Raw genomic sequence first — 224517 nt, 5'->3', positions numbered from 1 at the left:
GATAGAGCGAGAAGCTGTAGGCGCCCAGCCGGCGCATCACGCCATTGCCCCAGACCCGATCGTTGATCGGGTGCGGGATCGTCGCGCCCAGGATGATCAGGAGGCTGGCCGCCAGTTTCAGTGGATCGCCATAATAGACCAGATGCTTGGGATCGTGCCGGGTGGACGGGAATATCCAGTCCATCATGGACGCGGGCGGATAGGCCAGCAGCGCCAGGAACAGCAGGCTGAACAGCGCGAGCGGGATGAACAGCCGCTCCAGCTGTGCCGGCGTCAGCCTGCGCACCAGCACGGCGCACAATATGCCGGCCATGAAGATGTGCATCTTGGCGAAGGCGGAAAAGCCCGGCAGCCAGGGGCTTGCCGCATAACAAAGGGCGATGGCGCCGCCGATCGCCAGATAGAGCCAGCCCCTGATCGCCTTGCGCGCATAGGTCGCGCCCCAGATGAGAGGGAACAGGAAGTAGAACTGGAATTCCGGACCGATCGACCAGAAGACCGAAACGGAACTGGTGAAACTGGCCTGCCGCACCAGTTCGACCAGGCCGATGGGATAGATGAAATCGGGATAGAAGCGGTAGATGGCGAAGGAAAGCAGCGAGATGCAGGCATAAAGCGGTACGATCCGCGCGATCCGGGCGGCGGCATAGGATGCCAGCGCCGCACGGTCGGGGGAGCGGGGCAAATAGAGATGGCCCATCAGGAAGCCGCTGAGCGTGAAGAAGAGCAAGACCCCATAGTCGCCGACATGATGGTTGACGATGACCGGCAGGGCGAAGGTCGGGAAATGTGACAGCACGACCAACATGGCGGCCAGGCCGCGTATGCCATCCAGGGCAGGAATGTGCCGGCCGGCTGTCATGGCCGGGCCGCCGCCTTCTCTGCTTGTCGGCCTCGGGCATGGCAGAAGCCGTAGAGCGCCCACATTGCCGCCGCCGTCTTGATCGACAGCAGCGAGTTGCTGATCGGCAGGCACAGCGTCAGGAACAGCATGATGCCATGTTTGGCCATGCGGTTCCCTGGATCGCGGCCGAAATTGCTGAGCGCCAAAGTCAGCCAGAGACCGAGCGCGATCAACAAGGATTGCGCCTGGACGAAATCGGCCCACCCTGCGTCGTCGAAGCGGATGCGCTCGACCCGGACGCCCAGCAACTGGACGATGTCCATCGATCGCAACGCATCCAGGCCCACGCTGAGGCGGCCGGTGAAATTGTCGCCCGGCCCGTCGAGGACGCCCAATGCCTCGCCGACCACCAGCGCAAGCAGCAGCAGCGGCAGATAGAAGACGCTCCAGCGGTCGGGGATAAAGGCGCAGATCGGCAGATAGAGGCCGAAGAGCAGGATGACGCTCATCGCCAACCGTCCATCGCAGATGACCAGCAGCAGGCCGGTCGACAGGATCATGAACAGGCGCGCGCGCTGTGACAGGTCGCGCCACAGGGCGGCGGTGAAAATCACGCCGACGATCGCCCAGTTGCCAAGCGATACCGGCTCCAGAAACAGCGAGGAGCCGCGATGCAGGCCAAGCCCGTCGAGCAGCATGCGGCCGCCCGGTCGTGCGGAACTGAGGAACAGGTCGCCGCCCGCCCAGAAGGCATCGGCCTGATAGCCGCGGGTCTTCACATAATAATCGAGCACGCGGAAGGTCGCGCCGAAACCGGTCGGACTGGCCAGTTCCCACAGGCCGACCAGCAGGATGAGCCCCTGCATGGCCAGGAAACAGCGGCGCAGCAACAGGCTGTCCATGCGGCTGCCCAACAGTATGAAGGCCGGGATCAGCAATATATCGCCCAATATCTTGGGCTCCATATAGGCGCGCACCGCGCTCGTCAGGAACACCGTCAGCACCAATGTCCAGGTCATTGCCAGCCAGCGGAATGTCAGCGGTAACGGTTGCAGCGCGCCGATAAACAGCGCGCCCAGCACGATGAGGCCCTGCACGCCGGAGACGGCGCCGGGGCTGAGCGGTGCGACATGGGCGTTGACCCAGGCCAGGGCAGGGTTGAACAGGATCGTCGCGATCAGCAGGACTGCGGCGGCAATGTTCAGCAGTTGCTGATAGGATAGGGCCTGGCGCTCGGCGGCAGCGATCCGTGCCAGGGCCGGCGGCGAAAGCGCGAGATCAGCCACGGGCCGCATCGATCAGCTGCTCGGCGATATCGCTCCAGTCCTTGGCCGGCATCGGATGGCGCCCGGCATTCAAGGCGCGCTCGAACGCGGGCGCCAGATCCTCGACATGACCGGGCCGATAGCCGAAGCGTAGCGGATGGTCGCCGACGGCAAAGTCGGGGCACACCGAAGGCAGGCCGATAGCCTGATATTGCAACAGCTTCAGGCTGGAATCGGCGAGATAGGCGGCGGCGGCGGCGCGCTGATAGGCGGCAATGCCGACATCGGCATGCTGCAGATAGGGCAGGGTCTGCGCAAAGGGCATTTCGTCATGCTGGACGACATTGGCCGGAAAGATGCTCTTGGGGGATCCGATGGTATGGAAGGTGAAATCGGGACGCGCCAGCGCCAGCGCACGGAGCGCGGCGGCGTCGAACAGCATTGATCCCACCGTCACCGCATTGCGGGCCGCTGTATAGGGATTGTCGGTCGCGCCATGCAGGATCGCCTTGTCGACGCCGTGCGGAATGAACATCTTCGGGCAGCGATAGGCGTCGAAATGCGGCAGCATGGAGCGGGCGACGACGACGATCAGGTCGATGTCCTGCTCCGACTGCCAAAGCATGTCCTCGATGCAATCGGGAACGCCGGCGGTCGCCAGCAGGTCGGTGGCGCGATAGACCAGCCGGGCCGACGGGGCGACGGCACGGATGCGCTTGATCAGCGCTGGCGCAATGCCGGATTCGATGATGATGATCTCTGCATCGCGGGCGGCATCGTCCAGCGCGGCGCAGGCATTGTTCGCCCAGCGGCTGTAGAGCCAGGATTCGACCCCGGTCGGAACCGGCAGCTTCACCGGGTGCCAGGCGCTGCGCCACAGATAGGCGCGCAGGCCATCGATCACTTCCCAATTGTTGGCGCGGTGGAACAGGGCGGACCGGCTGTCGCCGCGCAGCCGCGAAAGCCAGCTATAGCCGATCGACAGAAAGGCCACGTCATGACCTTGCTGCGCCATCTGCCTGGCGACAAAATGCACGCTGGCGCGCCGCGCGGTGCGATAGTCATGGCGCGACACGATCAGGATGCGTGTATTTTCGGTGGTGTGGGGCGCGGGCGCCACGTTCGATGCCGCCCCCTTCATGACCGTGCCCCCGTCGTGGCGAGAATCTCGTCATAATAATCTTCCAGTGCGGCGACCCGATGCCGCAGGTCGAACTGCGTCGCGACATGGTTGCGGCCGGCCTTGCCGAAATCCTCGCACAGGTCTGGCGCCAGCAGCAGGGTGCGCAGATGGTCCGCGAAATCCTCGACGCTGCGCGATCGGGCCAGCAGGCCACTCAGGCCGGGCTTGATCGCCTCGCGCATCGGTCCGTCGTCGAAGGCGACGATCGCCATGCCCATGCCCTGCGCCTCCATCAGCACGATCGGCAGACCTTCGGAATCGCCGTTCGCGGCGCGGATGCTTGGCATGGCGAATATCCGATGGCTTGCCATGGCGGCGAACACCTCGGCGCGTGATCGCGCCCCCAGGAAGGTCGGCTTGATGTCCAACTGCCGCGCCCGTTCGACCAGTGTCGGCATCAGCGGACCGTCCCCGATGATGGTCAGCGGCTCGCTTCTGGCGCGGGCGGGCAATTGTGCCCAGGCATCGAGCAGATAGTTGACGCCCTTCTTCTCCACCAACCGGCCAACGAACAACGTTCCGCGCCGTTGCTCGGTCGATGGCGGATGGGGGAGGCTCGCTGTGTCGATGCCCAGTGGAATGACGCGCAGCTTTTCCTCGGGATATCCCGCTTCCAGCAGGCACTGCTTGATCCATTGCGACACGCAGATGACACCATGCACATAGCGCCGCAAAAAGGGTTTGAGCGCCAGATACCACAGGCCCTCGGTCCGGCGTGCATGTTCGCGCGCCGTGACCGTGGCGTCATAACCATGGGCCGTCACGACCAGCGGGATGCCGCGCCGCGCAGCCAGAGGCAGGATGGACGCACCGTCCTGCAGGAAATGCGCATGGATCAGCCTGGTCCGGGGTTCGGAGAGAAGGTCGCCGATATGGCGATAATTACCGGTGACGCGGCTGTATAATTTCTCATACCGCCCGGCTTGGGAACGATGCATCAGATGCGGCACATGGCCATCGACCATCATGTCATTCAGCAGTCGTTCGGTAATGATAACCGGTTTGTATCTGTTGAGATGATGAATATGATCAGAAATGAAGGTTTCTGACAGAGGTAAAAATCCTCGTCTGTAAATTGCAACGGTGGGGTGATTTGTAAATTTCACTAGGTGAAATTCCTCAATTCGTTGCGGATACATCGATTGATATATCGAAGGTCATTCAGGCTTTCGAGTAAGGCATAACACCTATGCAAATGCCCTCCATCTCATTTGACACACCGTCCGTCAGCGTGGTGATCGCAGCCTTCAATGCCGAGGAAAGCCTGGTGCGGGCGGTGGAATCGGCTCTGGCCCAGACCGTCCCGGTCGAAGTGATCATCGTGGACGACGCGTCCGGCGACCAGACGCTGAAACTGGCCTTCGCGCTGATGCGGGCGCATCCCCAGGTGCGGATATTGACCAGTGGCGCGAATGAAGGGCCGTCGGCCGCCCGCAACAAGGGGATCGTCGCGGCCCGTGGTGAGTGGATCGCGATTCTCGACGCCGATGATGCCTTCGCGCCGGAACGGCTGCGCCAACTGATGATGCTTGGCGAGCGACATGATGCCGACATGGTGGCCGACAATCTGTGCCTCTACGACTGGAATGCCGACAGGGTGGTGGGGACGGCCCTGCCGCAGCCGGGGGAGGTCGTGCGCCACATCCATCCGGTCGATTTCGTCCGCAACGCCATTACCGGCCAGTCGCGTTTCGACTTCGGTCAGTTGAAGCCGATGTTCCGGCGCCGTTTCATGATGACGCGCTGCCTGCGTTACCCGCCCGACCTGCGTCATGGCGAGGATTTCGCCCTGATGTTCGATTGCCTGCTGGCGGATGCACGCTTCATCCTGACGAGCGAAGCCTATTATCTTTTTACCCAGCGCCATGGCTCGATCTCGGCCCAGGCGTCGGGCCAGTCGCGGACCCATCTCAACCTTCACGCCATGCGGGACCATAGTCTGGCGCTGCTGGATCGGCCGCGGGTGCGCGGCGACCGGAGGCTGACGGCGCTGCTCAACCGGCGGGCCAGGGCGATCGGACAGCAGCTCAGCTGGAGCCGGGCCTATCCCCATCTGCGCGCGCGCCAGCCGCTCGCGCTGATGGGCGCAATGATGCGCGAATGGAGCAATTGGCCGATGCTGGCGCGCCATCTCTTCCGCCGTTGGCAGAATCGGGGGATGATGATCCGGGGCGTTCAGGCCGATCGCAGCAATTTGTCGAATTCGACGCTGAGCTGATCTACGCGCTGGGCAAAGATGCGATCGCCGCTCAGGAAGCCGGTGGCGCTTTTCAGTCCATATAACATCGCGCCAAGCCGTTCCGTTTGCCGTCGGTCCCGCTGTGCGATGGCGCGCGCGACGATCGCCGGTTGAGGGAGGCGGCGCGGCAAGGCCAGCAGATGATGTTTCATCCGCGGTCGGACCGACATCCACCAGGGGCGCTGTTCGTTGCGCGTCATCCGGCGTTGGTGGGCAAGTGCGCGTTCCGGGTTCGGCCGGGTCAGGCGATAATGTTCACCGATGATCCGCCGCACTTGGTCGCGATAGGCGCCATCCAGGCTGGCTATGGGCAGCGCGATCGGTTCATAGGGCAGGTCGAGCGACATCGTCCAGTCGAGCCATTTGAAGCTGTTGATCCGGCCCGAACTGGACACGGGGATCCAGGGCACGCGCATCGTGTCGGCAATGATCGCCGCGTGCATGGAATCGGCGATCACCAGCCGCGCATGGCGGATGCGGTCGATCACCTGATGCGCGCATTGCCGCGGATCGACCAGGCCGATCCCGGCCTGCGCACAGATGGCGGGCCAGTCGCATTCGTTCATTGCCTCATAATGGGGAATCAGGATCGTCGCCCCGCGCTCGCTTGCCGCTATCGGTCTCAGTCGTTCCAACGTGGAGAGCAGCAGCGCCCCATCGGCGATCGCCCGTTCGGGCTGGCCCAGCACATGAGCGGTCAGCGGCCCGCGCAGGGCGACGACATCCCAGCGATCGCTGGCGAAATCGCTCGGTCTGGGGCGATAGCCCAGGCCGCTTGAAAAGACGCGGATCTTCGACGCTGGCGGCATGGCATTGCCGATGATCGTACCGATCCCGCAGAACAGCGTGTCGGCCTCGTCGGACCAGCGACCGGGCGCCAGTTCCTCCCACAGCCAGCTGTTGAGGTCGTCGCCGAAATTGCCTTCGGCCGCGCGATAATAGAAAAGTCTCATGTCGCGCTTTCTCCCAGCGACGGACCGCGCCAGCCCAATTTGTCGATGATGACGTCCCGCCACAGCGGCAGCAGTTGCCAGCGCACCAATCGCGCCGCCCGCAAGATCGTGCGGCGGGCATCGCCATCGGCAAAACCGCGATAAAGACGAGGATGCAGGAGGATCGCGGCGATTTCCCGCTGCAACGTGGCGATGCGGTCGCCGATCAGGGCGGAACTGTTATGGCCGATGCCCGGCGTCGTCGCCATCAGCCGGTTGGCCAGGATGGTGGAAATCAATCGCCGCAGGTTGCGGCTGTTCAGCCGGTCATGGGCATCGCGATAAAGGTTGATGCCTTCGCCGCGCACGGCGTTGGCCTTCGTTGAAAAGCAAACGCCGCCAGCGCGGTGGGCCAGCCTGACCCACATCAGCCAATCCTCTCCGGCATAGCGCAACCGCTCGTCGAAGCGCAGGTCATGCAGCGCCCGGTTTCGCAGGATTACGGCCGATGTCTGGCAGAGATATTCGGCCACCATCGGCGCCCCCGCCTGGCCGGGCAGGAAGCGATACAGGGGCCGAGCCGGCACGATGGGCGCAAAGACCGGCTCGCTGTCGCCCGACAAAAACAGATCGCGGGACGCGAACAACGTCGAAGGCGGCATGGCGCTGTCGCAGAAATAGAAATCATGTCCCATCTCTAGTGCATCGATCCCCTCCTGCAGATGGCATGGCGCCCAACTGTCGTCGGAATCGAGAAAGGCGACATAGTCGGCCTGGGGATCGACATGGTCGAGGCCGCGATTGCGGGCGGCGCCCGGCCCCGCATTGGTCTGGCGGACGATCCGGGCGTTCAGCCATTGGGGCAGCGACAGATTGGCCAGTTCCGCGCCCGGCGAAATCGGCGAACTATCATCGACGATGATCAGGTCGACGGCGGCGGGCCAGGGGAAAATCTGGTCGGCGATCGATCGGACCGCCCCCGCCAATATCCCGGTTTCGCGCTGGAAATAGGGGATGATGACGGCGATCCGGCGCATCGCCCTGTTTTCCCGCATGGGTGGGCCGGACAGGTCAGGCCGCATCGGCACCGCGGGCGCTCTGGGATTGCGGTGGGGTGGGCGAGGGCGAACCCGTGGGATAGCCTGGACGGGCATCGCGCAAAGCATGAGCCAGGAAACTGACATTGCCGCGCAGATAGCGATCCGCCAGCCGCGTCGGTTCGTTGAGCAGGCGATAGACCCATTCGAGCCGCATCCCGCGCAGCCATGGCGGCGCGCGGCGGACATGGCCGGCCGTGAAATCCAGCAAGGCGCCGGCGCACAGGACGGGGCGTCCGAAGCGGGGCGTCCATCTGGCTGCCCATAGTTCCTGGCGCGGATTGCCCATGGCGGCGATCACCATGTCCGCGCGACTCTTCTGTATCCGGCGGCTGATGTCCGCCTCTTCCTGTTCGTCGAAATAGCCATGCTGGATGCCGACGACACGGACATGGGGGTAGCGTTGTTCCAGTATCTGCGCCGCCCGTTCGGCGATGCCCGGTGCTGCGCCGACCAGGAACAGCCTCAATTCCCCATCATAGTTCGCGATCAGACGCGGGATGAAGTCGGTCCCGTTGAGATTGTCCGGGAAGGCCGCGCCATAGCGCAGCCGGCTGGCGATATCGACGCCGATGCCATCGTTGAGCAGCAGGGCGCCTTCAAGCGCGGTCGTCAGCCCCTCGACCCGTCGCGCCTGGTTGACCAGATGGGCGTTGCAGAAGGCGATCACCCGCGGCATCTGGTCCCTGATGGCTTGGGTGACCTGGTCGATCGCCTCGTCATTGGACAGGACGGCGACCTTGAGCGTCCCGATCTGGCGGAAATGGCGGCCCAGCACATGGTCGTAGATGGCCAGCATATTGGCGCTGACCTGTGGCCAGCCATAGGCCAGCAGTCCGGCCATGGTGGTCGGCGCGGTCCGGCGCTGACGGGCGGCACGCACATCCTGCAGCAGGCGCGCGGCGGATAGCGGATCGGTAAAATCGATCAGGCTGCCGACGTCCAGCTTTGTGCAGGATCGGCGATGGGCGGGAATGTCGCTGACCACAGGATAGAGCCCGGCCGACACCGCCTCGATCAGCGAGATGCCGAACCCCTCATAGGCGCTGGGCGAGGCAAATATGCTGCTGCGCGCGATCAGCGCCCGCAATGCCGCATCGCTCGGGCTGTCGTGAAATTCGACGACCGCGTCCAGTCTCAACGCCTCGACCTGGTCCCTGAGATCGGCCAAGGACACGCCCATCGGCTTGCCCGCGATGATCAACCTTGCATTGCCGTCCAGCCGATGCAGATGGGCGAACCAGCCGATCAACTGGTCGATCCGCTTGTTGGGAGCGATCCGGCCGAAATAGATGATCGTGCGATCATGGGGATCCTGGTGCGCCAGCCCCGCGAACTTGGCGATGTCCACGCCATTTTCCACCATGGTCAGCGATTGCCCGCAAATGCTGGCGAAGGTGGCATGATCCGCCTCGCTGCAGGCAATCACGGCGCGAAACCGGCTCAGCGAGACGCGGGTGACGCTGTGAAAATAGAGTTGCTTCAGGCGCCGGGCATAGCCGGTGTGGAAAAAGCCGCCATGGGTGCTCAGTACCAGCGGCTTGCGATGGAGCCATTTGGTGATCGACAGATAGTCGGCAAAGAAATCCACGGCATGGACATGGACAAGGTCGCAATCTTCCAGATGGCGAAGCACTGAAGGGGCCAGCGGATAGCGCCGGCCACCGCGAAACGGCACCCGGATGACCTCGACATCATCGATCGTCTCCGACGGCGGTAGGGCCGCACCATCGCCATCGAAAATCCGGTCGAGCGTGATCATCCGAACCTGATGCCCGGCGCGGGCCTGTTGGCGGCACAGATTGCGGGTGAAGCTTTCCAGCCCGCCGATGCCAGGATGATATTGTCGCGAGATATGCGCTATCTTCATGATCTGTCCTGGTTTTGATGCTCCCGTCCACTGTCGTCAGATCAGCATGATCGTCCCGATCAGTGCGGTGTTCAGCATGGTCAACTTGTTGATTGCGGTCTTGAGTTCGCTCGTCGATGTCTCGTCGCGCCGGACCGCGACGATGGCGCAATCCGCGCTGCCGGCGGCATGGGCCAGGTCGGCGACATGGCTGGCATCGACCAGGCACAGGTCGAAATGACCGCTAATCGCCGCCAGCCGTTCGGCCAATGGCGGCAGCGGATTGCCGTCGGCCGTGCAACCTTCCTGCAAGGGCGCCGCCAGGGCGAAGAGCGAACGGATATTGGTCGGCTGCACGAAGGCGAATGGCTCTTCCATATCCTCCGGCGTGGCCCGGCGCGGGCTCATGTTGAGCAGCCGGTGCTGGATGAAGTTGGAATGCTCCATATCGACGATCAGCGTCCGCAGGCCGCTGAGCGCAGCCGATACCGCGATATTGGCGGTCAGGATCGCGGCCTGCTCGACGGCATCGATCGCAATGACGGCGATCGATCCCGGCGGGCCGCCATCGGGCCGACGCAGGGCCGACAGCGTCGACTGGATGTCGCGGGCCTGCTCGGCCAGCCGCTCGGCCGGGGCGTTGATCACCGCGATCAGCGGATCGACGTTCACATTGGCCGCCGCCAGGATGTCGCTGTCCTCGACGCCATAGGCCGGCGGCGGAATGGTATAGACCTGTTCGACAGGCTCGGTGGAGCGCAGCCTCATGACCAATGGCCTCCTTCGATACGCAGTTGTTTGCCCTTGAGGCGCAGATCCGCCTGGCCGAGCAGGGGAACGCCGGTAAGGTGGGTAATGGCATCGCGGCTGCGGACCCGCGGGCGCAGCCACTCGGCCAGGATCACGGATCCGATGGCCAGCATCGTCGCCACCATCGTCATCATCAGGAACCGCACGCCGATGTTCGGGGCGTTGGGGAACATGGGCGGTTCCGCGACATTGAGCCGCACGATATTGAGCGAGGGCGCCGTGCTTTTCGCATGGAGCTGCGACAGTTGCTCGGTCTGCGCCTCATATTCCTTGCGTGCCGACACGACATTGCTTTCCAGCACATTGAGCTTGCCGCGATCGGCGGCGAGCGAAAGCATGCGTGCGCGATGCCGGTCGAGCAGCGCCTGCATCGTGCCCTGATTGGCCGACGCGGCGGAACTGGCGGCGGCCAGCGTGCCGGACGTCTTTCCGGATTCCTGCGCCAGGCTATCCTGCATCTGCTGCAATTGCTGGCGTGCTGCCCGCATGGTTGCGTGATTGGGGCCAAGTTCCGCCGCCATCTGGCTGATCTCCGCCGATTTGGCGGCGATCTGCGATCGCAGTCCCTGGATCACGCCACTCGACTGGACGTCCGGCATGCTGGCGCCGCCGGCCGCGCGGGCTTGGGCTTCGGCGGCAGTGGCTTCGGCCGACGACAATTTGGAGGACAGTTCGCTCAGCCTTGTGCTTTCCGCGTCGATCGCGCCGGTCGCTACGATGCCATGGGCACGCTGGAAATCGGCCAGCTTGGTCTGGGCATCTTCCATGCGCTTTTCCGACTGGGCGATCTGCTTCTGGAACCAGCCCGCGAAACGCTGGGAAAACTCGTTGCTGATGCTCAGGCGGGTATCGTTGAAGGTCTGGGCGAAGCTGTTTGCCATCAGTGCCGATCGTTCGGGATCCAGGCTGCGATAGCTGACCTCGATCGTATTGCCGGCCGCGCTCGGCAGCACTTCCAGCCCGCCCTGGACACCACGCGTGATCCAGCCTTCGAAGCTCTGGCTTCCGCTGGCCTGTTCCTGCCACCGCTGACGCAGGGCAGGGTCTTTCAGCAGGCCGAGCCGATCGACGACCTTGCGCGCGATCACCTCGCTGCGCAGGATTTCGGCCTCCGTCGCCAGCATGCTTGCGCTATTGGCCTCGTTGGTCTTGCCGCCGGTCGGGTCGGGCGCGCGGGAATCGAACAGCAGCAGCGCCGACGCCCGATACTCGCGCGGCGTGATCGCGATCCACAGGAAGGTCAGCGCCATGATGCTGCAGAAGATGATCGTCGCCATCTTCCAGCGTTGCAGAATGGCTCTTGTGACATCGAACATGTACATCCTATCGATCCCTTACAGCGCGACGCTCTGGCGGTGGGCGTCGACCAGGCTCACGACCTGGTTGTTGAGATGGTCGCCATGTTGGCTGGCGAAGAGCATGGCGAGCAGGAACTGGGGGGCCAGGCTGTCCCGGAACATCATTTCGCGGCCGCCGGGGCGGGCGTGCATGGTGCGGGTCAGCAGTGCCATCGCCAGGCTGGCCTGGTCGCACTGTGGCTCCACGTCGCCCGGCGCGATGCCGGGCGGAATGGTGGCGGCGCGCGCAACCCGTTCGATCATCGGCCAATGGTCGCTGCCCAGCCCGATGGCTTCGTGGAACAGCGCGGCATCGGACGGATTGGTGATCTTCCAGTCATCGACCGACCGGACCATGCCAGCCAGGACCGACGACAGCTCGACCACCGTCTTGCGCTGGCGCAGCGCCTCGAAACAGGCGAGCGCGCAGAACAACCGGACATGATAGGGCGAACCGCAGGCGATATGCGCGATCGTCTCGCGTGCCGCATCGGTGAAGTTCAGCCCGGCATGGGCGGCGCCCCGATCGATCAGTTCGTATACCGCGTCGCTGTCGATGCGGACGATCGGCACGGCGGAGATATGCCGCCGCAGCGATTCATGGCCGGCAATCAACTGGTTCAGGCCCGATGCGATGCCGACCGCGACGATGTGGACCGGCACCGCCGCGTCCGACAGCAGCTTCATCAGCCGCGCCAACTCCGCCAGCACGTCCGTATCCGCGACCCGATCGAACTCGTCGAGGATGAAGATGAACTTGCGCTGGCCATGGTCGGCCAGGATCTCCACTACGTCACGCGGCGTCAGGCATGCGGGGATGGCTGAGGGGGGCGGTCCGGCGCGGGGGGCATTGGTGCGCGCGGCATCCAGGAACGGTGCGATCAGACTGGTGAAATCCTGGCCCGGTTCGCATGCCATGTAAAAGACCAGATAGCCGCGATTGTCCGCCATATTGGCGAACACCCGTGCGAGCGAGGTCTTGCCGGTGCCGCGCCCGCCGAAGATCATCGCATGGTTGCCGCGATCCAGCACGCCTTCCACCAGAAGATCCATTTCCTGTTGCCGGCCATGCAGATGGCGGGCTGCAGTGACCGGCTGGGTCGAGTTGAAGCCCTTGCGCACGGCCGATCGCATGGCGTCGATCGCCATCACCTCGGCCGGCGCAGGCGGGGCGGCGGTCGGCGCTGCCGATGCCCGATCCAGCATGGGTGCCGGATGGCGCTTGCCTTTGGCCTGACGGGCGTTCCGCTCACCGGCGGAGAGACCCAGCCATCGGGCGATTCTGGTGAAAATATTCACTGCATGTCTCCCGAATAGGCCGTCCGATCCTCAGAAGGTCCGTTCGTTGACGGTGTAGACGTCGCCCGGCTTGACCAGCATATCGAGGTCCGCCTTCTTGATTTTCTCCGGTCCGCGATGGAGCGTGATCTTCTTTTCCGATCCGCCCAGCGTCGGTCCGCCGGCCTGGGCCAGCATCTGGCGCAGCGTCATGCCGGTCTCGAAGGCGACCCGGCCCGGCTTGTTCACCTGACCGTAGATGAAGACATCTTCGGCCTTGGGCACGAACACCGAATCTCCGGCACGCAGGAACTGGCCGGTCCCCGTCTGCGGATCCAGGTCGCTCAACGCGATCCGCTGATCCGCCTCGCCGGCGCGTTGCAATATGGCATAGTCGGCCGCGTCCGCTCGCGCGCCGCCGGTCCGTGCCAGCATCATCGCGATAGTCTGCGGGCGATCGAGCGGATAGAGGCCGGGACTCTGGAGATTGCCGAACATGGTTACCGATCGGCTGACGAAGCTCACCACCTCGACATTGACGATCGGGTCGACGAAATAGCCGCCGGTCTGCAACTGCCGGCGAATATTCTCCGCCAGTGCATTGGTGCTCCTGCCCTCGGCGACGACATCGCCGATGCTGGGCAGGGTAATGCGGCCATCCTCCTTGATCCGGGTCTTCACCTCGATCGGATAGGCGCCGAAGATCGACACCCGGATTTCGTCGTTCGCGCCCAATATATAGGCGGCCACGGCGGCCTTGGTGTCCGCGCCCGCCGTGGCCGGACTGCCAAGGCACAGGGCCGCCAGCAGGGCAAGCGGGGCGTTGAAGGTGCGTCGCATGAAGGACATGGCCGTGCTCCTCACAATTGAAGGCCAATAAACAGCATCGAAGAGGTGGATTTGTAGCGGTAGCGATCGACGTCGCTTTCGCGCCATTCATGGCGAAACTCGAAACCGGCGTTCAGGCGGCTGCGCAGCGCGAAGCGATAGCCGGCGAATAGCGCAGTGGTCTTGTCGGTGCCGCGCGGCGTGTCGGTGTCGATCAGCAATTCGCCCTTGAACTGCCGTCGGCCATAGGTGGCACCTGCCTGGATCGAGGACCGGCTGCCCAGCTTGTAATTGCCGCGCAGCGAAAAGTCGGTCTGCACGACATAGGTCGCGCCGGTATTGCTCTGGTTGCTGGTGCTGCGGGTGACATCCAGCACGAGGCTGCCGCGTGGCGAAGGCTGGTAGACCGCACCGACATGATAGCCCAGGCCCGAATAATCCTCGACATCATCGTCGCGCGCCTTGGTCTTGATATAGCTCAGCCCGGCATTCCAGCTCAGCCGGGGCGCCACTGCGCGCTTGAACTCTATGCCGACGCGATAATTGTCGGCGCCGCTGCTCATCCGCCGGCCTTCGGTATCGAGCCCATCATAATGGGGGCGACGGAAGGCGTCATAGTTGAACATCAGCCGGATATCGCCGAAACTGGCCTTGGTATAGGCAAAGCCGATGCCGGCGGTTCGCGTGCGGATGTCGAATGCGCGGCGCGAACTGGCGCTGTTGTCGGTGGTCAGATAGCCCAGGTTGATGACCGGGTAATAGCCATAGGGCTTGTCGCATTCGGCGGTGACCGAATAATCCTGGGTGCGCTCGCTATTGCCGACAATCTCGCCCTGGTCGGCGAGATTGGCCTGGGCGAAGTTGAGGCGCGCGCGCGGACGCAGATAGCATAGTCCCGAAATCTTCACATCGCCCCGCGCCTGCAGCGCGATGCGCTCGCGATCGAGATTGTCGTAGCGCTGGTGGAAATCATAACCGAGCGATCCGACCGCCGTGATCTGGTGGACGCCCAAGATCTTGCGGAACGTCACGTCGACGCCGGGAGTGATGCGCAGATCATCCTTGTCGCCGGCGATGATATCGTCATTCTGGCGCAGGACATTGTCGTCATAGATCATGCGGACGGTCGGCGCCACGGTCAGGCCGTCGGGCGGCACGTCCACCTGGCCATAGGCCGGGCATGTCAGGATCGTGGCACAGGCGGCCGACAGGCCGGCGGAGCGGGCGCGGATCATTTACGGGCTCCTCGGCTGCTATATTTGGCAAGGATGCTTGCCTGTGGCCGGGCCGCGCCTTTCACCGGCTGGACGCTCAACGGATAATTGGGACCCCACCAGCCGCCGCCGGCCCAATAGGTCCAGCCCATCCAGACATCGGCATTCCGGTGCATATGGTCGAGCAGCGCGTCGAGGCTGGCGAGGCACCGGGCGTCGGGCGGTGCACCGAACTCGCCCAGAAAGCCCTTATGCTTGTTGGTCCGCAGCCAGTTGGTCGCGGCCATCATGCGCTGGCGGATGACCGGCGCGTCCTCGCACTGCATTTTCATGCCCGAACTGTCGGGGTCCAGATATTGGTGCATCTCGAACGCATAATTGCTCCCCGGATCGCGGAAATCGCTGAAGGCGGCGGCGTTGGATCGTGTGCCGCCTGCGGCCCAGCTATGGGCGCCGGTCCAGTTCGATCCGGGCACCAACAGCAGGTTGCGCGCGCCCGCCTTGCGGATCGCGGCGACACCGGCGTCGACGATGCGCCGCCATTGGGCCGGCGCCATGCCATTGGGCTCGTTCATCAGGCCAAAGGCGATCCGCGGATCCTCGCGATAGCGCTCGGCCAGCCGCCGCCACAGGTCCGCGAACTGGGCGTCGCCATCGGCCATCTGGTCGAGCCGCTTGCCGTTGCGCTTGCCGTAATTATGGATGTCGAGGATGATGATCTCGAAGCCTTTCAGGCCGGCGATCACCTTGTCCAGCCGCCCGATCTCGCTGGCGGACAGCGGCTGCGCAGCACTGGGCTGCAACCGCTCCCACAGCAGCGGCACACGCACGATCTTCATGCCCATGGCAATGAAGGGGGCCGCGATCCGTGCATCCGGATAGATATAGTCCTTGGCGTAGGTGCCCGGCTTGCGACCGGAATTGAACTCGCCACCGGCAAGGTTGACGCCGGCCAGCGGTGCGCGGGTCTGGCCGGCCGCAGAGTCCGGCAATCCCAGGACCGCCAGTGCGATCGCGGCATGTCTGATGGACCTGGCCGTTTGTCCCGTAGCGTGGCTATGCATCATGGTCAGCGCTCCGCAGCCATGCTAGCCCCATGCCGGGCGCAGGAAGTTGGCGAGATATGGGTTCGATCCAGGACAGGCAGACGAGCAAGGGCCAGGGGCTGGCTATCGTGGCCGTTCCCGGGCAGGCCCCGTCGGCGGCGCGGGCGCTCGGTGCGAAGCGGGCGATCCTTACCCATTTCGGCAGCGTTGGCCTGTTGCTGAGGCGCGGCGTGGTGATCGATGTCGAACGGCGTGACGGAAGCGCCATGCAGGCTGTCCGGTATCGCACGGGTACGGGCGCCGAATTGCATGTGGTACTCCCGGCCGACATAGCTGTAGCGGCCGGAGAGGTTCTGATCGTCCGGTCGCTGACCTTGCCCGACGGTGCCGTGCAGCCGCTGATGGCCCGGGTCGCCGATCGGCCGGACTGGGTTGTGATCGGTGATATCGATGGGATCATCGATGGCTATGCCGCTGGCGCGCGTCGGTTCGTGCGCTGGAGTGCGGGCGCGGGATCTGCCCTGGCGCTGCTCGCCCTGTGCGGCGTCGCGGCGCCGCTCGCTGCCACCGCTGCGGCAGCGTCCCTCGCCGGTGCCTGGGGCATGCGCCAACGCCATCGCCGCGATCGCGCCCGGCTCGGACGCTGGCTCAACCGCTGACGGCCAGCAGGGCGACGCCATCATCCTCATGCCAGCAGACCCTGCTGGCGATACCAGGCGACGGTGCGGCGAAATCCTTCTTCCAGCCCCACCGCCGGCTCATAGCCCAGCACCTTTTCCGCCCGCGCGATCGTGAAGGCGCGATTATGCTTGAAGAAGGTCAGCCGGCGCCGATGCAATGGCGGCTGCAGCGACAGCGGCGCACAGATCGCCTCGCAGATCCGGGCTGCCAGCAATGCCAGGCCATAGGGGATGGTGGTCCTGGGCGCCGGTACGCCCAGCACGGTGGCGGCGGTGGCGACATAGTCGCGCAGCGACAGGAAGGATCGGTCGCCCAGGATGAAGGTGCCCGACGGCGCGTCGGGATGCGTCATCGTCAGGATATAGCCCGCGATCAGATCGTCGATATAGACCGGATGGAAATTGGGCTCGTGGGTGCCGATGAACAGGAAGCGCCGCCGCTGGAGCATCCGGAACATCTTGAGCATGCGTATGTCGCCCGGTCCATAGGTGGAGCAGGGACGCACGATCACCACACTCATGTCCGGACGGGTCATTTCGTCCCGACACAAATCCTCGGCCTGAAGCTTGCTTTCCTGATAGGGGTCGCGCGGATCGAACGGTGCATTTTCGTCGGCCGGCGGCGTGGCGACATTGCCATGCACGCCGATCGACGAGCAATAGATGAAGCGCTCGACGCCAGCCCGCCTGCCTGCAGCCAGCAGCGCGCGGGTGCTGTCGCGATTGACCTGCATGAACTCGCTGCGCGTGCCTTCGGATCGGAACATGGCGGCGATGTGGAAGCAATAGCGCGCGTCCTTCAGCAGCGCGTCGAACTTGTCCGTGTCGGTCAGCGCGCCCTCGATCCACTCGATCCCGCTTTCCCGTTCCGCCTCGGTCAGCGGCCGGCGGGTCATCGATCGCACGCGATAGCCCATGGCGACCAGACGCCGGGCCAGCGTGCCGCCGACGAAGCCGGTGGCGCCGGTTACCGCGATGATTGGTTGATAGCCGGTTTCGTTCATGCACAACTCTCCCGAATGGACGGATGCTGCGACAGGCGCGCGCGAAAGGTCCGGCCGCTCATGACGCCCGCCGCGATCCATGTTGTGGATAGGGGCAGGGCCGGGCGGCCTTGGCGGCTTGCCAGGTAAAGACATGGAAGCCGGGCACCGACCGAACCGGGGTCAGTCGCCGTTCGATCAGATCGGCGACGGCGGGCGTAACCGCGATCGGATTGCGCCACTGGCGATCGGACACGATCACGGCGCCGCTGCGGTTGCAGTCGATCACCGCGTTCATGGCCGATACGGCCTCGATGATCGGGCGGCCGGTCCGATAGTCGGGTGTAAAATCGGTGAAGGGCGGCAATTCGCCCAGCCGGCTGGAACTGATGAAGACCTGATAGTCGCCCAGATGCGCGATGGTGCGCAGGTCGTCGCCGGTCACCAGCATGCCCTGTCGTGCGGCGATCGCGCGGAAAGGCCCCTCGGCGCGAGACCAGTCGCCGTCGGGCACGGGTGCAGCCAGCGCGACCGGGCCGGTTGCCAGGGCCTTCAGGCCCGCCAGGGTCAGCCTGGCACCCTCGCGATAGACAGGGCTGCTGGCGAGCAGGGTCAGCAGGACGATCGCACCGATGCCGGTCTGCAGCGTGGCGCGCCGCTTGTCCGGGCCTGTCGCGGGCAACAGCGACGCGATGGCCAGGCCATAGGCCATGCAGAAAAACGGAAGCACATAATAGCAATAGCGCCAGGCCTTCATGCCGGCGAAGGAATGCAGCGTCAGGCAGATGATGATCATGCTGGCGCAGAGCAGGCCGAGGCGCGCATGGCTGCGGATGGCGAGCAGCAGGGCGACCGGCGTCAGCAGGCTGAACAGCGGCATCTGCACCCAAAACTCGCGCACATAATATAGCCGGTCATTCTGCGCGGCGGTGGCCCATCTTTCGGCATGGGCGAAGCGGCCGACCATCGCGGCGAGCGGCTCGAAACCCAGAATGACGGCGATAACGACACAGGCCGACAGGATGAGAGCGCTGCGGGGGTGACGCTTCAACGTTTGCAACAGCAGGGCTCGCTGGTCGATCAGCAGCCAGCCGCCCAGCCCGGCGAGCGCGATGATCGTCACCGGCTGCAACTGGTAAGCCAGGATCAGCGCCATCGCGGCCAGTCCTGCCCAGAGTGGCTGGAGCCGGCGATTCGTGCGGGTCGCCAGATACAGGGTCCAGGCCGCGGTCAGGATCAGCAGCGTGTGCAGGGCATAGAAACGGGCGAAATGGGCGATGTCGAACGTGTAGCCGGCCAGGCCAAGCAGCGCGGCGGCGCTCAGGCCAGCCCATGGCCCGGCACTCTGCCTGGGCCACTGGAACAGGATCGCGACGCTGATCGCGCTGAACAGCACCGATGGCAGGCGGGCGACCAGCAGGTCGGCGCGTCCGACCAGGTCGAAGGTCCAGCCCACGATCATGGTGAACAGCGGCGCGCGGACATATTGCCCGTCGAGCAGCGCGAAATCGCGGTGCAACTGCCAGCTGCGTCCGGCCAGCAGATGATAGAATTCGTCGAGATGGGCGGGGCGCGTCTGGATGCTGATGCCATAGAGGAGGCAGGCCACCATCCCCACCGCAAGGCAGGGCAGGATGGTGCGCAGCCATGCGTCTGCACGGCGCGCATCGCGGTCCTGCGGGCCGGCAAACGCCGGCATTCTCTCTGAAGAACTGAGCATGTCGTTCCCCGATTTCGACAATAGCCGCGCTTGTGCCGGCTCGCTCAAAATTCTTACGCAATTGCGAGATGAGTCAACATAGGGGGGAACACCTATCGAGTAGGTGTCACTACATAATAGAAAATGTTTCTAATATGTGTGATCTTGATTCGTGTGATCATGACTTTGTCCAAGTCTTGATTTGACTCAATATTATATATGTTGATGTCTAAATTAAATATTTCGTATCTTGTGGGGGGTGGTCAGATGGTTGATGTCTCCATAGTCGTTCCTCTCTATAATGAAGAGGACAATGTCGTCCTTCTCCATCAGGCGATCAGCGACGCGTTGGTCGATTTTGCGCCCAGCTATGAGGTCGTCCTGGTGGACGATGGTAGCCGGGATGCGACATTCGCCCGCGCGGCTGATCTGGTGGCGCTGGATCCGCATGTTCGCATCGTGAAATTCCGCGGCAATTATGGCCAGACGGCGGCGATGGCGGCCGGTATCCAGGATGCGCGGGGTGACATCATCGTCACCATGGATGGCGACCTGCAAAATGATCCGCTCGACATCCCGCAGATGGTCGCGATCATCTACCAGGGCTATGACATCGTCGTCGGCTGGCGCAAGAAGCGTCAGGATGGCGGGGTACGGGTCTTCGTTTCGCAGGTGGCCAACCGCATCATGGCGCGGCTGATGGGGGTGGCGGTCCGCGATAGCGGCTGCTCGCTCAAGGCGTTTCGCGCCATCCTGGTCAAGCAACTGCCCATGTATGGCGAAATGCACCGCTTCATTCCCGCGCTGTCGCGCCTGGCTGGCGCGAAGCTCGCGCAGATCGAGGTGCGGCATCATCCACGGCGCTTCGGCGTGTCCAAATATGGCTTCTCGCGCATCTACAAGGTGATGCTCGACATCGTCTCGATCCGCATCCTGCTCAGCTATGTGCGCCGGCCGATGGCCTGGTCGCGCTTCCTGCTGGTCGGCACGTTCATGCTCGGTGTCACCGCGCTGCTGATTTCGGTCACGGGCGATGGGCTTGCCCTGCCGACGCTGGCGATCGCCGTGCTGTGGCTGTCGCTTTCGCTGTTCCTGCTGGGCTGGACCGTTGTCGGCCAGATGCTGGCTTCGCTTTCGAACAAAGTGTCCGGCTATGCCGAACTGGGGGCGCGTCTCTCGGTCGGCCTTTCGAAACAAGGGGATTGAAAATGGCGCTTTCTGCTAAACTCGACCTTGTCGAGACTACCGATCTTTCCGTCGTGATCCCGGTTCTGGCGCGTTTCGACGATATCCAGAAAGTCTATGCCGAATATCGCGACACCATCACCGCGACCGGCCGCAGTTATGAGTTCATCTATGTGATCGACGGGAACATGGATTTTCCGATCGATGCGCTGGAACAATTGCAGCGCGGTGGCGAACCGATCCAGGTCATGCGCTTCAGCCGGGAATTTGGCGAGGCGGCCTGTCTGCGCGAAGGCGTGCGGCGGTCGACCGGCCGGCATCTGCTGTTCCTGCCGGCTTATTTCCAGGTCGGGCCGGGCGCGATCTCGGAACTGCTGGACCATCTCAATGATGCTGATGTGGTGACCGTCCGTCGCCAACGCAGCGACGATGCGATCTTCAATCGCCTGCGTGGCTGGGGTTTCGAGAAGGTCGCGCGGTTCGCGGGCGCAAAATATAATGATCCGGGCTGTTCCGTTCGCGCTGCGCACAGCAGCGTGTTCGACGAGATTCCGGTGCAGGATGAAAAGCAGCGCTTCCTGCCGCTGCTGGCAGAGGCGCATGGCTTCAAGGTGATGCAACTCACCCTGGCCCAGGCGCAGAGCGATGCCGCTCGGCCGCAGCACCGCCTCGGCGTTTATATGGACGTGATGCTGGACCTGCTCGCCGTCGGCTTCCTCGTCCGCTTCATGCAGCGTCCCTTCCGCTTCTTCGGCACGGTCGGTGCCGGATCGGTCGTGTGCAGCCTTTTGCTGATGGCATTTCTGCTGTTCCAGCGCGAGGTCAGCAACGTGCCACTGTCGGATCGGCCGATGCTGGTCCTGGTCGTGCTGCTGCTGGTCCTGGGGATTCAGATCGCCGCGATCGGCCTGATCGCGGAGATCATCATCTTCACCCGCGGTGACGGCAAGCAGCATTATCGCGTAGAGAAGATTGTCGAGCAGGTGGCTGGCGATGCCTGAGACGGTGATCCTGGGTGCCGGTATTCAGGGGGCGACGCTGGCCCTCGCCGCGATCGCGCGGGGCCAGCGTCCGATCCTGATTGATCGGGACGATGCGCCAGCCGGTGCCTCGGTCAACAGCTATGGCATCATCCATGGTGGCCTGCGCTATCTGCAGTCGTTCAGCATCGGCCGCTGGCGTCAGAGCCGCCGGGCGCAGGCCTGGTATATCGATCGTTATCCACGGCATGTGCGGCCTTTGCGCTGCGTCATGCCGCTCTATCGCGGCGCGATCCGTTCCCCCGCGCTTTTCGCGGCCGCGCGCGTCGCCGACCGGACCCTTCGTGTCGCTTGCGGGCAGGAATGTCCCTTGCCCGACGACGGGAAATATAGCCGCCAGCAGGTGCTGGACGGCTATGCCGTGCCCGCAATGGATCTGGTCGGCGGCGCTTTCTGGCATGATGCCGAACTGACCGATGCGCCCGCGCTGCTCGCGCATATGCTGGCGCAGGTCGAACAGCGGGGGGGCGTGCTCCTGCGCGCGACCGAAGCCATCGCCCTGGCCGAACAGGCCGGGCAGTTGCAGGGCGTACATGTCCGGGATCGCACGAGCGGTCAGGAACAGCGCCTGGCCACCGGACAATTGTTCGATTGCCGGGGGGCGTGGTCCGGTTTTGATCCGGGCGAGGGCGCTGGACGAGCAGCCAGGCCCAGCGCCGCGATCCTGGCCTATAATCTGCTGCTCGACATCCCCGCGCCACACGGTGTGGACGCCTATGCGCTGTCGCCGCGCCATGGTCGGGGCCGCAGCTATTTCTTCCGCAAGGTCAAGGGCGGCACGCTGGTCGGCACCTTCTATCGGCCAGCGCCCGGCGCAACTCAGGCCGCACCGGAGCCGCGCGATATCGATGCGGCGCTGCGCCAGATCAGGCTCTGCCTGCCGCATCTCGACCTCGACGCGGGATCGATCCGGGCGGTCCATGCGGGCCTTCTGCCCGACCGCGACGGCAGCGGGCGGCAGTTCGACATGCGCGATCGCCATCTGCAGCCCGGCCCCCGTGGCTATCATCTCCTGGTCGGCGGCAAGCTGACGACCGCGCCGCTGCTGAGCGAGGCGGTGGCGGACCGCATCTGGCCGGCCCAGCCGGCCGGGTCGGCGACAAAGGCGCGCGCCCATTATGCGTAGGATATTGATCGACGCTCATGTCCATCTTCACCCCGGTGCCGATCCGGTCGCGACGCTCACCGCCGCGCATGATCGGATGGTGGGGATGGCCGGGGGCGAGGCGCTGACCCTGTTCATGCTGGCCGAGCAGCAGGGGCATGACATGTTCGACGCACTGCGCTCCTTTGCGGAGGCGACCGACGAGGCCGAAAGCCTGTGGCTGCGTCACGACGGCGCCGACCTGCTGGTTCTTGCCGGCCGGCAGGTCATCAGTGCGGAACGGCTGGAAGTGCTGGCGCTGGCGACCGACGCCCATTTCGATGACGGGCTGCCCGCGCGTGATCTGGTCTCCGCGATGCTGGCACAGGATGCGCTGGTCATCCTGCCATGGGGGATCGGCAAATGGCTGGGCCGCCGTGGCAATCTGGTCGATCGCCTGATGCGCGACGATGGCGAGGGGCGCCTGCTGCTGGGCGACATCGGCAGCCGGCCTGTCTTCTGGCCGGTATCGCGTTTTGGCGCCCGCCTTGTGCTGCGCGGGTCGGACCCCCTGCCGCTGGTCGGCGACGATTGCCGGATCGGCACCTATGGCACGATCCTGCAGGGCGAAGTGTCGCGCGATCGGCCGGCGCGCGACATTCGCGCCCTCGTCCGCCTGGCGGCAGAGGGCGGGGCCACCGCTTTCGGCAGGCTGGCATCACCGCTGGCCTTTTTGAGCGGTCAGCTGCGGCTGAGGCTGGCATCATGAAGATATTGATGCTCGCCCCGCAGCCCTTTTTCGAGGAACGCGGCACGCCCATCGCGGTCCGCCTCGCGGCCGAGGCGCTAGCCGGGCAGGGCCATGAGGTCGATCTGCTGACTTTCCATGTCGGTCAGGATGTGGCCATGCCCGGCGTCAGCCATCATCGCATAGCCGCGCCGCCCGGCATCCGGCGCGTGCCGATCGGCTTTTCGCCGGCCAAGCTGGTCTGCGATCTATGGATGTTCTTTGCCGCCGCCCGCTTATTGCTGCGCCAACGCTATGATGTCGTTCATGCAGTGGAGGAGGCCGTTTTCCTGGCCTGGCCGCTGGCGACGATGCGGCGTGCGCACCTGGTCTATGACGCGGATTCGATCCTCAGCGAGCAGGTCGCCGACAAATGGCCCAAGGCACGATTGCCCGCCCGTTTGCTGGCGTTCCTGGAGCGTGCAGCCTTCCGGCGCAGCGACCTCACTTTGGCCGTCTGCCCGGCCATACAGACGGCGGCGCGCGGGGTGGCCGCGGCGGATCGCGTCCATCTGCTGCCCGACGTCGCGTTCGAGGATCCGGGCAGCGCGGGGGCGACGGAAGATATCGGGGCGCTTGCGAATGGGCGGCCGCTGGCGCTCTATGTCGGCAATCTGGAGGCCTATCAGGGCGTAGCGCTGCTGATCGAGGCGCTGGCGCTGGTCGATCCGAACAGGCGGCCGATGCTGGTGATAATTGGCGGCAATCCGCAGGCGATCGCCGATCATGCTGCGCTGGCAGACAGGCTCGGCATCGCAGCGGATGTCCGGTTGCTGGGGGCTCGTCCGCTCGGGCATCTGGCGCATTATCTCGCCCAGGCCGACATCCTTTGCTCCCCCCGCATTCAGGGGCGCAACACGCCGATGAAGATATTCTCCTACATGGCGTCGACCCGCCCGATCCTGGCTACCCGGATCGAAAGCCACAGCCAGGTGCTGGACGATGGCAGCGCCTGGCTGGCGCCGCCAACGGCGCTGGGGCTGGCCGAGGGGATGGAGCGACTGGCACATGATGCGGCCTTGCGGGGCGATCTCGGGCGGGTGGCGGCCCATCGGGCTCGTACCGAATTCAGTCATGGCGCCTTTGTCGAGCGGTTGCGCCTGGCCTATGCGACGCTCCAGCCGCGCATTCCGCCGGCGCCCCGGCCGCTCGTCAAGCAACCGGTCGAGGGGCGGTGAACGCCCTTGTCCGCGACAGGACTGTCTTCGATGCCGGTGGACTGTCCTGATGTGTCGCCGTCATCCGGTCATGGTGGGAAGCCATCTGTCATGCCATTCCTGTTTCTGACCGCCCAGTTCGATCGCCTCTATGCCGGGCTGACGCGGATGCGCGTGCGGGCGATTGGCGGGCAGTTGGGTCAGCATCTGCGGGTGCGGGGCGGCATGCCCTATCTGCGCAACGAAGGACGGTTGGTGATCGGCGACCGCGTCCGGTTGCGCAACGAACCCAGCCGGATTCGTCTCGGCACTGCCGCCGACGGCGCGATCATCCTGGGCAACCAGGTCTCCCTCAATACCGGCGTTCACATGTTCAGCGCTGCGCGGATCGAAATCGGGGACGGCACGCGGATCGGTGACAATGCTGCCCTGTTCGATACCAGCTTTCACGCCGTGCATCAGGACCAGGCTGTCCGTCCCCGTCCGATCTCGATCGGCCGCAATGTCTGGATCGGGCGCAATGCGATCATCCTGCCGGGCGTGACGATCGGCGATCATGCCGTGGTGGCGGCCGGCGCAGTGGTGTTCGACGATGTGCCCGCGCGCCAGTTGTGGCGCGGCAACCCGGCCGCCTTCGTCAAGCATGTCCGCGCCGATGACGGTTTTCAACGCAGCTAGGGGACGGGCATGGCGAACGCAGGTCTTGGGCGCGCAGTCCGATCGGGCATGGCCTGGTCGATCATGGAAAGCTGGGGCGTGCAGTTGCTGCAATTCCTGACTTTCCTGGTGATCGCTCGCTATGTCGATGCGACCATGCTGGGGATCGTCGCGCTCGCCCTGCTGGTCGGGCAATGGTTCCAGATGATCGTGCTGTCCGGGATCAGCGCCTCTCTGGTCAGTCGCGGCAGGGCGGATCCCGAACTCGACAACACCGCTTTCTGGATTGCCGCTGCCGCCGGTGCGCTGCTGTCGATCGCGACCTTCGCCCTGGCGGACTGGGCCGAAGCGGCGGCGGGGCATGCCGGCCTCGCCTGGGTGCTGCGCTGGCTCAGCATCGCCAATTTCCTCAGCGCGCTCAATCTGGTGCCTCAGGCCTGGCTGACGCGGGCGCTGCAGATGCGGCCACTGGCCACCCGCTCGACCATCTCCACCTTCGTCGGCGGCTGTATCGGCATCGGCCTTGCTGTTGCCGGCTATGGGGTGCAGGCGCTGGTCGCGCAGAATCTGGCGGTCGCGGTCGTCGGCACGTTGATCCTCTGGGCTGCCTGCCCGTTGCGGCCCCGCCTGCGCTTCTCGCGCGAACATGCGTGCGAGATCCTGTTCTACGGCCGTCATGTCGGCGTCACCGGCGCGGCCAATTTCTTCAACGCCAATTCGGACCTGATGGTAGTTGGTCTTGCACTGGGGGGCGCGGCCACCGGCATCTATACCGTCGGCAAGCGCGCACTGCTGGCGGCCAATCTCATGCTGGCCCGTGCGCTGTCGCGGGTTGCGCTCCCCGTCTTTTCCCGGCTGAAGGACGATCCTGCCCGTCTGGCGGCAGCGTTCCTGCGCATCGTGTCGGCGACCGCGTCGATCACCACCCCCGCCTTTGTCGGCCTGGCGATCATATCGGACGAGTTCATCTTCCTGCTGTTCGGCCCGCGCTGGGCGGCGGCGGCGGACGTGATGCGCTATCTCAGCCTGTTCGGCGCCTTGCAGGCGATCGGCATCTATAATCAGGCCCTGATGCTCGCCATGGGCAAGCCGCAATGGCAGACCTGGCTGGCGACCATCTATGCCCTGGTCAATATCGTGACCTTCTTCTTCGCCGTGCATTATGGCCTTTGGGCGGTTGCCGCCGCCTTCACGGCACGGGCCTATCTTCTCTATCCCTTGTCGGTCTGGCCGGTGATGCTGTTGCTGCCGATCGGCTGGCGCGACTATTGGCGGGCGCTGCAGCCCAGCATCCTTGCTTCGCTGTTCATGGCGCTCGCCCTGTGGCTGTTCCGGGGGCAGTGGCAGGGGAGCCCACCCCTTGCCATGCTGCTTTGCACTATCACCTTGGGGGCGATCTTCTACGCAATTGCCCTTGGCTTGCTGGGCCGGACATTGGTGATCGACATGGTCCAATTCGCGCGAGCGCGGGCCGACAGGAGCGTTCAGTCAGGTTAAGGTATTGGTGTAAAATCATTTATGAGTTGAAATGGCTTCGGGCCGTTGAAGCAAAAATCTGATTTTTCGAATATTGTGTAAAACTACCTACTATACTTCCCGTAGTTCGGTTGATAAATATTCTGCAATGCAGCAGAGTTTCCTGCAAAATTTGATCCAGATCAAGATAAGGTCAGGGTCGGTCGGGCGGTCATGAAAAGGGCGTCCAATCCCACAATATAAACCCTTAAAGGGTGATGGTCGCAACATTTGAAATAATTCTGGGCATCAGGCGCGGGGTTTGACTTATGTTTGCAGCTATCGGCAAGTTTCATGTTGCCCGCTTCCTGGCGGCTGACCCGCTGCGATACCCATTCTGGATGTCGCGATTGCGCTGTCTTCGGCGGCATGTGTCGTGGAGCGGGCTGGGGCGCTATGTCATGGCACTGGTGGTCCTCGCTCTGGCGATGGGGGCGGTCCTGGTGGACGGCCCGCAACTGCTGGCGGCGGAATATTATGTGATCTTCACGCTGGTGGCGTTGTCGGCGACCATGTTGTTCGGCGCGGGGCCGGGTGTTCTGACTGCCCTGGGTGCACTGGCGGCCGCCTATGGCCTGGTCGACATCGATTTCGGCGATGACAGTCTGTCCAATTCCTCGGCCTTCCTGCTCAGCCTGATTGCCGCCAATGTCGTCGCATTGCGCTCGACCTTCTGGCGCGCCCGGGCGGAGTTCCAGGCCGCCCATGTCAGCCGGTTGATGAAGCAGCTCAAGCTGCTGACCGACGGCGCGGCGCATTATGCGCTCTACATGACCGACATGTCCGGCTTTATCCTGCATTGGAACCGGGCGGCGGAGCGGTTCACCGGCTGGTCGGCACCGGACATCATGCACCGTCATGTCGGGCTGCTCTATCCCGACAGGACGGACATAAAGGAACGTCTGGCAGAGGCTTTCGTCCAGGCCAGGCAGCATGGCAGCTGGGAGTTCGACTATCGCTTCCACCGCAGCGACGGCACCAGCTATCTGCAGAATTGCGTGGTGACCGCCCTCTATGACAATGACGGGATGCTGCAGGGTTTTGCCAATCTGATCCGCGACGTTACCCTCGAACGCGCGCATGAATTTGCGCTGCAGGAACGCGAGAATGAATTGCGCCTCATCCTGGAGACCGCGCCCGACGGCGTGTTCGTGTTCGATGCGCAGGGCCATGTCGAATATATCAACGAAGCGGCCTCGCGCATGTTCGGCTACAGCCTGGCTGAGCTTCAGGGGCAGGATTTCGAAAGTCTGTTGCTGGTCTGCCCGTCGGGCGAGGAGCGGGTGGACGACCGGCCGTTCCGAATTGTGGAAATTACGCAAAAGGTCGAGCGCAAGCTGATCGGTCGACACTGCAACGGCTCCAATTTCGCAACCGAGATGACCTTCGTGCGGGTCGAGGCGAATGGCGGAACCCGCTTCACCGCCTTTGTCCGCGACCTGTCCGAGCAGGAAGCGACCAAGGCCCAGCTCGAAATCCTGCAGGCCGAAATGCTGGACGGAACGCGCTATAGTGCGATGGGCGCGATGGCCTCGATGCTGTCGCATGAACTGACGCAACCGTTGACCGCGCTGGCCGCCTATATGGAAGGCGGGGGCATCCTGCTGCGCCACCTGACCGTCAGCAACCGCAGGAAGCTGGAAGAGATATTCCATCTGGCAGCGCAAGAGTCGGTGCGCGCCGGAGCGATCATGCGTCATCTGCGCGATTTCGCCAGCAACGGCGAAGCGCAGCTGGAGGTGCAGGATATGGGCGAGATGGTCCGCAGCAGCATCGCGCTGGTGCGATCGACCGCCGCCAATGCACAGGTGCGGCTGGTGTTGCGGATCGATCCGGATGCCGGCCCGGTCTTCGCCGATCCCGTGCAGATTCAACAGGTCATCGGCAATCTGTGCCGTAATGCGATCGATGCGATGCGCGGCATGGATGAACGCGTCCTCAGCATCGATGCGCTGCGCATCGACGAACTTACCACGCTGGTCAGAATCACCGACACCGGAACCGGCATCGCCGCCGAAATCCGGGAGCGGCTGTTCGATGCCTTCGTCAGTACCAAGGAAGAAGGAACAGGGGTCGGATTGTCCATCTGTAGAACGATTGTGGAGGCCCATGGGGGGCGGATCTGGGTCGAACCCACACCAGCGGGCAGCTGCTTTTGTTTCACATTGAAGCGCAAGAAAGGGATTCTCTGTGGACGGAATGAAGACGATCCATATCGTGGACGACGAATATTCGGTCAGGGCAGCGACCGCCTTCTTGTTGGAGCTTGAAGGTTATTCGGTCCGCACCTGGCAGCGCGGCGCGCATTTCCTCGCCGCCGCCCCGACCGAACCGGCAGGATGCGTCATCCTGGATCTGCGGATGCCCGACATGGACGGGCTGGAAGTGCAGCGCCGGCTGAACGAGGCTGACCTCAATTTCCCGGTCATCATGCTGACCGGCCATGGCGATATCGCCGTGACCGTTGCCGCCATGAAGATGGGCGCCGTCGATTTCCTGGTCAAGCCGTTCGAGCGGCAAAGCCTGCTGCAGGCGGTGGAGAATGCCTGGTCGGTGCTGCACGACAATGGCGCGCGGCGGCAGCGGACGATGCAAGCGCAGGCGCTGGTCGAAAAATTGACGCCGCGCGAGCGGGACGTGCTGGCCGGCCTGACGATGGGCCTGCCCAACAAGCATATCGCGCTGCAACTGGGGATCAGTCCGCGGACGATCGAGATCCACCGGGCCAATCTGATGGCGAAGTTGAAGACACGCAACCTGTCCGATGCGCTGCGGGTCGCGTTCGCGGCGGGCATCGGGCGGCGGCTCGACGGATGAGAATGTCAATATCGCTGCCGGCGGGCCAGCCACTGGCGTGCCATCAGCGGCAGGGCCGCGATCAGCGCCAGTATCGCGATCGGCAGCCAGAATATCGCGAACAACCGGTCGATCGGTTCGACCTTCAAACTGGCCTGAGAGGCGCTCTGCAATCGCCACAGTCGACCAAGTCCGCACACCCATATGCAAAGGATGATCGCAAGACCTATGGTCAGGGCAACGCGCATTCCGATCCTCGCTCCGTTTGCTATGTTATGGCAAGAATGGGTCGCCTTTCCCATACGTAGCAATACAGAAACAGCGTGTGATTAATCTTGATTTGTTGTTGTGTGGAATTGTGCTGAGTCTATTTTGTAAATGATGGCATGAAATAAAGCGGTTCAATATGATAGGTAGTGGCACGGATTGATTGTCCATGCTGCCTATGTGCTTTTGTAGCAGTGCGGGGGTGGGCCTGGTCCTGAACCTCCCCAGGCAGATGGCGGTCGATGCCCGATCATGGGCCGTCATGGCGACAAGAGAGGGGTAGCCCTATGCCAAACCCAGATTTCGCATTGCAGGTCCGAACCGGCAACCGCGCGCGCTCGCCAATGGTGAAGCGTAATGTGCGCCTGTGGCTCTGCCTCCTGCTGGTGATGCTGGACGGCGTGGCCCTGTTCGTCGGTTTCGGCGCGGGCGTCCGGATTTCGCCGCTGCCCGGATTGAGCGGCGACATCGCCGCATCGCTGGCTGCCGGCGCGACGGTCTTCGCGATCATCGCTTTCCACAGTCAGGCTTATGCCGCCTCCTGCCTGACCAGCGCGGCCATCAGTTGTCGCACCGTGACGCTGGCGTTGGGCGGCACGATGCTGCTCTTCTTCCTGGTGGTGTTCGCGCTCAAGGCGATCGATGTCGTGCCGCGCTCGGCCGTGCTTGCGGGACTCGCGAGCAGCCTGGGGCTGTTGCTGGTGCAGCGATCGCTGGTGGCCCATGCCGTGCGCCGCCGCTTTGGCAGCCAGCTCCTGGCCGAGATATTGATCGTGGATGGCTGTGCGCTGCCCAATGACTGTGGCAACGCGGCCGTGATCGATGCCTGCCATATTGGACTGCGGCCGGAGGAAGATGATCCCTTCAAGCTGCATCAACTTGGCATGTTGCTGCGCGATTATGACCGGGCGATCGTCCTCTGCCCGGCGGCGCGGCGCGCCAGTTGGGCACAGATACTCAAGGGCAGCAATGTCCAGGGCGAAGTCGTCGTGCCGGAAGTGGGCGAAACCATGCCGCTGGCGGTCGGTGGCTGGCTGGGTTCACCGACCCTGGTGGTTGCGCGTGGTCCGCTCAACCTGGCGGACCGGGCGAGCAAGCGGCTGCTTGACATCGCTCTCACCGTGCCGTTGCTCATCGCCCTGTTGCCGCTGCTGCTGCTGGTCGCGATCGCGATCAAGTTCGACAGCGCAGGGCCGATCTTCTTCCGTCAACAGCGGATCGGCCGCGGCAACCGGCTGTTCCGTATCTACAAGTTCCGCAGCATGCATGCGGATCGCGGCGACGCCGTAGGTAGCCGCTCGACCGGGCGGAGCGACGACCGGGTGACGCGGATCGGACGCCTGATCCGCCGCACCAGCATCGATGAGCTGCCGCAACTGTTCAATGTGCTGCTGGGCGAGATGAGCCTGGTCGGCCCGCGCCCCCATGCGCTGGGATCGACGGCGGAGGACGCCTATTTCTGGCAGGTCGATCGTCAATATTGGCATCGCCACGCGCTCAAGCCCGGCATTACCGGCCTAGCGCAGATCCGGGGCTTTCGCGGCGCGACCGAAACCCGCGCCGACATTTTGCGGCGGATCGAATCCGATCTGGAATATCTGCACGGCTGGAGCCTGGCGCGCGACGTGGGCATCCTCCTGCGGACCTTCAACGTGCTGGTCCATCAGAAGGCTTTCTGATGTCCTGCCCGGAAATGCGGGCCGACTAGGCGATCATTCGCGCGCTGGTCCGGTGCTGCCGCGCGCGACCAGCGAGAAGGTGAAGCGCGGCGGTTCGCCCGGGCCGTTGATCAGCGCGTCGATCGCGGCGCGGCCCATATGGTCCAGCGGCTGGCGCACGGTGGTCAGCGGCGGCCAACTGGTGCGGCTCGCGGGCGTGTCGTCAAACCCGGCGACGGACAGATCCTCGGGCACGCGCAGGCCCAGATCATGCGCCAGCGTCAGCACACCCAGCGCCATCGGGTCGTTGGTCGCAAAGATCGCGGTCGGCCGGTCATCCCGCTGCAACAGCGCCTGCGCGCAGGCGATGCCGGACGCGAAATCGAAACTGCCCTGCATGAACAGGCTGTCGTCGATCGGCAGTCCGGCCGCCGCCATCCCCTCGCGAAAGCCCTCGACGCGCTGCAAGGCCGCCTTGTGGGTCGGGGGCGGGGTGATGACCGCGATCCGCCGATGGCCGAGCGTCGTCAGATGATCGGCCACCATCCGCCCGGCGGCATGTTCGGGCGTCGGCATGTTGATGCCACCCTTCGATGCCTCCGCCGTGCCGGCGATCCGGGCGCAGGGCAGGTTCAGCGCCACCAGCCGGTCGAGCAGCAGCGCGTCGTCGGACAGCGGCGGCACCAGGAACACGCCGTCCGGGCGCAGTGCCGCGACCAGCCGGTCCAGCACTTCGATCCGCTCCTCGCCAGCATCGGAAATCGGCTCCACCACCAGATGATAGCCCAGGTCGCGGCAGCGCGCCGCCGCGCCCGACTGGATGCCGCCGGTATAGGCGGGGGCGGGGTTGCTGTAGAGATAGGCGATCATGAAGGACCGGCCACCGGCCAGCCGCCGCGCCGACTGGTTGGGACGATAACCCAGCTGCTCGATCGCCGCATTCACCCGTTCGCGCAGTTCGTCGCTGACGTTGGGCGCCTTGTTGACAACGCGGGACACCGTCTTGATCGAGACTTTGGCGAGGGCGGCGACGTCATGGATGCTGGGCATGATTTTCCTATAGGGCCGGTCCGAAGGCGGCTGGCCTCGCCATGGGGCGGTATGGCATTATGCCTCATAGTGGGAAGGGTGGAAGATGAGCAACGTCATTAATTTTCGTCTGGCGCGCAAGGCCAGGGATCGGGCGGACAAGGCGCAGGCGGCAGACAGCAACCGCGCCAAGTTCGGCCGGACAAAGGCGCAGAAACTTGCCGATGAGAAAGAAGCACGTCGCAAGGCGTCTTTGCTGGATGGGTCGCGCCTTGAAAATAAGGATAAGTCTGACGGCGATGCTTGATGTCGTGAAGTCATGATATAAATCTGTTGTTCATGTTCGGAATGAATATCCATTCATATTGAGAGGGTATTTTTCAATTCATCGATATTGAAAAACAGATCGTCCCGCATTTGACGATATGTTTGAGGCGAATGGCGATGGTCGGCGGTTGATCTATCGCTATGACCAAGAATATTCGATCCATCCGTCCCGCCTCGGCCGCGATCGCCGCTGTCCTGGCATTGTCCGCAACGCCCCTGCTGGCGCAGGAGATGATGACGCCCCCGCCGGCCGCGCCTACGGCGCCGTCAACGGCGCCTGTCGATATCGCGCCTGCGGTGCCGGCGGCAGAGCCCGCACCCGCAGCGCCTGCCACACCGTCTGCGACTCCGGCGGCGCCGGTCTTCGAGCCCAGCCAGCCGGTCGTGCAACAGGCCCCGCCGACTCCGGAGCCGCAGCCTGAAGCGCCTGCCGCACAGGAAAGCCGCGCTGCCCCTGCGACCCCGGCACCGCGCCGCGCGGAAGCCCGCCAGTCTGAACGTGCTTCTGAACCCGCTCCGGCGCCTGCTCCGACCCCGGCTGCGGCTGAACGTACCGAAGCGCCGGCGCCCGTAGCCCCGGCCGCAACGCCAGCTCCGGAACCGGCCGCCGTGACCCCGGTTGCCGAACCGGCCCCGGCTGCCGCGCCGGCCGAACAGTCCTCGGCCCTGATCGATCCGGCGCTGCTGCTGGCGCTGGGTGGCGGTTCGCTGCTGCTGGTCGGCCTTGGCGCCACCGCTGTCGTCCGCCGTCGGCGTCAGCGTGTCGAGGCCGAGCGTGAAATGATCGCGCCGATCGAAACCGGCCCGGCCCCGGCGCCGATGCCCCTCGCACCCGCTGCTCCGATTGCTGCGCGCACCCCGCTGGCTGCTGCCCCGGCGCCCACCGGCGATGTCGACGCGATGGTCGCCGCTGCCCCCAGCCGCGACAATCCCTTCCTGACCCAGCGCAACCGCCGCCGCCGTGCGCATTTCCTGCTCGCCCAGCGGCAGGCGCTCCGCACGGCCGATCCGGTCGCCCGCGCCGCGCCGGTCGCAACCCCGGCCAGCGCCGCGGCGACCGATCGCAGCCAGACCGTCTATCGCTTCGGCAGCGACCGCGCCCGTCCGGGCCTGTTCAAGCCGCGCACCAACTGATCGGCGCTCCGCGTTGAAGGAGAAGGGGACGGTGGCCCGCCATCGTCCCCTTTGTCTTGCCTGTCCTACAGTCCGCTTCGCCTGATAGAAGCAGCGGGCAGGGGAGAAGATCGCGCTTTCCGATAGGATCAGCGTCCAGCAAGATTATGTCAAAATCTGCGGGAAATATGGGAAGTTAAGGCCCGCGGCCTCCAACAGGCGCCGTCGCGCTGTTGCGCTGGCCCGTCCCGCCTGTTACCGGCGCGCGGTTTATATCCCACGCCAATATTGGCCTGCATGAAGAGTCGCCCACCATGTCCGACCAGATCAATCGTATCGTCCTCGCCTTTTCGGGCGGCCTCGACACCAGCGTGATCCTGAAATGGTTGCAGCAGACCTATCAGTGCGAAGTCGTCACCTTCACCGCCGATCTCGGCCAGGGCGAGGAACTGGAACCCGCCCGTGCCAAGGCCCGCCTGATGGGCGTCAAGGAAGAGCATATCTTCATCGACGACCTGCGCGAGGAATTCGTGAAGGACTATGTCTTTCCGATGATGCGCTCCAATGCGCTCTATGAAGGCCTCTACCTGCTCGGCACCTCGATCGCCCGTCCGCTGATCGCAAAGCGCCAGATCGAGATCGCCAAGATGCTGGGCGCCGACGCCGTCAGCCATGGCGCCACCGGCAAGGGCAATGACCAGGTCCGCTTTGAGCTGGGCTATTACGCGCTGCAGCCCGACATCAAGGTGATCGCGCCCTGGCGCGAATGGGATCTGACCAGCCGCACCCGGCTGATCGAGTTCGCCGAACAGCACCAGATCCCAATCCCGCGCGACAAGCGTGGCGAAAGCCCGTTCTCGACCGACGCGAACATGCTGCACACCAGCTCCGAGGGCAAGGTGCTGGAGGATCCGTGGGAGGAGACCCCGGACTTCGTCTATTCGCGCACCGTCAACCCGGAAGACGCGCCTGACGCGCCCGAATATATCACGATCGATTTTGAGCGTGGCGACGGCGTCGCCATCAACGGCGTCGGCATGTCGCCGGCGACGCTGCTCGAAACCCTCAACGAATATGGCCGCAAGCATGGCATTGGCCGTCTCGACCTGGTCGAGAACCGCTTCGTCGGCATGAAGTCGCGCGGCATGTACGAAACGCCGGGCGGCACCATCTATCACCTCGCCCATCGCGGCATCGAGCAGATCACGCTCGACCGTGGCGCTGCCCATCTGAAGGATGAGCTGGCCCCCAAATATGCCGAGCTGATCTATAACGGCTTCTGGTTCTCGCCCGAGCGCGAGATGCTCCAGGCTGCGATCGATCACAGCCAGGAAAAGGTGACTGGCACGGTCCGCCTCAAGCTCTACAAGGGCGGCGTCTATGTCGTCGGCCGCAAGTCGCCCTACACGCTCTACAGCGAGAAGGTCGTGACCTTCGAAGACGATGCCGGCGCCTATGACCAGCGCGACGCGGCGGGCTTCATCAAGCTCAACGCGCTCCGCCTGCGCCTGCTGGGCCGCCGTGACGGCCTCTGATTAGCGCGGCATTGATGTTTCGGGGGAGGCCCCGGTCCGCACATGAGCGGGCCGGGGCCTTTCTCTTTTCCGCCAGATACAAATTGCGACAACTTATCGGGTGACATGACAAAGTTGCGGGACAAGTCTTGCCGATAAGCGACGTCAAGGATGGTTGACACGACATCCACGACTGAACTTGGAAGGAAAGACCCAATGCTCCGCAATTTCTTCGCCACCGTCGCGGTCGGTTCGCTGTTCGTCGGCGGGCTGGCGGCCACCCATGTCGCCTTCGCGCAGGATGGTGGTCCGGGGCCGCGCGGCATGCGCGGTGGTCCCATGATGATGGCCGACGCCAACAAGGACGGCACCATCACCAAGGCGGAACTGACCGCCTCGCTCGAAGCCCGCTTTGCCCAGCTCGACGCCAACAAGGATGGCAAGCTGACCAAGGAGGATCGCGACATCCGCCGCCAGCAGCGTCTGGACGAACGCTTCGCCGCGCTCGACACCGACAAGAATGGCCAGATCAGCAAGGCCGAGTATCAGGCCGGCCACCAGCCTCGCGCCGATCGCGGCCCTGAAGCCGGCAAGCCCGGCGGCCCCGACGGCAAGCGCTGGGGTGGGCGTGGCCATGGCGGTCCCGGCCGCGGCATGATGCACCGTGGCCCCGGCTTCGGTGACGCCGACAAGGACGGCACGATGACCAAGGCGGAATTCATGGTCGGCCCGCTCGCCATGTTCGACAAGGCCGACGCCAACAAGGATGGCAAGGTCACGGCCGAGGAAATGAAGGCCGCCCGCCAGGCTATGCGTGGTCCCGGTCGCGGCCATGATCGTGGTCCGGGCCGTGGCCCCGGCCCCGACCAGGCACCGCCGCCGCCCGCCAACTGATCGTCTCGGCCGGCCCCGCCCATGCCCCCTTGTGGGTGGAGGTCGGCCAGAACGGGAAGGGCGAAGACGGTTCCCCCTGCCGCCTTCGCCCTTCCAACCCATTCCCTCCCATGACACAAGCGGACCATGAGCGAACGACCCCATCTCCTGCTCGTCGATGACGAGCGATCGATCCGCGAGCCGCTGGCCCAATATCTCTCCCGCAACGGCTTCCGCGTGACGGCGGTCGAGAATGCGGCGGAGGCGCGGCTGCGTCTGGCCGCCAATGCCATCGACCTCGTCATCCTCGACATCATGATGCCTGGCGAGGATGGCCTGTCGCTCTGTCGCCACATCCGCGAGACCAGCGAGATTCCGGTGATCCTGCTCACCGCCCGCTCCGAAGAGACCGACCGCATCGTCGGGCTGGAAATGGGGGCGGACGATTATGTGCTCAAACCCTTTTCGCCGCGCGAACTGGTCGCCCGTATCAAGGTGATCTTCCGCCGCGTCGCCACCGGCGGCCAGCGCGTCACCGCGCCCGACGGCGCCACCTATGCCTTTGCCGGCTGGTTGCTGAAGACGCAGGAACGCACCCTGGTCGATGCCGAGGGCGTCTCTCTGCCCCTCTCGACCGCCGAATATAATCTGATGATGGCCTTCGCCACCCGGCCCAATCAGGTGCTCAGCCGCGACCAGTTGCTCGACATCACCCAGGGGCGCGAGGCCAATGCCTTCGACCGGGCGATCGACAACCAGATCAGCCGGCTGCGCAAGAAGATCGAGCCCGATGCCAAGAACCCGACGCTGATCAAGACCGTCTGGGGCGGCGGCTACACCCTGTCTGCGGAGGTCCGCAAACTGTGAAGCAACTGCGCCTTTGGCCGCAAAGCCTGGTTGGACAGATCATCGTCCTGGTCGCGATCGCGCTGTTCGTGGCGCAGGCGATCAATTTCGGCCTGCTGCTGCGCGAACGCAACCGGGTCGAGCTGACCAGCCAGACCGCGCCGGTCGTCTATCGCGTCATCAACGCGCTCGATGTCCGGCCCGATCGCTGGCCGGGGCGGGACAATCGGGAACAGGGCGAGGATCGTGACCGGGATCGTCGCAATGTCGATTTTGCAACGACGCGCCCGACCCTGACCGGCAAGCCGCGCCCCGATGTCGAGGCGCGCGCCGCCGCCATGTTCGAGGATATCGGCCTCACCGTCCATGCGATCGCCGCGGCCGAGGATAGCCGCATCATGCCGCTGCGCCGCTGGGAACAGATACGCAGCCGCGCCACCGGGGAAGCGCCGCGCGACCATCGTGTCGGTCGCCTGACCCTTGCTGTCGAATATGAGCCGGGCAAATGGCTGTCGACGGAGGCGCGCATCGGCAGCCGCCCGCCACGCTTTGGCGGCTGGCTGGTCGCCCAGACGCTGATCCTCTATGTCATCGTGCTGATCCCGCTGCTGTGGATGGGGCGTCGCTTCGCCCGCCCGCTCAAGCAACTGACCGGCTCCGCCCGCCAGTTCGCCAGGACCGGCTTGGCCGATCCGGTCGAGGAAAGCGGACCGGGCGACGTGCGCCAGCTCACCACCGCCTTCAACGCCATGCGCGCGCGGATCATCGCCATGCTGGATGAAAAGGACCGGATGCTCGGCGCCATCGGCCATGACCTGCGCACCCCGCTCGCCTCGCTGCGCGTCCGCACCGAATCGGTCGAGGATGAGGGCGAACGTGCCCGCATGTCGCAGACGATCGAGGAAATGAACCGGATGCTCGACGACATCCTCTCGCTCGCCCGCGCCGGCCGCAGCAGCGAGACCGCGCAGAAGGTCGACCTCACCTCGCTCGCCGACGCCGTCGTGGAGGATTTCATCGAACTGGGTTCACCGGTCGACATGATCGACAGCGATCGCGCCGTCGCCTTCGTGCGCGCCCAGCAGATCCGCCGTGCGCTGCGCAACCTGATCGAAAACGCGATCGTCTATGGCGACCGCGCCCATGTCAGCGTCCAGCATCAGGATGGCGCGATCCGCATCATCGTGGCCGACGAAGGGCCGGGTATTGCCGAGGACAAGATGGGCGAGATGATGGAGCCCTTCACCCGGCTCGAAGGCTCGCGCAACCGGGAGACCGGCGGCGCCGGCCTGGGCTTGGCCCTGGTCCGCGCGATCATGGCCGAACATGGCGGATCGCTCCAGCTCGCCAACCGCCCCGGCGGCGGCCTCGAAGCCAGCCTCGTCCTCCCGGCCTAAGGGCCATTCCTCCCCAAGATCGCTTGGGGAGGGGGACCGCTCGCGTAGCGAGTGGTGGAGGGGCACAGGCCCGATAGCGCAGAGTCGGAAAGCGGCGGCCCTAGCTTGCCAGCGGCCGAATCATCGCCGGCGTCTCCACCGTTGCCGGCGCCACCGGCGGCAGGTCGGGCAGTGCTCTGTCCACCGTCACCGGCTCGCCGCTTTCGACCAGCGCGATCGCCTCGGCCTCATTCGCCACCGCCGGCGGCGATCCGCGCAGCGGCATACCCGCCGTCTCGCGCACCGTCAGCATGGTCAGCAGGCCGATCAGCGCCGCACCCATCAGATAATAGGCCGGCACCAGCGGGTCACCGGTCTTCTGCACCAGCCAGGCGGTGATCAGCGGGGTCGTGCCGCCGAACAGCGACACCGAGATGTTGAACGCGATCGACAGCGCGCTGTAGCGCACCGGTGTATAGAAGAGCGCGGGCAGGGTGGAGGGCATGGAACTGGTGAAGCAGACCAGCGCGATCCCCAGCAGCATCAGCCCCAGGAAGATCAGCGCGTCATTGCCCGTGCCGATCAGCCACATGCACGGCACCGACAACAGCATCAGCGCGACGCAGGCACCGATGATCATCGGCCGCCGGCCCAGCCGGTCGCTGAACAGCCCGCCCACGACATTGAGCGGCATCATCACCAGCATCACGATGATGATCAGCAACAGCCCCTTGGTCTCGGCATAACCCATGGTCACGCTGAGATAATTGGGCATGTAGGTCAGCAGCATATAGTCGGTGACGTTGAACACCAGCACCAGCCCGACGCACTTCAGCAGTTGCCGCCAATGGACGCGAAACAGGGTGCCCAGCCCCGGCCGCTCGCTTTCGCGCGCGTCGATCTGTTCGCTATAGGCCTGGAATGCCGGCGTCTCCTCCAGCTTCAGCCGCATATAGAGGCCGAGCAGCCCCAGCGGCCCGGCCACCAGGAAGGGAATGCGCCAGCCCCAGTCGAGCATCTGTGCGTCGGTGAGCGACATCTGCAGGGCGGTGACGGTGCCGGCGCCCGCGATATAGCCGCCCAGCGTCCCGAACTCCAGTCAGCTACCCATCAGGCCGCGCTTCCGGTCGGTCGAATATTCCGCGATGAAGGTCGCCGCGCCGCCATATTCGCCGCCGGTCGAAAAGCCCTGCACCAGCCGCGCAGCCAGCAGCATCAGCGGCGCGCCGATGCCGATCTGCGCATAGGAGGGGATGAGGCCGATGGAAAAGGTGCCGACCGCCATCAGGATCATGGTCATCGCCAATATCTTGTGCCGGCCATAACGGTCGCCCAGTGGCCCGAACACCAGTCCGCCCAGCGGCCGGACGAGGAAGGCGACGGTGAAGGTGGCGAAGGTCGCGATCAGTTGCAGCGCCGGATCGCTCGACGGGAAGAAGACATGGCCCAGCGTGACGGCAATATAGCCGTAAACGCCGAAATCGAACCATTCCATGGCATTGCCCAATGCGGCGGCGCCAACGGCGCGGTTCAGCAGCGACCGGTCGACGACGGTGACGTCCTCGACCTGCATGTCGCGTCGGCGCTTGAACCAGCCGAAATGGATGTGGCGCGCGGCATGCGCGGCGGATGTGGACACATTATTCTCCCGGCCCGTCCAGGCGGGCACGCGGGGCGCGCCTCATTGCCATCGGACAGGCGATGTCGGCCGATAATCAGGGCCTTGGAACGTTGCGACGCCGCATTGGGCATCAAGCGAGGAGCCGCCCATATAGGCAGTTGCCCGCGAAAAGGTGCAACAAAGGGGCGGGCCGTGCCTTCATGGGGGTGAGCCGACCCTGGCTGTCCTATTTGCGCCTTCTGGTTTATGCTGCGTCGCGATGGATTTTGGGCCGGACATGACGAAGCAGGGGTTGGAAACAAGATTTCCAACCCCTGTATCAAAATTGCCGAATGTGCGGGAAATATGGGAAGTTAAGGCGGCGATTTCCTATTTTGCCGCCCCGACGGTCCGCCTCAATGCTTGCCCGGCTTGGACGATGTCCCGGCCGCCGTCGGATTGATCAGTGCCGCGCCGCTGGGCAGGCCGGTGCCGCCCATGTCCAGCTTCTGCGCCTGTTCCCGCGCGACCCGCTGCGGATCGTCCCGCTCCTTGATCGCCGCCTGGGTTTCGGGATCCTGCGCATCATCCTCGTCGGCCGAGGAATTGCCGCCTCGGGTCCAGCCCAGGACGACCGACATGCGTCGGTTGCGCGGATCATAGGCGTCGCTCTTCACGAACGGCTCGCGATCGGCGACCCCCTCGATCCGGGCGAAGCGGGCATTGGGAATGCCGGTTTCAGCCAGCGCCTTGCGGGTCGATTCCGCACGGGCGGACGACAGCATCCAGTTGTTCATGGTCCGGCCCGATGCATAGGGCAGGCCATCGGTATGGCCGCGCACGATCAGCGGGTTGGGCATGGTCTGCAGGGCGTCGGCGACCTCGGCGATCAGCGCGCGCGCCTCGGGCACCAACTGGTCGGTGCCCGACCGGAACATCGCGAAGTCCGCCTCGTCGATCAGGTCGATGCGCAGCCCTTCGCGGGTTTCGGTGAAGCGGACATTCTTGCGCAGCTTGGCCAGCCCCTTCTTGGACATACGGTCCTCAAGCTGCTTCTTGATATTTTCGAACTTCTGCCGGTCGGCCGCGCGCAATGCCTTGCCGCCCTGGTCCTTGGTGCCGGTGGCGTCACGCGGGATGGTGATGGCCAGATTGCCCTGACCACCCGTCGTCGGATAATTTTCCTTCGCCATCAGGCTGTCGCCGCCGAACATGCCGGTGGACCCCGCCGAATTCATCTTCAGCTCGACCAGCGTCGGGGTGAAATAGTCGGCCAGCGCCTTGCGCTGCTTTTCGGTGGTCGCACCGAGCAGCCACATCAGCAGGAAGAAGGCCATCATCGCCGTCACGAAGTCGGCATAGGCCACCTTCCAGGCGCCACCATGATGGCCGCCATGCCCTTCGACGATGATCTTCTTGACGATGATCGGCCGGGGTTCGGGCTCGTTCGCGCCGCGCTTCTTCTCCGCCATGGCTTATTTGTTCCGCATGCCGTCGAACACTTCGGCAAAGCCGGGCTGGTTCGCATGGATCAGGCTGGAACGGGCGGCCTCGATCACCAGCGGCTGCGGATGGCCGTGCAGCGAGGCGATGATGATCTGCTTGACGACATGATAGATGGCGCCGTCCTGCTCGATCACCGCGCGGCAGCGATTGGCGAAGGGATTGACCATGCCATAGGCCAGCAGCACGCCCAGGAAGGTGCCGACCAGCGCCGAGCCGATCATGCCGCCCAGCACCGAGGGCGGCTGGTCGATCGATCCCATGGTCTTCACCACGCCCAGCACGGCGGCGACGATGCCGAGGGCGGGGAGGGCGTCGGCCAGGCCCTGCAGATTGTCGGCAGGCTTCAGCGATTCATGATGATGGGTCTTCAGGCTGTTATCCATCACCTCCTCGACGGCATGCGGATCGAGCGTGCCCGAAGACACCACGACCAGGCGCAGCGTGTCGCTGATCAGGTGGATCAGCGTCTTGTCCTTCATCAGCTTGGGATATTCGCCGAAGATGGGCGATGTGCCCGGATCTTCGATATGCGGCTCCAGCGCCACCGGGCCTTCGACGCGCAGCGTCTTCATCAGCTTGCTGACCAGGAAGATGCAGTCCAGAAAGTCCTGCTTCTTGTACTGCGGCCCCTTGAACACCTTGGCCAGGCCGCCGCCCAGCGCCTTAAGGTCGGAACCCGAATTGCCGATGATCAGGGCGCCGACGGCGGCGCCGCCGATGATGATCATTTCGTGCGGCAGCGCGTGCAGCACCGGTCCGATGTCGCCGCCGGTGAAGATGAACCCACCGAAGACCATGCCCAAAAGCACGACAAGGCCGATGATTGCAAACATGGTGTTCCCCGAAAATGCGCCTGGAGGCGGTGGCTCCGTCGGCGCCTCGTGGCGCCAGTCCCTTTCTGGTTAATACGGACTGGTTACCGTCTGCTTTAGGACGGCGACGCTTTTTCGCCGCCTTTAGCTGATCAGGTCGAACAGCGTCTGCTGGTTGATCCGCGCAAAGGCGGACTGGGCCGCCTCCAGCTGCAGCAACTGCGCCTTCACGTTCGAAATGACCGTCGTCAGATCGGCCGATTCCAGTGTGTCGCGCCGTTCCGACAGGTTGATATCGACATCGGTCAGGCGGGTGCCGATCACCTCCAGCCGGTCGGCGCGCACGCCCTGCTTGGCGCGCTCCACCACGACCCGGTTCTGGCCGATCTGGATCGCATCCAGCGAACTGGCGAGGTCGGTGTCATTGCCGCCTTCGACCGCGTCGATCGCCTTGCCCAATATGTCGTCCAGCGACATCGGCGTGCCATTGACGTCGATATTTTCGGAAATTTCCTGCTTGGTGCCGACCACCGCCAGGTTGAGGCCGCGGCTCACCGGCACCAGCACGCTCTGGCCGTCGTCGAATACCGACACGCCCTGATAATCCTTCTGGTTCAGCAATTCGCCGACCGTGGTGCGGATCGTCTTGAGTTCCTCGGCGATGGCGGCGGCGCTGGTGTCGTTCAGCGCGCCGTTGCGCGCCGACGTGATCAGCTCCTGCGCCCGCGTCATCAGATTGTTGATTTCTTCCAGATTGGCTTCGGCATTGCCAGCGCGCGTCGTGCCATAGCTGACATTGGTCTGCCAGGCCGATTGCTGCGCCTGGGCGCGGCCGATGTCGGACACCTGGACCCAGGCCAGCGCGTCGTCCGACGGCTTGTTCAGGGTTATGCCGGTCGAAATCGCGGTCTGCCCGTCGACAATGCTCTGCGACAATTGCTGTTGCCGGCGGATCTCGGCGAGCATGATCTTGTTGGTGATGCCTACCATGTCTCAGCGTCCTTCCGTCACATGATCTGCAGGATTGAATCGACCGTGTCCTTGGCCACCTGCAGGATCTTGGCGCAGCCCGAATAGGCTTGCTGGATCCGCAGCAGGTCTGCCGCCTCCATGTCGAGATCGACCCCGCTCACCGCTTCGCGCGCGGCGACCGCCTGGTCGCTGCGGCCCTGGGCCGTGGTCTTTTCCGCCGTGCTGGCGGTCAGAAGATTGGCGTGGCTGGTGATCAGGGTCGTCCAGCCCTGTTCGACGCTGCCGCTGCCGCGCAACGTCGATGATACTGTCAGCAGATTGCCGTTCAGCGTGCCGTCGGCCGACTTGGTCGCCAGGTCCGTCGGCTCCACGTCCAGCGCGACCAGCGTCGCGGCGCTGCCACCATAGGAGAGCAGCGGCACGCCGCTGGCGCCGGCATCGGTATAGCCCTGCGCATGCCAGGCATTGACGTCGGTGGCGAACTGCTCGGCCAGCGTGTCGAGGCTGGCACGGCGTTCGGCGGTGGTGTCGGCCGATGCGAACAGGCCGCCCAGCGTGCCGTTGGACGGCGCGGCGAGGGCCGTGCCATCGGACAGCGCCAGCGACAACCGGCCATCGGTGGCGGACGCGGTCACCGCGACCGACGCGGCGGTATCACCCGACACCAGGGTGGTGCCGTTATAGCTGATCTCGGCGCTGTCATGTGCGCCGAAGCTGATCGTGACATTCAGGTTCGCCGACAGTGTCTGCAGCGCGGAATCGCGGCTGTCGAGCAACTGGGCATAAGCCGACGTGCCCGGCTGCGCGCGCAGCAGGCTGTTGTTGATCGCGGCCAGCGACGACAATTGCTGGTTGATTGTCTGGGCCGACGCCTGCGCCTCGGTATTGATGCCGGTCGATACGGTTTCCAGGTCGGCGGCGGTCTGGCGGAAGGATTCCGCGACGCGGCCGATGCTGTCCAGCGTGGTGACGCGCAGCGACGTGTCGCTGGGGCTGGCCGCCAGCTTGTCCAGATTCTGGTACATGGTCGTCATCAGCTGGCCGACGCCGGTGGGGGTGTCGTTGAGTGCGGTTTCGATGTCGCTCTGCCAGCGCACCCGCGCATTGGCGCTGCCCAGCGCCATGGCGGTGATGCGCACCGACGCATCCAGATAGGGGTCGGTGCCGCGATTGATGCTGGCGACCTGGGTGCCGCCGAAATTCGCCTTGGCGACATAGGTCGCCATGGTCGCGGTCGACGATCCCGATTCCACCGTCGTCACCGACCGACGGGCATAGCCGTCGGTGCTGGCATTGGCGATATTTTCGGAAATGGCCGCCATCGCCGTGCGATAGGCCTTGGTGCCCGACGCACCGATGATGAAAAGATCGCTCATGCGCCCTCAGCCGTGGTTGCCGTGCCGGTCGTGGTCGCGGTCGCGCTGCCGGTCTGGGCCGGGCTGTCGTCCTTCACGCGGGCACCGAACTGGTGCATCAGCAGTTCGGCGATGCCCATCGCGCCCTTGGTCGACATGGCGTCGGCGGTGCGCGCATCGGCCATGTCCTGAAATTGCTGGGTCGCGCCTGAATCCGTGATGCCCTCGGCCAGGCTGGCCGATCGCATCGCGCCGATCATCTGGCGCAGGAATACCGCTTCGAACTGCTGCGCCGCCTTCTGCAGCGCCGCCTTGGTCTCGAAGGGGTTGGGCGTGCCGCTCGCCGCGGTTGCGTTCGATACCTGCATCACAACACCACCAGTTCCGCTTTCATCGCGCCCGCCTGTTTCAGCGCCTCAAGAATCGCGACCATGTCCGCCGGGGAGGCCCCGATGGCGTTGACCGCCTTGACTATATCGGCCAGCGACGCCCCACCTTTAAAATTAACCATCGGTTTTTTCTGCTCGTCGATACTGATGCTCGACGATTGCTCGACCGCGGTCTGGCCCTGGCTGAAGGGCGCGGGCTGGACGACGCGGGGGCTTTCATTGACGCTGACGGTCAATTTGCCATGGGCGACGGCCGCCGGATGGATCTTCACCGCGCCGTTGATGACGACGGTGCCGGTGCGGGCGTTGACGATAACGCGGGCAGGGGCGTCGGCGGGCGTGACCTCGATATTCTCGATCATGCCCATCATCAGGATGCGTTCTTCGGCGCCGGGCGTCGCGTCGATCGCGACCGACACGGCATCGACAGCGCGGGCGCGTCGATCGCCAAAGGTCTTGTTGATGCCGTCGGCCACGCGCAGGGCGGTGGTCAGGTCGGCTTCGGACAGGTTGAAGGTCAGGCTGGGCGCGGTGTCGAAGCCGGTGGCAACCGCACGCTCGACCGTGGCCCCCTCGGGGATACGACCGGCGGACGGGATGTTCACCGATACCTGACTGCCATCGGCGCCGGACACGCCCAGGCCACCGACGGCCAGATTGCCCTGCGCCATCGCATAGATTTCATTATCGGCACCGCGCATGGCCGTCATGATCAGCGTGCCGCCGCGCAGCGACTTGGCCTTGCCCAGCGCAGAGACGGTGACGTCCAGCCGCTGGCCGGGTTTGGAGAAGGCGGGCAGGTCGGCGGTCACCAGCACGGCAGCCGCATTTTTGAGGGCGGGGTTGACCCCGGCGGGCAGGGTCAGGCCAAAGCGCGAGACCACGCCCTTCATGCCCTGCACCGTATATTCGATGCTGTCGTCACCCGTGCCGGCAAGGCCCACGACGATGCCATAGCCGGTCAACTGGTTGGGACGGACGCCCTGGAAGGTGCCCAGATCCTTGATGCGTTCGGCATGGGCCGGCGCGGCGATCAGCGCCAGCAGCGGCAGGAGAAAGCGGAACAGGCGTGTCATGGCGGTCCGGGTCTCCATCAGAAGGGGCTGATCATGGTAAAGAAGCGCTGCAGCCAGCCCTGACGGCTGGCGCGGGCGATCTCGCCCTTGCCGGTGTAGATGATCTTGGCGTCGGCGACGCGGGTCGACAGGATGCGGTTGTCCGGGCCGATATCGGCCTGGCGCACCAGGCCGCTGATCTGGATGAACTCGTCGCCGCGATTGAGCGTCAGCGCCTTTTCGCCCTTCACCAGCATGGTGCCGTTGGCATAGGCGGCGGCGACGGTCACGGTGATCTCGCCGTTCAGCGCGTTCGACTGGGTCGCCGCGCCCTTGCCGGTAAATGTGTTGTTGCCGCCCATCGAGACATCGCTGGCGGAGAAGAGCTTGGACAACGGACCGGTTGCCGGCGGGGTCAGGCCCAGCGAGCCGCTGCGGTTGGTATCCGCGCTGTTGCTCTTGGTCGCCTGGGTCCGTTCGACCAGCACGATGGTGATGATGTCGCCGACATTGCCTGCCCGCGCGCCACTGGTCAGGGGCGTATAGCCGGTCGATACCTGGAAGATCGAGCCATTGGCCTGCGGCGTCTGTGGCTGGGCGATGACGGTCGGCGCATAATATTCGCGCTCGACCTCGCGCTTCTTCTTGGCCGCAAGAGCAGGCGACGCGGCCATGGATACCATGGCGAGGACGACGAGCGAAGTGGAGAGGGCGCGCATCAGTCCGCTCACATATTCTGGTTGGCGTATTGGAGCATTTCGTCCGTCGCCTTGATCATCTTGGAATTGACCTCATAGGCGCGCTGGGTCTCGATCATGTCGACCAGTTCCTCGACGATGTTGACGTTCGAGGTTTCCAGATTGCCCGAGCGGATGAGGCCGCGGCCTTCCAGGCCCGCGGTGCCGACCTGCGGCGTGCCGCTGGCGGCGGTCTCGACCAGCAGGTTGCCGCCGATCGACTGTAGCCCCGCCGAATTCATGAAGCTGGCCAGTTCGATCTGGCCCAACTGGGTCGGTTCGCTTTCTCCCTGCAGCGTCGCCGACACGGTGCCGTCATTGCCGACGGTGACCGACGTCGCGCCCTGCGGCACGGTGATCTGCGGGATCAGCGGCAGGCCGTCGCTGGTGACGACGGTGCCCTCGGCGGTGACGCTGAAATTGCCGGCGCGGGTATAGGCGGTGGAACCATCGGCCTGCTGCACCTGGAAATAGCCCGATCCCTCGATCGCCATGTCCAGCGCATTGCCGGTTTCTTGCAACGTGCCCTGCGTGTTGATCTTGCTCGTGCCCTGCAACGAGACACCCGAACCCAGATTGAGGCCGGTGGCGAACTTGTTCTGGCTGTCGCTGTTGGCGCCGGCGGCGACGATCTGCTGATAGGCCAGCGTCTCGAAGTCGGCCCGGTCCTTCTTGAAGCCGGTGGTGTTGACGTTCGCCAGGTTGTTGGCGATCACGCGCATCTTCGTGTTCTGCGCGTCAAGGCCGGTGCGGGCGACATGAAGGGCGGCGTTGGTCATCGTTCAATCTCCGTGCGGCTCCCCGAAGGGATGCTCATGCGTCGTTCACAGCAAGATGCGTGCCAGAATTAACCATCCAGTTTCATGAGCGATGCGCCGCCGTCATCCATCTGCTTGGCGGTGTCGATCATCTTGATCTGGGTTTCCCAGGCGCGGCTGGCTTCGATCATCTGGACCAGCGCGGCGGTGGCGTTGACGTTCGATCCTTCCAGCGATCCCGATGTGACGGTCGCGATCGGATCTTCGGGCAGGGCGCCGCCATTCACTTCGCGGAACAGCCCGTCGGTGCCCTTGGCGATGCTGGAACCGGCGGCATTGACCAGCTTCAACTTGTCGATCTGCTGCGGATTGGCCGGATCGCCGCCCTGGGGCACGCCCCAGATGCTGCCATCCTGGGCGATCGACACGCTGTCCATCTGAGGCAGGGTGATCGGGCCGCCCTGGCCCAGCACGGCCAGGCCGTCGCCGGTGGTCAGCAGGCCGCTGTCATTGACCTTCAGGTCGCCGCGGCGCGTATAGGCTTCCTGCCCGTCCGGGGCCTGAACGGCGAGCAGTGCGTCGCCGTTCATTGCCACGTCCAGCGGATTGCCGGTTTCGGTGACCGCCCCCTGCGCCATGTCGGCGGCGATCACCTGTTCGGAGGCCTGAGCCCGGGTATCGAAGGTATCGCCCTTGATCCAGCGTGTCTCGGCATTGGCGATTTCGGCACGAAAGCCGACCGTGTTGGCGTTCGCGAGATTGTTCGCGATCGACGCCTGGCGGGCCATCGCACCGCGCATCGCGGTCAGTGCCGTGTTGACGAGCCGGTCCATGGGCTACCCCTTCTACCCCGTGCCTTAGCTACGGATGTTGACGATGGTGGTGGTCAGCGTATTGGCCGCCTCGATCGCCTTTGAGTTCGCCTGGAAGTTGCGCTGGGCTGCGATCAGCTGGACCAGTTCGTCGGTGATGTCCACGTTGGAACGTTCCAGCGAACCCGAGTTCACGGCGCCGAACATGCCCTGGTTGGGCGTGCCGATGATCGCGCTGCCGCTTTCCACGGTCGAGGTCCAGTGCGCGTCGCCCTGCTGGCGCAGGCCCTCCAGGCTGTTGAACGACGCCATGGCGACCTGCCCCAGATAGACGGTCGAACCGTCGGCATAGATGGCCGACACCAGGCCGTCCTTGCCCACGCCGACGCTGGTCAGCTGCGCGCCATCGGCTTCGCCCTTGTAGGTGGTCGGGATCTGCAGGTCGGTGAGGTCGTTGGGCGTCGTCGAGTTGGTCGGCGGCGTCGTGATCTCGCCGGTGTCGGGATCGACCGCGAACACCTGGATGCGCGAGCCGGTGGTGTCGACGGCATAGCGGTCATTGTCGACCGAGAAGGCGCCGTTGCGGGTATAGCTGATGGTGCCGTCTTCGCCCTTCACGGTGAAGAAGCCCTCGCCCGAGATCGCCATATCCAGCGTCTTGTCGGTGGTTTCGATCGTGCCCTGGGTGAACTGCTGGGTAATGCCCTGCACGCGCACGCCCTGGCCGGCGACCTGATGGGTGGTCTGCATCGGCGCAGCGGCGAAGATGTCACCGAACTGGGCCTTGCTCTTCTTGAAGGCGGTCGAGTTCACGTTGGCGACGTTGTTCGAGACGGCGGACAGGTCGGCCTGTGCGCCCTTGAGGCCGGAAAGCGAAACATAGAAGGACATGGCGTAGCTCCTTGGGTGAAAAGGATGGGTGAAATTACATCAGGCTGATCGCGTCGGTCGGAGCGAAGCTGCCGAGCGCGGTGATCAGTTTGGAGGAGGAACCGTCGGCGGGTGACTGGACGGCGGCGATGGTGGCCCAGGTCGCGACCTGGCTGGTGGTGCCGCCATTGACCTTGACCTGCAGGGCGGAGGAGGAAACGGTTTCGCCCGCATCATCCTTGCCGTCCCAGTAGAAGGCGACCTCGCCGGCGCTCTGTGCGCCCAGGTCGATCGACTTGACGACATTGCCGTCGCCATCGACCAGGTCGACGCTCACGGCATCGCTGGCGCCGCTCAGCGTGATCTGGCCGGCATAATAGCCGCTGGAATCGGGCACCGCGACATTGCTCTGGACCAGCATCGACTTGCCGATCCAACTGGCCGCATCGCCAAGCCGGGTGCCGCTCAGTTCCGAAGCCAGCGACTTCAGCGACTGGTTCATCTCGGCAATGCCGGTCGACTGGGTGATGGTCGCCATCTGCGACACCATCTCGGTATTGTCGACCGGTTCGAACGGATCCTGATACTGCATCTGCGCGGTCAGCAGCGTCAGGAAGCTCGACTGATCCATGGTCGCGCTGCCCGTGCCGACATTGGCATTCGGGTTGTAGACCGAAAGGCCTGCGCTATCGGTGACGGTAGACGTCGTCGTCATTTGCCGATCCTTATGGTTTCGAGCATCAGGGATTTGGCGGTGTTGAGCACCTGCACATTATTCTGGTACATGCGGGCGGTCTCGATCATGTCGACCATCTCCGCATTGCTATCGACCGCGGCTTCCCAGACATCGCCATTGGCATCGGCCAGCGGATGGTTGGGGTCGTGACGCTTGGTCGGCTCGGCGTCCGTGGTGACGACATTGGCGACCTTCACCGTCGACACGCCGGGGCTGTCGGTGACCGACTGGAAAACCGGCTTGATCGCGCGATAGGCTTCGGCCGCGCTGCCGGTGACATTGCCGGCATTGGCCATGTTCGATGCGGTGGCGTTCAGACGCACCAGTTGCGCGCTCATGGCGCGGCCGGCGATGTCGAACACGTTCATGGGGCCTGAACCACTCATGCTCATTCTCCCTTCAGCGCACGGTTGATGGTGTTGATGCGGCCCTCCAGGAAGGAGAGGGTGGTGCGGTATTTCACCGCATTTTCCGCAAACAGGGTCTGTTCGGTGCTCAGTTCGACGGTGTTGCCGTCAAGGCTGGGCTGCAACGGCACGCGATAGCCCATGGCATCGTCCACCGCCTGGCCGACATCGGCCGGGCCGCGGCTGCTCTGGGCGGTCGCTTCCTTGAGCGCCGCATCGAAATCGATGTCGCGCGCCTTGTAATTGGGCGTCGATGCGTTCGCGATGTTGGACGCGAGCAGGGACAGGCGCTGCGAGCGAAGCGCCAGCGCCTTTCCATGGATCCCGAACAAACCGTCTTCCAGCGACATTTCCCGTCAGTCCCTTTTTGCCCGTGCGGGTCTAAAGCTTTCGATCGTCCCGCCGTTCTCCTGCCTGATGGCGTTCGATGCGGGCGATCCAGCCGAATATTCGCAAGAGCCGTGCCAATTTGCGTGGGTGACGCAGGGCGGCGTGGCGAAATGCCGGAATTCGTGGCTTTCGCGGCATCGGGCGGCAAGGGCGGCAAAAATTTGCCGGGCGGCGGCAATCCGTTGCCGGTGCGTGGTGATGGCGGGATGGAAATGGGATGATCGGGATTTTGGCGCATCTGTTCGATCCGCTCACGCTGGCCGCGATGCTGGGTGGCGTTGCGGTGGTGGCGCTGGCGCAGAATGGCGTGCGCGCGGCCGGACGGGCCTGTATCGCCCTGCGCCCGCTGCTGCGGGCTGACCCGCTGCATGATCGCGATACCGCCCGCGCGGCCCTGCTCCAGATCGATCAGGTGGCTCAGTTGCGCGGGCTGATGTGCATCGATCGGGTAAAGACCGATAACGGCTTCATGGTCGATGCGACGCGGCGCCTTGCCAATCGCGATCGCGTCGAGCTGTTCGAAAACTGGGCAATGCAGGCGCTATCGGACCGGGCGCAACGCCATGCCGGCGTGCGCAATGTCTGGCTGTCGGTGGCCGATGCGGCGCCGGCGCTGGGGATGGCCGGCACGATCATCGGGCTGGTCGGCATGTTCGCGGCGATGGATGATCCGTCCGCGCTCGGCCCCTCGATGGCGCTCGCGCTGCTCACAACCCTTTATGGCGTCGTCATCGCCAATCTGCTTGCCGCGCCGATCGCCGCGCGCCTGGCGACTCTGTCCGAGCAGGAACTGGCCTGGCAGCAGGAGGCGGTGGCGCGCATGCTGGCGATCGCGCGGCGCGAAAACGCGCCACTGCGCCGCGCATCGATCCGCGAAGTCGCATGACCGCGCCTGCAATCCCATCGGCCGCAGCGGCGGCCCGGCGCAATCGCTGGGCCGTCAGCTTTGCCGATCTGCTGATGCTGCTGCTCGGCTTCTTTGTGCTGCTCCAGGCAACCGGCAGCCAGCGCCGTGATGCGATGCTGGCCGAGGTCAGTCGCCAATTTGGCGGCCGTCCCGCCCGCACCGCGGTCGAACTGCGCGCGGCAGAGCTGTTTGCGCCGGGCGAGGCGATGTTGACGTCGCAAGGGCAGGCGCGTCTGCGCGCGGCGGTGCGGCCCTATATGCAGGATGACCGCATGGTCGAACTGCGTAGCCAGGGGCAGGATCGTGCGCGACAACGTTTCGACGACTGGGATCTGGCGGCGGCACGGCTTGGCGCCGTGGCACGCGCGCTCAAGGCGCAGGGCGTAGGTGGCGATCGCCTGCTCATCCGTGGCCTGGATCAGGCGGATAGCGCCGACGGGCAGGGGCAGGTGATCCGCATCGCGCCGGGCGAGGTTGTGAAACCCTGATCCTCAAGTGGCACGTTTGTTGCTTTTAACCATGGTGAAAGTCCGCATTTTCGGAGAAGCGCCGTGACCAGACCCGTCCAGTTCCTCGCCATCGCTCTGGCCTGCGCAGTTGCGCAGCCCGCACTGGCGCAGCAGAAGTTCGAGAATCTGGATCGCATCGACAGTCTGGTCGCAATGACCGTTGGCGCGAACATGGGCGAGCCTGGCGGCCCGCTGGCGCCGGTCGATCGTCGCCTCCGCCTTGCCGCCTGCCCGACTACCCCTAATGTGGAAGGGCCTATCTTCGGCGCTGCCATGGTCAAGTGCGACGCACTGGGCTGGCGCATCCGCGTGCCGCTGGTCGCTGGCGCCGCCGCAGCTGCCTCCGGCCCGGTCGGTCGCTATGCCCCCGCCGCCCGACCGGTCGCCAAGGAATCGGTCGTCAAACGCGGTGACCCGGTTCAACTCATGGTCGGCAATGCCAGTTTCAGCGTTTCGCGCATGATGATCGCCGATGAAGACGGCGCAATTGGCGAGACGATTCGCGTGCGCGAAGACAAGAAGTCATCGCCTGTACTTGCCCAGATCGTGGACATGGGCGTAGTGCGCATTCCGGGATTTAATAATTTTTGAACTTGTCCGTTATAGCGTTCAAGGGACGAGTGAAGGAATGAACCAATGATCAACTCAGTCGGCCAGAGCATCAGTTCGGCAATCGAGGCAAACCGCTTGCGCGAAGGGGGCAAGGCCCGCGCCGCATCGGCAACCGGATCGACCGGCGCTACCGCGTCGGCATCGACGTCGGCCAGTCCGGCAGCGCGCATGGCGGCCGAAGGCGCGCCTGTCGACATGGACCGCATCGCCGCCATCAAGGCTGCGATCGCTTCGGGCAATTATCCCGTCAATCCGTCGGTCATCGCCGACCGGATGATGGCACTCGATCTTCCCGCCTAAACAGGACATTCCTTCATGCCCCTCGGCCTTGCTGCACTGGATGGTCTCTTTGCCGCCTTTGACGACCTGCGCGCTGCGCTGGACGGCAATGATGCGGCCGCGATCGAGGCCGCCAGCATCAAGGTCAGCACGGCGGCGGCCGCCGCCCGTGCGATCGGCGCCTGGCGTTCCGAACCCGATGTGGTCGCACGGCTCAATCGCCTTCTGCCACTGATCGATGCGGCGCGCGTCCGCACCAATGTGCTGGCCGATTACACCAGCCAGCGACTCGCGATCCTGACCTCCAACGGCGCCCGCAACGCGCCGCTCACCTACGGTCGGCGCTGACAAAAATAAATTTTGCTTTCGGGCTAAAGCGGCGCCAATCGGCGCCGTTTTTCGTTTTACGCAGAATCTTGTTTAACCGCGTTAACCAAATCTTGGCACAAGCATTGCTCTAATAGCCCACGGTACCAAATGGGGATTGTGGGTCAGTGTCGGCACTTGCAGACATTTCAGCAACGGGAGCTTCGGCCGGCAATCGCGTCACCAACGCGATTGCGATGGCGAGCCGTCGTACCGGCGTGGACTTCTCCTACCTGCTTGGTCAGGCCAAGATCGAATCCAGCCTGAACCCCAGCGCGCGTGCCGCCACCTCTTCCGCCACCGGCCTCTATCAGTTCGTCGACCAGAGCTGGCTCGCCGTCGTCGACAAGCATGGCGCCGAATATGGGCTGGGCTGGGCGGCTGACGCGATCAGCAAGGGCAGCAATGGCCGCTATTATGTGTCGGACCCGGACCTGCGCCAACAGATACTGGACCTGCGCAAGCATCCCGAGACCGCCTCGGTCATGGCGGCGGAGCATGCTGCCGACAACAAGGCCTATCTGGAAAGCCGCCTGGGTCGCGAGGCCGAGCCGGTCGATCTCTACCTCGCCCATTTCCTGGGCGTGGGTGGCGCCTCCAAATTCCTGTCGATGAACGATCGCGCACCCGGCGCAACGGCCGCCTCGATCTTCCCGGCGGCGGCCCGCGCCAATCGCTCGATCTTCTACGATCGTGCGGGCAATGCCCGCAGCTTCGCCGACATTCGCGATCGCTTCGCCAGCAAGCTGCAAAAGGGTGTCGATTCGATCGGCACCGGCAATGTCCAATATGCCGATGCTTCACTGCCCAGCGGCGCCAAGACCGTCGCCCCCGCCGATTATGTGCGGATCGAAACCCAGCGCCTTGCGACCCAGGCCGACGTCATCGTCCGGCCGGAACCGCAGACCGCGCGTCTCGCCTATCTCATGCTCGCCACCCTCGGAAGGTAACGGCCCCTCATGACTCCCACCCAAGTCAAAGCGAAGATCTGGATGAGCGCCGCCAAGGGGGCGGTGTTGCCGTTCGCCACGCTGATGGTCGTGCTGTTCATGATGGTGCCGGTGCCGGCGGTGATGCTGGACATCGGCTTCATCACCAACATCATGATCAGTCTTGCCGTTCTGATGGTGGCGCTGAACGCCGCCAAGCCGCTCGACTTCTCCAGCTTCCCGACGGTGCTGCTGTTCGCGACTCTGCTGCGGCTGGCACTCAACGTCGCCTCGACCCGCGTCGTGCTGGTGTCGGGCCATGAGGGGTCGGACGCGGCCGGCCAGGTGATCGAGGCATTCGGCCACTTCCTGATCGGCGGCGACTATGTCGTCGGTATCTTCGTCTTCGCGATCCTGATGATCATCAACCTGGTCGTCATCACCAAGGGCGCGGGCCGCGTGTCCGAAGTGTCGGCCCGCTTCACCCTGGACGCCCTGCCGGGCAAGCAGATGGCGATCGACGCCGACCTCAACGCCGGCCTGATGACGCCCGAGGAAGCCAAGCTGCGTCGCGCCGAAGTCGCGACCGAGGCGGATTTCTACGGTTCGATGGACGGTGCGTCCAAGTTCGTGAAGGGCGACGCGATCGCCGGCATCCTGATCCTGGCGATCAACATCATCGGCGGCATCATTCTGGGCGTGGTCAGCCATGGCCTGGCGATGGGCGATGCCGCCCAGACCTATATCCTGCTTGCCATCGGTGACGCGCTGGTCGCGCAGATTCCGGCGCTGCTGCTGTCGATCGCCGCCGCCTCGATCGTCACCCGCGTCAAGTCCGAGCAGGATCTCTCGTCCCAGGTCGCCGGCCAGTTCGGCACCGGCAAGGCCTGGGTGCCGGTCGCGGCGATCCTCGGCTTCCTCGGCATCCTGCCGGGCATGCCGCATTTCATCATCCTGACCGCTGCGAGCATCGCTGGCGGTATCGCCTGGCAGTTGCGCAAGGCCGGACAGCGCAAGGCGGCGGAACCCGAACCGGTCGCCCCGCCACCCAACCCCGCCATCATCGAATGGAACGACGTATCCGATGGCGCGATCCTGGGGCTGGAGATCGGCTATGGCCTGATTGGCCTGGTCGACGAGCGCAAGGGCGCGCCGCTGATGGCCCGCATCACCGGCATTCGTCGCCAGCTGTCGAAGGAACTGGGCTTCGTCGTGCCGATGGTGCGCGTGAAGGACAATCTGGCGCTCGAACCCAATCAGTATCGCATCACCATCGCCGGCGTGGTCGTGGGTGAGGATGATATCTGGCCCGACGATCTGCTGGCGCTCGACAGCGGCATGCTGGAAGGCACGGTCGCTGGCCGCGCGGCCAAGGATCCGACCTTCGGCCTCGACGCCGTGTGGATTTCGCCGGCCAAGCGCAGCGAGGCAGTGGTGGCCGGCTATACCGTGGTCGATCCGCCGACGGTCGTCGCCACCCATCTCAACCAGCTGATCGCGATGAACGCGGCCGAGATGTTCGGTCTGGACGAAGCCCGCAAGCTGCTCGACAATCTCAAGGACGTCGCGCCGCAGCTGGTCGATGGCCTGACGCCGGGCACGCTCAGCCTGACACAGATTTCCGCGCTCTGCCGCGCGCTGCTGTCGGAAGGGATCGCGCTCAAGGATTTCCGTCGCATCTGCGAGGCGATGGTCGACGCCGCTCGCCCCGACATGAATCACGAACAGCTTGTGGAAGCGGTGCGCCAGCGCATCGGCGCGCTCATCATCCAGGGCCTCGTCCCGGTGAAGATGCCGCTGCCGGTCATCACCCTCGACGGCGATCTGGAAGCGATGCTGGCGCAGGCGATGCGTGTCGCGGGCGATGCCAAGCATCCGATCGAGCCGAGCCTGGGCAACCGTATCGTCGAATCCGTCGTGCATGCCGCCCGCCCGATGCTGGGCCAGGCGCGCAATTTCGCCATCGTCACCTCGCCGGTGGCGCGCCGTGCGCTCGCCCGGCTGTTCAAACCCCATCTGCCCGAGACCCCGGTGCTGTCCTTCCTGGAAATCCCGGATGGCAAGGGTGTCGAGGTTGTCGCCGTCGTCGGTGGCGAGCAGCGTCCCACGCCCCGGCACGATCCGCTGCCGCGTGAACGCGTCGCCTGAGGAGACTGACCAATGTATATGAATAAGGTCGCTGCAGGCTCGGATGTCCTCACCTATGGACGGGCAGGGCTTGCCAATTCCCCTGAACAGCTGGCGCGCCGCTACATGCCGTTGGTGCGCAAGATCGCTTGGCACGTCCATGGCCGCGTCTCCAGCGCGATCGAGGTGGAGGATCTGCTGCAGATCGGCATGGTCGCGCTGGTGGAGTCCGCCAACAGTTTCGAGGATCGCGGCCTGGGCTTCGCCTCCTATGCGCAGCTGCGCGTGCGCGGTGCGATGATCGATCATCTGCGGCGCCATTCCACCCTGTGCCGCTCCGCCATGGCGACCCGCAAGAAGCTGGCTGCCACCCGTGCGAAGCTGGAACAGAAGCTTGGCAGAGCGCCGCTGGAAGCGGAAATGGCCGCTGAACTGGGCATGGACGCCGCCGATTATCGCGAGGCGGCCGATGGCGCCGAGATGGTCCAGCACACCAGCATGGATGAAGTCTATTCCGACCAGTCCATGTGGTTTGCCGATGTCGAGGATCGTGCCGACGACATCATGGAACGGGAATCGCTCAAGGGCGCGCTCGCCAAATGCATCGGCGAACTGCCCGAGCGCGAGGCGCTGGTGCTGCAACTCTATTTCGTCGAGGAACTCAATCTGGAGGAAATCGGCCAGACGCTGGACATTGGCGCCGCGCGCGTTTGCCAGATCAAGAAGTCAGCACTCGACAAGCTGCGCGGCAAGCTCAGCGACTGGAATTGACCCACCCGCGCGCCCGTCAACCGTCGTTGGCGGGACGCGATACCGATGCCTTGCGACCCGGAACCGGCCAGCGGAAACGCAGCGGCCGGTAATTCTGCGTCCGCCACCAGGGTTCGGGTACCTGGAACAGGCCGCTATTTTCCGCCCGCTGGCCCAAATCCTTGCGCGCGGTCAGTGCGGCCAGAATGGGCGCGGCGAACAGGCCGGCCAGCACCGGGCTCATCCAGCCGATCGCATTGGCGCGCACCGCCAGCACGGTGAGGCCGACGCCGAGCAGGATATGCCATTTGAACAGCCAGATCGCACCCAGTATCGCCATGCCGTCGCGGTCGCGGGTCTGGCCGTTCCAGCTCGCCTTGCGGCCCATCAATATGCTGAACAGGTTGATCGTCTGGGTCAGCATCGCGACCGGCGCCATCAGGATCGACAGAATGATGTCGGCGATCACGCCGCGCGTCATGCGCACCGCACCGCCAAAGCCGATACGGCGCGACGGGTCGGCCATGGCCCAGCCGATCGCCAATATCTTTGGGCCGAACAGCAGCACCGCCGTCACGGTCAGCAATGTGCTTGAGGGCAGTGCAGCGGCCGGCGGCCAGACGCCCGTGGCGACACCGCCCAGCGCTACCAGCATCATCGCCAGCCATAGCGGGGAGGTGCAATAGGCCGAAGCACCGACGAACAACTGGAACCGGCTGACCGGGTGCAGCCCCTTGATCTTCGCCAGCAGCGGGACATGCTGGATATTGCCCTGGCACCAGCGACGGTCGCGGGTGAACAGGTCGGGCATGGCCGGCGGGAATTCCTCGAAACTGTCGTCGGCCGTGACCATGTGGACGTCCCAGCCGCGCCGGCGCAACAAGGCTGCCTCCAGCATGTCATGGCTCAATATATGGCCGCCAAAGGGCGCGCGGCCCGGCAGTTCGGGCAGGCCGCAGCTTTCGGCGAAGGCGCGCACCCGCACGATCGCATTATGGCCCCAGAACATGCCTTCGGACCCCGCCCACCAGATCATGCCGGCGGCCGAGATCGGGCCGAACAGGCGGCTGGCAAATTGCTGCCAGCGGGCAAACAGCGTGGCGGCGCCCATCACCGTCGGCACGGTCTGGATCAGACCCAGATGCGGGTGGCGTTCCATGTCGACCGATAGCCGCGCCATGGTCTGGCCGCTCATCACGCTGTCGGCATCCAGCACGATCATATGGTCATATGCGCCGCCGAAACGGGTCACCCACTCCTCGATATTGCCGGGCTTCCGGCCGATATTGCGGGCGCGGCGGCGATAATGGACGGGGCGCGAGAAGGCCTTGCGCATTTCCAGATAGGCCTTGCGCTCGGTCTCGCCATTTTCCGGGTTGGAATCCGACAGGATGAAGAATTCGAACCGTTCGCCACCCATCACCTGTGAGAGCGATCGTTCCATGATCGACAGGCGGCCGAGCACGCCCAGGAAATCCTCGTTACAGACCGGCAGCAGGATGGCGGTGCGCGCCTTCAGCGGCGTGCGGTCGCGCGGGATATAGGGGCGAACGCCCTTGCCCTTGCCGACCGTCAGCAGCAGGAAGCCGATCGCGGCGGTGGCAAAGCCGAAGGCGATCCAGGCAAAAAGCGGGATGAACAGGGCGAGATAGACGCCTTCCCAGAAGGAAATGCCATCAAGGCCGATCGAGCGGCGCATTTCGTGCGCGGCGAGCGCTGCAGGCAGCAGCGCCAGCAGCACGACCAGCACCCGGCGGGCCCACAGGTCGATATTCATGGGTCGATGGATGCGGCCCGGCGCGGTCGCGAAATCCTGCACCGGCATGGCGAGCGGTGCCTCTGCCGGCACGCTTTCGAACGCCCGGACAAGGGCTTGCGACCCCGTGGCCCCATCGGCCACGTTCGTGCCTCCTGTCGATGTCATGTCAGACCCGTTCCTGGTTAACCTGAGCGCTAGAACCTTTCGCCGGGTGCGTGGTTCCGTTCATGCGCCAATGGGATAATGCACATATTCGCTGAACGCGCGATTGCCAGAGCGAAGTTGGACCCGGATATCCGCCGCTTTGTCGCCGGATTTGCGGATATCGATCGCCGCGCGATATAATCCCGCCTGGCCCAGCACCGGATATCCGCCCTTCTTGATAATCGTGCCATTGCCGATGTCGGTCCACAGGTCGGGCTTCGCATCGGCGGGCAGGCCGGCAAAGTCGATCACCAGCCGCTCGACCCCGGCTTCGTCGCCACGACCGCGCCAGACAGCCTGCACGATCGCCAGATTGCCGCCGACCGGCGCACGGTCCCCCGTCCAGTCCAGGCGATAGGCGGCATCGATCCGGCTGCCCGGACGTGCAGCCTTTGCCGGCGTCCAATAGGCGCAGACATTGTCGGTATATTCGCTGTCGGTCGGGAAGGTGTAGAGCCGCACCTGCCCCGCACCCAGCGGCGCGGCCGGCGTCGCCCATAGCGAAGGGCGACGGTCATAATAGACGCCGTCATCCTGATAATGGTCGAAATTACGGTCGCGCTGCAGCAGGCCAAAGCCCTTGGGGCTTGTCTCGGCAAAACCGTCGACGCGCGGGACGGACGGGTTCACCAGCGGCCTGGCTTGCGCGCTGCCGTCGGCGCTGGCGATCGACAGAAGGTCGGAATCATGGATTTCCGGGCGCCAGTCGGTGCCTTTGGTCCGATGCGCTTCATCATACCAGAACATGCTGGTCATCGCCATCAGCCCCAGTTCGGGGATCGGCCGGCGCGGGAAGAGGGCGGCGGTCACATCCTGTGTCACCCCCTTGGGGCCGAGCCGGTTGACGAAGCGGAAGGCGCCGGTGATCGACGCTCCGTCCAGCACGGCATAGACGGTGACGCTGCTGTCGCCGGTCCGCTCCAGCCAGAAATGGGTGAAGCGGGGAAATTCCTCCTTGCCCGGAATGCTGGTGTTGATCGCGATCGCGCGGGCCGACAAGCCAAACTGCTTGGTCGGGCCGGGCGCGCGGAAATAGCTGGCACCCAGGAAGGACAGCCAGTCGCCGTCGCGCTTGGCATTCATGATGCGGAAGCCGGCAAAGCCTGCGTCCGGGCCAAGGTCCGCGACGGCATTGCCGTCCGGCGTCTCGAACATGGCGGGATCATAACGCAGCGGCGTTGCAACGCCTTTGTCGACCAGCGCGATCTGTACCGGTTGCTGGGCTGTGCCACTCAGCGGGAACAGGCGAACGCCGGTATCGCCGGGCAGGTCACCCCAGATCGTCTTCTCGTCGCGGAACCGGGCCTGGTGCATCTGGTCATAACCAACCTTGGCGGCGACCGGATTGGGCGGCGTCTCGTCAAAGGGCGCGCGCGCCTGCTTCTGCGCCAGGGCGATGATGCCATCCCATGAGAAACGGTCGCTTCTGGCTTGGGAAAGGGCAGGGCGGGGGAGCAGCAGGGCTGCGCCCGAAGCAGCGATCAAGGCGCGCCGGTCGATCATGGTCATGCGTCCATCATGGGTGCTGATCGCGGCATTGCAAGATGCGCCTGGAATCAAACGCGATGAAGCCCCCGCCCGGGGGGACGGAGGCTTCGAATTTGGCCGTTTGATCGAAGGTGTTACCCCCGGCACGGTGGGGACTGTTGATGTGCCGGGGGTGACATGACGGGTTGCCGGTGACCAATACCTCAACCCGTCATTTTCGGTGTCCGATCCGGATTACTGGATCAGCTTCATGACGTTCTGCTGGCTCTGGTTGGCCTGGGCCAGCATCGCGGTCGATGCCTGGCTCAGGATCTGGGCCTTGGCGAGCGCGGTGGTTTCGGTCGAGAAATCGGCGTCTTCGATGCGGCTCTTGGCGTCGGTCAGGTTGGTGACGTTGGCGGTCAGTGTGTTGACGGTCGATTCCAGGCGGTTCTGCACCGCACCGAGATTGGCGCGCGAGGTGTCGACGGCCTTCAGGGCGGAGTCGTAGAGGTCGAGCGCTGCGCCGACATCGAAGCCGGTGGCCGTGACGTCGAGGTCGGTCGTGACCGCACCGCTGGTCACCACAGCGGCGACGTCGGTGTCACCCTGGACATCGCCCAGGTCGATTTCGATGGCGTCGCTCGAGTTCGCACCAGCCTGGATGTTGATCTTGCCGTCAGCGGCGGGGCCGGCCGAACCGTCGAACAGCTTGATGCCGTTGAAGCTGGTGTCCGACAGAACCTTGCCGATCTGGGTGGCGAGCTGGTCGATTTCCGACTTGATGTTGCCCTTGGCGGTATCGTCGTTGGTGTCGTTGCCGGCCTGGACGGTCAGTTCACGCATACGCTGCAGCATGTTGGTGACTTCACCCAGCGCGCCTTCGGCGGTCTGCGCCAGGCTGATGCCGTCATTGGCGTTGCGGATGCCCTGGGTCATGCCCTTGATCTGTGCGGTCATCGACGAAGCGATGGCGAGGCCGGCGGCGTCGTCCTTGGCCGAGTTGATGCGCTTGCCGGTCGACAGGCGCTCCATGGCGGTGGACAGGGCCTTGCTGGCGGAGGTCGAAGCATTGGTGGCCCGCAGCGCCGACGAGTTGGTTGCGATAACAGTCATGATATTCCCTTTCCGTTCATCATCCGGTCGCTGTCATCTGACGCTTGCGGCCTCGAAAGGGGATAACGGCGGGCTGCGAAAAGCTTTTAGGGGGTGATGCGATTTTTCTGGAAAAAGGCGGAAAAACAGCTCTCTACGTGGACGCGTATATATAGAGTGCGATTTTTCCGATGCCGGGGCGGAAAAAAATTGCCGGTCACCGGCAAGTTAATGGCGGCGTTAACCATCTAATAACCACGCCAGCGTACATTCCTCATATCGAAGGGGGTAGGGGCGTGCGGGGGCACAAGCCTGCCAAGACACTGGGGACAGTTCATGTCATCGCTTGACGTGAGCCGTGGGGTTTGCGCGCTCGTTCCGGGCCTGCAGCACTGGCTCGAAAATGCCTTGTACACGGTGCGGATCGTGGATGCGCAGAGCCCGCGTGAGCGGGATGGCCGCCGCGTCCTTCTCGCCACCGAGATCGGCCATGCCACCCATCGTGATATCCTGATCAACCTCGTTGATGGCAAGCCGTCGCTGGTGCCTGCCGCCAATGGCCTGCCCGCCCGCGTCGCCTTTGGCCTGGAGGACATGGGTTTCGCCTTCGCGCTGATCGCCGAACTGGCCCGTCCGGCCTCGATCCCAGCTGTTGGCGATGCCGCCAGCGCCCGCCTGATGACGCTCGCCGGCCGCGTGGCCCGCAGCGATGCCACCGTGCTGATCCAGGGTGACACCGGCACCGGCAAGGAAGGCATGGCCCGTTTCCTGCACGCCCAGTCGGGCCGCAACGGGCATGACTTCATCGCCGTCAACTGCGCCGCACTGCCTGAAACCATGATGGAAGCGATGCTCTTCGGCCACAAGAAGGGCAGCTTCACCGGCGCCTCCAATGCCTCGGACGGCCTGTTCCTCGCCGCTGACGGCGGCACCCTGTTCCTCGACGAAATTGCCGAGCTGCCCCTGGCGCTGCAGGCCAAGCTGCTGCGAGCCCTCCAGGAAGGCGAAGTCCTGCCGGTCGGCGCCACCCATCCGGTGCCGGTCAATGTCCGCATCGTCGCCGCCTGCAACCGTAACCTGGCCGATGAAGTCGCCGCCGGCCGCTTCCGCGAAGACCTCTACTGGCGCCTCAATGTCATGGCGCTGGAACTGCGCCCGCTGGCCGAACGTCCCGGTGACATCGCTGCGATCGCCGCCGCCATGCTGCTGCGCCATCAGGATGTCGGCAAGGAAGGCTTCGTCTGGCCGACCGCCGCTGCACTTGACAAGCTGGCCGCGCATCGCTGGCAGGGCAACGCCCGCGAACTGGGCAATGTTCTTCAGCGTGCGCTGGTCCTGCGGGACGGCGAACGGATCGAGGCTGACGACCTGCATGTCGGCGCCGCGCCGCAGCCCTTGCGCATCGTCGCCGCCGCACCGGTTGCTCCGATTTCCGTCGTGCCCGCCGAACCGATCCGCCTGCGCGACGTCGCCCATCATTCCAAACTGGAAGCGATCCGCACCGCCCTGCGCGAGACCGACGGTCATCGCGCTGCCGCCGCCCGCAAGCTGGGCATTTCCGAACGCACGCTGCGCTATCGGCTCGCCGAGATGCGCGAGCTGGCTGCGGCATAAGGAGGCTAGGGCATGACCGGCATCTCTCCCACCGACAGCGTGATGGCGATCCGTAGCGCCATCCTGCAAAAGAACGCCGCGCTGCGCGACGTCGCCTCGACCGGCAATGTCGGTTCGGTTGGCGGCGCCGGTGCCACCCAGGGCACCGCGCCCGGCGGCTTCACCGATGCGCTCAACAACGCGCTCCAGCAGGTCAACGGCCTGCAGACCCAGGCCGGCGATGCCGCTTCCGCGTTCGAACGGGGCGAAACCACCGATATCGCCGCGGTCATGCTGGCCAAGCAGCAGGCATCGGTCAGCTTCGAGGCGACCCTCCAGGTCCGCAACAAACTCCTGTCCGCCTACAAGGACATTATGAGCATGCCGGTCTAAACCATGAGCGAGAACGCACTCACCATCAATGGCGGCGCTGCCGCTGCCCCGGCCCTCCCGGCCGTAACCGGCGCCAGCTTCGGCAATGCCAAGGGCGTCGACGCGCTCAAGGCTCGCTTCGCTGGTTTCATCAAGCAGCCGGCGGTCGCCAAGAGCCTGCCGCTGCTCGGTCTGCTCGGCGTCGTCGCGGTTGCCGGTGCGGCCTGGCTTGCGCTGCGCGAACCGCCACAGCGCGACCTGTTCCGTGGCCTGCCCGATGCCGACAAGTCGGCCGTCGCCCAGGTGCTGGACCAGAATGGCATCAAGTACGACTTCGACAATGGCGGTGGCATGACCGTAGGCGAGGGCGATTATTTCAAGGCGAAGATGATGCTCGCCGCCCAGGGCCTGCCCAAGAGCGCGCCCGACGGCAACAGCATGATCGACAGCCTGCCGATGGGTGCCAGCCGCGCGGTCGAGAATGAGAAGCTGCGCGGCGCCCGCGAAACCGATCTGGCCCGCACGATCGAGGCGATCGACAATGTCGAGACTGCCAAGGTCCATCTGGCGGTCGAGGCCCCCAGCGTGTTCCTGCGCGAACGCACCAAGCCTTCGGCCTCGGTGATGCTGCGTCTGGCCCAGGGCCGCACCCTGACCGACGCGCAGGTCAGCGCGATCGTCCATCTCGTCGCCTCGTCGATCCCGGAACTGAACCCGGAGGACATTTCGGTCGTCGACCAGAATGGTCGCCTGCTCAGCAACAATGACGGCAATGCCGCCGACGATCGCCAGCTCGCCATCCAGACCCGGATCGAGGATCGCTATCGCCAGTCGGTCGTCGCGCTGCTGACCCCGATCCTGGGCGACGGCAAATTCTCGACCGAGGTGCATGCCGAACTGAACTTCGCCGAGCGCCAGGCGACCCGCGAAAGCTTTCCCCAGGACGAGGCGCGTCTGCGCGTCGAGCAGGGCAGCTGGTCGTCGGACGAACGCGGCCAGAAGGCCGGCGAGGCATCGGGCATCCCCGGTGCGCTCAGCAACCAGGCGCCGGTCAACCCCACCGTGACCCAGACCAATCCCAATGGCCAGGCGGTGACGCAGGGACAGACCGCGGAACAGCAGCCGGCGACCCCCGGACTGCCGCCGATGAAGACCGAGGAAACCTTCAACCGCAGCTTCGAGCTGGGGCGTGAAGTATCCGTCACCAAGGATGCGGTCGGCACGGTAAAGCGTTTGTCGGTCGCCGTCGCGCTGGATACCGGCGCCGATGGCAAGCCGCGCTCCGCCCAGGAAATCGCCGCGCTCGAAGCGTTGGTAAAGGGCGCAATCGGTTTCGATCAGGCTCGTGGCGACGTGGTCGCCCTGTCGGCCCGCAGCTTCGCCAAGCCTGAAGAGGTCAAGGCGCCCTGGTATGAAGCCGACTGGATGTCGCCGCTGATCCGCAATGTATCGGCCCTGCTGGTCGCCCTGCTGGTGATCTTCGGCATCGGCCGCCCGCTGCTCAAGCGCCGTGCTGCCGCCCAGGAAACGCAGTCCGCCGAGACCGCCGAAGCCGGCCAGCGTCTGGGGCGCGAGATTTCAGGCGAGCTGACCAAGCAGGCCGTCGAAAATCCCGATCCCAGCCGCCCGGTCACGCTCGACATGATCTCGTCCACCTATGACTATGCCCAGCGCGCCGACCTGATCCGCAATTTCGTCAAGCAGGATCCCGATCGCGCCGCCCTGGTGGTCCGCGACCTTCTGAAGGAAGGGAAGAAGGAAAATGCCTGAGATCGTCCCCGGCCGTCCCGAGGCGCTCAAGGGCAGCGCCGCCGCCGCCGTCCTGCTGATGCTGTTCGACGAGGATGAAGCGGCGCAGATCCTGTCGCGCCTGGAGCCCGAAGAAGTCCGTCAGCTCGGCTACGCCATGTATGATGTGCAGGATGTCGATCCCGAGGAAGTGAACGAGGCGCTCGACCATTTCGTCACCAAGGCCAAGAAGCGCACCACCATCGGCTATGGCGCCACCCGCCATATCCGCGGCGCGATGACCAAGGCGCTGGGCGAGGAGCGGGCTGAAACCATCCTCGCGCGCATCACTCCGCCGACCCGCTCCACCCAGCTGGAAATGCTGAAGTGGATGGACGCGAAGGAAGTCGCCGTCCTGATCGAGATGGAGCATCCGCAGATCATGGCGATCGTGCTGGCGCATCTGGAAGCGCCTGTCGCCGCCGACGTGCTGCAACTGCTGCCGACCGAATATCAGGAAGAGATCGTCTACCGCATCGCCACGCTCGGCCCGGTGTCGAACGAGGCGCTGGACGATCTGGAACAACTGCTGCTGCGCGGTCCGGTCAACAAGCAGGGCGCGGCGTCGCAACGCGGCGGCACGGTCGAGGCGGCCGCGATCATGAACAATGTCCGCAAGGACAATGAGCAGCGGATCATGAAGGCCGTCGCCAAGCGCGACAAGATGATCGCCCAGACCATCGAAGAGGAAATGTTCGTCTTCGATAACCTGATCGACATGGATGACAAGAATCTGGGCACGCTGATGCGCACCGTCGACAGCCAGGTGCTGGTCGTCGCGCTCAAGGGTGCGAACGACATGCTCAAGGCGAAGATCTTCAGCTGCATGTCGGCCCGCGCCGCGCAGGCGATCGCCGACGAGATCGAGGAACGAGGCCCGATCCGCCTGGCCGAGGTCATCGACGCGCAGAAGCTGATCATCGCCACCGCCCGTCGCATGGCGGATGCCGGCACCATCATGCTGGGTGGCAAGGGGAACGACTTTGTCTAAGATCTGGGCGGCCGAAGCCAGCCGCGAGGTATCGAGCGTGCCGATGGTCGGTGTCGGTCAGGTCGCCAGCAATGGTTTCCGCAGTCTTTATTCGGCACTGCCGAGCGACCTTGTCGCGGTTCCTGCGCGCGCGCCAATCCATGCCGAGCCGGAGAGCGATCCGATCGACGAAGCCCATATGGCGGGCTTTTCGCAGGGTTTCGAGGAAGGGTATCGCGCCGCTGCCGAAGAACAGGCCAATGAGATCGAGGCCCGCAACCGCCTGACCGCCGCGCTCGAAATGCTGACGCCCGCGCCCAGCGGCAGCCTGTCGACCATGTTGTCGGCCACGGTCGTCCGCCTGGTCGAACAGATTGTCGGCGAAGTGCAGATCGACGTTGATCGGCTGACCCAGCGTTGCGAAGCGGTCGCCGCCTTCATCGACGACAGCAGCGACAAGAGCGCGCTCCATCTGCATCCTGACGATGTCGCCCTGCTCGAAGGCGAGCAGATCGGCGTGCCGCTGGTATCGGACAAGAACATGCAGCGCGGTTGCGTGCGCCTTGAAACCGCCGATGGCTGGGTCGAGGATGGCCCGGACGTTCGTCTGGCGCGCCTGCGCGCCCTGATGGACGACATGGAGGGCCGTTCATGATTGGAAATTGGGCATGATCCGCGCCGAGCTGACGCAGGCCGAAACCCTGTTCGAGCATCTTCAGGTCCAGAACCGCCAGCCGCGCCATGTCGGCCGTCTGGTCAGCCATGATGCGGGCATGCTGGAAGTCACCGGTTTCCGCCGTCCGATCGGCTCGGGTGCCCGCGTCCTCGCCAGCGACGGATCGGTCTGTCGCGCCGAAGTCGTCGGCTTTCGCGGCGAACGCACCCTGCTGGTGCCGCTCGACGCTGACGCGCCGCTGGAAAATGGCATTCGCGTCGAACCTGACAGCCAGGCCAATATGGTGCAGGTGGGGGAGGGGCTGATCGGCCGCGTCATCGACGCCATGGGCCAGCCGCTCGACCGCAAGGGGCCGATCATTGCGGGTGGCGTATGGCCGCTCAACGGCGTGAAGGGCAATGTGCTCGATCGCGGCCGGGTTACCGAGCCGTTCGACTTGGGCGTGCGCGCCGTCAACGCACTGCTGACTGCCGGGCGCGGCCAACGCATCGCCATCATCGCCGGCTCGGGCGTCGGCAAGTCGGTGCTGATGGGCCAGATGATCGCTGGCGCCGAAGCCGACATCGTCGTTACCGGCCTGATCGGCGAGCGTGGCCGCGAGGTCAGCGACTTCCTCGAAACCAAGCTCAAGCATGCGATGCACAAGAGCATCGTGGTTGCCGTGCCGGCCGACCATCCGCCGGTGCTGCGCCTGCGTGCCGCCGCCCGCGCAACCGCCATCGCCGAATATTTCCGTGCCCGCGGCAAGAAGGTGCTGCTGCTGATCGACAGCCTGACCCGCTGCGCCCATGCGCAGCGCGAGATCGGCCTGGCATTGGGTGAACCGCCGGCGATGAAAGGCTATCCGCCCTCGGCTCTGGCGCTGATTCCGCGTCTGGTCGAACGCGCCGGCGTCGATGCCCGCACCGGTGGTTCGATCACCGCGCTCTACACCGTATTGGCCGACGGCGACGACACCGACGATCCAATCGTCGACGCCGCGCGCGCCATTGTCGACGGGCATTTCGTGCTGTCGCGCAGCCTGTCGGAACAGGCGATCTTCCCGGCGATCGACATCGGCAAGTCCTTGTCGCGCGTGATGGCCGACGTCGTGCCCGACGAGCATCGCCAGGCCGCCGCTGCCTATCGCCGCCTCTGGGCCGCCTATGAGGAAAATCGCGACCTCATCCTGATGGGCGCCTATCGTCCCGGCAATGATCCGGTGATCGATGAGGCGGTGCAGCGTCGCCAGGAAATCCTGAACTTCATCCGCCAGGACCAGAAGAGCCGGATCGACCTTGATACCAGCGCCAACGCGCTGATCGCGGAGTTTGGCGCATGAAGGGGCTGGTGTCCCGCCGTCATCGCGTGCTGCGCGTGCGCCATGTCCAGCATGCCATGGCCATGGCCGAAACTGCGCGTGCGCGCGACGAGGCGGAGGGGATCGCCACCAATTTGGAACGACTGCGCCGGGTGCGGGGCGAGTTGTTCGGCGTTCAGGGCGGCGCTACCGGTGCGTCCTTCGCCTCCATGCAGGAACTGGCCAGCCGTCTGGAGCAGGCCGGTCGCCAGCTCGACGGCGCGCTCTACGACGCCCGCCGCAAGGTGGAGACGAAGGAAGGGCTCAGCATCGCGGCCAACCGCGAGAAGGAAATTGCCGCGCGCCTGAAGGATCGGGCTCGCGTCGCGCTGGAAGAATGGCGCGAGAACAAGCTTGCCGCGTTGCCGCGCTATCGCCGCATGCAGCGCACGGGGGACAATTGACATGACCATGCTCGCCAGCCTCAAATCGCTGCTCTTTTCCTCGACGCCGCTGGCCGGCGCGACGGCGGCCGGTGCTTCGGCCGTGGCCGAGGGTGCGGCCGACTTCGCCGCTCTGCTGAGCGATGTCGATGGCGCGTCGCAGTCGGCTGCGCCTGCCACGAGTATGGGCGCGCCAGCTCTTCCGGTGGAAGCGGCGATCGAGGGCGATGCGCCGGTCGTGACGCCCGAAGCAATCGAAGCGCCGGCTCTGCCGGACACCGCCGAATTTCTGACCCAGCGCGCCATGCCGGTCCAGCCGGCCGCAGAACCGGCGCTGCCGATCGTTGAGGCCGCATTGCCGGTTGCCGAACCGGTCCTGCCCGTCGCTGCGTCGGTTGAGCATCAGACGGCCGTGGCGGCCGTATCGGCCGAGCCCGCCCCGATCGTCCTGCTCGAAGGCGAGGCTGTCGCCGAAGCCCTAACCGAAGCCCTCCCGCTGCCCTTGCCGACCCCGGCGCCAGCGGTCGCGCCTGCGCCTGCCGATATCCGGACGCCGGCGCCGGTTCCGACCGCCGATGTGGCCCTGCCGCTGCCGGTTGACGCCGAAGGTCCGATCGCGCTCGCCCTTGCCGACGCTCCGATCAAGACCACGCCGACGCACGCGCCGCAGCCTCTGCCGGCTGTGATGGTCGCGCCCGAGGCTGACGACATCGCCGATAGTGACAGCGAAGCTAACACGGTGACGGTGGATGCGCCCGTCGACAGCGACGCACCAGTTGTCGCCGATCCGATTGCCCATTCCTTGCCTGCTGCACTTCCCCCCTTGCCGCAGGCGCCGATCGATGCCCCCGCATCTTCGGCTCCATCCGCGCCGACCCGGGAGATGCCTTTGAGCGTGTCTCCTTCGCTGTCAGCTTCATTGTCCCAAACCCAGGCCCCTTCGAAACCGGCCGTGGGACAGGAAGCGGTGACGGCCCCGGTGGTCGGCGCGGATGGGCAGGATGATCAGACCACTGCGGCGCCCGTGGCGGCGCCTGCAATGACGCCTGAACTGGTCGCTGCGATGATCCCGGCCCAGCCTGCGCCGGCCGCCAACGCGGCCCCGAATGCCGTGCAGGCCCCGGTCGAGGGCGTGCCGCAGCCCGCGATCGCACCGCGCCCGGTCGAGCAGGTCGTGCCCGCCGTCGCGGCAGCGCCGGAGGTCAACCCTGACATGCCGGCCGAAATGGTCGTGGCGGCCGCCAAGCCGACCGAGAAGACCGTGCCTGCGGCTACGACCAGCAGCCCGGACGAGGCCGATGTCGAGATCGCATCCGGCCCCGATGTCCCGGCCGCGCCCGTGGTCGCCAAGCCGGCCAAGGCGGAAGCCCTGTCGCTGCTGCAACTGGTGCGCGACCATATGAACCGCCGGGCGACGCCGGTGCGCGACAGCGCCGATGCCGCAATGCCGGTCAGCGATAGCACGCTGGACAAGGCGACCACGGCCGTCGATCCTTTGGTCGCCACCACTCCGGCCGCGCCGCATCGTGGCGCGGACATGTCCGTGCCTCAGGCCGCCACGCCCCAGGCACCTTCGGTCACCCCGGCGGCGATGCCGACGGTCGACCTGTCGGCCAGCCTTGGCCAGCAGGTGGTTGATATGGGCGTGTCGGGACAGTGGATCGACGGGCTTGCCCGCGACATTGCCGGCCTGTCGGCCAATGGCGCGCAGGGCCGGTTCCAGATCAACGCAGACCAGCTTGGCCCGATCCAGGTCGATATCCGCCAGGATGGCGATGGCGCGGCGGTCAGCCTGACTGTCGCCAGCGAGGCGGCGGAAATGGCGCTGCGTCAGGACAGCGACCGGCTGAAGCTGGACGCCGGCCTTGCCGCCGTGCGTATCAGCGAGGTCAAGATCGAGCGCGCGCCGCATGTCGCGGAAGCGGCCAAGGCTGATGCGAACAATTCGTCCAATGGACAGCAGGGCAGTGCATCCCAGCAGCAGGGTAGCTGGCAGGGCGCGGGCCAGATGGCGGGCCAGTCGATGGGCCAATCCTCGTCGCAGGGCCGCTGGCAGGGGCGCGAAAATAATGGCCTTGGCCATAAAGCCGGGGGCGATCCGGCCGTTCTTAACCATGGTGACACCGGCGATAGCGCCGGTGACGTCCGCCGCGCGCGCTACGCCTGACGGCCGGGACGGGACATTCCAGGGGACGTGAACGATGAGCGATGAACCCAAGGCGAAGAAGAAGGGCGGCAGCATGAAGCTCATCCTGCTGGCCGCTGTCGCCATGGTGGTGGGGGGCGCTGGCGCCGCAGGCGGCCTTTACGCGGCCGGCTTTTTCAGCCCCAAGGCCGAAGGCCCCAAGGAAGATCCCAACAAGCCGGTGCTGGTCCTTGCGGGCGAGGATGCGCAGGCTGTCGCTACCGCCCATGGCTGGGCCGGTGAGGGCGGTGGTGGCGGCGGTGAAGGTGGTGGCCATGCGAGCGGCGGCGGCGAAGGCCATGCGCCTTTGGCTGGCCATGCACCGGGCAAGGGCATCGACCTGCCGGCGCCGAGCAATCCGACCGCCTACCAGGCCACCTATTTCCAGCTCCAGGCGCCCTTCACGTCGAACATGACGGACACCGACGCCTTCGCCCAGATCACCGTCGCGGTGTCGACCTATTATGATTATCGCGTGATCGCCGCGATCAAGATGCACGAGATGGCGATTCGCAGCCAGGTGCTGATGATGCTCGCCGAACAGCCCGAAGAGCAGCTCGTCACGCCCGACGGCAAGCGCGTGCTGCAAGGAAAAATTCGTAGCATCATCAACGATGTATTGAAGCAGAAGACCGGCTATGGCGGCATTGATAACGTTTACTTTACCAATTTCGTTATTCAATAGCGCTGCCTGACCGCTGGGAAGTCCCCTGGCCGATGGCAGGGGACAGACATGAATCACGTTCAATCCTTCGCCTTCGGGCGGGGGGACGCGCAAGCGCCGGTAATGCTGTCGGGCCTCGACCGGCTGGGCGAAAAGCTCGGCCGGCGTATCCGTGCGCTGATCGAACCCATTTCCGGCATCCGTCCGCATGTCACGAGCGAGGATGCGCGGGTGGTGGAGTTCGGCGCCTGGTCGGCTGGTGCCCCCAATTTCTGCAGCCTGTCCATCTATCGCATCCTGCCGCTCAAGGGGCAGATGCTGCTGTGCATGGACGCCACCATGATCTCGACCCTGGTCGACTGCTTCTATGGCGGCCTTGGCAACCGGGCGCTGCCTGCGCGCGGCGAATTTACCCCAACCGAAGACCGGCTGATCGCCCGCCTGTCGGAAACCATCATGGCCCGCATGGTCGAATGCTGGTCCGAAGTCCTGCCGCTGGAGCCCGGCCTGCTGCTGCGCGAAACCGGCATCGGCTTTGCCGCCGCCGCCCAGCCTGCCGACCAGATGGTGGTGCAGCGCTTCCGCGTCGGCCTGGATCGCGATCGCGAATGGTCGGTCGACATGGTTTTTCCGCTGGCGGCACTGCGCGGTATCGAGGCGCTGATGGGCAGCAAGGTCGCGTCCGACGACGAACATGTCGATCCCGTATGGCAGGCCCGCGTGGCGCGCCGCATGCGCGACATCCGCCTGCCGGCCCGCACCGTGCTGGCCCGCCCCAATCTCTCGCTGGCGGAGCTGATGCAGCTCAAGGCCGGCGACATCATACCCGTGACGATCGGCCGCAGTCTGCCGCTGATCGTCGGCGACAGGATCGTCGCGCATGGCACGATCGGCGAACAGGATGGCCGTGCCGCCTTCCAGATTGAAAAGATTGCACAGGGACCGGAACAATGAGTGACATGAGCGACGCCCCGATGATGGATCCCCGTGGCGAAGACAGCGCCAGCCGCATGGCGGCCAACCGCCAGTTCAAGCTGCTGGCCGATATTCCGGTCCGCATGTCGGTGGAGGTCGGATCGACCTCGCTGCGCCTGGCCGAAGTCATGGACCTGGCCGAAGGCAGCATCGTGGAACTGGATCGCCAGGCCGACGAACTGCTCGACATCATGGTCAATGGCGCGCTGATCGCCAAGGGCGAGGTCGTGACGGTGAACGGCCGCTATGGCATCCGCATCGTCGATATCGCCGCCACCGAAACCCGCATGGCCGGGGTCGAACGGCGCGGCTGACCGCAGGCAGATGCTTTTGCACTTGCCTTGCGCGGCATTCTTGCGGAACGGATGGCGCATTAACCTTTAACGCGGGGCGCGTGCATGTTCTGGTATTTTGTTAAATTGCTGATCCTGCTGCCGCTTGTCGGCGGCATGGCATTTGGCGCGCTGTGGCTATGGCGCAAATATCAGCCCGGCATGATGGTCGGCCAGAATGACCGGTCTTTGAAGCTGCTGGAAGCACTGCCGATGGGCACGTTCGGCAAGCTGGCCGTGGTCGAGTTCGAGGGCAAGAAGATCCTGCTGTCGGTCACCCGTGGCCGGATCGAGAAGATTGCGGAAGGCGACCCCTATCGTGCGCGCTAGTCACTGGCTGGTCGGCGGCATCCTGCTGACCGCCGGGCTGATGCTGGTCGATCCTGCGCTGGCACAGGCGGTGCCGGCCGCGCCCGCTCCGATTGACAATGGCGGGGCGCTGACCCGCGCGATGGGACAGATTTCGGGCGACGGCCGCTCGCTGTCGCTGTCGCTGCAGATCCTCGTCCTCATGAGCCTGCTGTCGGTGCTGCCGTCGCTGATCCTCATGATGACCAGCTTCACTCGGATCATCATCGTCCTGTCGCTGTTGCGCCAGGCGCTGGGCCTGCAACAAACGCCACCCAACCAGGTGCTGGTCGGGCTTGCCCTGTTCCTGTCGCTGTTCGTGATGCGGCCGGTGATCGACCAGATCAACGGCCAGGCCTATGATCCCTATGGCAAGGGCCAGATATCGATCGAGGAAGCGGTCGGCCGTTCGGGCAAGGTGCTGCACGGCTTCATGGCCAAGCAGACGCGCGAGAGCGACCTCAAGCTGTTCGCCAACATGGCGGAGGCCCCGGCCTTCCGCACGCCCGACGACATTCCCTTCACGATCCTGCTGCCGGCCTTCGTCACCAGCGAGTTGAAGACCGCGTTCCAGATCGGCTTCATGATCTTCCTGCCTTTCCTCATCATCGACCTGGTCGTCGCATCGACCCTGATGGCGCTGGGCATGATGATGCTGTCGCCCACGATCATTTCCATGCCCTTCAAGCTGTTGCTGTTCGTGCTGGTCGATGGCTGGGCGCTGACGATGGGGTCGCTCGCCGGCTCCTTCGCGACATAGGAGGGCGGCAATGGAGAATGCGGATTTCTTCATGGGCCTGGCACAGCATGCGCTGTGGATCACGGCGCTGGCGACGGCGCCGATCCTGATTCCGGCGCTGGTTGCGGGCGTGCTGATCGGCATGGTCCAGGCCGCGACGTCGATCAACGAACAGACGCTCAGCTTCATTCCCAAGATCCTGGTCGTGGGTGCGATGCTGACCCTGTTCGGCGGGTCGATCATGGTGCTGATCGCCGACTTCACGCGCGAGATATTCGAGCGGATACCGGACCTGCTGCAATGATCGCACCCGGCTTCGCAGGCGTCGAGACGCAATTGTGGATCTGGCTGATCGCCATGATCCGCCCCGGTGCGGCCTTTCTGGCCGCGCCCGTCTTCGGTGCGCCCGCGATGCCGCTTCAGTTGCGCCTGATCCTGTCGCTCGCGCTCGGCATGGCCGCCCTCAACAGCGTCACCATCCAGTTGCCGCATGATGGCGTGGCCAGTTTCGAAGGTGTGATGCTGGTCGCCGGCGAAGTGCTGACCGGCCTTGCCATGGGCTTTGCCGTGCAGATCGGCTATTCCGCAGCCTTCGTCGCGGGCGAGGCGATCGCCAACACCATGGGGCTTGGCTTTGCCGCGATGGTCGATCCGGGGTCGGGGCAGGGGACGCAGGCGGTCGGTCAGTTCCTGTCGATCCTCTCGACCTTCCTGCTGCTGGCGATGGACGGCCATCTGCTGCTCATCAGCTTCGTGGTGCAGAGCTACAAGGCGCTGCCGCCGGGCGCGGCGATGCTCAGCAATGATGCGGTCTGGCACATGATCCAGTTTGGCGGCTCGTTGCTGGGCGCCGGGGTGACGATCGCGCTGCCGGTCGGCTTCGCGCTGGTGCTGGTGCAGATCGTCATGGGCATGCTGGCGCGCACCGCGCCCGCGCTCAACCTGTTCGCCGTCGGCATGCCGATGGCGGTGATGGCGGGGCTGGTGCTGCTGGCGATGGCGGTGCCGGTAATGGGCGAGGGGATCACCATCGCGCTCAAGTCCGGCCTGGAACAGGCCCGCGCCATCTCGGAAGGACGCTGAGCCATGGCGGGCGGATCCGAGGGCGGCGAAAAGACCGAAAAGCCGACACAGAAGAAATTGCAGGATGCCGCCAAGGAAGGCGACATCCTCCAGTCCCGCGAATTGGGGACGGCGCTGGTGGTGATGGCCGGCATCGGCTGGCTGGCGGTCGCGGGACCGGGACTGATCGATGCGCTGTCGGGCATGCTGACCCGCGCGCTGCGCTTCGGGCGCGAGGATATCGTGAACTTCTCGCCAGTGACGCGCGGCACCGGTCTGCTGGCGGATATCGCGCTGCCGGTGGGGGGCGTATTGCTCGCGACCTTCTTTGCCGCGATCGCGGCGCCTGCGCTGCTCGGATCGCTGGGCTTTCGTCCCGGTGCCTTTGCGCCCAAGGCGTCGAAGATGAACCCGGCTTCGGGTTTCAAGCGCATGTTCGGTGCGCAGGGATTGATCGAACTGGTCAAATCGATCGCCAAGGTGGGATTGCTGGGCGCGGTCGGTTTCTGGATGATCTGGGACCGGCTGACCGCGATCATCGGCCTGGGCAAGGCTGGCGTCGGCAATGCGATCAGCGACCTTGGCAACATGTTCATCCTGGTCTGCCTGGTGATGGCGGGCGGGCTGTTCGTGATCGCGGGCATCGACGTGCCGATGCAGATTTTCCAGCGCGGCAAGCGGCTGGGCATGAGCAAGCAGGACATCAAGGACGAGCATAAGGAAAGCGAAGGTTCGCCCGAACTCAAGGGGCAGATTCGCCGGCGCCAGTTCGAGGTGCTGAACGGGTCGACCCGCCAGGCGGTGGCGGAGGCCAGCGTCATCATCACCAACCCGACCCATTTCGCGGTGGCGCTGCGCTACCGGCCCGGCGTGGATGCGGCGCCGGTGGTGGTCGCGCGCGGCTGTGACGCGATCGCCGCCTCGATCCGCGAACTGGCCGAGGATCATGGCGTGTCGGTGCTGCAATATCCCGAGCTGGCGCGCGCCATCTACTTTACCTCGCGCGCTGGCGAGATCGTCAATGAGGGCCTCTACATGGCGGTGGCGACGGTGCTGGCCTTCGTCTTCCGGGTCGAGAACAAGATGGCGACGGAAATGGACCGTCCATTCATCACCGTGCCCGAAGATCTGCGTTTCGATCCGGATGGAAAGAAATTGTAGAGAATTTGCTGATACTTGGCAGTTGATCGAAGAATTAGGGCGATGGTGAATTAAAGTTTAGCCACGCTTGTCCGTATTCTGTTTACGGGGACGCATTAGGATGGTGCGTCATGAACGAGTATCTTTCGCGTAGCGAGATTTCGCCAGTGGATCGGAGCGTGGTTCGCGCGCCGGTGCCGGCTGCGGCCGTTCAGCCGGTTTCAGCGACGGAATCGGCAACCGAGCAGCGGGACATGTCCGCCAGCGATGCGGGTCGGCGGGATAGTTTTGCGGTCGATATCGCTGCGGTCGACGAGGATGCCGCCGGCGCCGCCGAATATGCGCGCATCCATGCCCAGATCGCCGATATCCTGGCCGATATGCGTACCGGGCAGGGGGCGTTGTCGGTGGATGGTGCATCGGCCGCCGTCCAGGCGATGATGCCGCAGCCCTTCATCTACATTCCGCTGCCACCGGCTACGCGCGAGGCGGTGGAGCAGGCCGCCGATCTGGCCAAGCGGATCGCGCAGCAGGCCAGCTATGCCTATGCCGCCCAGGCGCATGTCGCGCGCGGGACCGTCGACCAGATCCTGTCCGCATCGGCGATCTGATCGCGGCGTTGCCCGCTTTTTTGCGGGCTTTGCCATAGGCTTGAAAATCATTCCTAAACATCTTCGCGCTACGGCCGTTCTCTCATTTGAAAGGACGGGCCATGGCAACGACGACGACATCGGTAGGGAGCAGCATCCTGTCGGCGCTGGGTGCCAATTCGGGCATCGACACGGGCGCGCTCGTTACCAGCCTGGTCAGCGCGACCCGCGACCCGCGCCAGTCCGCGATCACCACGCAGCAGACGACCAACAATGCCCGTATCTCGGCGCTGGCGTCGGCCATCAGTTCGCTCGACACCTTCGCTGATGCGCTCTCCAGCGTCCTGTCGGGTGCCGAATATACCGGCACGCCCAATTCGACCAACACCGGTATCGCGTCGGTCAGCCTGCTGAGCGGCGGCACGCCGGCTGGTCTGCCGGCGCAACTGGTGGTGAAGTCGCTGGCGACCGCCCGTATCTTCGCCTCGACCTCGACAAGCGGCGCGACCAGCAGCACGGCCGTCGGCACCGGGTCGCTCACCATCACGACGGCGGGCGGCAAGACCGCGACGATCACGGTCGATTCGAGCAATAACAGTTTTTCCGGCCTGGCTTCGGCGATCAACGCGGCCGACATCGGCGTGACCGCGAGCGTCGTCACCGATGCGCAGGGAACGCGGCTGGTGTTCAAGGGTGCGACTGGCGCCGCCAATGATTTCACCATCACCAGCACGGCCAACAGCTCGACCAGCGTTCTCGCCGGCCTCAACAGCAGCGCGATGACCTCGACCTCGGACCCGGCCAATGCGAAGGTCACGCTCGACGGCACCGACTATGAATATGCCAGCAACACTATCGATGATGCGATCCCCTATCTGCGGATCGAACTGACGGCGGCGGATGTGAACAGCACGGTCAACCTGACCATGACCCAGCCGACCGCGACGATGAAGGATCTGCTGCAGGAATTTGTCGACGCCTATAACACGCTGATGAAGGCGCTGAACACGGCGACCTCCACTGGCACGGATTCGTCGACGGCTGGCGTCCTGAACGGGGTGTCGGCGGTGCGCGACATGAAGTCGCAGCTGTCGAAGATCACCTCGACCCAGCTTGCTTCGACCGGCAGCTACAAGACGCTGGCCGATATCGGCATCGGGACCAATCGCGACGGCACGCTGACGCTGAACACCGACACGCTGGACAAGGCGCTGGCCGCCGACCCGGCGGGCATCACCAAGATGCTCAACCCTGCGAAGTCGACCGCCGACAATCTGGGCCTGTCGGGTCTGATGGACAGCGTGCGCGACAATATCGAGCTGGACAACGGCCCGATCAAGGCGGCGCAGGATCGTTATGAAAAGTTGGCCGACAGCCTGACCGAACAGCTCGAAAAGCTGGACGAGGACATGGCTGATTATGAGACGCGCCTGACTTCCATCTATTCGGCGATGCAGACCAAGTTGTCTGCGCTCAACGCAACCCAAAGCTATCTCCAGCAGCAGATCGATGCCTGGAATAGCAGTGATGACTAAACGGGGACTTTGACACATGTTCTATAATCATGGCTTTGCAGGTTCGGCAGCGGCGCGGCGCTATGCAGCGGTGCATTCGGGCAGCCGGATCGAGGGCGCCACGCCCCATGCGCTGGTCAAGATCCTGTTCGACGAACTGCTGATCGCCCTTGATGCCACGGCACTGGCCGAACGCAATGGCGACCGACTGAAGGTGTCCGACAAGCAGGCGCGCGCCATGTCGATCCTGTTCGCGCTCGAAGCGAGCCTCGACTTCGACAAGGGCGGCGACGTCGCCACTGGCCTGGCGCGCATCTATCGCGAAGCCCGTCGCCTGCTGCTGGTCAGCGCCAAGGAGCATGATGCCGCGCCGGTCGAGCAGGCCCGCGCCATGGTCGGCGAGATTGCCGATGCCTGGAACCAGATCGGCCAGCCCTGATCGCTCACGGCGCGATCAGTCCATAGGCTGCTGACTGGCCCGGTTGCGGGGTTGCACCCCCTTCCGGTGGCCTGTATAGGCGGCACTCGCACAAGGGCGGCCCGGCGGGGGCCGCCTTTTTGCGTTATATCCGATGCGCACGGACGCGCAGCATCAACCCAGAAAGGGAAGGCACATGTCGATTACGCCGCTCATGCCCGTTTACCCCCGGTGCGATGTGCGTCCGGTCCGAGGCGAGGGCTGCTACCTGATCGGGGAGCGCGGGGAGCGCTATCTCGACTTCGCCAGCGGCATTGCCGTCAATCTGCTGGGCCATGGCCACCCCAAGCTGGTGAAGACCATCGCCGATCAGGCCGCGACGCTGATGCATATCTCCAACCTCTACGGTTCGCCGCTGGGGGAGGAATTTGCCCAGAAGCTGGTCGATAACAGCTTTGCTGACACCGTCTTCTTCACCAATTCGGGGGCCGAAGCGGTCGAGTGCGCGATCAAGACCGCGCGCCGCTATCATTATGCCAATGGACAAGCGCACCGGCATAAGATCATCAGCTTCGACAACGCCTTCCATGGCCGCACGCTGGGCACCATTTCGGCGACCAGCCAGCCCAAGATGCGCGACGGGTTCGAGCCGCTGCTGCCCGGTTTCCAGGTCGTGCCCTTCAACGATCTCGACGCGGCCATCGCAGCGATCGACGACAACACCGCCGGCTTCCTGCTGGAACCGGTGCAAGGCGAAGGCGGCGTGACCCCGGCAACCCAGGCATTCCTGGCCGGCCTGCGCAAGGCGTGCGACGAGCATGGCCTGCTGCTGATCCTGGACGAAGTGCAGTGCGGCTATGCCCGTACCGGCACCTTCTTCGCCCATGAGCAATATGGCGTGACGCCGGACATCATGGCGGTGGCCAAGGGCATCGGCGCGGGCTTCCCGCTCGGCGCCTGTCTCGCCACCGAGGAAGCGGCCAAGGGCATGGTGTTCGGCACCCATGGCTCCACCTATGGCGGCAACCCGCTTGCCATGGCGGTGGGCATCGCGGTGCTGGAAGAGGTGCTGGCCGACGGCTTCCTGGAGCAGGTGACGGCCATGGGGGCGCGTCTGCGTTCTGCCCTGGAGCAGATGATCCCGAACCATGACGACATGTTCGAGGATGTGCGCGGCATGGGACTGATGCTGGGCGTCAAGATGAAGGACGCCTATGATGCGCGCGCCTTCGTCGGCCATCTGCGCGACCATCATGGGTTCCTGTCGGTCTCGGCGGGGCAGAATGTGCTGCGCATCCTGCCGCCGCTCGTCATCGACGAAAGCCATATCGCCGAATGCATCGAGAAGATTTCCGCCGGTGCGCGGAGCTTCGCGGACGCCAAGGCGGCCTGACCATATATTGCCCCGTTCGTGCTGAGTAGGGGCTGAGCGAAGTCGAAGCCCCGTATCGAAGCATCCTTCGATACGCCATTTCGACTTCGCTCAATGGCTACTCAGGACGAACGGTGGTTGGAAGCGGGGAAAACTTCCAATGACCAAGCATTTCCTGAATCTCACCGATGCGGGCGGCGACGCGATCGCCGCGATGATCGCCGACGCCATCGACCGCAAGGCGGCGCGGGCGGGCAAGCCCAAGGGCTGGGTCGACGCCGATGCGCCGCTGGCCGGCCACACGCTGGCGATGATCTTTGAAAAGAACAGCACGCGCACCCGCGTCAGCTTCGACATGGCGATCCGTCAGCTCGGCGGCACGTCGCTGATCCTGGACGGCGCGACCAGCCAGTTGGGACGCGGCGAGACCGTGGCCGACACGGCGCGCGTGCTCAGCCGCATGGCCGACGCGATCATGATCCGCACCGACGATCATGCCAAGATCGAGGAAATGGCCGAATATGCCAGCGTCCCGGTCATCAATGGTCTGACCGACCTGTCGCATCCCTGTCAGATCGTCGCCGACCTGCTGACCGTGGTCGAACATGGCCTGGCGCTGCCGGGTAGCCAATGGGCCTGGCTGGGCGACGGCAATAATGTCCTCCACTCGATCGTCGAGGCCGCGGGCCTGATGAAGTTCGACGTGCGCATGGGCATCCCTGAGGGCTATGACCCCGATCCGTCCTTTGCCGCGGCGGCACAGGCAGCGGGTTCGACCATCACCCTGACCCGCGATGCGGCGCAGGCAGTGGCGGGCGCCGATGTCGTCGTCACCGACACCTGGATCTCCATGGGCCAGGCCCATGCCGAGGCGAAGCTGGCGGCGATGATGCCCTACCAGGTGACGCCGGAACTGATGGCTGGCGCCAAGGCGGATGCCAAATTTCTCCACTGCCTGCCCGCCCATCGCGGCGAGGAAGTGGTCGAGGCGGTGATCGACGGTCCGCAGTCGCTGATCTGGGACGAGGCGGAGAACCGCATCCATGCCCAGAAGTCGGTTCTGCTCTGGGCGCTTGGAAAGCTGTAAGCTCACCCTATATTCGGGCGAAATTTTCCGTTCGCCCTGAAAGATGATGGGGCCTGCCCTGCGCTGGAAAGCGCAGGGCAGGCCCTCGCGGCTTTCAGGACGTATGGATCGGAAGGAAATATCGTGACCAGTTCCAATGTCGATCAGGCCCTTGGCTTTACCATCCCCTCGCGCCATGTGCGCGGTCGTTTCGTGCGATTGGGGCCGGTACTGGACCAGGTGCTGTCCGCCCATGCCTATCCGCCCGCGATCGAGCGGGTGCTGGCGTCCTCGCTGGTGCTGGGCGCGCTGCTCGGCAGCCTTCTGAAGGATGCCGGGGGGCAGCTGACCTTGCAGGCGCAGACCGAAAATGGCGTCGTCAGCTTGCTGGTCGCCGATTACAAGGGCGGCGAGCTGCGTGGTTATGCCAAGTTCGATGCCGAGCGGCTGGCGGAGATCGGCAGCGATCCGACCCTGTTTGGCCTGTTCGGCAAGGGGTATTTGGCGATCACCTTCGACCAGGCGGTGACGGGCGAGCGCTATCAGGGCATCGTGCCGCTGGACGGATCGTCGCTCGCTGAGGCGGCGGAGCATTATTTCTTCCAGTCCGAACAGATCCCCAGCATCGTCCAGATCGCGACCCGGCATGATCCGGGCGAGGGCTGCGTCGCGGCGGGCCTGCTGCTCCAGCATCTGCCCGAGGGCGAAGTGGGCCGCGAGCGCCTGCATGTGCGCCACGATCATCCCGAATGGGAACATGTTCAGGCGCTGGCCGGTACGCTGCGCGACGAGGAACTGACCGATCTCGACCTGCCGCTGACCGACATCGCCTGGCGTCTGTTCCATGAGGAGGAAGAGGTGCGCGTCACCGAGACGACGGCGCTGGCCAAGGGCTGTCGCTGTGATCTTGCCCATATTCGCGATGTGATCGGTCGTTTTCCGGCGGACGAGCGGGTAGCGATGGCGGACGAGAAGGGCATTATCGGCGTCGATTGCGCCTTCTGCTCGCGGCTGTTCCCGCTCGCGCTGGACAGTTTCGTCACCCATTGAGGGCAGGTTGAGAGTGGAGCGCGGGGCAATTGCGGCAGGACCGTTCGCCCCGCGCTATCAAATTGCCGCAATTGCGCGGCACAACAGGATGAAGCATGGCGCCGTTCCCCGGCGCCGATGACAAGGTCTGGACGCAAGATGACAAGGCTGGGGCTGCAGGCGCTGGGCGTCGCGGCGGCAATGATGATGGCAAGCTGGGCCGGCGCGGCGAACGCGCCGCAACTGGCTGCGCTCGCCAAGCTGGAAAAGGGCGAATGGGAATTGCGCCTGCGCGACGATCCATCCGCGCCGCCCCGCCGCCTGTGCGTGACGATGGCGCACCAACTGCTGGAGCCGGCCAATGCTGGCCCCGGTTGCAAGCCGTTCGTGGTCAGCGATGCGCCCGGCGCCGCCACCGTGACCTTCGATTGCGGCGCGGCCGGCAATGCGCGCACCGACCTGCGCGTCGAAACGCCGCGCCTTATCCAGATACGATCGCAGGGGATCAGCGATGGCGCGCCCTTTTCCAACATGGTGGAAGGGCGGCATGTCGGGGCATGCCGCTGACCGGCGGCCCTCTTGCACTGCAACATAACGAGGTTTAGCGCAGCATCATGGTTGCACAGAATGGGAAATTCGCCGTCGTCCTGCTTTCGGGCGGACTGGATTCAATGGTTGCGGGCGGGCTCGCGCGTGAAGCGGGTTATCGCGTCCTCGCGCTGACGATCGACTATAACCAGCGCCATCGCGTCGAACTGCGCGCGGCGGCCAAGGTCGCGACGGCACTCAATGCCATGTCGCATATCGTGCTGCCGCTCGACCTCACCGCCTTTGGCGGGTCGGCGCTGACTGCCGACATCGAAGTGCCCAAGGGCGGCGTTGGCGACGAAATTCCCGTCACCTATGTGCCGGCGCGCAACACCATCTTCCTGTCGTTGACGCTGGGCCTGGCTGAAGTGGCGGCGGCCAACGACATCTATATCGGCGTCAATGCGCTGGATTATTCGGGCTATCCCGATTGCCGCCCCGAATTTATCGAGGCGTTCCAGAAGATGGCGACTCTGGCGACCAAGGCAGGGGTCGAAGGGCATCCGATCCGAATCAACACGCCGCTGCAATTCATGACCAAGGCCGACATCGTGCGGGAGGCACACCGCCTGGGTCTGGACGCCGGCCTCAGCTGGTCCTGCTACGACCCGACGCCCGACAACAAGCATTGCGGCCAGTGCGACAGCTGTCGCCTGCGCTCCAAGGGGTTCGAAGAAGCGGGCCTGCCCGATCCCACCGTCTATGCGACGCGTCCCGGAAAGGCCTGACACATGACCTATGCGGTCAAGGAAATGTTCCTGACCCTGCAAGGTGAAGGCGTGCAGGCGGGGCGCCGCGCGGTGTTCCTGCGTTTTGCCGGCTGCAACCTGTGGAGCGGGCGCGAACAGGACCGGCGCGACGCGGTCTGTCGCTTCTGCGACACCGATTTCGTCGGCACCGACGGTGATGGCGGCGGCAAGTTCGCGACCGCCGACGCACTGGCCGATGCGGCATTCGCCTTCTGGGGCGAGGGGGAAGGCCCCTATATCGTTCTGACCGGTGGCGAGCCGATGTTGCAGGTGGACGATGCGCTGATCGCTGCGCTCCATGCCCGTGGCTTCACCATCGCGATCGAGAGCAACGGCACCTTGCCGGCGCATCCGGGCATCGACTGGGTCTGCATCAGCCCCAAGGCGGGCAGCGATGTCGTGCAGCTGAAGGGCAATGAGCTGAAGCTGGTCTGGCCGCAGCCCGATGGCGGGCACAGCCTGGCCGATGTCGAGGCGATGGAAGGCTGGGGCTTCGACCATCTGCTGGTCCAGCCGCTCGACGATGCCCATGCCGTGGCCAATGCCCGCGCGGCCATCGATCTGGTGATGGCCCGGCCGCGCTGGCGGCTGACGGTGCAGGCCCATAAATATCTGGGCCTGCGTTAAGTCTTCGTCAGATCAGGGCTGAACGCCGACCTTCTGATTCCATTGCTGGTGGCATTCGGGCAGCAGCACGCCCTTCTTCCAGCATTTGGCGTCGAGCGAGGGCAAGGCGAGCTGATAGTTCCAGCCCGGATCGCCATAATATTGCTCGCCGGCATGGACGAGCGACTTCTTGATCGAGGCCAGGCCCTGGCGCGCCACGACATTGAGCTGGCCGCGGTCGGCAAAGATCGCCTGGCGACCGACCGCCGCCGCCGCCTGGCAGAAGCCGCGCTGCGCCTGAACCGTCGAATAGCCCGAATAGATACGGGTATTATACATGTCGGACGCCGACTGGCCGGGCTTGCCCTTGCCCTTGGTGCGCTGGAAATAGCCGAGCAGCGTCGCCTGCGCCGCGTCGAGTTCCGCGTCATGATGGGCGATCATGGCGTTATAGTTGCTGACCGACAGTAGGGTCGGTTCGAACTGGCATTGCAGCGCGGCGACGTTGATCGCGGCGCGCAGGTTCCAGGTAAGGCCAGCCTTGATCTCGTCCGCAGTGGCGCCGGGCAGGCCCAGCGCGGTGGCGGCGGCTTCGTCGGTCAGGGCGGGGGCCGACATGTCGGGCGGCGACCAGAAAAATTGCGCGGCGGCCGGCTGCGCGGCGGCAAGCGACGCGGCGGCGATCGTCAGGGCGGCAAAGGCCTGGCGCGAGCGAAAACGGAACGTCATTGAATAAACCCTCTCAGCCGGGGTCTTGATGGCGCGAACGCCCAATTCCCCCATAACGGCATCAACTATAGCGCGGCTGTTCTGGAAGTGAACGGGAAAAGCCCTATTGGTCCGACACGACTTCCTCATCGTTCGCGGATGCGGCGGCATTGTCCGCCTTGGCCGGCGCAGCGGTGGTCGGCGCGGTGCGGTTTTCCGGCAGCGCAAGGCTTGTGCCCTCGCTCTGCACGCCATCCAGGTCGGTCATGGCGTCGGTGGCGGTGCCGTCGACCACTTCCATGTCCTTCATCTGCACTGTGTTGCCGGTCTTTTCGCTGCCACCACCGCAGCCGGCCAGGGGCATGCATCCGATCAACAGGGCAGCAGTCATCATCCTTGCGTCAAGGCGCATCCGGGTCTCCATAACATGGCTCAACATGCCCGGCGGCCCCCCACCTGGCGAAGTGGCGGACCCTAGCGGGCGGTCCCGCATTGCTCAAGCCCCGTACCATCGCCCGATCCGCAGCGTCGCAGCCGTCCGAGAAAGGCCGGGAAATGGGCTTTTAGTGCGGCATCAAGGGCCTCCATCGACGCATTGCCGTCCAGCGCGGCGATGCTGGTGACGGGGAACTCGCTGATCCCGCACGGTACGATGCCGCCAAAATGGGACAGGTCGGGATCGACGTTGATCGAAAAGCCATGCAGCGTCACCCAGCGACGGACGCGGATGCCCAGCGCGCCGATCTTCGCCTCGCGTCCCTGCCGGTCGTCGGTCCAGATGCCGATGCGCCCTTCGGCTCGGCGGGCGGCAATGCCCAGGTCCGCGAGCGCGTCGATCATCCAGCCTTCGAGATGATGGACGAAATTGCGCACATCCTTGCCGCGTTCGCGCAGGTCGATGTTGAGATAGCCGATGCGCTGGCCCGGCCCATGATAGGTGTAGCGGCCGCCGCGCCCGGCATCATGGACCGGAAAGCGCGGATCGATCAGTTCGGCCGGATCGGCGCTGGTGCCCGCGGTATAGAGCGGCGGATGCTCCAGCAGCCAGACGCGCTCGCGCGCTTCGCCGTCATAGATGGCCGCGGCGCGCGCCTCCATGTCGGCCAGGGCGGTCGGATAGTCGACGGGGGCGGCATCGTTGCGCCACTCGATGTCGGGAAAGGGCAGGGGATCGGTCATGGCGCTTCCTTGACTTGAGCGGGGCGAGCGATCAAGTCTCGGGCCGCATTTCGCAAGACAGGGGTAGGCAATAGATATGGCGGCAGTCTCGATCGGCAAGGCGTGGGAGGAGGCGGTGGCCTTCGTCGCGCGCGAAGCGTCGCTGCTCTTTCCCGTCGCCCTGCTGTTCCTGGCCCTGCCGGGGCTGATCCTGCAGGAAATGACACCGCCGCAGCTCGCTGAATGGATGGCCGATCCCAAGCGGACGGGCTTACCCGATATTCCGCCGGGATTCACGCTGGCGATGCTGCTGGGTGTCATCATCATCTGGTTCGGATCGTTGACGCTGTTCGCGCTGGCGCTGCGGCCGGGCATCAGCGTGGGCGAAGCCTTGCGTCTTGGCTTCGCGCGGCTTCCGGTACTGCTTGGCACGGCGCTGGTGGCCATGTTCCTGATCGGCGGGCTGATGCTGGCCGCCATCCTGGTCGCGGTGCTGCTCAGCCTGATCTCGCAGCCGCTTGGCGCCAGCATCGGCGCGGTGCTGGGCGCATTTGTGGGTGGGGCGACAATCTTTGCCAGCGTGCGATTGATGTTGCTCAATCCGGCGGTGATCGATGGCAACCAGGGGGTGATCCCTTCGCTGCGTTATGCCTGGGCGCTGACGCGCGGCTGCTTTTGGCGACTGCTGGGCTTCATCATCCTGCTGACTCTCGTCTCCGGCATCGCCAGCCTGGCAGCCCAGACGATCTTCGGTGCGCTCGCCGGCCTCGCCGCCGGGCCGGAGGCCGCCCGGCTGGTGGGCAGCGTCGTCTCGGCGGCGGTGTCGACCGTGATTCAGGTCTATATGCTGGTGATGCTGGCCCGCATCTATCGTCAGGCGTCGGCGGGCTGACCGAACATCGGGATCTGCGGCGCCGCTTCGGGCGGCAGCAGGCCCAGCAGGCGCGGATCGGCGAAGGTCTCGATCTCCCGGCCGTAGGGGGTGAAACCCGACTTGATGTAGAAACCGAGCGCCGCCGGGCTGTCTAGCGTGCAGGTGTGAACCCAGAAGCGCTCCACACCCTTGCGCCAGGCGAGCGACTTGGCTTGCGCCATCAGCCATTTGCCCAGCCCCTTGCCGTTGAGCGAGGGCACCAGCCCGAAAAAGGCCAGCTCGCATTGTGACGGGCTGCGGAAATCCAGCTCCAGCAGGCCGACCTCGACCCCGCGCGGGTCGGTGACGGCATAGACCTCGACCGCCGGTTCATGCAGGATCGCCGCCAGTTTCTCGTCCGGCATCACGAGCCGCGAGAACCAGAGCCAGGGCTCGCCGACCCGGCGGAACAGCGCGCGATAGGCGGCCAGGTCCGGTGTCTTCCACGGCACCAGGCGCAGCGGCGCCGGCGGGATCGGCGCGGGTTTCGGCCGCTCGCGCATCTCCAAATGGGTGACGATGGTCGCGATCTCGCGCGGATCGACCGGGGTCAGCGCCATCGGATCAGTTCCAACTCGCCATCGGCGGCAGGCTCATCAGGATCGCGTCGATATTGCCCCCCGTCTTGAGCCCGAACAAAGTGCCGCGGTCATGGACCAGGTTGAATTCGGCATAGCGGCCGCGCCATTCCAGCATGGCGCGATAGTCTTCTTCGCTCCACGCCTCGTTCATCCGTCGCCGCACGATCGGCGGGAAGGCGGCGAGGAAGGCATCACCGACATCGCGGGTGAAGGCGAAATTCGCGTCGAATGCGGCATCGTCAGTGCATTCGAGATGATCGTAGAAAATGCCGCCGACGCCGCGATGCACGCCGCGATGGGGGATGAAGAAATACTCGTCGGCCCATTGCTTGAAGCGCGGGTAGTAGTTCGGGTCATGGCCGTCGCAGGCGGCCTGCAACACCGCATGGAAATCGGCCGTATCCTCGTCGCGCGGCAGGGGTGGATTGAGGTCCGCGCCACCGCCGAACCAGTTCTTGGTCGTGTTGAGGAAGCGGGTGTTCATGTGGACGGCCGGCACATGCGGGTTCGCCATATGCGCGACCAGGCTGATGCCGGTGGCAAAAAAGGCCGGATTGTCGGCCGCGCCATGGATGGTCTGGGCAAAACCGGGAGCAAGATCGCCGGTGACGGTCGAGATGTTGACGCCGACCTTTTCGAAGACCTTGCCCTTCATCACCCCGCGCACGCCGCCACCGCCTTCGCCCGGCGCTACGCCGTCGGCCTCGCGGTCCCAGGGGGTGTAGGTAAAGCTGGCCTCGCTGCCGGCCTCGCGTTCGATCGCTTCGAACTCCGCGCAGATCCGGTCGCGCAGTGATTCGAACCAGGTCCGCGCGGTCTGCTGCTGTGGGTTCAGGGGAAAGCGGATATCAGGGGTCATGCGGGGAAACTCCCGGTCTGGCGAAGGGCCTCGGCAACGGCGATGCCGGTGGAAACGGCGATGTTGAGCGAGCGGAAGCCCGGCGCCATCGGAATGCGCACGCGGATATCGGCCAGGTCGCGAACATGATCGGGCACGCCCGCGCTTTCTGATCCCATCAGCAAGACATCGTCACTGCGAAATGTCACATCGGGCAGTCGCTGCGAGGCATGGCTGCTCATCAACAGCAGGCGGCGCCCGGCGGCCCGCCTTTCCGCGTCAAACGCCTCGAAATTGGCGTGGCGCACGACCTCGGCCGCTTCGCCATAATCCATCGCCGCGCGTTTGAGGCGCGCGTCGGAAAAGGCGAATCCGGTCGGCATGATGATGTCGACGGGCACGGCAAAACAGGCGGCAAGGCGCAGGATGGCGCCGACATTGCCGGCAATTTCTGGCTGGTAGAGAGCGATACGCATGGTCGCCGCATAATGCAGTGCGGCGATTTGTCATAGTCCGCACGACTTTGCGGTTGGCAAAGCGCTTGCAGTCCGGTTATCAGACCTTTGACCCACGCCGGGGGGAGGCGGGGTATACCCTAACTCCCTTGATAATCATGATCACTCAAGGCATTCCGGCGTGGATAGGGAAGTCTTGCAAGGGTAGAGGTGCATGGCGAACTCAGAACAAGTTGACGGGCAGGGGCTATCCGGCGAAGACGGAGTACGTCGCCGTGATTTTATCAATGTCGCTGCGGTGAGCTTCGCAGGGGTAGGCGCCGTGGGCGTTGTCCTGCCGCTCATCGATCAGATGAACCCCAGCGCCGACGTATTGGCGCTTGCATCGACCGAGGTCGATCTTTCCGCGATCCAGCCGGGACAGGCGATCAAGACGACCTTCCGGTCGCAGCCACTGTTCGTGCGCCAGCTTACCGAAAAGGAAATTGCCGAGGCCGACAAGGTCGACCCGTCCACGTTGCGCGACCCGCAGACGCTGGCCGAGCGGACCGTCGACGGCAAGAAGCAGTGGCTGATCACCATGGGTGTCTGCACCCATCTGGGCTGCGTGCCGCTGGGCGCGGGCGAGGGCGAGAATCGCGGTGAATTCGGTGGCTATTTCTGCCCCTGCCACGGCTCGTCCTATGACACGGCCGCCCGCATCCGTAAGGGGCCTGCCCCCAAGAATCTGGAAGTGCCGAAGTATAGCTTCACTTCCGACACTGCCATTCTTGTGGGTTGAGGGGGACCGTCATGAGCTTTCCATGGGCTGAACATTATACCCCCAAGCATCCACTGATGCAGTGGGTCGACGAGAAGCTGCCGCTGCCGCGCCTCGTCTACAATGCCGTCGGTGCCGGCTATCCGGTGCCGCGCAATCTCAATTATTTCTGGAATTTCGGCGTGCTGGCCGGCCTGGCGCTGTTGATCCAGATCGTTACCGGTGTCGTCATGGCGATGCATTATGGCGCCAACACGCTGGTCGCCTTCGGCACCGTCGAACAGACGATGCGCGACGTGAATGCGGGCTGGCTGATGCGCTATGCGCATGCCAATGGCGCCAGCTTCTTCTTCATCGTCGTTTATCTGCACATTTTCCGCGGTCTCTATTTCGGGTCCTACAAGGCGCCGCGCGAAATGGTCTGGCTGCTCGGCCTCGTCATCTTCCTGCTGATGATGGCGACCGCCTTCATGGGCTATGTCCTGCCCTGGGGCCAGATGAGCTATTGGGGTGCAAAGGTCATTACCGGCCTGTTCGGTGCGATCCCGGTGGTGGGCGAACCGATCCAGACCTGGCTGCTGGGCGGTTTTGCCCCCGGCAATGCCTCGCTGAACCGCTTCTTCTCGCTCCACTTCCTGCTGCCCTTCGTGATCGCAGCGGTGGTGATCCTGCATATCTGGGCGCTGCATATTCCCGGTTCCTCCAACCCGACCGGTGTCGAGGTTAAAGGGCCGCAGGATACCGTGCCCTTCCATCCCTATTACACCGCGAAGGATGGTTTCGGGGCGGGCATCTTCCTGATCCTGTTCGCGATCCTGCTGTTCTTCGCGCCCAATTATCTGGGCCACCCGGACAATTATATCGAGGCGAACCCGCTCTCGACCCCGGCGCATATCGTGCCCGAATGGTATTTCTGGCCCTTCTACGCGATCCTGCGTGCCTTCACGGTGGACTTCTTCTTCGTGCCGGCCAAGCTGCTGGGCGTGCTGGCGATGTTCGCATCGATCCTGCTGCTCTTCTTCCTGCCCTGGCTCGACACATCGCCGGTGCGCTCGGGCAGCTATCGCCCGACCTTCAAGACGTTCTTCTGGATACTGGTGCTCGACGTGCTGATCCTGGGCTACTGCGGCGGTGCGCCGGCGGAAGAACCCTATGTGATGATCAGCCAGGTCGCCGCGGCCTATTATTTCGCGCATTTCCTGATCATCCTGCCGATGATCGCGCGCTTCGAAAAGCCGCTGCCGCTGCCCAATTCGATCACCGAAGCGGTGCTGGCCAAATATGCCAAGGCTGACGGCGAACCCGCCGCAGTCCCGGCCGAATAAGGGGGAAGACAAGCATGGTACGCATCGGCGCATTCCTTGTCGGCCTCTTCTTCGCCGGCTGGCTGCTCATCTCCTTCCTCGTGGGTGCCTATTCCTACGTGGTGGAACCTCCGGCGAAGACGGTGGAACATGAGTTCCACCTGGCCCCCAAGCATGTCTCCTTCTCGTTCGACGGGCCGCTGGGCCGCTATGACAACCAGCAGCTCCAGCGCGGCTTTCAGGTGTTCAAGGAGGTCTGTTCGGCCTGCCACAGCCTGAAGTTCGTCGCCTTCCGCGACCTGGCCGGCATTGGTTATAATGAAGCGGAGATCAAGGCGATCGCCAAGAACTGGACGATCAAGACCCCCAGCGTCGATCCGGCGACGGGCGAGGCCTCGACCCGCGACGGCATTCCGGCCGATTATTTCCCGTCCCCCTTCGCGAACAATGTCGCGGCGGCGGCGGCGAACAATAATGCGATCCCGCCGGATCTGTCGCTGATGACCAAGGCGCGCCACCATGGTTCGGCCTATGTCTATTCGCTGCTGACGGGCTTCCAGGAACAGCCGGCCGAACTGCTCAAGCATTTCCCGGATGCCAAGACGCCCGAGGGGCTGCACTTCAACCCCTATTTCGCCAACCTGAACCTTGCTATGGCGCCGCCGCTGTCGGCCGATGGCCAGGTGACCTATGGCGACGGCACCAAGCCGACGATCGACCAGATGTCGCAGGACGTGGCCGCCTTCCTCACCTGGACGGCCGAACCGAAGCTGGAAAATCGCCGGCGCGCGGGCGTGGCGACGATCCTCTTCCTGCTGATCGCCACGGGCCTTGCCTATATGGCCTATCAGAATATCTGGGCGGACAAGAAGAAGGCGGCCTGACCGCCCTTCTGCCCGGTGGCATGAAAGAACGGGGCGCGCTTCCTTGTCGGGGGCGCGCCCTTTCCTTATGGGGCTTCAACCATGAGCATCGACAGTCTGACCGCGCTGGTCCGCACCATCCCCGACTTCCCCAAGCCGGGTATCCAGTTTCGCGACATCACGACCCTGCTGGCCGATGGGCCGGGTCTGGCCGAACTGATCGACCAGATGGCGAAGGTGGCGGGGCCGCTCGACCCCGACCTGATCGTCGGCGTGGAGGCGCGCGGCTTCATCCTGGGTGCGGCGCTCGCGCTGAAGCTGGGCAAGGGCTTCGTGCCGGTCCGCAAGAAGGGCAAGCTGCCGGGCAAGACCGTCGGCATCGATTATGTGCTGGAATATGGCACCGACCGGCTGGAACTGCATGAAGGGCAGGTGCCGCAGGGCGCGCGCGTGCTGCTGGTCGACGACCTGATCGCCACCGGCGGCACGGCGCAGGCGGCGGCCCGGTTGCTGCGGGAGCAGGGCGCGCAGGTGCTGATGGCGCTGTTCGCGATCGACCTGCCGGCTCTGGGCGGGCTTGCCGCGCTGGAGCAGGACGGTGTGCCCTCGCGCGCGATCCTGTTGTTCGAGGGCGACTGATCCCGTCCAGGCGCCCGTTGTCGCCGGCGCCCTTTCGCGTCATGATGCGCCGATCCGATGACGAGGAGGATATGGCCGCTACTTCCCGCTTCCTCCGCCGGTTCGGCGCCTGCGTGGCGCCGCTGCTGCTATCGGCTTGTGCGACGCCGGCGCCCTATCGCGAATTGTCCTGCAGCGCTGCCGTGGCGCCTGCGCTCGTCGCTCCGGATGCGGATCGGATCACCACCACCCTGTCGGTGCTGACCTATAATATCGAGGGGTTGGGCTGGCCGGCGCGCAGCGGGCGTGGGCCGTCGCTCAAGCAGATCGGTGCGCGTCTCGCCGCATTACGGGCGGCGGGGAAGGCGCCCGACGTGGTGCTGTTCCAGGAGATGTTCAGCGGATCGGCGAAGCAGGCGGTGGCCGATACCGGCTATCCGGCGATCGCCGCCGGGCCGCATCGCACGACCCGCGCGCGTGGATCGACCAAGGACAAGCTGCCGGGCAAGTCGCATATCAATCGGGGCGAGATCGGCATCCATTTTTCCGGCAGCGGCCTGGCCGTCGCCTCCCGCTATCCGATTCTCCTGACGCGCAAGCGCGCCTATGGCCGCAAATCCTGCGCTGGCCTAGATTGCCTGTCGAACAAGGGGATCATGCTGGCCCGCATCGCCATGCCCGGCGTGCCGACGCCGATCGACATCTATGACACGCACATGAACTCGCGCGGGGCTTCCCGCGCGCCCGGACCACGCAATCTCGCCGCGCATGAACGGCAGGCGCTCGAAGCCTCGGCCTTCATCAATGCCAGCCATGATGATGCCTATCCGCTGATCTTCGGCGGTGATTTCAACATGCGCCATTCCGAACCGCGCTGGGAGAATTTCGCCCGCTACCAGTCGCTCGACCTGGTCCATCGCGTCTGCGCCGATTCCGCTTCGGGCTGCGATGTGCGAATGTCCTGGGACGGCGACGAACCCTGGATGGACACGCAGGACCTGCAATTTTTCTGGCCGGGTGATCGGGTCTCGGTTCGCCCGATCCGGGTGGAGGCGATGTTCGATGGTGGACCGAGCGGGCCGGAGCTGTCCGACCATGACGGCTTCCTCGTCACCTATGAACTGTCCTGGCCGCGCGGCGCGGCGCTCCAGCCGGGCGGCTGTTAAAGCGCCTCGCCCAGGGCATCGACGGCCACCGCCAGCTTCTCGTCGATCAGCGAGAGCAACTGCGTCCAGCCGAGCATGTCGTCCAGCTCGCCCGGCCCGTCGGAAATGCCGCGCAATCCCATCAGCGGCACGCCGAAGCGCTGGCAGGCGCGCGCGATCGCAAAAGTCTCCATGTCGACCATGTCGGCGTCGATCGCGGCATATTCCTCGCCGCCCACCACGTTGGCGCCGGTCGACAGGCGCAGCGCACGGATTTCGAGCGGCGTTTCCAGCGGGATGTCGACCGGATGATCGATCAGTGGCGTCACCCCCTTGGTAAAGCCCAGGCGAGAGGCATCCATGTCGCGCCATGATACGCTGGCGACCTGATAGACCTCGCCCAGCATGCCTACGCGCGATCCGGCAGATCCCAGCGAGACGGCCAGATCGGGCAGGGTGCCCGCCTGCGCCATCCGGTCGAGCGTCACGGCCATGGCCAGCGCCGCCTCGACCGGGCCGACGCCGGTCATCAGCGGCGTGATCCGGGCTTGCAGATGCGGGCCATATTCGGCGTCGATCGCCATCACGAACAGCACCCGCCGTCCACCCATCACCACACATGTCGCTGTCATCTGCCGGTCTCCCTCTGCTGCCGCGCCTCATAGCCGGAAAAGGGCAAAAAATAAGGCCTCGGAAATCCGGAGACTTCCAAGGCCTTATCATGGTGGGCGTGGCAAGGATTGAACTTGCGACCCCTGCGATGTCAACACAGTGCTCTACCACTGAGCTACACGCCCGCCGTGGAGGGGGCCAATAACGGGGGTCGGTGACTCGCGCAAGCGGTAAATGACACTTTTTTGTAGAAACTTTCCCAACCCGCTGGACAGGGGGTGGCGAGGCCATATGCTGCGGCGCAAATAAGGGGGGACGCAAAAACATCATGTTGCCTACGCCATCGACGCCGACAGAGCCGGTTCGGCCGCTTCCCTTCTATCGCCATCTTTATTTCCAGGTGCTGGTGGCGATCGCGCTGGGCGTGCTGCTCGGCCATTATTTCCCGGCGACGGGCGAGGCGATGAAGCCGCTGGGCGACGCTTTCATCGCGCTGGTGCGGATGATCATCGCGCCGGTCATTTTCCTGACGATCGTCACCGGCATCGCCGGCATGAAGGAACTGGGGGCGATCGGCCGGGTCGCGGCCAAGGCGTTCGCCTATTTCCTGACCTTCTCCACCCTGGCGCTGATCGTCGGCCTCATCATCGCCAATGTCGTGCAGCCCGGCGCCGGGCTCAACATCGATCCGGCGACCCTCGATGCCAGCAAGATCGCCGATTATGCGCAGCAGGCGCATGACCGCACGCTGGTCGCCTTCCTGCTGAACGTCATTCCCGCGACGCTGGTGTCGGCGGTGGCGGACGGTCACAATATTCTGCAGGTGCTGTTCGTCGCGATCCTGTTCGGCATTGCGCTCAGCATGATCGGGGAAAAGGCCGAGCCGCTGATGACGGTGCTGGAATCGGCCAGTCTCGCCATCTTCAAGCTGGTATCCTTCCTGATGAAGGCGGCGCCCCTGGGCGCGTTCGGTGCGATGGCCTTCACCGTTGCCAAATATGGCGTGGGGACGCTCGCCAACCTCGCCGGGCTGGTCGCGACCTTCTACCTTACCTCGCTGCTGTTCGTGCTCGTCGTGCTGGGCACGGTCGCCTGGTTTGCCGGCTTCAACATCCTGCATCTGATCCGTTATCTGCGCGCCGAGCTGCTGCTGGTGCTGGGCACATCCTCGTCGGAAGCCGCGCTGCCCAGCCTGATCGAGAAAATGGAGCAGGCGGGATGCCGCAAGTCAGTCGTCGGGCTGGTCGTGCCAACGGGTTACAGCTTCAACCTCGACGGTACCAATATCTACATGACGTTGGCGGCGCTGTTCATCGCGCAGGCGACCAATGTGCATCTGAGCCTGGAGGATCAGATATTGCTGCTGCTGGTGGCGATGCTGTCGTCCAAGGGCGCGGCGGGCGTGACCGGCGCGGGCTTCATCACCCTGGCCGCCACCCTGTCGATCGTGCCGTCCGTGCCGGTCGCGGGCATGACCCTGATCCTGGGCGTCGATCGCTTCATGAGCGAATGCCGCAGCCTCACCAACTTCGTCGGCAATGCGGTGGCGACGGTGGTGGTGTCGGTCTGGGAAAAGGGTCTGGATCGCGAACGTTTCGCGGCAGCCATGGCGGGCAAGCCGCTGCCGCCGCTGGGACAGGCGCTCGGCGAGGCCGAAGCGGTCAGCTAAGGCCGGACAGCGTCTCGCTGCCGAACATCCGTTCGACTTCCAGCACCAGGTCGCGCAGGTGGAAGGGCTTGGACAGCACCTTCGCCTGCGGCACCGCCTTGCCGGCCTTCAGCGTCACGGCGGCAAAACCGGTGATGAACATGATCCGGGTCTGGGGGGCGACATTGGCGGTGTGCTGGGCCAGTTCGATGCCGTCCATTTCGGGCATGACGATATCGGTCAGCAGCAGGTCGAACCGATCCGATTCGATATGCGGCACGGCCTGGGTGCCGGTGGCCACGGCGACAACCTCATAACCTGATTTCTCCAGCGCCCGCGCCAGATAGGCGCGCATGCTGTCATCATCTTCCGCCAGCAGGATTCGAACCATTGACCCCAAAATTCCCGTAAGCCGTCGTCTGCGGCACCCTTGCCTTGCCCACTGACTGGCAAGACGTTCGGATATATGCGACAAGGATTAAAGATTATCCAGCCGACCAAATTTTTACGCGGCGGGTGAAAGGAACGGCGTTGGATCATTTTGGCACGTGTCCGCCAACCGAATCGACGGCGGCCTATGATCTTCATGGTCCTGCTCTTCCCGATGGCCCCCTGATAGTGTCGGTTCCCCATGCCGGGCGCGACTATTCCCCCGAATTGCTGGCCTTGGCGCGGGTGCGACCGGAAGTGCTGCGCCGGCTGGAGGATCGCTGGGCCGACATGCTGGCGGGGCCGCTGATCGCTGCGGGCTACAGCGTGCTGATCGCCCGCGCGCCGCGCGCGATGATCGACCTCAACCGACATGAGCGGGAACTGGATCCGGCGATGGTGACCGGCCTGCCGCGCGATCAGCCCTTGCAGAGCAGCGCCAAGCTGCGGGGCGGGCTGGGCCTCGTTCCTCGCCGGTTGCCCGGCGCACAGGAATTGTGGCAGCGGCCGATCCCCTGGGACGAGGCGCGGCGGCGCATCGAGACGGTGCATCGCCCCTATCATGCCCGGCTGGCACGGATGATGACGGCGGCGCGTGAACGCCATGGCCATGCCATCCTGATCGACCTGCATTCCATGCCGCCGCTGCCGCCGCCCGCTGCCGGCCAGGCTGCGCCGGGGCTGGTGCTGGGCGATCGCTTCGGTCGCAGCGCGGCGACGCGATTGATGATGCTGGCGGCGGATGTCGCGGCGGGGCATGGCGTGCTGACGTCGCAGAATCATCCCTATGCCGGTGACCATCTGATCGAACGGCATGGCCGGCCGGAGCGGGGACTTCACGCGTTGCAACTGGAGGTCGACCGCGCCCTCTATCTCGACGTCACGCTCGACCGGCCGGGGCCGGGGCTGGCGCGGATGCAGGGCGTGGTGACGGCGATGGCCGAGGCGCTGGCGAACGAACTGCCACGCAGCTACGCGATGGCGGCGGAATAGGGCTAGTCGCCTATAACGAGTTGTGCCCCGGCAACGCTCAGATGATGGGAATCGAAATAGAGCGGCCGGCCGTCATGGATGATGGCGCAGCGGCGGGCATCGCATAGTCGCGCCATCGGATCGATCAGCGTCACGCCCTGTGCCTGCCAGCGGGCGAAGAGCGCGCGCAGGTTGTGGGTGCGGGCCTCGATCGTGGTGCGGTCTACACCCTGCGCCTGCCCAAGATCGCCGACGCGGGCGAGATGGGCCAGATGGCGGGGCACGTCGAAAGGCTGGGGCGGCGCCGGGCCGATCAGGATGACCTGCCGTCCTTCGGCGCGCAGGGCACGGATGGTGGCATCCAGCTTCGCGACGAAGGCGGGATCGTCAAATTCGCCATTGGCCCAGAAGGCGGCGAGATAGACGCGGCGGATGCCCGGATCGGCGCGGATGGCGGCAAAGGCGGCCCGGTTGGCACGGGCGCAGCGGGCATCCTTGGGCGCGTCATAGCCCAGCACCGGCGGGCAACTGGATGTGGTGCGCTCGATCAGGGCGCGGCCTTCTGCCTTGGCCTTGAGCGACAGGGCGTAGGCCATTTCCACGCCATGGCTGTCGCCCCAGAGCAGGGCGTCGGGCCGGACCTTGGCGCCGAGAACACAGGGTTGGGCACCGCGCGCGAATGTGTCGTGGCAGGCCTTGCGTTTGGGGCTGATGTTGGTGCGGCCGGCGGCGAGTTGCAGCACCTGCGGCGCAAAGCGTTGCGGCCAGCCGCCCATCGCCAGCAGCGCCAGCGACAGGATGCAGAGCAGCGCCATGGCACCGCCGGTGAACTGGAAGATGCGCCGGGCGGGCACGCCGCGGGCATCGCGGAAGGGGCGCTCGACGAAGCGCCAGGAGAGGGTAGCGGCAATGAAGGAGGCGGCCACGACCGCGATTGCCGTCGACCCTGACAGGACCGCATCGGTCGCATATTCGGTGAAGACGATCAGCGGCCAGTGCCACAGATAGAGCGAGTAGGAGATGAGGCCCACGCCGACGAAAAGGGGCAGGCTGAGCACGCGCCCGACGCTGGTGCCCGGCGCACTGTGGAGCAGCAGCGCCGCGCCCAGCACCGGGGGCAGGGCGGTGATGCCGGGGAAGACGGTCTCGCGGGTGTAGAAGATGACAGCGAAGGCGACAGATAGAAGGCCGCTCCACGCAAGCGCCTCCCGCAACCAGCGCACTCGCGCAACGGGTATGGCACCGAGCGCCAGCAGCGCGCCGGCGAATAATTCCCAGGCGCGGGTCGGCAGCAGGTAGAAGGTGAAGCCGCTCGTGTCGCGCTGGAGCGCGATCGCCAGTGCCAGCGAGAGTGCGGCGATCGCGCCGACGATCAGGCTGCGCCAGCGGGCGGCAAAGCGCGCGACCAGCATCAGCAGGATCGGGAAGCCGATGTAGAATTGCTCCTCTACTGCCAGCGACCAGGTGTGGAGCAGCGGTTTCACGTCGGCGCCGCCGGCGAAATAGCCGGTATCGGTGAAGAACCAGAGGTTGGAGGCGAACAGCGTGGCGGCGAGCGCGGATTTCGGCACGCCCTCTATGTCGCCGGGTAGGTAGAGCCAGCAGGCCGCCGCCAGCACAGCGAGGATCATGAGGCTGAGCGCCGGCATGATCCGGCGGAAGCGGCGTTCGTAGAAATGGACGAGCGAGAAGCGCTGCTCATCCACTTCGCGCGCGATGATGCCGGTGATGAGGAAGCCGGAGATCACGAAGAAGATGTCGACGCCGACATAACCGCCGGAAAAGCCGGGAATATGGGCGTGGAAGAACAGCACCGGCAGGATGGCGATGGCGCGCAGCCCGTCAATGTCGCGGCGATAGCGACCCGCCCCGATCATGCTGCTTTCCTGTGGTGCCGACCCATGCATGGCGCTGTCCTAGCGCGAAAGCCCTGCGATTTGCTTTACCATTTTGCCGTCGTTGACAGAGCTATCGGGCATGATATGATCCAATGTATATCATAAAAGGTGAGGCCATGCCCGATTACGCCACCGCGGACTTCTACAAGGATGTTGATCTGGTTGACGATCCCCATGCCTATTTCGACTTTCTGCGCGCCCAGGGGCCGGTAACGCGTCTTCCCCATCGCAATGTGGTTGCGGTGACGGGCTATGAGGAAACGGTGCAGGTGATGCTCGATACCGAGCATTTTTCCAGCATCAACGCCGTGACCGGGCCGATGACGGACCTGCCCTTCACACCGCAGGGGGATGATATCGCGGCGGCTCTGGAAGCGGCCCGGCCGAAGATTGCCTTTGCCGACCAGATCGTGACGGAAAGCGGCACCCGCCATGCCAAGCTGCGGTCGGTGATCGGCAGCCTGTTCACCCCCAGCCGGTTGAAGGCGTTGGAGCCGTCGCTTTACAGCACGGCGGACGGCCTGATCGACGAGTTTGCCGCCGACGGGAAGGTCGATCTGGTGCGCCAATATGGCGGCCCCTATGCGACGCTGGTGATCGCCGACCTGCTGGGCATCCCGCAAAAGGGGCGCGCGGCCTTCCGCGTCCTGCTGGAAGGGGCGGTGCCCGCGCCGATCGACGGATCGCCCGAGGATCTGAAGCACAATCCGCTGGTCGGCCTTGGCAAGCATATGTTCCGCTACATCGCTTGGCGCCGCTTCCTGAACCATCCGGCGGTGCTGCCGGTGCGCCGGCTGCTGGGCGCGGATACCGACGGAAAGGACATATTGACGACGCTGGCGCTGGCGAAATTTCCCGATGGGAGCAGCCCGACCCTGGTCGATCTGACGGCGATGGCGGCCTTTCTGTTTGGGGCGGGGCAGGACACGACCAACCGGCTGCTGGCCAACGCCTTTCGCATCATCGCCATCCGGCCGGATATCCAGGCGCAGTTGCGTGCCGACCCCAAGCGCATCCCCAATTTCCTGGAGGAAGTGCTGCGCTATGACGGGTCGGTGAAGAGCGGGGGGCGTATCTGCACACGGACGACGGAGCTGGGCGGGGTCGAGATCAAGGCGGGAACGACGATCCTGATGTCGCACATGGCCGCCAATCGCGATCCGCGCCGGTTCGACAATCCGGCGCAGTTCGACATGGATCGGCCGCGCGCCAAGGAGCATCTGGCGTTTGGCCGGGGCGCCCATACCTGCATCGGCGCGCCGCTCGCCCGGCGCGAGGTGGCGGTCAGCATCGAACGGCTATTGGCGCGGATGGGCAATATCCGCCTGTCCCCGGCCCATCATGGGGCGGGTGAGGCGCTGCGCTTCGACTATGAGCCCACCTATATATTGCGGGCGCTGCGGCACCTGCATCTGGAGTTCGACCCGATCGCGGATCCCGGCTGAAGAGGGGGCGGAAGCCGGATGAACCGGCCCCTCCTTGCGATTCGGAGGGGCCGGTTCCTTTTTCGTCAGGCCGCGGCGCGGCGTTCCTTCAGTTCCTCGTTCAGCATTTCTGCCAGCAGGAAAGCCAGTTCCAGGCTCTGCGCCGCGTTGAGGCGCGGATCGCAATGGGTGTGATAGCGATCGGCCAGACCCTCGTCGGTGATCGCGATCGCACCGCCGGTGCATTCGGTGACATTCTGGCCGGTCATTTCGGCATGGATGCCGCCGCCGAACGTCCCTTCGGCGCGATGCACGGCAAAGAAGCCGCGTACTTCGGCCAGGATGCGGTCGAACGGCCGCGTCTTGTAGCCATTGGCCGCCTTGATGACATTGCCGTGCATCGGGTCGCAGGACCAGACCACCGAATGCCCCTCGCGCTTCACCGCCCGCACCAGCTTGGGCAGGCCGGCTTCGATCTTGTCATGGCCATAGCGGGTGATGAGCGTGATGCGCCCGGCTTCCCGCTTCGGGTTCAACAGGTCGAGCAGGCGCAGCAATTCGTCGGGCTCCAGCGTCGGGCCGCACTTCATGCCGATCGGGTTGCCGATGCCACGCAGATATTCGACATGCGACGACCCCTCGAAGCGGGTGCGGTCGCCGATCCACAACATGTGTGCCGAGGTGTCATACCAGTCGCCGGTCAGGCTGTCCTGGCGGGTCAGCGCCTGTTCGAACGGCAGCAGCAGCGCCTCATGGCTGGTGTAGAAGCTGGTGCCGCCAAGCTGGGGCACGCTGTCCGCGTCCAGACCACAAGCGCGCATGAAGTCGAGCGCCTGACCGATCTGGTCGGCCATCGCCTCGAACTTCGTGGCCCAGGGGCTGCGGCCCATGAAATCGAGCATCCAGCCATGCACCCGGTCGAGGCTGGCATAGCCGCCGGTCGAGAAGGCACGAACCAGATTCAGCGTCGCTGCCGACTGGTTATAGGCGCGGATCATCCGCTGCGGATCGGGCTCGCGCGCTTCGGGGGTGAAGGCGATGTCGTTGACATTGTCGCCGCGATAGCTGGGCAGTTCGACGCCGCCGATCGTCTCGGTATCGGCCGAACGCGGCTTTGCGAACTGGCCCGCCATGCGGCCGACCTTCACCACCGGCAGCTTCGAGGCGAAGGTCAGGACGACCGCCATCTGCAGCAGCACGCGAAACGTGTCGCGGATATTGTTCGGATGGAACTCGGCAAAGCTCTCGGCGCAGTCGCCGCCCTGCAACAGGAAGGCTTCGCCGTTCGCGACGCGGCCGAGATCGGCCTTCAGATTCCGTGCCTCGCCCGCAAAGACGAGGGGCGGAAACTGGCCAAGCTGGGCCTCTACCGAGGCAAGCGCCTCCTGGTCCCGATAAAAGGGCATCTGGATGCCCTTATGCTCCCGCCAGCTTTCCGGCGTCCACTTCGCCGCCACGTCGAGTCTCCTTCACATCAAAAAAATAGGCGCCGCATCTACGCGCAACCGCCCCGCAGGGCAAGTTTATAGCGGTTGCGGCGCCTCTTTGCGCAAGGATACTATCGATCAGACTGATCGAGCGGCTTTATTTCTGGCAGGGATAGCGATCATTGAGGGCGATGCTGACCAGCGCCGACGCCGCCGCGCCGCGCTGGTCGGGGTAGCGCTCCAGATAGGCGACGACCGTGCTTTTCACATCCTCGGCCGCCATCCGCTTGGGCCAGCAGACGGTGCGGGCACGGCCCAGGAACATTTCCTTGCGGATGCCGTCGGTCGCCCCGGCGATGTATGCGGTGCAGGCCAGCTTATATTCCGGCGCCTTGTTGCGGCATTTGGCGAGCAGGCTGGTGCCGGTCTCGAACATGTAGATGCCGCCTTCGTCCGATGCGGGCGGCGGCGGCGGAACCTTGCTCGATGACGCGGCGGCGATCGCCAGCAGAAGCGCAAACATGGGGGCGGGGCACTCATATCGGATCGTTGAGGATGCGACGCAAAGTGCCGTCTTTGCGATAGCCTGTCCAACCGGACTGGCCGACATGCGAAACGGACTGGCTCAGTATAGGCCGCAGCTTGACGATGGCTGGCGGGCGGGCACTATGGCGCCATGCGCATCGCGATCTTCGGCACCAAGGGCTATGACCGGCATTTCCTGTCGGCCGCCAATCAGGGACATGAACTGCATTTCCTGGAACCCAGGCTGGACGCGGATACCGCGAGCCTGGGCGAAGGGTTCGAGGCGGTCTGCGTCTTCGTCAACGACCGGCTGGACGCGGCCGTGCTGGCCAAGCTGGCGGCGGGCGGCACGCGACTGATCGCGCTGCGCTGTGCCGGCTATAATAATGTCGATCTGGTCGCGGCGGCGGAACTGGGGCTGACGGTGGTGCGGGTGCCGGCCTATTCGCCCCATGCGGTTGCGGAATTCACCGTCGCGTTGCTGATGGCGCTCGACCGGCGCATCCATCGCGCCTGGGCGCGGGTGCGGGAAAATAATTTCGCGCTCGACGGGCTGATCGGCCGCAACCTCCACGGCCGGGTGGCGGGCGTGATCGGCACCGGGCGGATCGGCGCGCTGGTCGCCCGCACGCTGAAGCTGGGCTTTGGCTGCGAGGTGCTGGCGAGCGATGTGGCCCAGGATCCCGAACTGCTGGCGATGGGCGTGCGCTACGTGTCGCCACGCGACCTGCTGGAACAGGTCGATATCGTCTCGCTCCATTGCCCGCTGACCCCCGATACGCGCCATATCATCAATGCCGACGCGATCGGCCGGGCGCGCGATGGGTTGGTGATCGTCAATACCAGCCGTGGTGCGCTGATCGACACGCAGGCGCTGGTGGCGGGGCTCAAGTCACGCAAGATCGGCGGTGTCGCGCTCGACGTCTATGAGCAGGAGGCGGACCTGTTCTTCGAGGACCTGTCCAACGAGATCATCGAGGATGACCTGTTCCAGCGGCTGCTGACCTTCCCCAATGTGCTGGTCACCGGCCATCAGGCATTCCTGACCGAAGAGGCGCTGGCCAGCATCGCCGAGACGACGATGGCCAATATCAGCGATTTTGCCGCCGGTCGTCCGCTCGCCAACCGGGTCGATCGGCAAGCGGCTATTGCCCCACGAGGATGAAGGGCGCCCAGACATAGGGCTGCACCGCGTCCGGCTTGCCGGACCGGATCAGCTTCAGCATCGCCCGTTGCAGCGCCACCCCGCGATAGACGCCGCGCCGGTTGGCCTTGACCGTCTCGACCGTGATGAAAGTGCCGGCATCGTCCCGCACCGGCCAGTGCGAGACGAGTAACGCACCCGCGCCGGCATAGCGGAACGCCTGGGCGAGGCCGGAATAGGTCGGCGCCTGGGTGCTGCTGCCGGCGGCGGTGTTGCAGGCGGACAGGATCACCCAGTCGGCGCCGATCCGCATCTGCGCTACTTCCGATGCCGTCAGGATCCCGTCATTGCCGGAATTCGTGTCGGGGGGCGAAAGCAGCAGGGCCGGTTCGTCCAGTCCCTCCATCTGGCCGCCGACCAGCCCGTGGGTGGCGAACAGCATCACCGAATAGGGGCGCAGATCGCTGGTGCGCAGGATCGCCTCGCTGGCGTTCGCGCCGATCAGCAGCCGGGCGTGATCGGGGCCGAAATAGCGCGCGACCGATCGCAATTCCGCGGCCGATCCAGGCAGGGGCGGGAGTTGCGCCAGCGTGGCCGCGCCGCCGCCGCGTTGCTTGAGGGCGATCGCCTGCGTTTCCTGCGAAAAGGGCAGGGGCGCGCCGATACCCAGCATCCGGTCATCCTGCGCCGCCAGCTTTTGCGGCACGACCGGGCGGAAGCCGCTGTCGATCCGCAGCGCATGGCGCCGGATTAGCCAGGGTGTGTTCCGGTCGATATGCTGCACCGGCTTTTGCGGCAGCATGGCAAAGGGCAGGGCGGCGAAAGCGCCGGTCGGCACGACCCGCAGGCGCGGCGCCTTACCCAGCGCGGCCTGGACATCGGGCGTGAAGATCTGGGTGTAGAGGATATGGGCGCCCTCCTGGTCGAAGCCGGTGGCGCTCAGCGATGCGCGCAATCGCGCGATCCGGCCGACCAGATCGGCGCGCGTCTCCTGCGCCCGGATGATGGCGGTCCGTTCGCGGCTGACGGCCAGGATATAGACGCCGTCAAAGGCAGGCGTCACCGCCAGCAGCGCCTCGTCTGCCGCCAGATTGGCTTGCAGCGATGTCAGGTCGGGCAGGGCGCCGCCGCGCGCCTCCAGCCATCGGGGGAAGTCATGGGCGATCGCGGTGCGGTCGGCATCGACCTGCTTGGCGAGCGTAGCACGGCTGGCGCGTGCGGCGGCGACGCCTTCGTCGCGGGCGAGCGCCTGCAGCAACAGGCTGTCGGCGGACTGTAGCGCGCGGGTCCGGTCCTGCAGCGCGCGGACCCGGTTGCCCAGTGCGGGGTCGTCCACCATCCGCTGCGCGACCAGATGATTGGCCTGGACGATGCCTGATCCGGCAAGCAGGGCCATCGCGTCCATCCCCAGCCCGGCGTCGCGCGCCTGTGTCGCGATCGCCAGCACGCTGTCCAGCGCGGCGCGCTGATCCTCGGTCAGGGCGCCGTCCTCCTGCAGGCTGAGGCTGGTGCGCAGCAGTGCGATCAGCCGGCAGGCCGCATCGACGCTGTCGCCGCCATTAGCCCAGGCGGACAGCATGCCGGCATTGGCGATGGCGAAGCCGGGCAGATTGTCGAGCTGGCGGGTCTCTCGGTCGAAATCGGCGGCGGCGGCGCGCGCCTCGTCCATCCGGCCGGCCTGGATCAGCGCCGGGATCAGAAAGGGATAGACGCGCTGCCCCATGTCGCGATCCTCGGCGCTGCCGGTGCGGCCGCGCGCCAGTGCGGTCTGCAGCCGGCCGATCGCTTCATCCCTGCGTCCCTGGGCAAAGGCGGCGACGCCGGCAAAGGCCAACGCGCGTGCGGACTGCGGACTGGTGTCACCTTCGATGTCACGAAAACCGCGCTCAGCCTCCAGGAACAGCGGCTCCGCCTCGTCATAGCGTTCCAGCGGCAGCAGCAGATTGCCGAGATTCTGCAGCGCGAAGTCAAAGGCCAGGCTCTTCGTGCCGCTGGTCTCGCGCTTGATCGCGATCGATCGTTCCAGATAGGCGAGGCTTTCGCTGCGCCGCCCGGTGCGCGAGAGCAGCAGGCCGAGCGCTTCGAGCGCGCGGGCATAATTGGGGTGCTTGCGATCGACATGGTCGGTTGCGGTATCCACCGCCAGACGGGCATAGATTTCCGCCTCGGCATCGCGATCCGCGCGCGAGAGCATCTGCGCATACATATAATAGGCGCCGACCGCGTCCGCGCTGTTCTGGCCGCTGGCGGCGACCCGTGCCTCCATGCTGCGGCGCTGCGCTTCGACCGCCTCGCTGTTGCGGCCGAGGCGGGACAGCGCCTGGGCATGGGCAAAGGCGATGTTGGACTTCAGCATCATCGCCGATTCATCCAGCGCCTTGGGATCGGTGCGGGCGAAATAGCCGTCGATATAGCGGCTCGCTTCGGCCAGCGTCTCGACCCCGGCGCCGATCTGGTTCAGCGTGACCTGGACATAGCCTTTGATCGACAGGCCCTGCATCCAGTAGATCGGATAGGCGTCGCGGAAAGGCGACAGCAGGGCAAGGCCGCGGTCCGCATGAGCGAGCGCGTCGGGGTTGCGACCGTCGATCTGGTCCATCGACGACAGGTTGATGAGCGCGACGCCCGCCAACGGATGGGCCTGACCCTGCACCTTGCTGTGGGATGCCGCCGTTTCGAGCGCTGTCCAGGCGTCGCGCGTCTTCTGCGACATGGACAGGGCATAATCGTCGCTCTCGAACAGCGCGTCGGCCTTGTCCTCCAGCGCGTAGAGCCGGGCATAGCGCGGATCATCGGTGCGGAAGGCGGGCGGCGGGGCGGCGGCAGCGGGCAGCAGCGCGGGGCCGGCCAAGGCCAGCAGAAACGCGCCCGCGCGCGCGGAAAACAGCATGATGCGCCCCACTTTTCTCGACCCGATACCGTCTTGGGTCGAACCCGGGACGGCGTCAAGCCATCAGGCCAGCGTCAGGCGCCAGTCCCAGCGCAGTGGATCGCCGTCCATCACCTCGACCCCGCGCGCGATCAGCGCGTCGCGAATCTCGTCCGACAGGGCGAAATCCTTCTCGGCGCGAGCGGCGGTGCGGCGTTCCAGTTCGGCCTCGATCTCCTCGGGCGTGATCTGCGCATCCTTGGGCTGCACCCGCAACTCGGCGCGGGTGAGGTCCAGTAGGCGCAGGCCCAGCGCCTGGTCGAAGGCGGCGATCAGGCACAGCTTCTCGTCCACCGGCACCTTCTTCATGGCGATCGCTTCCTCCAGCAGCGGCAGCGCGCGCGGCGTCATCAGGTCGTCGGCGATCGCGGCGTCGAACTGTTCCAGCAGCGGCACCAGCTTGGGGTGGAGATTGGCGCGCAGATAATCGAGCGTCACCGACTGCCAGGTGATCCCCTCGGCCCGGCTTTTCAGCCCCTCGACGCCCATGACCAGCCGCTTGAGGCGGGTCAGCGCGGCGGCCAGATTGTCGGCGCTGAACTCCAGCTCGCTGCGATAATGGGCGCCCAGGCACAGCAGGCGATAGGCGATCGGATGCACGCCGGCATCGACCAGGCTGAACAGGGTGGTGAAGCCGCCCTTCGATTTCGACATCTTCCCCTGCCGGTCGACCAGGAAATTATTGTGCATCCACCAGCGCGCGCCGGTGAAGTCGGGCTGCGCATCCGTGCAGCCGCAATAGGCCTGATTCTGGGCAATCTCGTTGGGATGATGGATCTCGCGATGGTCGATGCCGCCGGTATGGATGTCGAACGGCTGGCCCAGGCGCGCCTGGCTCATGACCGAGCATTCCAGATGCCAGCCCGGCGCGCCCTTGCCCCAGGGGCTGTCCCATTCCATCTGGCGCTGCTCGCCTGGTGGCGACTTGCGCCAGATGGCGAAGTCGCTCGGGTTGCGCTTGCCCGCCACCGGGTCGATGCGGGCATGGGCGGCATCGTCGCGACCGCCGGCCAGCGCGCCATAATTGGGCACGGTCGAGCTGTCGAAATAGAGGCCGCTCTCCAGTTCGTAGCAATGGGCGTCCGCGATCTTCTGCGCAAATTCGATCATTTGCGGCACATAGTCGGTCGCGACCGTCCATTCGCTGGGCGCCATGATGTTGAGGTCGGCGATGTTGGCCTTGAACGCCTGCGTATAATGGGCCGCAATGTCCCAGATGCTCTTGGCGCTGGCGCGGGCGGCGGCCTCCATCTTGTCGTCGCCGGCGTCCGCATCCGAGGTCAGATGGCCGACATCGGTGATGTTGATGATCTGGGTGACGTCCAGCCCTTTCCACAGCAGCGTCCGGCGCAGCGTGTCGACGAACACATAGGCGCGCAGATTGCCGATATGGGCATAATTATAGACGGTCGGGCCGCAGCTATAGACGCGCGCATGGTTGGGCTCGATCGGCGCGAACGGCTCGATCGACCGGGTCAGGCTGTTGAATAGGCGCAGGGGCGCGTCGCTATGCTGGTCTTGGCTCATGGCGCCAGCCATGTCGCGAGACGGCGCGATCGTCAACGGGGCGTGCCCCTCAAAAAAATGCTTGAACTTGACCTTGGGTCAAGCGGTAGCAGGGGGCATGACCGATATATTGGATATTGCCGCCGTCGCCCGCGCCACCGGCCTCACCAGCCGGGCGCTGCGCTTCTATGAGGCGCGCGGGCTTGTCGCGCCGCTGCGCACCGCGTCGGGGCGGCGCCTGTTCGGCCCGGCCGAACTGGCGCATCTGCACCAATTGCTGGCGCTCAAGCGCGCGGGGCTGAGCCTCGCCCAGATCAAGACGCTGTTCGACGGCCGGTCGATCGACCTTGGCGCGCTGCTGCGCGCGCAGATCGCGGCGATCGACGCGCAGGCGCAGGAACGGGCGCAGGCGCGCAGCCATCTGGAAACCGCCTTGTCCCGCATCGACCGTGGCGAGCCGCTTGATGCCGCGACCCTTTGCTCGCTGATCCGCAGTGGAGAAAGCATGGCCATGCAAGAAGAATGGAAGGCGGTCAGTGGCCGCTATATCAGCGCCCGGGCCGAGGCCGACTTTGCCGAGACGATGCCCAGGACGGCGGCCGATTTCGACCAGGCGGCCTATAGCGCGCAATGGGCCGACCTCACCGCCCGGATCGAGGCGGCGCTGCCGCTCGACCCGGCGAGCGCGGCGGCGGGGGCCTTTTATGACGAATGGCAGGCGCTGCTCGCGCCTTTCACCGCCATCGCCACGCCGGCGATGATGGAAGGAGTGACGCGCATGTACGACCATATCGAAGAATGGAAGGAGGAGCGGACGCCGCCCTTCGCATCGGCCGTGTGGGACTTCATCCGCAGCGTCGGGGCGGCGCGGCAAATGTAATAAATTGTTGCTTGGGCGGTGGCGCCTTGCGCGATCGTCCCGGCGACCCGATATTGGCTGTGCGGACCGGGCCCCTCTGGCGACATGGATCTCTTCCCCCTTGATCCAAGTCGCGATGTCGGACCGCATCGGGTGCGCCCGGTGCAGGTTTTGTGGCAATTCCCCCCTCTTTTTGCCGCAGGAGACCGCACCGGGCTCACTCGAACCACATTTATGATGGAGTGAGTGAAGCCGTGAACAATCCCGTACGCATGCCGGGCTATGGTGCCAGCCAGACGGCGCAGACCGATGCTGGCCTGCGCGCGCACATGCTCGGCGTTTTCCGCAACATGGGCATCGGCCTGGTCATCACCGGCCTGGTCGCCGCCCTGGTCGGCAACACCCCGGTGCTGGCCGCTGCCATCTTCGGCACGCCGCTGAAGTGGGTCGCGATCTTCGCGCCGCTGGCCTTTGTCTTCTTCTTCAGCTTCCGCATCGACAAGATGACGACGGCTGGCGCGCGCACTGCCTTCTACGCCTTTGCGGCGGTCATGGGCGTGTCGCTGGGCAGCGTCTTCCTGGTCTTCACCGGCGGCAGCATCGCCCAGGCCTTCTTCTCGGCGGCGGTGATGTTCCTCGCCATGGCGCTCTGGGGCTATACCACCCAGCGTGACCTGACCAAGATGGGCAGCTTCCTGATGATGGGCCTGATCGGTATCGTCGTCGCCAGCCTGATCAACATCTTCCTCGGCTCGTCGGCCATGGCGATGGTGATCTCGATCATCGGCGTGGTGGTCTTCACCGGCCTCACCGCCTGGGACGTGCAGCGCATCAAGTCGGAATATTTCTATTATGCCGGCCATGAGGTGGCGCAGAAGATGCAGGTGATGGGCGCGCTGTCGCTCTACCTCAACTTCGTCAACCTGTTCCAGATGCTGCTGAGCCTGACCGGCGAGCGCGAATAAGCATGCGGGATCAGGCCACCGTGTCGGCCATGCTCTGCCCGGTTTGCCATGTGGGGCTCCACATGAGCGACCGGCAGGGGGTGGAGATCGACTATTGCCCGCAATGTCGCGGCGTCTGGCTGGACCGGGGCGAACTCGACAAGATCATCGAGCGTTCCGCCCAGCCGACCCCGGCCCCCGCCACGCCCCAGATGAGCTACCGCCCGGACCGCGAATATCGCGACGACGGGCGGGGCTATCCGAAGAAGCGCAGGAAGAGCTTTCTGGAAGAGCTGTTCGATTGAGAAAAAGGCTGGTCCAGATGGGGCCGGCCTTTTTCAATTGTGGCTTGTATGGATAGTGATCGAATCTGCGAGTTCGAGCGCGACAAATTGGCGGAAATCATCCGCGACAAAGCAATCCGGCGATCCACCAATAAGCGCGATCTTGCCCCGGTTTTCTCCTTCGGAGCAGCAAATCGACCATGCGTAACACCAGATCAAAAAATCCGAGAATATCAGATATTTGTCTGATTCTTCCTCTATCAGAGGATTGATATCGCCCGGCGATGTCGGGCATTCGTCCGGGATATTCTTGATGTTCTTGATCGACCACCATGTGACCCCGATATCATCCATGAAGTCTTCATTCGGCGCGACATCGCCAAGATAGTCACGGAAATCCTCGGGTATGCGGATGCCATACCGCTCTTCAAGCGCCTCTATTTGGCTCCAGGCGTCCGATGGCGGCGGCTCATAAAACTCGCCGCCGGCCCACGCGGTGCGAAGCCATTGCTTTGGCGTGGCGCCATCTTGCAGATAAGAAGCGGCACGTGCTTGCGCTGCCGCTTCTTCTGCCTCTGCGTTGCGCGGCAGCCGTAATTTGGATTTGAGCCAGCGCCACATGGCATCAACCTTTAGTGCGCCGCGCCCCAGCTTGGGCCGGTGCCGATTTCCACGCCCAGCGGCACGGACAGGCTGATCATCGGTGCGGCGGCGCTTTCCATGACCTGGCGGATCACCTTGCTGGCGGCCTCGACATCGGCTTCGGGCAGTTCGAACACCAGTTCGTCATGCACCTGCAGCAGCATGCGCACGCGGGGCAGGCCGGCAGCTTCGAGCGCCGGGCCCATGCGCGCCATTGCCCGCTTGATGATGTCGGCGCTGGTGCCCTGGATCGGCGCGTTGATCGCGGCGCGTTCGGCGCCCTGCCGTTCGTGCTGGACCGGTGCCTTGATGCGCGGGAACCAGGTCTTGCGGCCGAACAGGGTTTCGGTGAAGCCGTTGGCGCGCGCCTTTTCCAGCGTCTCGTTGATATAGACGCTGATGCCGGGGAAGCGCTCATAATAGCGGCTGATCATGTCCTGCGCCTCGTCGGCGCTGATTTCCAGCCGACCGGCCAGGCCCCAGCGCGAAATGCCGTAGAGGATCGCGAAATTGATCGTCTTGGCGCGGCCGCGCGTGTCGCGATTGACCTCACCGAACAATTCCATGGCCGTGCGGTTATGAATATCCTCGCCCTGTTCGAACGCATCCTTGAGCGCAGGGACATCGGCCATGTGCGCGGCCAGGCGCAGTTCGATCTGGCTATAGTCCGCCGCCAGGATGACATTGCCCGGCTCGGCGACGAAAGCGTGGCGGATCTGCCGGCCGATCTCAGTGCGGATCGGGATATTCTGCAGATTGGGATCGGTCGAGGACAGGCGGCCGGTCTGGGCGCCGGTCAGCGAGTAACTGGTATGGACCCGGCCGGTGTCGCGGTTGATCTGCTGCTGCAGCGCGTCGGTATAGGTCGACTTGAGCTTGGAAAGCTGGCGCCACTCCAGCACCAGCCCGCAAATGGCCGATCCTTCGGCCTTGAGCTTTTCCAGCACGGTGACGTCGGTGGAGTAGGTGCCGCTCTTGCCCTTCTTGCCGCCCTTGAGGCCCATTTCGTCGAACAGCACGACGCCCAGCTGCTGGGGCGATCCGATGGTGAAGGGGTGGCCGGCGAGTTCGTGGATTTCGGCTTCCAGACCGGCGATCGACTGGGAGAAGCTGCCCGAGAGGCGTGACAGGGCTTCGCGGTCGACCTTGATGCCCTGCCGTTCCATGCCGGCCACCACCGGGATCAGCGGCCGATCGACCAACTGGTAGACCCGCGTCGCGCCTTCAGCCGGCAGGCGGCCCGACAGCTTGTGCCACAGGCGCCAGGTAACCTCGGCATCCTCGGCGGCGTAGGCGGTGGCCTTGTCGAGCGGCACATGGGCGAAGCTGATCGCCTTCTTGCCGGTGCCGGTCACGTCCTTGAAGCTGATGCAGGTGTGGTTGAGGTGGACGCTCGCCGCCTCGTCCATGCCATGGCCGCCCAGCGACTTGCCGGCGTCGAGGTCGAAGCTCATCACCATCGAATCGTCGATCGGCGTCACCTCCAGCCCGACGCGGGCGAGGACGTTGAGGTCATATTTGATATTATGACCGACCTTGAGCACCGCATCGTCGGCGAGCAGGGGCTTGAGCAACCGGATGGCGTCGTCGAGCGCGATCTGCTGCGGCACTTCGCCGAACATGTCGTCGGCGGAGCGATGGGCGAGCGGGATGTAGCAGGCGCGGCCCGGCCCAGTGGACAGGCTGATGCCGACCAGGCCGGATTCCATCGAATCAAGCGCGTCGGTCTCGGTATCGACCGCGACCACGCCGAGCGCGCGGGCTTCGTCGATCCAGACTTGCAGCGCCTCGACCGTAGTGACGGTTTCATACAGGGCGCAGTCGATCGGAGGATGCTCGACCTCGACCACCGGGGGCGCTGGTGGCGCGTCGGCGCTGGCCGCTGCGACGGCACTGGCGACAGCGACGGCAGCGGCCGGCGCGCCGAGACGGTTGAGCAGGGTCTTGAAGCCATGATGCGACAGGAATGCCTGCAACGGTTCCTTGGGAATGCCCTTCAAGGTCAGATCGTCCAGCGGCTCGGGCAGGTCCATGCTGTCATGCAGCGCGACCAGCCGGCGCGACAGGCGCGCCATGTCGGCATGGGCGATGAGGTTTTCCTGCATCTTCGACTTCTTCATCGAAGGGGCTGCGTCCAGCGCCGCTTCCAGCGTGCCATATTCGGTGATCAGCTTGGCCGCGGTCTTGGGGCCGATGCCCGGCACGCCCGGCACATTGTCGACGCTGTCGCCCATCAGCGCCAGCACGTCGCCCAGCTGCTCGGGCAGCACGCCGAACTTGCCCATGACATAGTCGGCGCCGCGCCGCTCATTCTTCATCGTGTCGTACATGTCGACGCCGGGCTGGATCAGCTGCATCAGATCCTTGTCGGAACTGACGATGGTGACATGCCAGCCGGCGCGCACGGCGGCCTGGGTATAGCTGGCGATGATGTCGTCTGCCTCGAACCCGGCTTCCTCGATGCAGGGGAGGGAGAAGGCGCGGGTGGCGTCGCGGATCATCGGGAACTGGGGGACCAGATCCTCGGGCGCGGGCGGCCGGTTCGCCTTATACTGATCATACATGTCGTTGCGGAAGGTGTGGCTGCCCTTGTCCAGCACGACGGCCAGATGGGTCGGCCCTTCGGCCTTGCCCAACTCCTCGGCCAGCTTCCACAGCATGGTGGTATAGCCATAGACCGCGCCGACCGGCTGGCCATGCTGGTTGGTGAGCGGCGGAAGCTGGTGATAGGCGCGGAAGATATAGCCGCTGCCGTCGACCAGATAGAGATGATTCTGCTGAGACATGGGGCAGGGGATAGCGGGGATTGGCCCGCCGCTCCAGTGCCCGCCGCCGCTTATACCCTGCCGCTCTCGCCGCTGGTCGGGGCGGTCGCGTCGTCGGCGTGCCGACCGCTCAGCAGATGGCCGACCAGCAGCACCGGCATCAGCACGGCCATGCCGATGAAGATCGCCATCAGCCGCTCTACGCCCGGTTCCAGCACCAGCTGGTCGTAACGGTCGGGCACCAGCATCACCAGCACCGCCAGGGTGAACTGGGTGCCGACATAACGATGGGTCGGATCACCATTTTCCAGATGCCGGCCCAGCATCACGCCGATCGCGGTGGCGCCAAGCAGCAGCGCCATATTGTCGGCACCCGCGACCAGGAAGAAGGCGGCGAACAAGGCGCCGCCGATGCAGCCGATCATCCGTTGCAGGATGCGCTGGCTGACCGGGGCGAGGCCGCTCGACCCGATGCCGGTGACCGGCAGCAGCATCACCGCCATGATCATGATCGCGCCCTGCGCCAGCGCGGGCACCGGGATCCAGGCATTGAGCGCCACCAGCAGCGCCAGCGCCACGCCGGCTTGCAGCGCGTGGCGCAGCGAATCCCCGTGCCAGCCCGCACCGGTCGCGGCGGGCGTGCGCTTGGCCGGCCAGCGGCGGCGCAGGGTCAGGGTGGAGGCCAGGCTGACGATCAGGCTGGCGGCGATGCCGGCCAGCGTTTCGAGCACGCGGGTCTGGACGAATTCGGGCAGGGCGATCGCGGGATGCTCGATCTTGTCGAGCACGACCATCGCATAGGTCAGGCCGAAGAAGAGCCAGGCATAGGAGCGGCGCGAGGTGATCGCGGCATAGAGGCTGATCGTCCCCATCAGCGCCAGCGCCGCGGCGGCGGCGGGCCAGTAGTCGACAATGAAGGGCGCGCTGCCCAGCGCGATCAGGCCGCCGGCGACCGTGCCGACAATCCGCAGCACGCCGCGCGCCAGCGTCTCGGCGGCATGGCCGCGCATCACCATATAGCCGGCAAAGGCGGCCCAGGAGACATGGGTGGCGCCGAGCAGATGGGCGAGCAGGATCGCGCCCAGCACCGACAGCGCACATTCCAGTTCATCGATGGTGCGCGGCGTCACGCGGTCGAGCAGCGAGGAAAAGGGGCGCGGCATAGAAACTTAGTGCCGCAGTGGGACGGCAAAGGCCAGCGGGGGATATTTGCTGCTTCCTATCCGTTTTGTTGCGCTGGAAACAGATTGGGAAGGGGACGGCATGTGATGCGGGCATGGGGCGCGGTGATGCTGCTGGCGATGGCGACGCAAGGCGGCGTGGCGCGGGCGCAGGACGAACGGGAATTCTGCGCCGACCGACCGGGGCTGGATACACCGCCCTGCACCATGGCGCCGGGCAAGGTTCAGGCCGAACTGGGGCTGGGCGACTGGACGCGCGAGCAGGATGCGGAGAGCCGTATCGATACTGTGAACTTCGGCGACGCGCTGCTGCGCATCGGTCTGACCGACAGCATGGAAGCGCAACTGGGCTGGAGCGCCTTTGGTCATGTGCGCACGCGCGATCGGGTGACCGGCGCGGTCGAGAAGGACAGCGGCATTGGCGACATGCGCGTCGCGCTGCGGCAGAATCTGCGCAATCCGGACGGTTCGGGCTTCTCGATCGCGGTCATGCCCTATGCCAGCCTGCCGACCGGCGGCGATGCGATCGGCGGGGGCGACTGGGGCGCCGGGCTGCTGGTGCCGATCAGCTATGATCTGGGGCAGGGTTTCAGCCTGCTGGCGACCCCGGAAGTGGATGCGGCGGTCGATGAGGACGGCGATGGCCGGCATCTGGCCTATGGCAGCGTCGCCGGCTTGGGCTTCGACATCAGCGATAGCCTGTCCGGATCGATCGAGGCATCATTGATGCGCGATGATGATCCCGACGGTCATGCCACGCAGGCGCTGGCTGGCCTGTCGCTGGGCTGGCAGGCGGGCGACGACATGCAGTTCGATGCCGGCGCCAATCTGGGCCTCAATCATGACAGCCCCGACGCCGAACTCTATGTCGGCGTGGTCAGGCGGTTCTGACTCTCAGCGCTTCTCGTGATTGGCGACCACGGCCTTGGCGACCGCCTGCATCAACTGCCAGCGCTCCGGGATCGATACCGTCGTGCTGCCGATCATCACCGCGACCGCATAGCTGGTGCCGTCCGGCGCGGTCATGATGCCGACATCGTTGAAGCCGGTCGATCGTGGCGGCAGATCCTGTCCGGTGCCTGTCTTGTGCAGATAGGACCAACTGTGCGGCACGCCGCCCTTGATCCGCTGCGGTCCGGTCTTGGCTTCTTCCATGATCCCCATCAGCAGGCGAGCCGAGGCCGAGGACAGCATGTCGCCCTCCTTCAGCTTGGCCAGCGCCTCGACGATCGAAGCCGGGGCGGCGCCATCGGGCGGGCTGGCGAGATAATTGTCGAGCGCCTTCTGTCGCACCGACATCGGCAATTGTGCACGGGCGGCATAGAAATTGCGGCCGATCGAATAATCCTGCCGCCAGTCGAGGCCGGCCGTGGTGGATTGCAGCAGCCGTTCGCCGGGGCCGAAGCGGATATTGGCAATATGGCGCCGCGCCAGATAGCCGCGCACTGCGTCCGGCCCGCCGACCGCGCGCAGCAGCGTGTCGTTGGCGGTATTGTCGCTCTGCGTCATCGCGCGGCGCATCAGGTCGGAATAGGTGGTGGTCCAGCCAGTCGCGCCGACCATCGCGGCGCTCGGCTGGTGGAACAGGGTCAGATCCTTCCGCGTGATGGTGGTCGAATCCGCCAGCCGGATCTTGCCGCGATCGACCGCGTCAAGGAAGGTCATCGACACCCACAGCTTCGACACGCTCTGCTGCGGGAACAGCGCATTGCCATTATAGGCGACGGTCCAGTCCGAATTGACCCGGCGCACCGCGATGCCGACCTTGCCCCGGAAGCTCTGGCCCAGATTCTGGATCACGCTGACAAGCGCGGGCGAGGGCTGCTCGCGCTGGTCGATATCCTTGTAGGGGGCGGGGGGATTGGCGACCTGCTTGATCGGCCAGGTGTTGGTCGTGGGCTGCACTGTCTGGCGCGGCGGATTATTCGGTCGCGCGCTGCTGGCCTGGGCACCCGGCTGGGGTGGCGCGCCGACACAGGCGGACAAGGCAACCACCGCAAGCACAAGGCGCGACGAGAGGCGCCTGCTATCATTCGAACTCATCACTAACCCCGCACTTCAAGCCGTTACAAGGCGCGGCGACCCGCATTGTAGGCAAGGACGATGCGACGAATGATTCCACAATTGCGATGTAAGGAGTCTGAACGGCGGAACGGCGCTCAGTTGCGGTTCAGCGGCGGGACGGCAATAGGGAGCGGATGACGGATGGACTGATGGATCGACGCGGCCTGCTCTGCGGCGCGGGCGCACTGGCGGCAGGCTGGGCTATGCCGGCACTGGCGGTGGATTTTGCTTCGCGCCGGATCACGGTGACGGTGCGCGGCAGCGGCCGGGATGTGCTGCTGATCCCCGGCCTTGCCAGTGGTCCGGGCATCTGGAACGGCGTGACGGGTCAGATGCCGGGCTATCGCTGGCATCTGGTGCAGGTGCGCGGTTTTGCGGGGCTTGCCGCCGACGCCAATGGCAGTGGGCCGGTGGTGCAGCCGGTGGCGGACGAGATTGCCCGTTATATTGCCGCAGCCGGCTTGCGGCGGCCGGCGGTGGTCGGGCACAGCATGGGCGGCACATTGGCGATGATGCAGGGGCTCAAGGGCCTCGCCAGCCGGGTGATGGTGGTCGACATGCTGCCCGCCGGCGCCGCGATGGTCGGCGGCACCGCCAATGGCATGGGCTATCTGGCCGACCAGCTGAGCCAATATTTCACCGGTACGGCGGCCGGGCGCCGTTACCTGGCCCAGATCGTCGCGCAGGCGCCGGGGGCGGAGGGCAGCAATCCGGAGGTAATCGCTACCGCGCTGCGTGATTTGGCCAATACCGACCTCGGGCCGCAACTCGGCCGGATCGGGGTGCCGATGTCGGTCGTCTATGCCGTCGGCGCGGACCAGGCCCAATCGGTCGAGATCACCCGGCGCTTCCGGGCCGCCTATGCGGCCAAGAAGGACGCGAAACTGCTGCCGATCGGGCCGAGTGGTCATGTCGTGATGGCGGATCAGCCGACCCGGTTCAACGCGGCGCTTGGCAATTTCCTCAAGGGCGTTTGACTTCGATCAAAGCGCCGGTCTGCATCGGCGCTAATTTGGTCGGCGAGACGACGCCCCTGGCGTTTGCTCCTCCTCCCTTCAAAGGCGCGGCTGCCCGGCCGCGCCTCTTTTTTTGGTCAGGGCGCCAGCACCGTGTCGACGGCTTGCGCCAGCGTCTCGGGATAGTCGAGCGTGTAGTGCAGGCCCCGGCTTTCCTTGCGATGGAGCGCCGAGCGGACCACCAGCCGCGCGACTTCGAGCAGGTTGCGCAGTTCGATCAGGTCCGGCGTCACGCGGAAATTGCCGTAATATTCATCGACTTCCTTCGATAGCAGGTCGATGCGATGCTGGGCGCGCTCCAGTCGCTTGGTGGTGCGGACGATGCCGACATAGTCCCACATGAAGCGGCGGATTTCCTTCCAGTTATGCTGGACGATGACCTCTTCGTCGCCATTGGTGACGCGGCTTTCGTCCCATGGCCGGATCGGCGGCGGCGCGGGCAGTTCGTCCCAATGGGCGCGGATATGCTTGGCCGCCGCCTCGCCGAAGACGAAACATTCGAGCAGCGAGTTGGAGGCGAGGCGATTGGCGCCGTGCAGGCCGCTTTCGGTCACTTCGCCGGCGGCATAGAGGCCGGGCAGGTCGGTGCGGCCGTCCAGGTCGATGATGACGCCGCCGCATGTATAATGCTGCGCCGGGACGACCGGGATCGGCTCCTTGGTGATGTCGATGTCGAGATCGAGCAGCCGGGCATAGATGGTCGGGAAATGCTGTTTCACGAATTCAGGCGGTTTGTGGCTGATGTCGAGATGGACATAGTCGAGGCCGAGCCGCTTGATCTCATGATCGATGGCGCGGGCGACCACGTCGCGCGGCGCCAGTTCGGCGCGGGCGTCGAATCGGGGCATGAAGCGCTCGCCACCGCCGGGCACGCCGGGGGGGAGCTTGAGATGGCCGCCTTCGCCGCGCACCGCCTCGGTAATCAGGAAATTCTTGACCTCCAGATTATAGAGGCAGGTCGGGTGGAACTGGTTCATCTCCATGTTCGACACGCGGCAGCCCGCGCGCCAGGCCATGGCGATGCCGTCGCCGGTCGCGCCACGCGGCGCGGTGGAGAAGAGATAGGTGCGGCCCGCGCCGCCGGTGCAGAGGATGGTCGCGCGGCCGAGGATCGTGTCGACATGGCCGGTCTGCTTGTTGAAGGCATAGACGCCCCAGACATGGCCATCGCCCGAATAACGCTCGCCATGGCGCGAGGTGATGAGGTCGACCGCAACCATATCCTCCATCAGGGTGATGTTGGGATTGGCGCGCGCGGCCTTGAGCAGCGCGACCTGCACGGCGTGGCCGGTGGCGTCGTCGACATGGACGATGCGGCGATGGCTGTGCCCGCCCTCGCGCGTCAGGTGCCAGCGTTCGCCGAACTCGTCGCCATCCCCCTCTTCATTGGGATTGAAGGGCACGCCCAGTTCCGCCAGCCGCTCGATCGCCGCGGGGGCTTCGGACACGACGAATTCGACCGTGTCCTGATCGTTGAGGCCGGCGCCCGCGACCATCGTGTCATGGACATGTGCCGCGAAACTGTCACCCGCGTCGAGTACCGCGGCGATGCCGCCCTGCGCCCAGTTGGTCGATCCGCCATCCAGCGCCCCCTTGGCCAGCACCACCACCTTGCGGTCCTGCGCGAGGTTGATGGCGGCTGTCAGCCCGGCCGCGCCGGAACCGATGATGACGACGTCATGGGTGATGGTGGGCATGGAAATAGCTTACTCCCCTCCCGCTTGCGGGAGGGGCCGGGGGTGGGCCTTCGCAAGGGTGGTCTTGATGTGCGTTACGACGCCTTCGAGATTTCCCATCACATCGGCATTGGAAAATCGCAAGATTTGATAGCCATGTGCGCCGCAATATTCTGTACGCTGGGCGTCATGGGCAGGGCGGAAATCGTGGCTTTCCCCATCCAGCTCGATGATGAGCTTGAATTCTCTGCACAGGAAATCGGCGAAATAGGGGCCGACCGGCATCTGGCGGCTGAACTTGTAGCCGAGTTTCTTGCCGCGAAGCTGCTGCCATAAGAGGCGCTCGGGTGCTGGCGCGGTATTGCGTAGCGCCTTTGCGCGAACGGTGTTGCGCGGTTTGAACGGTTGCGCTGGCCCACCCCCCGATCTGGGTAAACAGCGCCCCGCGCTGTTTAGGGCAATCCGGGGGATTGCCCGACCCCGATCGCCCCTCCCGCCAGCGGGAGGGGGAACAGGAATGGTCCCATCCGTCACTCGGCAGCCGCCGTCAGGTTGAGGAAGACATCCTCCAGATCGGGGTCGCGGGTTACCACGTCGACGATGGCGAGGCCGCCGGCCTGCACTGCGCTCAGCACCTGGCCGGCATTGGCGCGGTTCTTCATATAGGTGATGGTAAGGGTGCGCTCGTCGGTCAGTTCGACCTTCTCGAAGCTGGGGTCGCTCGGCGGGGTGGCGATGTCGCGGTCGACCGTCACCTGCACCACCTTTTCCTGCGCCATAGCGATCAGCTCGCGGGTCGGCTTGTCGGTGATGACCCGGCCATGGTTGATGATGCCGATGCGGTCGCACAGCTCCTCGGCCTCTTCGAGATAATGGGTGGTGAGGACGATCGTCACCCCCATGGCATTGAGTTCCTTCACATAGGCCCAGAGCTGCTGGCGCAGTTGCACGTCGACGCCGGCGGTGGGTTCGTCCAGCACCAGGATCGGCGGCGAATGGACCATCGCCTTGGCCACCAGCAGCCGGCGCTTCATGCCGCCCGACAGGGTGCGGGCATAGGCATTGGCCTTGTCCTCCAGATGGACCGCGCGCAGCAGCTCCATCGAGCGGCGCCTGTCCTTGGGCACGCCATAATAGCCGGCCTGGTTCTCCAGCGTCTCGAACGGCGTGAAGAAGGGATCGAAGACGATCTCCTGCGGCACGATGCCGATGCTGTTCTTGGCATTGCGGGGATTGGCGTCGATGTCGAAGCCCCAGATGCTGGCCGAACCGCTGGTCTTGTTGACGAGGCCGGCGAGGATGTTGATCGTGGTCGACTTGCCGGCGCCATTGGGGCCGAGCAGGCCATAGATTTGGCCGCGCGGGATGGTGAGGTTGATCCCGTCGAGCGCGCGCTTGCCGCCCTTATAGACCTTGGTCAGGTCGCGGATCTCGATGGCGGCTTGCGCAGGCTGGTCGGTCATGGCTGATCTCTATGGGGATCGAAGCGGGGGAAGGGAAGGGGCTGAAACGACGCGACAGTTGAAAGTTCACACCGTTCTGCGTCGCGATTTCCGGGCGATTTCGGCGGAAACGCGCCTGTGACGCAGCGGTGACGCGACACGGAAGCGACACGGAAGCGACAATGGGGGCACGCCGAAGCGACAGCCAGGCGACAGCGAAACGACAGTGAGGCGACATTTATCGGCCGATCGGCCCCCTGCGCGGACGGATCGGCGCGAGCGGATCGGTTAGGCGGGCGGCGTGGAGCGCCAGTGCGCTGGCCCAGCTGCGATCGAAGCCGGTGCCGGCCAGCCGATCGCGCAGCCGGTGGGCGCTGGAGCGGGACATGCCCACCATCTGCGCGGCATGGCTGATATTGCCGGTTTCGAGCAGCGCGGCGAGAAAGCGGCGCTGACGATCGGGTGTCCATTGGCGGCGACGTGGCCGGGTTGCGGGGACGGGCGGATTGGGGAGGGGCTGGTCCATCCGACAGGATAGATCAGGAAAAGCGCGTGTAGGAAAGACGGGAGGATGAGGGGCTGGAGGCGATTGTTTTCGCTATATAATGGTAAATAATTTGAGCTACGAAGCGGACATTTCGGAATTTATTGCTGATAACAAATTCGCAATTGCCGTTCTTCTGACACGCAAAATCCAAGCAGAATTAGTCTCAAATATGTGGCTGTTAGCATTTAATCTTCTAGCCTGTACGTCGATATTTTCATCAAAAATTGATAAAACCTCTAGCAGTGTCCGACGTCGCTCCTCAACTTTCAGGCGAGCAATGGTTCGAGCGATTTCACCATCATTATCCCCTCGAACCGCCAAGTATGTTTTCAACGATTCTGCGGCCTTCAAGCTCGCATCATCGATATGTGAAGGTGATTTCAGTGCTGGTAATTCAGCATCGGTTGCCGATGGGAAACGACAAACTTGGGCGTCGTTTTCGGCCGAACGGATCAATCCACAATAATAGCATAGTTCAACATTTTGGCTGCGCCGCCACATGTGCTTCATACCGACCCCCAGTCAAACTAAGAAGCATATTGGTACCATCCAGTTAATGTCCGGTGTTTGGCATTCCTATGTCCAAACCCACTATTCCGCTTCCCACCCATCTGCGCCTTCGCTGGGCTGACGGCATCGCCACCGGGCCGTGGTTGCCCTTATCCCTGTCCGCCGAGCAGCTGATATTTGAGGCCCATGGCCTGGGCGAGGTTGCGCAGCCGGCGTTCGACCGCTTCGCCGTAGAGATCGGCATCCTCGTCGCGCAGGTGGAGGTCGATGCGGTCGCCATGCCGTTCCAGATGGGAAATGGCGAGCGGGCCTTCGACGCCGCCCGACAGGCGCTGGGCCAGGCGGACGGCGAGGCCCCAGAGGGCGGCGCGGTGCAGCGCGTCGGGGCTGGCCATGCGGTCGAGGTTGGGCAGGGTGCCGACATCGCCGCCGAAATGGGTGTGCAGCGCCTGGCCCAGCATTGCGCGCTCGGCAGCGGTGATGCCGACCCAATTGCTGTGCAGGGCGATTTCGACGCCGCGTTCGGCGCGGAAATCGGGATTGGCGCGCCAGCTGACATCGGCCAGCAGGCAGGCGGCACGGCGGATGCGGCGGGCATCCTTGTCATCGTCGGGGAAGAGCGGCGCGATCCAGCGGTCGATACGGTCGCCATGGCCGCGGAAGCGGGCCTGTGCCTCGCCCTCCGCCTCGGCCGCGACCAGCAGCGGATCATGGGCGCGGATATCGTCGGGCAGATTTTCGTAGAGCAGCCCTTCGCGCAGGCCATAGGCCGACACGATCATCCGGCTGGACTTGAGCTGGCGCACGACCACCGACAGCAGCGCGGCGGCATCCGGCAAGGTCGGCACGCGCGATCCGGTCATCGCCGGGATCTGCTTCAGCCGGCCCTTGTCGACATGGGAGATGATGCGGGTAAGCTGTTCGGCACGGGCGGCGCTCATCTCATATTGATGCACCACCGGCAGCGGGAAATGGGTGAGCTGCATGTCGAAGCGGGCGAGCGAGCGCCAGGAGCCGCCGACGAGATAGAAGGGCAGGTCCGGTTCCGCCTGCCATCCGGCCTTTTCCAGCATCTTGGCGACGCAGCGATCAAGCGCGCGCGGCCCCTTGGCCCGGATTTGCGGCAGACGCAGCACGCCCAGCGGTAGCGAGATGGTCTGTTCGACCGCGCCCTTGCGCACGCGGGCCAGTTCCAGGCTGCCGCCGCCCAGGTCGCCGACAATGCCGTCGGCATCGGGAATGCCCGACAAGACGCCCATGGCGGCGCCGATCGCCTCCTGCGCGCCCGACAGCAGTTCGACGGTCAGGCCCATCGCCTTGGCACGGGTGATGAACTCGGCGCCATTGGTGGCGTCGCGCACGGCGGCCGTCGCCACGCAGCGTATGTCGGTGACGCGCATGTCGCGGCACAGATGGGCGAAGCGGCCGATGGCGCGCAGGCCGCGCTCCATCGCCTCCGGTTCGATCGCACCGGTCTTGGCGAGCGACGCGCCCAGGCCCGCCATCACCTTTTCATTGAACAGGATGAAGGGGATGCGGCGCGGCCCGTCATAGACGACCAGGCGGACGCTGTTGGAGCCGATGTCGATGATCGCCGAGCGCGCGGTAGCGGGTTCGGGCGAGGTTGCCATGGTCTCGGCCATGGCGCGCACGCGGCTGAGCATCGAGTTCATGGCGCGATCAGGCCCGGCCACGCAGGCGCAGGGTCGGCACGGCGCCATGCTCCTGCGCTGCGCCGCGCCCGGACAGCGACGGGTTGGTCATGAAATAACGGTGCAGGTTGAACGGCCGGTCGCCCGGCTCCAGCCGGGTATAATGGCCGTCGCGGTCCAGCACCCAGCTCTGTTCGGTGTCGATCAGATTGGCGACCATCACCTGGTCGAGAATCTGGTCATGGACGGTGGGATTTTCGACCGGCGCAAGGAATTCGACGCGGCGGTCGAAGTTGCGCGGCATCCAGTCGGCCGAGCTGATATAGACCTTCGCGCCATTATTGGGCAGCGCCTTGCCATTGCCGAAGACGGTGATGCGGCTATGTTCCAGAAAGCGGCCGACAACCGACTTGACCCGGATATTTTCCGACATGCCCGGAACGCCCGGACGCAGGCAGCAGATGCCGCGCACGATCAGGTCGATCTGCACCCCGGCATTGCTGGCGGCATAGAGTTTCTCGATGATCGCCGGGTCGACCAGGCTGTTCATCTTGGCCCAGATGGTGCCGGGGCGGCCGGCACGGACATGGTCGATCTCCGCGTCGATGCAGGCGCACAGCGTGTCGCGCAGGTCGCGCGGCGACATCACCAGCTTTTCCAGCCGCTGCGGTTCGACATAGCCGGTGATATAGTTGAACAGCGCCGAGGCATCGCGGCTATAGGCCGGATCGGCGGTGAAGAAGCTGAGGTCGGTATAGATGCGGGCGGTGATCGGGTGGTAATTGCCGGTGCCGAAATGGCAGTAGCTGCGGAACTGGTCGCCTTCGCGCCGGATCACCATCGACACCTTGGCATGGGTCTTCCAGTCGATGAAGCCATAGACGACCTGTACGCCCGCGCGCTCCAGCGCGTCGGCCCACATCAGATTCTGTTCCTCGTCGAAGCGGGCCTTCAACTCGACCACGGCGGTCACCGACTTGCCGGCCTCGGCCGCGTCGATCAGGGCGCGGATGATCGCCGACTGCTTGCCCGCGCGGTAGAGGGTCTGCTTGATCGCGACCACGTCCGGGTCGGACGCGGCCTGCTTCAGGAAGGAGATGACGACGTCGAACGCCTCATAGGGATGGTGGACGACGATGTCCTTCGCCCGGATCGCGGCGAAGCAGTCGCCGCCATATTCGCGGATGCGCTCGGGGAAGCGGGGGGCATAAGGTTCGAACTTGAGGTCCGGGCGGTCGGCGTCGACGATGCCGCTAAGGTCGCCGATGCCGATGAAGCCCTCCACCTCGACCACGATCGCTTCATGACCCTGGAGCATGTCCTGGAGCATTTCCTCGACCGGTTCGGGGATGCGCTCCTCTATCTCCATGCGGATCACGCGGCCGCGGCGGCGGCGCTTGATGGCGCTGCGGAAATAGCGGACCAGATCCTCCGCCTCTTCTTCGATCTCGATGTCGCTGTCGCGGATGATGCGGAACACGCCGCTGTTGCGGACGCGGTAGCCGGGGAAGAGATCGGCCGAGAAGCGGCGAATCACCGCCTCCAGCGCCATGTAGCGCATCGGTTCGCCCGGAATGCGAACGAAGCGGGCGAGTGCGGAGGGGATCATCACCAGTTCGCGGATCGGCTGCTTGTCCGACAGTCGCTCCAGGTCGAAGACGATCGAGAGGCCCTGGTTGGGGATGAAGGGAAAGGGGTGCGCCGGATCGAGCGCCTGGGGCGTCAGGATCGGGAAGACCTGGGTCAGGAAATGCTCGCGCAGCCACTGGGCGCAGCCGGCATCCATCTCGGCAGAGGGGCCGATCACCTCTATCCCGACCTGCACCAGTTCGCCATGCAGCGCCCCCCAGACCTTCTGCTGGGCACGCATCAGGCTGGCGGTGGTTTCCGTGATCGCGCCGAGCTGCTGTGCCGGGGTAAGGCCGTCGGCCGATCGCAGGTCGACATCCTGCAATTGCTGGCCCTTGAGGCCGGCGACGCGGACGGAGAAGAATTCGTCGAGATTGGCGCCCGAAATCGACAGGAAACGCAGCCGCTCCAGCAAGGGATGTGCCCGGTTCATCGCCTCCTCCAGCACCCGCTGGTTGAAGGCCAGCCAGGACAGCTCGCGATTGAAATAGCGTTCGCCGACGGGCGACAGGCTGGCGATGGGATCGGCTTCGGCCACGGATTACTCGCGCTGGTCGTTGGTGGGATCGGGCGGGACTATAGGCAAGATTCCTGCAGATTGCAGGGCCTCTTTCGCCAGTGCGACCGAAATCTTACGCCCGGATGACAGCGATGCCTCATCCAGCAGCGCGGTGACCGCCGCAATCGCGCCATAGCTGCGCTCGATCCGCCGAAGCAGCCAGGGGGCAAGGTCCGGCGCGAAGCTGGCGCCCGATGCCCCCAGCCGCCGTTCGATCAGCGCCAGTGCCAGCGCTTCGTCCGGCTCCTCGATCGCGACATGGGGCGATCCCGCCAGCCGCGATCGCAGGTCGGGCAGGGCCACGGTCCAGCGCAGCGGCGCGGTGCGACCGATCATCAGCAGCGGCCGATGCTCGGTCTGCGCCTCGTTCCAGGCGTGGAACAGCATATGTTCGTCCTGCCCCTCGGCATCGTCGATCACGCTGCCGCCGCTCATCGCGACGAACTGGCGGCCCAGCGCCGATCGGCCCGACAGGGGTGGGCCGGTCAATATCGTTACCGACACGGGCCAGTCGCGCCAGCGTTCCAGATGGGCGACGGCCAGTTGATTGGCATCGCTCACCAGAAACTCCTCGCCCTGGCCCTGCCATTCGAAGGGCAGGCTGATCTGGCTCATGGCTGTCCTGCGGGCGCCTGTCGGCGCGAAATGCGCATGGTGTTGCCGGAGGCTGCAACGGTGTAGCCGCGCGCCTGCAATCCGGTGCGCAGCGCGTCGGCGGGGCCTTCGAAACTGACCTGCATCACTGACGTGCCGCCCAGCGCCAGGCTGCTGGTCGCGGCCGATCGCACGCCCGGAATGGCGCGCACGGCCGATTCGCCCGCGCTCACCGATCCGACGTCCGGCGTGTCGAACTGGATCGCGAAGCTGGCGATGCTGGCGCCAGCCGTCGGCAGGGGGATGTCGACCGCCTCGATCGGCGCCTCGATCGCATTCTCGATCACCAATGCATTGGGATCGACCGGTTCCTCGATCACGAGCGACGGATCGGGCCGCAGGCGGCCGTCATTGAGCGCGCGGATATAAAGCTCGTCGACCCGGCGCGCACCCTCGTCCAGCATCTGCGGGATGCCGCTGTCGTTCGAGGCGCGCAGCGCGAAGTTGCCGATCAGGCTGTTGTCGGGACCGTAGCGGGCGGTAAAATTGGCCGTCACCGGGCCACCGGGCCATTGCCGGTCGAGCCGGACGATCGGGATCACCACATCGGCCGCGCCATATTGGTCGAGCAGCACGCGCCACCACAGGCGGCCGCGCCGCCCGGTCTGGCCGGCATTGAGCAGGACGGGATCAGCGACCGAGCCGGCGACGCGGACATAGTCGATCGCGCTGTCGCCGGTGCGATAGCGTGCCCAGGCCTTCTGCCATTCATTGACCCGCTCATAGGATACGGCGGAGCCGCCATCCCACATGACCGGAATCACCAGCAGCGGCGGCGAGCGCATGACATTGCCGGAAACGCCCAGCAACTGGCCGGTCCGCGCGCGGTCGAACAAGATACCGAGCGTCGCGACATAGCGATTGGGGCCGGCCTGCTCATATTCGACCTCAATGCCCGAGATCATGGCTTCGAGCTGCGAATCGGACAGGCCCGGCACGCCGGTGCCGCCATGGGTGCGGGTCCACAGCATCTTCCACGCCTGGCGCTGGGCCAGTCGCCAGCCGGCATAGCGGGCCGCATCGGCGCTGCCGGCCTGGACGTCCACCTTCACGCCGCGCACCTCATAATCGCCGCCGCTGGCGATCGGCGGGACGCCGCGTTCGCCCTCCATCTGGGCGAACAGCGCAGCGCCGACCAGCCCGATTCCCACCGCGCCGGCGATCTGCGCCGGGCGGGAAAGGGCGTGGAGGGCAAGCGCTGGCGGGAACGACAGGCGACGAAGAGTCTTGGCAAGGATCACGGGCGTCCTTTTGGCGAGTTTAGCCCCGCATGCCAAGCGCCAACCCATGCAGCCTTCCGTTTTCGACGCTATTGCTCTAGGGCGCTGGCCCATGAGCGACAACGAATCCTACAGCTACGCCAAGGCTGGCGTCGACATCGCCGCGGGCAACGCCCTTGTCCGTGCCATCGCCCCGCTGGCCAAGGCCACCCGACGTCCCGGCGCGGACGCCGAACTGGGCGGTTTCGGTGGCTTTTTCGACCTGAAGGCGGCGGGCTATGACGACCCGTTGCTGGTCGCGGCCAATGATGGCGTCGGCACCAAGCTGAAGCTGGCGATCGACCATGACCGCCATGACGGCGTGGGCATCGACCTGGTCGCGATGTGCGCCAACGACCTGATCGTGCAGGGCGCCGAGCCGCTCTTCTTCCTCGACTATTATGCCACCGGCAAGCTGGAGTCGGGCGTCGCCGAGCGCGTCATCGCCGGCATCGCCGAGGGTTGCCGCCAGGCCGGTTGCGCCCTGATCGGTGGCGAAACCGCCGAAATGCCGGGCATGTACAGCGACGGCGACTATGACCTGGCGGGCTTCTGCGTCGGCGCGGTGGAGCGCTCCAAGGCGCTGACCGGCAACAAGGTGAAGGCCGGCGACGTGCTGATCGGTCTCGGCTCCTCGGGCGTCCACTCCAACGGCTTCTCGCTGGTCCGCCGCCTCGCCGCCGACAAGGGCTGGAAGCTCGACCGCCCCGCGATCTTCGATAATGAAGTGCTGCTGATCGACGCGCTGATGGCGCCGACCAAAATCTATGTGAAGAGCCTGTTGCCGCTGGTTCGCGCCGGCATGATCAACGCGCTGGCGCACATCACCGGAGGCGGCCTGCTGGAGAATATCCCGCGCGTCCTGCCCGATGGCGCCCATGCCACGGTCGATGCCGACGCCTGGGAACAGCCGCGCCTGATGGCCTTCCTTCAGGCACAGGGTAATATCGAGCCGGAAGAAATGGCGCGCACCTTCAACTGCGGCATCGGCATGATCCTGTCCGTGGACGAGGCGCATGTCGCGGGCGTCACCCAGGCGCTGGAGGATGCGGGCGAAACCGTGTTCCGCGTCGGCACCGTCAGCGAAGGCGACAAGGGCTGCACCGTCAAGGGCAGCGCCGAAACCTGGAGCGCGAAGGCCGACTGGTCGGCCACGCATCTGGGCTGATAAAAAGGACCGTTCGTGCTGAGTAGGGACTGAGCCCTTCGACTGCCTGCTTGCAGCAGGCGCTCAGGGTAAACTTCACACATGGTGAAGTCGAAGGCCCGTATCGAAGCATCCCGCCCCAGCGCGAACATCCTTCGATACGCCGCTTCGACAAGCTCAGCGGCTACTCAGGACGAACGGAGTTTTGAAATGACCAAAGCAAAGATCGGCGTCCTGATTTCCGGCCGTGGCTCGAACATGGCGGCGCTGCTCTATGCGGCGAAGGCGCAGGACTGTCCGTTCGAGATCGTGCTGGTCGCCGCCAATGATCCCGAAGCCCCCGGCCTGGCGCTTGCCGCGGCCGAGGGCATCGCTACCTTTGGCCAGAGCCACAAGGGGCTAAAGCGCGCCGAGTTCGACGCGGTGATCGACACGCAACTGCGTGCCGCGGGCGTCCAATATGTCGCGCTGGCCGGCTATATGCGGCTTCTGTCGCCCGAATTCGTGTCCGGCTGGGAAGACCGGATGCTCAACATCCACCCCAGCCTGCTGCCCAAATATAAGGGCCTCGATACCCACCAGCGCGCGATCGATGCGGGCGACAGCCATGCCGGCTGTTCGGTCCATATCGTCACCGCCGAACTGGACGATGGCCCGGTGCTGGGCCAGACGCCGGTGGCGATCCTGCCCGGCGATACCGCCGACAGCCTGGCGGGGCGTATCCTGATCGCCGAACATCAGCTCTATTCGCGCACGCTGGCCGATTTCGTCATCCGCGAGCGCCAGCCCGACTGGCTGCTCAACAAGGTGCGCGAGGCCGCGCTGGCCCTGCCGCAGGCGGATGAGATCGTGTCGCACGGCATGCCCTGCTTCGGCATCGTCAAGGGCAAGAAATTCGCCTATTTCACCCGCGATCATCATGGCGACGGCATCATTGCCGTGCTGGTGAAGACCACCGCGCCGGAAGAACAGGCGACTCTGATCGAGGCCGACCCGGACCGCTATTATCGCCCCGCCTATTTCGGCAATGACTGGGTCGGCATTCGCCTGGACCTGGGCGATACCGACTGGGAGCATATCGGCGAGCGGCTCCACGCGAGCTGGCGCCAGATCGCGCCGCGCAAGCTGCTGGGCCTGATGGATATCGCCGACCAGTTCTGATTGGACGCGCTGCAACGGGCAGGGCGTCCAATCAGCCGGGATGCGTCAGCGCCAGCCAAGGGCGGGGGCGATGTGCTGGAGAATAGCCTCGATCACATGGACATTATAGGCAACACCCAGCTGGTTCGGCACGGTCAGTAGCAGCGTATCGGCTTCGGCGATCGCCTCGTCGGCCCGGAGCTGTTCGATCAGCTGTTCCGGTTCGGCCGAATAGGAGCGGCCGAAGACGGCACGCATATTGTCGATGACGCCGACATGGTCGCTGCTGTCGCCCCGGCCGAAATAGTCGTGATCCTCCTGATTCATCAGCGCGAAGATCGAGCGGGAGACGGAGACGCGCGGCGCGCGTGTGTGGCCGGCCGCTTTCCAGGCTTCCTTATAGGCGCGGATCTGTTGGGCTTGCTGGACGTGGAAGGGCTCCCCGCTCTCATCGGCCTTCAGGGTCGAACTTTGCAGGTTCATGCCCATCTGGGCGGCCCAGACCGCGGTGGCGTTGGAGGCCGATCCCCACCAGATGCGGTCGCGCAGCCCGTCCGAATGCGGCTCCAGTCGCAACAGGCCGGGCGGGTTGGGAAACATCGGGTTGGGGTTGGGCTGGGCAAAGCCCTCGCCGTTCAGCAGTCGCAGGAAGACTTCGGCGTGGCGACGCCCCATGTCGGCATCGCTCTGTCCTTCGGCCGGAGCATAGCCGAAATGGCGCCAGCCATCGATCACCTGTTCGGGTGAGCCCCGGCTGATGCCCAGTTGCAGCCGCCCGCCGCTGATCAGGTCGGCCGCGCCCGCATCCTCGATCATGTAGAGCGGGTTTTCATAGCGCATGTCGATGACGCCGGTGCCGATCTCGATCCGGCTGGTCTTCGCGCCGATGGCGCTGAGCAGCGGGAAGGGCGAGGCGAGCTGACGCGCGAAATGATGGACCCGGAAATAGGCGCCGTCCGCGCCCAGTTCCTCGGCCGCGACCGCCAGGTCGATCGACTGGAGCAGCACGTCGCTGGCCGAACGGGTGGCTGAATAGGGGGCCTGCGACCAATGGCCGAAGGAAAGGAAACCGATCTTCTTCATCATAGCCCTTCCAGCTTGAACTCTGGGCTATGAGCTGGGCCTTGGCGATCCTGCCTGCAACCGCCTGATTGGAATTGGATAGTTTCCAATCTGACACCTGATTGGTGGTCCGAGGGCCACTTCGGGATGCCGGGCCACCCGCAGGCGGCCCGGCGCTCGATCAATTGCGCACGTCGGATTCGGTGACGGGCGAAATCTTGATTTCGACGCGGCGGTTGGATGCCTTGCCTTCCTCGGTCGCGTTCGACGCAATCGGCTGGCTCTCGCCGAAGCCGCGCGTGGCGATACGCGCCGACTGGACACCGTGGCTGCTCAGATAATTGGCGACCGACTGGGCGCGCCGTTCCGAGAGCGTCTGGTTATAGGCATCCGACCCGTCGCTGTCGGTATGACCATAAACGTCGATATAGGTCTTGGGATATTGCGACAGGATCGATGCGACCTCGTCCAGCGTGGGCCGGAACTGCGGCTGGACGCTGGCGTCGTTGAAGGCGAAGGTGATGCCCGAGGGCATGCGCAGCAGCAGGTCGTCGCCCTGGCGGATCACGTCGACGCCGCTGCCGGCGGTCTGCTGGCGCAGCTTGCGTTCCTGCTCGTCCATATAGGAGCCGATGCCGGCGCCCGCGATCGCGCCGATGCCGGCGCCCAGGATCTTTTCGGTGCGGTCATGCCGGCCGCCGACCAGATCACCCAGCAGATAGCCGCCCAGCGCGCCGCCGATGCCGCCGATCGCCGCCTTCGACATGCGCTTCTGCCCGGTTTCGGGGTCGGTCGTGCAGGCCGTGGTAGCCAGCATCGCGGCAAGGCCGGCGGCACCCAGGATCCGGTGCGAAATCCTCATCATCTTATTCCCTTGTCTATGGCATCCTTGGTGGATGGATGCCTCCCTAATAACCCAATCCGGATATTGTTCCACAAGTGAACTGAACGGATGATGATGCGATGGTTGTGAAATCGAAAGAATAAAGGTTATAGGGGAGGGGACCACCATGGCCACGATCCCCCCTCCCGCTTCGACGCCCTTTCCCTGGGTAGACATCATCATCATCCTTGCGCTGGTGGCGCTGAACGGCGTCTTCGCGATGTCGGAGCTGGCCATCGTCTCGGCGCGCAGGCCACGCTTGCAGGCGATGGAGAAAGCCGGCAAGCGCGGTGCGCGATCGGCGTTGGAACTGGCGGCTGACCCGGGTAAGTTCCTGTCGACGGTGCAGATCGGCATCACCCTGATCGGCATCATATCCGGCGCCTATTCGGGTGCCAGCCTGGGCGGGCCGACCGGCGAGCGGTTGCAGGCGCTGGGCCTGGCGCCGAACATGGCGGAAAATCTGGGCTTTGCCCTGGTCATCGGCCTGACGACCTATGCCTCCCTGATCGTCGGTGAGCTGGTGCCCAAGCAGTTCGCACTGCGCCAGCCCGAGCCGATCGCGGCGCTGGTGGCGACTCCGATGCTGTGGCTGGCAAAGTTGACTGCACCGGTGGTGTGGGTGCTCGACAAGTCGAGCAGCCTGATCTTCAAGCTGCTGGGGCTGGACCGCGAATCCGAACATCATGTGACCGTCGAGGAACTGCACCTGATCGTTGCCGAGGCGAGCCGGTCGGGCATCATCGAGGAGAGCGAGCGGGCGATCATCTCCGGCGTCGTGCGGCTGGCCGACCGACCGGTGCGCGAGGTGATGACGCAGCGCATGGATGTCGACTGGATCGACATCAACGCCGACGAGGCGACGATTCGCCTGCGCCTGCTGGAAACGCCGCATACCCGCCTGCCGGTGGGGCGCGGATCGGTGGAGGACATCATCGGCATCGTCCAGGCGCGCGACATCATGACCGCGCTGTTCCGGGGCGAGGCGCTGAATGTCGAGGCGCTGCTGCGCAAGGCGGAGGTCGTGCCCGATCAGGTCGATGCGATGGATGCGCTGGAAGTGCTGCGCAAGTCCGACGTGCCGATGGTGATGGTCCATGACGAATATGGGCATTTCGAGGGGATCGTGACGCCGGCCGACCTGCTGTCCGCCATTGCCGGCCATTTCGCGTCGGACCGCGACGTCTATGACGAACCCGATGTGGTCGAGCGCGAGGATGGCAGCCTGCTGGTGTCGGGCCAGATGGCGATCGACCAACTGGCCGAGAAAATCGGCATCGACCTGTCCGAGGACCGCGATTATGCGACGGTCGCGGGCCATGTCCTGTGGCTGCTGCGGCGTCTGCCCGAAGTCGGCGACCACGCCGAGGACCAGGGCTGGCGTTTCGAGATTGTCGACATGGACGGGCGCAAGATCGACAAGCTGCTGGTCGCGCAGCTCTGACCATGGCGGCGACGGCGCTCGATGCGGTCGATCGCCTCGCGCTGTGCCTGCTGGAAGACAAGGATGGCCTGGCCGTGCTGGGCCTGTGCGGAGCGCAGGGCAGCGGCAAGAGCACATTGGCGCAGGGGTTGCAGGCGCGCATGCGCGCGCGGGGCGTGGCGAGCGCGATCCTGTCGATCGACGATCTGTATCTGACCAAGGCTGAGCGGGAAGGGCTGGCGCAGGACGTGCATCCGCTGCTGCGGACGCGCGGTGTGCCGGGGACGCATGATGTCGCGCTGGGACTGCGGGTGCTGGACGCGCTGGCGGCGGGGCGGGCGGCGTGCTTGCCGCGCTTTGACAAGGCGGTGGATGATCGCTTGCCCGAAGCGGCGTGGCCGGAGGCGGGGGCGGGGCTGCGGCTGCTGATCCTGGAGGGCTGGTGCGTGGGCGCGCGGGCGCAGGAGACTGGCGAACTGGTCGCTCCGGTCAACGCGCTGGAGCGGGACGAGGATGGCGACGGGCGCTGGCGGCGTTTCGTCAATGCGGCGCTGGCGGACGAGTATCAGGCGCTGTTCGGGCGGATCGATGCGCTGGCGCTGCTGGCGGCGCCGGGGTTCGACGTGGTGCAGGGCTGGCGGACGCAGCAGGAGGCGGCATTGCGCGCGGCCGGCGGCGGCAGTGCGGTCATGAGCGATGGGGAGGTCGCCCGCTTCATCCAGCATTATGAGCGGCTGACCCGGCATATATTGGCGGAAATGCCGGGGCGGGCCGATCTGGTCGTGGCGCTGGATGCGGCACGCGGGGTGACGGCGGTGCGCAGCCGATAGCCGAAGCTCCCGGCCGCGCCCTTCCTGAATTTACTGTGCCGCGTTCTCGGCCGGGGCCTCGGTCGCGTTGGCTTCATTGTCGCCGCCTTCGGCCGGTGCCGCATTGTCGGCAGCGGCGGGCGCGGCATCGGCGGCGGGCAGGGGGAGGTTGGACCCCTGGGTGTTCAGCCAGGCGATCAGGTTGGCGCGATCGGCCGGATTGCCAAGGCCCGCAAAGGTCATCTTGGTGCCGGGGGCAAATTCACGCGGGCTCTTCAGCCAATGGTCGAGATTCTCGAAGCTCCATTCGCCGCCCTTGCTCTTGAGCGCTTCGGAGAAGGCGAAGCCGCCCTTGCCCTGGCCGATGCCTTCGCCGACGGTGGCATAGAGATTGGGGCCGATGCCGTTGGCGCCGCCCTGGTTGACGGTGTGGCAGGCGGCGCATTTCGCGAACACCTTTTCGCCGGCCGCGACATCCGCGCTGGCGAGCAATGTGTTGAGGCCGGGGCCGCTGTCGCCGCCACCTTCGCCTTCAACCTCAACGCCTTCGATGGCGTAGCCCATTTTTTCGGGCCGTTCATCGTGGAAATATTTGGAACTGACGATCGCGCCACCCAGCGCGATGATGCCTGCAAACAACGCCCACCCTGCAACGGTGTTGAAACGATCGCCCATCCGCAGAATTCCCTCGCATCTTTGTTATGGAGGCTGTCTTGCGCTCCCCCACTTAGGGCCTTGCCATAATGGGGCTTCCGCGATGGCGCAACCCGCCGTGGCGCTTTTCGAGCCGTGCCGCCCCGCCGATGCTTGCGCGCGGTGCCCCAACTGCCTAAGCGCGCAGGCACGCATGGAAAATTATCCCGCCCCCGCTCGCGCGCTGGTCGCCGACATGTCGCAAAAGGCCGCTGCCGATCCGGCGCGCGCCGTCGCCTATCAGGGCGCGCCCGGTGCCAATTCGCACCTGGCCGCGCTCGGCTACGCCCCCGATTGCGTGCCGCTGCCCAGCTTTGCGTTCGAGGATGCGATCGATGCCGTGCGCAACGGGCTTGCCGCCCGGGCGATCATTCCGATCGAGAACAGCCTGCACGGCCGCGTCGCCGACATGCATTTCCTGCTGCCCGAATCCGGGCTGCACATCGTCGACGAATATTTCCTGCGCATCCGCCACTGCCTGATGGCGCCCGACACGGTGCCGGTGACAAGCGCGATCAGCCATCCGCAGGCGCTGGGCCAGTGCCGCCATTATCTGCGCGAGCGCGGCATCCAGCCGGTCGCCTATGCCGACACCGCCGGCGCCGCCGCGCTGGTGGCGGAGACGCGCGCGCCGGGCGAGGGCGCGATCGCCCCCTATCTGGCCGCCGAAATCTATGGCCTGCGCCTGATCGCCGAGAATATCGAGGATAGCGACGACAATATGACCCGCTTCCTGGTGCTGGCGCGCGAGCCCAAGGCGCCGGCGGCGGGCGTCGGCCCGGTCATGACCACCTTCCTGTTCGAGGTGAAGAATATCCCGGCCGCGCTCTACAAGGCGATGGGCGGCTTTGCCACCAATGGCGTCAACATGACCAAGCTGGAAAGCTACCAGCGCGGCGCCAGCTTTGCCGCGACCGAATTCTATTGCGATATCGAAGGGATGCCGGGCGACCCGGCGGTCGACCGCGCGCTCGCCGAGCTGGAATTCCACACCAAATGGGTGCGCGTGCTGGGCAGCTACCGCCAGGCCCGCCCCCGCACCTGAGTGGTGCGACCCGCAGGGGGCGGTTTCAGGGTCACTCCTGGGTCGCTCCAGGGTCACAGCGCGAAGTTCACAGTGTCGTGACGCGATAATATCGGCGTTTTGGCGCGTTTTCGCGCCTGAAACGCGCCGCCGACGCGCCTGTTGGATCACGTCCGGGTCATGGCGACGCGCCATCAGGGTCACGGTGATGCGCCTGTTGGGTTGCGGGGGTGGCGGCGCATGGGGTTGCACGGCGGGGCGGGATCGCGGCTGCTCCATTGCGGAGGATAGATCAGAAATTGGCGGAGTAGGAAAGCGGTGCGGGTTTGGCCTTCATGAGACTGGTAGCTTTTGGCCGCTGACTTGGAATAGCTGCCATTCCCGGCATATCTGATCTGGACGGGAGCTTCGATCGAGACAACCGAAGTGGGCGATCGGCAAATGCTCCCGGCCAACAGCACAATGCTACCACTTCATGCACAGATTCTGTCCGCCAAATTAGTCTTGGTCACTCTATTGGGTGGAAGAAAATTGCATGCAAGGGCGTTTCAAGAGTAAGTCCCGTTAGGCAGATATTTCCCCATGCTCACCTATCTACTCAGATTTGCCATTTTCACCTCGCGCCGCCAGTGATGGCGATCGTTCTGATGATGACATAGTAATTGTTCGACCATTTTCGACGTCCCGGATCGAAATTCTCTCAGACGGGGCCTGAAATCTCGGATTCTCTGCAAAATCTATAAGGTCGCGAAGGATGTTTTCGTATCTATCTGCAATACGGCGGCGCATTTTAATTTTCTCATCTTTGTCATCACTCTCATCGTTCAAAAACATGACATCAGAAAAATCTTTCCAGCGACGGTAAAGCGCATGTGCCATGGACCTAAGGTGACGACGATCCTTTTCAGGCATCCCCTGGTCTGCTGCAATGTCTACGATCATTCTTATGAGCGATGGAGAAATAAGCTTTTCCGGATTGTGCATCGAGACAGCCTGCTGGCGTGCCAGCACTAAAAGTTCTTCAAGGACTTGAGAGGTTTCGCTTTCTGCTTTTTTTGGGGCGTCACTTCCCTTGCTGAAGTTAGCAACAATGGGTTCGATCTTCGCTAGGGCCGAGACTCAATCAAAGCCAGAACGCCAATGCAGTGACGAGCGCTACGCCTGACAGGAAGTTGGCGGCCAGCTTGTCGTAACGGGTTGCTACGCGGCGGAAGTCCTTGATCCGGCAGAAGGCGTTCTCGATGAGATGTCGCCCCCGGTAGCGCTGCTGATCGTAGCGGATGGCGCGCTTGCGATTGCGCCTGCCTGGGATGACAGGGCTGGTGCCGTTCTCGCGCAGGGTCTTGCGCAAGCTGTTGGCATCGTAGCCTTTGTCGCCGAGCAGGTAGCGCATGTGGCCCGCGCGTTCGAGCAGGGCCGGGGCGGCCTTCACGTCGCTGACATTGCCGGCGGTCAGCATCAGTGCGTAGGGTCGGCCAAGCACGTCGGTCAGGGCATGGACCTTGGTTGTCCAGCCGCCGCGAGAACGGCCGATCGCCTGCGTCTGGCGCCCCCTTTTCCGCCAAACGCCGAGCGCTGGGCCTTGATGTATGTGCTGTCGATCGCGGTGCTCTTCGTGACCGCGCCTGCTTCGGACAGGGCATCGAGCAATTTTGCCCAGAAGCCTCGCCGCGACCAGCGGTTGAAGCGGTTATAGATCGTCGTGGAAGGCCCGTAGTCCGCTGGGCAGTCGCACCACCGGCAACCGGACTTCAGAACATGCAGGATACCTGAGATCACACGCCGATCGTCCACCCGGCGGGCACCGGGCTGGTTCTTCGGCAGGTGAGGCTCGATCGCAAGCCAGGCTTCATCCGACAACCAAAACAACGAGCGCGACATCGACAGGAGCCTCCATCCATCGTGGATGGCAACCTTGAATCAACCCATGCACGCATTTTCAAGAGGCTGATTGGGTTTGGACCCTAAAAGGTCATCCCATAACGCCCCGTGCATTTTTTCAAGTCGTGCTTCGGGAAGTGCGTCATCTCCACCGCAAATGTTAATGCTTTTAAGTAACTTTAAAATATCTTCCTTGTTGAAAAGTGTAACCTGAAATTGGGATAGGGGGGTGCCAACATCGGATGGTTTTAAGCCAAATAAAATCGGAGCTAATCGGGTGTCATCAACAATTTTCGCAAGCGCCCCTGCCTCAAAATTTATCCAGGGCGCCGTGACATTGTTTGGGGTTAGCACCACAATGCCTACGTGTGTACCTTCAAGCTCGTTTGCGATGCTACTCGCCCACCGAGTTCCCTTATCTATGGACTCGGAGGACATGTATGGTTGAATGCTTTGAACAACCATTGGAAGCCATTCATAAAGCTCAGAAGCTATCTTTCGACTATCTTCGCCCGACCAACTGATAAATACCTTCATGTTGCCCCCTAGTCTGATGGAAGCATCACTGCCTCTTGAAAATGAATTCTGCAAGTCGCCAACCTCGCTGCTCGGTTTTTTAGGCCTAGGCAGCACCGAATTGCAGGCAGCGGCTGATAGTGGAGTTCCGAATCATTGAGGGGGCACAGCCGGATAGAGTGTATTTGGGGACGGATTCACGGTTCGGGAATTGCCAAGTGTGATGCTACGCTGCCTCGCACCCCTCCGCTTCCGCTCCCCCGCAATCACCGCTATAGCCCCGCCATGGTCGCTGCCATCCTCTTGTCCGCGCTGGCGATGACGCTGATCGTCGGGGTGCGCTATCTGATCGCCAGTGGCGGTTTTGCGCTGGCGACGCGGGTGCGGCAGCCGGGCCTCTATCGCGGGCAGGGGCGACAGATCGGGCGGGAGATTGGCTGGTCGCTGGCGTCCGCCGCCATCTATGGCATTCCCGCCGGTGTCGTCGCCTGGGGCTGGCAGGCGCGGGGGTGGACGCGCATCTATGAGGATGTCGGCGGCTATCCGCTCTGGTATCTGCCGGTGTCGGTGCTGCTCTATCTCGCCGCGCATGACACATGGTTCTACTGGACGCACCGGTGGATGCACGCACCCCGGCTGTTCCGCATCGCCCATGCCGTCCATCATGCCAGCCGGCCGCCGACCGCCTGGGCGGCGATGAGCTTTCACCCGTGGGAGGCGCTGACCGGGGCGGTGGTGATCCCGGCGCTGGTCTTCCTGATCCCGATCCATGTCGGCGCGCTGGGCGTGGTGTTGTCGATCATGACGATCATGGGCGTGTCCAACCATATGGGGTGGGAGATGTTTCCGCGCTGGATGGTGCGCGGGCCGATCGGCCGCTGGCTGATTACCGCCAGCCATCATCAGCGGCATCATGAGCAATATCGGTGCAATTATGGCCTCTATTTTCGCGTTTGGGACCGGCTGTGCGGCACCGACCGGGGGCTGGGTGAATTCAGGCGTGAATTTCGGCGCGATTTCAGGAAGGAACAGGCGTGATCGGTCGGTTGGTGTTTGCGGGGGTGGCGATAGCGGGACTGGCGGGGGCGGCGCCGGTGGACCTGGCCCAGCCGATCAGCATGACGGCCGAGGGGCTGCGATCGGCCAAGGGGCGCATCCTGATCTGCGTGGCGCGATCGGCCGAACATTTCCCCGATTGCAGCAAGGACCCGGACAAGCGCCACCTGATCGTGGCGACGACGGGCAATGCCATCCCGCTCGGCAATCTGGCGCCGGGCGACTATGCGATCGCGATCATCCATGACGAAAATGGCAATGGCAAGCTGGACACATTTGCCGGCATTCCGCGCGAAGGGGTGGGCTTTTCGCGCAATCCGGTGCTGCGCTTCGGCGCGCCCAGCTTCCAGTCGGCCGAGTTCGTGGTGAGCGGCGCGCCGGTGCGGCAGGCGATCAGGCTCAAATATTTCCTGTAGGGCGGCGCGTGCGTCACGACTTGTCCGCAAGGGGTGACGCCCCACATAAGGCGCTGTATGACGGCGGCGACTAACCGCATTGCAGGAGAATGAAAGCGTGGCGACCCTGGGACTGAGCGAGGCCGACAAGGCGGCCGTGGAGGCGTTTCGCCAGGATGTGGTGGAGCCTTCGCGCACGAGCCTGGTGATCGTCGACTTCTGGGCCGAATGGTGCGGCCCGTGCAAGCAGCTGGCGCCGGTGATCGAGAAGGTGTGCGCCGACTATGCCAGCAAGGGCGTCAAGCTGGTGAAGGTGAATGTCGATGAAAATGGCTTCATCGCCAGCCAGTTCCGCGTCCAGTCGATCCCGACCGTCTATGCCGTGTTCCAGGGCCAGCCGGTCGCGGACCTGAGCCAGGCGCGGACCGAGGGGCAGTTCAAGCAATATCTGGATCAGTTGCTGAGCCAGTTGCCGATCGAATCGGACGAGAAGGCGCAGGCGGAAGAGATTGCGCCGCTGATCGCGATGGGCGAGGAGATGCTGGCCGGCGGCGAGGCGGAGCGCGCCTTGTCGGTGTTCCAGCAGATTGCCGACATCGCGCCGGACAATGCCGAAGTGCTGAGCGGCCTGCTGCGCGCGCTGGTGGCGCTGGGGCAGCTGGATGAGGCCGATGCGCTGCTCGCCGAACTGCCCGCCGAGATGCAGAAGGATCAGGCGATCGAGCGCGCGAAGGCGGCGCTGGCGCTGGCCCGCAATGCCAGGCCCGTGGCCGACCTGTCGGGGGTCGAGGCGCGGCTGGCGGCCGATGGTGACGATCATGAAGCGCGCTTCGAGCTGGCGACCGGGCTGATGGGCAATGGCGACCGGGATGGCGCGGCCGAGCAGCTGCTGGAGATCGTGCGCCGCGACCGGGCCTGGAATGACGGCGCCGCGCGCACGCAGTTGCTGACCCTGTTCGAGGCGGTCGGGCTGGAAGATCCGTGGGTGGCGGCGCAGCGGCGCAAGCTGTCGCAGATCCTCTTCTCCTGAGGATCGGTGAGCCGGTGAATCGCGCGCGCATCTCGATCTTTCCGCTGTCCGGCGCGCTGCTGCTGCCGGGCATGGAGCTGCCGCTGCATATCTTCGAGCCGCGTTACCGCGCGCTGGTGCAGGATGCGTCCGCGCGCGACCGGCGCATCGGCATGATCCAGCCGCGCAGCGAGGGGCCAAAGCCGCCGCTGTTCGATGTCGGCTGCCTGGGCCGGATCAGCCATATCGAGGCGCTGGACGATGGCCGGTTCAACATCATCCTGACTGGCCTTGCCCGGTTCCGGCTGGTGCGCGAGCTGGAGGTGTCGACGCTGTTCCGCCAGATCGAGGCGGAGGTCGAGCAGGCGCCGCCCGAGGATGAGGCGCTGCACATGGTCGAGCGCGCGGCGCTGGAGCAGGAATCGCGGCGCTTCGCCGATGCGCTGGGCTATGCGGTCGACTGGACGGCGGTGTCGCGGCTGGACGATGTGGCGCTGGTCAACGGCATCGCCCAGATCGCGCCGTTCGACCCGGCGGCCAAGCAGACGCTGCTGGAGGCCGATACGCTGAGCGAGCGGGCGGACCGGATCATCCAGCTGATGCAGATCGTCGGCCGCGCCGAGCGCGACGGCGGCGCGACGATGCAGTGAGCGAGACTATGAGCGAAGAAACGGCCCCGATCGACCTGTGGCTGCTGGCCAAGCTGGTCTGCCCGGCGACGCGCACGCCGCTGCGCTGGGACGCGGCGCGCCAGGCACTGGTATCGGACGCGGCGGGCCTCGCCTATCCGGTGCGCGACGGGGTGCCGGTGCTGGTGGTGCGGGAAGCGATCGCGCTTTCCTGACGGAGGGACGCGCCTGCCTCATTATCAGGATAAACACTGAAGGATGCTCCGCGCGGTGGCGTTGCGGCGGCTGCGGCTGTCGGACAGGTGCCCTGTTGCCGCATCCTCGGCTGATATATCAACCCTGCCATGCGCGTAGCCGGGTTCCAACGGGCAGGCGCGGGCGCGATCGATCGCGCTGGCGCAGGGTGGCCACTAGGGATAATCCCTGAGCCATGCCGGTGTTTCGCCCGATGGTTCCCGGAACCGAAAACGGGACATGCTGCCCCCGATAAACTGAGGGGGTCATATGGCCAATCTGGCAGATTTTCTGGACAAGTTGCCCATCCTGCTGGTCGGGCTGCTGATGCTGGCGACCATGACGCTGGCGGCGGGGGCCGGCTATTTTCTGCGTCGTCGCGTGCGCCGGATGCTGACGAACAATGGCGCCAAGGAAGAGGGCGGGGCGGAAGGCTATATTGTCTCCGCCGTGATCGGCCTGGTCGCGCTGCTGCTGGGTTTCACCTTCGCGCTGGCGGTCGGCCGGTTCGAAACGCGCCGCGCGCTGGTGTTGCAGGAGGCCAATGCCATCGGCACCAGCTATCTGCGCGTCCAGGGCCTGCCCGAACCGCATCGCACGCGGCTGTCGCAGATATTGGCCAGCTACACCAATAATCGCGTCCAACTGGGCACGGCCAGCCCGGACAAGATGGCGCCGCTGATCGTCGCCAGCGACCGGCTGCTGGTCGAGCTATGGGCGGGCACGTTGGCCGCGACCGACACGATCGGCAATTCGGCGCTCGCGTCCTCGCTTCATTCGACCGTCAACGAGGTGATCGACATGGACAGCGCGCGCAAGGCGGCGCGCAAGGTTCGGGTGCCGGGCGAAGTGTTCCTGGCCCTGTGGGTCTATATCGCGGTGACGGCAGGGATGCTGGGCTATTCCCGGTCGGAAACGCAGGGGCGGCTGTTGGCGGGCATATTGTTCCTGCTCTTCACCATGTCCTACATGCTGATCATCGACATCGACCGACCGGCGGGCGGCAATATCGTCGAAGGGCAGGGGCCGATGATCGAACTGCGCGAGACGCTGAAGCAGCAGCCGCCCGGCACCTTCGATATCTGGCGCAAACCGGTCGCTGTGCCCGCGCCCTAAGCGCGACCAAATGCCATCGCCAATGCACGGAGCATCGGCGGTGGCGTCTCGCGCAGGTGAATGGCGCGGGGGCCATGGAGCAGGCCGATGGTCCGCTGCTCGCCAAAGTCGCGCAGCGTCGCCCGCGCCATGCCGGGCCAGCCATGCCCAAGCGGCATCACCGTGACGCCCAGGCCCGCCGCCACCATCTGCATCACCCGCTCGTCATTGGTCGACCGATAGGCAAAATGCGGACGGATGCCGCGATCGACGAAATAGCGGCTGGTCGCCGACAGCGCCTCGCAATGGCGGCGCACGATCATCGTCTCGCCCGCCAGTTCCTCCGCCGCGATCGTCTCGCGTTCGGCTAGGCGATGGCCGGCGGGCAGGGCCAGGCCATAGCCTTCCTCCGCCAGTATCTGTGCCGCATAGCGGTCCGCCGCGCCCGGCCGCACCAGGGTCAGCGCCACGTCGATCCGCTCGGCATCCAGCCGCCCGAGCAATTCGCGCTCCGACCCCGGAATAAACTCCACCCGCCCGCGCGCCTCGGCCGGGCAGGCGGCGACCGCCGCCGCCACCGGCGCGCCGGCGATGCTGGTCAGCAGGCCGATGCGCAGCGTCTGTATATCTGCCGTCTGCGCGCCCGCCTGTTCGGCCAGGTTGAACTCGCGCTCGATCCGCCGCGCATGGCTCAGCAGGCGACTGCCGACCTCGGTCAGTTCGACCCGCTGGTTGCTGCGCAGGAACAGGGATGCGCCGACCGCCTGTTCCAGCTTGGCGATGCCGACCGACAGGGTCGGTTGCGACACCAGGCAATGTGCCGCCGCACGGGAAAAATTGCCCTGGTCCACGACCGCCAGGAAATAGCGCAGCAGATAACGTTCGATCATAGATGGAAACTATACACTCCTGCCCGTGGTTTCAATTTTTCCCTTGCCGCGTTCAGGGCTAGGGTGCGGCGCAGGAGAGATGCCAATGAGTGATTTCGATTTCGCCCTGGGCGAGCATGCGGACATGATCCGCGAAAGCACCGCCCGTTTCGCCGCCGATCATATCGCCCCGTTGGCGGCCGAGATCGACGCGAAGGACTGGTTCCCCCGCGACCTGTGGCCCGCCATGGGCGCGCTTGGCCTGCACGGCATCACCGTGGATGAGGCCGACGGCGGCCTGGGCCTGGGCTATCTGGAGCATGTGGTGGCGCAGGAGGAAGTGGCGCGGGCCTCCGCCTCCATAGGTCTCAGCTATGGGGCGCACAGCAATCTGTGCGTCAACCAGATCCGCCGCTGGGGCAATGACGCGCAGAAGGCGCGTTATCTGCCCAAGCTGATTTCCGGCGAGCATGTCGGCAGCCTGGCCATGTCGGAGGCTGGCGCCGGGTCCGATGTCGTGTCGATGAAGCTGAAGGCCGAGAAGAAGGGCGACCGCTACGTCCTCAACGGCACGAAATTCTGGATCACCAACGCGACCGAGGCCGACACGCTCGTCGTCTATGCCAAGACCGGCGAGGGATCGAAGGGCATCACCACCTTTCTGATCGAGAAGGGCTTTGCCGGCTTCTCGATCGGCCAGAAGATCGACAAGGTCGGCATGCGCGGCAGCCCGACCGCCGAACTGGTGTTCGACGATTGCGAAGTGCCGGAAGAAAATATCATGGGGCCGCTGAATGGCGGCGCCGGCGTGCTGATGTCGGGCCTCGACTATGAACGCACCGTACTTGCCGGCATCCAGCTCGGCATCATGCAGGCCTGCCTCGACACGGTGCTGCCCTATGTTCGCGAACGCAGGCAGTTCGGCAAGCCGATCGGCGCGTTCCAGCTGATGCAGGCGAAGGTCGCCGACATGTATGTCGCGCTCAACAGCGCGCGGGCCTATGTCTATGCCGTTGCGCGCGCCTGCGACGCGGGCAAGACCACCCGCTTCGATGCGGCCGGCGCGATCCTGCTGGCCAGCGAGAATGCGGTCAAGGTCGCGCTGGAGGCGGTGCAGGCGCTTGGCGGCGCGGGCTATACGAAGGACTGGCCGGTCGAGCGCTATATGCGCGACGCCAAGCTGCTCGATATCGGCGCCGGCACCAATGAAATCCGTCGTATGCTGATCGGCCGCGAGCTAATCGGGGCGTGAGGAGTCTGTCTGCAAATGCGCGAAAGAGCGCATTTGGCCGCACCGGCCCGCACCCCCACCCGGCCGCCCAATCAGGATATTGTCGTGGGCGGCCGGGTGGGGTTCAGACGAGTCCCGTGCCTCGTCTGAAGGGCTGGCGCCGTTCTTTCCTGAATCAGCTCCGCCCTACGAACAGGAAGCCGACCGCCGCCATGATGCAGGCAAAGGCCGCCGCGTGGCGCCAGTGGAGCGGTTCGCCCAGCACCGTCACCATGAAGATGCCGAAGATCACGAGGGCGATGGCTTCCTGCGCGATCTTGAGTTGTCCGGCGGACCAGCCATGGGCAAAGCCGATGCGGTTGGCGGGCACCGCCAGGCAATATTCGACGAAGGCGATCGCCCAGCTGATCAGGATGACCAGCATCAGCGGTTTGTTCATGCCGCCTTTGAGGTGCCAGTACCAGGCGGTGGTCATGAACAGGTTGGAGAGGATGAGGAGGATGATGGTGGGCATATCTGCTCTGTGGCACGCGGACGCCGGGAAGGCGAGGGCATGAGCGCACCGGTTCTGGACAGCAAGCTGTCGCCCGATAGCGAAGCCTTCCGCGCCAATGCTGCGCATAATCGCGCGCTGGCGGAGGAATTGCGCGGCAAGGTCGCCGACGCGGCGTTGGGCGGATCGCCGGCCGCGCGCGACAAGCATGTCGGGCGCGGCAAGCTGCTGCCGCGCGATCGCGTGGAGCGTCTGCTCGATCCCGGCTCGCCATTCCTGGAGATCGGCCAACTCGCCGCCACTGGCCAATATGGCGACGAGGTGCCCGGCGCCGGCATGATCGCCGGCATCGGCCGGGTGTCGGGGCGACAGGTGATGATCGCCTGCAACGATGCCACGGTGAAGGGCGGCACCTATTATCCCGTCACGGTGAAGAAGCATCTGCGCGCGCAGGAAGTCGCGCTCGAAAACCGGCTGCCCTGCGTCTATCTGGTCGACAGTGGCGGCGCCAACCTGCCCAACCAGGCGGAGGTCTTCCCCGACCGCGACCATTTCGGCCGCATCTTCTATAATCAGGCGAACCTGTCGGCGCGCGGCATTCCGCAGATCGCGTGCGTCATGGGTAGTTGCACGGCGGGTGGCGCCTATGTCCCGGCCATGTCGGACGAGACGGTGATCGTCCGCAACCAGGGCACCATCTTCCTCGCCGGCCCGCCACTGGTGCAGGCGGCGACGGGCGAGGTCATCAGCGCGGAGGATCTGGGCGGCGGCGACCTGCATGGCCGCAAGTCGGGCGTGGTCGATCATGTCGCGGACAATGATGAGCATGCGCTGTCCATCGTGCGCGATATCGTCTCGACCCTGCAGCCCGATCGCCAGAGCGACCTCAACCTGCGCGACCCGCGCTCGCCCAAGTTCGATCCGGCCGACCTCTACGGCATCATCCCCCAGGATGTGCGCGCGCCCTATGATGTGCGCGAAGTGATCGCGCGGATCGTCGACGGCAGCGAATTTCACGAGTTCAAGCCGCTCTACGGCACCACATTGGTCTGCGGCTTCGCCCATATCTGGGGCATGCCGGTGGCGATCCTGGCGAACAACGGCGTGCTGTTCAGCGAAAGCGCGCAAAAGGGCGCCCATTTCATCGAACTGGCCTGCCAGCGGCGCATTCCGCTGCTGTTCCTCCAGAATATTTCCGGCTTCATGGTCGGCGGCAAATATGAGGCGGAGGGGATCGCCAAGCATGGCGCCAAGCTGGTGACGGCGGTGGCGACGGCACAGGTGCCCAAGGTCACGGTGCTGATCGGCGGCAGCTTCGGCGCGGGCAATTACGGCATGTGCGGGCGCGCCTATCAGCCGCGCTTCCTCTTCACCTGGCCCAACAGCCGGATCAGCGTGATGGGCGGCGAACAGGCGGCAAGCGTGCTGGCGACCGTTCACCGCGACGCATCGAAATGGACGCCGGAAGAGGCCGAAGCCTTCAAGGCGCCGGTGCGCCAGAAATATGAGGATGAAGGCAATCCCTATTTCGCGACCTCGCGCCTGTGGGACGACGGCGTGATCGATCCGGCCCAGACACGGGATGTGCTCGGGCTGGCCTTCGCTGCTGCGCTCAATGCGCCGGTGGACGATCGCGCCCAGTTCGGCGTGTTCCGGATGTGATCGGCGTGGAGGCGATGCTGCCCCTCTCATTCCTCCCCGAGCTTGTCTCGGGGAGGGCGCGCGTCTTTAGGCCCTATCGTCATGCTGAACTTGTTTCAGCATCCATCGGGGGCAAGGCTGGAAGCCCGATGGAGGGTGCAAGGTTGGCCCAATGCGGATTGTCGCTCTCGATCAGATTGATCTTCCATTGGCGGTGCCAGCGCTTGAGTTGCTTCTCGCGCAGGATGGCGGCCTCCATGCTGCCGAACATCTCGAACCGGACGAGGTGATGGACGGCGTGGCGCCTGGTGAAACCGGCAATGCTATCGGTGCGATGCTGGTAAAGTCTGCCTACAAGGTCGGACGTTACGCCGATGTAGAGCGTGCCATAGGGCTTGCTGCTCAAAATATAGACGCAAGGCTGTTTGTCCATCGCAATGCCCAGCCTGCGGCGAAATGGATGCTGAAACAAGTTCAGCATGACGAATTGGGAGACTGTGGTGCTTGAATCCCTCCTCATCGCCAATCGTGGCGAAATTGCCTGTCGGGTGATCCGCACCGCGCGGCGGCTGGGTATCCGCACGATCGCGGTCTATTCCGATGCCGATGCCGACGCGCTGCATGTGCGCGAAGCGGACGAGGCGGTGCATATCGGCCCGTCGCCGGTGCGCGAATCCTATCTGGTCGGCGACCGGATCATCGCGACAGCGAAGGCGACAGGCGCGCAGGCGATTCACCCCGGCTACGGCTTCCTGTCGGAAAATGCCGAGTTCGCGCAGGCGGTGATCGATGCGGGCCTGATCTGGGTCGGCCCCAACCCGTCCTCCATCACCGCCATGGGCCTGAAGGACGCGGCCAAGACATTGATGCAGGATGCGGGCGTGCCGACCACGCCCGGCTATCTGGGCGAAGACCAGTCACCCGAACGGCTGGCGGCGGAGGCGGATGCGATCGGCTATCCGGTCCTCATCAAGGCGGTGGCCGGCGGTGGCGGGAAGGGGATGCGCAAGGTCGATGCTGCGGCCGACTTTGCCGACGCCTTGCTGTCCTGCCGGCGCGAGGCCGCGTCCAGCTTCGGCAACGACCAGGTGCTGCTGGAAAAATGGATCACCAACCCGCGCCATATCGAGGTGCAGGTGTTCGGCGACAAGCATGGCAATGTCGTCCATCTGTTCGAGCGCGACTGTTCGCTCCAGCGTCGCCATCAGAAGGTGATCGAGGAAGCGCCGGCACCGGGCATGGATGAAGCGACCCGCGCGGCCGTGTGCCAGGCGGCGGTCAATGCGGCCAAGGCGGTCGACTATGTCGGCGCCGGCACGATCGAGTTCATCGCCGACGGCTCCGACGGGCTGCGCGCCGATCGCATCTGGTTCATGGAAATGAACACCCGGCTTCAGGTCGAACATCCCGTGACCGAGGAGATTACCGGCCAGGATCTGGTCGAATGGCAGTTGCGGGTCGCGTCGGGCGAGCCGCTGCCGCGGACGCAGGAGCAACTGTCGATCAATGGCTGGGCGATGGAAGCGCGCCTCTATGCCGAGGATCCGGCCAAGGGCTTCCTGCCCTCGATCGGCACGCTCGACAGGTTTGAGCTGGGCGGCGGTGCGCGCATCGACACCGGCGTCGAGGAAGGGGCGGCGATTTCGCCCTATTATGACCCGATGATCGCCAAGGTCATCGCCCATGGCGACACGCGCGACGCGGCCCGGCTGCGGCTGGCGGCGGCGCTCGACGAGACGGTGATCTGGCCGCTGCGCACCAATGCGGGCTTTCTGGTCAAGGCGCTGGAGAATGCGGACTTCGCGGCGGCCCGGCTGGACACCGGCCTGATCGCGCGGGAGGGCGACGCGCTGTTGCCGCCGGCCGATCCGTCCGACGCGGCACTGGCCGATGCGGCCGCGGCGCTGACGCCGGGCGGGGCGCTGGCGGGTTTCCGACTCAATGCGCCGGTCCGCGCGGAGGCGAGTTTCCTGCTGAACGGCCATCCCCATGCGGTGCGCTATGATCCGCGCCTGGGTGAAGCCCGGCCGCTGGAGGATGTGCTGATTGCCGAGGGCGGGCAGGTCTGGGAAATGACGCCCTGGCGTGTCGCCGGTGGCGCGGGCGGTGCGGCGTCGGACGGCGCGATCCTGTCGCCCATGCCCGGCCGCATCATTGCGGTGGCGGTGACGGCCGGGCAGGCGGTGACCAAGGGGCAGAAGCTGCTGACGCTCGAAGCGATGAAGATGGAGCATAGCCTGGTCGCGCCGTTCGACGGCGTGGTCGCCGAACTGAACGCGGCCGAGGGCGGGCAGGTGAGCGAGGGCGTGCTGCTGGCGCTAATCGATCAGGCCGAGGGCTGAGCCAGCTCCGGCGTCATGGAATGATAATTGCACTATTGTGCATATTTATATAGAGGGCGATATATGGCGGGCAGGCATTATGACGAATGGCAGGTGGGGGACCGGATCGCGCATGAACTGCGCCGCACGGTGACCGAGACCGACAATCTGCTGTTCACGTGCATGACCCATAATCCCCAGCCGCTGCATCTGGATGCCGAGGCGGCCAAGGCGTCGGAATTCGGCCAGATCCTGGTCAACGGCACTTTCAGCTTCGCGCTGATGATCGGCCTGTCGGTAGGGGATACCACCATGGGCACGCTGGTCGCGAACCTGGGCTATGACAAGCTGGTCATGCCCAAGCCGGTGTTCATCGGCGATACGCTGCGCTGCGAAACCGAGGTTACAGACCTCAAGGAAAGCCGCTCGCGTCCCGAGGCCGGCATCGTCACCTTCACCCATCGCCTGCTCAACCAGCGGGACGAGATTGTCTGCCAGTGCCTGCGTATGGCGTTGCTCAAGAAGAGGTCTGCATGAAACTCCGCTCGCTGCTCTTTGTCCCGGGCGATCGCCCCGAACGGTTCGACAAGGCGGCGGCGAGCGGCGCGGACGCGATCATCCTCGACCTGGAGGATTCGGTCGCGCCCGAGCGCAAGGGCATGGCTCGTGACGCGATCGCTGCATGGCTGGCGGGCGGGCGGGATTGCACCGCCTTCGTTCGCGTCAATCCGCTGGAGGGGGGGCAGACGGCGGCTGATCTGGCTATCATCCTGCCGGCCGCGCCCGATGGCATCATGCTGCCCAAGGCGGAAGGGGCGGCCAGCATCCTGGCGCTGGAGGAACTGGCCGGGGCAGGGCGCCTGCCGTCGATCCTGCCCATCGCCACGGAGACGCCCGCCGCCCTGTTCGAGCTTGGCAGCTATCGCAGCGTGCGGGATCGGCTCGCCGGCCTCACCTGGGGCGCGGAGGATCTGCCCGCATCGATCGGCGCCACCAGCGCGCGGGAGGCCGATGGCCGCTATACCGCGCCGATCGAGATGGCGCGCAGCCTGACATTGTTCGCGGCCCACGCCGCCGGCGTCGCGGCGATCGACACGGTCTTCCCCCGGATCGACGCGATGGACGATCTGACCGCCTATGTCGGCCGGGCGCGGCGTGACGGCTTTACCGGCATGATGGCGATCCACCCGGTCCAGGTCGCGGCGATCAACGCCGGCTTCACCCCGACTCCGGCGGAGGTCGATCATGCCCGCGCCGTGATCGATGCCTTTGCCGCCAATCCGGGTGCCGGCGTGCTGAAACTGGACGGCAAGATGATCGATCGCCCGCATCTGGTGCAGGCGCAACGCGTGCTGGCCGCAATATAAAAAAAGCCCGGCATCGCGGCCGGGCCTTCCTGTACCGCCGCCTTTGTTCGGGCTTTTTCTCGAAATGCGCGAAAGAGCGCATTTCGATAAGCGGTGCCGGCCCACACCCCCACCCGATCGCCCACAGAGTGTATCCTGAATGGGAGGTCGGGTGGGGGTGTGGGCCGGTGCGGATGCGCCAAAGGCGCATGTCAAAACAGACTCTCAGCGGTAGCGGCTCTTTTCATAATTGGTCGACGATCCGGCGCCATAGGTACCGCGCGTGTCGTCGCGATCGCCGAACAGCGCCTGCTGTTCACGCTCGGTGCGCCAGGCATGCTGCGCTTCGTCGGCGCTCTTTTCCAGCGTCACCTTGGTTGCATCGACCGACTTGATCCAGGAGGACGGGATGGAGTGGTGGACACCGCCCGCATCGCTATCGCTCTTGGTTAGGATGATGCGGTCGCCGCGCAGCTTGTCGACGGTGCCGACATGTTCGCCATCGCTGCCGACCACTTCCATATGCTCGCGCACCTGCGTCACCGCCTGGCGCTGCTCGCCGCGACGGGTGCGCCATGTGCCGAACTCGCTGTTGAAGCGGTCGCGATGTTCGCGCTGATATTCGGCATAGTCGCGGTCCAGCTCGTCGATCCGCTGCTGGCGCCAGCTATGGTAATTGCTGTCATGATGCGCGCCATAGGTATGGCCCTGCCCGAAGGCGCGGTTGCGATAGCCATGATCCTCGTTGCCATAGCCGCTGCGTTCGCCACTATAGGGCGTATAGCCGCGGCCCGGCAGATAGTCGCTGCTGCTGGCGGCCGACGCATAGCCCAGCCGGCTCGACTGGTCGCGCGGGTCGCCATAGGGGCGGTTATAATATTCGTCATATTCGCGCCGGCGTTCCGCTTCGTCATCGCCGAACCAGCTGCGAATTTCGTCGCCGGCCCGGTCGAAGAAGCCGCGTTCGTCGGGGTCATAGTCGCTGGGATAGGGGCGTGCGCCCGGCCCGCCGAACTGGCCGCGCATGCCATAGCGATAGGCGCGATCGTCGCGCGTCGCGCGATAGCGATCGGTGCCACGATCCCAGTCGGTTGCGTAGCGATCATCGCCACCATAGCGTCGTCCGCCTTGGTAACCCATTGTCCTTCTCCTTATCTTTGCCGCAAGATATTGCACTTCGGCGGTGGTGCTTGCTTGCACCGACACGGCATCAATGGGTGACGCAGGGCATCGTTCCGGGCGTTACGGGCGGGTAATGTCGCGCCTTTCAACCGCCCTGCCGATGGCGGAAACGGCGGATTTCCGGGGCACTTGATCGAGATCAGGAAAGGCGGCGATTTTTTGCATAAAAGACCGTTGCAAGGCGAAAATCCCTCGCTTATAGGCAGCCCACCTTTGGGGCCTTAGCTCAGCTGGGAGAGCGCGTCGTTCGCAATGACGAGGTCAGGGGTTCGATCCCCCTAGGCTCCACCAAAGATTTTGCCGACGGCTTTGCCGGACATGGTATTGACCATCGGACACGCGGTTCACGCCGCATCAGGATGGGGCCTTAGCTCAGCTGGGAGAGCGCCTGCATGGCATGCAGGAGGTCAGCGGTTCGATCCCGCTAGGCTCCACCATTTTCTGGATAGATATGGATTAGGCCGAAAGGCGAACGGGTTCGTGCGTCTTATCCGTTCGCGCCCTGCTGCGCGTCGCGATAGGCGCGGGCGGACAGGCCCATGTTCCGCTGGAAGAAGCGGCTGAAATAGGCCGGGTCGGCAAAGCCGATCGAAAAGCCGATCTCGGCGATCGACAGGTTGGAATAGAGCAAGGCCCGCTGCGCTTCGAGCAGGGCGCGCTGGTCCAGCATCTGCGCCGGCGATCGTCCCGCCATCCGGGCGCAGGCGACGCGCAGCGCGGTCTGGCTGACGCCCAGCGCGGCGGCATGCACCGATACCGGCTCGCGCAGGCGGAAACGCTGCTCGATCCGTTCGCGCAACCGCGCCACGATAGCCGCATGCGGTCCGGCGCGGGGGGCAGCATGGACGGCGGCGCTGCGGTGGCGCAGCGCCGTTACCAGCAGCGACAGCATCGCCGCATTGACCGCCGCCCGGTGGCCCGGCGCCGACCAGCTGAGTTCGCGCATCAGATCGGCCACCAGCCGTTCGACCGGCGGTAGTTGGGTGGCGCTCATCTCGATCGCGTCGGGCCGCTCGAACAGGCCGGTCAGTTCCGCGCCATGACGGCCGAGATCCTGTAGATAGGCGTCGGCCATGGTGATGACGAAGCCGGCGGTTTCCTCCAGCCATTTGAAGCCATGGACGGTGGTAGCCGGCACCAGCAGGAAGCTGGGCGCGACGAAGCGCATCTCCGCGCCATCCGCCTCCATCGCCCCGCCGCCCGAGGTGATGAGGAATATATGGCTCAGCTCGCTATGGGCATGCGGCTTGATAGTCCATTCGCTGGGGCGTGATCGATCGTCCAGCGTTTCGACATGGACGAAGCCTTCCGCCACCAGCCTGTGCGGCTCGCCGTACAGATAGAAGGTCGGGAAGGACTGTTTCGACATCAGGGGCGATCTCAACAAGGCTGCTGAATTATCCAATTAATAGGCTGGCGCGCCCATGTCCATCGCGCGCAGCGCGGATAGGTTGGGCGCATCGGACAAACAGGGGCGCCGTCAGCGCGCCCGGATCTTGAGAGGATGCGAATGCGCACCAGCATAGCGATTATCGGCGCCGGCCCGGCCGGCATGTTCCTGGCCCATCTGCTCGCGGCGGAGGGGATTGCCGCCGTCGTGCTGGAACGGCGTGACCGGGCCTATGTCGAAGGGCGGGTGCGCGCCGGCGTGCTGGAACAGGTGACGACCGACCTGATGCATCGCCTGGGCCTTGGCGCCCGGCTCGATCGCGAGGGGCTGGTCCATGGCGGCACCCAGATTTCGCTCGACGGTACGCTGTTCCGTATCGACATGGCGGCGCTGACCGGCGGCAGCGCCGTCACCGTCTATGGCCAGCAGGAGGTGATGCACGACCTGTTCGAGGCGGCGCCGGAACGCGGTGTCGAGATCGTCTGGAATGCGGATGACGTGACGCTGGAGGGGCTGGACGGCGATCATCCCGTGGTCCGCTGGCGCCAGGATGGCGTCGCGCAGGAATTGCAGTGCGACTATGTCGTCGGCTGCGACGGCTATCATGGCGTCAGCCGCAGCAGCATCCCCGCCCATGTGCTGCGGACGTTCGAGCGGGTCTATCCGTTCGGCTGGCTCGGCATCCTGGCCGATGTGCCTCCGGCCGACCATGAACTCATCTACGCCAATCATGAACGCGGCTTCGCGCTCGCCTCGATGCGCTCTCCCACGCGCAGCCGCTATTATATCCAGTGCGGCCTCGACGAGCAGGTGGAGGACTGGTCCGACGATCGTTTCTGGGACGAGCTTTGCCTGCGCCTCGGCCCCGATGCGGGATCGCGCGTGACCCGCGGGCCGAGCTTCGAAAAGTCGATTGCGCCGCTGCGCTCCTTCGTGTCGGAACCGATGCGCTGGGGCCGGCTGTTCCTGGCTGGCGACGCTGCCCATATCGTGCCGCCGACCGGCGCCAAGGGCCTCAACCTCGCCGCGTCGGACGTCATCATGCTGAGCGAGGCGCTGGTCGACCATTATCGCGGCGGATCGGATGCCGGGCTCGACGGCTATTCCGCCCGCGCCCTGGCCCGCGTGTGGAAGGCGGAGCGCTTCTCCTGGTGGTTCACCTCGATCACCCACCGCTTCCCCGACATGGACGGTTTCGCCCGCCGCATCCAGGCGGCCGAGATCGACTATATTCGCGGGTCGCAGGCGGCGCAGCGCACGCTGGCGGAAAATTATGTCGGCCTTCCGCTGATGGCCGCCTGACGCCTCTGGCCGGGGCGGGGCTTTACCGCCCCGCCGGATGCTGCCTAGACCGGGGCATGAGCGAAGAGAATGACGCGGGACGCCCCGCAGCGACGATCGTGATCGTGCGCGACCGGCCGGGGGCGGCGCCCGACCTGCTGATGATGGAACGGGCCGCGACCATGGCCTTTGCCGCCGGTGCGCTGGTCTTTCCGGGCGGCGGCGTCGACGATAGCGACCGGGCGCTGGCCGCCAGTATGTCCAGCGACCTTGCCAGTGACGAGGTCGCGGCACGGATCGCCGCCATTCGCGAGACGATCGAGGAGAGCGGTCTGGGCGTCGGTCTGGCCGGTTCTGTCGATGCCGCCACCGTGTCGGCGATTCGCGCTGGCCTGCTCGGCGGGGCATCGCTGGGCGATCTTCTCGCGCCGCGCGGCATCGCCCTGGCGCTGGATGCGCTGGTGCCGTTCGCCCGCTGGCACCCGTCTGCGCGGGAAAAGGCGATCCGCGTCTATGACACCCGCTTCTATCTCGCCCGCGCGCCACTGGGGCAGGAGGCGAGCGTCGATGCGACCGAGAATGTCCGCCTGTTCTGGAGCAGCGCGGCTGCAACTATCGCCCGCGCCGATGGCGGCGACGGGCATGTCATCTTCCCAACCCGCCGCAATCTGGAACGGCTGGCGCAATATGACAGTTTCGACGCGCTTGCCGCCCATGCGCGCGGCATCCCTGTGGAAAAGGTGCGCCCCTGGTTCGAAGAGCGCGACGGCGAGCCGCATCTCTGCATCCCGACGCATCTGGGCTATCCGGTCACGTCGGAACCAATGCGGCAGGTCCGGCGTGGTTAGGGCATGCGCCGCCTCCATCTGACCCTTCGTGCCCTTGTCATCATCGCTGTCATCCTTGGCCTGCTCTGGCTCGGCTATGCGCTGCTGCGCCAGCGGCCGCAGGATCTGCCCTGGACCAGGCTGGACCTGTCGCAGCCGGTCGGCCTGTTCACCGGCCGCAAGCTCGCCGCCCTGACCGGCGACCGGGCGCAATGTCTGGCGCTGCTCGACCGGGCAGGCATCGCCTATACGGCGATGAAGCCGGGCGGGGGCGAGGGGCAGTGTGGCTATGCCGACGCGATCCGGCTGAAGGCGGAAAAGGGCATGATCGCCTTGTCACCGGCCGGGGTGGCGCCATCCTGCCCGGTGGTCGCCGCCCTGCGCGTCTGGGAATGGCAGGTGGTGCAGCCCGCCGCCCAGCGGCTGTTCGGCCAGCCGGTGCGCAGCATCACCCATTTCGGTTCCTATAGCTGCCGGCGGATGTATGGCCGCAGCCAGGGGGATTTCAGCGAACATGCCACGGCCGATGCGATCGATGTCGCGAGCTTCGTGCTGGCCGATGGCCACCGGATCAGCGTGGTCGGCGACTGGAAGGGGGAAGGCAAGGACGCCGCCTTCCTGCGCGAAGTGCGCGATGGCGCCTGCGACCTGTTCTCGACCGTGCTCTCGCCCGACTATAATGCCGCCCATCGCGACCATTTCCACCTCGACCAGGCGGAACGCGGCGCGACGGGCTGGCGGGCCTGTCGTTAAAGGCGTTTACTGCCCGTAGCCGGCCTGCTTGGCCAGGCTGACCGCTTCGCGCGCGGCGGCGAGCAGGGCGCCGCTCTTGGCCTCGCATTCGCGCTGTTCATATTCGGCGGTCGAATCGGCGACGATGCCGGCGCCGGCCTGAACGTGCATCACGCCATCCTTCAGCACGGCGGTGCGCAGCACGATGCAACTGTCCATATTGCCGTCCGGGCCGAAATAGCCGACGCCGCCCGCATAGGCACCGCGCGTTTCCGGCTCCAGTTCGGCGATGATCTCGCACGCGCGGACCTTGGGCGCGCCCGATACGGTGCCGGCGGGGAAGCCGGCGAATAGCGCGTCGATCGCATCCTTTTCGGGCGCCAGCCGGCCGACCACGTTCGATACGATGTGCATCACATGGCTGTAGAATTCGACCGTATAGCTTTCCGTCACGGTGACGCTGCCGGCACTGGCGACGCGGCCGACATCGTTACGGCCCAGATCCAGCAGCATCAGATGCTCGGCCCGTTCCTTGGGATCGTCGAGCAGGCTGGCGCGGTTGGCGGCATCCTCCACCGCATTCTTGCCGCGCGGGCGGGTGCCGGCGATCGGCCGGATGGTCACTTCGCCATCGCGGGCGCGGACCAGGATTTCCGGGCTGGACCCGATCAGCGCAAAGCCGGGCAGGTCGAGATAATAGAGGAAGGGCGACGGGTTGATCCGGCGCAGCGCGCGATAGAGCGCGATCGGGGGCAGGGTGAAGGGGCTGGTGAAGCGCTGCGCCAGCACCACCTGGAAGATGTCGCCCGCGACGATATAGTCCTTGGCGCGATCGACCATCTGGGCATAGCGGCCCGGCTCCAGCACCGGCGTCACGTCGATCTCGGCAATCTCGGCCGGGGCGGGCACGGCCGGCAGCGGCGCGGCCAGGCGCGCGGCGGTCGCGTCGATCCGCTCCAGCGCCTGGGCGATCGCCTTTTCCGCGTCGGCGGCCTGATCCTTCCACACCGGCGCGACCAGGAACAGGGCGTCGGCCAGACGATCGAACACCAGAATGACGGTCGGCCGCACGAACAGCATGTCGGGCAGGGCGATGTCGTTGGCGGCGGGGCGCGGCAGCTTTTCGACCAGCCCGACCGTCTCATAGCCAAAATAGCCGACCAGACAGGCCAGCGCGGCCGGCAGGGCGGGGTCCAGATCGGCGCGGCATTCGGTCACCAGCGCGCGCAGCGCCTGCAACGCATCCTGTTCGGCGGGGATGAAGGCGCCGCGGTCGGTCGCCCATTGGCGGTTGATCTCGCCCCGGGCGCCCTCGGCGCGATAGACGAGGTCGGGGGCCAGGCCGATCAGGCTGTAGCGCCCACGCACGGCGCCGCCCTCGACCGATTCCAGCAGGAAGTCGCCCCGGTCCGGCTCGAACAGCTTGAGCGCAGCGGAGATCGGCGTGTCGGTGTCGGCAATCTGCCGCCGCCATACCAGACCCGAACGGCCCTGTGCCAGCGCGGCGCGAGCGACGGCGGTGCCGTCCACCATTCCCCCCTGCGCCACCATCTTACTGCTCGCCGCTATTGGTGGCGGCCAGCGCCTTCTGGGCAGCGGCCACGGCGTTCGCCTTGCGGGTCACGCCCATGTCCTTTTCGATCGCGCGTTCGAACTGGGCGCCATATTCCTCGCCCACGACTTCGCCCAGTTGGGTGCGGACCTGGTTCAGCAATTCGGGCTGGCCAGCGGCATCGCCACGCTTGATGGCGTTGAGCTGCACCACGAAGGTACCGCGATCCTGGCCGATCGGCAGGGTCTTCACGCTGTTGGCGGCCATCGAGAAGAGGATGGCGATTTCCGACGGCGGACGCTGCTGCCCGCGCATCAGGTCGGCACGACGGCCGCCCACGACCTGCGGTGCCGGCAGCTTGACGCCGGCCTGGGCCAGCGCATCGGCCAGCTTCGTGCCCTTGGCGACCTTGGCGCGGATTTCCTCGGCAACCTTCTGCGCCTTCGCATAGCCCTGGCTCAGCTTATATTGGGCCACCACCAGCGGCTTGATCTTGGCGAGCGGCGGCGGTGCGGGGGCGACGATGTCGCCCGGCGCGGCCAGCGCATAGCGCTTGTCCGGGGTGATCGGCACCAACTGGGCATCATCGTCGGCGCTCATCGCGAAGACGGGGGCCAGCAGCGGACGCAGGTCGTTGTTGGGCTGATAGGTCTCGTCCTCGACCTGCTTGCCGCTCGCCACCAGCAGTGGCGAGGTTTCCAGCGTCAGGCCATTATCCTTCGCGACTTCCTCGAAGGTGCCGCCATTGGCGATCTGGTCCTCGATCTTGCCGGTGAAGTCGGTCAGCAGCTGCTTTTCCTTCTGGGTGCGCAGCGTGGTGATGATTTCATCGCGCACCGAAGCCAGCGCGCGGGCCGGGACATTGTTGAGCGCGGTGACGCGCAGCACGATCCAGCCGAGCGAACCCCGGACCGGGCCGACCAGTTCGCCCTGTTTGGCGGCAAAGGCGGCGTCGGCGACCGGCTTGGACGCGGTGGCGGCCAGCGCCTCGCGGCTCTGGTCGGTCAGGGTCGAGACGGCGAGGCCAGCACCCTGCGCGGCGGCGGCCAGCGTCTTGCCGGCCTTCACCTGGTCGGCGATCGCCTTGGCGGCCGCCTGGGTCGGCAGCACAAGCTGTTCGACGCTGCGATTTTCCTTGGCGGCATAGGCCGCCTTGTTCTGGTTGTATGCGGCGGTGATTTCCGCCTCGGTCGGCTGGGCCGCCTGGGCGAAACGCTCGCCGTCGATCACGGCATAGCGGATGCGACGCTGTTCCGGGATGGTGTAGCGCGCGGCATTCTTCTTGTAGAAATCGGCGACCTGCGCCTCGGTCGGTTCCTTGGCGTCCAGGAAGGCGGCGGCCGGGATCGCGGCGATCGTGCCCTGGCGTTCCTCCAGCAGCAGCGATGCATAGGGCAGGGCCACGCTGTCGGGCAGCTTCACGCCCAGGCCGACGGGCGCGAGCATCTGGCGTTGCAGGATTTCGCGGCTGATATCGTCACGCAGCGACTGTTCGCTGATCCGCTCGCGCTGCAGCAGGGCGCGGAAATTATCCTGGCTGAAATTGCCGGCCGCGTCCTGGAAGGCGGGGATCTGCGCAATCTGCGCATCGACCAGGCGCTTGCTGATATGGACGCCCTGGTCGCTGGCGAACTGCTTGAGCGTCAGCGCCGCGACCAGCTGGTCGAACACCTGCTTGCCGCCCCCCTGGGCGAAGAAATCGCCGATCTGCATGCCGGGATTTTCGCGGCGCGCATTTTCGAACACGCGCTGGATGCGGTCCTGCAATTCGCTCTGGGACAGCTTCGAACCGCCCGCCTTGGCGACGGTGTCACCGCCGCCCAGCGCATTGCCGAACTGTCCGCTCGAAATGTCGCCCAGGATGAACGCCGCCGCGATCAACCCCAGAAAGAGGATCGCGAAAAAGGCGCCGAATTTGGAACGGATGAAACTGCGGAAGACAGAAAGCATGAGAATGTCCGGTTTATGCGGCAATGTGGCGGCCCGCTTTAGGGGCGGATCGACCCGGCGGCAAGTGCAGCCGTGGCGGACGGTCTGGACAAATGCTGCATCGCCGTCCATCGGCATCTGCATCCGGCTGGGATCCATGGAGACGCGGCGCCAGCCCGCGGGAGGCCGATCGGATACGTGCAGCAATAATCACAAGGGGACTTGGACCGATGAGCAGGCGCAAGCTGGTGGTCGGCAACTGGAAGATGAACGGGATGCGTGCGCATCTCGACGAGGTGGAGGCGATCGGCAAGGTTGCCGCGCAGCATCCGGCGGTGGAGGTCGGGCTCTGCCTGCCTGCAACGCTCATCATGGCCGGGTCGCAATTGAAGGGCGCGGCGTTCATCGGCGCGCAGAATTGCCATATGGAACTGAGCGGCGCCTATACCGGCTCGCTGTCGGCCGAGATGCTGATCGAGGCGGGGGCGACCTGGGTCATTACCGGCCATAGCGAACGGCGCGAGACGCGCGGCGAGACCAACGCCGATGTCGCCGCCAAGTCCGCCGCGGCGCATGCCGCCGGCATGAAGGTGATCCTGTGCGTCGGCGAAACGCTGGCCGTGCGCGACGCCGGTGACGCCGACGCAGTGGTCACGGCGCAGTTGCTCGCCTCGCTGCCCGAAGGTGCGAGCGCCGACTGGCTGGCCGTTGCCTATGAACCCATTTGGGCGATCGGCACCGGCCGCATCCCGACGCTGGAGGCAATCCAGTCGATGCACGCCACCCTGCGGGCAGCGCTCGCCAGCCGGATCGGCGAGGCGCAGGCGGGGGCCATGCGCATCCTCTATGGCGGATCGATGAACGGCGACAATGCGGCCGAGATCATCGCGCTGCCGGACGTCGACGGTGGCCTGGTCGGCGGCGCCAGCCTGTCGGCCGCCAAGTTCGAACCGGTGATCGCCGCCGCGGACTGAGGCGGGGCGCCCTCTCTTCGTGCGGAAGAGGGGGCGTGCCGGCTTGATGCGAGTCGGGGGCAAGCTCCTTCTGGCGGTGCAATGGTTGAGCGAAACCAATCATTCCTCCCCGTGCCGGGTAAGATGCGCTTCTGGTCGCAATCGACCATGGAAGGTCAGTCGCAACCGCCCCTGCACGCGCCCTCATCCGCGCCTTCGTTCATATCGACCGGCTCGCCGGTTGCCCCGGCGGCCCATCGTCGCTATGTGCGCGCCAACGCATTCCTTCATTGGACAGAAAAGAACCCGCATGTTCACCTTCCTTCTCGTCGTGCAGGCGATCATCGCCGCCCTGCTGGTCACCGTGATTCTGATGCAGAAGTCGGAAGGTGGCGGCCTGGGTGTCGGTGGCAGCCCGGCCGGGCTGATGTCGGCGCGCGGTGCGGCGGATTTCCTGACGCGTGCGACCACCGTGCTGGCGACCCTGTTCGTCCTGCTGTCGATCACCCTGGCGGTCATCGCCTCGGTCCGTCATGCGGGCGGCGACATCGATACCTCGCTGGTCAAGTCGGCCCCCGCCACGCAGGCGCCGGCACCCACGACCGGTAATGCCGATCCGCTGGCCGGCGCAGCCGCCACGGCCGGCAATGGTTCGGCAGCGAACGGCGCAGTTCCGCTCGCTAACTGACCTTTTCGTCGTTCATCGCCATATTTTTTGCGAGCGTGCGGATTCGCGCGCTTGCTCAACTCGTTTGTATAAGGCTAAGCCTCTTCTCCCATGACGCGGTATATTTTCATCACCGGCGGCGTGGTCTCCTCGCTTGGTAAGGGCCTCATGGCCGCATCCTTGGCAGCGCTGTTGCAGGCGCGGGGCTATCGCGTGCGAATCCGGAAATTCGACCCCTATCTCAACGTCGATCCCGGCACGATGTCGCCCTATCAGCATGGCGAAGTCTATGTGACCGACGACGGGGCGGAAACCGACCTGGACCTCGGCCATTATGAACGTTTCACCGGCGTGTCGGCGCGCCAGTCGGACAATGTCACCCAGGGCCGGGTCTATCAGACCATCATCCAGCGCGAACGGCGCGGCGACTATCTGGGCGCGACCGTCCAGGTCATCCCGCACGTCACCGACGAGATCAAGGCGTTCGCCACGGCGGAGACGGACGATCTCGACTTCGTGCTGTGCGAAATCGGCGGCACCGTCGGCGACATCGAATCGCTGCCCTTCATGGAAGCGATTCGCCAGCTCCATAATGATCTGGATCGCGGCCAGTCGATCTTCGTCCATGTGACGCTGGTGCCCTATCTTGCGGCGGCGGGCGAACTGAAGACCAAGCCGACCCAGCACAGCGTGCGCGAGCTGACATCGCTCGGCATCCAGCCCGACATCCTGCTGTGCCGCGCCGAGCATCCGCTGCCCGAGAGCGAGCGCAGGAAGATCGCCCTCTTCTGCAATGTCCGTCCCGAAGCGGTCATTCCGGCGCTCGACGCCAAGAGCATCTATGCCGTGCCCGAGCAATATCATGCCGAGGGTCTCGACAATGAAGTGCTGCGCGCCTTCGGCATCACCGATGCGCCCGCGCCGTCGATGGACCGCTGGACCGACATCATGGATCGCCAGCTCAACCCCGAGGGCGAAGTGACGATCGGCGTGGTCGGCAAATATGTCGGCCTGCTCGACGCCTACAAGTCGCTGCACGAGGCGCTGCACCATGGCGGCCTTGCCAACCGGGTGAAGGTCAACATCAAGTGGATCGACGCCGAACTGTTCGAGAAGGGCGACGACCTGGCCGCCAGCCTCGAACCGATGCACGGCATCCTCGTCCCCGGCGGCTTCGGCGTGCGCGGGTCGGAAGGCAAGATCGCATCGGTCAAGTTCGCGCGCGAACGCGACGTACCCTTCTTTGGTATCTGTCTTGGCATGCAGATGGCCTGCATCGAAGGCGCGCGGAACACGGCGGGCATCGAGAATGCCTCGACCACCGAATTTGGCGAAACCAGCGAGCCGGTCGTCGGCCTCATCACCGAGTGGATGAGCGCGGAAGGCCTGCAGAAGCGCACCGCCGAAACCGATCTGGGCGGCACCATGCGCCTGGGCGCCTATCCGGCGAAGCTCGCGGGCAACAGCGTCGTCGCCGGCGTCTACGGCGCGACCGAGATCAGCGAACGGCACCGCCACCGCTATGAGGTCAATGCCGGCTATCGCGAACCGCTGGAAAAGGGCGGCCTGATCTTCTCGGGCATGTCGCCGGACGGCACGCTGCCCGAAATCGTCGAGCGACCCGACCATCCCTGGTTCGTGGGCGTGCAGTTCCATCCGGAACTCAAGTCCAAGCCGTTCGATCCGCATCCGCTCTTCGCCAGCTTCATCGAAGCGGCGGTCAAGCAGAGCCGGTTGGTATAAAAGAACGGGGCCTAAAGGCCCCGTTTTTCGTTTCAGCCCTTCGGCGCGTCGAACAGGTTTCGATACTGGCGCGGCTGGCAGCGCAGATATTGCGGCGCCGCCTTCACCGATGCGCCCAGATGGGCGGCGGCATGCCAGGGCCAGCGCGGATCGTAGAGGATGGTGCGGGCGATCGCGATCAGGTCGGCGTCGCCGGTGCCGATGATCGCCTCCGCCTGCTCGAAATCGGTGATGAGGCCGACGGCGATCACCGGCATGTCGACCGCCTGCTTGACCGCGCGGGCCAGCGGCACCTGATAGCTTGGCCCGACCGGAATATCCTGGCGCGGGTCGAGGCCGCCGCTCGACACATGGATCGCGCTGCAACCGCGCGCTTCCAGTGCCGTGGCAAATGCGATCGTCTGTTCGATGTCCCAGCCACCCTCGACCCAGTCGGTGCCGGACACGCGCATCGTCACCGGCTTGTGTGCGGGCAGGGCCGCGCGCACCGCATCGAAAATCTCCAGCGGCAGGCGCATCCGGTTCTCCAGGCTGCCGCCATAATCATCGTCGCGCTGGTTGGAGAGCGGCGAGAGGAACTGGTGCAGCAGATAGCCATGGGCGCCGTGCAACTGGACCGCGTCGATGCCGATCGCATCGGCCCGCTTCGCCGCCGCGACGAAGGCGTCGCGCAGCCGGTCGATTCCGGCCTGGTCCAGCTCCATCGGCGCGTTGGTGCCCGGTGTGAAGGGCAGGGCGGAGGGGGCGACCGTCTGCCAGCCATTCGCCGCATCGGGCGCGATCTGCGCGCCGCCCTGCCATGGCACCTGCGTCGAAGCCTTGCGCCCGGCATGGCCGAGCTGGATCGCGATGGGCATGTCGCTATGGCGGCGCACGCCGTCCAGCACCCGCTGCATCGCCGCCTGCGTCGCGTCGTCCCACAGGCCGACATCGGCATGGCTGATCCGCCCCTCTGGCAGCACGGCGGTCGCCTCGATCGTCAGCAGCGCTGCGCCGGACAGGGCAAGCTGGCCCAGATGAATGAGGTGCCAGTCGTTCATCTGCCCATCGACGGCGGAATATTGGCACATCGGTGCGATCACGATGCGGTTGTCGAGGGCAAGGTCGCCGACATCGAAAGGCTGGAACAGCTTGGGAGCGCTCATGCGGGTCTCCAGAAAAGGGAGAGGGGGGAGAAGGCCCGCAAGATAGGAAGTGGGGCAGGCGGCCGAAAGAGGCTGGCCCTCGCAGGCGCAAAATGGCGAGGCCATCAAATCGTCATCAATCGGTCACGGTAATGCAGCGAATTGGAAATGCCGCTGTCGCGCAGTTTTCCTAATCGCAGCCCCGACCAAAGGGGACTCGATCATGACCAGGATTTTCTCGACATCCATCAGCCTGTTCGCGCTGGCGATCGCGGGCACCGCCCATGCGCAGCAGCCGCTGCCCGAGGAGGAAGGCGGCATTGTGGTCACCGGCCAGCGCGCGCAGTTGCAACGATCGATCGACCAGAAGCGCGCAGCGCTGGGCATCGTCGATGTGACGGCGTCCGACGATATGGGCCAGTTGCCCGACAAGAATGTGGCCGAGGCGGTCGAACGGCTGCCGGGCGTCGGCGTGCAATATGACCAGGGCGAGGGTCGCTATGTCGCGGTGCGCGGCGTGCCCTCCAGCCTCAACGGCTATACCATCAACGGCTTCGAGATCGGCAATCCCGACGGGCTCGACCGGCGCCTGCCGCTCGACATCCTGTCGGGCCAGCTCCTCAAGCAGGTGGAGGTCGCCAAGGTGAAGACCGCCGATCTGACCGGTCAGGGCATCGGCGCCACCATCAACCTCGTCACCCAGACCGCCTTCGATTTCGACGATCGCTTCATCTTCCAGGCAAACGGGCAGATCGGCTATCAGGAACTGCGCAAGGGCGACCAGCCGATCAAGGGCGATGTCACCATCGGCACCCGCTTCGGCGCGGACGAACAGTTCGGCATCCTGCTGGGCGCCAGCTATTCCGACCGCACCTATACCAGCTATGGCATCTATCCCGATGACTGGACGCCCGACGCAGATGCCGCGCGCGGTGCCGTGCCGGTCAACATCAAATATAATGACTATCGTCTCAAGCGCGAGCGGATCGGCGCGGCCGGGTCGTTCGACTGGCGCGGCGAGAGCGTCCAGCTCTATGTCCGCGGCATTTATTCCAAATTCTCCGAGGATGAATATCGCCAGCGCTTCCGGCTCGATTTTTCCGATATCGACTGGGACGCCAACGGCCTGACCGGCATCGCGTCCACCAGCGAACAGCGTTCCGATCTGCGCCTGGAATATAAGGAAAAGTCGGTCCTGTCCTTCATGGCCGGGGGCACGGCGGAACTGGCCGACAACTGGTCGCTCGACTTTGGCGCCGCGCGGACGCGAAACGAAGTGATCGAACCCAATACCCTCTGGCAGTTCCGCGGCAATCCCGGCGCGGTCGCGGTCGATTTTTCGGACAAGCTGTTCAGCGCCGTGCCGGTCGACGGCTATCTCGATCCGTCGGACCTGGGCTTCCGCCAATATTCGGCGCAGGATGAATATGGCCTGGAAAAGACCTGGCAGGGCCGGCTCGACCTGACCGGCAAGCTGCCGACGATCGGCCAGAACAGCTTCGTCAAGTTCGGCGCCAATGGCCGCTGGACCGACAAGCGCTTCGATTCCTCCAACGCGGTCTATGGGCGCGGAAGCAGCGCCAACCGCTTCACCCTGGATGGCCTGTCGGGCGACACTGTCATCGTGAAGCTGGGCAATGGCCGCAACTATTTCCTCGGCCCGGTGATCGATGCCGACCTCATCAATGCCTATACCCAGGGCAAGCTGGGCGGCGCGCAGTTCGTGCTCAACGAAGCGACCAGCCTGGCCAATGAAACGCTGAGCGATTTCGACCTCAGCGAGAATGTCTATGCCGGCTATGCCATGGCGAACCTCGACTTTGGCGCGCTGTCGGTCACGGGCGGCCTGCGGGTCGAGCGGACCGAACTGGATATTGACGGATATCTGCTGGAGGGCGACGTCGTCAGCCCGACATCGGGCCGCACCCGCTATACCAACTGGCTGCCCAGCCTGGTGGTACGCGTCACCCCCTCGCACGACACTATGTTCCGCCTGGCCTATTCGCGCAGCATCGGCCGACCCAGCTATGCCGACCTGTCGCCGGGCGGCACCGTCACGGTGGAGGGCGCGGAGGAGATCAGCGTGTCGAGCGGCAATCCGGCGCTCAAGCCCTATGTCGCGGACAATCTCGACATGTCGGCCGAATGGTATTTCGCGCCCGGCGGCCTTATCAGCGTCGGCGCCTTCGCCAAGTTCATCCGCAACCCGATCTTCACGCAAAGCTATACCATCAATGACGGCAGCTTCGGCGGGGTCGCCTATGACCGGATCAATTTCAACCAGACGCTCAACGCGGACAAGGGCGACATCATCGGCCTGGAAGCTGCCTGGCAGCAACAGTTCACCTTCCTGCCGGGCCTGCTCTCGGGCCTTGGCATGAACCTCAACCTGACGCTGATCGATTCCAGCCTGCGCATGCCAGACCGCGGCACCGTAGCCTTCCCCGAACAGTCCAAGCTGCTCTGGGGCGCGCAGCTCTTCTACCAGAAGGGTATCGTCGAGGCGTCGGTCGCCTATCATCATACCGGCCGCGCCCTGCTGTCGGCGGGTGATATCCGCCTCAATGACCAGTATAATGACGATCTGCGTCGCCTGGACGCGAAGATCGGGGTGGATGTGACGAAGAATGTGCGCCTCTTTGCCGAAGGGCAGAATCTGACCGACGAGCCGACCCGCCAATATCAGGGCGGCGTGCGCGACTGGGTGATCCAGAATGAACGCTATGGCCGCACCTTCTATGTCGGAGCGTCGATCAAATGGTAAGGGCGCTGCTTGTCGGAACTGGGCTGCTGGCGCTGGCGGGCGGGGCGATCGCCCAGGCGCCGGCGGATGCCCCGTCGCCGCCCGCTTCGGCGGTCAGCCTGCGGATCAAGGCGCAGGAGGCGCATCAGGGCGCGGCGTCGGACGGCACTTATGTCTATGCGATCGACAATGACCGGATCGGCAAATATCGCATCGCCGACGGCCAGCGCGTCGCGCAGTGGCAGGGGGAGCGCCGCCTCTATCCGCACATGAACAGCTGCACCGTGGTCGGCGCCGAACTGGTCTGTGCCGCGTCCAACTATCCCGCCGTGCCGCAGACCAGCGCGGTCGAGATTTTCGACACGAAGACGCTGAAACATGTCCGCAGCGTCAGCCTGGGCTTTGGCCCCGGATCGCTGACCGTCATGGATCGGCATGACGGCAAATGGTGGGCGGTGTTCGCCAATTATGAGGGCAAGGGCGGGGAACCGGGGCGTGACTATCGCTATACCGCGCTGGTGCGGATGGACGACGCTTTCCGGGCGGAGGCGAGCTGGGCCTTCCCGGCGGACGTGCTCGCCCGCTTTGCGCCGAAAAGCTGCTCGGGCCTTAGCTGGGGGACGGACGGCCTGATCTATGCCACGGGCCATGACCGGCCCGAAGTCTATGCGCTGACACTGCCCGAGGCGGGATCGGTGCTGGAGCATGTCGGCACGCTCGGCATCGCCACGCCGGGCCAGGCGATCGACTGGGATCCCCGCGCGCTGCGCCGCCTCTGGTCGATCGGTCGTGGCGCCGGCGAGATGGTGGCGAGCGAGATGCCGCCGGTCCGATAGGCGGCCTCAGCGGACCTTCAGCCCCAGTTCGGCGAGCAGTTCGCCGGCCTGGTCGCGCGAGATGGTGGCGCCGCGAAAGCGGCTGGCATCGCCCAGATGCACGCCGCCTATATCCGCGCCGCGCAGGTCGGCACCCTCGAACCGGGCGCCGTCCAGCATCGCCTCGCGCAGGCTGCAGCCCTCGAAACTGGCCATGCGGAAATCGCATTTGCGCAGGTCCGCCTGCGAAAAATCGATGCGGCTCAGCCGCTGCTTGCGGAAGGACAGGCCGGGCAGGCGTGCGTCGATCAGCAGGCATTCCGTCATGTCGATCTCCAGCGCGCGCAGGTCCGACAGGTCGGCGCCGGTCAGCTTGCACTGGGCCAGTCGAGCGCCCTCCAGCCGCGCCCGCCGCAGCACCACATTGTTGAAGTCGCATCCGGTCAGCACCGCGTCACTGAGGTCGCAGCCGGTGAAATTCGCGCCGCCACCCCGACAGCCCTGCCAGCGCGTGCGTTCCAGCATGGCACCGGCCAGATCCGCGTTGCGCAGGTTGCAGCGTTCGAACTGCCAGCCGGTGAGGTCGAGTTGCGCCAGCGCTGCTTCCTCCAGGTCGCAGTCGATCAGGGCATGGGGCGTGCCCGCCAGCGCAATGATGTCGGCGCGCGCCAGTTGCTGCCCGTTGAGTGCGGGCAGGGCGGATATGTCGGTCATGTCGCCGTCTATGCCTTGGGCGTCAGCTTGAGCAAGCGGCCCTGAGACTTGCCGCCATCCTCCAGCAGCCACAGCGCGCCGTCCGGCCCCTGTTCGACCTCGCGGATGCGCGCGCCCATATCCCACTGGTCGGCCTTGGACGCAGTGTCGCCGTCCAGCTTCACCCGCACCAGCGACTGGCTCGACAGGCCGCCGATGAACAGCGATCCCTTCCACTGCGGGAACAGGTCGCCCGAATAATAGATCAGGCCGCCCGGCGAGATCACCGGATTCCACCAGAGCTTCGGTGCCTCATAGCCGTCGCCGGGCTTGTGGTCGGGAATGTCGCGGCCGTCATAATGGCTGCCGTTCGACGCCTTGGGCCAGCCATAATTGAGGCCGGGCTTGATCAGGTTGACCTCGTCGCCGCCCTGCGGCCCCATTTCCTGTTCCCACAGGCGTCCATCCTTGTCGAAGGCGATGCCCAGCAGGTTGCGATGGCCATAGGACCAGACTGCCGGATTGAAGCCCTTGGCGCTGAGCGGATTGCCCGCCGCCGGCGTGCCGTCGAGATTGAGGCGCAGCACCTTGCCCAGCGTCGACTTGGGATCCTGTGCCGGATCGAGCTTCTGCCGCTCGCCATTGGTGAAGAAGAGATATTTGCCGTCCGGCGAGAAGGCGATGCGGCCCGAATAATGGCCATTGCCCTCGACATAATCACTGGCGCGGAAAATGACCTTCACGTCCGCCAGTCTGGTGGTGCCGTCGCTGGCCTGGTCGAAGATGCCGGTGGCCAGCGCCACGCCCTTGCCACCGGCACGATCGCCCTGACCGGCTTCGGAGAAGCTGAAATAGACTTTCTTGTCCTGCGCGAATGTCGGGGAGGGGACGATGTCCATCAGCGCGCCCTGGCCCGCGCTGTCGACCTTCGGGATGCCGGCGACCGGAATCTTGGTGCCGTTCTTCGGATCGAACAGGATCATCTCGCCGGCCTTTTCGGTGATCAGCATCCGCCCGTCGGGCAGGAAGGTCATCGCCCAGGGGGATGTGAAGTCCGCGATCACGGATGTCTTGAACGGTTTTTCCCCGGCGGTCGCGCCGGCATTCTGGCCGGTCGCATTGTCAGCCGAACAGGCGAGCAGGGCGAGGGGGAGAGTGACGGCCATCACGCGCAGCATGGGAAACTCCTGTTATAATGTTCGCAGGGGAAAGCCGATTTTTCGGCGGGGGTTCCATGCCCGCATCCTCCACCGGATGCGGGCATGGATGCAAGCCTCATCGGCGACAGGCCGATTTCTTAAGCTTCTGCCGCTAGAGGACAGGGCGGCAAGAGGGGGACTATGGTGCTGCACGGCGTATCGGATTTCGATGCCGCGTGCGCGCAGGCGGGCGCCTTGCGCGTCGAGCCGCTGTGCCTTGCCGATGCCCTAGGTTCGACCGCGCTCGCCCGCGCCTGGGACAGGCTGGAGGCACGCGCCGACTGGCCGACCCAGACCCGCCTGTTCGCCGCTACGCTGAACGATCTGATCGCCGCCGGGGCAAGCCGCATCATGACGGTCTGGGCGGGCGGCGATCTGGTCGCTTTGCTGCCGCTGTGCCGCTATAAAGGTTATCTGGCCCGCTGGCGGATGATCGGCGCGCGCGAGACCTATGAGCCGGGCGACATGCTGTGCAATGGGACGGCGGCGGCCGATGCGCTGGCCAAGGCGATCGCGCGCCTGCCCCATCCGCTGCTGCTTGACCGCATCTCGGCCGGGTCGCCGCTGATCCCCGCATTGGTCCGCGCGGTGCGGCGGCGTGGCCGGCTGGTCGTGCGGCCGGCCATGGCCTGTCCCCATATCGCGCTCGATGAGGGCTGGCGCGACCCGGAAAGCTGCTTCAACGCCGGCCGCCGTTCCGATTTCCGGCGCGCCCGGCGCAAGGCCGAAGGCTGCGGCCACCTTCAGTGCGAGACGCTGGCGCCGGACGCGGGCAATTTCGATGCGCTGTTCGACGAGGCGGTGGCGGTCGAGGCACTGGGCTGGAAAAGCGAGGCGGGCACCGCCATCGCCACCGACCCGCGCCAGGCGGCGATTTTCCGTGCCTTCTTCCGCGCGGTCGCGCAGCGCGGCGACCTGCGCATCTCCTTCCTACGGATCGATGGCCGCGCCATCGCGATGCAGATGGCGGTGCTGTGGAACGGCCGCTACTGGCTGTTCAAGATCGGTCATGACGCGGCCTTCAATGCCTGCTCGCCCGGTGGGCTGCTGATGCTTCATGCCATCGGCTGGGCGGCGCAGGCGCGGCTGCACAGTTTCGAATTTCTCGGCGTCGCCGAACCCTGGATATGCAAGCTCTGGACCCAGGCGCAGCATGATTGCGTCCAGTTGCGCACCTATCCCTACACTCTGCGTGGCGCGGTGGCGTTTGCGGCGGACGGCGCAGCCTGGTCGCGTCAACGGCTGCGGCAACGATTGTGGCGGCGGTGAGGGGCGGGGCGGCCTGGCGCTTGTTGCGGGACACGCGCTATGCCCTTCCGGCTGCGCTGGGGCGGGTCATCCCGGCGCCCGATGCCCCCCAGGCTGTGGCGATCGCGCGGCAACAGGCCCGCGCCGGAAGCGCGACCACGATCGGCTATTTCGAAGGGGCGGGGGGCGATCCCTCGTCGATCATGGCCGCCTATGCGCGGGTGGCGCAGCGCGCGCGCGGCCTGGACCTCAGCCTGTCGGTGAAGGCCCCGCCGCTGCGCTTCGATCCGGTCAGCCTGCGCGAACTGGCGCAGATCGCGCGCCAGTCCGGCCTGTCGCTGATGTTCGATGCCCATGGCCCGCAGGATGCGGACGATACGCTGGCGGCGGTCGAGCGACTGCTGCCCGACTTTCCCGATACCGGCATGGTGCTGCCGGCCCGCTGGCAACGCAGCCTGGCCGACGCCGCCCGGCTGCACGACAGTAGCGCGCCCGTCCGTGTCGTGCGCGGTGAATGGCCCGATCCGGCGGGCGATACCGTTGATCCCGATGCCGCCTATCTGGCGCTGGTGACGGCGCTGGCCGGTCGCGCGGCACCGGTTGCGATCGCCACCCATCGCCCGGCGCTGGCCGACCGGGCGCTCACCCTGCTGCGTGAAGCCGGCACGCCGTGCAGTCTGGTACAGTTGCGGGGGCTGCCGGGCCGCCGCTGCCGTAAGGTGGCACGGGGGCAGGGGGTGCCGGTGCGCCTTTACGTGCCCTTTGGTCCGGGCTGGATCCCCTATGCGCTGGACCGGGCGCTGGCGCGGCCCTATCTGCTGGCCTGGCTGTGGCGCGACTGGACCGGCCGCGCCGATCCCTGAAAACACGCGTTTTACGAAACATGTTGCAGCCCATTTGCAACATGCCTATATGGAACTCGCTTCCTTACATCGTTACACATGTCAGGGTCGCAGACGGAATGTCTGCGGCGGCGACAAGCACCTATATTATTTTCTGGAGTATCCATGGCGGACATCGCCGTACTGACCGCATTGATCGAGCCCGAGGTAAAGGCCCTGGGGTTCGACCTCGTGCGTATCAAGCTGTTCGGGTCGGGCGACGAATATACGCTGCAGATCATGGCCGAAGACCCGAAGACCAAGCAGTTGGTCATCGAGGATTGTGCCGCCATCTCGCGCCGCCTGTCCGACGTGATGGATGAAGTCGATCCGATCGAGGAAGCCTATCGCCTGGAAGTCAGCTCGCCCGGCATCGACCGGCCGCTGACCCGCCTGCGCGATTTTCTCGAATGGGCGGGCCATGAGGCCAAGATTTCCGCGACCGAAGTGGTTGAGGGGCGCAAGAGCTTCCGTGGCATGCTCAAGGGCGTCGAGGGCGAGGATATCCTGTTCACGGATGCCAAGGTCGGCGATGTCGCCATCCCGTTCGCGCTGGTCAGTGATGCCAAGCTGGTGCTGACCGATGCACTGATTTCTGCTACCATGCCGCTCTCCTCCGATGGGGCGGACGAGTTCGAAACCGAGGAATAAGGGTTTTATCGTCATGGCCAACGCCATTTCCGCCAATAAGGCCGAGCTGATCGCGATCGCCAACAGCGTCGCCAGCGAGAAGATGATCGACAAGGCGATCGTCATCGAGGCGATGGAAGATGCGATCCAGCGCGCCGCCCGTGCCCGTTATGGTGCCGAGAACGACATCCGTGCCAAGCTGGACCCGGACAGCGGCGACCTGCGCCTGTGGCGCGTCGTCGAAGTCGTCGAGGTGGTTGAGGATTATTTCAAGCAGGTCGACCTCAAGCAGGCCGGCAAGCTGAAGAAGGACGCTGTGGTCGGCGACTTCATCGTCGATCCGCTGCCCGCGATCGACCTGGGTCGCATTGATGCCCAGTCGGCCAAGCAGGTGATCTTCCAGAAGGTTCGCGACGCCGAGCGCGAGCGTCAGTTCGACGAGTTCAAGGACCGCGTGGGTGAAATCATCACCGGCGTCGTCAAGTCGGTCGAGTTCGGCCATGTCGTCGTCAATCTGGGCCGCGCCGAAGGCGTGATCCGCCGCGACCAGCAGATCCCGCGCGAAGTCGTTCGCGTCGGCGATCGCATCCGTTCGGTCGTGCTGAACGTGCGTCGCGAAAACCGTGGTCCGCAGATCTTCCTCAGCCGCGCGCACCCCGAATTCATGAAGAAGCTGTTCGCGCAGGAAGTGCCCGAAATCTACGACGGCGTCATCACCATCATGGCCGCCGCCCGCGATCCGGGTTCGCGCGCCAAGATCGGCGTCATCAGCCGCGACAGCAGCATCGATCCTGTCGGCGCCTGCGTCGGCATGATGGGTAGCCGCGTCCAGGCCGTCGTGCAGGAAATGCAGGGCGAAAAGATCGACATCATCCCCTGGTCGGAAGATACCGCCACCTTCGTCGTCAACGCGCTGCAGCCCGCCCAGGTCGCCCGCGTCGTCATCGACGAGGAAGAAGAGCGCATCGAAGTCGTTGTGCCCGACGATCAGCTCTCGCTCGCCATCGGCCGCCGCGGCCAGAATGTCCGCCTCGCCAGCCAGCTGACCGGCAAGGCGATCGACATCATGACCGAAGCCGACGCCAGCGAGAAGCGTCAGAAGGAATTCGTTTCCCGTTCGGAACTGTTCCAGAACGAACTGGACGTGGACGAGACGCTGTCGCAGCTGCTGGTCGCCGAAGGCTTTGGCGAGCTGGAAGAAGTCGCCTATGTCAGCGTCGAGGAACTGGCCGGGATCGAAGGGTTCGACGAGGATCTGGCTGCCGAGTTGCAGAGCCGTGCGCAGGAAGCGCTCGACCGCCGCGAGCAGGCTGCCCGCGAAGAGCGTCAGGCGTTGGGCGTCGATGACGCGCTGGCCGACATGCCGCATCTCACCGAAGCGATGCTCGTCACGCTCGGCAAGGCCGGCGTCAAGACGCTCGACGACCTCGCCGATCTCGCCACCGACGAACTGGTGCAGAAGAAGCGCGTCGACCAGCGTCGTCGCAAGTCGGACAGCGGCAATGAGGACAAGGGCGGCATTCTGGCCGCCTATGGCCTGAGCGACGAGCAGGGCAATGAGATCATCATGGCCGCCCGCGCGCACTGGTTCGAAGGCGAGGAAGCGTAAGCCCCATGCCTTTCGTCGACATCCGCCTGGCCGGTAGCGCGACTCGCGAGCAGAAAGCCGCGATCGTTGCTGACGTCACCCAGTCGCTCGTGGAGCGGCTGGGGAAGCCGGCGGCTGCCGTCCAGATCGTGATCTCGGAAGTCTCGACCGAAAATTATGCGGCCGGCGGTCAGTTGATCGCCGACCGCGCCCTTTCTCCAAACAGGGAGGACGCCAATGCTGCGGACACTCCCCAATGAGAGAATAAGCCTACTCGACAGCGTTGGTCTTGCCCTTTTGTCCGTTTTGGCGGAGGGGCGCGCATGACCGAACGCAAATGCATATTGAGCGGCGACCGTGCCGATCCCGAAACGCTGATCCGCCTGGCCATCGGGCCTGAAGGGCAGGTGCTTCCCGACATCCGTGCCAAGGCGCCGGGTCGGGGCGCCTGGATCGGCGTGTCGCGGGCCGAGCTGGAAACGGCGCTGGTCAAGGGCAAGCTAAAGGGCGCACTCGCCCGCGCCTTCAAGGAAGGCGCTCTTGAAATTCCCGTCGATCTTCCCGATCTTGTGGAGGCAGGGCTGCGGCAGGATCTGCTCAGCCGCCTGGGGCTGGAGGCACGCGCCTCCATGCTGCTGACCGGATCGGAAAAGATCGACGTCGCATGCCGCAAGGGCATGGTGAAAATGCTGCTCCATGCCGCCGATGCGGGTACGGACGGCAATCGAAAACTGGACCAGGCCTTGCGCGTGGGACAGGAAGCGGAAGGCACGGATCTTGCGGGCATCGTCTTGCCTGTGGACCGGCACGCCCTATCTATGGCAATGGGGCGCGACAATGTCGTCCATATCGCGGTGACCGACTCGCGGGCGACAGTGCGCCTGCGTGCGGCTTTGGGCCGCTTGGAAAGCTATCTGGGATGCGCTACCGGGGCGCCGGTGCATGGGGAGCAGGACTCCGCCGATGCGCAGGCGCATGAGGCTGCATGGAATGATGCGTCGGCGGCTGCGCCGGCTGAAGATGATGTGAAGGGTTAAACATAGTCGATGAGTGACAGCAACGAAGACAAGCCGGTTCTGGGCCGCAAGCCGCTGGGGATCAAGCGCACGGTCGAGTCCGGTCAGGTGCAGCAGCAGTTCAGCCATGGCCGCAAGAACACGGTCGTGGTTGAGGTGAAGCGGCGCCGCGTCCCCATGGGCAAGCCGGGCGAAAGCACCGGCGCTGCGCCCGCTGCTGCGCCTCAGGCCGACCCGACGCCGGCCGCGCCCGCAGCGCCGGCCGCACCCCGTCCCGCCGCGCCTGCGCCGCAGCAGCGCGCGCCGCAGCCTGCTCCGGTGCGCCAGACACCGCCGCAGAGCCTGATGTCGCGTCAGGAACTGCAGGCCAAGCTGCTGCGCGAGGCCGAGGAAGCCCGCATGACCGCGCTGGAAGATGCGCGCCGTCGTGAGGATGCTGCGCGCCTTGCCGCCAGCGAGGAAGAAAAGCGCCGCGCCGAGGAAAATCGTCAGGCGGCCGAAAATGCCGAAGTCGAAGCGGCCAAGGCCGTGGAAGCGGCCGAGCAGGCCAAGACCGCGGAAGCCGCCAAGCCGGCTGCGCCGGTCGAAGCGGCGGCGGCTCCTGCTGCTGCCGAACCCGTCGCTGCTGCGGCCCCGGCTGCGCCCGCCGCACCGGCCACGACCAGTTCGACCATGCCGCCGCCGCGTCGCTTTACGCCCGTGGCCCCGGTCAAGCGTCCCGAACCGGCCAAGCCGGATCGCACCAAGCGCAACGACGACAATCGTCGCCAGTCGGGCAAGCTCACCGTCACCAAGGCGCTGGCCGATGACGACAGCGCGCGTGCGCGCAGCCTCGCCGCGCTGAAGCGTGCCCGTGAAAAGGAACGCCGTGCCCATTATTCGGGCGGCAGCCAGCCGCGCGAAAAGCAGAGCCGCGACGTCGTGGTGCCCGAAAGCATCACCGTGCAGGAACTGGCCAACCGTATGGCCGAAAAGGGCGCGGACCTGGTCAAGGCGCTGTTCAAGATGGGCACGGCCGTCACGCTCAACCAGCCGATCGATCAGGATACGGCGGAGCTGCTGGTCGAGGAATTCGGCCACCGCATCCAGCGCGTGTCGGATGCCGACGTCGAAATCGGCATGGAAGGTGAGGTCGACGCGCCTGAAGCGCTGAAGCCGCGTGCCCCGGTCGTGACGATCATGGGCCATGTCGACCATGGCAAGACCTCGCTGCTCGACGCGCTGCGCGGGACCGATGTGGTCGCGGGCGAAAGCGGCGGCATCACCCAGCATATCGGCGCCTATCAGGTGACGACGAAGAAGGGTGACGTCATCACCTTCCTCGACACGCCGGGCCATGAGGCCTTCTCGGAAATGCGTGCCCGTGGCGCCAATGTCACCGACATCGTCATCCTGGTGGTGGCGGCCGATGACGGCCTGATGCCGCAGACGATCGAAGCCATCAACCACACCAAGGCCGCCGGCGTGCCGATGATCGTTGCGATCAACAAGTGCGACAAGCCCGAAGCCAATCCGCAGAAGGTGCGCGAGCGCCTGCTGAGCGAGGAAATCGTGGTCGAGGACATGGGCGGCGACGTCCAGGACGTCGAGGTTTCGGCGCTCAAGAAGACCGGCCTTGACGAACTGATCGAGAAGATCCTGCTCCAGGCAGAAGTCATGGAGCTGACCGCCAACCCCGATCGCGATGCCGAAGGCAATGTGATCGAGGCACAGCTCGACAAGGGCCGCGGCGCCGTCGCGACCGTCCTCGTCCGCAAGGGCACGCTGAAGATCGGCGACACCTTCGTCATCGGTTCGGAAAGCGGCAAGGTTCGCGCGATGATCAACGACAAGGGCCAGCAGGTTAAGGTCGCCGGTCCCTCGACCCCGGTCGAGATCCTGGGTCTTTCGGGCGTGCCGATGGCCGGTGACCAGCTCACCGTCGTCGAGAATGAAGCCCGCGCCCGCGAAGTCGCTGCCTATCGCCAGGAACAGGCGACCAAGAAGCGCACCACGGCTGCCCCCACCAGCTTCGAGCATATGTTCTCGGCGCTGAACACCAAGGTCATCGAATATCCGGTGGTGGTGAAGGGCGACGTGCAGGGTTCGGTCGAAGCGATCGTGTCGTCACTCAACAAGATCTCGACCGACGAGATCAAGGTCCGCATCCTGCATTCGGGCGTCGGTGCGATCACCGAGAGCGACGTTACCCTGGCTGCTGCCAGCCGCGCGCCGCTGATCGGCTTCAACGTGCGTCCCAATGCCAAGGCCCGTCAGCTCGCCGAGCGCGAGAAGATCAGCCTGCGCTATTATGACGTGATCTACGACCTGCTTGAGGAAGTTCGTGGCGAAATGGCTGGCCAGCTCGCCCCCGAACGGATCGAGACGATCGTCGGCCGCGCCGAGGTGCTGCAGGTCTTCCCGGCCGGCAAGAAGGACAAGGCGGCTGGTCTGCTCGTCCTCGACGGCATCATCCGCAAGGGGCTCAACGCGCGCCTCACCCGCGACGATGTCATCGTGTCGCGCACCCATATCGCGTCGCTGCGTCGCTTCAAGGACGATGTGTCCGAAGTGCGCGCCGGCATGGAATGCGGTGCGGTCCTGCAGGACACCAACGACATCAAGCCGGGCGATACGCTCGAACTGTTCGAAGTCGAAGAGCGCGCACGCACGCTGTAATCACGGCGAAGCATCTTCCTTTCGGGGAAGATTGGGGGTGGGTGCGATTGCGTGAGCAATCGCTTCCACCCTTTCGCTATTCGGCCGCGCCCGCTACGCTCACCATGCAACCCGCACCCGCCCAGCCAGGGCAGGGGAGTTTTGATTTATGTCCAACCAGTCCGAAGGCCCTTCCGTCCGCCTGCTCCGCGTGGGCGAACAGGTGCGTCATATCCTGTCCGAAATCCTGACGCGCGGTGACGTGCATGATGATGTGCTGGCCAAGCATGTCGTCAGCGTCACCGAAGTGCGCATGTCGCCCGACCTGCGTCACGCGACCATCTTCATCAAGGCGCTGCTGGGCAGGGACGAGGAAGCGGTGCTCAAGGCGCTGCGTACCAACACCGCCTATCTCCAGCGCGAAGTCGCCCATCGCATGGCGCTCAAATATGCGGCGAAGCTCAAATTCCTGTCGGACGAAAGCTTCGACGAGGGTAGCCATATCGACAAGCTGCTCCGCGACCCCAAGGTCGCCCGCGATCTGGAACAGGATGAAGGCGAAGATTGACTCATGACGCGGTAAGACGCATCTTACCGCTATGAACGCCAAGACCACCCTGTCGGCCAAGGGCCAGGTTGTCATCCCCAAGGATGTCCGCGATCAACTCGGACTCGCGCCAGGCCAGGTGCTCGATGTCGTGCCGATGGGCGGTGGTATATTGTTGAAGCCGCAGCAACAGAAGTCGGGTCGCAGCTTTGACGAGATTGTGGCCGGCATTCGGGCGCGGATCGCCTATGATGGTCGGCCCGTGACGATCGAGGAAATGAACGAGACGATTGCGGAGGGCTGGCGCAAGGCGGCCGAGGACAGCGATCGTTGAAGGCGATCGATACCAATATCCTCGCTCGGGCGCTGGTCCGGGATGATCTGCGGCAGGCCGAGATCGCCGACGCGCTGATCGCCGATGGCGTCTTCATTCCGCTCACCGTCATGCTGGAAACGGCCTGGCTTCTTGGCAGCCGCTATAAGGTCGGGCGCCTTGCCTTAGCCGATATTCTGTCCGAAATCATGGATTTGCCGGGAGTGACCGTTGAGCAGGGCGATGGGCTCGGCTGGGCGATCATGCAGTTTCGCGGCGGCGCCGACATTGCCGATGCCATTCATGTTCTCGGTGCCAACGGTGCCGATGCTTTCGTGACGTTTGACGGAGAGGTTTTCCGCAAGCTGGTCGATCCGCCCGTAGCCATCGAGGTTCCCGAATGAAGCGCTTCCTGTCCGTCCTGATGCTCGCCAGTGCCGTGATTGCCCCCGCCATCGCCCGTGAACCCGCCACCCATCCTGCCGTCACCACCGATCCGGCGCCCGACGCCGCCAACCCCGCGCGGATGGACGCGTTCGTCATTCCCTCGGGCGAAGGGGCGATGAATGCGGTCATGTATGTCGCGGCCGGCAGCGGGGTGCATCCGACCCTGCTGCTGCTCCACGGCTTTCCGGGCAATGAGCAGAATCTGGATCTGGCCCAGGCGGCGCGCCGCGCGGGCTGGAATGTCCTGACCCTCCATTATCGTGGGTCGTGGGGCAGCCCCGGCATCTTTTCCTTCACCAACGCGGCGGAGGATGCGTTCAACGCTTTGCTCTTCCTGGAGGAGGCATCGACCGTCGCCAAATATCGTATCGACACCAGCGCGATCGTGGTCGCCGGCCACAGCATGGGCGGCTTCATGGCGGCCGAGGCGGCGGCCGCCGAACCGCGCGTCGCCGGCCTGTTCCTGATCGATCCCTGGGATCCCGCTCAGACCGTGGCCTCGCTCGCCACGCCGCAGGGCGAGGCAGGATGGAAGGCCGAGGTGGCGGGCGACCTGCCGCCGCTGTCGGGCGCCAGCTATGAAAGCCTGACCGCCGAGATCAGGGGCGATGCGCAGAAGTTCGACCTCGGCCGCAAGCTGGTCGGCTATGGCCGTCGGCCGCTGACCATCATCGGCGCCGAACGCGGCATCGGCGCGATGGCGCGCAAGGTCGGGGCGGACGCCCAGTCGGCCAATCCCAACACCCGCCTGATGGTCTGGCCGACCGATCACAGCTTTTCCGACAAGCGGATCGCGCTCGCCGATGCGCTGGTGCGTTTCCTGGCTGGCGTTGCGCCCACGCTGCGCTAAAGCGCGGCCATGGCCAAGCTCTATTTCTATTATAGCTCGATGAATGCGGGCAAATCGACGACCCTGCTGCAATCGAGCTTCAACTATCAGGAGCGCGGCATGGCGACGATGCTGTGGACGGCGGCGGTCGACGACCGCTTCGGCCATGGCCGGATCGCCTCGCGCATCGGGCTGGAGGCGCAGGCGCATCTGTTCGAGCCGGGTGTCGACATGCTTGCCGCTATCGCCGCCCAGCATGAGGCGACGCCGCTCTCCTGCGTGCTGGTGGACGAGGCACAGTTCCTGACCCGCGATCAGGTCTGGCAACTCGCCGCGGTCAGCGACAGCCTCGGCATTCCCGTCCTCTGCTACGGCCTGCGCACCGATTTTCAGGGGGAATTGTTCGAGGGCAGCGCCCATCTGCTCGGCCTTGCCGACGCGCTGACCGAGATCAAGACGGTGTGCGACTGCGGCCGCAAGGCGACGATGAACCTGCGCGTCGATGCGTCGGGCCGGGCGATCCGTCAGGGCGCGCAGACCGAGATTGGCGGCAATGACCGTTATGTGGCGCTATGCCGTCGCCATTTTGTCGAGCAGATGCGCGGATGAGCCGGATGGACGATCTGCTGGCGCCGATCGAAGCGCCCGGCCTCCATCTGGAGCAACTGGCGCCCCATCATCGCGAAATGCTGCGTGCGATCTGCCCGGTCGACGACCCGGTGTGGGAAATTTATCCCGTGCGCTTCGCCGGGCCGGATTTCGACACCGCCTTCGACGCGACGTTGGCGAGCGGGGACCGCAATGCCTTCCTGATCCTGGCGGAGGACCAGCCCATCGGCATGTCGGGCTATCTCAATATTCATCCGGCCGACAATGCTCTGGAAATCGGCCTCACCTATATGGTGCCGGCCGCACGCGGCACCGGTCTTAACGGCCGGATCAAGCCGTTGCTGATCGGGCGGGCGCTGGCCTGTGGCTTCCATCGCATCGAATTTCGGGTCGATGCGCGCAACATCCGCTCGCAAAAGGCGGTGGAGAAGCTGGGCGCCGTGCGCGAGGGCGTGCTGCGCAAGCAGCGCGTCACCTGGACCGGCCATGTCCGCGACACGGTGATCTATTCGATCCTCGCCGACGAATGGGCTGTGCGCGCCGCCTGAGCTTCAGTCCAGCGAGCCAATCCAGTCGGGCAATTCGCCCAGCCGCTCCAGCTGGGTGTAGCGCGCCGCGGCGGTCGGCGGCTGCGCCCGTTCATGCGACCAGGCGCCCTCCTGCGGGATGAACGCGGCCCAGGCCCCGGCCTCCAGCGCCGGCAATATGTCCGACCGCATCGAATCGCCGGCCATCACCGCCTGTTCGGGTTCGATGCCATGGCGGGCGAACAGGGTGCGGAAGGTATCGACCTTCTTGTCGCTGACGATCTCGATCCCGGAAAACAGGTCGCCCAGGCCCGATGCCGCCAGCTTGCTTTCCTGATGCAGCAGGTCGCCTTTGGTCACCAGCACCAGCGGGCCGATATCCGCCAGTCGCTCCAGCGTGTCGGCCACCCCGTCGAACAGCTCGACCGGATGGGCCAGCAGGGCGCGGCCCGCGGCCAATATCTCCTGGATCATCGCGGTCGACAGCTGGTCGCCGGCCAGTTCCACCGCCGCCTCGATCATCGACAGGGTGAAGCCCTTGGCGCCATAGCCATAGAGCGGCAGGTTGCGGATTTCGCAGGCGATCAGCCGCTCGCGCGTGACATCGACATCGGCAAAAGGCTGCAACATGTCGGTCAGCGCGTCCTGGGTCGCGTTGAAATGGCGCATATTGTGCCACAGCGTGTCGTCGGCATCGAGGCAGATGAGCTTGATCGTCATGGCGCTGGAATAGCGGAGCGTGATGGGCAGCGAAATGCCCTTATTGGATGGATGTTCGGAAAGGACGATGGAAGGTGACATGTCCGGGCAGGGGGGGTAAGGGCCGCCGCCATGCACGGCTGGATCATCCTCGACAAACCCCATGGCCTTGGTTCGACCCAGGCGGTCAGCGCGGTCAAGCGCGCGCTGCGGACCCAGCGCGAGGTGCTGGGCGGCACGGAGAAGTCGAAGGTCGGCCATGGCGGCACGCTCGATCCGCTGGCGACCGGGGTGCTGCCGATCGCGATCGGCGAGGCGACCAAGCTTGCCGGCCGAATGCTCGACAGCGACAAGATCTACGACTTCACCATCGCCTTTGGCGCACAGACCGACACGCTCGACCTGGAGGGCAAGGTCATCGCGCAAAGCGATGTGCGCCCGACGCTGGCGCAACTGGAGGCGGTGCTGCCGCGCTTCACTGGCGGAATCGAACAGGCGCCGCCGGCCTATAGCGCGATCCTGATCGACGGCCAGCGCGCCTATGACCTCGCCCGCAAGGGGGAGGAGGTGGAGATGAAGACGCGATCGGTGACGATCCATGCGCTGACCCCCGTTCGGTTCGAGCTTGTCGAGAACGATGCGCAAGGGTTCTCGACAGGCTCGAACCGAACGGATGAGGGGGCGCTTGCCTCCGTCACACTCACCGCCCATGTCTCCAAGGGCACCTATATCCGCTCCCTCGCCCGCGACATCGCGCTGGCGCTCGGCACGGTCGGCCATGTCACCATGTTGCGGCGGATCAAGGCCGGGCCGTTCACCCTGGAAACCGCGATTTCGCTGGACAAACTGGACGAAGCTGCTAGGGGCGGCGACATCGGCGAGCTTATGCTCCCGTTGACGGCAGGGCTGGACGATATCCCGGCTCTTGCAGTCTCTCCCGACGAAGCATTGGCACTCCGACAGGGGAAGATGCTTTCGGGACGTGATGCTGCCACCGGCCTTCATCTGGCGACCGACGGGTTCATGCCCGTGGCGTTGGTTGAAATAGAGGACGGAAATGTCCGGGTGGTGCGCGGATTTAACCTGATGTCGAAGGAAGAAGACTAGATGACGATCACTGCCGAGCGCAAGGAAGCGCTTATCAAGGAACATGCCCGCGTTGAGGGTGATACCGGTTCGCCGGAAGTTCAGGTCGCGATCCTGACCGAGCGCATCACGAACCTGACCGAGCATTTCAAGGGTCATCACAAGGATAACCACAGCCGTCGCGGCCTGCTGATGCTGGTCAACAAGCGCCGTTCGCTGCTGGACTATCTGAAGAAGAAGGATGCGGCACGCTACGGCGACCTCATCGCCAAGCTGGGCCTGCGCAAGTAAGCCTGCTACAAAGGGACGGCCCCATTCGGGGCCGTTTCCGATTCTAACGGACATTCCTTTTTTCAGGATGTCATCCGGGACGGGCGCAATCCGGCGACCCGTTTCGTCCAAGGGGCCACACGATGCCCCACAACCGCCGCGGACCGGCTTTGTCCGCATATGAGGCCCCGCCCGGCAATAGGGCCAGGTGGGCAAAGGAACATATATGTTCGATGTAAAGAAAGTTTCGATCGAGCTGGCCGGCAAGACGCTGACCCTCGAAACCGGCCGGATCGCGCGTCAGGCCGACGCCGCCGTGCTGGCAACCCATGGCGAAACCGTGGTGCTGTGCGCCGTGACCGCCGCCAAGTCGGTGAAGGAAGGCCAGGACTTCTTCCCGCTGACCGTCCACTATCAGGAAAAATATTCGGCCGCCGGCCGCATTCCGGGTGGTTTCTTCAAGCGTGAGCGTGGCGCCACCGAGAAGGAAACCCTGGTTTCGCGCCTGATCGACCGTCCGATCCGTCCGCTCTTCCCCGAAGGCTTCTACAACGAAATCAACGTCATCGCCCAGGTGCTGTCGTTCGATGGCGAGAGCGAGCCCGACATCGTCGCGATGATCGCCGCCTCGGCTGCCCTGACCCTGTCGGGCGTGCCCTTCATGGGCCCGATCGGCGCGGCCCGCGTCGGTTACAAGGATGGCGAATATCAGCTGAACCCGAGCCTTGACGAAGTGAAGACCGGCGAACTCGACCTGGTCGTCGCCGCCACCGGCAACGCCGTGATGATGGTCGAATCCGAAGCCAAGGAACTGTCGGAAGACGTCATGCTGGGCGCCGTCCTGTTCGCCCATGAAGCGAGCAAGAAGGTTGCCGACGCGATCATCCAGCTGGCCGAGAAGGCCGCCAAGGATCCGTGGGAAATCGCCAAGGGCGACGATCTGGGCGCGCTCAAGACCAAGCTCAAGGATCTGATCGGTGGCGACATCGCCGCTGCCTACAAGCTGACCGACAAGTCGGCCCGCTCGAACGCCCTGAACGAAGCCCGCGCCAAGGCGAAGGCCAGCTTCGCGGCCGACGGCCTCGACGCCCAGACGGTGATGGCCGGCATCAAGCTGACCAAGAAGCTGGAAGCCGAAATCGTCCGCACCGCCATCCTGAAGGACGGCGCGCGCATCGACGGTCGCACCACCACCCAGATCCGTCCGATCGAGGCGATGGTCGGCTTCCTGCCGCGCACCCATGGTTCGGCCCTGTTCACCCGTGGCGAGACGCAGGCGATCTGCACCACCACGCTGGGCACCAAGGACGCCGAGCAGATGATCGACGGCCTGACCGGCCTGCACTATGAAAACTTCATGCTGCACTACAACTTCCCGCCCTATTCGGTCGGTGAAGTGGGTCGCTTCGGTGCGCCGGGTCGTCGTGAAGTCGGCCATGGCAAGCTCGCCTGGCGCGCGCTGCACCCGGTGCTGCCGACCAAGGACGAATTCCCCTACACCATCCGCGTTCTCTCGGACATCACCGAGTCGAACGGTTCCTCGTCGATGGCCACCGTCTGCGGCGGTTCGCTCTCGATGATGGATGCGGGCGTTCCGTTGAAGCGTCCGGTGTCGGGCATCGCCATGGGCCTGATCCTGGAAGGCAGCGATTTCGCCGTCATCTCGGACATCCTGGGTGACGAAGATCATCTCGGCGACATGGACTTCAAGGTGGCCGGTACGGAAAACGGCATCACCACCATGCAGATGGACATCAAGGTTGCCGGCATCACGCAGGAAATCTTCGAGACCGCCCTGCGTCAGGCCAAGGAAGGTCGCGCCCACATCCTGGGTGAGATGAACAAGGCCCTGTCCTCGACCCGCACCGAGCTGTCGGCCCATGCCCCGCGCATCGAGACGATCCAGATCGACAAGTCGAAGATCCGTGACGTCATCGGCACCGGCGGCAAGGTCATTCGCGAGATCGTCGCGGAAACCGGCGCCAAGGTCGACATCGACGACGAAGGCATCATCAAGATCAGCTCGTCCGACATCGACCAGATCGAGGCCGCCAAGAAGTGGATTCTCGGCATCGTCGAGGAAGCCGAAGTCGGCAAGGTCTACACCGGCAAGGTCGTCAACATCGTCGACTTCGGTGCGTTCGTGAACTTCATGGGTGGCAAGGACGGTCTCGTTCACGTCTCCGAAATGAAGAATGAGCGCGTCGAGAAGCCGACCGACGTCGTGTCGGAAGGCCAGGAAGTGAAGGTCAAGGTTCTCGAGATCGACCCGCGCGGCAAGGTTCGCCTGTCGATGCGCGTCGTCGACCAGGAAACCGGCGAAGAACTGGAAGACACCCGTCCGGCTCGCGAACCGCGCGAACCCCGTGGTGATCGCGGCGACCGTGGCGACCGTGGCCGTGGCCCGCGTCGTGACGGCGGCGATCGTGGTGGTCGCGGTGGCGATCGCGGCGGCGACCGTGGCCCGCGCCGAGACCGTGGCCCGCGCAGCGAAGGCAAGGGTGATGATGACGGCTCCAACGCCGGTCTGCCCGACTTCCTGACCCAGGACTGATCGGCAGCATCATCGCTGACTAGAAAATGGGGCGTCCGGTTCGACCGGGCGCCCTTTTTCGTGCCAAATCCCGTCAGGGCTGATTTCGATCAAGGCATGGCTGTTGGCATCTGATACGGTCGCGTCACGGTTCCGGGGGAATGTCCATGCAACGGAGGAATGAGCGGTTTGTCGAGCGCCTGCCGCTCGTGCTTCCAAGGCCGGCCTATGGCTATGGCCTGAGCCTGCTGCTCTGCCTGCTCGCCTGGCTCGCGCGCATCGCTGCCGAAACGCTGCTGCCGGTCGGCTATCCTTTCGTCACCTTCTTCCCGGCGGTGATCCTCTCCTCCTTCCTGTTCGGGGTGCGGCCGGGCATCTTCGCCGCCATCGTTGGTGGCCTGCTGTCCTGGTATTGCTTCATCCCGCCGGTCTACACGCTGGTTTTCAACCCCGGCGTCGCCATGGCGCTGATCTTCTACGCCATGGTCGTGGCCGTCGATATATTGCTGATCCACTTCATGCAGCGCGCCAATTTCAACCTGGCGATCGAGCGGGAGCGCAGCCGTGCCCTGGCCGAGAATCGGGAATTATTGTTCAACGAACTCCAGCATCGTGTGTCGAACAATCTGCAGGTGGTGGCCGCGATGTTGTCGCTGCAACGGCGCCAGGTCGACAATGACGTCGCCCGCCGTGCGCTGGACGATGCCGCCGCGCGCCTGTCGCTGATCGGCAAGATCAGCCGTGCCCTTTATGATCCGTCGGGGCAGGGGCAGGATCTGCGCACCTTCATGGTCATGCTCTGCGCCGATATCGTCGATGCGTTCGGCCGCACCGACATCGACTGCACCATTTGTGCGCCCGATGGCCTGTCGCTGGAGCCCGATGTCATCGTGCCGCTGGCGCTGATCGTGGCGGAATCGGTCAGCAACGCGATCGAACATGGCCTGCCCGATCGCGCGGGGCGGGTGGCGGTGACGCTGGAACAGCAGGGGGATGGCGCGCTCCACCTGCGCATCGTCGACGACGGGCGCGGACTTCCGGACGGGACCATGCCTGATGGACCCACCAGCATCGGCCTGCGCATCGCCGTCGCGCTGGCGCAGCAACTGGGCGGCAGTTTCCGGCTGGAACCCGCGCCGGATGGCGGCGCGATGGCCTGTCTCGACCTGCCGCAACACACGCGCTGACACGGCTCGACGTTCTGCAACATTCTGGCGCTTGGCGACGGCGATCCGCTCGGCTATGACCCGGCGCATGCTGACGAAAACCCTGACGCGCATCGGCGCGGCCACCACTCTGGTCCTGATCGCCTCGCCTGTGCTGACCGGCTGCTCCACATCGAAGAACAAGGCCGACACCCTCTATGTCGCCCGCGACGTGTCGACCCTCTACAACAGCGGCAAGGCGCGCCTTGATCGCGGCCAGTACAAGCTCGCTGCCGCGTTGTTCGATGAGGTCGAGCGCCAGCATCCCTATTCGCCCTGGGCGCGCCGTGCGCAGCTCATGTCGGCGTTCAGCTATTATATGAACCGCGATTATCCGGAATCGATCGCGGCCTCGCAGCGCTTTCTGTCGATCCACACCGGCAACAAGGACGCGCCCTACGCTTATTATCTGATCGCGCTCTGCTATTATGAGCAGATTGCCGACGTCACCCGCGACCAGAAGATCACGCAGCAGGCAATGGATTCGCTGGGCGAACTGATCCGCCGCTATCCTGACACCCGCTATGCCGCCGACGCCCGCCTGAAGGTCGACCTGGTGAATGATCACCTCGCCGGCAAGGAAATGGAGCTGGGCCGCTTCTACCAGCGCCGGGGCCAGTGGCTGGCCGCCACGCTGCGTTTCCGTACCGTGGTCGACAAATATCAGACCACCACCCACACGCCCGAAGCGCTGGAGCGTCTGGTCGAATCCTATCTCTCGCTCGGCATTCCGGTCGAAGCGCAGAAGGCCGCCGCCGTGCTGGGCCGCAACTATCCCGGCACCAAATGGTATGAGCGCAGCTACAAGCTGATGCAGCAGCATCCGGTCAAGAGCTGAAGGCCCGCGCTTTATTTGTTCCCCTTTTGTGCGATGGCAGGTAGACAGGCGCCATGCTGACCTCGCTTGCCATCCGCAATGTCGTGCTGATCGAGGCGCTGGACCTGGAGTTCGGCGCCGGCCTGTCCGTCCTCACCGGTGAAACCGGCGCGGGCAAGTCGATCCTGCTCGATTCGCTTGGGCTGGCGCTCGGCGCCCGCGCCGATAGCGGCCTTGTCCGGGCAGGGGAGGCGCAGGCCAGCGTCACCGCCAGCTTCGATCCGCCGCCCGCCGGCCATCGCGCCGCGCAGCTGCTGGCCGACAATGGCATCGAGATCGATCCGGGTGAACCGCTGCTGATCCGCCGCACGGTCAAGGCGGACGGCGGCAGCCGCGCCTTCATCAACGACCAGGCTTGTTCCGCGGCGCTGCTGCGCGACCTGGGCGGCGCGCTGGTCGAGATCCACGGCCAGCATGATGATCGCGGCCTGCTCAACGCCCGTGGCCACCGCGCCTTGCTCGACACCTATGGCCGCTGCGAGGCGGAGGCTGTCGCAACCGCTTACACCGCCTGGCGCGCCGCCGCTGCCGATCTGGCGCAGGCGCGCGAGACCGTCGCCAATGCCGCACGCGATCGCGACTATCTCGACCATGCCGTCGCCGAACTGTCGAAATTCGCGCCCGAAGCCGGCGAGGAAGCGACTTTGGCGGAGGAACGCGCGACCATGCAGAAGGGCGCGCGCCTGTCCGATGACCTGTCCGCCGTCACCGATTGCCTGACCGGCTCCGACGGCGGCCTGGCCCAGTTGCGCCAGGCGGCCCGTCGGCTCGACCGGATCGCGGGCGAATATGAACCGCTCTCCGCCGTGCTGGAGGCACTGGACCGCGCCGTGATCGAAGCGGGCGAGGCGGAGGACAAGCTCGCCGAGGCGGCCGAGGCGCTGAGCTTCGACCCCGCCCGGCTGGATGCGATCGAGACCCGGCTGTTCGACCTGCGCGGCCTGGCCCGCAAGCATCAGGTCGCGCCCGACGATCTCGCCGCGCTGCGCGACGAGATGGCCGCGCGCCTCGCCGCGATCGAGGGGGGCGAGGAGCATATCGCCGCGTTGGAAGCCGATGTCGCGAAAAAGGCCGACGCCTATCGCGCCGCCGCCCAGGCGCTGTCGGCCGAGCGCCAGCTTGCCGCCGGCCGGCTCGACGCCGCGGTCGCGGGCGAACTGGCGCCGTTGAAGCTGGACGCCGCCCGCTTCCGTACCGTCGTCGCGCGGCAGGACGAGGCGCAATGGAGCGGCGCCGGCATGGACCGGGTCGAGTTCGAGATTTCGACCAATCCCGGCGCGCCCTTCGCGCCGCTCGCCAAGATCGCCTCGGGCGGCGAACTCTCCCGTTTCATCCTCGCGCTCAAGGTCGCGCTGGCGGAGCAGGGCGGGGCCGACACCTTGATCTTCGACGAGATCGACCGGGGCGTCGGCGGGGCGGTGGCCGATGCGATCGGTGAGCGCTTGTCGCGCCTGGCGCAGAGCAACCAGATCCTCGTCGTCACCCACAGCCCCCAGGTCGCGGCGCGCGGTGCCGGCCATATGCTGATCGCCAAGTCGAGCGACGGCACGGTGACGCGCACCGGCGTCCACGCGCTCAGCGATGGCGAACGCCGCGAGGAAATCGCCCGCATGCTCTCCGGCGCGGAAATTACCGCCGAAGCGCGGGCACAGGCGGAACGGCTGCTGGAACGGGCGTAAGACATTTCGTCATTGCGAGGATAGGATAGCCGCATGACCCATAATCGCAGAGACATGCTCGGCCTCACCGCCGCGACCCTGGCCGCAACTGCCATTCCCGCCGCCGCGCAGGAGGCAAAGCCGCGCTACGGCCTGATCGGCCAGATGCTCAGCACCCCCGGCAAGCGCGATGAACTGGTCGGCTATCTCAAGGAGGCGATCGGCGCGATGCCCGGCTGTCTTTCCTATGTGGTCGCGCTCGACACCGCCAATCCCGACGCGCTCTGGATCACCGAAGTGTGGGACAGCCGCGAAAGCCACGCCGCTTCGCTCAAACTCCCTGCCGTCCGCGCCGCCATCGCCAAGGCCCGCCCGATCATCGCCGGCTTCCCCCAGCATTTCGAAACCGTGCCGGTAGCGGGGGTATAAGATGGAAATGATGTGGTTGTCCGTGGTGGCGCTCTTGTTCGCTGCGTTGGTCTTGCTGGCCCGGTCCTATGTCGATTTCCGAAGGAAGGAATATCTCTGGGCCGGGATCTGCCTTGCCGGAGCCCTGGCCATTTTATGCGCGCCGATCCAAAGTCACGCCGTAAAAATCGACCTTCCTCAAACGAGCGAGCGATAGCGGCCTTTCTGGCCGGCAAGTGGTTCGCTAAGGCATCCCCATGACCGACCCCGCCAGCCTCCCCGAAGCCGAAGCCGCCAACCGCCTGATGCGCCTTGCCAGGGAGGTGGCGAAGCATAACCGCCTCTATCATGACCAGGACGCGCCCGAGATCAGCGACGCGGACTATGACGCGCTGATCCGCGAGAACAACGCGCTCGAAGCGGCCTTCCCGCACCTGATCCGCGCCGACTCGCCCAATGCACAGGTCGGCGCCGCCGCCACCTCGGCGCTGAAGAAGGTGCCCCACGCCGTTCGCATGATGAGCCTCGACAATGGCTTTGCCGACGAGGATATCGCCGAGTTCGCCGCCCGCGTCCGCCGCTTCCTGGCGCTGGCCGAAGACGCGCCGGTGGCGATGACCGCCGAACCGAAGATCGATGGCCTGTCCTGTTCGCTGCGCTATGAGCAGGGCGAACTGGTGCTGGCCGCGACCCGCGGCGACGGCACCACCGGCGAGGATGTGACCGCCAATGTCCGCACCATCGCCGACATCCCTGAGCGGCTGACAGGCGAAGCCATACCCGACCTGTTCGAGGTGCGGGGCGAGGTCTATATGGCCAAGGCGGATTTCGTCGCCCTCAACCAGCGCCTGCTGGACGAGGCGGAGGATGCCGACAAGGCGCGCCAGTTCGCCAATCCGCGCAACGCCGCCGCCGGATCGCTGCGCCAGAAGGACGCCAGCGTCACCGCCAGCCGCCCGTTGCGCTTCCTCGCCCATGGCTGGGGCGCCCACAGCGCGCTGCCCGCCGACACCCAGTTGGGCGTGATGCGGGCGATCGCGAGCTGGGGCCTGCCCGTGTCCGACATGCTGGTCTGCGTCGACAGTATCGACGCGATCCTGGCCCATTATCGCGCGATCGAGCGCGCCCGTGCCGACCTGCCCTTCGACATTGACGGCGTCGTCTACAAGGTCGACCGGCTCGACTGGCAGCAGCGGCTTGGCTTCGTGGCCAAGGCGCCGCGCTGGGCGATCGCGCATAAATTCCCGGCCGAACGCGCCCAGACCACGCTGGAGGCGATCGACATCCAGGTCGGCCGCACCGGCAAGCTGACCCCGGTCGGGCGCCTGACCCCGGTGACGGTCGGCGGCGTCGTCGTCTCCAACGTCACGCTCCACAATGCCGACGAGATCGAACGGCTGGGCGTGCGGCCGGGCGACCGCATCGTCGTCCAGCGCGCCGGCGACGTCATCCCGCAGGTGGTCGACAATCTCACCCGCGATGAAGTCCGCGAACCCTTTCCTTTTCCCACCCACTGTCCGGTCTGTGGATCGGAAGCGGTGCGTGAGGAGGAGGAAGTCGATTATCGCTGCACCGGCGGCCTGATCTGCGCCGCCCAGCGGTTCGAGCGGCTGCGTCATTTCGTCAGCCGCGCCGCGCTCGATATCGAGGGGCTGGGCGAAAAGACGATCGAGGAATTTCTCGACCTGGGCTGGATCAAGGAGCCGGCCGACATTTTCCGCCTGCGCACCCATGCCGGCGAACTGCTGGGGCGTGAGGGCTGGAAGGAAAAGTCGGTCGACAACCTCCTCGCCGCGATCGAGGCGAAGCGCGCGCCCGACGCCGCCAAGCTGCTCTTCGGCCTCGGCATCCGCCATGTCGGCGCCGTCACCGCGCGCGATCTGCTCAAGCGCTACACCACGCTCCCCGCGCTCCGCACCCTGGCCGACGAGATCATTGCCCTGCGCGATCAGGCCTATGAGACCCAGGCCAAGAAGGACAAGGCGATCGCCGAGCATATCGGGGTCGAGAATGTCGGCGCCGCCGTCGGCCATGCGCTCGCCGATTTCTTCCACGAGCCCCATAATGTCGAGGCATGGGATGATCTGCTGCGCGAAGTGACGCCGCCGCCTTATGTGGTCGAAACCACCGCCAGCGCCGTCACCGGCAAGATCGTCGTCTTCACCGGCAAACTGGAAACCATGAGCCGCGACGAGGCCAAGGCACAGGCCGAACGGCTGGGCGCCAAGGCGGCGGGATCGGTCAGCGCCAAGACCGACCTGGTCGTTGCCGGCCCCGGCGCCGGATCGAAGCTCAAGCAGGCGAGCGCGCTCGGCATCGCGGTGATTAGCGAAGAAGCATGGGCTGACATCGTCAAGGCGGCAGGCTAAGGGGCGATCATCATGTCAAACAGCAACAACAGCGGCACCGTCCTGGTCGACGGCGCCTATTATGAATGGGAACTCCGGCGCGAACCGCAATGGAGTGATGCCGATGGCTGGCGCGGCATGACCGTCGCCCTGCTGCAACAGGGGACGCAGCGCGGCGCCGTGCTCGAATTTCCGCCGCCCAAGCGCCTGCTGAAAGGACTGGCACGCGGCCGGCTCCAGATCAACGACGCCATCGTCGCGCGCGGCGTGCGCGCGGCGCTGGCGGCCGGCTGGGAACCGGAATCGCGTGGCAAGCCGATGCAGTTCGTGGTCGACGCCGACGGCAATTGACGGCACGGGGCTCAGCGCAGGAACGGCACCTTTTCCAGCGCGCGGTGCCCCAGCGACTTCATCCGGTTGCGGCCGGGGAAGGGGGCCGGCGCGCCGGGTTTCAAGCCCAGACCGCGCAGCTTGTGGTTGAACTTGTGCGCGTCGGCGGTCTCGATGCTATATTCGCTGCACCAGGTGAGCGACAGCGAGATGGACACCGCGTCATGCACCTTCACCCAGTGCGGCGCGAACAGCGGCACATAGATGGCCTCGCCCGGCGCGATCCGGATCGGGTTGCCCCGCGCGGCCCATGCATCCTGCCAGGGCAGATAGCGCTGCCCGCCGCTATAATAGCGCTCGAAGAAGTGCTGGCCGATGATCTCCGGGTCGGCCGGCGGGAACAGCGTCATCGTCTTGGTGCCGTGCGCCTGGAACAGGATATTATATTCCGGGTCGAAATGGAGTTGCGTGACCGCCTGCGGGCTGGAGATGAAGATATAGGCGCGCAGCTTGTGCATCGGGCCGGTCACCGCCGCGATCAGCGGCTCGATCTCGCCCAGCACGTCGCGCATCAGCGCGGCATAGGCCGGGTCCTGCTCGATTTCGCGCAGCAGCACCCAGGACCGCGCGGTCTCGATCTGCTCGATCGTCTGCACCGTGGTCAGTCCATTATGCGGCAGCTTCGTCGTCGGCGTGCCCAGAGGAACATCGACCGCGCCATTATGCTCCAGCGTGTGCGCCTTCATCCGGCTGGCGAGTGAAACCATGGCATCGAGCGTCAGCAGCGGGTGATCGCCAAGCTGATGCAGAAGATGGCCGGCAGTTTCCGGATAGATATTCTGGAACAATTGCTTCGACGGCGATGGCAGGACATCCATTCTTCTTACCCCCATGAAGGAAGATGGCGCGCAACCTCTTGCCAATCCTTCCTGAAGATGCGGTAAAGAGCGGCTATTGCCAAGGGGCGATGGGGCAGGAAGACGGGGTGAGAATTTACCCATTTTTATCGCGTAGCGCCTATAGGGAAGGCATGATGGGGCAGGGCAAGACGCGATTGCAGGAACTGGACGCGTTGCGCGGCATCGCGGCCTTTTCCGTGCTGCTCTTCCATTATTTCAACATCTATCCGAAACTCTTCCCCGATGGGCATCGCCTGCCGCCTTTGTTCGAGCATGGCGGCTATGGCGTGCTGCTCTTCTTCGCCATTTCCGGCTTCGTCATCGCCTTCTCGCTGGAAGGAACGCGCAGCGCCGCCGATTTCGCGGTCAAGCGCTTCGCCCGGCTCTACCCGGTCTATTGGGCGGCGATGGCGCTCTCGATCGGCATCGTCCTGCTGCTCGGCGCCGGCCAGTTGCTGCCGCCCGCCTGGGTGATCCCGGTCAACATGACGATGCTGCAGGGCTATTTCTACCTGCCCGCGGTCGACGGCGTCTACTGGACGCTGGGCGTCGAACTCGCCTTCTATTGCTGCATGCTGGCGATCTGGATGGGGCGCGGCTTTGCCCGGCTGGAATGGCTGCTGCTCGGCTGGCTGGCGATCAAGGCCGCGATCGCCGGATGGCATGCGATGCCCAGCCGCCTCGTCATGCTGCTGGTGCTCGACTATATCCCCTTCTTCATCATCGGCATGCTCTTCTACCGCATCTGGTCGGGCCATCGCCGCTGGGGCCAGCAGGCGCCCTTCTTCGTGGCAGCGCTGGCGACGATCGCCTGGGCCGATCCGCGTGAATATCTGGTCGCCGCGCTGCTGGTGATGGCGATCTTCGCTGCGATGCTGCGCGGCTGGCTGCCCTTCCTGCGCGCGCCCCTGTTGCTCTGGCTGGGCGCGATCAGCTATGCCCTCTACCTCATCCACCATAATGCCGGGCTGGCGATCATGCACCTGGTCGACCGCGCCGGCCTGTCCACCTGGATCGGTTTCCTGCTGGCGACCGCCGCCTCGCTGCTGCTGGCAAGCGCGCTGACCTATGGCGTCGAGCGTCCCGCCGCCCGCCGGATCAACCGCTGGTGGCGCGATCGGACCGTGCCACAGGGCGAGCGCGCGACCCAGACCGGCTAGGCGGCCTCGGCCTCCCGCGCATCATGCGCCCGGCGCGCGTCCATGATCGCGCCGACATGGCCCTCGGCCCAGCGGGTGATCTGGTCCAATATGCCGATCAGCCCCTGCGCCATGTCCGTCAGCCGATATTCCACCGTCACCGGCACCGTGGCATAGGCCGCGCGGCTCACCAGCCCGTCCCGCTCCAGGCTTTTCAATGTCTGCGACAGCATCTTCTGCGAAATCGCGCCGATCCGCCGGCGCAGATCGTTGAACCGCACCGGTCCGTCCTTCAACGTCAGCATCACCAGCACCGCCCATTTGTCGCCGATCCGGTCCAGCACATGGCGGGTCGGGCAATCGGGATCATAGGCGTCGCCAGTGCGGGACAGGGGCGTGGGCGCAGTCATGGGGCAGTATCCTCGGCGTAACCAGGTGATGGCAAAGTGCCTTCTTGCGACCATGATATCCCAATCGCTATCTGGTTTCCATTGGTAACTACCCATGGAGAATGAAACATGAAGATCGCGATCATCGGCGGCAGCGGCCGTGCCGGGCGGGAAATCAGCGCGGAACTGGCCCGCCGCGGGCATCAGGTGACGGCGATCTCGCGCCATCCCGAAAATGCGGTGCAGGACGCCGGCGTCACCGCCATCGCCGGCGACGTCAAGGATGCGGCTGCGCTCAGTGCGCTGCTTGCCGGCCATGATGCGGTGGTGAGCGCCGTCATGTTCGCCGACACCGACCCGGCATCGCTGGTCGGCGCTGTCCGCGCGTCGGGCGTGGCCCGCTATCTGGTGGTCGGCGGCGCCGGCAGCCTGGAGGTCGCACCGGGCGTGAAGCTGATCGACACGCCGGAATTTCCCGAAGCCTATAAGGCGGAAGCCGGCCGGGGCGGCGATTTCCTCACCTATTTGCGCGGCGTTAAGGATCTCGACTGGACCTTCCTCTCGCCCTCCGCCCTGTTCTTCGTCGGCGATCGCAAGGGGACATTCCGCCTCGGCACCGACCAGTTGCTGGTCGATGGCGAGGGCAATAGCAGCATCTCCTATGCCGACTATGCCATCGCGCTCGCCGACGAGATCGAGACGCCCAAGCACATCCGCCAGCGCTTCACCGTGGGCTATTAGAGCATCGTGCGCAAAAGTGGGAACCGGTTTTGCGCTTAAAACGATGCGGCAACAAAAACTTAGAGCGCGCGATTTGCGTCGGGTATAACGCAGCGCGCTCTAAGCAAATTCCTCCCCAAGCTTGGCTTGGGGAGGGGGACCGCCGCAGGCGGTGGAGGGGCCAGTGCGTGACCTCGCATCATGTCCCTCCGCCCGTGCTTCCCGTTTCTCGACAGGCTCGAAACGAACGGAAGGTATGGAATGGGTGTCAGGCCACCCCCTCCAGTCTGTCCTGCGTCTTGGTGGCGAAGTCGCTCGCGTCATGCCGCTCGTGCAGCTGATCCTCCAGCGGCCCGTTGGTCTTGTTGACGATCCGCCCGCGCTTCACCGCCGGGCGCGCATCGATCTGCTTCGCCCAGCGCAGCACATGGGTGTAGCTGCTCGCGTCCAGAAACTCCGCCGCGCCATAGACCCGGTTCAGCAGCACGCCCGCATACCAGGGCCATATCGCGATATCGGCGATCGAATATTCGTCGCCCGCCAGATATTCGTTGTCCGCCAGATGCCGGTCCAGCACGTCCAGCTGCCGCTTCACTTCCATCGTGTAGCGGTTGATCGGATATTCGTATTTCTCCGGCGCATAGGCGAAGAAATGGCCAAAGCCGCCGCCCAGGATCGGCGCGCTGCCCATCTGCCAGAACAGCCAGCTCAAGGTCGCGGTGCGCTTGGCCGGATCGGTCGGCAGGAACTTGCCGAACTTCTCGGCCAGATAGAGCAGGATCGCGCCGGATTCGAACACGCGCTGCGGCGGCGACACGCTATGGTCCATCAGCGCGGGGATCTTGCTGTTGGGATTGACGCCGACAAAGCCGCTGCCGAACTGGTCGCCATCGCCGATGCGGATCAGCCAGGCATCATATTCGGCCTGCGTGACGCCCGCCTCCAGCAATTCCTCCAGCAGGATCGTCACCTTCTGCCCATTGGGCGTGCCCAGCGAATAGAGCTGGAGCGGATGCGGGCCGACCGGCAATGGCTTGTCATGGGTGGCGCCGGCGATCGGCCGGTTGATATTGGCAAAGGCGCCGCCCTTATCCTTGTCCCAAATCCAGACGGCGGGCGGGGTATAGCTGTCGGTCATGCGGGCATCGCTCCGATAAGGGCCTGTTCCAATAAAGGCCTGGGATGCCCGGCAGGTAGGAACGGCGCCCGCGCGCTGCAACCGAGCGCCGCTCAACCCCTGTTGATTATTTCTGCTATTCCGGTGCGTGCGTCCGCACCACTAGCACGCTGACCGGCGACTGGTGGATAATCGCCGACGCATTGGACCCCAGCAGCCTGGACGTGAGCGAGGGCTGATGCGATCCGATCACCACCAGATTGGCCTTCAGCCGCGCCGCCTCGGTCAATACCTCGTCCCGCACCCGCCCGCGCCGGGTCAGGAAATGGGTGCGATCAGGCGCCAGCCCGGCCTCGCTCGCCCAGGTCTTCATCGCCGCCAGCGCATCGCGCTCCTCATTCTCGTCGAAACTGCCATCCAGCAACTCGGAATAGCGGGTCGGCAGATAATAGCGGACATACAGCAGATGGACGACGCCCTGGCTCCCGGCCACATCGGCCGCGCCGGCAATGGCGGCACGGGCCAGGTCGGGGGCATTGACATCGACGGCGGCGACGATCGTGGCATAGGACATGGCGCTCTCCTCTTATCGCTTATGCGCCGTCCAACCACCGACGCGCGCGCGGGATGCCCCAGCCATCAAAGATTCCCGACGCGACATGAATAAGGACATGCCGCAATCGCCGGGCAATGGGGGAGGGGGCAGGCGCGGCCATTCCCACCCGCCGTTGGATGATGGAGTGGGGTGGGAAGATGGCTACCTGTTTCACAGCGTCATCCCCGCGCAGGCGGGGATCCATCTCACCAGCTTCGGACCAGATGCGAGGTCAGGAGATGGATTCCCGCCTGCGCGGGGATGACGAAAAGGGTGGGGAGCGGACAGGTCCTTATCCCGTCATGCCAGCGAAGGCTGGCATCTCTCTGTTCTTCTCAGAACCCAAAAGGAAGTGAGATCCCAGCCTTCGCTGGGATGACGAAGTGGGGTGGTTAGCGGAAGGGCGGCTTTCAGATCGTTCAACATGGTAAGCGGACGTTGATGGAAACAGCGGCAGCTGAGAGCGGCGGTCACCGTCGCGCTTCAATAATCTCCACTAGGCCAAGCTGCGGGGAGGATGCTTCCTGCGATGAGAGGTTTAACCAACCAATACACTCATGTGACACAGTGCCTAGCAGCACTGTCCCATTATCGCGGTAGATCGCGAGGTCTTCTGGCAATTTCGGCGATTTCCAATCATACAGGCTGCGGGCTTTCGCGGCCAGGATGTCGATGAAAGAAGGAGTAAGCGGAAACTTCCACAACGGGACCGAATGGCCAATCCTGCCGTTCTCCGGCTCTCCCAATGGCCATCGATCGACCGACCCAAACTCTAAGGACGGTTCCGCAGTCGCAAGAAAATCCGTCCTAGCCGATATGCCCTTCGCGCTACTGGGGAATAGGTCCACCAGCGTTCCATAAGCTTCATGCGCTGCGCAGAAGGCTAAAAGCGCGTCAAGTGATTGGCGACGCGGCTCGCTCACAATTCGATATCGGCAGATTTCATTATTCATGCTGGCATTCTGCCCATCGACCAGATCGTCCGCAATTAGGAAACCGGCCGCAGCTTTTCATTGGCAAAAAATGGTCGATCACGGCACGGCTGGGCTAAATACAGCTTGATGCCAATATGTGTCCGGTGCGCAAAACCATTCAGCGTTTGCGGCGGTTTGGAAGGACGCCAGCTGCCGCATGTCGATCCCATATCGCTGATGCAATGCGAGTAGTTCCCAGAGGTCATCATCGGTTGGAGTGCGGGCAAGCCGGATGAGAAGAGCGGTGCCTCGGCCCTCGTAATCAGATACGACCTCCATCCGATCAAGCCACCCGAAGAAGGTCGCTTCGTCATTCTCGTGATAATAGATGACACTATCTGCAATGATCGTGGCTCTTTCGCTCATCGCGTCATGTCCCACGATCTTCCATCTCGATCAATGACAGCTTTGAGGAATTCGCAGCCCTTGCCGTAATGGCAATAAATGGTCGTCAGCGGCTGTTCCGATTTAGCAACCGATCAAGCAGGCTGCGCTTGCGGATGGTTTCGCCAGACCACCAGATAGGAGTTTTATGATCCCGATCGAGGAAACCTTGGACCTTAATAAAGATCGGGCCACCTCGCTGCCGTTTCCAATCGGCTTCCCATGTGACGGCCATATAACGGCCTTCGGCTTCCGGCCTGACGTCGATCCTTCCAACCGGAATGCGATCCGCTAAATCAACCCAAGCGAAATCAGCGACTTCGTAGAGAACATCACTTACCATGAGTTCAAGTTCTTCACGTTCGGAATCGGTGGGGGCATCCATGATGCCAGCTTACTCCAGTCCCACTATGTCGGCTATCGGAGAGAGGCCGCTGTCCGATTTATGGCTATTTCTGGTCGCAAGCCGCCCACCCACATCCGTCATGCCGGGCTTGACCCGGCATCCCGCTTTTCTATGCAACAGATAAAGAAGCGGGACCCCGGCTCAAGTCCGGGGTGACGATGGCCGCATCTGGTCGTTAGCTGTCAAAGCCGGATATCGTCATTGCGAGCGGAGCGAAGCAATCCACTGGCGCGAGATGGATTGCTTCGCTCCGCTCGCAATGACGGAGATGCTCGCTTCACCGATACTGTCCTACATGCCCGATTTCTGATCTACCCTGCGGATGGATCAGCGCCTTTTTCCGCATCGCCGTCTTTGCCCCGCCCGTCGCCCGATTGACGCGCGGCAGGGGCATATGTGTCGCGTCGCGGTCGCCTCGCCGGCGCATGACGGGCGCGCGCCATGGACCCACGCCCCCACACCCCCGACGCGCGACAGGCGCGTAGGCGACGCGTTCCCGGCGCGTTGGCGGTGCAAAGACCCCGGAAACCCCGTTTACACTGTGAACTTCGACAGGCGCGTGGCCCTGTGCTGTCACCCGTCCGGCCGCCTGTCGCGTCGCAATCGTCGTGCGGTCCGTCGCGCCCGGCATGACGGGGCGGGGCGAGTGCGCTATGGCCTGCGCGCCGGTCCGATCGCTCCCCGATCCATCGGGACGGCGAAAATTTTTATCCTGTCCCACCCTTGACCGGCGAAACGACTTTTCCATATGCATGCCGCTAGCACTCTCCATCCGCGAGTGCTAACAATGAGAGAGTTCATCGGGAGAAGGACAAGGCGGGGCACAATATCGCACGGGGGCATTCCTCTTGCGGGCCGCGCCGGACCCATCCCAGCACAAAGGGAAAGGCAATCATCATGGCATTCCGTCCGTTGCATGACCGCGTTCTCGTTCGCCGCATTGAAGCGGAAGCGAAGACGGCCGGTGGCATCATCATCCCCGACACCGCCAAGGAAAAGCCGCAGGAAGGCGAAATCGTCTCCGTCGGCACCGGCACCAAGGCCGAAGATGGCAAGGTGACCCCGCTGGACGTGAAGGCCGGCGATCGCGTGCTGTTCGGCAAGTGGTCGGGCACCGAAGTCAAGGTCGACGGTGAAGACCTGCTGATCATGAAGGAAAGCGATATCCTGGGCGTCGTCGCCTAAGTCTCGCGCTTTTCCGTTTCCCCATTCTCCTATCAAGAAGGTAAAAGATCATGGCAGCGAAGGACGTAAAGTTTTCGCGTGACGCTCGTGAGCGCATCCTGCGCGGCGTCGACATCCTGGCCGACGCGGTCAAGGTGACCCTTGGCCCGAAGGGCCGCAACGTCGTCATCGACAAGAGCTTCGGCGCCCCCCGCATCACCAAGGACGGCGTCAGCGTCGCCAAGGAAATCGAACTGAAGGACAAGTTCGAGAATATGGGCGCCCAGATGGTCCGCGAAGTTGCTTCGAAGACCAACGACATCGCCGGTGACGGCACCACCACCGCGACCGTTCTGGCCCAGGCCATCGTGCGCGAAGGCATGAAGTCGGTTGCCGCCGGCATGAACCCGATGGACCTGAAGCGCGGCATCGATCTCGCCGTCGCCAAGGTTGTCGAGGACATCCAGTCGCGTTCGAAGCCGGTTTCGGGTTCGAGCGAAGTCGCCCAGGTCGGCATCATCTCGGCCAATGGTGACGTGGAAGTCGGTCAGAAGATCGCCGAAGCCATGGAAAAGGTCGGCAAGGAAGGCGTCATCACCGTGGAAGAGGCCAAGGGTCTCGACTTCGAACTGGACGTCGTCGAAGGCATGCAGTTCGACCGCGGCTACCTGTCGCCCTACTTCATCACCAACCCGGAAAAGATGGCCGTCGAGCTGGCTGATCCCTACATCCTGATCCACGAGAAGAAGCTCTCGAATCTGCAGTCGATCCTGCCGATCCTGGAAGCCGTGGTTCAGTCGGGCCGTCCGCTCCTCATCATCGCCGAAGACATCGAAGGCGAAGCGCTGGCGACCCTGGTCGTCAACAAGCTGCGTGGCGGCCTGAAGGTTGCTGCGGTCAAGGCACCGGGCTTCGGCGACCGCCGCAAGGCCATGCTGGAAGACATCGCCGTCCTGACCAAGGGCGAAGTGATCTCGGAAGACCTGGGCATCAAGCTCGAAAACGTCACCCTGGGCATGCTCGGCACCGCCAAGCGCGTCACCATCGACAAGGACAATACCACCATCGTCGATGGTGCTGGCGACGCCGACTCGATCAAGGGCCGCACCGAGCAGATCCGTGCGCAGATCGAAGTCACCACGTCGGACTATGACCGTGAAAAGCTGCAGGAACGCCTGGCCAAGCTTGCTGGCGGCGTTGCCGTCATCAAGGTCGGCGGTGCGACCGAAGTCGAAGTGAAGGAGCGCAAGGATCGCGTCGACGACGCCCTGCACGCGACCCGCGCTGCCGTCGAAGAAGGCATCGTCCCCGGTGGTGGTACGGCGCTGCTCTACGCGACCAAGGTTCTCGACGGCATTGCCGGTGCCAATGACGACCAGACCCGCGGCATCGACATCGTCCGCAAGTCGCTGACCGCTCTGGTTCGCCAGATCGCCAGCAACGCCGGCCAGGACGGCGCTGTCGTCTCGGGCAAGCTGCTCGACCAGGACGACACCTCGTTCGGCTTCAACGCGGCGACCGACACCTATGAAAACCTGGTCGCCGCTGGCGTCATCGACCCGACCAAGGTCGTGCGCACCGCGCTCCAGAACGCTGCCTCGGTTGCTGGTCTGCTGATCACCACCGAAGCCGCCATCTCGGAACTGCCGGAAGACAAGTCGGCTGTTCCCGCGATGCCGGGCGGCATGGGCGGCATGGGCGGCATGGACTTCTAATCCAGCCTTCCATATCGGAATGAAGAGGCCGGTGGAGCGATCCACCGGCCTTTTTCGTGCCCGCCGATCATGCTGTCCTACAGTGCGTTTCCAGCCCGATATGATCGGGCCTTTGCCGAGGGGGCGGGGCGCGGTGCTGCACATCGGGGAACGGGATTGATCTGCTTTGGTGGGCATGGGATTTACCAAATCTCAAGGCTGACCCGCCACTATGCTGGCACGTGTCACGCCTCGTCCGCCATTTGTGCGCAGTCCTGCGCGCGCGCTTTGCGCCCCGTACCCAGCAGAATGCTGAGGTGCAGGACAGCCTTGTAAAGGCGCTCTATGCCTCCCCGGCTTCGCTACTTTCCGGCGCAATTTCAGGTGGTTCTCTCAGTCTTGTGATCGCCTGGCAGGCCCATGTCCTGACCATGCACATCATCGCCGCGCTGGTCCTTATCGTGGGAATCAGTCGCTCCATTTCGGCCGTCTATTTCCAGCGCGCGCTGGCGCATCAGGATGGGCCGGCGCGTCCGATCTGGGGAATCGCCTATGAAATGGGTGCCTGGATCTATGCCGCGCTGCTGGGCCTTCAATCGCTCGCGACCTTGACGATCAGCCAGGATGCGACCCTGCATGTGCTGGCCGTCGGCATGGTGGCCTCCTATGCGGGCGGCATTTCCGGGCGCAATGCCGGCCGGGTCCATGTCGCCGTCGGCCAGACCTGCTTCACCATGCTGCCGACCTCGATCGGCCTGCTGATCGCGGGCGGCGCCGGCTATGTCGTCCTTGGCATCCTCTGCTTCCTGATGATCTTCGCCATGGCGGAAATCACAAAGACCACCCACCGCATCGTGCTCGAGGCGTTGCAGGGCAAGCAGGAGAAGAGCAACCTCGCGATCAAGTTCGAGCGGCTTGCCCGCTATGACAGTCTGACCGGCGTGGAAAACCGCATGGCGATGCAGATGCGGCTGCGCGACCTGTTCGACAATCGCATTTCCGATGCGGATCAGACCGCAGTCCTGTGGATGGACCTCGACCGGTTCAAGGAAATCAACGACACGCTGGGCCATATCGTCGGCGACCAGCTCCTGTGCCAGGTAGCCGAGCGGCTGACCCGTGCGCTCGACCGGCGCGGCCATGTCGCACGCTTCGGCGGCGACGAATTCGTCCTGATCTGTCCGGGTATCAGCCGCATCCAGGCCGAAGTGATTGCGGCCGACATCACCCGCATTCTGGCCGGCGATTTCGAGGTCGGCGGCCATCACCTGACCATCTCGGCCTCGATGGGCATTGCCGTCGCGCCCGACGATGGCGGCGATGGCGATGAACTGCTCCAGCATGCCGATCTCGCGCTCTACAAGGCCAAGCATGCCGGGCGGAACCGCCATGCCCAGTTCGACTGGAGCATGAAGGAGCGGCAGAACCGCACCTATGAGCTGGAGACCGGACTGCGCAGCGCACTCGCCAATGGCGAGTTGCAGCTTCATTATCAGCCGATATTCGATACCGAGACCGGCCGGATCACCATCTGCGAGGCGCTGATGCGCTGGCAGCATCCGGAACTGGGCTGGATTTCCCCCGCCGAATTCATCCCGATCGCCGAAAGCTCGGCCCTGATCGAGCCGATGACCAACTGGGCATTGGTCCAGGCGTGCCGGGACGCGATGGGCTGGGACGAGGATATCCGGGTCGCGGTCAATATCTCGCCGGCGCTCATCAAGACCGACGGCCTGCCGCGCGCGGTCATCTCCGCGCTGCTCCAGTCGGGCCTCAAGGCCCGCCGGCTGGAACTGGAAGTCACCGAATCCATCTTCCTGGAGGATGACCGTCGCACCCACCTGATCCTCAGCGAATTGCGCCGCATCGGCCTGCGCCTGGCGCTCGACGATTTCGGCACCGGCTATTCCTCGCTGGGGGCTTTGCGCACCCATGAGTTCGACACGATCAAGGTCGATCAGAGTTTCATGCGCGGCGTCGGCGAAAATCCCCGGGACCGTGCCATCGCCCAGTCCGTCGCCTATCTGGCCCGCGCACTGGAGGTGGAGACGGTGGCCGAGGGGATCGAGACCGAGGAGCAGTTGCGCTATGCCCGCGAAACCGGTTTCACCAACGTCCAGGGCTTCGTTCTCAGCCGGCCGGTCCCGATCGGCGAATTGCTGGCCCTGCTGAAGCGCAACAGCGCCGACGTTCATGACATGGCGGCGCTGATCCGCCAGCGCCGCCTGGCCTGACCCCTATTTGGTGAGGCGCGTCTGGGCCGACGCCAGCCGGCGCATCATGCGGATATCCTTTAGGTCGGTCTTGAGCGCCGAAGCGGCCCAATTCTCGACAATATCCTTCAGTTCGTCATGATGCAGCGGATCGACCCGGCGCCCGGCCTCATAGACGCCGACATGGCCGGCATGGTGCGGGCGATTGCGGGCGACGAAATCGCGCACCGCCGCTTCGCCCTCGCCATCCTCGACCAGCGTATGGACGATGCCCATGTCGAACATCTCTTCCGCGGTGAAGACCTTGCCCGACAGGATCATGCGCTCGGCCGCCAGCCGGCCCAGCTTGCGCGACAGGATCGAATAGGCGCCCATGCCGGGGAACAGGCCGAACAGCATTTCGGGCAGGCCGAAGCGGGCGCTGCGTTCGGCGATCACCACGTCGAAACAGAGCAAGGCCTCGAACCCGCCGCCCAGCGCATCGCCCTGTGCCAGCGCGATCGACACCACCGGCATGTCGCCATTGCGCCAGGTGCGATGCACGACATCGATGCAGGCATGGCCATATTGAACCAGGCCAGGCAGGTCGCCACGCTCGATGCAGCCGGCGAACAGTTCCAGGTCGCCGCCCAGATTGAACACGCCGGGGAAGCGGGAGCCGGCCACCATATATTTGACGGGCAACTGGCCGGCGTCGAACAGCCGCTTGGTTTCCGCATACCAATAACGCACGTCGCGCAACATGGTCATGCTGAAATTGGGGCGGTTGGCAGGCGTCATGAAGGCCCACAGGATTTCGGATTCGGCCTCCCACTGCACGTCGATCTGGCCCAGGTCGAACAGTTTGGAAGGGGAGGTGCCAGACGTTACGGCATCCTCATTAAAGGTCTCGATCCCGAACGCGGCTTCCACTTCGGTCGCGCGGTCGTCAGCTGCACTAAAGCGTCCTGAATCAATCATATGCGCCCCATTTTTTTATTGAATCTGAACCTTCGACGGTCGGGCGCATGATGCAGTGCGGGACAAATAGTTGACAGATCATTAACCATTTTTATCCGAAACTGTTGCGCAGAAGGCGCGCTAAAAACACCGAAATGGCGAGTGTTGTTGCGATATCGCAACAGAAAATTTCGATGACCCTTTTCACTCTGTCTGCTCAGCCCTTTGTTAACCATTGTTAATTAGAGCGGTGCCATGGACATGCACCGCCTTCCGGCTCGCAAGAATGTGACACTCACGCTACAGGATGCGCAGGGCCAGCCCTGGACCTTGCGCCTGTCCACCGATTGCCTGCGCTTCATCGGCCGCTATCGCCGGGTCGCGGGCTTCGACATCGACGCGATGACCCTGTTCGACGGCGTCCGTCGGGCCGGCTGACCGGGCTTCGGGCCGCGCTCCCCTTGTGCGCGCGCGCGTTCGCTCCTAGAGCGCGGCGATGACCAAGCCCCGCTTTTCCTTCTCGATCGCCGCCACCGACGGCAAGGCCCGCACCGGCACGATCCAGATGCGCCGTGGCGAGATTCGCACCCCCGCCTTCATGCCGGTTGGCACCGCCGCCACCGTCAAGGCGATGCGTCCGGCCGAAGTGCGCGCCACTGGCGCCGACATCATCCTGGGCAACACCTATCATCTGATGCTGCGCCCCGGTGCCGAGCGCATGGCGCGACTGGGCGGCCTGCACGGCTTCATGGGCTGGGACCGGCCGATCCTGACCGACAGCGGTGGCTATCAGGTGATGAGCCTGAGCGCTCTCACCAAGATGAGCGAGGAGGGGGTTGCCTTCTCCAGCCATCTCGACGGCTCCAAGCATATGCTCAGCCCCGAGCGTTCGATGGAGATCCAGCGGCTGCTCGACAGCGACATCGTCATGGCCTTCGATGAATGCACCAAGAATGGCTGCACCCATGACGAGGCCGCCAGGTCGATGGAGCGATCGATGCGCTGGGCCAAGCGCTCGCGCGACGGCTTCGACGCTGGTGGCGAGCATGCCGAGCGCGCCGCCTTGTTCGGCATCCAGCAGGGTTCGCTCGACGAAGGGCTGCGCAAGATTTCGGCGGAGAAACTGATCGAGATCGGTTTCGACGGATACGCCGTGGGCGGCCTGGCGGTAGGCGAGGGGCAGGAGGCGATGTTCGCCACGCTCGACTTTGCGCCCGACATGCTGCCGCAGGACAAGCCGCGCTACCTGATGGGCGTGGGCAAGCCCGACGATATCGTCGGCGCCGTGGAGCGCGGTATCGACATGTTCGATTGCGTGCTGCCGACCCGGTCGGGCCGCAATGGCCAGGCCTTCACCTGGGCGGGGCCGCTCAATATCCGCAATGCCAAGTTCAACGAAGATCTGGGGCCGCTCGATCCGCGCTGCGGCTGCCCGGTCTGCGCGACCTGGAGCCGTGCCTATCTCCATCACCTAGTGAAGTCGGGTGAGATGCTGGGCGCGATGCTGATGACCCAGCATAATATTCATTTCTACCAGGAACTGATGCAGGGGCTGCGCGACAATATCGCGGCCGGCACGCTGTCGCGCTTCACTGCGGATTTCCGCCGCGATTACCAGCGGGTCTGACGCCTTTTAGGGAATGACGCTGATCGCGATGCCGTAGCGGCCTGCTTCGGCATCATGGTCCAGTGGCGATCGCAACTGGCGCGACAGGCCGGTCAGCACCCGGCCATAGCGTTCCGCCAGCAGCACCGTCATCGCCGGTCCTGCGCGCAATGCGGGGGAGGTCATCTGCAAAAGGGCGCGGTCCTCCCGCTCAGTCTCCAGATGTACCGAAATCCGCATCGTCGCGCGCGGATCGGACAGCATCGCCAGTTCGACCAGTTCGGTCACCAGGAAGGCGACCGGGACGGCGACGTCCTGGCTGATATGCAGGTCGTCGTCGCTGTCGATCTGAATGCCGAAGCGACGCGCTTCATGCGGCGCGGTGCCGCGCAGACTGGCGGACAATTCACTGATCAGCGGGCGTACACCGACGCCGCGATTATCCTCCAGTTCGGCGAAATGGTTGCGATGCACCACCGACAGGGCATCGACCCGCCGCTGGATCGATCCATAGGCTGATACCGCTTCGGGCTCATGCGCCGACCGGGCATGCAGGCTGATCAGGCTGGCGATGATCTGCAGGTTGTTCTTGACCCGATGATGGACCTCGCGGGTCAGCTTGCGCTGGGTGTCGAGCGCGGCGGCCATTTCCGCCTCATGGGTGGCGACATCCTCGCTGATCTCGCGGAAGGTCTCGCCCAGGTCGCTGATCTCGTGCGCGGGCGTGCGGATGCGCCGCAGCGGTTCCAGCACCTCGCCCGGCTGATAGGCGGCCACCTGGCGCCGCAGCAGCACCAGCGGGCGGATCAGCAGCCGGTTGACCACGAACCAGCCGATCGCGGCGGCGGCAAACCACATCACCAGCGGCAGGAACAGTGACAGCAGCCGCGCGATCGTCGCCGGCGGCTCGCGCACCGTCATGGTCAGCAAGATGTCGGGCGGGTCGAGCCGGGCGGACAGGCTGCTGCTATCGCCATCGATCCGGCTGCCGGGCCGGCTGACGATCATCTGCCGCTCGCCCTGGCGCAGGCTGAGTTGACGATTCTGCAGCGCGGTCGCCGGGTCGGCAACGCTTTCGAGATGCGGGCGCGCATAATAAGCGAGCGCCGCGACGCGATTGTCCCTGCTATGGGTGCGCGACAGCAGGAAATCGCCCGATGGCAGCAGTTCGACGCGCGGACCGACAAAGCGGCGCGCAGCCGGGATGCCGACCGGTTCCGGCGTAGCCGATCCGCACAGTTTCTTGCCGGACCGGTCGTAGATATAGAAACGAATGCCGTCCCGGTCCTGCGCGGTGAGGAAGAAGGACAACCGATTGCAGATTTCGCCGTCCGCCTTCCCGTCGGCCAGCGCATTGACGGTCAGGCCCAGCGCGGTGCGGTCGGCATTGAGGTCGGCGGTCAGCTTGCGCGCGCTCTGCGTGACCGCGACGCGCAGCAATGCTTCCTTCTCAAGGTCGGCAGTGCGAATCGCCTGCAGCGAAGCCACGAGCGCGATCAGCCCCAGCGGCAGCAGCGCAAGCGTCAGGATGAGGAACATCTTGACGCCGGTGGACCGGAGATAGACGCCGAACATGGTCATGGGGGATCTGGAGCGTCCTTGTGGGGGTGGCATAACGGCGCCACCCTGACCAGCGATGATCAGTCCAGTTTGCTGAGCAGGTCCAGCATTTCTGCGGGAATATCTTCGTCGACCGTGCGCTGGTAGACGGACTTGAGCACCTGGGAAACCTGTGCTTCGTCCTTCTTTGCAGGGGTGCCGCGCTTGCGCGCTGTGGGCGCAGTCTTCATATCGCGGTCGTGGATGGTCGTGCCGACGTCAATGTCCCCTCCCATCCTGTCCCGTTCCGTTGTTGAAGAAACCAAAATCAGCCCCTCTGAAGCTAAATCCGTGACGCCAGCTCATCCGCTATTTCGCCGCAACGCAAAGCGGCGTCAATTCACCAAGCTGGGCAAATTTCACCAAAAAGCTGTTACCGTCGAAAAAACCGGACGAGAGTGAAACAAATCTTGGTGTTGATGGTTCCGGCATTCGAAGCATTTTTTGCACCGTCGGTCATTCGGCGGCGGGGGGAGAGGGGGCTTGCCAGCGCGGCATCGTCATCCCATCCTCCAGCAGAGCCGATGTTTTGGACAACAGGCCCGACAGGGCAGGGAGAAGACTTACCGATGTCGCTTGGACAGCAACTGCACCCCCATCTTCCTTTCTTGCGGCGTTATGCGCGCGCGCTGACCGGCAGCCAGACCCATGGCGATGCCTATGTGCGCGCCACGCTGGAAGCGATCGTCGCCGCGCCGGAGGAATTCCCCAGCGGTGTCGATCCGCGCCTCGGCCTCTACAAGACCTTTCATGCGATCTGGTCGTCCTCTCACCTCGACGACGAACCCGGTTTTTCGGGCTCGCTCGGGCAGGAGGCGATCGCCCATGCCCGCCTTGCGCGCCTGACCCCGTTGCCGCGCCAGGCGCTGCTGCTGACCGCGCTCGAAGGCTTCACGTCTGAAGATGCCGGCTATCTGATCGGCCTCGACGCGGCGGATGTCGAAGCGCTGGTCGAGGAAGCGCTGGCGGAAATCGAGGCGCAGACCCGCGCCAAGGTGCTGATCATCGAGGATGAGCCGATCATCGCGATGGATATCGAGACGATCGTGCGCGACCTTGGCCATGATGTCACGGCCATTGCCGTCACCCGTGAGGATGCGGTGCGCGAGGCGCTGGCGGAACGTCCCGGCCTGGTGCTGGCCGACATCCAGCTGGCCGACGATTCAAGCGGCATCGACGCGGTGAAGGACATCCTGGCCGAATTTTCGGTGCCGGTGATCTTCATCACCGCCTTCCCCGAGCGGCTGCTGACCGGCGAACGGCCCGAGCCGACCTTCCTCATTACCAAGCCGTTCCAGCGTTCGACCGTCAAGGCCGCGATTTCGCAGGCCCTTTTCTTTGACGAGGCGACCGCCCCGGCCTGACCCTCGCCTTCCCGCCGGCTGATCCTTTGTGACGGTCGGCGGAACCCTCCCCGACATGGCGCGTTGAATATGCGTAACGATCGGAGAGGGCCAATGGCCGACGAGGAACAGCATATTTCAACGCAGGATGCGCGGAGTGGCACGACGCCGCACGTCGTCCGTTATGTGCTGGGCATCTCGCTCGCGCTGGCGGTGATTGCGATGCTGCTCGTAATCTGGCGGTGAGACAGTAGAAAAATGGGCATTTCTAGGGGTATCTCAGGAATTGGCCTTTGGCGGTAATCGATCTAGGGTGCGGATGCATATATGGCTTTGACGACTTCGGTTCATGCCGCGAGGGCGACAGTCGAGACGGGGGTTGCTGCCGTGGATGAAGGGCTGAATCAGGCGCCGCGCGAGGCATTGTCGGACAGCGAGTTCAAGCGTGAACTGGCTGCTGTCATTCCTCATCTGCGCGCCTTCGGACGATCCCTGTCGGGTAACCGCGATACCGCCGATGATCTCGTGCAGGAAACGCTGCTGAAGGCGTGGGCCGCCCGTGCCCGTTTCCAGGCCGGCACCAACATGCGCGCCTGGACCTTCATCATCCTGCGCAACCATTATCTTTCGCAGATGCGTCGCTCGCGCTTCCGTGGCGACTGGGACGATCTGACCGCTGATCGACTGCTCGCGGCGCCGGCGGGGCAGGACAAGCATGTCGAACTCTCCGACATGCAGCGTGCCCTGCTGCAATTGCCCCAGCCCCAGCGCGAGGCATTGATCCTCGTTGGCGCGGGCGGCTTTGCCTATGAGGAAGCGGCGGAGATTTGCGGCGTCGCGGTTGGAACGATCAAGAGCCGCGTTGCGCGTGGTCGATCTGCACTGGAACAGATTCTCGAAGATGGTTCGCTCCCGTCACGCCGGACGCAGGCAACGACCGATACGGCCGTGCTTGACGAGATCATGGACGATGTCGATCGCCTGAGCCGCGGTCGCATCTCGGATAACCTGGTCGACCATGGCGCCGACGATGACGGCGATGATGATATCGCGGGCAAAGCCGCCGACTATTGAGGCGGCATGCTATGCCGCAGACCGGATATGGAACGATCCGCCCGGCCTGTCGGTTGAAATGGCATGGGAAGGACGCAGGCCATGGGCAACGACCCGCAACATCGACAGGATCGGACGGCTCGGCGCGGTGATCGGCCGCAGGGCAGCGGCGGTATTGTCTTCGCGCTGGTCGCGCTGGCCCTGATCCTGGCTATCGGTTTCTTCTACCTTACCAATGAAAGTCGTCAGGACCGGCGCGCCGATGCCATTACCCAGGCAGCGGACTCGGTCGACAATGGCGCCCGGATCGTCGGCGAAGCCGCGCGCGATGCGGCTGACAAGTTGCGCAACAACAATTGAGCATCGCCACGATCTGGCGCCTTTAGTGCTGCCCAGTGTCGCTCTCATTTACACTGACCTTCGCCATCTTCAGATTTTCTTTGCCATTTTCAGGCAGGGTCTGATCCCTGTCGGATTTCCTTACAGCGTGTTGTAAGGCTGTGCCGACTCCAGTTGGCGGCCCTTCCTGAGCGGAGGGGCTGTGCTGCGGGAAGAAGCGCGATACGATGATCAGGCTGTTCAAACATTATGTCCCCCATGCCGTGCTGCTGCTCGGCCTGCTCGATTTCCTGCTGCTGATCGGCGCGGCGGAAGCGGGCTGGATTCTGCGCGCGCATCAGATCGGGATGGATATCGAACCGATCGCGACCCGCATCGGCCCGTTGCTGAGTTTCGCCTTCGCCATCCAGACCGGCATGATCGCGGTCGGCGTCTACAGCCCGGAAGCGCTGCAATCGATCCGCTTTGCGTTCGCCCGCCTGCTCGTCGCCATCTCGCTTGGCGTCATCTTCCTCTCGGTCATGTATTTCCTGCTGCCCGGCATCACCTTGTGGCGCTCCAACTCGCTCTACGCGATGGGGCTGGCGATGGCGCTGCTGCTGCTGGCGCGGATGCTGCTGGGATCGCTGCTAGGCGGTGAGGCGTTCAAGCGCCGTCTTGTCGTGCTGGGCGCGGGTCGGCGGGCCAACCGTATCCGCGATCTGGAACAGAAGCGCGGCGCCGGGTTCCTGGTGGTCGGCTATATCGCCATGAATGATGGCGACCAGGTGGTGGAGGAGGCGATCAACCGCAGCGCCATCTACAATATGTCCGACTATGTCGTGCGTTTGAACGCCAGCGAAGTCGTGCTGGCGCTGGAGGAGCGGCGCAACGCCATCCCGATGTCGGACCTGCTGCGGATCAAGACCACCGGCGTCCATGTCAACGATCTCTCGACCTTTCTGGAGCGGGAGACCGGGCGCGTCGATCTCGACAGCGTCAATCCCAGCTGGCTGATCTTTTCCGATGGTTTTTCCGCCGGTCGCCGCTTGTCCAGCATCGCCAAGCGCATCTTCGACATGATCGCCAGTTCTATCCTGCTGGCGCTGACCGGCCCGATCATCCTGCTCGCCGCCCTGCTGGTGAAGCTCGACAGCCGTGGCCCGGCTTTCTACCGGCAACAGCGCGTCGGCCTGTTCGGCCAGGAATTCTGGATCGTGAAGCTGCGCACCATGCGCCAGGATGCAGAGGTCAAGGGCCAGGCGGTCTGGGCGGAGAAGGATGATCCGCGCATCACGCGGCTGGGCTATTGGCTGCGCAAGCTGAGGATCGACGAACTGCCGCAGAGCTGGACCGTGCTCAAGGGCGAGATGAGCTTTGTCGGCCCGCGCCCCGAACGACGCCAGTTCGTCGAGGATCTGGAGCAGCAACTGCGTTATTATGCCGAACGGCACATGGTAAAGCCGGGCATCACCGGCTGGGCGCAGATCAACTATCCCTATGGCGCGTCGATCGAGGACGCCCGCCACAAGCTCGAATATGATCTCTATTATGCCAAGAATTACACGCCCTTTCTGGACTTGCTGATCCTGATCCAGACGGTGCGGGTAATCCTATGGCCCGACGGCGCGCGCTGAGCGGCCGGCGATGAGCGCGCTGCTCCAATTCATCGGCGACTGGGGCCATGCGCTGGCCGCGGTCCTGTTCGCCGCGCTCGGCATCTTCATCCTGCGGCGCCGCGACGATGCGGCCGAACCACGCATGCTGGCCAGCGCACTGCTGCTGACCTCCTGCTGGGCGCTCTATGTCTCGTTCGGCGGCGTGGACAAGCCCCTGTCCGGCATCGGCGAGAGCGTCCGCAACGCGGCGTGGCTGATGCTGCTGTTCGTCATGCTGCGGCGCGGCCCTGCTTCGCGCGGTGGGTCGCTGGTCGCGATCGGCCTCGTCTATCTTGCGGTCTCGGGTCTCATCTTCCTGCAAACCTCGACCGACCTCGCCTGGCGGCAATTGCCGGTGCGCAGCGACCTGCACCAGATGCTGGTCGCGGTGTCGCTGGTGCTGCGGATGATGACGGCGATCGGCTGCCTGCTGCTGGTCCATCATCTCTACACCGCCTGGCCCTCGCGCGATCGCGGCCGGGTGTCGCTGCTGCTCGGCGCGCTGGCGGCGATGTGGACCTATGACCTCAACCTCTATGTCATCGGCTATTTCGCGATGGACCGGGTCAACGAACTTTATGCGCTGCGTGGTCCGCTGATGGCGCTGCTCGCCCCGGTCATCGCCATCGGCATGCGCAAGGAAATGGCCGGGCGGCTGCAATTGTCGCGGACCATCGCTTTCCAGTCGCTCTCGCTGGTCGCGGTCGGCCTCTATGTCGTGGTGCTGACCGCCGCCGCGGTGCTGATCGAGATGATCGCCGGCCCCTATGCGCGGGTGGTGGAGATCGGCGCGGTCTTCTTCGTCGCGGTCACCGCGCTCGTTCTTCTGCCCTCGCCACAGATGCGCGCGCTGTGGAAGGTGCAGGTCGCCAAGCATTTCTTCCAGCATCGCTACGACTATCGCACCGAATGGATGCGCTTTGGCGAAACCATCGGCCGACCGGGCGAAAATGCCCCGCCGCTGGGCGAGCGGGTGGCCAAGGCGGTCGCCGATATCACCGATTCCCCCGCCGCCTTGCTGCTGTTGCGCACCGATGATGGTCGGCTGGCGTTCGAGGCGCAATGGAACTGGCCGCAGGAACCGATTGCCGGCCTGTCCCTGCCGCTCGACCAGTTGGCAAGCTGGGAAAAGAGCGGCTGGATCGTCGATGTCGGCCGCATCCGTGATGGGGACGTGACCTTCGACCTTCCCGGCTGGCTGATCGAAGACGCCCATGTCTGGGCGCTGGTCCCGCTGCTCCATTATGGCCGGCTGATCGGCGCGATCCTGCTGGCGCCGCCGCCGATCGACCGTCGCCTCGACTGGGAGGATTTCGACATGCTGCGCGCCGCCGGGCGTCAGGCGGCGACCCATATCAGCGAGGCACAGGGACAGCAGGCGCTCGACGATGCCCAGCGCTTCGACGAGTTCAACCGCCGCTTCGCCTTCATTGCGCATGACATCAAGAATCTGGTCAGCCAATTGTCCCTGCTCTCGCGCAATGCGGAGCGGCACGCCGACAATCCCGATTTCCGCGCTGACATGCTGCTGACGCTCAAGGAGTCGGTGGGCAAGATGAACGACATGCTCGCCCGCCTGTCGCAGCATAACAAGGGCCGGCCGGAAGAGCCGCGCCCGGTGGCGCTGGGACCGCTGGTCGATCAGGTCGTGCGCGGCCGCGCCCGCCAGCGGACCATCACGGTCAGCGGCGACATGCCGATGGCGCTCGCCGATCCCGCGCGGGTCGAGCAGATATTGGTCCATCTGCTGCAAAATGCGATCGACGCCAGCGATGCCGATTGCCCGGTCGAACTGCATCTTGGCAGCGCGCACGGGCAGGCGACGCTGGCCGTGGTCGATCAGGGCTGCGGCATGACCGCCGAATATATTCGCCGCGATCTGTTCAAGCCCTTTTCGTCCAGCAAGGCTGGCGGCTTTGGCCTAGGCGCCTTCGAGGCGCGCAGCCTGGCCGAAGCGATGGGCGGGCGGATCGACGTGGAAAGCAAACCCGGCGTGGGGAGCCGTTTCACCCTGCGCCTGCCGCTGGCGCCCGCGCCGGCGCGCGATGATGTTCAAGGAAAGGCCGCCTGATGAGCGACACCCGCCCCAAATTGCTGATCGTCGAGGATGATCCGGGCCTCCAGCGGCAGTTGCGCTGGGCCTATGAGGATTATCAGCTCTTCATCGCCGGCGACCGGCTCGAAGCGATCGAGATGCTGCGGATGGAGGCGCCCGATGTGGTGACGCTCGACCTGGGCCTGCCGCCGGACCCGGACGGCACCAGCGAGGGCTTTGCCACGCTGGCGGAAATATTGCGCATCAAGCCCGATACCAAGGTGATCGTGGCGTCGGGCCATGGCGCGCGGGAAAGCGCACTCAATGCCATTTCCGGCGGCGCCTATGATTTCTACCAGAAGCCGGTCGACATCGACGAACTGGGCCTGATCGTTCGCCGTGCCTTCCATGTCCACGCGCTGGAACAGGAAAATGTCCGCCTCGCCGAAGCCGCGTCGGAGGGGGGCAGGGTGCTCGGCCGGATGATCACCGGTGCGCCGGAGATGATGCGTGTCGCCCGCACGATCGAGCGGGTCGCCAGTGCTGACGTCTCGGTCATGCTGCTGGGCGCCAGCGGCACCGGCAAGGAATTGCTGGCACAGGGGCTGCATGATGCCAGCCCGCGTCGCGGCGGTGCCTTTGTTGCGATCAACTGCGCCGCCATCCCCGAAACCCTGCTGGAATCAGAATTGTTCGGTCATGAAAAGGGCGCCTTTACCGGCGCGGTCAAGACCACGCCCGGCAAGATCGAGCAGGCGCAGGGCGGCACCCTGTTCCTCGATGAGGTTGGCGACATTCCCTTGCCCCTGCAGGTGAAGCTGCTGCGCTTCCTGCAGGAAAGGGTGATCGAGCGGATCGGCGGGCGCCAGCCGATCGCGGTCGACACGCGCATCGTCTGCGCCACCCATCAGGATCTCGACGCGATGATCGCCGCCGCCAGCTTCCGCGAGGATCTCTATTATCGCCTTGCCGAGATCGTCATCCGCATCCCCGCGCTGCGCGACCGGCCGGGCGATCCGGCGCTGCTCGCGCGCCATTTCCTGACCCGCTTCGCGCAGGACATGAACCCGCAGGTCAAGGGTTTCGCGCCCGATGCGCTCGCCGCACTCGACGCCTGGGGCTGGCCGGGTAATGTCCGCGAACTGGAAAATCGCGTGAAGCGCGCGGTCATCATGGCCGATGGCAAGCATGTGACGGCGGCCGATCTCGATCTGGACGGCGACCGGGCGGAGGGCAGCGAGGTCGTCAATCTCAAGGCCGCGCGCGAAATGGCCGATCGCCGTGCCATTCGTCGGGCAATCGCCCGCACCGACGGCAATATTTCCAGCGCCGCCAAGATATTGGGGATCAGCCGGCCGACCCTCTACGACCTGCTCAAACAATATAAGATGCAGGGCTGATCGATGCGGCGGTCACGCCTGATCCTGCTCGCGGGCCTCGCTCTGTTGCTGCTGGCGCTAGCCGGCCTGTGGCAGTGGCGCGTGCATGAGGCGGACGGGAGCGCGGCGCTGACGCGCGGACTGGCCGCGCTGGACGCCGGCGACGCGCGCACCGCCCGGATCGAGTTGATGAACGCCATTCGTGGCAATCCGGCGTCGCTGCCGGCGCGGCTGGGGCATGCCCGCGCGCTGGTGCAACTGGGCGATGGCGCCGGCGCGCAGGCCGACCTGCTGCGCGCGCGCAAGCTGGGCGCCAGCGTCGCGGACATAAATGGGCTGCTGGCGCAGGCGTTGCTGTTGCAGGGCGACGCCGATGGCGCCCTGCGCGCGGTGCAGGCGGGCGAAGGCACGTCGGCCGAGGCTGCCCGTGTCGCGGCCCGCGCCTGGCAGGCCAAGGGCGACAATGACGCTGCCCAGCGCGCCTTTGACGATGCGCTGCATCTCGCCCCGCGTGCGGCCCGGACCTGGATCGATCTCGGCCGGTTCCGCCTGATGCTGGGCGACCAGGCCGGGGCGATTGCGGCGGCCGACAAGGCATTGGCGCTGGCACCGGGTGATCCCGATGCGCTGACCCTGCGCGGCATGTTGATCCGCGATCAATATGGGCTGGTGGCGGCGCTGCCCTGGTTCGAACGGGCGCTCGACGATCATCCCAATGCGCTTGCCCCGCTAACCGAATATGCCGCGACGCTGGCCGATGCCGGCCGGGCGAGCCGCGCGCTCAGCGTCAGCCGGCGCATCCTGGCGCTCGATCCCGGCAATCCGCGCGCCTGGTTCCTTCAGGCCGTGATCGCCGCTCGCGCCGGACGCACCGATCTCGCCCGCACCCTGCTGGCCCGCACCGATGGCCGGCTGGACGGTGAACCGGCGACCCTGTTGCTGCGCGGCGTGTTGCATCTGTCGGATGGCAATGCGGTGCTGGCCGCCGATGCGCTCGGACCGCTGGTGGCGATGCAGCCCGACAATCGCGTCGCGCGCACGCTGCTGGCCCGCGCATCCTATCTGACCGGCGACTATGCCGGCGCGGCGGCGACGCTCGCGCCCCTTGTCGATCGCCATGATGCCGACCCCTATGTGCTGACGCTGGCCGCCCGCGCGCAGGAGCAGCTGGGCGATCGCGCACAGGCCGATGCGCTTCTGGCCCGCGCCTCCTGGCCGGTGCGTCCCTCGTCTGACCTTCTGGGTGGCACGAACGCTGTCATGACGCCGCCGGCCGATGTCGCCACCGCAGCCGACAATATCCCCTACATCCGGACCCTCCTGATGCAGGGGCGCACGGGCGAGGCGGTCGACCGCGCGGCGCTGCTGGCGCGGGCCAATCCCGGCGCGCCGGGCGCCCATGTCGTGCTGGGCGATGCGCTGGTCGCCACCGGCCGCCCCGCCGATGCCGCCCGCAGTTTCGAGGCGGCGGCGAATATCCGGTTTGATCGCAATGCCGCGCTGCGGCTGGTCGCAGCCTGGAGCGCAGTGGGCGATCCCGCCCGCGCGCTGCAACTCATCCGCCTGTTCCTGGCGCAGAATCCGATGGATGTGGAGATGCAGCGGCTGGCCGCCGGGGCAGCGATGCAGGCGCATGACTGGCGCGGTGCGCTGCGCCTGTTGCAGGCGGTGCAGGCGCAGACGGGCGGCCATGATGCGCTGCTGATGGCCGATCTGGCCCGCGCAAGCCTGGAAACGGGATCGCCCGGCAAGGCGCGCCTCTATGCCGCCCAGGCCTATCGCCTGATGCCGGCCAACCCAGTGACCGCCGATATCTATGGCCTGGTGCTGCTGCGCACTGATGCGCAGGGGCCGGCGGCGATCGACCTGCTGGAAAAGGCGGTCGCGCTCGCGCCGCAAAACCCGCCCTTCCAGCTCCATCTGGGACAGGCCTATGCCGCTGCCGGGCGCAAGGCAGAGGCGAAGCGCGCGCTGTCGCGCGCGGCCGCCGCCAATTTCCCCGATCGCCAGTTAGCGGTGAAGGCGCTCGCTTCATTGTAAAAAAAAAGCGCCCCTGGGGGCGCCCTTGTTCAAACCTTCTGGCTGTCCAGTTCGTCGAGCCGGATGCCCAGCCGCCTTATCTGCGCCGCGACCGGCGGCCATACGCTTTCCAGGAAGCGGCTGCGTTCCGCCTCGCGCAGCTTGCGGGTCGCACCATCGGCGACGAACATGCCCACGCCGCGCTTCACGATGACCAGGCCGTCATCCTGAAAGCTCTGATAGGCCTTCGCCACGGTCAGCGGATTGGCCCCCTGTTGCGCCGCAAAGGCGCGGACCGAGGGGAGGAGGTCGCCATCGCGATACTCCCCATCCAGGATGGAGGCGGCAATGATCTCGCGAAGGCGGAGGTAGACGGGTTTGGATTCGTCGCTCATAAGTGCATCAGTGCCATAATACAGCCGTGCAGGTCAATGGACCGCGTTACGTGAAAGCCCATATTTTCGGCAATTATCTGTCCCAGGTCGATACGATATCGTTATAATCTGGCCGGGGGCGCTCCTCCAGGTCACGAGAGGGGGTGCCGATGAAGACGAATCCGGCCAGACGCTCGTGCGCGCCGCCAAAGGCGTCGCGCACATCGTCATTGAAACTCGGCCAGCCTGTGAGCCAGCCGCCGGCAAAGCCGAGCGCATGGGTAGCGTGCAGCAGGTTCATGATCGCCGCACCCGCCGACAATTCCTGCTCCCAGACCGGGATCTTGCTGCCCGCGACCGGCTTGGACAGCGCCACCACCAATGTCGGTGCCTGATGCGCGAACTGGTGCATCGCCTCGATCTCCAGCCGCCCGGCCTCGGGCTTCTCGGCGCGATAGGCGGCCTCCAGCACTTGGGCCAGTGCCGCACGCTTGTCCTGCGGCACGATCACGAAGCGCCAGGGCGCCAGCTTGCCATGATCGGGCGTGCGCAGCGCGACTTCGAGGATCTGGCGCAGCTGCGCATCGTCCGGGCCGGGCGCGATCAGGTCGCGCGGCTTGCCGGAACGGCGGGTCTGCAGCAGGGCGAGGGGGCTGGACAGGTCGTTGAACATCGGTTGCCAAATGGGACGCTTTGCCGCCGGACGCAAGGGCCAAGGGCACACTTCCTATCGCTTCAGCCCCGCCCCCAACCCCGCTTTGACTCTGCCCACCTTTCCCCTCTAGGGTCCGGGCCATAACGCCGCCGCGTTTCGCCGGCCGGCACAAAAAGACAATTTCAAGGGGGTCCGATGGCGACCGCAATCACCGTACCGGCGGAGGCAGGCAAGACCTGGCTCGGCCATCCGCGCGGCCTGTTCCTGTTGTTCTTCGCGGAAATGTGGGAACGTTTTTCCTATTATGGCATGCGTGCCATCCTGATTTTCTACCTCACCAAACATTTCCTGTTCGGCGAGGACAAGGCCTATCTCCTCTACGGCGCCTATACCTCGCTGGTCTATATCACCCCGGTCATAGGCGGCTATCTGGCCGACCGGTTCCTTGGCCCGCGCAAGGCGGTGCTGGTGGGCGGTGTATTCATCGCCATCGGCCATTTCCTGATCGCCATCACCGAAGGGCCGGGGGGGCAGGATCCCTTCTATCTCAACGGCTTCTATCTGGCGCTGGCCAGCATCATCGTCGGCACCGGCTTCCTGAAGGCCAATATCTCGGTGCTGGTGGGCGAACTTTATGCCCGTGACGATCATCGCCGCGACCCGGCCTTCTCCATCTTCTACATGGGCATCAACCTGGGCGGCGCCAGCGGCCCGATCGTCTGCGGCCTGCTGGGCGAGCTGTGGGGCTGGAGCTGGGGCTTCGGCGCCGCCGGCGTCGGCATGTTGCTCGGCCTCGCCATGTTCGTCTGGCTGCGGCCCTGGCTGCTGGGCAAGGGCGAGCCGCCTGCGCCGCAAAGGCTGCGCGCGCCGGCGATCGGCGCGATCTCGCAGGAATGGACCATCTATGCCGGCGCTGCGCTGGGCGTGGCGGCGATCTGGATGGTGATCCGCTATGCCGAACTGCTGGGCTATACGCTGCTGATCTTCTCGGCTCTGACCGTGGCCTATATATTGTGGCGAACGGTGACGGTGCTGACGAAGGTGGAGCGCGACCGGATGTTCGCCGCGCTCTTCCTGATCGCGCTCAATCCGCTCTTCTGGGGTCTGTTCGAACAGACCGGTTCGTCGCTCAACATCTTCACCGACCGCAATGTCGATCGCGTCATCCTCGGCTGGGATGTGCCGGCCTCGCTGTTCCAGTCGGTCAATTCCATCTACATCATCCTGTTCGCGCCGCTGTTCGCGGTGCTGTGGACCTTCCTCGACAAGCGCCGGCTGGAACCATCCTCGCCCGCCAAGTTCGGCATCGGCCTCATCCTGTGCGGCGCCGGCTTCCTGGTGCTGGTCGCGGGTGCGGCGATGGCCGGCCAGTCGCTGACGCCGGTGATCTTCGTCTTCCTCATCTATCTGCTCCACACCATGGCGGAACTCTGCTTCTCGCCGGTCGGGCTGTCGGCGATGACGCGCCTGTCGGTGTCGAACATGGTCGGGCTGGTGATGGGCACCTGGTTCCTGGCGATGGCGGCGGGCAATTTCATCGCCGGCCTGATCGCGCGCGCCACCGGCAGCGGCGGGGCGGGCGACGTGACCCAGGTGCTGGACGTCTACAGCCGCATCGGCTGGTTTTCCGTGGTGGTCGGCGGCCTGGTGCTGCTGGTCTCGCCCTATGTGAAACGCATGATGCATCTCGATCTCATTGCCGCTGAAAAGGGGAAACAGGCATGAACGCACGCAGCAAGCTGCTGCTGGGGCTGGCGCTGGTCGCGACCGGCATGACCGCGCCGGCGGTCGCCAGGAAGGAAAAGGATCAGCCCGCACCGGCGGCCCAGGGCAGTTCGGCCGAGCCGGACAATCCCTATCCCTCCACCTACAAGCCCTATCCGGGCGTCGCCACGGTGATCCGCAACGTGACCATCTTCGATGGCGAGGGCGGGCGGATCGACAAGGGCGTCGTCTTCCTGTCGGGCGGCAAGATCACATCGATCGGCGGTCCCGACACGCCGATCCCGGCGGACATCGCGGTGTTCGACGGCACCGGCAAATATGTGACGCCCGGCGTCATCGACATTCACAGCCATCTGGGCGTCTATCCCTCCCCATCGGTGGAGGCGCATTCGGACGGCAATGAAATGACCTCGCCGGTCACGCCCCATGTCTGGGCCGAACATTCGGTCTGGCCGCAGGATCCCGGCTTTGGCCGTGCGCTCGCCAATGGCGGCGTCACCACGCTTCAGGTTCTGCCCGGTTCCGGCAATCTGTTCGGCGGCCGCAGCGTGATCCTGAAGAATGTTCAGGCGCGCACCATGCAGGGCATGAAGTTCCCCGGCGCGCCCTATGGCCTGAAGATGGCCTGCGGCGAAAATCCCAAGCGCGTCTATGGCGCCAAGGGGCGCGAGCCCAGCACCCGCATGGGCAATATGGCGGTCGATCGCCAGACCTGGATCAAGGCGCGCGAATATCAGAAAAAGCGCGCCGCCGGGAAGGACCAGACCCGTGACCTTGGCATGGAGACGCTGGCCGACGCGCTGGAGGGCAAGATCCTGGTCCAGAACCATTGCTACCGCGCCGACGAGATGGCCAATGTGATCGATATGTCGAAGGAGTTCGGCTACAAGGTCACCGCCTTCCACCACGCCGTCGAGGCCTACAAGATCGCCGACCTGCTGCGCGAAAACGGTATCTGCGCCGCCATGTGGGGCGACTGGTATGGCTTCAAGATGGAAGCCTATGACGGGATCAAGGAAAATGTCCCGCTCGTCCACCAGGCCGGCGCCTGCGCCATCGTCCATTCCGATGACGAGAATGGCATTCAGCGCCTGAACCAGGAAGCGGCCAAGGCATTGGGCGCGGGCCGTCGCATGGGCATCAACATCCCTGACGAGATCGCCTGGACCTGGCTCGCCATCAATCCGGCCAAGGCGATGGGCATCGCCGATCAGACCGGCAGCCTGAAGGTCGGCAAGATGGCCGACGTCGTGCTGTGGAACGGCAATCCCTTCAGCACCTATACCCGGCCGGAAAAGGTCTGGGTCGACGGCGCCTTGCTCTATGACGCCAATGATCCCAAGCGGCGCCCGGTAACCGATTTCGAACTCGGCCAGATCGGCGCGGGAGACGTGAAATGACGATGAAGACCGCAATCCGCGCCGCCGCCGCGCTGCTCGCCGTTGCCGCCTCGCCCATGGCCATGGCCCAGACCATCGCCATCACCGGCGCCACTTTGGCGATCGGTGACGGGTCGGAACCGATCCAGAATGGCACCGTGGTCATTTCCGCCGGCAAGGTGGTGGCCGCCGGGACCGGCGTCGCCGTGCCGGCCGGCGCCAAGACCATCGACGCCAGCGGCAAATGGGTGACGCCCGGCATCGTCTCGGGCTTCTCGCGCGTGGGCCTTGCCGAAGTGCCCGGTGTCAAGGAAACCAACGACATCAACGCCCGCACGCCCTTCTCGGCCGCGATCGACGTTGCGCCGGCGATCAACCCGCTGGCCAATCCGATCGCGATCAGCCGCACCGCCGGCGTGACTCGCGCGGTGGTCGTGCCCGCGACCGGCAACGGCATCTTCGCCGGGCAGGGCGCGGTGGTCGATCTGGGTGCCGACATGGACCCGATCACGAAGGCGCGCGCCTTCCAATATGTCGAGATGGGCGAAGAGGGCGCGGAGGATGCCGGCGGCAGCCGTCCGGCCGCCTATCTGACCTTTAAGATGATGCTGCGCGAGGCGCAGGATTATGCCAAGGCCCCGGCCAGCTATGATGGCCGGTCGAAGGACGCGTTGCTCAACCGCGTCGATGCCGAGGCGCTGGTCCCGGTCGTCACCGGCGCCATGCCGCTGATGATCCATGTCGAAAGCGCGCGCGACATTCTCGGCGTGCTGGCGCTCAGGCAGGACTTCCCGGCGCTGAAGCTGATCCTCGCCGGCGCGACCGAGGGCTGGATGGTGGCGAGCCAGATCGCCGCTGCCAAGGTGCCGGTGATCGCCGGCGGGCTCGACGACCTGCCCTCCAGCTTCGAGAAGCTGGCCGCGACCCAAAGCAACGTGGGCCGCATGGTGAAGGCCGGCGTGCCCGTCGCCATGGGCCTGATGGACCGGGACGAAGCGCTGCAACTGCGCCTCGCCACCCAGCAGGCGGGCAATATGGTCGCCCTCAACAAGGTGCCGGGCGCCACCGGCCTCAGCTGGGGCCAGGCGCTGCGCAGCATCACCTCCGCCCCGGCCGAGGCGATGGGCCTGGGCGACCGGATCGGCTCGCTGAAAGCCGGCAAGGCGGGCGACGTGGTGATCTGGGACGGCGATCCGCTGGAAATGGAATCGGCGCCGGTCGCGGTGTGGATCGACGGCATCCAGCAGCCGATCGACAATCGCCAGACCAAGCTGCGCGACCGCTACGCCACCCCGGTCGAGGGCAGCCTGCCCAAGGCCTATGAATGGTAGGATGGGGAAGGGGGCCACGGCCCCCTTTTTCATGAACTGAGGCGCATTTTTGCCCGGCAACTTGCCGATTCCGAGCCCGCCGTCGCGCGCTATCGATCGGCCCGGCATAGCGCGTCGCTGTGACGCGACAGCCCAAATCTCCTACGAAGTTCACAGTGTAAACGGGGTTTCAGGGCCTTTTGCCCCCACGCCGCACCCATGACGCGTCCGCCGCGCGCGGCTAATACCAACCTGCATTGATCATGACCCACGCGCCCATTTGCGGCGCCCGATGGTCATGATGCGCCAAGGCTGGTCGACGAGCTTGTTCCAAGCTTCACAGCAGAGGTCGACAATGTTTTCGTAGGATGTGAAGACGCGATTGGAGAGCCAGTTGTCGCGCATGAACTGCCAGATGTTCTCGACCGGGTTTAGTTCGGGGCATTTGGCCGGGAGCGCGACGATGCTGATGTTGTGGGGGACATCGAGCTTGCCGGTCATGTGCCAACCAGCTTGGTCCATCAGCACAACCGCGTGAGCACCCGGCGCGACGGCAAGGGATATTTCGGCCAGATGCAGTGACATGGTATCGGTATTGCAAAAGGGCAGGATGAGCCCGGCGCCCTTGCCCAGTTCCGGGCAGATCGCACCAAAGATATAGGCTGATTTCGTTCGCTGATCTTTCGGTGCCGATGGCCGCGTTCCGCGTCTGGCCCAGCGCCGTGTGATTGTGTTCTTCTGGCCGACACGCGCCTCGTCCTGGAACCATACCTCTATGGGCGTTCCCTTCGGGAGGATGGCTTTGACCTTTGCCAGCTCGGCAGCGAAGCCCCTTTTTTGAAGGCCTCCATAGCATGTTCGTTCTGGGCATGGTGGCGAGGCCGCGCCGTGAGTTTGACGTAACCCAGCTTCTTCAACTCGCGGCTGATGGTGGTCTCGTCGAGCGAGACGGCAAACTCGTCATGGAGCCACTGGGCCAGATCAATCAGCCTCCAACGCACCACTCCGTGGATTGCCGGGATCGGGCCGCTCTCGACGACATCGATCAGTGCTTGGCGCTGCGTATCAT

The 224517-nt window shown here is 65.0% G+C and carries 220 protein-coding genes, 3 tRNA genes and 3 pseudogenes (1 of these 226 only partly in view); 134 read left to right on the top strand and 92 right to left on the bottom strand.

What is annotated here, in order from left to right; genetic code table 11:
* The 4 genes in view from GGQ90_RS10450 to GGQ90_RS10435 are tightly spaced (each overlapping or abutting the next) and all read right to left on the bottom strand, a layout consistent with a single transcriptional unit that may run on beyond the window.
* Positions 1-862: the 5' portion of an acyltransferase family protein gene (locus GGQ90_RS10450; RefSeq protein ID WP_188082091.1), read on the bottom strand. Its footprint begins 224 nt before the window's first position; only the first 862 of its 1086 coding nucleotides appear in the window; it begins with the start codon at positions 860-862; the stop codon falls past the left edge of the window.
* Positions 859-2130 carry a polysaccharide biosynthesis protein GumE gene (locus tag GGQ90_RS10445; RefSeq protein ID WP_188082132.1) on the bottom strand — a complete coding sequence of 424 codons (1272 nt, stop codon included), beginning with the start codon at positions 2128-2130 and terminating at the stop codon, positions 859-861. Before GGQ90_RS10445 ends, GGQ90_RS10450 begins: the two co-directional genes overlap by 4 nt.
* Complete coding sequence (locus GGQ90_RS10440; protein ID WP_188082090.1) at positions 2123-3250, bottom strand: GumK N-terminal domain-containing glycosyltransferase; 1128 nt, start codon at positions 3248-3250, stop codon at positions 2123-2125. The genes GGQ90_RS10445 and GGQ90_RS10440 overlap by 8 nt, the downstream gene beginning before the upstream one ends.
* Positions 3247-4230 (bottom strand): glycosyltransferase, encoded by a 984-nt coding sequence (locus GGQ90_RS10435; RefSeq protein ID WP_188082089.1) that lies wholly within the window; start codon positions 4228-4230, stop codon positions 3247-3249. The genes GGQ90_RS10440 and GGQ90_RS10435 overlap by 4 nt, the downstream gene beginning before the upstream one ends.
* Positions 4231-4523: 293 nt before the next feature.
* Here GGQ90_RS10435 and GGQ90_RS10430 point away from each other — a divergent pair, with 293 nt between their 5' ends.
* Positions 4524-5510 carry a glycosyltransferase family 2 protein gene (locus tag GGQ90_RS10430; protein ID WP_343053675.1) on the top strand — a complete coding sequence of 329 codons (987 nt, stop codon included), beginning with the start codon at positions 4524-4526 and terminating at the stop codon, positions 5508-5510.
* On the opposite strand, the gene GGQ90_RS10425 is transcribed toward GGQ90_RS10430, so the two are convergent.
* Genes GGQ90_RS10425 through GGQ90_RS10385 form a run of 9 tightly spaced genes read right to left on the bottom strand, consistent with a single transcriptional unit; the run spans position 5468 to position 15943 of the window.
* Positions 5468-6484, bottom strand: coding sequence for a polysaccharide pyruvyl transferase family protein (locus tag GGQ90_RS10425; RefSeq protein WP_188082087.1), 1017 nt, complete (start codon positions 6482-6484; stop codon positions 5468-5470). The two genes, GGQ90_RS10430 and GGQ90_RS10425, sit on opposite strands and share 43 nt — an antisense overlap.
* Positions 6481-7500: a glycosyltransferase family 2 protein gene (locus GGQ90_RS10420; protein WP_246428200.1), complete on the bottom strand. Its 1020-nt coding sequence runs from the start codon at positions 7498-7500 to the stop codon at positions 6481-6483. The genes GGQ90_RS10425 and GGQ90_RS10420 overlap by 4 nt, the downstream gene beginning before the upstream one ends.
* A gap of 34 nt (positions 7501-7534) precedes the next feature.
* A complete protein-coding gene (locus GGQ90_RS10415; RefSeq protein WP_188082086.1) occupies positions 7535-9430 on the bottom strand; it encodes a WecB/TagA/CpsF family glycosyltransferase in 1896 nt (631 codons plus the stop codon).
* Between the two features lie 36 nt (positions 9431-9466).
* Positions 9467-10177, bottom strand: coding sequence for a P-loop NTPase family protein (locus GGQ90_RS10410; RefSeq protein ID WP_188082085.1), 711 nt, complete (start codon positions 10175-10177; stop codon positions 9467-9469).
* Positions 10174-11541, bottom strand: a complete 1368-nt coding sequence (locus tag GGQ90_RS10405) for an exopolysaccharide biosynthesis protein (protein WP_246428199.1) — start codon at positions 11539-11541, stop codon at positions 10174-10176. Before GGQ90_RS10405 ends, GGQ90_RS10410 begins: the two co-directional genes overlap by 4 nt.
* A 12-nt stretch (positions 11542-11553) precedes the next feature.
* Positions 11554-12855 (bottom strand): AAA family ATPase, encoded by a 1302-nt coding sequence (locus GGQ90_RS10400; RefSeq protein ID WP_343053672.1) that lies wholly within the window; start codon positions 12853-12855, stop codon positions 11554-11556.
* 30 nt (positions 12856-12885) lie between these two features.
* Entirely contained in the window at positions 12886-13683 is a 798-nt protein-coding gene (locus tag GGQ90_RS10395) for a polysaccharide biosynthesis/export family protein (RefSeq protein WP_246428198.1), read from the bottom strand.
* Between the two features lie 11 nt (positions 13684-13694).
* The gene (locus tag GGQ90_RS10390) at positions 13695-14897 is read right to left on the bottom strand and encodes an outer membrane beta-barrel protein (protein ID WP_188082084.1); all 1203 of its coding nucleotides are present in this window, start codon (positions 14895-14897) and stop codon (positions 13695-13697) included.
* Positions 14894-15943 (bottom strand): glycoside hydrolase family 5 protein, encoded by a 1050-nt coding sequence (locus GGQ90_RS10385; protein WP_246428197.1) that lies wholly within the window; start codon positions 15941-15943, stop codon positions 14894-14896. Before GGQ90_RS10385 ends, GGQ90_RS10390 begins: the two co-directional genes overlap by 4 nt.
* Before the next feature lie 56 nt (positions 15944-15999).
* On the opposite strand from GGQ90_RS10385, the gene GGQ90_RS10380 reads away from it, so the two are divergent.
* Positions 16000-16581 carry a hypothetical protein gene (locus GGQ90_RS10380; protein WP_188082083.1) on the top strand — a complete coding sequence of 194 codons (582 nt, stop codon included), beginning with the start codon at positions 16000-16002 and terminating at the stop codon, positions 16579-16581.
* A 26-nt stretch (positions 16582-16607) separates the two neighbouring features.
* Here GGQ90_RS10380 and GGQ90_RS10375 read toward each other — a convergent pair whose 3' ends face one another.
* Both GGQ90_RS10375 and GGQ90_RS10370 read right to left on the bottom strand, forming a co-directional pair.
* Positions 16608-17606 carry an NAD-dependent epimerase/dehydratase family protein gene (locus GGQ90_RS10375; RefSeq protein WP_188082082.1) on the bottom strand — a complete coding sequence of 333 codons (999 nt, stop codon included), beginning with the start codon at positions 17604-17606 and terminating at the stop codon, positions 16608-16610.
* Positions 17607-17664: 58 nt separating this feature from the next.
* A complete protein-coding gene (locus GGQ90_RS10370; RefSeq protein WP_188082081.1) occupies positions 17665-19305 on the bottom strand; it encodes an ArnT family glycosyltransferase in 1641 nt (546 codons plus the stop codon).
* A gap of 246 nt (positions 19306-19551) precedes the next feature.
* On the opposite strand from GGQ90_RS10370, the gene GGQ90_RS10365 reads away from it, so the two are divergent.
* From GGQ90_RS10365 to GGQ90_RS10325, 9 genes are all read left to right on the top strand, one after another.
* Positions 19552-20490 carry a glycosyltransferase family 2 protein gene (locus tag GGQ90_RS10365; RefSeq protein ID WP_188082080.1) on the top strand — a complete coding sequence of 313 codons (939 nt, stop codon included), beginning with the start codon at positions 19552-19554 and terminating at the stop codon, positions 20488-20490.
* 2 nt (positions 20491-20492) lie between these two features.
* Positions 20493-21470 carry a glycosyltransferase gene (locus GGQ90_RS10360; protein ID WP_188082079.1) on the top strand — a complete coding sequence of 326 codons (978 nt, stop codon included), beginning with the start codon at positions 20493-20495 and terminating at the stop codon, positions 21468-21470.
* Positions 21463-22635: an FAD-dependent oxidoreductase gene (locus tag GGQ90_RS10355; protein ID WP_188082078.1), complete on the top strand. Its 1173-nt coding sequence runs from the start codon at positions 21463-21465 to the stop codon at positions 22633-22635. Before GGQ90_RS10360 ends, GGQ90_RS10355 begins: the two co-directional genes overlap by 8 nt.
* Complete coding sequence (locus GGQ90_RS10350; protein ID WP_188082077.1) at positions 22628-23362, top strand: hypothetical protein; 735 nt, start codon at positions 22628-22630, stop codon at positions 23360-23362. The genes GGQ90_RS10355 and GGQ90_RS10350 overlap by 8 nt, the downstream gene beginning before the upstream one ends.
* Entirely contained in the window at positions 23359-24558 is a 1200-nt protein-coding gene (locus GGQ90_RS10345) for a glycosyltransferase family 4 protein (protein WP_188082076.1), read from the top strand. Before GGQ90_RS10350 ends, GGQ90_RS10345 begins: the two co-directional genes overlap by 4 nt.
* 90 nt (positions 24559-24648) lie before the next feature.
* The gene (locus GGQ90_RS10340) at positions 24649-25215 is read left to right on the top strand and encodes an acyltransferase (RefSeq protein ID WP_246428196.1); all 567 of its coding nucleotides are present in this window, start codon (positions 24649-24651) and stop codon (positions 25213-25215) included.
* A gap of 9 nt (positions 25216-25224) precedes the next feature.
* Positions 25225-26691: a lipopolysaccharide biosynthesis protein gene (locus tag GGQ90_RS10335; RefSeq protein ID WP_246428195.1), complete on the top strand. Its 1467-nt coding sequence runs from the start codon at positions 25225-25227 to the stop codon at positions 26689-26691.
* A 419-nt stretch (positions 26692-27110) separates the two neighbouring features.
* Positions 27111-28979, top strand: coding sequence for a PAS domain-containing sensor histidine kinase (locus GGQ90_RS10330; protein WP_246428194.1), 1869 nt, complete (start codon positions 27111-27113; stop codon positions 28977-28979).
* Positions 28909-29526 carry a response regulator transcription factor gene (locus tag GGQ90_RS10325; RefSeq protein WP_223178195.1) on the top strand — a complete coding sequence of 206 codons (618 nt, stop codon included), beginning with the start codon at positions 28909-28911 and terminating at the stop codon, positions 29524-29526. The genes GGQ90_RS10330 and GGQ90_RS10325 overlap by 71 nt, the downstream gene beginning before the upstream one ends.
* A gap of 5 nt (positions 29527-29531) precedes the next feature.
* Here GGQ90_RS10325 and GGQ90_RS10320 read toward each other — a convergent pair whose 3' ends face one another.
* Positions 29532-29678, bottom strand: a complete 147-nt coding sequence (locus GGQ90_RS10320; RefSeq protein WP_223178194.1) for a hypothetical protein — start codon at positions 29676-29678, stop codon at positions 29532-29534.
* A 381-nt stretch (positions 29679-30059) separates the two neighbouring features.
* Here GGQ90_RS10320 and GGQ90_RS28990 point away from each other — a divergent pair, with 381 nt between their 5' ends.
* On the top strand, positions 30060-31451 hold the full coding sequence (locus GGQ90_RS28990) for a sugar transferase (RefSeq protein ID WP_223178193.1): 1392 nt from the start codon (positions 30060-30062) through the stop codon (positions 31449-31451).
* Positions 31452-31484: 33 nt separating this feature from the next.
* Here the strand turns inward: GGQ90_RS28990 and GGQ90_RS10310 are convergent, their stop codons facing one another.
* Positions 31485-32480 (bottom strand): LacI family DNA-binding transcriptional regulator, encoded by a 996-nt coding sequence (locus GGQ90_RS10310; protein WP_188082072.1) that lies wholly within the window; start codon positions 32478-32480, stop codon positions 31485-31487.
* An 85-nt stretch (positions 32481-32565) separates the two neighbouring features.
* Between GGQ90_RS10310 and GGQ90_RS10305 the strand changes: the two genes are divergently transcribed.
* The 6 genes from GGQ90_RS10305 to GGQ90_RS10280 all read left to right on the top strand — a co-directional run bounded on the left by GGQ90_RS10305 (position 32566) and on the right by GGQ90_RS10280 (position 38529).
* A complete protein-coding gene (locus tag GGQ90_RS10305) occupies positions 32566-32766 on the top strand; it encodes a DUF4169 family protein (protein ID WP_188082071.1) in 201 nt (66 codons plus the stop codon).
* A 161-nt stretch (positions 32767-32927) separates the two neighbouring features.
* On the top strand, positions 32928-33920 hold the full coding sequence (locus GGQ90_RS10300; protein WP_188082070.1) for a hypothetical protein: 993 nt from the start codon (positions 32928-32930) through the stop codon (positions 33918-33920).
* A 293-nt stretch (positions 33921-34213) separates the two neighbouring features.
* Entirely contained in the window at positions 34214-35434 is a 1221-nt protein-coding gene (locus tag GGQ90_RS10295; protein WP_188082069.1) for an argininosuccinate synthase, read from the top strand.
* Between the two features lie 195 nt (positions 35435-35629).
* Positions 35630-36307, top strand: a complete 678-nt coding sequence (locus GGQ90_RS10290; RefSeq protein WP_188082068.1) for an EF-hand domain-containing protein — start codon at positions 35630-35632, stop codon at positions 36305-36307.
* A gap of 126 nt (positions 36308-36433) precedes the next feature.
* Positions 36434-37153 carry a response regulator gene (locus GGQ90_RS10285; RefSeq protein WP_007709060.1) on the top strand — a complete coding sequence of 240 codons (720 nt, stop codon included), beginning with the start codon at positions 36434-36436 and terminating at the stop codon, positions 37151-37153.
* On the top strand, positions 37150-38529 hold the full coding sequence (locus tag GGQ90_RS10280) for an ATP-binding protein (RefSeq protein ID WP_188082067.1): 1380 nt from the start codon (positions 37150-37152) through the stop codon (positions 38527-38529). Before GGQ90_RS10285 ends, GGQ90_RS10280 begins: the two co-directional genes overlap by 4 nt.
* Positions 38530-38629: 100 nt before the next feature.
* Here the strand turns inward: GGQ90_RS10280 and proP are convergent.
* From proP to flgB, 14 genes and pseudogenes are all read right to left on the bottom strand, one after another.
* Positions 38630-40081 (bottom strand): annotated as a pseudogene (gene proP, locus GGQ90_RS10275) (glycine betaine/L-proline transporter ProP).
* A gap of 443 nt (positions 40082-40524) precedes the next feature.
* A complete protein-coding gene (locus GGQ90_RS10270) occupies positions 40525-41580 on the bottom strand; it encodes a flagellar motor protein MotB (protein WP_188082066.1) in 1056 nt (351 codons plus the stop codon).
* A gap of 3 nt (positions 41581-41583) precedes the next feature.
* On the bottom strand, positions 41584-42447 hold the full coding sequence (gene motA / locus GGQ90_RS10265; protein ID WP_188082065.1) for a flagellar motor stator protein MotA: 864 nt from the start codon (positions 42445-42447) through the stop codon (positions 41584-41586).
* 123 nt (positions 42448-42570) lie between these two features.
* The gene (locus tag GGQ90_RS10260) at positions 42571-43416 is read right to left on the bottom strand and encodes a flagellin (protein WP_188082064.1); all 846 of its coding nucleotides are present in this window, start codon (positions 43414-43416) and stop codon (positions 42571-42573) included.
* 17 nt (positions 43417-43433) lie between these two features.
* Complete coding sequence (flgK, locus tag GGQ90_RS10255) at positions 43434-44774, bottom strand: flagellar hook-associated protein FlgK (protein ID WP_188082063.1); 1341 nt, start codon at positions 44772-44774, stop codon at positions 43434-43436.
* Entirely contained in the window at positions 44771-45121 is a 351-nt protein-coding gene (locus tag GGQ90_RS10250) for a rod-binding protein (RefSeq protein WP_188082062.1), read from the bottom strand. The genes flgK and GGQ90_RS10250 overlap by 4 nt, the downstream gene beginning before the upstream one ends.
* A complete protein-coding gene (locus GGQ90_RS10245) occupies positions 45121-46209 on the bottom strand; it encodes a flagellar basal body P-ring protein FlgI (protein ID WP_380767222.1) in 1089 nt (362 codons plus the stop codon). Before GGQ90_RS10245 ends, GGQ90_RS10250 begins: the two co-directional genes overlap by 1 nt.
* Positions 46210-46235: 26 nt before the next feature.
* Complete coding sequence (locus GGQ90_RS10240; RefSeq protein WP_188082060.1) at positions 46236-46916, bottom strand: flagellar basal body L-ring protein FlgH; 681 nt, start codon at positions 46914-46916, stop codon at positions 46236-46238.
* A gap of 8 nt (positions 46917-46924) precedes the next feature.
* The gene (flgG, locus tag GGQ90_RS10235) at positions 46925-47713 is read right to left on the bottom strand and encodes a flagellar basal-body rod protein FlgG (protein WP_188082059.1); all 789 of its coding nucleotides are present in this window, start codon (positions 47711-47713) and stop codon (positions 46925-46927) included.
* A 68-nt stretch (positions 47714-47781) separates the two neighbouring features.
* On the bottom strand, positions 47782-48525 hold the full coding sequence (locus GGQ90_RS10230; RefSeq protein ID WP_169860036.1) for a flagellar basal body rod protein FlgF: 744 nt from the start codon (positions 48523-48525) through the stop codon (positions 47782-47784).
* Between the two features lie 24 nt (positions 48526-48549).
* Positions 48550-49395: a flagellar hook-basal body complex protein gene (locus tag GGQ90_RS10225; RefSeq protein WP_004208208.1), complete on the bottom strand. Its 846-nt coding sequence runs from the start codon at positions 49393-49395 to the stop codon at positions 48550-48552.
* A 34-nt stretch (positions 49396-49429) separates the two neighbouring features.
* Positions 49430-50089, bottom strand: coding sequence for a flagellar hook assembly protein FlgD (locus tag GGQ90_RS10220; protein WP_010338861.1), 660 nt, complete (start codon positions 50087-50089; stop codon positions 49430-49432).
* The gene (gene flgC, locus GGQ90_RS10215) at positions 50086-50496 is read right to left on the bottom strand and encodes a flagellar basal body rod protein FlgC (RefSeq protein ID WP_188082058.1); all 411 of its coding nucleotides are present in this window, start codon (positions 50494-50496) and stop codon (positions 50086-50088) included. Before flgC ends, GGQ90_RS10220 begins: the two co-directional genes overlap by 4 nt.
* A 2-nt stretch (positions 50497-50498) precedes the next feature.
* On the bottom strand, positions 50499-50867 hold the full coding sequence (gene flgB / locus GGQ90_RS10210) for a flagellar basal body rod protein FlgB (protein ID WP_188082057.1): 369 nt from the start codon (positions 50865-50867) through the stop codon (positions 50499-50501).
* A gap of 257 nt (positions 50868-51124) precedes the next feature.
* On the opposite strand from flgB, the gene GGQ90_RS10205 reads away from it, so the two are divergent.
* The 8 genes from GGQ90_RS10205 to GGQ90_RS10170 all read left to right on the top strand — a co-directional run bounded on the left by GGQ90_RS10205 (position 51125) and on the right by GGQ90_RS10170 (position 57407).
* Positions 51125-51793 (top strand): motility protein A, encoded by a 669-nt coding sequence (locus GGQ90_RS10205; RefSeq protein WP_188082056.1) that lies wholly within the window; start codon positions 51125-51127, stop codon positions 51791-51793.
* A complete protein-coding gene (locus tag GGQ90_RS10200) occupies positions 51790-52302 on the top strand; it encodes an OmpA/MotB family protein (RefSeq protein WP_188082055.1) in 513 nt (170 codons plus the stop codon). The genes GGQ90_RS10205 and GGQ90_RS10200 overlap by 4 nt, the downstream gene beginning before the upstream one ends.
* Before the next feature lie 63 nt (positions 52303-52365).
* Positions 52366-52914 carry a flagella basal body P-ring formation protein FlgA gene (locus tag GGQ90_RS10195; RefSeq protein ID WP_188082054.1) on the top strand — a complete coding sequence of 183 codons (549 nt, stop codon included), beginning with the start codon at positions 52366-52368 and terminating at the stop codon, positions 52912-52914.
* 45 nt (positions 52915-52959) lie between these two features.
* Positions 52960-53235: a flagellar biosynthesis anti-sigma factor FlgM gene (gene flgM / locus GGQ90_RS10190; RefSeq protein WP_188082053.1), complete on the top strand. Its 276-nt coding sequence runs from the start codon at positions 52960-52962 to the stop codon at positions 53233-53235.
* A gap of 15 nt (positions 53236-53250) precedes the next feature.
* Positions 53251-53562 (top strand): hypothetical protein, encoded by a 312-nt coding sequence (locus GGQ90_RS10185; RefSeq protein ID WP_188082052.1) that lies wholly within the window; start codon positions 53251-53253, stop codon positions 53560-53562.
* Positions 53563-53708: 146 nt separating this feature from the next.
* Positions 53709-54530 (top strand): lytic transglycosylase domain-containing protein, encoded by an 822-nt coding sequence (locus GGQ90_RS10180; RefSeq protein WP_188082051.1) that lies wholly within the window; start codon positions 53709-53711, stop codon positions 54528-54530.
* A gap of 9 nt (positions 54531-54539) precedes the next feature.
* Entirely contained in the window at positions 54540-56657 is a 2118-nt protein-coding gene (flhA, locus tag GGQ90_RS10175) for a flagellar biosynthesis protein FlhA (RefSeq protein ID WP_188082050.1), read from the top strand.
* A gap of 12 nt (positions 56658-56669) precedes the next feature.
* The gene (locus GGQ90_RS10170; protein WP_010338853.1) at positions 56670-57407 is read left to right on the top strand and encodes a FliA/WhiG family RNA polymerase sigma factor; all 738 of its coding nucleotides are present in this window, start codon (positions 56670-56672) and stop codon (positions 57405-57407) included.
* 16 nt (positions 57408-57423) lie between these two features.
* Here the strand turns inward: GGQ90_RS10170 and mdoH are convergent, their stop codons facing one another.
* The 3 genes from mdoH to GGQ90_RS10155 form a co-directional block, all read right to left on the bottom strand.
* Positions 57424-59310: a glucans biosynthesis glucosyltransferase MdoH gene (gene mdoH / locus GGQ90_RS10165; RefSeq protein WP_188082049.1), complete on the bottom strand. Its 1887-nt coding sequence runs from the start codon at positions 59308-59310 to the stop codon at positions 57424-57426.
* Between the two features lie 60 nt (positions 59311-59370).
* Positions 59371-60858: an OpgD/OpgG family glucan biosynthesis protein gene (locus GGQ90_RS10160; RefSeq protein WP_188082048.1), complete on the bottom strand. Its 1488-nt coding sequence runs from the start codon at positions 60856-60858 to the stop codon at positions 59371-59373.
* A 213-nt stretch (positions 60859-61071) separates the two neighbouring features.
* Positions 61072-61932: a flagellin N-terminal helical domain-containing protein gene (locus GGQ90_RS10155; RefSeq protein ID WP_188082047.1), complete on the bottom strand. Its 861-nt coding sequence runs from the start codon at positions 61930-61932 to the stop codon at positions 61072-61074.
* A 315-nt stretch (positions 61933-62247) separates the two neighbouring features.
* Between GGQ90_RS10155 and GGQ90_RS10150 the strand changes: the two genes are divergently transcribed.
* The 25 genes from GGQ90_RS10150 (at position 62248) to queE (ending at position 84430) form a co-directional block, all read left to right on the top strand.
* Positions 62248-63525 (top strand): sigma 54-interacting transcriptional regulator, encoded by a 1278-nt coding sequence (locus GGQ90_RS10150; protein WP_188082046.1) that lies wholly within the window; start codon positions 62248-62250, stop codon positions 63523-63525.
* Positions 63526-63537: 12 nt separating this feature from the next.
* Positions 63538-63897 (top strand): flagellar hook-basal body complex protein FliE, encoded by a 360-nt coding sequence (gene fliE, locus GGQ90_RS10145; protein ID WP_188082045.1) that lies wholly within the window; start codon positions 63538-63540, stop codon positions 63895-63897.
* A gap of 3 nt (positions 63898-63900) precedes the next feature.
* Positions 63901-65646 (top strand): flagellar basal-body MS-ring/collar protein FliF, encoded by a 1746-nt coding sequence (fliF, locus tag GGQ90_RS10140; RefSeq protein WP_188082044.1) that lies wholly within the window; start codon positions 63901-63903, stop codon positions 65644-65646.
* Positions 65639-66655: a flagellar motor switch protein FliG gene (gene fliG, locus GGQ90_RS10135; protein ID WP_188082043.1), complete on the top strand. Its 1017-nt coding sequence runs from the start codon at positions 65639-65641 to the stop codon at positions 66653-66655. Before fliF ends, fliG begins: the two co-directional genes overlap by 8 nt.
* Positions 66648-67289 (top strand): FliH/SctL family protein, encoded by a 642-nt coding sequence (locus GGQ90_RS10130; RefSeq protein WP_246428192.1) that lies wholly within the window; start codon positions 66648-66650, stop codon positions 67287-67289. Before fliG ends, GGQ90_RS10130 begins: the two co-directional genes overlap by 8 nt.
* A gap of 13 nt (positions 67290-67302) precedes the next feature.
* Positions 67303-68631: a FliI/YscN family ATPase gene (locus GGQ90_RS10125; protein WP_188082042.1), complete on the top strand. Its 1329-nt coding sequence runs from the start codon at positions 67303-67305 to the stop codon at positions 68629-68631.
* Positions 68628-69053: a hypothetical protein gene (locus GGQ90_RS10120; protein ID WP_188082041.1), complete on the top strand. Its 426-nt coding sequence runs from the start codon at positions 68628-68630 to the stop codon at positions 69051-69053. The genes GGQ90_RS10125 and GGQ90_RS10120 overlap by 4 nt, the downstream gene beginning before the upstream one ends.
* Before the next feature lies 1 nt (position 69054).
* Complete coding sequence (locus GGQ90_RS10115; protein WP_188082040.1) at positions 69055-71199, top strand: flagellar hook-length control protein FliK; 2145 nt, start codon at positions 69055-69057, stop codon at positions 71197-71199.
* Positions 71200-71233: 34 nt separating this feature from the next.
* Positions 71234-71902, top strand: a complete 669-nt coding sequence (locus GGQ90_RS10110) for a flagellar basal body-associated FliL family protein (RefSeq protein ID WP_188082039.1) — start codon at positions 71234-71236, stop codon at positions 71900-71902.
* A gap of 48 nt (positions 71903-71950) precedes the next feature.
* Positions 71951-72835 (top strand): flagellar motor switch protein FliM, encoded by an 885-nt coding sequence (locus tag GGQ90_RS10105; RefSeq protein WP_188082038.1) that lies wholly within the window; start codon positions 71951-71953, stop codon positions 72833-72835.
* Positions 72832-73170, top strand: coding sequence for a flagellar motor switch protein FliN (gene fliN, locus GGQ90_RS10100; RefSeq protein WP_004208183.1), 339 nt, complete (start codon positions 72832-72834; stop codon positions 73168-73170). Before GGQ90_RS10105 ends, fliN begins: the two co-directional genes overlap by 4 nt.
* A gap of 84 nt (positions 73171-73254) precedes the next feature.
* The gene (locus tag GGQ90_RS10095; protein WP_004208182.1) at positions 73255-73518 is read left to right on the top strand and encodes a FliO/MopB family protein; all 264 of its coding nucleotides are present in this window, start codon (positions 73255-73257) and stop codon (positions 73516-73518) included.
* Between the two features lie 40 nt (positions 73519-73558).
* Entirely contained in the window at positions 73559-74296 is a 738-nt protein-coding gene (fliP, locus tag GGQ90_RS10090; protein WP_188082122.1) for a flagellar type III secretion system pore protein FliP, read from the top strand.
* Positions 74297-74306: 10 nt separating this feature from the next.
* Entirely contained in the window at positions 74307-74579 is a 273-nt protein-coding gene (gene fliQ, locus GGQ90_RS10085; protein WP_004208180.1) for a flagellar biosynthesis protein FliQ, read from the top strand.
* Complete coding sequence (gene fliR / locus GGQ90_RS10080) at positions 74576-75358, top strand: flagellar biosynthetic protein FliR (RefSeq protein WP_188082037.1); 783 nt, start codon at positions 74576-74578, stop codon at positions 75356-75358. The genes fliQ and fliR overlap by 4 nt, the downstream gene beginning before the upstream one ends.
* Positions 75359-75361: 3 nt before the next feature.
* Complete coding sequence (flhB, locus tag GGQ90_RS10075; protein ID WP_188082036.1) at positions 75362-76498, top strand: flagellar type III secretion system protein FlhB; 1137 nt, start codon at positions 75362-75364, stop codon at positions 76496-76498.
* Between the two features lie 110 nt (positions 76499-76608).
* Positions 76609-77088, top strand: coding sequence for a hypothetical protein (locus GGQ90_RS10070; RefSeq protein ID WP_188082035.1), 480 nt, complete (start codon positions 76609-76611; stop codon positions 77086-77088).
* Positions 77089-77189: 101 nt separating this feature from the next.
* Positions 77190-78602, top strand: a complete 1413-nt coding sequence (gene fliD, locus GGQ90_RS10065; protein WP_188082034.1) for a flagellar filament capping protein FliD — start codon at positions 77190-77192, stop codon at positions 78600-78602.
* A gap of 16 nt (positions 78603-78618) precedes the next feature.
* Entirely contained in the window at positions 78619-79020 is a 402-nt protein-coding gene (locus GGQ90_RS10060; protein ID WP_188082033.1) for a flagellar export chaperone FliS, read from the top strand.
* Between the two features lie 175 nt (positions 79021-79195).
* Positions 79196-80392: an aspartate aminotransferase family protein gene (locus GGQ90_RS10055; protein ID WP_188082032.1), complete on the top strand. Its 1197-nt coding sequence runs from the start codon at positions 79196-79198 to the stop codon at positions 80390-80392.
* Between the two features lie 139 nt (positions 80393-80531).
* Positions 80532-81458: an ornithine carbamoyltransferase gene (gene argF / locus GGQ90_RS10050; RefSeq protein WP_188082031.1), complete on the top strand. Its 927-nt coding sequence runs from the start codon at positions 80532-80534 to the stop codon at positions 81456-81458.
* A gap of 123 nt (positions 81459-81581) precedes the next feature.
* Entirely contained in the window at positions 81582-82487 is a 906-nt protein-coding gene (gene hslO / locus GGQ90_RS10045; RefSeq protein ID WP_188082030.1) for an Hsp33 family molecular chaperone HslO, read from the top strand.
* Between the two features lie 138 nt (positions 82488-82625).
* On the top strand, positions 82626-83033 hold the full coding sequence (locus tag GGQ90_RS10040) for a DUF3617 domain-containing protein (protein WP_188082029.1): 408 nt from the start codon (positions 82626-82628) through the stop codon (positions 83031-83033).
* A gap of 47 nt (positions 83034-83080) precedes the next feature.
* Positions 83081-83782 carry a 7-cyano-7-deazaguanine synthase QueC gene (gene queC, locus GGQ90_RS10035; protein WP_188082028.1) on the top strand — a complete coding sequence of 234 codons (702 nt, stop codon included), beginning with the start codon at positions 83081-83083 and terminating at the stop codon, positions 83780-83782.
* Positions 83783-83785: 3 nt separating this feature from the next.
* On the top strand, positions 83786-84430 hold the full coding sequence (queE, locus tag GGQ90_RS10030; RefSeq protein WP_188082027.1) for a 7-carboxy-7-deazaguanine synthase: 645 nt from the start codon (positions 83786-83788) through the stop codon (positions 84428-84430).
* A gap of 12 nt (positions 84431-84442) precedes the next feature.
* Here the strand turns inward: queE and GGQ90_RS10025 are convergent, their stop codons facing one another.
* The 3 genes from GGQ90_RS10025 to lipB all read right to left on the bottom strand — a co-directional run bounded on the left by GGQ90_RS10025 (position 84443) and on the right by lipB (position 86296).
* Positions 84443-85138 (bottom strand): hypothetical protein, encoded by a 696-nt coding sequence (locus tag GGQ90_RS10025; RefSeq protein ID WP_188082026.1) that lies wholly within the window; start codon positions 85136-85138, stop codon positions 84443-84445.
* Positions 85139-85241: 103 nt separating this feature from the next.
* The gene (locus GGQ90_RS10020) at positions 85242-85508 is read right to left on the bottom strand and encodes a hypothetical protein (protein WP_380767219.1); all 267 of its coding nucleotides are present in this window, start codon (positions 85506-85508) and stop codon (positions 85242-85244) included.
* Positions 85509-85591: 83 nt separating this feature from the next.
* Positions 85592-86296: a lipoyl(octanoyl) transferase LipB gene (lipB, locus tag GGQ90_RS10015; RefSeq protein WP_188082024.1), complete on the bottom strand. Its 705-nt coding sequence runs from the start codon at positions 86294-86296 to the stop codon at positions 85592-85594.
* Between the two features lie 76 nt (positions 86297-86372).
* Here lipB and GGQ90_RS10010 point away from each other — a divergent pair, with 76 nt between their 5' ends.
* A complete protein-coding gene (locus GGQ90_RS10010) occupies positions 86373-87167 on the top strand; it encodes a DUF7847 domain-containing protein (protein WP_188082023.1) in 795 nt (264 codons plus the stop codon).
* Here GGQ90_RS10010 and GGQ90_RS10005 read toward each other — a convergent pair.
* The 3 genes from GGQ90_RS10005 to GGQ90_RS09995 are packed head-to-tail and all read right to left on the bottom strand — an operon-like array spanning position 87149 to position 89083.
* On the bottom strand, positions 87149-87748 hold the full coding sequence (locus tag GGQ90_RS10005) for a GNAT family N-acetyltransferase (RefSeq protein WP_188082022.1): 600 nt from the start codon (positions 87746-87748) through the stop codon (positions 87149-87151). The two genes, GGQ90_RS10010 and GGQ90_RS10005, sit on opposite strands and share 19 nt — an antisense overlap.
* A gap of 4 nt (positions 87749-87752) precedes the next feature.
* Positions 87753-88628 carry an oxygen-dependent coproporphyrinogen oxidase gene (hemF, locus tag GGQ90_RS10000; RefSeq protein ID WP_188082021.1) on the bottom strand — a complete coding sequence of 292 codons (876 nt, stop codon included), beginning with the start codon at positions 88626-88628 and terminating at the stop codon, positions 87753-87755.
* Positions 88625-89083: a tRNA (cytidine(34)-2'-O)-methyltransferase gene (locus GGQ90_RS09995; RefSeq protein WP_188082020.1), complete on the bottom strand. Its 459-nt coding sequence runs from the start codon at positions 89081-89083 to the stop codon at positions 88625-88627. Before GGQ90_RS09995 ends, hemF begins: the two co-directional genes overlap by 4 nt.
* Before the next feature lie 193 nt (positions 89084-89276).
* Here GGQ90_RS09995 and petA point away from each other — a divergent pair, with 193 nt between their 5' ends.
* From petA to GGQ90_RS09970, 5 genes are all read left to right on the top strand, one after another.
* Entirely contained in the window at positions 89277-89843 is a 567-nt protein-coding gene (gene petA / locus GGQ90_RS09990; protein WP_188082019.1) for a ubiquinol-cytochrome c reductase iron-sulfur subunit, read from the top strand.
* A gap of 11 nt (positions 89844-89854) precedes the next feature.
* Entirely contained in the window at positions 89855-91147 is a 1293-nt protein-coding gene (locus GGQ90_RS09985; protein WP_188082018.1) for a cytochrome b, read from the top strand.
* A gap of 14 nt (positions 91148-91161) precedes the next feature.
* A complete protein-coding gene (locus tag GGQ90_RS09980) occupies positions 91162-92010 on the top strand; it encodes a cytochrome c1 (protein ID WP_188082017.1) in 849 nt (282 codons plus the stop codon).
* Positions 92011-92091: 81 nt separating this feature from the next.
* The gene (locus tag GGQ90_RS09975) at positions 92092-92628 is read left to right on the top strand and encodes an adenine phosphoribosyltransferase (RefSeq protein ID WP_188082016.1); all 537 of its coding nucleotides are present in this window, start codon (positions 92092-92094) and stop codon (positions 92626-92628) included.
* Positions 92629-92699: 71 nt separating this feature from the next.
* Complete coding sequence (locus GGQ90_RS09970) at positions 92700-93773, top strand: endonuclease/exonuclease/phosphatase family protein (protein WP_188082015.1); 1074 nt, start codon at positions 92700-92702, stop codon at positions 93771-93773.
* Here the strand turns inward: GGQ90_RS09970 and GGQ90_RS09965 are convergent.
* Positions 93770-94384 carry a 5'-methylthioadenosine/S-adenosylhomocysteine nucleosidase gene (locus GGQ90_RS09965; RefSeq protein ID WP_188082014.1) on the bottom strand — a complete coding sequence of 205 codons (615 nt, stop codon included), beginning with the start codon at positions 94382-94384 and terminating at the stop codon, positions 93770-93772. The two genes, GGQ90_RS09970 and GGQ90_RS09965, sit on opposite strands and share 4 nt — an antisense overlap.
* Before the next feature lie 90 nt (positions 94385-94474).
* Positions 94475-94549: transfer RNA gene (locus GGQ90_RS09960), tRNA-Val, on the bottom strand.
* A gap of 143 nt (positions 94550-94692) precedes the next feature.
* Here GGQ90_RS09960 and GGQ90_RS09955 point away from each other — a divergent pair.
* The gene (locus GGQ90_RS09955; protein WP_188082013.1) at positions 94693-96033 is read left to right on the top strand and encodes a dicarboxylate/amino acid:cation symporter; all 1341 of its coding nucleotides are present in this window, start codon (positions 94693-94695) and stop codon (positions 96031-96033) included.
* Here GGQ90_RS09955 and cpdR read toward each other — a convergent pair.
* Positions 96026-96403, bottom strand: coding sequence for a cell cycle two-component system response regulator CpdR (gene cpdR / locus GGQ90_RS09950; RefSeq protein ID WP_188082012.1), 378 nt, complete (start codon positions 96401-96403; stop codon positions 96026-96028). The two genes, GGQ90_RS09955 and cpdR, sit on opposite strands and share 8 nt — an antisense overlap.
* A gap of 140 nt (positions 96404-96543) precedes the next feature.
* Between cpdR and GGQ90_RS09945 the strand changes: the two genes are divergently transcribed.
* Entirely contained in the window at positions 96544-97434 is an 891-nt protein-coding gene (locus tag GGQ90_RS09945) for an N-formylglutamate amidohydrolase (RefSeq protein ID WP_188082011.1), read from the top strand.
* A gap of 2 nt (positions 97435-97436) precedes the next feature.
* Here GGQ90_RS09945 and GGQ90_RS09940 read toward each other — a convergent pair whose 3' ends face one another.
* On the bottom strand, positions 97437-99290 hold the full coding sequence (locus tag GGQ90_RS09940; RefSeq protein WP_188082010.1) for an acyltransferase family protein: 1854 nt from the start codon (positions 99288-99290) through the stop codon (positions 97437-97439).
* A gap of 137 nt (positions 99291-99427) precedes the next feature.
* Between GGQ90_RS09940 and GGQ90_RS09935 the strand changes: the two genes are divergently transcribed.
* Positions 99428-100756, top strand: coding sequence for a cytochrome P450 (locus GGQ90_RS09935; protein WP_188082009.1), 1329 nt, complete (start codon positions 99428-99430; stop codon positions 100754-100756).
* 65 nt (positions 100757-100821) lie between these two features.
* On the opposite strand, the gene GGQ90_RS09930 is transcribed toward GGQ90_RS09935, so the two are convergent.
* The gene (locus tag GGQ90_RS09930; RefSeq protein WP_188082008.1) at positions 100822-102192 is read right to left on the bottom strand and encodes a class II 3-deoxy-7-phosphoheptulonate synthase; all 1371 of its coding nucleotides are present in this window, start codon (positions 102190-102192) and stop codon (positions 100822-100824) included.
* A gap of 127 nt (positions 102193-102319) precedes the next feature.
* Positions 102320-102685, bottom strand: a complete 366-nt coding sequence (locus GGQ90_RS09925) for a Rap1a/Tai family immunity protein (protein WP_017502598.1) — start codon at positions 102683-102685, stop codon at positions 102320-102322.
* A gap of 153 nt (positions 102686-102838) precedes the next feature.
* Between GGQ90_RS09925 and GGQ90_RS09920 the strand changes: the two genes are divergently transcribed.
* Positions 102839-103852, top strand: coding sequence for a 2-hydroxyacid dehydrogenase (locus GGQ90_RS09920; protein ID WP_188082007.1), 1014 nt, complete (start codon positions 102839-102841; stop codon positions 103850-103852).
* On the opposite strand, the gene GGQ90_RS09915 is transcribed toward GGQ90_RS09920, so the two are convergent.
* Positions 103833-106721 carry a CHAT domain-containing protein gene (locus GGQ90_RS09915; protein WP_188082006.1) on the bottom strand — a complete coding sequence of 963 codons (2889 nt, stop codon included), beginning with the start codon at positions 106719-106721 and terminating at the stop codon, positions 103833-103835. The two genes, GGQ90_RS09920 and GGQ90_RS09915, sit on opposite strands and share 20 nt — an antisense overlap.
* 63 nt (positions 106722-106784) lie before the next feature.
* On the bottom strand, positions 106785-108287 hold the full coding sequence (cysS, locus tag GGQ90_RS09910; protein ID WP_425506109.1) for a cysteine--tRNA ligase: 1503 nt from the start codon (positions 108285-108287) through the stop codon (positions 106785-106787).
* 97 nt (positions 108288-108384) lie between these two features.
* On the opposite strand from cysS, the gene GGQ90_RS09905 reads away from it, so the two are divergent.
* The 3 genes from GGQ90_RS09905 to GGQ90_RS09895 all read left to right on the top strand — a co-directional run bounded on the left by GGQ90_RS09905 (position 108385) and on the right by GGQ90_RS09895 (position 110374).
* Positions 108385-109146: a MerR family transcriptional regulator gene (locus tag GGQ90_RS09905; protein ID WP_188082005.1), complete on the top strand. Its 762-nt coding sequence runs from the start codon at positions 108385-108387 to the stop codon at positions 109144-109146.
* Between the two features lie 251 nt (positions 109147-109397).
* Positions 109398-110090 (top strand): Bax inhibitor-1/YccA family protein, encoded by a 693-nt coding sequence (locus GGQ90_RS09900; protein WP_188082120.1) that lies wholly within the window; start codon positions 109398-109400, stop codon positions 110088-110090.
* 2 nt (positions 110091-110092) lie between these two features.
* Positions 110093-110374 carry a TFIIB-type zinc ribbon-containing protein gene (locus tag GGQ90_RS09895; protein ID WP_188082004.1) on the top strand — a complete coding sequence of 94 codons (282 nt, stop codon included), beginning with the start codon at positions 110093-110095 and terminating at the stop codon, positions 110372-110374.
* 33 nt (positions 110375-110407) lie between these two features.
* Here the strand turns inward: GGQ90_RS09895 and GGQ90_RS09890 are convergent, their stop codons facing one another.
* Genes GGQ90_RS09890 through GGQ90_RS09880 form a run of 3 tightly spaced genes read right to left on the bottom strand, consistent with a single transcriptional unit; the run spans position 110408 to position 114923 of the window.
* Positions 110408-110974, bottom strand: a complete 567-nt coding sequence (locus GGQ90_RS09890; protein WP_188082003.1) for an SMI1/KNR4 family protein — start codon at positions 110972-110974, stop codon at positions 110408-110410.
* An 11-nt stretch (positions 110975-110985) separates the two neighbouring features.
* On the bottom strand, positions 110986-113781 hold the full coding sequence (polA, locus tag GGQ90_RS09885) for a DNA polymerase I (protein WP_188082002.1): 2796 nt from the start codon (positions 113779-113781) through the stop codon (positions 110986-110988).
* A gap of 50 nt (positions 113782-113831) precedes the next feature.
* The gene (locus GGQ90_RS09880) at positions 113832-114923 is read right to left on the bottom strand and encodes an FUSC family protein (RefSeq protein WP_188082001.1); all 1092 of its coding nucleotides are present in this window, start codon (positions 114921-114923) and stop codon (positions 113832-113834) included.
* 105 nt (positions 114924-115028) lie between these two features.
* On the opposite strand from GGQ90_RS09880, the gene GGQ90_RS09875 reads away from it, so the two are divergent.
* Positions 115029-115832: a transporter gene (locus GGQ90_RS09875; protein WP_188082119.1), complete on the top strand. Its 804-nt coding sequence runs from the start codon at positions 115029-115031 to the stop codon at positions 115830-115832.
* Between the two features lie 3 nt (positions 115833-115835).
* On the opposite strand, the gene GGQ90_RS09870 is transcribed toward GGQ90_RS09875, so the two are convergent.
* Positions 115836-116984 carry a serine hydrolase gene (locus tag GGQ90_RS09870; RefSeq protein WP_188082000.1) on the bottom strand — a complete coding sequence of 383 codons (1149 nt, stop codon included), beginning with the start codon at positions 116982-116984 and terminating at the stop codon, positions 115836-115838.
* Between the two features lie 155 nt (positions 116985-117139).
* On the opposite strand from GGQ90_RS09870, the gene GGQ90_RS09865 reads away from it, so the two are divergent.
* The gene (locus GGQ90_RS09865; RefSeq protein ID WP_188081999.1) at positions 117140-117982 is read left to right on the top strand and encodes an alpha/beta fold hydrolase; all 843 of its coding nucleotides are present in this window, start codon (positions 117140-117142) and stop codon (positions 117980-117982) included.
* Positions 117983-118098: 116 nt separating this feature from the next.
* Here the strand turns inward: GGQ90_RS09865 and nadB are convergent, their stop codons facing one another.
* The 9 genes from nadB to GGQ90_RS09820 all read right to left on the bottom strand — a co-directional run bounded on the left by nadB (position 118099) and on the right by GGQ90_RS09820 (position 127931).
* Positions 118099-119718 (bottom strand): L-aspartate oxidase, encoded by a 1620-nt coding sequence (nadB, locus tag GGQ90_RS09860; protein ID WP_188081998.1) that lies wholly within the window; start codon positions 119716-119718, stop codon positions 118099-118101.
* A 9-nt stretch (positions 119719-119727) separates the two neighbouring features.
* Positions 119728-120231 (bottom strand): endonuclease domain-containing protein, encoded by a 504-nt coding sequence (locus tag GGQ90_RS29820; protein WP_343053656.1) that lies wholly within the window; start codon positions 120229-120231, stop codon positions 119728-119730.
* A complete protein-coding gene (locus tag GGQ90_RS09850) occupies positions 120228-121160 on the bottom strand; it encodes an ABC transporter ATP-binding protein (protein ID WP_188081997.1) in 933 nt (310 codons plus the stop codon). The genes GGQ90_RS29820 and GGQ90_RS09850 overlap by 4 nt, the downstream gene beginning before the upstream one ends.
* Positions 121161-121377: 217 nt before the next feature.
* Entirely contained in the window at positions 121378-121665 is a 288-nt protein-coding gene (locus tag GGQ90_RS09845; RefSeq protein ID WP_188081996.1) for a terminase small subunit, read from the bottom strand.
* 96 nt (positions 121666-121761) lie between these two features.
* Positions 121762-122196 (bottom strand): hypothetical protein, encoded by a 435-nt coding sequence (locus tag GGQ90_RS09840; protein WP_188081995.1) that lies wholly within the window; start codon positions 122194-122196, stop codon positions 121762-121764.
* A gap of 149 nt (positions 122197-122345) precedes the next feature.
* Entirely contained in the window at positions 122346-123869 is a 1524-nt protein-coding gene (locus tag GGQ90_RS09835; RefSeq protein ID WP_188081994.1) for a Ppx/GppA family phosphatase, read from the bottom strand.
* A 7-nt stretch (positions 123870-123876) separates the two neighbouring features.
* Positions 123877-126015 carry an RNA degradosome polyphosphate kinase gene (locus GGQ90_RS09830; protein ID WP_188081993.1) on the bottom strand — a complete coding sequence of 713 codons (2139 nt, stop codon included), beginning with the start codon at positions 126013-126015 and terminating at the stop codon, positions 123877-123879.
* 3 nt (positions 126016-126018) lie between these two features.
* A complete protein-coding gene (locus tag GGQ90_RS09825; protein ID WP_188081992.1) occupies positions 126019-126651 on the bottom strand; it encodes an HdaA/DnaA family protein in 633 nt (210 codons plus the stop codon).
* Positions 126648-127931 carry a heavy-metal-associated domain-containing protein gene (locus tag GGQ90_RS09820; protein WP_188081991.1) on the bottom strand — a complete coding sequence of 428 codons (1284 nt, stop codon included), beginning with the start codon at positions 127929-127931 and terminating at the stop codon, positions 126648-126650. The genes GGQ90_RS09825 and GGQ90_RS09820 overlap by 4 nt, the downstream gene beginning before the upstream one ends.
* A gap of 91 nt (positions 127932-128022) precedes the next feature.
* Between GGQ90_RS09820 and purM the strand changes: the two genes are divergently transcribed.
* Together purM and purN are read left to right on the top strand one after the other, a co-directional pair.
* Entirely contained in the window at positions 128023-129117 is a 1095-nt protein-coding gene (purM, locus tag GGQ90_RS09815; protein WP_188081990.1) for a phosphoribosylformylglycinamidine cyclo-ligase, read from the top strand.
* Positions 129118-129306: 189 nt separating this feature from the next.
* Entirely contained in the window at positions 129307-130257 is a 951-nt protein-coding gene (gene purN, locus GGQ90_RS09810; protein ID WP_188081989.1) for a phosphoribosylglycinamide formyltransferase, read from the top strand.
* Between the two features lie 45 nt (positions 130258-130302).
* On the opposite strand, the gene GGQ90_RS09805 is transcribed toward purN, so the two are convergent.
* Together GGQ90_RS09805 and GGQ90_RS09800 are read right to left on the bottom strand one after the other, a co-directional pair.
* On the bottom strand, positions 130303-131322 hold the full coding sequence (locus GGQ90_RS09805; RefSeq protein WP_246428191.1) for an LLM class flavin-dependent oxidoreductase: 1020 nt from the start codon (positions 131320-131322) through the stop codon (positions 130303-130305).
* 157 nt (positions 131323-131479) lie between these two features.
* Positions 131480-132160 (bottom strand): YiaD family glycine zipper/OmpA-like lipoprotein, encoded by a 681-nt coding sequence (locus GGQ90_RS09800; RefSeq protein WP_188082116.1) that lies wholly within the window; start codon positions 132158-132160, stop codon positions 131480-131482.
* A 148-nt stretch (positions 132161-132308) separates the two neighbouring features.
* Here GGQ90_RS09800 and GGQ90_RS09795 point away from each other — a divergent pair, with 148 nt between their 5' ends.
* Together GGQ90_RS09795 and GGQ90_RS09790 are read left to right on the top strand one after the other, a co-directional pair.
* Entirely contained in the window at positions 132309-133625 is a 1317-nt protein-coding gene (locus tag GGQ90_RS09795; protein WP_188081988.1) for a hemolysin family protein, read from the top strand.
* A gap of 2 nt (positions 133626-133627) precedes the next feature.
* A complete protein-coding gene (locus tag GGQ90_RS09790; protein ID WP_188081987.1) occupies positions 133628-134434 on the top strand; it encodes a kinase in 807 nt (268 codons plus the stop codon).
* A 30-nt stretch (positions 134435-134464) separates the two neighbouring features.
* On the opposite strand, the gene GGQ90_RS09785 is transcribed toward GGQ90_RS09790, so the two are convergent.
* Positions 134465-135088, bottom strand: a complete 624-nt coding sequence (locus tag GGQ90_RS09785) for a c-type cytochrome (RefSeq protein ID WP_188081986.1) — start codon at positions 135086-135088, stop codon at positions 134465-134467.
* A 172-nt stretch (positions 135089-135260) separates the two neighbouring features.
* Here GGQ90_RS09785 and GGQ90_RS09780 point away from each other — a divergent pair, with 172 nt between their 5' ends.
* Entirely contained in the window at positions 135261-136151 is an 891-nt protein-coding gene (locus GGQ90_RS09780) for a prephenate dehydratase (protein ID WP_188081985.1), read from the top strand.
* Positions 136152-136724: 573 nt separating this feature from the next.
* On the opposite strand, the gene GGQ90_RS09775 is transcribed toward GGQ90_RS09780, so the two are convergent.
* From GGQ90_RS09775 to GGQ90_RS09765, 3 genes and pseudogenes are all read right to left on the bottom strand, one after another.
* Positions 136725-137141 (bottom strand): hypothetical protein, encoded by a 417-nt coding sequence (locus GGQ90_RS09775; protein ID WP_188081984.1) that lies wholly within the window; start codon positions 137139-137141, stop codon positions 136725-136727.
* Positions 137142-137253: 112 nt separating this feature from the next.
* Positions 137254-138011, bottom strand: a pseudogene (locus GGQ90_RS09770) (IS5 family transposase).
* A gap of 39 nt (positions 138012-138050) precedes the next feature.
* Positions 138051-138548: a toll/interleukin-1 receptor domain-containing protein gene (locus GGQ90_RS09765; RefSeq protein ID WP_188081982.1), complete on the bottom strand. Its 498-nt coding sequence runs from the start codon at positions 138546-138548 to the stop codon at positions 138051-138053.
* 264 nt (positions 138549-138812) lie between these two features.
* On the opposite strand from GGQ90_RS09765, the gene GGQ90_RS09760 reads away from it, so the two are divergent.
* From GGQ90_RS09760 to GGQ90_RS09735, 6 genes are all read left to right on the top strand, one after another.
* Positions 138813-139565 carry a sterol desaturase family protein gene (locus GGQ90_RS09760; RefSeq protein WP_188081981.1) on the top strand — a complete coding sequence of 251 codons (753 nt, stop codon included), beginning with the start codon at positions 138813-138815 and terminating at the stop codon, positions 139563-139565.
* Entirely contained in the window at positions 139562-139999 is a 438-nt protein-coding gene (locus tag GGQ90_RS09755; RefSeq protein ID WP_188081980.1) for a DUF2141 domain-containing protein, read from the top strand. Before GGQ90_RS09760 ends, GGQ90_RS09755 begins: the two co-directional genes overlap by 4 nt.
* Before the next feature lie 97 nt (positions 140000-140096).
* Positions 140097-141008, top strand: coding sequence for a tetratricopeptide repeat protein (locus GGQ90_RS09750; RefSeq protein ID WP_188081979.1), 912 nt, complete (start codon positions 140097-140099; stop codon positions 141006-141008).
* A 14-nt stretch (positions 141009-141022) separates the two neighbouring features.
* Positions 141023-141637, top strand: coding sequence for an LON peptidase substrate-binding domain-containing protein (locus GGQ90_RS09745; RefSeq protein WP_188081978.1), 615 nt, complete (start codon positions 141023-141025; stop codon positions 141635-141637).
* An 8-nt stretch (positions 141638-141645) separates the two neighbouring features.
* On the top strand, positions 141646-141831 hold the full coding sequence (locus tag GGQ90_RS09740) for a Trm112 family protein (protein ID WP_188081977.1): 186 nt from the start codon (positions 141646-141648) through the stop codon (positions 141829-141831).
* Positions 141832-142120: 289 nt separating this feature from the next.
* Entirely contained in the window at positions 142121-142966 is an 846-nt protein-coding gene (locus GGQ90_RS09735; protein ID WP_188081976.1) for a bestrophin-like domain, read from the top strand.
* On the opposite strand, the gene GGQ90_RS09730 is transcribed toward GGQ90_RS09735, so the two are convergent.
* On the bottom strand, positions 142963-143835 hold the full coding sequence (locus GGQ90_RS09730; protein WP_188081975.1) for a LysR family transcriptional regulator: 873 nt from the start codon (positions 143833-143835) through the stop codon (positions 142963-142965). The genes GGQ90_RS09735 and GGQ90_RS09730 overlap by 4 nt on opposite strands.
* An 85-nt stretch (positions 143836-143920) precedes the next feature.
* Between GGQ90_RS09730 and GGQ90_RS09725 the strand changes: the two genes are divergently transcribed.
* The gene (locus GGQ90_RS09725; RefSeq protein WP_188081974.1) at positions 143921-145066 is read left to right on the top strand and encodes an isovaleryl-CoA dehydrogenase; all 1146 of its coding nucleotides are present in this window, start codon (positions 143921-143923) and stop codon (positions 145064-145066) included.
* Between the two features lie 154 nt (positions 145067-145220).
* Here the strand turns inward: GGQ90_RS09725 and GGQ90_RS09720 are convergent, their stop codons facing one another.
* Positions 145221-145559, bottom strand: a complete 339-nt coding sequence (locus tag GGQ90_RS09720) for a DMT family protein (protein WP_004211232.1) — start codon at positions 145557-145559, stop codon at positions 145221-145223.
* Positions 145560-145598: 39 nt separating this feature from the next.
* Between GGQ90_RS09720 and GGQ90_RS09715 the strand changes: the two genes are divergently transcribed.
* Positions 145599-147200 carry a carboxyl transferase domain-containing protein gene (locus tag GGQ90_RS09715; protein WP_188081973.1) on the top strand — a complete coding sequence of 534 codons (1602 nt, stop codon included), beginning with the start codon at positions 145599-145601 and terminating at the stop codon, positions 147198-147200.
* Positions 147201-147279: 79 nt separating this feature from the next.
* Here GGQ90_RS09715 and GGQ90_RS09710 read toward each other — a convergent pair whose 3' ends face one another.
* Entirely contained in the window at positions 147280-147612 is a 333-nt protein-coding gene (locus GGQ90_RS09710; protein ID WP_188081972.1) for a GIY-YIG nuclease family protein, read from the bottom strand.
* 67 nt (positions 147613-147679) lie between these two features.
* Here GGQ90_RS09710 and GGQ90_RS09705 point away from each other — a divergent pair, with 67 nt between their 5' ends.
* From GGQ90_RS09705 to GGQ90_RS09695, 3 genes are all read left to right on the top strand, one after another.
* Positions 147680-149521, top strand: coding sequence for an ATP-binding protein (locus tag GGQ90_RS09705; RefSeq protein ID WP_188081971.1), 1842 nt, complete (start codon positions 147680-147682; stop codon positions 149519-149521).
* Positions 149522-149584: 63 nt separating this feature from the next.
* Complete coding sequence (locus tag GGQ90_RS09700) at positions 149585-150037, top strand: MaoC family dehydratase (protein WP_188081970.1); 453 nt, start codon at positions 149585-149587, stop codon at positions 150035-150037.
* Positions 150034-150867, top strand: coding sequence for an HpcH/HpaI aldolase/citrate lyase family protein (locus GGQ90_RS09695; protein WP_188081969.1), 834 nt, complete (start codon positions 150034-150036; stop codon positions 150865-150867). The genes GGQ90_RS09700 and GGQ90_RS09695 overlap by 4 nt, the downstream gene beginning before the upstream one ends.
* A gap of 204 nt (positions 150868-151071) precedes the next feature.
* Here the strand turns inward: GGQ90_RS09695 and GGQ90_RS09690 are convergent, their stop codons facing one another.
* Positions 151072-151986, bottom strand: coding sequence for a DUF2171 domain-containing protein (locus GGQ90_RS09690; RefSeq protein WP_188081968.1), 915 nt, complete (start codon positions 151984-151986; stop codon positions 151072-151074).
* A 257-nt stretch (positions 151987-152243) separates the two neighbouring features.
* On the opposite strand from GGQ90_RS09690, the gene GGQ90_RS09685 reads away from it, so the two are divergent.
* Positions 152244-152319: transfer RNA gene (locus tag GGQ90_RS09685), tRNA-Ala, on the top strand.
* Positions 152320-152389: 70 nt separating this feature from the next.
* Positions 152390-152465: transfer RNA gene (locus tag GGQ90_RS09680), tRNA-Ala, on the top strand.
* A 50-nt stretch (positions 152466-152515) separates the two neighbouring features.
* Here GGQ90_RS09680 and GGQ90_RS09675 read toward each other — a convergent pair.
* Complete coding sequence (locus GGQ90_RS09675; protein ID WP_188081967.1) at positions 152516-153397, bottom strand: helix-turn-helix domain-containing protein; 882 nt, start codon at positions 153395-153397, stop codon at positions 152516-152518.
* Between the two features lie 141 nt (positions 153398-153538).
* On the opposite strand from GGQ90_RS09675, the gene pobA reads away from it, so the two are divergent.
* Genes pobA through GGQ90_RS09660 form a run of 3 tightly spaced genes read left to right on the top strand, consistent with a single transcriptional unit; the run spans position 153539 to position 156279 of the window.
* Positions 153539-154720: a 4-hydroxybenzoate 3-monooxygenase gene (gene pobA / locus GGQ90_RS09670; RefSeq protein WP_188081966.1), complete on the top strand. Its 1182-nt coding sequence runs from the start codon at positions 153539-153541 to the stop codon at positions 154718-154720.
* Between the two features lie 56 nt (positions 154721-154776).
* Entirely contained in the window at positions 154777-155547 is a 771-nt protein-coding gene (locus tag GGQ90_RS09665; RefSeq protein ID WP_188081965.1) for an NUDIX hydrolase, read from the top strand.
* 3 nt (positions 155548-155550) lie between these two features.
* Positions 155551-156279 (top strand): extensin-like domain-containing protein, encoded by a 729-nt coding sequence (locus GGQ90_RS09660; protein ID WP_188081964.1) that lies wholly within the window; start codon positions 155551-155553, stop codon positions 156277-156279.
* 6 nt (positions 156280-156285) lie between these two features.
* Here the strand turns inward: GGQ90_RS09660 and trpE are convergent, their stop codons facing one another.
* Both trpE and GGQ90_RS09650 read right to left on the bottom strand, forming a co-directional pair.
* On the bottom strand, positions 156286-157809 hold the full coding sequence (trpE, locus tag GGQ90_RS09655) for an anthranilate synthase component I (RefSeq protein WP_188081963.1): 1524 nt from the start codon (positions 157807-157809) through the stop codon (positions 156286-156288).
* Position 157810: 1 nt separating this feature from the next.
* Positions 157811-159760, bottom strand: coding sequence for a peptidylprolyl isomerase (locus tag GGQ90_RS09650; RefSeq protein ID WP_188081962.1), 1950 nt, complete (start codon positions 159758-159760; stop codon positions 157811-157813).
* A gap of 209 nt (positions 159761-159969) precedes the next feature.
* On the opposite strand from GGQ90_RS09650, the gene tpiA reads away from it, so the two are divergent.
* From tpiA to pyrG, 3 genes are all read left to right on the top strand, one after another.
* Positions 159970-160713 (top strand): triose-phosphate isomerase, encoded by a 744-nt coding sequence (gene tpiA / locus GGQ90_RS09645; RefSeq protein ID WP_188081961.1) that lies wholly within the window; start codon positions 159970-159972, stop codon positions 160711-160713.
* A gap of 289 nt (positions 160714-161002) precedes the next feature.
* Positions 161003-161380, top strand: coding sequence for a preprotein translocase subunit SecG (gene secG, locus GGQ90_RS09640; protein WP_188081960.1), 378 nt, complete (start codon positions 161003-161005; stop codon positions 161378-161380).
* Positions 161381-161470: 90 nt separating this feature from the next.
* Positions 161471-163102: a CTP synthase gene (gene pyrG, locus GGQ90_RS09635; RefSeq protein WP_188081959.1), complete on the top strand. Its 1632-nt coding sequence runs from the start codon at positions 161471-161473 to the stop codon at positions 163100-163102.
* A 32-nt stretch (positions 163103-163134) separates the two neighbouring features.
* On the opposite strand, the gene GGQ90_RS09630 is transcribed toward pyrG, so the two are convergent.
* A complete protein-coding gene (locus GGQ90_RS09630; protein ID WP_188081958.1) occupies positions 163135-164247 on the bottom strand; it encodes an NADH:flavin oxidoreductase/NADH oxidase in 1113 nt (370 codons plus the stop codon).
* A gap of 202 nt (positions 164248-164449) precedes the next feature.
* Here GGQ90_RS09630 and GGQ90_RS09625 point away from each other — a divergent pair, with 202 nt between their 5' ends.
* Together GGQ90_RS09625 and GGQ90_RS09620 are read left to right on the top strand one after the other, a co-directional pair.
* Complete coding sequence (locus GGQ90_RS09625) at positions 164450-166990, top strand: TonB-dependent receptor (RefSeq protein WP_188081957.1); 2541 nt, start codon at positions 164450-164452, stop codon at positions 166988-166990.
* Complete coding sequence (locus GGQ90_RS09620) at positions 166984-167805, top strand: hypothetical protein (RefSeq protein ID WP_188081956.1); 822 nt, start codon at positions 166984-166986, stop codon at positions 167803-167805. The genes GGQ90_RS09625 and GGQ90_RS09620 overlap by 7 nt, the downstream gene beginning before the upstream one ends.
* Positions 167806-167811: 6 nt before the next feature.
* Here the strand turns inward: GGQ90_RS09620 and GGQ90_RS09615 are convergent, their stop codons facing one another.
* Together GGQ90_RS09615 and GGQ90_RS09610 are read right to left on the bottom strand one after the other, a co-directional pair.
* Positions 167812-168498 carry a pentapeptide repeat-containing protein gene (locus GGQ90_RS09615; protein ID WP_188081955.1) on the bottom strand — a complete coding sequence of 229 codons (687 nt, stop codon included), beginning with the start codon at positions 168496-168498 and terminating at the stop codon, positions 167812-167814.
* Positions 168499-168506: 8 nt separating this feature from the next.
* Positions 168507-169655, bottom strand: a complete 1149-nt coding sequence (locus GGQ90_RS09610) for a PQQ-dependent sugar dehydrogenase (RefSeq protein ID WP_188081954.1) — start codon at positions 169653-169655, stop codon at positions 168507-168509.
* A 162-nt stretch (positions 169656-169817) separates the two neighbouring features.
* Between GGQ90_RS09610 and GGQ90_RS09605 the strand changes: the two genes are divergently transcribed.
* The 13 genes from GGQ90_RS09605 (at position 169818) to GGQ90_RS09545 (ending at position 180969) form a co-directional block, all read left to right on the top strand.
* Positions 169818-170945, top strand: coding sequence for a GNAT family N-acetyltransferase (locus tag GGQ90_RS09605; RefSeq protein WP_188081953.1), 1128 nt, complete (start codon positions 169818-169820; stop codon positions 170943-170945).
* Positions 170946-170965: 20 nt separating this feature from the next.
* Positions 170966-171787, top strand: a complete 822-nt coding sequence (locus tag GGQ90_RS09600) for a proline dehydrogenase family protein (RefSeq protein WP_223178190.1) — start codon at positions 170966-170968, stop codon at positions 171785-171787.
* Between the two features lie 144 nt (positions 171788-171931).
* On the top strand, positions 171932-172456 hold the full coding sequence (rimP, locus tag GGQ90_RS09595; RefSeq protein WP_188081952.1) for a ribosome maturation protein RimP: 525 nt from the start codon (positions 171932-171934) through the stop codon (positions 172454-172456).
* Positions 172457-172469: 13 nt separating this feature from the next.
* Positions 172470-174044 (top strand): transcription termination factor NusA, encoded by a 1575-nt coding sequence (gene nusA, locus GGQ90_RS09590; protein WP_188081951.1) that lies wholly within the window; start codon positions 172470-172472, stop codon positions 174042-174044.
* A 5-nt stretch (positions 174045-174049) separates the two neighbouring features.
* Complete coding sequence (locus tag GGQ90_RS09585) at positions 174050-174283, top strand: tautomerase family protein (RefSeq protein WP_188081950.1); 234 nt, start codon at positions 174050-174052, stop codon at positions 174281-174283.
* Between the two features lie 63 nt (positions 174284-174346).
* Positions 174347-175060 carry a DUF448 domain-containing protein gene (locus tag GGQ90_RS09580; protein ID WP_188081949.1) on the top strand — a complete coding sequence of 238 codons (714 nt, stop codon included), beginning with the start codon at positions 174347-174349 and terminating at the stop codon, positions 175058-175060.
* A gap of 9 nt (positions 175061-175069) precedes the next feature.
* Positions 175070-177697, top strand: coding sequence for a translation initiation factor IF-2 (gene infB / locus GGQ90_RS09575; RefSeq protein WP_188081948.1), 2628 nt, complete (start codon positions 175070-175072; stop codon positions 177695-177697).
* A gap of 148 nt (positions 177698-177845) precedes the next feature.
* A complete protein-coding gene (gene rbfA / locus GGQ90_RS09570) occupies positions 177846-178244 on the top strand; it encodes a 30S ribosome-binding factor RbfA (protein WP_188081947.1) in 399 nt (132 codons plus the stop codon).
* 31 nt (positions 178245-178275) lie between these two features.
* Positions 178276-178557, top strand: coding sequence for an AbrB/MazE/SpoVT family DNA-binding domain-containing protein (locus tag GGQ90_RS09565; RefSeq protein ID WP_188081946.1), 282 nt, complete (start codon positions 178276-178278; stop codon positions 178555-178557).
* A complete protein-coding gene (locus GGQ90_RS09560; RefSeq protein WP_188081945.1) occupies positions 178554-178940 on the top strand; it encodes a type II toxin-antitoxin system VapC family toxin in 387 nt (128 codons plus the stop codon). Before GGQ90_RS09565 ends, GGQ90_RS09560 begins: the two co-directional genes overlap by 4 nt.
* Positions 178937-179833: an alpha/beta hydrolase family protein gene (locus GGQ90_RS09555; protein ID WP_188081944.1), complete on the top strand. Its 897-nt coding sequence runs from the start codon at positions 178937-178939 to the stop codon at positions 179831-179833. The genes GGQ90_RS09560 and GGQ90_RS09555 overlap by 4 nt, the downstream gene beginning before the upstream one ends.
* Before the next feature lie 9 nt (positions 179834-179842).
* Positions 179843-180421, top strand: coding sequence for a thymidine kinase (locus GGQ90_RS09550; protein ID WP_188081943.1), 579 nt, complete (start codon positions 179843-179845; stop codon positions 180419-180421).
* Positions 180418-180969 carry a GNAT family N-acetyltransferase gene (locus GGQ90_RS09545; RefSeq protein WP_188081942.1) on the top strand — a complete coding sequence of 184 codons (552 nt, stop codon included), beginning with the start codon at positions 180418-180420 and terminating at the stop codon, positions 180967-180969. The genes GGQ90_RS09550 and GGQ90_RS09545 overlap by 4 nt, the downstream gene beginning before the upstream one ends.
* 3 nt (positions 180970-180972) lie before the next feature.
* On the opposite strand, the gene GGQ90_RS09540 is transcribed toward GGQ90_RS09545, so the two are convergent.
* A complete protein-coding gene (locus tag GGQ90_RS09540) occupies positions 180973-181668 on the bottom strand; it encodes an HAD family hydrolase (protein ID WP_188082114.1) in 696 nt (231 codons plus the stop codon).
* Between the two features lie 111 nt (positions 181669-181779).
* On the opposite strand from GGQ90_RS09540, the gene truB reads away from it, so the two are divergent.
* The 10 genes from truB (at position 181780) to GGQ90_RS09490 (ending at position 192383) form a co-directional block, all read left to right on the top strand.
* Positions 181780-182754, top strand: a complete 975-nt coding sequence (gene truB, locus GGQ90_RS09535; protein WP_188081941.1) for a tRNA pseudouridine(55) synthase TruB — start codon at positions 181780-181782, stop codon at positions 182752-182754.
* A complete protein-coding gene (gene rpsO / locus GGQ90_RS09530; RefSeq protein ID WP_188081940.1) occupies positions 182755-183024 on the top strand; it encodes a 30S ribosomal protein S15 in 270 nt (89 codons plus the stop codon). It abuts the gene before it with no gap.
* A 205-nt stretch (positions 183025-183229) separates the two neighbouring features.
* The gene (gene pnp, locus GGQ90_RS09525; RefSeq protein WP_188081939.1) at positions 183230-185557 is read left to right on the top strand and encodes a polyribonucleotide nucleotidyltransferase; all 2328 of its coding nucleotides are present in this window, start codon (positions 183230-183232) and stop codon (positions 185555-185557) included.
* Positions 185558-185703: 146 nt separating this feature from the next.
* Positions 185704-186723, top strand: coding sequence for a sensor histidine kinase (locus tag GGQ90_RS09520; RefSeq protein WP_188081938.1), 1020 nt, complete (start codon positions 185704-185706; stop codon positions 186721-186723).
* A gap of 67 nt (positions 186724-186790) precedes the next feature.
* The gene (locus GGQ90_RS09515) at positions 186791-187579 is read left to right on the top strand and encodes an outer membrane protein assembly factor BamD (protein ID WP_188081937.1); all 789 of its coding nucleotides are present in this window, start codon (positions 186791-186793) and stop codon (positions 187577-187579) included.
* A gap of 53 nt (positions 187580-187632) precedes the next feature.
* Positions 187633-189297 (top strand): DNA repair protein RecN, encoded by a 1665-nt coding sequence (gene recN, locus GGQ90_RS09510; RefSeq protein ID WP_188081936.1) that lies wholly within the window; start codon positions 187633-187635, stop codon positions 189295-189297.
* Between the two features lie 33 nt (positions 189298-189330).
* Positions 189331-189705 carry a putative quinol monooxygenase gene (locus GGQ90_RS09505; RefSeq protein WP_188081935.1) on the top strand — a complete coding sequence of 125 codons (375 nt, stop codon included), beginning with the start codon at positions 189331-189333 and terminating at the stop codon, positions 189703-189705.
* A 1-nt stretch (position 189706) separates the two neighbouring features.
* Complete coding sequence (locus GGQ90_RS09500; protein ID WP_188081934.1) at positions 189707-189901, top strand: hypothetical protein; 195 nt, start codon at positions 189707-189709, stop codon at positions 189899-189901.
* A gap of 40 nt (positions 189902-189941) precedes the next feature.
* Positions 189942-192053 carry an NAD-dependent DNA ligase LigA gene (ligA, locus tag GGQ90_RS09495; RefSeq protein WP_188081933.1) on the top strand — a complete coding sequence of 704 codons (2112 nt, stop codon included), beginning with the start codon at positions 189942-189944 and terminating at the stop codon, positions 192051-192053.
* Between the two features lie 12 nt (positions 192054-192065).
* A complete protein-coding gene (locus GGQ90_RS09490; protein WP_188081932.1) occupies positions 192066-192383 on the top strand; it encodes a hypothetical protein in 318 nt (105 codons plus the stop codon).
* Positions 192384-192394: 11 nt separating this feature from the next.
* Here the strand turns inward: GGQ90_RS09490 and GGQ90_RS09485 are convergent, their stop codons facing one another.
* Entirely contained in the window at positions 192395-193240 is an 846-nt protein-coding gene (locus GGQ90_RS09485; RefSeq protein ID WP_188081931.1) for a cupin-like domain-containing protein, read from the bottom strand.
* A 152-nt stretch (positions 193241-193392) separates the two neighbouring features.
* On the opposite strand from GGQ90_RS09485, the gene GGQ90_RS09480 reads away from it, so the two are divergent.
* Positions 193393-194421: an acyltransferase family protein gene (locus tag GGQ90_RS09480; RefSeq protein ID WP_188081930.1), complete on the top strand. Its 1029-nt coding sequence runs from the start codon at positions 193393-193395 to the stop codon at positions 194419-194421.
* On the opposite strand, the gene GGQ90_RS09475 is transcribed toward GGQ90_RS09480, so the two are convergent.
* Positions 194418-194810, bottom strand: coding sequence for a winged helix-turn-helix transcriptional regulator (locus tag GGQ90_RS09475; RefSeq protein ID WP_188081929.1), 393 nt, complete (start codon positions 194808-194810; stop codon positions 194418-194420). The genes GGQ90_RS09480 and GGQ90_RS09475 overlap by 4 nt on opposite strands.
* 108 nt (positions 194811-194918) lie before the next feature.
* Here GGQ90_RS09475 and GGQ90_RS09470 point away from each other — a divergent pair, with 108 nt between their 5' ends.
* Positions 194919-195530 carry an NAD(P)-dependent oxidoreductase gene (locus GGQ90_RS09470; RefSeq protein WP_188081928.1) on the top strand — a complete coding sequence of 204 codons (612 nt, stop codon included), beginning with the start codon at positions 194919-194921 and terminating at the stop codon, positions 195528-195530.
* 247 nt (positions 195531-195777) lie between these two features.
* Here the strand turns inward: GGQ90_RS09470 and yghU are convergent, their stop codons facing one another.
* The 5 genes from yghU to GGQ90_RS09445 all read right to left on the bottom strand — a co-directional run bounded on the left by yghU (position 195778) and on the right by GGQ90_RS09445 (position 198964).
* Positions 195778-196647 (bottom strand): glutathione-dependent disulfide-bond oxidoreductase, encoded by an 870-nt coding sequence (gene yghU, locus GGQ90_RS09465; RefSeq protein WP_188081927.1) that lies wholly within the window; start codon positions 196645-196647, stop codon positions 195778-195780.
* Positions 196648-196762: 115 nt separating this feature from the next.
* Positions 196763-197200 carry a universal stress protein gene (locus tag GGQ90_RS09460; RefSeq protein WP_188081926.1) on the bottom strand — a complete coding sequence of 146 codons (438 nt, stop codon included), beginning with the start codon at positions 197198-197200 and terminating at the stop codon, positions 196763-196765.
* Between the two features lie 491 nt (positions 197201-197691).
* The gene (locus GGQ90_RS09455; RefSeq protein ID WP_188081925.1) at positions 197692-198174 is read right to left on the bottom strand and encodes a hypothetical protein; all 483 of its coding nucleotides are present in this window, start codon (positions 198172-198174) and stop codon (positions 197692-197694) included.
* A gap of 78 nt (positions 198175-198252) precedes the next feature.
* Positions 198253-198561 carry a hypothetical protein gene (locus GGQ90_RS09450; RefSeq protein WP_037486791.1) on the bottom strand — a complete coding sequence of 103 codons (309 nt, stop codon included), beginning with the start codon at positions 198559-198561 and terminating at the stop codon, positions 198253-198255.
* Positions 198562-198646: 85 nt separating this feature from the next.
* Positions 198647-198964 carry a hypothetical protein gene (locus GGQ90_RS09445; RefSeq protein ID WP_188081924.1) on the bottom strand — a complete coding sequence of 106 codons (318 nt, stop codon included), beginning with the start codon at positions 198962-198964 and terminating at the stop codon, positions 198647-198649.
* 918 nt (positions 198965-199882) lie between these two features.
* Between GGQ90_RS09445 and groES the strand changes: the two genes are divergently transcribed.
* The 3 genes from groES to GGQ90_RS09430 all read left to right on the top strand — a co-directional run bounded on the left by groES (position 199883) and on the right by GGQ90_RS09430 (position 204077).
* Entirely contained in the window at positions 199883-200170 is a 288-nt protein-coding gene (groES, locus tag GGQ90_RS09440; RefSeq protein ID WP_188081923.1) for a co-chaperone GroES, read from the top strand.
* A gap of 50 nt (positions 200171-200220) precedes the next feature.
* Entirely contained in the window at positions 200221-201864 is a 1644-nt protein-coding gene (gene groL / locus GGQ90_RS09435; protein WP_188081922.1) for a chaperonin GroEL, read from the top strand.
* 221 nt (positions 201865-202085) lie between these two features.
* Entirely contained in the window at positions 202086-204077 is a 1992-nt protein-coding gene (locus GGQ90_RS09430; protein WP_188081921.1) for an EAL domain-containing protein, read from the top strand.
* Positions 204078-204080: 3 nt separating this feature from the next.
* On the opposite strand, the gene GGQ90_RS09425 is transcribed toward GGQ90_RS09430, so the two are convergent.
* On the bottom strand, positions 204081-205016 hold the full coding sequence (locus GGQ90_RS09425) for a crotonase/enoyl-CoA hydratase family protein (RefSeq protein ID WP_188081920.1): 936 nt from the start codon (positions 205014-205016) through the stop codon (positions 204081-204083).
* A 240-nt stretch (positions 205017-205256) separates the two neighbouring features.
* Here GGQ90_RS09425 and GGQ90_RS09420 point away from each other — a divergent pair, with 240 nt between their 5' ends.
* Both GGQ90_RS09420 and tgt read left to right on the top strand, forming a co-directional pair.
* Positions 205257-205433: a hypothetical protein gene (locus GGQ90_RS09420; protein ID WP_380767121.1), complete on the top strand. Its 177-nt coding sequence runs from the start codon at positions 205257-205259 to the stop codon at positions 205431-205433.
* Positions 205434-205491: 58 nt separating this feature from the next.
* On the top strand, positions 205492-206622 hold the full coding sequence (gene tgt, locus GGQ90_RS09415) for a tRNA guanosine(34) transglycosylase Tgt (RefSeq protein ID WP_188081918.1): 1131 nt from the start codon (positions 205492-205494) through the stop codon (positions 206620-206622).
* A gap of 6 nt (positions 206623-206628) precedes the next feature.
* On the opposite strand, the gene GGQ90_RS09410 is transcribed toward tgt, so the two are convergent.
* Positions 206629-208182 carry a sensor histidine kinase gene (locus GGQ90_RS09410; protein ID WP_188081917.1) on the bottom strand — a complete coding sequence of 518 codons (1554 nt, stop codon included), beginning with the start codon at positions 208180-208182 and terminating at the stop codon, positions 206629-206631.
* A gap of 59 nt (positions 208183-208241) precedes the next feature.
* Complete coding sequence (locus GGQ90_RS09405) at positions 208242-208391, bottom strand: NepR family anti-sigma factor (protein ID WP_246428190.1); 150 nt, start codon at positions 208389-208391, stop codon at positions 208242-208244.
* Between the two features lie 31 nt (positions 208392-208422).
* On the opposite strand from GGQ90_RS09405, the gene GGQ90_RS28985 reads away from it, so the two are divergent.
* The 5 genes from GGQ90_RS28985 to GGQ90_RS09390 all read left to right on the top strand — a co-directional run bounded on the left by GGQ90_RS28985 (position 208423) and on the right by GGQ90_RS09390 (position 210956).
* The gene (locus tag GGQ90_RS28985) at positions 208423-208602 is read left to right on the top strand and encodes a hypothetical protein (protein ID WP_223178189.1); all 180 of its coding nucleotides are present in this window, start codon (positions 208423-208425) and stop codon (positions 208600-208602) included.
* A 167-nt stretch (positions 208603-208769) separates the two neighbouring features.
* Positions 208770-209564 carry a response regulator gene (locus tag GGQ90_RS09400; protein ID WP_188081915.1) on the top strand — a complete coding sequence of 265 codons (795 nt, stop codon included), beginning with the start codon at positions 208770-208772 and terminating at the stop codon, positions 209562-209564.
* 93 nt (positions 209565-209657) lie between these two features.
* Entirely contained in the window at positions 209658-209789 is a 132-nt protein-coding gene (locus GGQ90_RS29680) for a hypothetical protein (RefSeq protein WP_281391432.1), read from the top strand.
* Positions 209790-209870: 81 nt separating this feature from the next.
* Complete coding sequence (locus GGQ90_RS09395; RefSeq protein ID WP_223178188.1) at positions 209871-210617, top strand: sigma-70 family RNA polymerase sigma factor; 747 nt, start codon at positions 209871-209873, stop codon at positions 210615-210617.
* Between the two features lie 81 nt (positions 210618-210698).
* Positions 210699-210956 (top strand): hypothetical protein, encoded by a 258-nt coding sequence (locus GGQ90_RS09390; RefSeq protein ID WP_188081914.1) that lies wholly within the window; start codon positions 210699-210701, stop codon positions 210954-210956.
* 22 nt (positions 210957-210978) lie between these two features.
* Here the strand turns inward: GGQ90_RS09390 and GGQ90_RS09385 are convergent, their stop codons facing one another.
* A complete protein-coding gene (locus GGQ90_RS09385; RefSeq protein WP_188081913.1) occupies positions 210979-211179 on the bottom strand; it encodes a hypothetical protein in 201 nt (66 codons plus the stop codon).
* Here GGQ90_RS09385 and GGQ90_RS09380 point away from each other — a divergent pair.
* The 4 genes from GGQ90_RS09380 to GGQ90_RS09365 are packed head-to-tail and all read left to right on the top strand — an operon-like array spanning position 211163 to position 218026.
* Positions 211163-212551: a TIGR03013 family XrtA/PEP-CTERM system glycosyltransferase gene (locus GGQ90_RS09380; RefSeq protein ID WP_188081912.1), complete on the top strand. Its 1389-nt coding sequence runs from the start codon at positions 211163-211165 to the stop codon at positions 212549-212551. The genes GGQ90_RS09385 and GGQ90_RS09380 overlap by 17 nt on opposite strands.
* Positions 212552-212561: 10 nt before the next feature.
* Positions 212562-214643: an XrtA/PEP-CTERM system histidine kinase PrsK gene (prsK, locus tag GGQ90_RS09375; protein ID WP_188081911.1), complete on the top strand. Its 2082-nt coding sequence runs from the start codon at positions 212562-212564 to the stop codon at positions 214641-214643.
* Positions 214643-216007, top strand: a complete 1365-nt coding sequence (prsR, locus tag GGQ90_RS09370; protein ID WP_188081910.1) for a PEP-CTERM-box response regulator transcription factor — start codon at positions 214643-214645, stop codon at positions 216005-216007. The genes prsK and prsR overlap by 1 nt, the downstream gene beginning before the upstream one ends.
* A gap of 3 nt (positions 216008-216010) precedes the next feature.
* Positions 216011-218026 (top strand): tetratricopeptide repeat protein, encoded by a 2016-nt coding sequence (locus tag GGQ90_RS09365; RefSeq protein WP_188081909.1) that lies wholly within the window; start codon positions 216011-216013, stop codon positions 218024-218026.
* Between the two features lie 29 nt (positions 218027-218055).
* Here the strand turns inward: GGQ90_RS09365 and GGQ90_RS09360 are convergent, their stop codons facing one another.
* Positions 218056-218400 (bottom strand): GntR family transcriptional regulator, encoded by a 345-nt coding sequence (locus GGQ90_RS09360; protein WP_188081908.1) that lies wholly within the window; start codon positions 218398-218400, stop codon positions 218056-218058.
* A gap of 73 nt (positions 218401-218473) precedes the next feature.
* Positions 218474-219052: a nitroreductase family protein gene (locus GGQ90_RS09355; protein ID WP_188081907.1), complete on the bottom strand. Its 579-nt coding sequence runs from the start codon at positions 219050-219052 to the stop codon at positions 218474-218476.
* Positions 219053-219229: 177 nt separating this feature from the next.
* Between GGQ90_RS09355 and GGQ90_RS09350 the strand changes: the two genes are divergently transcribed.
* The 3 genes from GGQ90_RS09350 to GGQ90_RS09340 are packed head-to-tail and all read left to right on the top strand — an operon-like array spanning position 219230 to position 223469.
* Positions 219230-220759, top strand: a complete 1530-nt coding sequence (locus GGQ90_RS09350) for a peptide MFS transporter (protein WP_188081906.1) — start codon at positions 219230-219232, stop codon at positions 220757-220759.
* Positions 220756-222159 carry an amidohydrolase gene (locus GGQ90_RS09345; protein WP_188081905.1) on the top strand — a complete coding sequence of 468 codons (1404 nt, stop codon included), beginning with the start codon at positions 220756-220758 and terminating at the stop codon, positions 222157-222159. Before GGQ90_RS09350 ends, GGQ90_RS09345 begins: the two co-directional genes overlap by 4 nt.
* Entirely contained in the window at positions 222156-223469 is a 1314-nt protein-coding gene (locus tag GGQ90_RS09340) for an amidohydrolase family protein (RefSeq protein WP_188081904.1), read from the top strand. The genes GGQ90_RS09345 and GGQ90_RS09340 overlap by 4 nt, the downstream gene beginning before the upstream one ends.
* A gap of 240 nt (positions 223470-223709) precedes the next feature.
* On the opposite strand, the pseudogene GGQ90_RS09335 reads toward GGQ90_RS09340, so the two are convergent.
* A pseudogene (locus tag GGQ90_RS09335) lies at positions 223710-224517 on the bottom strand (IS630 family transposase); the annotation flags it as partial.

It is taken from the genome of Sphingobium scionense, from assembly GCF_014197035.1.
GTDB lineage: Bacteria > Pseudomonadota > Alphaproteobacteria > Sphingomonadales > Sphingomonadaceae > Sphingobium > Sphingobium scionense.
Note: the sequence above shows the minus strand (reverse complement) of the source record. Positions and strands in the feature narration are given on the sequence as shown.

Bases quoted from the DNA above. Each gene is read 5' to 3' on its own strand.
- GGQ90_RS10385 (WP_246428197.1), bottom strand. From the start codon at position 15,943: ATGATGCATAGCCACGCTACGGGACAAACGGCCAGGTCCATCAGACAT.
- GGQ90_RS09340 (WP_188081904.1), top strand. From the start codon at position 222,156: ATGACGATGAAGACCGCAATCCGCGCCGCCGCCGCGCTGCTCGCCGTT.
- GGQ90_RS09785 (WP_188081986.1), bottom strand. From the start codon at position 135,088: ATGGGCGATCGTTTCAACACCGTTGCAGGGTGGGCGTTGTTTGCAGGC.
- GGQ90_RS09620 (WP_188081956.1), top strand. From the start codon at position 166,984: ATGGTAAGGGCGCTGCTTGTCGGAACTGGGCTGCTGGCGCTGGCGGGC.
- secG (WP_188081960.1), top strand. From the start codon at position 161,003: ATGTTCACCTTCCTTCTCGTCGTGCAGGCGATCATCGCCGCCCTGCTG.
- GGQ90_RS09545 (WP_188081942.1), top strand. From the start codon at position 180,418: ATGAGCCGGATGGACGATCTGCTGGCGCCGATCGAAGCGCCCGGCCTC.
- GGQ90_RS09765 (WP_188081982.1), bottom strand. From the start codon at position 138,548: ATGAAGGTATTTATCAGTTGGTCGGGCGAAGATAGTCGAAAGATAGCT.
- GGQ90_RS10060 (WP_188082033.1), top strand. From the start codon at position 78,619: ATGTTCTATAATCATGGCTTTGCAGGTTCGGCAGCGGCGCGGCGCTAT.
- flgM (WP_188082053.1), top strand. From the start codon at position 52,960: ATGATCAACTCAGTCGGCCAGAGCATCAGTTCGGCAATCGAGGCAAAC.
- GGQ90_RS09825 (WP_188081992.1), bottom strand. From the start codon at position 126,651: ATGAGCCAGATCAGCCTGCCCTTCGAATGGCAGGGCCAGGGCGAGGAG.
- GGQ90_RS09540 (WP_188082114.1), bottom strand. From the start codon at position 181,668: ATGACGATCAAGCTCATCTGCCTCGATGCCGACGACACGCTGTGGCAC.
- GGQ90_RS09995 (WP_188082020.1), bottom strand. From the start codon at position 89,083: ATGCGTATCGCTCTCTACCAGCCAGAAATTGCCGGCAATGTCGGCGCC.
- GGQ90_RS10390 (WP_188082084.1), bottom strand. From the start codon at position 14,897: ATGATCCGCGCCCGCTCCGCCGGCCTGTCGGCCGCCTGTGCCACGATC.
- hemF (WP_188082021.1), bottom strand. From the start codon at position 88,628: ATGACCCCTGATATCCGCTTTCCCCTGAACCCACAGCAGCAGACCGCG.
- GGQ90_RS09470 (WP_188081928.1), top strand. From the start codon at position 194,919: ATGAAGATCGCGATCATCGGCGGCAGCGGCCGTGCCGGGCGGGAAATC.
- infB (WP_188081948.1), top strand. From the start codon at position 175,070: ATGAGTGACAGCAACGAAGACAAGCCGGTTCTGGGCCGCAAGCCGCTG.
- GGQ90_RS09965 (WP_188082014.1), bottom strand. From the start codon at position 94,384: ATGACAGCGACATGTGTGGTGATGGGTGGACGGCGGGTGCTGTTCGTG.
- GGQ90_RS09940 (WP_188082010.1), bottom strand. From the start codon at position 99,290: ATGATCGGGGCGGGTCGCTATCGCCGCGACATTGACGGGCTGCGCGCC.
- GGQ90_RS09615 (WP_188081955.1), bottom strand. From the start codon at position 168,498: ATGACCGACATATCCGCCCTGCCCGCACTCAACGGGCAGCAACTGGCG.
- polA (WP_188082002.1), bottom strand. From the start codon at position 113,781: ATGTCTCAGCAGAATCATCTCTATCTGGTCGACGGCAGCGGCTATATC.
- pyrG (WP_188081959.1), top strand. From the start codon at position 161,471: ATGACGCGGTATATTTTCATCACCGGCGGCGTGGTCTCCTCGCTTGGT.
- yghU (WP_188081927.1), bottom strand. From the start codon at position 196,647: ATGACCGACAGCTATACCCCGCCCGCCGTCTGGATTTGGGACAAGGAT.
- GGQ90_RS09790 (WP_188081987.1), top strand. From the start codon at position 133,628: ATGGCGGCGACGGCGCTCGATGCGGTCGATCGCCTCGCGCTGTGCCTG.
- GGQ90_RS09890 (WP_188082003.1), bottom strand. From the start codon at position 110,974: ATGTGGCGCTGGCTCAAATCCAAATTACGGCTGCCGCGCAACGCAGAG.
- GGQ90_RS09605 (WP_188081953.1), top strand. From the start codon at position 169,818: ATGGTGCTGCACGGCGTATCGGATTTCGATGCCGCGTGCGCGCAGGCG.
- GGQ90_RS09395 (WP_223178188.1), top strand. From the start codon at position 209,871: ATGGCTTTGACGACTTCGGTTCATGCCGCGAGGGCGACAGTCGAGACG.
- GGQ90_RS10240 (WP_188082060.1), bottom strand. From the start codon at position 46,916: ATGCGCGCCCTCTCCACTTCGCTCGTCGTCCTCGCCATGGTATCCATG.
- GGQ90_RS09380 (WP_188081912.1), top strand. From the start codon at position 211,163: ATGATCAGGCTGTTCAAACATTATGTCCCCCATGCCGTGCTGCTGCTC.
- GGQ90_RS09345 (WP_188081905.1), top strand. From the start codon at position 220,756: ATGAACGCACGCAGCAAGCTGCTGCTGGGGCTGGCGCTGGTCGCGACC.
- GGQ90_RS10425 (WP_188082087.1), bottom strand. From the start codon at position 6,484: ATGAGACTTTTCTATTATCGCGCGGCCGAAGGCAATTTCGGCGACGAC.
- GGQ90_RS09515 (WP_188081937.1), top strand. From the start codon at position 186,791: ATGCTGACGAAAACCCTGACGCGCATCGGCGCGGCCACCACTCTGGTC.
- queE (WP_188082027.1), top strand. From the start codon at position 83,786: ATGACCTATGCGGTCAAGGAAATGTTCCTGACCCTGCAAGGTGAAGGC.
- GGQ90_RS09715 (WP_188081973.1), top strand. From the start codon at position 145,599: ATGAGCGCACCGGTTCTGGACAGCAAGCTGTCGCCCGATAGCGAAGCC.
- rpsO (WP_188081940.1), top strand. From the start codon at position 182,755: ATGACGATCACTGCCGAGCGCAAGGAAGCGCTTATCAAGGAACATGCC.
- GGQ90_RS09935 (WP_188082009.1), top strand. From the start codon at position 99,428: ATGCCCGATTACGCCACCGCGGACTTCTACAAGGATGTTGATCTGGTT.
- GGQ90_RS10285 (WP_007709060.1), top strand. From the start codon at position 36,434: ATGAGCGAACGACCCCATCTCCTGCTCGTCGATGACGAGCGATCGATC.
- GGQ90_RS09445 (WP_188081924.1), bottom strand. From the start codon at position 198,964: ATGGATGCCCCCACCGATTCCGAACGTGAAGAACTTGAACTCATGGTA.
- fliQ (WP_004208180.1), top strand. From the start codon at position 74,307: ATGGAGAATGCGGATTTCTTCATGGGCCTGGCACAGCATGCGCTGTGG.
- GGQ90_RS09805 (WP_246428191.1), bottom strand. From the start codon at position 131,322: ATGATGAAGAAGATCGGTTTCCTTTCCTTCGGCCATTGGTCGCAGGCC.
- GGQ90_RS10270 (WP_188082066.1), bottom strand. From the start codon at position 41,580: ATGGCGGAGAAGAAGCGCGGCGCGAACGAGCCCGAACCCCGGCCGATC.
- queC (WP_188082028.1), top strand. From the start codon at position 83,081: ATGGTTGCACAGAATGGGAAATTCGCCGTCGTCCTGCTTTCGGGCGGA.
- GGQ90_RS10375 (WP_188082082.1), bottom strand. From the start codon at position 17,606: ATGAACGAAACCGGCTATCAACCAATCATCGCGGTAACCGGCGCCACC.
- GGQ90_RS10230 (WP_169860036.1), bottom strand. From the start codon at position 48,525: ATGGACCGGCTCGTCAACACGGCACTGACCGCGATGCGCGGTGCGATG.
- GGQ90_RS09975 (WP_188082016.1), top strand. From the start codon at position 92,092: ATGAGCATCGACAGTCTGACCGCGCTGGTCCGCACCATCCCCGACTTC.
- GGQ90_RS09700 (WP_188081970.1), top strand. From the start codon at position 149,585: ATGGCGGGCAGGCATTATGACGAATGGCAGGTGGGGGACCGGATCGCG.
- GGQ90_RS10200 (WP_188082055.1), top strand. From the start codon at position 51,790: ATGACCGCGCCTGCAATCCCATCGGCCGCAGCGGCGGCCCGGCGCAAT.
- nadB (WP_188081998.1), bottom strand. From the start codon at position 119,718: ATGCCCACCATCACCCATGACGTCGTCATCATCGGTTCCGGCGCGGCC.
- GGQ90_RS09485 (WP_188081931.1), bottom strand. From the start codon at position 193,240: ATGGATGTCCTGCCATCGCCGTCGAAGCAATTGTTCCAGAATATCTAT.
- GGQ90_RS09920 (WP_188082007.1), top strand. From the start codon at position 102,839: ATGCGCATCGCGATCTTCGGCACCAAGGGCTATGACCGGCATTTCCTG.
- GGQ90_RS09455 (WP_188081925.1), bottom strand. From the start codon at position 198,174: ATGAATAATGAAATCTGCCGATATCGAATTGTGAGCGAGCCGCGTCGC.
- GGQ90_RS10225 (WP_004208208.1), bottom strand. From the start codon at position 49,395: ATGTCCTTCTATGTTTCGCTTTCCGGCCTCAAGGGCGCACAGGCCGAC.
- GGQ90_RS09500 (WP_188081934.1), top strand. From the start codon at position 189,707: ATGGAAATGATGTGGTTGTCCGTGGTGGCGCTCTTGTTCGCTGCGTTG.
- purN (WP_188081989.1), top strand. From the start codon at position 129,307: ATGACCAAAGCAAAGATCGGCGTCCTGATTTCCGGCCGTGGCTCGAAC.
- GGQ90_RS09365 (WP_188081909.1), top strand. From the start codon at position 216,011: ATGCGGCGGTCACGCCTGATCCTGCTCGCGGGCCTCGCTCTGTTGCTG.
- groL (WP_188081922.1), top strand. From the start codon at position 200,221: ATGGCAGCGAAGGACGTAAAGTTTTCGCGTGACGCTCGTGAGCGCATC.
- GGQ90_RS09955 (WP_188082013.1), top strand. From the start codon at position 94,693: ATGTTGCCTACGCCATCGACGCCGACAGAGCCGGTTCGGCCGCTTCCC.
- GGQ90_RS10160 (WP_188082048.1), bottom strand. From the start codon at position 60,858: ATGACCATGATCGACCGGCGCGCCTTGATCGCTGCTTCGGGCGCAGCC.
- fliD (WP_188082034.1), top strand. From the start codon at position 77,190: ATGGCAACGACGACGACATCGGTAGGGAGCAGCATCCTGTCGGCGCTG.
- pobA (WP_188081966.1), top strand. From the start codon at position 153,539: ATGCGCACCAGCATAGCGATTATCGGCGCCGGCCCGGCCGGCATGTTC.
- GGQ90_RS09780 (WP_188081985.1), top strand. From the start codon at position 135,261: ATGGAAAATTATCCCGCCCCCGCTCGCGCGCTGGTCGCCGACATGTCG.
- tpiA (WP_188081961.1), top strand. From the start codon at position 159,970: ATGAGCAGGCGCAAGCTGGTGGTCGGCAACTGGAAGATGAACGGGATG.
- GGQ90_RS09730 (WP_188081975.1), bottom strand. From the start codon at position 143,835: ATGATCGAACGTTATCTGCTGCGCTATTTCCTGGCGGTCGTGGACCAG.
- GGQ90_RS10220 (WP_010338861.1), bottom strand. From the start codon at position 50,089: ATGACGACGACGTCTACCGTCACCGATAGCGCAGGCCTTTCGGTCTAC.
- GGQ90_RS10335 (WP_246428195.1), top strand. From the start codon at position 25,225: ATGGCGAACGCAGGTCTTGGGCGCGCAGTCCGATCGGGCATGGCCTGG.
- GGQ90_RS09405 (WP_246428190.1), bottom strand. From the start codon at position 208,391: ATGAAGACTGCGCCCACAGCGCGCAAGCGCGGCACCCCTGCAAAGAAG.
- GGQ90_RS10150 (WP_188082046.1), top strand. From the start codon at position 62,248: ATGTCATCGCTTGACGTGAGCCGTGGGGTTTGCGCGCTCGTTCCGGGC.
- GGQ90_RS09735 (WP_188081976.1), top strand. From the start codon at position 142,121: ATGGCCAATCTGGCAGATTTTCTGGACAAGTTGCCCATCCTGCTGGTC.
- GGQ90_RS09980 (WP_188082017.1), top strand. From the start codon at position 91,162: ATGGTACGCATCGGCGCATTCCTTGTCGGCCTCTTCTTCGCCGGCTGG.
- GGQ90_RS09690 (WP_188081968.1), bottom strand. From the start codon at position 151,986: ATGGGTTACCAAGGCGGACGACGCTATGGTGGCGATGATCGCTACGCA.
- cpdR (WP_188082012.1), bottom strand. From the start codon at position 96,403: ATGGTTCGAATCCTGCTGGCGGAAGATGATGACAGCATGCGCGCCTAT.
- GGQ90_RS09875 (WP_188082119.1), top strand. From the start codon at position 115,029: ATGCGGGCATGGGGCGCGGTGATGCTGCTGGCGATGGCGACGCAAGGC.
- GGQ90_RS29680 (WP_281391432.1), top strand. From the start codon at position 209,658: ATGGCCGACGAGGAACAGCATATTTCAACGCAGGATGCGCGGAGTGGC.
- GGQ90_RS10290 (WP_188082068.1), top strand. From the start codon at position 35,630: ATGCTCCGCAATTTCTTCGCCACCGTCGCGGTCGGTTCGCTGTTCGTC.
- GGQ90_RS09520 (WP_188081938.1), top strand. From the start codon at position 185,704: ATGCAACGGAGGAATGAGCGGTTTGTCGAGCGCCTGCCGCTCGTGCTT.
- GGQ90_RS09675 (WP_188081967.1), bottom strand. From the start codon at position 153,397: ATGTCGAAACAGTCCTTCCCGACCTTCTATCTGTACGGCGAGCCGCAC.
- GGQ90_RS09895 (WP_188082004.1), top strand. From the start codon at position 110,093: ATGCGGGATCAGGCCACCGTGTCGGCCATGCTCTGCCCGGTTTGCCAT.
- GGQ90_RS10350 (WP_188082077.1), top strand. From the start codon at position 22,628: ATGCGTAGGATATTGATCGACGCTCATGTCCATCTTCACCCCGGTGCC.
- GGQ90_RS09985 (WP_188082018.1), top strand. From the start codon at position 89,855: ATGAGCTTTCCATGGGCTGAACATTATACCCCCAAGCATCCACTGATG.
- purM (WP_188081990.1), top strand. From the start codon at position 128,023: ATGAGCGACAACGAATCCTACAGCTACGCCAAGGCTGGCGTCGACATC.
- GGQ90_RS09915 (WP_188082006.1), bottom strand. From the start codon at position 106,721: ATGCTGTTTTCCGCGCGCGCGGGCGCGTTTCTGCTGGCCTTGGCCGGC.
- GGQ90_RS09725 (WP_188081974.1), top strand. From the start codon at position 143,921: ATGAGTGATTTCGATTTCGCCCTGGGCGAGCATGCGGACATGATCCGC.
- recN (WP_188081936.1), top strand. From the start codon at position 187,633: ATGCTGACCTCGCTTGCCATCCGCAATGTCGTGCTGATCGAGGCGCTG.
- GGQ90_RS10345 (WP_188082076.1), top strand. From the start codon at position 23,359: ATGAAGATATTGATGCTCGCCCCGCAGCCCTTTTTCGAGGAACGCGGC.
- motA (WP_188082065.1), bottom strand. From the start codon at position 42,447: ATGTTTGCAATCATCGGCCTTGTCGTGCTTTTGGGCATGGTCTTCGGT.
- GGQ90_RS10055 (WP_188082032.1), top strand. From the start codon at position 79,196: ATGTCGATTACGCCGCTCATGCCCGTTTACCCCCGGTGCGATGTGCGT.
- GGQ90_RS09490 (WP_188081932.1), top strand. From the start codon at position 192,066: ATGTCAAACAGCAACAACAGCGGCACCGTCCTGGTCGACGGCGCCTAT.
- trpE (WP_188081963.1), bottom strand. From the start codon at position 157,809: ATGGTGGCGCAGGGGGGAATGGTGGACGGCACCGCCGTCGCTCGCGCC.
- GGQ90_RS09410 (WP_188081917.1), bottom strand. From the start codon at position 208,182: ATGACCATGTTCGGCGTCTATCTCCGGTCCACCGGCGTCAAGATGTTC.
- GGQ90_RS09870 (WP_188082000.1), bottom strand. From the start codon at position 116,984: ATGAGTTCGAATGATAGCAGGCGCCTCTCGTCGCGCCTTGTGCTTGCG.
- flhB (WP_188082036.1), top strand. From the start codon at position 75,362: ATGGCGGGCGGATCCGAGGGCGGCGAAAAGACCGAAAAGCCGACACAG.
- GGQ90_RS10070 (WP_188082035.1), top strand. From the start codon at position 76,609: ATGAACGAGTATCTTTCGCGTAGCGAGATTTCGCCAGTGGATCGGAGC.
- fliN (WP_004208183.1), top strand. From the start codon at position 72,832: ATGAGTGACATGAGCGACGCCCCGATGATGGATCCCCGTGGCGAAGAC.
- GGQ90_RS10435 (WP_188082089.1), bottom strand. From the start codon at position 4,230: ATGCATCGTTCCCAAGCCGGGCGGTATGAGAAATTATACAGCCGCGTC.
- lipB (WP_188082024.1), bottom strand. From the start codon at position 86,296: ATGACCGATCCCCTGCCCTTTCCCGACATCGAGTGGCGCAACGATGCC.
- GGQ90_RS09865 (WP_188081999.1), top strand. From the start codon at position 117,140: ATGACGGATGGACTGATGGATCGACGCGGCCTGCTCTGCGGCGCGGGC.
- petA (WP_188082019.1), top strand. From the start codon at position 89,277: ATGGCGAACTCAGAACAAGTTGACGGGCAGGGGCTATCCGGCGAAGAC.
- GGQ90_RS10340 (WP_246428196.1), top strand. From the start codon at position 24,649: ATGCCATTCCTGTTTCTGACCGCCCAGTTCGATCGCCTCTATGCCGGG.
- GGQ90_RS10170 (WP_010338853.1), top strand. From the start codon at position 56,670: ATGTATATGAATAAGGTCGCTGCAGGCTCGGATGTCCTCACCTATGGA.
- GGQ90_RS10310 (WP_188082072.1), bottom strand. From the start codon at position 32,480: ATGCCCAGCATCCATGACGTCGCCGCCCTCGCCAAAGTCTCGATCAAG.
- rbfA (WP_188081947.1), top strand. From the start codon at position 177,846: ATGTCCAACCAGTCCGAAGGCCCTTCCGTCCGCCTGCTCCGCGTGGGC.
- GGQ90_RS10325 (WP_223178195.1), top strand. From the start codon at position 28,909: ATGAAGACGATCCATATCGTGGACGACGAATATTCGGTCAGGGCAGCG.
- GGQ90_RS10115 (WP_188082040.1), top strand. From the start codon at position 69,055: ATGACCATGCTCGCCAGCCTCAAATCGCTGCTCTTTTCCTCGACGCCG.
- GGQ90_RS10405 (WP_246428199.1), bottom strand. From the start codon at position 11,541: ATGTACATGTTCGATGTCACAAGAGCCATTCTGCAACGCTGGAAGATG.
- GGQ90_RS09400 (WP_188081915.1), top strand. From the start codon at position 208,770: ATGTCGCTTGGACAGCAACTGCACCCCCATCTTCCTTTCTTGCGGCGT.
- GGQ90_RS10105 (WP_188082038.1), top strand. From the start codon at position 71,951: ATGAATCACGTTCAATCCTTCGCCTTCGGGCGGGGGGACGCGCAAGCG.
- GGQ90_RS09475 (WP_188081929.1), bottom strand. From the start codon at position 194,810: ATGACTGCGCCCACGCCCCTGTCCCGCACTGGCGACGCCTATGATCCC.
- GGQ90_RS09450 (WP_037486791.1), bottom strand. From the start codon at position 198,561: ATGAGCGAAAGAGCCACGATCATTGCAGATAGTGTCATCTATTATCAC.
- GGQ90_RS10205 (WP_188082056.1), top strand. From the start codon at position 51,125: ATGATCGGGATTTTGGCGCATCTGTTCGATCCGCTCACGCTGGCCGCG.
- GGQ90_RS28990 (WP_223178193.1), top strand. From the start codon at position 30,060: ATGCCAAACCCAGATTTCGCATTGCAGGTCCGAACCGGCAACCGCGCG.
- GGQ90_RS09610 (WP_188081954.1), bottom strand. From the start codon at position 169,655: ATGCTGCGCGTGATGGCCGTCACTCTCCCCCTCGCCCTGCTCGCCTGT.
- GGQ90_RS10120 (WP_188082041.1), top strand. From the start codon at position 68,628: ATGAAGGGGCTGGTGTCCCGCCGTCATCGCGTGCTGCGCGTGCGCCAT.
- GGQ90_RS10155 (WP_188082047.1), bottom strand. From the start codon at position 61,932: ATGACTGTTATCGCAACCAACTCGTCGGCGCTGCGGGCCACCAATGCT.
- GGQ90_RS10260 (WP_188082064.1), bottom strand. From the start codon at position 43,416: ATGGTAGGCATCACCAACAAGATCATGCTCGCCGAGATCCGCCGGCAA.
- GGQ90_RS10020 (WP_380767219.1), bottom strand. From the start codon at position 85,508: ATGACTGCTGCCCTGTTGATCGGATGCATGCCCCTGGCCGGCTGCGGT.
- GGQ90_RS09425 (WP_188081920.1), bottom strand. From the start codon at position 205,016: ATGATTGATTCAGGACGCTTTAGTGCAGCTGACGACCGCGCGACCGAA.
- GGQ90_RS09740 (WP_188081977.1), top strand. From the start codon at position 141,646: ATGAGCGAAGAAACGGCCCCGATCGACCTGTGGCTGCTGGCCAAGCTG.
- fliR (WP_188082037.1), top strand. From the start codon at position 74,576: ATGATCGCACCCGGCTTCGCAGGCGTCGAGACGCAATTGTGGATCTGG.
- flgB (WP_188082057.1), bottom strand. From the start codon at position 50,867: ATGTCGCTGGAAGACGGTTTGTTCGGGATCCATGGAAAGGCGCTGGCG.
- GGQ90_RS09360 (WP_188081908.1), bottom strand. From the start codon at position 218,400: ATGAGCGACGAATCCAAACCCGTCTACCTCCGCCTTCGCGAGATCATT.
- GGQ90_RS10010 (WP_188082023.1), top strand. From the start codon at position 86,373: ATGGCGGCAGTCTCGATCGGCAAGGCGTGGGAGGAGGCGGTGGCCTTC.
- GGQ90_RS10040 (WP_188082029.1), top strand. From the start codon at position 82,626: ATGACAAGGCTGGGGCTGCAGGCGCTGGGCGTCGCGGCGGCAATGATG.
- groES (WP_188081923.1), top strand. From the start codon at position 199,883: ATGGCATTCCGTCCGTTGCATGACCGCGTTCTCGTTCGCCGCATTGAA.
- GGQ90_RS09840 (WP_188081995.1), bottom strand. From the start codon at position 122,196: ATGAAGCACATGTGGCGGCGCAGCCAAAATGTTGAACTATGCTATTAT.
- GGQ90_RS09580 (WP_188081949.1), top strand. From the start codon at position 174,347: ATGACCGAACGCAAATGCATATTGAGCGGCGACCGTGCCGATCCCGAA.
- GGQ90_RS09555 (WP_188081944.1), top strand. From the start codon at position 178,937: ATGAAGCGCTTCCTGTCCGTCCTGATGCTCGCCAGTGCCGTGATTGCC.
- GGQ90_RS09665 (WP_188081965.1), top strand. From the start codon at position 154,777: ATGAGCGAAGAGAATGACGCGGGACGCCCCGCAGCGACGATCGTGATC.
- GGQ90_RS10415 (WP_188082086.1), bottom strand. From the start codon at position 9,430: ATGAAGATAGCGCATATCTCGCGACAATATCATCCTGGCATCGGCGGG.
- GGQ90_RS10185 (WP_188082052.1), top strand. From the start codon at position 53,251: ATGCCCCTCGGCCTTGCTGCACTGGATGGTCTCTTTGCCGCCTTTGAC.
- GGQ90_RS09480 (WP_188081930.1), top strand. From the start codon at position 193,393: ATGATGGGGCAGGGCAAGACGCGATTGCAGGAACTGGACGCGTTGCGC.
- GGQ90_RS10110 (WP_188082039.1), top strand. From the start codon at position 71,234: ATGAGCGATGAACCCAAGGCGAAGAAGAAGGGCGGCAGCATGAAGCTC.
- tgt (WP_188081918.1), top strand. From the start codon at position 205,492: ATGACCAAGCCCCGCTTTTCCTTCTCGATCGCCGCCACCGACGGCAAG.
- GGQ90_RS09845 (WP_188081996.1), bottom strand. From the start codon at position 121,665: ATGGACCAGCCCCTCCCCAATCCGCCCGTCCCCGCAACCCGGCCACGT.
- GGQ90_RS09420 (WP_380767121.1), top strand. From the start codon at position 205,257: ATGCACCGCCTTCCGGCTCGCAAGAATGTGACACTCACGCTACAGGAT.
- GGQ90_RS09650 (WP_188081962.1), bottom strand. From the start codon at position 159,760: ATGCTTTCTGTCTTCCGCAGTTTCATCCGTTCCAAATTCGGCGCCTTT.
- GGQ90_RS09505 (WP_188081935.1), top strand. From the start codon at position 189,331: ATGACCCATAATCGCAGAGACATGCTCGGCCTCACCGCCGCGACCCTG.
- GGQ90_RS09695 (WP_188081969.1), top strand. From the start codon at position 150,034: ATGAAACTCCGCTCGCTGCTCTTTGTCCCGGGCGATCGCCCCGAACGG.
- GGQ90_RS09710 (WP_188081972.1), bottom strand. From the start codon at position 147,612: ATGGACAAACAGCCTTGCGTCTATATTTTGAGCAGCAAGCCCTATGGC.
- GGQ90_RS10360 (WP_188082079.1), top strand. From the start codon at position 20,493: ATGGCGCTTTCTGCTAAACTCGACCTTGTCGAGACTACCGATCTTTCC.
- GGQ90_RS10440 (WP_188082090.1), bottom strand. From the start codon at position 3,250: ATGAAGGGGGCGGCATCGAACGTGGCGCCCGCGCCCCACACCACCGAA.
- GGQ90_RS10295 (WP_188082069.1), top strand. From the start codon at position 34,214: ATGTCCGACCAGATCAATCGTATCGTCCTCGCCTTTTCGGGCGGCCTC.
- cysS (WP_425506109.1), bottom strand. From the start codon at position 108,287: ATGAGCCAAGACCAGCATAGCGACGCGCCCCTGCGCCTATTCAACAGC.
- GGQ90_RS09565 (WP_188081946.1), top strand. From the start codon at position 178,276: ATGAACGCCAAGACCACCCTGTCGGCCAAGGGCCAGGTTGTCATCCCC.
- GGQ90_RS10355 (WP_188082078.1), top strand. From the start codon at position 21,463: ATGCCTGAGACGGTGATCCTGGGTGCCGGTATTCAGGGGGCGACGCTG.
- GGQ90_RS09925 (WP_017502598.1), bottom strand. From the start codon at position 102,685: ATGTTTGCGCTTCTGCTGGCGATCGCCGCCGCGTCATCGAGCAAGGTT.
- GGQ90_RS10025 (WP_188082026.1), bottom strand. From the start codon at position 85,138: ATGACGTTCCGTTTTCGCTCGCGCCAGGCCTTTGCCGCCCTGACGATC.
- flgC (WP_188082058.1), bottom strand. From the start codon at position 50,496: ATGAGTGGTTCAGGCCCCATGAACGTGTTCGACATCGCCGGCCGCGCC.
- GGQ90_RS10395 (WP_246428198.1), bottom strand. From the start codon at position 13,683: ATGTCCTTCATGCGACGCACCTTCAACGCCCCGCTTGCCCTGCTGGCG.
- GGQ90_RS09900 (WP_188082120.1), top strand. From the start codon at position 109,398: ATGCCGGGCTATGGTGCCAGCCAGACGGCGCAGACCGATGCTGGCCTG.
- flgK (WP_188082063.1), bottom strand. From the start codon at position 44,774: ATGAGCGATCTTTTCATCATCGGTGCGTCGGGCACCAAGGCCTATCGC.
- GGQ90_RS10305 (WP_188082071.1), top strand. From the start codon at position 32,566: ATGAGCAACGTCATTAATTTTCGTCTGGCGCGCAAGGCCAGGGATCGG.
- flgG (WP_188082059.1), bottom strand. From the start codon at position 47,713: ATGACCAACGCCGCCCTTCATGTCGCCCGCACCGGCCTTGACGCGCAG.
- GGQ90_RS09550 (WP_188081943.1), top strand. From the start codon at position 179,843: ATGGCCAAGCTCTATTTCTATTATAGCTCGATGAATGCGGGCAAATCG.
- GGQ90_RS09795 (WP_188081988.1), top strand. From the start codon at position 132,309: ATGGCCACGATCCCCCCTCCCGCTTCGACGCCCTTTCCCTGGGTAGAC.
- GGQ90_RS09355 (WP_188081907.1), bottom strand. From the start codon at position 219,052: ATGTTCAACGACCTGTCCAGCCCCCTCGCCCTGCTGCAGACCCGCCGT.
- GGQ90_RS10330 (WP_246428194.1), top strand. From the start codon at position 27,111: ATGGCACTGGTGGTCCTCGCTCTGGCGATGGGGGCGGTCCTGGTGGAC.
- GGQ90_RS09625 (WP_188081957.1), top strand. From the start codon at position 164,450: ATGACCAGGATTTTCTCGACATCCATCAGCCTGTTCGCGCTGGCGATC.
- GGQ90_RS09880 (WP_188082001.1), bottom strand. From the start codon at position 114,923: ATGCCGCGCCCCTTTTCCTCGCTGCTCGACCGCGTGACGCCGCGCACC.
- pnp (WP_188081939.1), top strand. From the start codon at position 183,230: ATGTTCGATGTAAAGAAAGTTTCGATCGAGCTGGCCGGCAAGACGCTG.
- flhA (WP_188082050.1), top strand. From the start codon at position 54,540: ATGACTCCCACCCAAGTCAAAGCGAAGATCTGGATGAGCGCCGCCAAG.
- ligA (WP_188081933.1), top strand. From the start codon at position 189,942: ATGACCGACCCCGCCAGCCTCCCCGAAGCCGAAGCCGCCAACCGCCTG.
- GGQ90_RS10005 (WP_188082022.1), bottom strand. From the start codon at position 87,748: ATGGCGCTGACCCCGGTCGATCCGCGCGAGATCGCGACCATCGTCACC.
- GGQ90_RS09970 (WP_188082015.1), top strand. From the start codon at position 92,700: ATGGCCGCTACTTCCCGCTTCCTCCGCCGGTTCGGCGCCTGCGTGGCG.
- fliP (WP_188082122.1), top strand. From the start codon at position 73,559: ATGCTGGTCGATCCTGCGCTGGCACAGGCGGTGCCGGCCGCGCCCGCT.
- GGQ90_RS09760 (WP_188081981.1), top strand. From the start codon at position 138,813: ATGGTCGCTGCCATCCTCTTGTCCGCGCTGGCGATGACGCTGATCGTC.
- GGQ90_RS10365 (WP_188082080.1), top strand. From the start codon at position 19,552: ATGGTTGATGTCTCCATAGTCGTTCCTCTCTATAATGAAGAGGACAAT.
- argF (WP_188082031.1), top strand. From the start codon at position 80,532: ATGACCAAGCATTTCCTGAATCTCACCGATGCGGGCGGCGACGCGATC.
- GGQ90_RS10300 (WP_188082070.1), top strand. From the start codon at position 32,928: ATGACCAAGAATATTCGATCCATCCGTCCCGCCTCGGCCGCGATCGCC.
- GGQ90_RS09720 (WP_004211232.1), bottom strand. From the start codon at position 145,559: ATGCCCACCATCATCCTCCTCATCCTCTCCAACCTGTTCATGACCACC.
- truB (WP_188081941.1), top strand. From the start codon at position 181,780: ATGCACGGCTGGATCATCCTCGACAAACCCCATGGCCTTGGTTCGACC.
- GGQ90_RS09390 (WP_188081914.1), top strand. From the start codon at position 210,699: ATGGGCAACGACCCGCAACATCGACAGGATCGGACGGCTCGGCGCGGT.
- GGQ90_RS09905 (WP_188082005.1), top strand. From the start codon at position 108,385: ATGACCGATATATTGGATATTGCCGCCGTCGCCCGCGCCACCGGCCTC.
- GGQ90_RS10380 (WP_188082083.1), top strand. From the start codon at position 16,000: ATGGGTTCGATCCAGGACAGGCAGACGAGCAAGGGCCAGGGGCTGGCT.
- prsK (WP_188081911.1), top strand. From the start codon at position 212,562: ATGAGCGCGCTGCTCCAATTCATCGGCGACTGGGGCCATGCGCTGGCC.
- GGQ90_RS10250 (WP_188082062.1), bottom strand. From the start codon at position 45,121: ATGCAGGTATCGAACGCAACCGCGGCGAGCGGCACGCCCAACCCCTTC.
- GGQ90_RS09630 (WP_188081958.1), bottom strand. From the start codon at position 164,247: ATGAGCGCTCCCAAGCTGTTCCAGCCTTTCGATGTCGGCGACCTTGCC.
- GGQ90_RS10370 (WP_188082081.1), bottom strand. From the start codon at position 19,305: ATGCTCAGTTCTTCAGAGAGAATGCCGGCGTTTGCCGGCCCGCAGGAC.
- rimP (WP_188081952.1), top strand. From the start codon at position 171,932: ATGGCGGACATCGCCGTACTGACCGCATTGATCGAGCCCGAGGTAAAG.
- nusA (WP_188081951.1), top strand. From the start codon at position 172,470: ATGGCCAACGCCATTTCCGCCAATAAGGCCGAGCTGATCGCGATCGCC.
- GGQ90_RS28985 (WP_223178189.1), top strand. From the start codon at position 208,423: ATGTCCCCTCCCATCCTGTCCCGTTCCGTTGTTGAAGAAACCAAAATC.
- GGQ90_RS09460 (WP_188081926.1), bottom strand. From the start codon at position 197,200: ATGTCCTATGCCACGATCGTCGCCGCCGTCGATGTCAATGCCCCCGAC.
- GGQ90_RS10410 (WP_188082085.1), bottom strand. From the start codon at position 10,177: ATGAGGCTGCGCTCCACCGAGCCTGTCGAACAGGTCTATACCATTCCG.
- GGQ90_RS09800 (WP_188082116.1), bottom strand. From the start codon at position 132,160: ATGAGGATTTCGCACCGGATCCTGGGTGCCGCCGGCCTTGCCGCGATG.
- GGQ90_RS09835 (WP_188081994.1), bottom strand. From the start codon at position 123,869: ATGAACTCGATGCTCAGCCGCGTGCGCGCCATGGCCGAGACCATGGCA.
- GGQ90_RS10095 (WP_004208182.1), top strand. From the start codon at position 73,255: ATGTTCTGGTATTTTGTTAAATTGCTGATCCTGCTGCCGCTTGTCGGC.
- GGQ90_RS09585 (WP_188081950.1), top strand. From the start codon at position 174,050: ATGCCTTTCGTCGACATCCGCCTGGCCGGTAGCGCGACTCGCGAGCAG.
- GGQ90_RS10125 (WP_188082042.1), top strand. From the start codon at position 67,303: ATGATCCGCGCCGAGCTGACGCAGGCCGAAACCCTGTTCGAGCATCTT.
- fliG (WP_188082043.1), top strand. From the start codon at position 65,639: ATGCCTGAGATCGTCCCCGGCCGTCCCGAGGCGCTCAAGGGCAGCGCC.
- prsR (WP_188081910.1), top strand. From the start codon at position 214,643: ATGAGCGACACCCGCCCCAAATTGCTGATCGTCGAGGATGATCCGGGC.
- GGQ90_RS09850 (WP_188081997.1), bottom strand. From the start codon at position 121,160: ATGACCGACCAGCCTGCGCAAGCCGCCATCGAGATCCGCGACCTGACC.
- mdoH (WP_188082049.1), bottom strand. From the start codon at position 59,310: ATGACATCGACAGGAGGCACGAACGTGGCCGATGGGGCCACGGGGTCG.
- GGQ90_RS09350 (WP_188081906.1), top strand. From the start codon at position 219,230: ATGGCGACCGCAATCACCGTACCGGCGGAGGCAGGCAAGACCTGGCTC.
- fliF (WP_188082044.1), top strand. From the start codon at position 63,901: ATGAGCGAGAACGCACTCACCATCAATGGCGGCGCTGCCGCTGCCCCG.
- GGQ90_RS09660 (WP_188081964.1), top strand. From the start codon at position 155,551: ATGCGCCGCCTCCATCTGACCCTTCGTGCCCTTGTCATCATCGCTGTC.
- GGQ90_RS10420 (WP_246428200.1), bottom strand. From the start codon at position 7,500: ATGCGCCGGATCGCCGTCATCATCCCCTATTTCCAGCGCGAAACCGGG.
- fliE (WP_188082045.1), top strand. From the start codon at position 63,538: ATGACCGGCATCTCTCCCACCGACAGCGTGATGGCGATCCGTAGCGCC.